Raw genomic sequence first — 179852 nt, 5'->3', positions numbered from 1 at the left:
CCTTCAGGTTTCAAAACCAACCCTCCATTTTTTCAGTGAACTCTTGTTTTTTGCGGCTGCAAAGTAAAGGACTTTATTTGTAACTTCCAAACACTTTTTAAAAGTTTTTTCCATTGCCAAAATCACCCAAAACCCTTACAGAACGCTCCTTCCAAATCTCCCGGCCTAACCCGGGTGGCTCTCAAAGCGGCTGCAAATATAGAGAGCTTTTTTTGTTCTGCAACATATTTTGACAAAAACATTTTTCACTTCGCAGAGCATCACCTGACGACAAACTAAATACCAGCTACTTACCTATCGATAAAATTTTCATTGAAACGGTCTTGAACAAACAAAATAGTGGATCGCCAACCTTCAAATCCAGTTTTTCGAGGGCCGGACGAGTAATTTCAACCAACAAAGGAAAGCCAACATCAACACTGCAGAATACCTTTTTCCCGGAGAATTTAATGTCAGTAACAGTTCCCTGCAATTGGTTTCGGCTCGATATTAAGGCAATTCGTTCTTTGGAAAGACTAACATTGGCAGGCGGGATGCTTAAAATGATCTGATCATCGGGGACAATTGTATAGATGGTATCCAGCAATAAACAATTAGAAGAATACTCAGAATAATAATAGAAAGCCGTCAAGTCACCAATCCTGTCGATGCTTTGGGCACGCAACCGTACAGCATTGGCTTCTTCCCCGTTCATGAGCAAGGGCTGGCACTGAGGATCGAACAACAAATCATGATAGTGCCCAAAACCGGCAATAGTACCGTCTTCAACAATTAATAGTTGGTTGGTGAGCATCAGCAAATCAGAAATATCATGGCTCACAACCAATATTGGCAGGCGATACCGTTCATGGATTTTGATCAGGTACGGGATGATATTCCGTCTCAAGCGTTGATCGAGTGCGGAAAAGGGTTCATCGAGCATCAACACTTCAGGGGAACCGAGCAACATGCGGCCAATGGCAATGCGCTGTTTTTCCCCACCGGAACATTCCCGCGGCTTTTTACTTAGCAGAGTGCCCAACTCAAGCAAAGAAACAACCTCATTAAAATGGATGGAGGAGGAGGACTGGTAGCCATACATCAAATTTTTGCGGACTGACATGTGCGGAAACAAACGGCCTTCCTGAAAAACCAACCCCATACGCCGTCGACGAGCTGGCACCTTAATCTTCAAATCCTTATCAAACATGGTCTTCCCGTGGATAACAATCCTGCCCCAATCCGGATCCTCAATTCCGGCCAACAATTTCAGCAAACTGGATTTCCCGTGCCCCGAAGCTCCGAACACACCAATAATTCCTTCGGGAATTTCCACATTCATCTTCAAGGAAAAGCTCCCGCGCGTGTAGGCTATATTTATATATACTGCACTCATAGGCCAGTTGATTTTTTATAGCGCCGGTTTACCAATTCGGAAACCAGCATGGCAATAAATGAAATGACAATGGAAATAACCATCAGGCGGAAAGCTTCACCTTCCTTACCCGGGGTTTGCATGGCCGAGAAAAGCGCCAGCGGAATGGTCCGGGTTTCGCCGAAAGTGTTGCCGGCAAACGTGATAGTTGCGCCAAATTCGCCTAAACTTCGCGTAAAACTCAACAAGAAACCGCTAAGGATCCCCGGAAATGCCAATGGTGCAGTTATGGTAAAAAAGACCTTCAGGTTGTCTGCGCCCAATATTTCGGCAGCATCTTCAAGGCGTTTGTCCACCATCTCAACCGCCTGCTTCACGGCACGAACCGCCAATGGTAACGAAACGATCACCGAAGCGATTACTGCCGCAGGAAAAGTAAAAGCAATGCGAAGGCCAAACTGATCCTCCAGAAACCGCCCCAACAAACCATTCATACCCAATACTATTAATAATATATAGCCGGTTGTTACGGGTGGCATTACCATAGGGATATGCAAGACGGCTTCGATGACTGGTTTCAAACGAAAATTTTTCCGCGCCAAAAACCAGCCCAACCAAATAGCAACCGGTAAGGAAACAAAGGCACAGAACAACGCCACCCTGATGGAGACCAATAAGGCAGAAAGCTCAGCTTCCGATAATCCGACAAACAGCAAATTTTTCAATAGACTTTAAATTGATGTTTAACGAGAATTGCTTTTACTTCGGCTGAACGCAAGTAGGTATAAAAATCGCGGGCCAGCGGGTTCTCCGATAACAGCAACTGAAAATATTCAACCGCTTGATGCGTTTCGGGAGGGAATGTATGGACGATTCTCACCTTTTGGGATTGAAGGGCATCGGTTTTATAAACAATCGCGTACCCGGCCTCTCCAATTTCCACCATCATCAAGGCTGAGCGGACATTGGTAGTTTGCAGCAATTTACCGTCCAGCTTGAGATGATAATAATCGAGAACTTGTTGTGCATACTCGCCCACGGGCACATAACCAGGATCGCCAATCGCTATTTTCTGCCACGTATTTGTCAATAAACCGGCTATTTCATTCTCCCCGGAACTGTCTGTAAGCGAACCAACCAGCACTAAATCGTTGCCTGCAAGCACGGCCGTGTCTTTTGCCAGGTTTCGATCTACCAGGTATTTCATCCACTTCCGGTTGGCCGAAAAAAACACATCCGCCGAAGCGCCTTGTTCAATCTGCCGGGCCAGGGTGCCGGATGCAGCCAGGTTCAGTTTAATGTCCACCTTCCGTTGAAGCCGGAAGCTGTCTGTAATTTCTGTAATTACATCGGTCAGGCCGGCAGCCGCAAAGACCACCAGTGTATTCTGTTTCGAATGCTTCCCGGTACAGGAAAAAAGCGAAACAACCATCAGCCATAAAATAATCTGTTTCATAATCTTCAACATTAACAAGTTTCACAAGCTAAGCCGAGATGCAGTCCAGTCCATTCCTTCACTTCCGCAAGAAAATTTATCATCCGGTCAATTTCCTCGTCCGTTGGTTCCAGGGTTTCCAACACTTCCAGCGAACAGAAATTCATGAACTTGTTGTAAAACCGACTTTCCTCTATAAACAATTCCGGCACTTCGTACTTCTTTTTAAGCATCCGCAACATGCTGCTAATGCTTGAATGCTCGGGCAAGTCGCCATCTTTTGTAATCAAGGCAGTTAAAAAGCCTTCCAGGGCCAAACCAATCAAATTGTAATATACCAGGTTTCCAAATGGGCGACCTTTTTCCTTTGCCTTAACTGTTGTTTTGTAATAAGCCAAAGCTTCTGAGTGATAACCATTCCAAGTTTCCATAATTGTATCTTTTAAATCATTAATTGTATTCCGAAGTTGATATAGTCACCATAAGTCCCGGAAGAACTTACACGGTAATTTCTGGTCCCGCTCCCGGTTCGGTTCATATAGTGCAGGTTAAGCTTCAATTTTCTCTTTGCTGAAATAAGGTTTATCCCGGCATCAATGATCCGATCCTGACCGTCATAAAACGATGCATCCTGAAAGGTGTCGTCTCCAGTAAACTGGTTGAGCATAATCGCTGGTTCGAGAACCCAGTCTTTCTTCAAAAAGAAATTATACGAAGCACGCACCATCAGGCAGGATGCCAGGTAATCATCCAGGTTTTTGCGGTCGAGCAAATAATATTCGCCATCCAGCTTTAACCCGTTCAGGTAAATCAGGACATCGGCCCCGTACGTGGCAGATGATTTGAAGACGTCGGTCTTTCCCTGGGTTGATGCGCCAAAACCAACCGACATCAGTTTTTGCTTTTTTAATAAATTCCCGGAAAGGCAATATTTATAGGAATTCCATTCTTTGTCGCCAACATTCAGGATGACATGCCCTAGAAACACGGGACTCCAGTTTTCACTTGTGATACTGGTATTATCCTGCCGGGTAATGAAAGCAATATTGTATAAGAGCTGACTTTTCCCGACACCTCCCATGCCCCCAACATTGACACCCGGACAAATGCCGTTGGTTTTTCCTGTAACAAATTGGCGCAAATAGCAGGATGTTTCCGCTTTGTCGAGCGAACTGGTGGTCCAGGGCGATGTGACCGACTCGCGGCTCAAGTGTGGTAAAAACGATCCGCCCGAAACCATCAGCCAGTCCGTTTCGGGCAGTACGCTATACGTGCCATAAGCGCTCCACAGGGCAATATCCCCGGTATTTGCTTTCCCTTTCGATGAAAGATTTGAATCCTTCCCCAGATGATCAAACGAACACTGAATATCGTACGACAGGTTTTCCATCAGCTTTCCTTTCAAGCCAATCCGGCCCCGGCGAAAATAACTTGCTGCCCGATCGGGAGAGGCACCACCTCCTGACTCCAGCCCTTCGCTGTATATCGTCCAATACTGAAGGTTAGCGTAAGGTTTTACTGTTGGTTTTAAGAGCGGTTCATCAGCAAATAAATTTGCACTTGCCAGAACCAGTAAAAAAATTAATTGATGTTTTTTCATTACTTTTCTCTTCAAGTTTTTACTTATGCCGTTATTATTTTTTGAATAACGGTGGTCAAAAAAAAGGCTCAAACGACCGATTTAATTCACGGATAAACCGCCCAAAGCGCTTCTCAGCTTCTATGTAAAGTTCCAGCACTTGTGCCCCATCGGGGGTCAGTTCGGCAAAACCGCCACCAATGCCACCGCGAACCGAGATGATCAGTTTTTTTCCGGCAACGCAATTGAGTTGAACAATTTCATTATAAACCTTGGAATATGAGCTCTCCAATTTTTGAGCAGTTCCCGAAATGGATCCTGTTTTCTGGATACCTGCCAAAATTTGCATCCATAAATGACATCTCACTCCATGATCGCCCATATCAAACCAAATAGCTCCGTCAATCGGTTTATTTTTCATTGTTGCTCCGGAATTGAAGGTGAATGGAAAAGCGACAGTATATCCTCGTAGTCGAACGCACGTTTGGCACGTTTAGCAGCATCTCTCATTCGATTGACAACTTCAGTTAGTTGCTCTTTTGACACTACGATGCCCCTTGATTTCAGGAAGTGTTTGAGCGCACCGCTACCGGAGTGCGTCCCAAATACCAGCTCGGTTTCACGTCCGAAATCAACCGGGTTGAAAACTTGATAGCTCATCGGATCATTCACTAAGCTGCGGCAATGAATTCCCGACTCGTGCCGACAAATCATTCCGCCCACAATTGGTTTTGAATCGTGAATTTTTCGTTGCGACGCCACCTCAACCGCCCGGCAAAGTTTCTGCAGCATATTGAGCCGGATGCCGCAATCAATGGCTGCCGATACCTTCATGGCTGCCGCTACTTCTTCCAAACAGGCATTCCCTGCTCTTTCGCCTAATCCATTCACCGTTAAACTAGCTGATTGACAACCTGCCAAAGCCGCTGAAACGGTGTTTGCGGTAGCCATTCCCAGATCGTTGTGACCATGAAACTCGAATTCAACTCCGGGGAACAATCCAGTTAGCCAACTGAAAAATTCCATTGTTGAAAGTGGATTCAATGTTCCAACAGTATCGGCAATTCGAATACGATCTGCCCCTTCAGCCAAACAAGCTGAAATAAACTCCTTTAAAAAGTCGCGGTCGGCCCGGGAGGCGTCCTGCGCTCCAACGGCAACAAAATCGAATCGCTGGTGAGCGAATGCCATCATCGGCTTAACCCGGTCCAACACCCACGAACGACTTTTACCGATCGCTTTTTGCTGAATATCGGAAACAGGAAAAGAAATATTCATTCGGCTGACTCCGGTTTTTTCCGCTGCCAGCATATCTTCCTCTGTTGATCGCCCCCAGCAGGTCGATTTAAATTGAAAACCTGCACGAATAATTTCACGAATAACCAACTGCTCGCACTCCCCCATAATTGGCGTACCAACTTCAAGCTCCTTCACACCCGCCGCATCAAGCAAGGCAGCAATCTTCATTTTTTCATCAAAACTGAAGACTACTCCGGGGGCTTGTTCGCCGTCCCGGAGAGTTGTATCAATTATATGGAGAGGTTTCTCAATCATTATTCACTGATTAGATATTCCTCAACAGCTTTTCCTTCCTCCAACGCATCCAAAATCTCGTCGATGCGTTCTTCGGTAATTGCTCCGTACCAGAAATTATTGGGTTGAATAACCATCACCGGTCCCTGTGAGCATACATTCAAACAGGCGGTTGAAGAAACAGCAGCATCGATACCACGGTCGTTGCATTCTTCCATGATATACTGAATGAAATCGGCAGCACCATTCTTATTGCAAAAGCCTTTGGCATCGCCGGCAACCCGATACGAGTTGCAAACTAAAATGTGGAAATCAGGTTTTTTCATTATTGAAACTATTTAAAGGTTGAACTATTTATTGTCATCCTGAACTTGTTTCAGGATCTCTTCGATCTGGGAAAGGTCGATGTTACTGACAGATCCCGAAACAAGTTCGGGATGACCTCGCTATTGAGCATGGGATGCGGCATCACCCACATCCCGTTCCTGAGCCGGAGCACTCAGCGCCGCACCTATAAACATCGGCTTTTTTGATGGTTTTCAGCGACTTTCCTTTATAAATGGCATCCAGCCCATCATCAATCAATCCGGTCATTTCAACGATTTTGATCCCTGAACGTCCGATGATGGATGAAGGTGAAGGTCCGATTCCGCCAACCAATAAAGCCCGACAGTCATTTAAACATTCGCCCAGAGCTTCCCAACGCAGGTTGCCGGTACCTGAGGGAGGTGTGCGGCGTTGCTCCACCAGCCGGTAACCCGAAGGTGTTTCTTTAAAAATGTACAGGTAATCGGCTTCGCCCAGGTGTTGGTTCACTAACATACCTTCCTGGCTGGCTACAGCAACGTTCGGACGGGTTTCGTCGACTGACACGGACATGGTTGCAATATCATTCAGCAATTTGGCTGCATCCGGATCATCTTTTCCCAAAAGGCCGACTGCATCGGCACGGCAACGAGCGCAGTGCGTCATTGGTTTGATGTGCTGGCTAATTTCTGCACGAATCACCTTCATCATGGCAGGAGATGGCTCTTCCAGATTCTCGAAGGGCGTATCAGCAACCGGATACAGTGGAATACAGTTCATCAGATCAGCACCAAGTTCTTTGGCCGATTTGGCGATCCCTCCCACTAGCTGATCGTTGATTCCGGGAACTACGATCGTATTGATCTTAACAGTAATTCCGTACATCTTTAGCATCTTAATGGCTTCAAGCTGTTTCTCCAACAACACTTTAGCCCCTTCGATACCAACATAGCCGCGTTTATCCAAACGAACCCAGCTATAAATGTTTTTGGTGACTTCCGGATCAAACGAGTTCATGGTGATGGTCACATGACTCACTTTCAGTTCTGCCAACTCGTCGACATAGGGCGCTACATTCAACCCGTTTGATGACAAACAAAGAATCATTTCTGGGAACTCTTTGCGGATTAACCGCAACGTTGTCATTGTTTCAACCGGGTTGGCGAACGGATCACCAGGCCCAGCGATACCAACTACAGATAAGTGAGGCATTTTTTCCTTCAACTTAATTGTATAAATCAAAGCTTGTTCGGGCGACAATACCTTGCTTGTTACACCGGGACGACTTTCGTTTACACAATCATTGTCGCGTTTACAGTAATTACATTGAATATTACATTTCGGGGCAACCGGCAAATGCACCCGGGCATATTTTCCTTTAGCATCTTTGCTAAAACAGGGGTGTTTTTCAATATCAATCATAGTTGTATTTTTTTAGAGTCCCGAGACTTTGAGTCCCGAGTCCTGAGTTTTCAACTCATAACTCACTGCTCATTACTCACGGACCTGGTTACATATATTTATAGCCGACCGCCGAATGGTCTTGTTTATATTGGATCATGGCATTGACAACCTGGTCGAATAGCTCCTGTGTACCGGAGTAGCCGAGATGCTTGATGCGTTGTCCGCCAATACGATCATGAATCGGGAATCCGCAGCGAACAATCGGAATGTTCAGTTCGCGTGCGATGTAATAGGCTTTGCTGTTTCCAACAAAAAGATCGGGCTTGTTTTCGATGCTCCACTCCCGGATTTTTTCGTAGTCGAACATGTTTTTTGCCAGAATTTGTTCTCCTCGTTCAGGGCAGTTCTCGCGGATTTGTTCTTCCAGCCTTCCGCTTTCGCCACCTGTTGCGGCTAAAACCACTTCAACTCCAATTTCATCGAGGAAGGTTGTCATGGCAATCACAAAATCTTCTTCGCCATAAACCACCGCTTTCTTTCCGAAAATGTATTTGTGTCCGTCAGCGTAGGAGTCAATCAAACGTCCGCGCTCGCCTTTGTAGCGAGCCGGCATTTCCTTACCGGTTATCTCTTCCAATGCTTTTATAAAGCGATCGGTGTTTTTTACCCCGATTGGCATTGACATGCGGTAATTTTTTACGCCGAATTCATTCTCCAGGTAATGAGCTCCGGTAGCCGAAAGCTTATTGTTTTTTACCCGGCCTGACAGCGAACCAAAATTGAGAATTGTTCCAAACTCGATGGATGCTGCGGCTGTTCCGCAGGTTTCTATTTTGCTAACCGGTGTTCCACCTTCGGGAATTCGTTTATAACTTTCCCAGATCGGGTTGTCCAACGTTTCCGAATAATCGGGAAGCAAAACGTAATCAATACCAAAATCATTCAGCAGGTATTTGAGTTGACGTAAATCTTCGGTTGACACAAAACCGGGAAATATATTGAGATGCGTCCCTTTTTCGCCGCCTTTAGCAAATGTTTTCACCGCAGATGCTACTGCTTCATGAAAACCATCCATGTGCGATCCCTGGTAGCTGGGAGTCGATGCGGTAACAAAACGAGGGAGATCATTGAGCTGATTGTCTTTCTGAAATTCGTGAATGTACATTTTCACGTCATCGCCAATGGTTTCGGAAAGACAAGTTGTTGTTAGAGCGACCACTTCGGGTTTGTATTGCCCGATCACATTTTTAATCGCCGTGTGGCAGTTGGCGCCACCGCCGAAAACGGTTGCTTCTTCGGTGAAATTTGAGGAAGCAATATCTACCGGTTCTTTGAAGTGGCTGATCAGGTAGCGCCGGATGTAGGTTGCACAGCCCTGTCCTCCATGAATGATGGGGACACAACCGCGAATTCCTTTGAAAGCAATGCTGGCACCAAGTGGGGCACAAAGCTTACAGGCATTCCGCGTAGCTGTAAATTCTTTTGTCGATTTTATAATCGGTGCATTTTCAAACATGTTCTTCAAGGTTTTGAGTTAAAATTTCGTTCGGTGTCATTCCGAACTTGTTTCGGAATCTCTTCCGTCACATTGGAAACGCTTTGCAAACAGATCCTGAAACAAGTTCAGGATGACTAGCTAATCGCGTCGCCCTATTTCATGAATTGCCAAACCGGGCTGCAAACTGAAGCGTACACTTCTTTTGCAAAGTTGAGCATGCCCTCATATCCCGCGAGAGCTTCTTTCCGTTCGTGGTTGTGGTCGCAAAAACCAAGTCCTAACTTGTAGGCGATTGGCCGTTCTTTCACACCTCCGATAAAAAGATTTGCTCCGGTTTGTTTCACAAATTCAGAGAGTTCGTTCGGATTGGAGTCATCAACAATGATGGTTCCATCGTCACACATTTCCTTTAACAAATTGTAATCGTCCACATTTCCTGTCTGGGAGCCAACCACAACAGTTTTCATTCCGATTAGGCGAAGAGCTTTGACCAACGAGATTGCTTTAAAAGCTCCTCCCACGTAAATCGCTGCTTTTTTGCCTTCCAACTTCTGACGATATTGCGTCAATGCCGGCAATAAGGTTGTTAATTCTTCTTTAACCAGCGCCCGTGCTTTTTCCATCATCTCGTCCGATTTGAAGAACTTGGCCACTTCGTAAAGTGCGTCCGACATATCTTCAATTCCGAAATAAGAGACTTTCATAAACGGAATGCCGTACTTTTCTTTCATTTCTTTGGCCAGGCCGATCATCGAACCTGAGCACTGAACAACATTCAGTTGTGCCGTATGCGCTTTCCTGATATCATCAACTCTCCCGTCGCCGGTCATGGCTGCTACCAGATTCACGCCCATTTTCTTATAGTATTCAGCCAACATCCAGAGTTCACCAGCCAGGTTGAAATCTCCGAGAATGTTCAAGCTATATTCAGGGGCTTTGAATGTGGTATCGGTACCAATTAATTTGGAGAGCGCTCCGCAGGCTATTTTATAGCCATCCTTTTTTGTTCCGTTAAATCCTTCTGACATGACTGCAATCACGTCGATGCCTTTTTCGCGTGTCACCCGCCGACACACCGCTTCAACATCGTCGCCAATTACACCCACGATACAGGTGGCATATACAAAAGCGCCTTTCGGCTTATAGGTGTCAATTAAACTGATCAATGCCTTATACAAACGTTCTTCGCCTCCGAAGACAACTTCTTTTTCCTTTAGATCAGTTGTAAAACTTAATCGGTGAATTTGTGGCCCGGATGAAAGTGATCCGCGAATGTCCCAGGTGTAGGCGGCACAGCCAACCGGCCCGTGAATGAGATGCAGTGCATCTGCAATCGGATATAAAACTACTCTGGAGCCACAAAAAACACATGCCCGTTGACTGACCGAACCGGCCACACTGGCTTTCCCGCAAGCAATCGCTGCATCATCTTTCCCTTTGGTGAGAATTTGATTTTGTCTGTCATTTATAAATGCATCCATAGCGTTAGTTTTTTTTAAGATGAAAGGGAGGCTGCGGGTTGCCTCCCCTCACATTTTGACATTATGAAGAACATATTCTAAAGGGATGTCTCCCTGGATCCTTCCCGGCTGAAGGGAAGGATATCTTATCGATTCTGGTTTTGTTGAACTATTATGATGGAATACCGAAGAGTGAGCAGCAAATCATTTGTTGTCATTTGCTGTCATTTGCTGTCATTTGTTGTCATGATTTTTTTAAACTCTTTGCAACCAACGACTTTAGAATGACTATGAATGACCAATAATGACTGTCTTAAACTACCGTCCATTCCACCTGGTTGGCTCATACAAAACCAGATCGTTTTTACATGGTCAGCTCGAACGATTCTTCGGGCGAAGTGGCATCCTGGTAGTCCATGATAGCGCCAAGGATTTTCTCCAGGATGCGGATACCGCCCATATACCCTACCGTTGGGAAGTAGCTGTGCCCCACGCGGTCGAGGATCGGGAAGCCCATTCGCACAAACGGAATATTTTCGTCGCGCGAGATATATTTCCCGTAAGTGTTCCCGATGATCAGGTCAACCGGCTCCTGCTTGATCCACTGGTGCATCAGCAGCATATCAGCTTGCGGGCCATTTTTGTATTTGGCCTCAGGCACTCGTTCCGACAGGATTTCTTCTATCCGTTTATCAAAATTTTTGCCCGGCGTTCCCGACACAATGTAAACTGGTTTCATATCCATGTCGGTCAGGAATTCAATCAGTGGGATGATGTTGTCCGGATCGCCATAGATGGCCACTCGTTTTCCATAGAGATATTGGTGCATATCGGTGATTACATCCACCAACCGTCCGCGCTCATCAGTCAATGAATCGGGGATAGAAACTTTGCCGGCTTTGGCAAGTGCCTGGATGAAGCGGTCGGTAGCACGCAACCCAACCGGAATATCGACGATTTCGAAAGGAACTTTGCATTTATTATCCAGCATCACCGCCGCTTTCCGCGTTCCCCAGTCACCCAGCCCAATCGTCTTCATACTATCGCCCATACTGATCATGTCGGGGATGGTGGTGCCGCCTTTCGGGTACATTTCGTAACTGCCGGTCATGGGCGTGTCCAGCACATCCGACGTATCGGGCAGCAAAACAGACTTCACTTTCAGCAGGCCGGCCAGCCTTTTCAGTTCACGCATATCAGAGGGTTCTACCCAGCCCGCCAACAGGTTGATCTGCCGTTTCTTCTCGTCGGTCTTCTCCGGGAAATACCTGACAATACCTTCCAGCATATTGGCGTACCCGGTAACATGAGACCCAACGTAACTGGGTGTTGACGCCTGAATGATGTGTTTACCGAAGGGCACTTTACCTTCATCGCGGGCTTTGGCCACAATTTGCCCAAGGTCGTCACCAATGGTTTCGGACAAGCAGGTTGAATGCACGGCAATTATTTCGGGCTCATAAATGGCAAAGATGTTCTCGATGGCGGTCATCAGGTTGGCTTGTCCGCCAAAAACGGATGAACCTTCGGTGAACGAACTGGTTGATGCCATCACCGGCTCTTTGTAGTGTTTGGTCAGCGCGCTGCGGTGATACGAGCAACATCCTTGCGAACCGTGACTGTGAGGCAAACATCCGTGAATGCCCAGGGCAGCGTACATAGCCCCGATGGGTTGGCAGGTTTTTGCCGGGTTCACCGTAAGCGCTTTACGCTCTTTTACTTTATCTGTTGTATGTCGTAGTAACATGATTAATCCTCCTTTTAAGCTTCAATGGTCATACTTCCAACAATCTCTGGTTCGTGTTTCCAAGGTGTATCCACCAGTTTCCAGATTTTGGTGTCCAGCATACGTTGCATTTCTTTATAGAAATTGATCGCACCTTCGAATGCCGCGTAAGGGCCGCCGTAGTCGTAAGAGTGCAACTGTTTGAGAGGGACGCCGTACTTCTGCACCACATATTTTTCCTTGATACCGGCACAGAAAACGTCGGGCTTGTAGAATTCGATCAGCTTTTCGGTTTCCCAATGGTTCACATCATCGATGACCAGCGAATTCTTCTTCATTTCAGGCATCATACCTTCATAATCCTTGAATTTGTAGCCAGATTTTTCGAGCGAATCTTTTTTGGCAACCAAGTCGTCGCGGAAATGTGCTTCGTCTTTGGATACCACCAAATCCTCGATGTTCCGGGTGTCCGCATCAATCTTGATGTTGGGGATTACTTTCCGTCCTTCGTAATCGTCGCGGTGAGCGAACTCGTAACCGGCCGATACCACACGGATTCCCAGTTCGCCGAACAAATCCTGGTAGTGGTGGGCACGCGAACCGCCAACGAACATCATGGCCAGCTTCCCTTCAACTTTTGGTTTCACGGCTTCTTTTACCGCATTCACCTTGGCCATTTCGCGTTCGCAGATGGCATCTACTTTGGCTGTCAGTTCTGCATCGCCAAAATAATCGGCAATCTTTTTCAAGGATTTGGCAGTTGACTCTGCCCCGATGAAGTTCACCTTGATCCAGGGGATGCCGTACTTTTCTTCCATCATTTCAGCAATGTAGTTGATGGAGCGATGGCACATCACCATATTCAGGTCGGCTGTATGTGAATATTCCATACTCTCGATCGTCGAGTTACCTGAGAAGGTTGACAACAATTCGATACCAGCTTCTTCAAACAGACGTTCGATTTCGAAAGTATCACCTCCGATGTTATATTCGCCCAGCAAGTTCACCTGGAATTTACCTTTACGGGGACGGTCATTGTTACCCACCACGTTTTTGAATACCTGGTTGTTGGCAATGTGGTGACCGGCCGACTGCGATACGCCGCGATATCCTTCGCAGCTGAACCCGAAGATATTGATTCCCAATTCAGCTTTCATATCGCGGGCCACCGAGTGAACATCGTCACCAATCAAACCGACCGGGCAGGTGGAAAAAATGCCAATAGCTTTGGGGGCAAACATTTCGTAGGCTTCGCGGATCGCTTCTTTCAGTTTAGCCTCACCACCGAAAACAATGTTCTCATCCTGCATGTCGGTTGAAAAAGCGTAGGTCATGAAGTTGTCTTCACCCTCGGCCGGGCGGGTTTGGTTACGGCGGGTAAGCCACGCGTAGAAACTACAGCCGATTGGCCCGTGTACCAGGTTGATGATGTCGCGGGTGGGGCCAAGCACTACCCCTTTACACCCAGCGTACGTACACCCGCGTTGGGTGATTATTCCGGGAATGGTGCGGATGTTGGCCTGGATCTCCTGATCTGCATCGGGATCGTTGATCACCATCGATTTGTCGCGTTTTTTGGCGACTTTGCGCGGATACCTGGCCAGAATTTCTTCTTTCAGCGGCGTCGGGTCCGGCAATCCGTTTATGTATTCTTTTTTCTTAACCATAACTTGTTCGTTTTATCAAAGGATTAAATCACCCGTTTCGCCGGTCCGTACGCGATAGGTCTCTGCCAGGGGCAGGACGAATATTTTTCCATCGCCGGGAGCCGGGGTTTGGTTTACTTCAATAATGGTATCCACCACGGTCTGCACATCTTCGTCGGGAACGGCAATGTTGAGTACACGTTGCGGGCGGAGCCGGGGTTCTTTGCCCAGGTGGGCCAGCGCCTCGGGGGTGTCGTTTTTCACGCCTTCCAGCACTTTGGCGTCCCACAGGCCTTTGCCACGTCCGAAAACTTTTCCGGTGGCCGTCATCGAGCTGATGCCGGCCTCGGTCAGTGCCCTTTTGGTTTCGTTCATCTTATCGATGCGGATAATTGCCAATATCATTTTCATAGTCGTGGAATTTTAAGGTTACAATTCTTTGGTACCGCGACTGATGGTATAAGCTTCGTCAACCGGTGTCACAAATATTTTCCCATCGCCGAAGGCGCCGTTTGGCTCGGTGCGCGCAGCTTCCATGATGGTGGTGATGGCAAAGTCTTTGTCTTCGTCTTTCACCACGATGATCAACATCTCTTTGGGAAGCTCGTCGTAGGTAACATCGCCGATTTTGATACCGCGCTGTTTTCCGCGACCTACCACGGGGATTTTGGTAACCGCCACATAACCGGCTTCAAACAACGCCTTTAGTACTTTACTGGATTTCTCGGGACGGATAATTGCTCTGATCATTAACATGTTGTGTTCTCCTTTTAATTTAGTTTGACATTCTTGGGGCTAGTTGGCAATACCGAAATCGATCAGCAGCTGTTCCAGGGTTTCGATTTCCAGTGGGGTTGGAATAACGAAGGTGTCATTCTCGTCGATGGCCTTGGCAAGGGCCCGGTACTCGTCAGCCTGAGGATGGGTCGGATCGTACTCGATCACGGTTTTCCGGTTAATCTCAGCACGCTGAACCATGTTATCGCGAGGCACAAAGTGGATCATCTTTGTTCCAAGCTGTCTGGCCAATTCCACAATCATTTCACGTTCGTTGTCCACGTTACGCGAGTTACAGATCAAGCCGCCCAGACGGACACCACCAGCTTCGGCATATTTCTTCACTCCTTTGCAAATATTGTTAGCGGCATACATGGCCATCATCTCGCCCGATACCACGATGTAAATCTCCTGGGCTTTTCCTTCGCGGATCGGCATGGCAAAACCACCGCAAACCACGTCGCCCAATACATCATAAAAGGTATAGTCGATTTTGTACTTTTCATCCCAGGCGCCCAATTGTTCCAACAGGTTGATGGAGGTGATGATACCGCGTCCGGCACAACCAACGCCAGGTTCCGGGCCACCCGACTCCACACAACGCACACCGCCGTAACCTTCTTTCACGATGTCGTCCAACTCCACATCTTCACCTTCCGAACGAAGGGTATCCAACACCGTTTTTTGGGCCAGGCCACCCAGCAGCAAACGGGTCGAGTCGGCTTTGGGGTCGCAACCCACTACTTTTACATTTTTACCGGCTTCAACCAGTCCGGCCACGGTATTTTGTGTTGTAGTTGATTTACCGATACCGCCTTTTCCATAAATAGCTATCTTTCTCATCTTTTCAATTTTTTGAGGGTTCAACAATTTTTTCCTTTGCTGCCCCCTTTGCGAGAAGGATGCCAAAAGATGGATGAATGATGATTGGTGATCGATGATAAACTGTCTATAATACTGACAACAATACACTTACAGGCGCATTAGTTTTTTTTGGCACGGTTTGCCGGTACGCTAAGAATCCTACATTTTGGTAGGAACCAGCTTATAACGATACATGCTATGCTCAACAGCATAAATTCAATAAAAACAGGGGATACAGCCGTATTAACACTGGCTTAACCTACATTTTGGTAGGAATGGTCTGGCGGGAAAATCAGACCGGGAAAAGGGAAATTATGGACAGGGCTAATTTGCCTGTTATCGGTTTAGCGGGCCACAGGCACAGGACGAAGAAACGACCGGAGAGCATCAGGAAGAAGACAGATACCATCCCTCCGAAATCATAAAAATCCCGTTAGTTTAGGCATCCGGCAGCTTAGTTGTCTTGCTCTCCATGCTGGTTATCTCATTCCCGTTGCTAGTTAATGTGTTCTCCATCTTAGATACCTCATTCCCTCCTCTAGGAAACTCATTTTCCTCTCTAGGAAGGTCATTCTCCTCTCTAGGAGACTCATTCTCCTCTCTAGGAGGCTCATTCCCCTCGATAACAGCATAACTAGCGCCCTCAACGAGCAAAAAAGTATAAAAACAAAGCCAAAATGGCCGTTGGCAACTCAAACGAAACCAATTATTACCATTAGAAACCTAAAACAGTCACTTTTCAAACCAATTTGGGACAAAACAATCATGCTGAGTCAGTTTAAGATATTTTCACCCAGACCGCCTTTGCTTTCAATCCTAGAAGATGGCCCGCAGAAAACTGAAAGAATTCATCCGGCCATTCCCCTCCGACTGCAATTAACATTTCCTTAACTCCATTTGGTTGACTTTATCAACTAATTAAAATTACATTTGCGCCCGAAAGGAGACATACGAATGACATTGCAAAAACCATTGGGTTATATCCTGGGACAAACCATGCGGGTTTACCGCAACCGGATAAACTCGGTATTAAAGGAAAGCCAGATTGAACTGGGGATCGATCAGTTTCTGATTCTGCTCACCCTAAACGCACGCGATGACCTCACCCAGCAGGATTTGGCCCACCACCTGCAAAAGGACAAGTCGATTATTCTTCGCCAAATCAACGCCTTACTGGAAAAGCGCTATGTGGTGCGCTTGCCCGACAAAGACGATAAACGCAAAAAAAACCTGATCCTCACCCAAAAAGGCTCGGACACCCTGCAACAGGCCATTGACCTTGGCAAGCAACTTTCCGAGGAACTGCTGGCAGGTATCAGCACGGATGATCTAGCGGTTTTTGAAAACGTCATGCTGAAAATCCAGCAAAACGGCGGTTTCAATGAAGATGACGGACATAGTTGCTTTAAACAACCAAATACACAAAATGAGTAGAGTGGCAATGTATATTCACCTCACAGGAGGGCCAATTTCGAAGTAAACATCACACAAACAATACAATGAAATATAGGAAGACCATGAAACAATTACAGAAACTGAGTTTGGGGCTGCTGATCGGGGTAGCCGCCGCATGTACCACCCAACCGCAAGGCGGACAGCCGGGAATGGCGGGACAGGTACGGGAATATCAGGTTATGGCCGTAAAGCCGCAGACCATCACCTTAACCAAAGATTATCCGGCAACCCTGCAAGGGAAGCAAACCGTGGAAATCAGGCCCAGGGTAGCCGGATACATCGATGAAATCCTGGTGGACGAAGGCGCGTTTGTTCGTAAAGGACAGGTGCTCTTCCGTCTCAACGCCAACGATCTTCAGGCCAGCGTACGCTCGGCCGAAGCCCAGGTAAAAGTGGCCGAAGCCCAGGTTGTGGCTTCCCAAATCAACCTGGATAAAACCAAGCCCCTGGTAGCGAAAGATATCATCAGCCAGTTCGAACTCGAATCAGCCGAATCGAACCTGAAAGCCAGTCAGGCCCAACTGGCACAGGCCAAAGCCAACCTGGAAAACGCCAAAGCCAACCTGCAATACACGGTGATCACCAGCCCGACCGACGGGATGATCGGCACCTTTCCGTACCGTGTGGGCAGCCTGGTGAGCAGCGCCATTGCCCAACCGCTCACCACCGTATCGAACACCAGCGAGATGCATGCCTACTTCGCCATGAACGAAAAAGAATTTCTTGCGCTCACCAAAAGTCTGGAAGGGAAAACAATTCAGGAAAAGCTGGCGGTTATACCAGCCGTGCAACTGTTACTGGCCGACCAGTCGGTTTACGGACAAAGCGGAAACCTGGAAACTGCCAGCGGCATTGTTGACCAGCAAACCGGATCGGTGAATATACGCGCTGCCTTTCCGAACCCGGAAGGCTTGCTTCGCAGCGGCGGCAGTGGCTCGGTGCGCATCCCGCAACAAATCGACGCGGCCCTGGTTGTGCCGCAACAAGCTACCTTCGAACTGCAAAACAAGCACTTCGTGTATGTGGTAGGCGCCGAAAACAAGGTCCGCAGTACCCCCATCGAAGTGTTGTCGGGCAACCTGAAAGACATTTATGTAGTCACCGGAGGTTTACAGGAAGGCGACCAGGTAGTTGTTGAAGGGATTGCCACCTTGCGCAACGACATGCCTGTTCAGCCCAAACTGGTGGAAGCCGGAAGCCCGGCAACCGGCCCGTCAGCAGGAAACCAGGTTAATAACTAAATCCGTCAGAAATCATGTTCAGAAAATTTATTGAAAGACCGGTGCTCTCATCGGTCATCTCTATTATAATTGTCATTCTTGGGGTGCTGGGACTGGCGAGCCTTCCTATTGAGCAATACCCCGACATTGCGCCGCCCACCATCCGGGTGTCGGCCAACTACACCGGGGCCAATGCCGAAACGGTGATGAAAAGTGTGGTAATTCCGCTCGAAGAACAAATTAACGGGGTGGAAGACATGACCTATATGACCTCGACCGCGAGCAACAACGGATCGGCGACCATCGAGGTTTATTTTAAGCAGGGAGTGGATGCCGACATGGCAGCTGTGAACGTGCAAAACCGCGTGGCACGGGCCACCAGCTTGCTGCCGGCCGAAGTGACCCGCGCCGGGGTAATTACCGCCAAACGGCAAAACAGCATGTTGATGGTGTTTTCGCTGTACAGCCCGACAGGCGAATACGACGAGGTTTTCCTCCAGAACTACAGCAAAATCAACTTGCTGCCGCTCATTCAGCGGGTAAACGGCGTGGGCGAAGCGATGGTCTTCGGCGCCAAGGACTACTCCATGCGTGTTTGGCTGAAGCCCGACGTGATGGCCGCCTATAACCTGATGCCCTCGGATGTGATCGCCGCCCTGAACGAGCAAAACCTCGAAGCTGCCCCGGGCCGCTTCGGCGAACTGAACGAACAGTCGTTTGAATATGTCATCAAATACAAAGGCAAACTCAGCCAACCCGAAGAGTTTGAAGACATCATCATCAAAGCCGATAAAAAAGGCAACCTGCTGCGATTGAGCGATGTGGCCGAGATTGAGCTGGGTGCGCTCAGTTACTCCATCAACACCGCAACCATGAACAAACCGGGAATCACGATGGCTGTTTTCCAATCGCCGGGATCGAATGCCCGCGAGGTAATTGTTGAAGCCAAAAAGGTATTGGACGAAGTTGCCCAGTCGTTCCCGGAAGGGGTGAACTACCACATCCTGATGGATGCCAACGAGTTCCTCGACAGCTCCATCCAAAAAGTGCTGAGTACCCTGCTCGAAGCGTTCATCCTCGTGTTTATCGTGGTGTTTGTCTTTTTGCAGAATTTCCGGGCCACCCTCATCCCGGCCATTTCCGTGCCGGTGGCCATTATCGGTACATTCTTCTTTTTGAATGTTTTTGGCTTCACCATCAACCTGCTCACCCTTTTTGCGCTGGTGCTGGCCATCGGGATTGTGGTGGACGACGCCATTGTGGTGGTGGAAGCGGTACATGCCAAGCTCGACCAGGGCGCAAAAAATGCGCGGTCGGCGGCCATTTCGGCAATGGACGAAATTTCGACGGCCATCGTGTCCATCACCCTGGTGATGTCGGCCGTGTTTATCCCGGTGACGTTCATCACCGGAACAACCGGCGTATTTTACAAGCAGTTCGGGATTACACTGGCCGTGGCCATTTTGCTGTCGGCGGTAAACGCGTTGACCTTAAGCCCGGCGTTGTGTGCCATCTTTCTGAAACCGCACAGCGAAAGCTCGCTGCACAACAAAGGCCTGATGCAGCGGTTTTATGCGTCGTTTAACGTGGCTTTTGATGCCATGACATCGAAATACCGAAAAACCGTCAACTTTTTCATGGTGAAAAAGTGGGTGGCTGCGCTGCTTATTGTGGTCTTTACCGGCGTATTGGTTATTTTGATGAAAACCACGCCTACCGGTTTTGTCCCTTCCGAAGATACCGGAAGAATGTTTATCGACATCAGTCTGCCACCAGCTACCTCGATGGAACAAACCCGTAAAGTAGTTTCGGAAGTAGATCAAATACTGGCCAACACTCCCGAAATTGAAGGACGGTCGATGATTGTCGGAAGTTCGCTAATCAGTGGACAAGGAAGTTCTTACGGAATGATTATTTGCAGCCTGCAGCCGTTTAAAGAACGGAAAGGGGAAGGCCAGGATCTGAATAGTGTGATCAAGAAACTGTATGGCGCCACCTCACAAATAAAAGACGCGAAAATCATCATCTTTTCACCCCCAATGGTTCCGGGCTTCAGTATCTCCGGAGGTATCGAGCTCAAGCTGGAAGACAAAACCGGGGGCGACATCAAGAAGTTTGAACAGATCGCCGGCCAGTTTCTGGGAGCGCTCAACCAGCGCCCGGAATTCCAGTACGCGATGACTTCGTTCAACACCAATTTCCCGCAATACCAGGTAGATGTTAACGTAGCACGCTGCAAGCAATCGGGCATTACGGTCAGCTCGGTGCTATCGGCCCTGCAGGGGTACGTTGGCGGTTACTATGCATCCGACTTCAACCGTTTTGGCAAGCAATACCGCATCATGGTACAGGCCGATCCGGCTTACCGCGGCAACCCTGAAGACCTGAACAACATGTACATTCGTACCTCCGACGGACAAATGGCGCCCATCACCCAGTTCATCAGCACGAAACGGGTTTACGGGCCGGAAAATATCACCCGCTTCAACATGTACACTTCTATCTCGGTGAACGGTGCGCCCAACTTTGGTTACAGTTCCGGCGATGCCATCAACGCGGTGAAGGAAGTTGCCGACCAAACGCTGCCCCCCGGTTACGGATACGAATTTTCGGGATTGACCCGCGAAGAGATGGCTTCGGGCAACCAGTCGATTCTGATTTTTGCCCTGAGTATTATTTTCGTCTATTTTCTGCTGGCCGCGCAGTACGAGAGCTTTATCCTGCCGCTTTCAATTCTTCTGTCGATGCCAATCGGAGTGGCAGGCTCATTCATTTTTGCCCGCCTGATGGGGGTTGAAAACAACATTTACTTGCAAATTTCCCTCATCATGCTTATTGGCTTGCTGGCGAAAAACGCCATCCTGATTGTGGAGTTTGCTCTTCAGCGGCGCCACGCCGGAATGACCATTCTGCAATCGGCCATCGAAGGTGCCACCGCCCGTTTACGACCTATTTTGATGACCTCTTTCGCCTTTATTTTTGGGCTGATCCCGTTGGTGATTGGCGGCGGCGTGGGTGCAAACGGCAACCGCTCGATCGGCGTTGGCGCTGTTGGCGGCATGCTCGTGGGAACGCTCATTGGCATCCTGGTCATCCCAACCATGTATATGATTTTCCAAACCCTCCAGGAAAGGGTAAAGAAACCTGAAATAGAAGATATTTCGGAAATGAACACCCTGGAATAATGAATCCTGAAAAAAATCAGAACAAATTATGAGAACAATTTCATTGAAATATATTTTACCTGCCATCAGTCTGTTGCTACTGGTTTCGTGCAGCACACCGCAGCACTTTCAGCGCGATACCATTGATACACAAGAGCTTTTTGGTACGGCAGCAACCGATTCGTCCACCCTGGCCGACCTCCCCTGGCAGGAAATGTTTACCGATCCGCTGCTGCTGGATTACATCCGCGAAGGGCTTGACAATAACCTGGACCTTCAAATTGCCGTTCAGCGCGTTGCCGAAGCCGAAGCCTATCTGGCACAAAGCAGGGCAAGCCTTTTACCGGGTATCAATGCCATCGGTACCAGTGTTTACACGCGCAACCCCGAATCGGTTTATCCCGATGGCCCGCGCGAAGTAAACAGCCATCAATTGGGACTGGAAGCCAGCTGGGAAGTTGACATCTGGGGAAAGCTCAGCAGCTCGAAACGGGCAGCTTATGCCAACTTGCTGGCCAGCGATGCCGGCCGGAAAGCTGTTGAAACCCGATTGATCGCAAATATTGCGTCAACCTATTACTCCCTGATGGCGTTGGATGCCAAACTGGCCATCACCCGTCAAACCGTGAAAAACAACATCGACTTGGTTGAAACCATGAAGGTGCTGAAAGAAAGCGGAAGGGTGACCGGCGCCGCCATTGTACAAAGCGAAGCGGCCCGCTTTGCAGCCGAGGTGACCATCCCCGACCTGGAACAGCAGGTGCGCGAAACCGGCAATAACCTCTGTCTGTTGCTGGGGCGTAATCCGGGCAATTTGGAGCGCAGCACACTGGCCGGTCAATCCATCCAACAACCGCTGCAAACCGGAATTCCGGCCCAACTACTGGATAACCGCCCTGACGTGATGCAGGCCGAATATGCCGTTGTTAGCGCCTTTGAAATGACCAACAGTGCCCGCGCATATTTTTATCCCAGCCTGACCCTGAATGCATCAACCGGATTTGCCGCCACCGAATTGGACGAGTTGCTTGATCCGGTTTCGTTTGCAGCAAATGTAGCAGGAGGACTGACTGCCCCCTTGTTTAACAAACGGGCAAACGTTACCCGCCTTCGCGTTGCCAAAGCTCAACAAGAGCAGGCCCTTTTAAGCCTGAGGAATGCTTTGCTGAACGCCGGACAGGAAGTAAACAACGCCATGGGAAACTATCAGGCAGCCAGCACAAAGGCCAGCTTACGCAGCCAGCAGCTTACCGCACTGGAAAAGTCGGTTGAATATACCCGCGAACTCCTGAACTACGGTTCGGCCACTTATACCGAGGTGCTGAATGCGCAGCAAAGTTTACTGGCTGCGCAACTGGGCCAGGTGAACGACCAGCTGCAACAACTAAATGCCACGGTATCGCTTTACCGGGCGCTCGGTGGCGGATGGAGATAGTCGCTTTCTAATTTTAACGAGTGATGCTTTTGTTTGGAGGCTGCCAATATTGTCAGCCTCCTATTTTTACAACTAAGTTTCAATTTAAAAGCCATCTTGCCTATTTTAAAGACAATATATTCCAAAACAGCCTTAAACTTGATAAATAAAACAAGAAAACACACCGCTAACTATTTTATTTTCACGCCATACAAGATATTAAAATTTGACTTTATGCTGTAGAATATATCACTTTCAAATCATAAGCCAAACTCAATTTCAAGTCTATTTTAATGGATATTACTCGATAACAAGTTGATTTTATCAAACCAAAATCAATTTTAACTTTCAATTTGAAAGTAAGACTTTTTTAACAAAAGAAAAAACTGCGTTTTATCAGCTTGCCGTGTCATTTCTGTTTCTACATTTGCTGCCGTTATCGATTATGTAACGCTAAAAATTCAAATGTTATGAACAGAAAACAACGTATTGTCAGCTTATTATTCATTGCATTAATTGCTATTTCGTCAAGCGTTTTTGCCCACCAGGGCGGAGCCTTTGTTGATGATTATAAAATTTCCCCCAAAGTTGATTTTGTGCCCGGAGTCGAGTTTCAGCAAAGTTGGAACATTACCTACGGCGAATCTTCACGCCCGGTACAAGTACTCTATAAAGAAACCAAGACCGGTGAGGAGTACATCGTTCGCACCAGTTATTTTGAAGTGAAGTATGTCAATTCGGATCGCGGATTCGGTGTGAAACCGCTGAAATTATCGGAACAACAAGTTCCTGCCGACCTGAACATGAAGGTACTGAACTCCAACGGACTGAATAATCAAAAAATAATCAGCGGAAGCAAAGTTGCCAGGGAACAGGTATTGGAAATGATCGCCAGCTATTTGCCGGAGTTAATCAATGGAGAATACCAAAGCATCCTAAACTAATTTTTAGATAAGCATCAATTCTGACAGGCCGTCCCGGTTTTCCGGGGCGGTTTTTCATTTCCGGAAGGCTTGTCAGATAATGATAACCAATAAAATAAGCAACAAGAACAGCATGAACAGCACCAACTGGTTTCGCACAAACAAGCCCAACAGGATCAGTACTTCCACTTCTTCGGTGTCGGCGGTGTAAATTTCAATGCTACCTTTATCTTTTGACAACAATTCGTTACTCTGGAAAATGATGATCTCCTGCCCGTTAAACTTCCAGGCCCAGCGCGATTGCCAAAAGTTTTTAATCTCCAACTCAAACCGTTTACCATTGATGATCAAATCACTTCGCGGATTAACCAAATTGATCATGATGGTGCCCAACGAAGCTTGGTTGTTGGCATCCTGAATTTCAAGCCGTGAAAGGAAGAAGTCACGATTCAGGATAAAACGACGACCGTTCAGTATAGCCAGTGCATTTGAGCTAAATACATTGTTCCAGTCGATCGACCCAATTTGTTCGCTATTACGGGTAATAAACAACTTGTTCTTAAAAATGCCTTTTGACCAAACCAGTTTTTCCATTTGTCCTTTTTTCAACGGACAAGCAAGTTAAAAAATTTGGGACACAATTGCGCGACATTTCACCAAGCCACCGATCTAAAAAATGTTAATAATTGTTGCGCAAGTAATAAAAAAACAGGGAAGCAGTTACCGGCTTCACGTATCGCAAATGAATGAGAATTCTTTTTGGCCTAATTCTTCATCAACGTTTTGGTAGAAAGCAGCCCGCAAGCTGCATAAATATCCTGTCCGCGCGAGGCTCGGATGGTGGTGGTAATGCCTTTCCGCTCCAAGGCGTCTTTAAACTCCTGCAAGGTTGCCTCATCCGTCCCTTTCAGCGGAGTATCCGGTATCGGGTGAAAACGGATCAGGTTGATGCGGCATTTAATGCCATCCAGTACACGGGCCATTTCTTTTACATGGGCAGGCGTATCGTTCAGTCCATGAAAAACAATGTATTCGAACGACACCCGGCGCTGGCGGCCAAAGTCCCAATTGCGGATTTCGCGCAGCACTTCTTCCAGCGGATAAGCAATTTCAACCGGCATCAGCTTTTGGCGTTCATCGTGGAAGGGCGTGTGCAAACTGATCGCCAGGTGACAATCACTTTCATTCAGGAAACGCACCAGTCCGGGAACAATGCCGATGGACGAAACCGTGATTCGGCGCGGGCTCATGGCAAAGCCCCACTCGCTGGTGAGGATTTGCGTGCTTTTCAGCACTTCATCCAGGTTGTCAAACGGCTCGCCCATCCCCATGTACACAATGTTCGAAACTTCTTCCCACTCCGGAATGCTGCGGATTTGATTAACAATTTCACCTGCAGTCAGCTGCCCCTGAAAACCTTGCTTTCCGGTCATGCAAAAGAGGCAGCCCATTTTGCAGCCCACTTGCGACGACACACAAACCGTCTTGCGGTCCTTGTCCGGAATCATCGCCGTTTCGATATATTTACCGTGAATGGTGGGAAACAGATATTTTTTCGTCCCGTCCCGGCTTTCCTGCACCCGCGTGGGGTCAATCAATCCGAAAGTGTATTTCTCACTCAGCAATTCCCGGGCTTTTTTGGATAGGTTGGTCATTTCGTCAATCGACGAAACCGGTTTCTTATACAGCCAGTCGGTCAACTGGTTGGCCGTGAATTTAGGCAGCCCTAATTCTACACATACCTGTTGCAGTTCTTCCAGCGTTTTTCCAAATAAAGCCTCTTTCTCCATCACATAAATTTTGGGCAAAATTAGAAATAAATTTCGGCAATGATGTTTTCGTACGGAATACCCCGCGAAATCAACAAATCGCGCACCTCGACCACCATCAGCGCCTTGCCGCACAAGTAATATTCCACATCCGCCGGAAGGTTTTCCACAGTCCGCAAATAATCGGTCACCCGCCCGTGAAACACATCACAAGATTGCTCGCGCGAACAGCAACGCCGGTAGTTTTTGCCCATAGCCCAGTCCAGTTCATCTTCAAAATAAAACTGGTTGAGGTAACTCGCACCGTGCACCAACACTTTGTTATCGGCCAAACCCGACTGAAACATGCTGTAAAACGGGGCAATACCGGTCCCGGTAGCAATCCACCAAGCAGATTTTGCACTGCCTGCAAAACCTCCGTAAGGTTGCGAAACCAGCACTTTGTCACCCGGAATTAGCGCTGCCAGTTTGGGGGTCAGGTAGCCACCTTCTTTTATATTGAAAAGAATACGCAGTTCCTGCTCGTGGTTGCCGCTGCAAATACTGTAAATGCGCGGCGGCTGCACCCGGTCAACCGCTAGCTTGACCACCTGCCCCGGTAAAAAATCGAACCTTCTTTTCACTGATAGCAAAAAAACTCCCGGCGAAATTTCCACGTTGTTTACAATGGTCTCTTCAAAAAGCTCACGTTCAGCTTTTACATACTCTTCGGCTTTGGCCATTTTGTTACTTTTGTTTGTCCCATAAAACGCAACCAAAACCGTTTGGTTTTCATCAACTAAAGAAAAAAACAATGAAACGCCTGTTTTTCAATATCCTGCTGGTGGTTTCTGTTTTGTCTTCGTGTAATAAAGACGAAGAAACGCCCGAACGGCTTCCCGGCTGGATGCAGGAAAAAATTGAGGAAGTGATCTCCGTTTCGAATATGAATATTTGTGAAATCTGTGACGTAACCATCACCGAATATGCCGGCAAAAAATATTACGATCTTTACTGCGGACATTGGTCGTGCCGATATTGTTATTTTTTCGACGAAGATGGTAATGCCCCGCAATGGGAAACTGCCGACTGGGAGACTTACGAAGCAAACAAAAAATGGTAGCCGTTGTCCCGGCCTGCAACTGAACCTTTCTCATGTTCCTGCCCGCATTTTCAAAAAGCCCGTCAATTTTTTCTACCTTTGCCGGTATTAAAATCAGGCATATGCGCTGCATCGTTAATTTTGTTATGAAGGGTCTGAGCTGGCTGCTGATTCTCCCGGTATATTTCTACAAATACGCTATTTCTCCCATTTTGCCTGCATCATGCCGCCATGTGCCCACTTGCTCACAATACGCCATCGAAGCGCTGAAAATTCACGGCCCGTTTAAAGGATTATGGATGGCCACCCGCCGCATCCTGCATTGCCACCCCTGGGGCACACATGGTTACGACCCGGTCCCGCCCAAGGGTCAAATCAGGGTAAAAAAACTCAAGCTAAAAAAATGAGGTCTAGCCAGCTTGTGCCAATACTGGAAATTTTATTCGGTTTCCCAATCAGTATCTGACACTTCACAATCGCCATGCAGGAATATTCAGCTTGGCATTCAACAAACAAATCAATTTTTGGTTACTTGAAGGGGAAATGAAGTTTATTATCTTTGAATAACCAGATCGAAAAATTTATTAGATACATGAGAAAAATAATCCTTTTTATACTGATACTCGGCTTTGGTTGTACCACACCCCCAACCACCGACAAGCCAATTGTGGCTGTAAGTATTCTTCCGCAAAAGTTTTTTGTGGAAAAAATTGCAGGCAACCTGGCCGAAGTGAGGGTACTGGTACCGCCGGGCGCCAGTCCTGAATTATATTCACTAATGCCTTCACAAATGAAAGACCTGGCGGCTGCCAAACTATGGCTGCGCATTGGGAAAATCGGCTTCGAGGAAGGCTGGGTTGAAAAAATCCAGCAATCATCGCCGGGGCTGAAAATCGTGAACACTTCGGTGCAGGCCGATTGGATTGCCGGCGAGGAAGAAGTGCATGGCGATCATGTGCACTTGCACGGTATCGATCCGCACATCTGGGTGTCGCCGGGCGAGGTCCGCAAAATTGTTGCCGAGACTTACCTGGCCCTCGTTAACCTTTTCCCGGAACAGAAAGATCTGTTAGAAGCCAATCACAACCGCTTTCAACACGAAATTGATGAGTTGGACACTGAATTGAAAAGCAAGTTTGACCAATTACCCGGCAAAAAATTCCTGATTTTCCACCCCGCTCTCACTTACCTGGCCCGCGATTACGGGCTGGAGCAAATTGCCTTGGAAGTTGACGGCAAAGAACCTTCGCCCAGCCATTTGCGCTCGCTGGTTGAACTTGCGAAAGCCGAAAACATCCGGGTAATCTTTATTCAGAAAGAATCAAACGCTGACAATACACGGCAGCTGGCCCGTGAAATTGGCGGCGAGGTAGTCCAGGTTGATCCGCTGAATGAGGCTTGGGACCAACAATTACGTGAGATTGCAAACAAAATCACCCAGGCCACAAAACCATGACAAAACTGGTCGAAATAAAAAACCTGAACGTCAGTTACGACGAGGAACGGGTGCTGGAAAATGTGGCGCTCACTATTTCGCGAAACGATTTTCTCGGTGTGATTGGCCCCAACGGAGGCGGCAAAACCACACTGATCAAAGCCTTACTCGGACTTGTAAAGCCCGAGCGTGGTGAAATCATTTTTCACATACCGGCAACCAAAATCGGTTACTTGCCGCAAATCAACCAAATAGACAAGCGCTTCCCCATTAAGGTAATTGACGTTGTGCGTTCCGGAAAAACAGAGAAACATCCGTTCAACCTGTTCAGGAAAAACCAGGAAGAGACCACCCATGCCGAAAACCTGTTACAGGAAATGGGTGTATTGCACCTTCGGAACAAAGCCATTGGCGAACTATCGGGCGGACAAATGCAACGTGTATTTCTTTGCCGGTCGCTGATGAACAATCCGGAGCTACTGATCCTTGACGAACCGGATACGTTTGTGGACAACCACTTTGAAAGCGAACTGTACGAAAAGCTGAGAGAGTTGAACAAACGCATGGCCATTGTGCTGGTGTCGCACGATGTGGGAACCATTTCATATTACGTGAAAACCATCGCCTGTGTAAATACGCATTTGCACTATCATCCAAGCAATATTATCAGCACAACACAACTTGCTTCATATAATTGTCCGCTGCAGATTATCACGCACGGGCCAATCCCGCATACTGTTTTAAGTTTGCACGAAAATGACGAGCAACATGGGCACAATCATTGACCTGTTTTCATACGATTTCTTTGCTAACGCATTCTGGGCCTCGCTGTTTGCGGCCATCACCTGCGGCATCGTTGGCACCTACATCGTATCACGGCGTATTGTTTTTATCAGTGGAGGCATCACGCATGCTTCGTTTGGCGGCATCGGCATCGGCTACTTCTTAGGGCTGAACCCCTTGCTCGGAGCTGCTGTTTTTGCCGTATTCTCCGGCTTGGGCATCCAGTTTTTCACTCAGAAAGGGAAACTGCGTGAAGATTCGTCCATCGCCATTTGGTGGTCGCTTGGCATGGCTATTGGTATCATCTTTATTTATCTTTCGCCAGGGTACGCCCCAAACCTGATGAGCTACCTTTTTGGCAGCATCCTCACCGTATCGACTACCGAAATCTGGCTGATGGCTGCGCTTTCCGCCTTGCTGATCGGCTTTTTTGCGCTGATGTACCGGGTGATTTTATACGTGGCGTTCGACGAAGAATTTGCCAAAACAACCGGGCTCCCCGTCAACCTGATCAATTACCTGCTGATCAGCCTGATTGCCATTACCATTGTGCTCAACATCCGGGTGGTGGGGATTATCCTCATCATGTCGCTGCTCACCCTGCCCCAAGCCACGGCCAATCTGTTTACCAACGATTTCAAACGTATGATGCCACTTTCGGTGGCATTTGCTTTTATCGGCTCACTTACCGGACTGCTGGTTTCCTTTTTCGCGGATATCCCGTCGGGTGCATCCATCATTTTTACTTTGGTGGTACTTTTTGGCCTGATGAAGTGGTTTGTCTTCTTGCGAAAAAAATGGTTAAAAAATGGACGATAGAAAAATACTGACCTGTCCCAATTGCGGACAATCATTCGACAAAGACAGCCTGCAACGCGACTGTGGTAATTGTTTTGCCTGCACTGGCTGCGAAATATACCTTTGTCCGAATTGTCGCGGTGAAATTGTGGTAAAACCCATGAAAAAGTCAATTGGAAAAAATAAGCCGGAATAGACTATCCTTCCCGTAGAAATTACAAAAACGAAAGGCCCCGTTTCCGGAGCCTTCATTTAAAGAACTATGCTGCATTGTGTGAAAAAACCTCGTGGAGGATATCGGGATACATTTCCCCGAAATTTTCGTTGCACCATTTGATCAACTCTTCGAGCTGGCCAGGTTCTACCCAATTCATGCTCTTGGTCAACTCTTTGCGAAACAACTCACGGCTAAAACTTACTTTGGGTAAGATTACTTTTGCGTACTCTATCATGGCTCTGGTTGTTTTGGTTGTTACTTGTATAAATTTAATGAGTTTGTTCCTATTTTCTTATGCTGAAAAATAGGTACTGCACTAATTGATTTACTTTTCCAACACAAATGGTCAATAAGAATTTGGCGTTCAACAATATCTTTCAAATAAGAAATTGCCTTGTTGTAAAACATCCGCCTTTTTAAAACCCGCCCAAAGTAAGCGTTCTTTATTTAAGCCGTTCTTACAATACTCTTAACAAAATTTGAAATCTTTTCTTCCAATGTTAGCTCACCATCAAGCGCCTTCACAAAGGCGCTGCCAATGATAGCCCCCTGCGCGTATTTGCAGGCATTTTCAAAAGTCTCCCGATTCGAAATGCCAAAGCCAATCAGTCTGGGATTCTTCAGTTCCATCTGCCGGATCCGTTCAAAATAATCCTGGTGAAAATCTGAAACATTGTTTTTCACCCCCGTGGTGGAGGAACTGGAAACCATGTAAATAAACCCGCTTGAAGCCTCATCAATCTGACGAAGCCGCATTTCGGAGGTTTGTGGCGTAATCAGCAGGATATTGTGCAAATTGTACTTTTCGAAAAGCGGCTGATATTCTTCCTGATATTCGTTTAAAGGAAGATCAGGTAGGATGAGCCCATCGATGCCAACTTCGGCACACTTCTGACAAAAATTTTCGACGCCAAACTGCACTACCGGGTTGAGATAGCCCATCAAAATCAGCGGAATGTTCACTTTGTCCCGAATATCTTTCAATTGCTCAAACAGTTTTTTGATGGTCATCCCATTGTGTAACGCTACCAGGCTGCTGTGCTGGATAACCGGTCCATCGGCTACCGGATCGGAAAACGGCATACCGATTTCAATCAGGTCAACACCATTTTCCACCAGATTCTCGATGATGGTAACGGTGTCGTCCAGTTTCGGATAGCCCGCCGTAAAATATACCGACAAGATGTTCTCTTTTTTATCCTGAAAAAGTTGGTTGATTCTGTTTTGCATGATACTAAATATTAATACCCAAAATAAGTTAAATACGTTTCCATGTCCTTGTCGCCGCGGCCTGAAAGGTTCACCACATTGACATCATCCGGCTTCAGGTCTATTTTCTTAAGTACTGCCAGGGCATGGGCCGACTCCAACGCGGGGATAATCCCCTCCAGCTGGGTCAATTCCAAGGCGGCATCCAACACCTCAGTGTCGGTAGCCCACAGGTATTTGGCACGGTGAGTGGCAAACAAGTGAGCATGCATGGGGCCGATTCCGGGGTAATCCAAACCGGCCGAAATCGAGTAGGGCTCAATAATTTGACCGTCATCAGTTTGCATGACAATCGACCGCGAACTGTGCAAAACACCGGGCTTCCCGAGAAAAAGAGTGGCAGCACTTTCGCCCGAGTTCACACCCTTACCGGCCGCTTCAACACCAACCAGCTCCACGCTCTCTTCATCCAGAAAATGGTAAAAAGACCCGGCAGCATTGCTACCACCGCCAACACAGGCTATTACCCGCGTTGGTAATTCGCGGCCCAGCTGTTCATCCAGCTGCCAGCGGATCTCTTCGCTAATCACCGACTGAAAACGGGCCACCATGTCGGGATACGGGTGCGGTCCAACCACCGAACCAATGATATAGTGCGTGTCCACGGGATTGTTGATCCAGTCGCGCATAGCTTCGTTGGTGGCATCCTTCAGGGTTTTGTTGCCCGATTCGGCCGAAATGACCTGTGCCCCCAGCATACGCATTTTTTTTACGTTTGGCGCCTGCCGCTGCACATCCAGTGCCCCCATGTACACAATACATTCCATGCCCATGAGCGCACAGACGGTAGCCGTTGCCACCCCGTGCTGTCCGGCCCCGGTTTCGGCAATGATCCGCTTTTTGCCCAGCGCTTTGGCCAGCAAAATCTGTCCGATCGTGTTGTTGATCTTGTGCGAACCGGTGTGGTTCAGATCCTCCCTTTTCAGGAAGATGTGGCTCTGGTAGCGTTCCGACATGCGTTTTGCATAATACAACGGCGATGGACGGCCCACATAGTGTTTCAGCAAATTGACAAAATCCTGCCGGAAGTTATAGGAATTGATGATCTCCATGTACTTTTCCTGCAACTCTTCGATGTTGGGATGCATCATCTCTGGAATGAAGGCTCCGCCAAATTCGCCGTAATAACCTTTTCTGTTAACTTGATAGCTCATATGATTGAGATTTTGTGACCCCCTACTCTATCCCCAGAAAAAGGGAAAGATCTGGCGATCTTTTCATTTATAATTTTAATTCCCTGTGTCATTTCTCTTTATGCCGAAATCTCTTACCTCTTTTACGAATTTCGCTGTTTTTCGGGCATCCTTAAGGGCAGGCTTCAATTCGAAACCACTGTTAATATCAATTCCGAACAGTTGCGGGTGGCTAATATTTCTGATTTCCGGAGCATCCCCCGGGCCAATGCCCCCGCTGAGAAAAAACGGAACATTGTCTGTGTAGTGATCCAGCAGTTGCCAGTTAAATTTTTCGCCGGTCCCGCCGGGCAGCCTTCCTTTTGTGTCAAACAGGAAGAAGTCAACCATCTTCGAGTAGCTTTCCAACAGGCCGAAGTCGAAATCTTCATCTATCGAAAATGCTTTGAAAACAGTCAGCCCTGCTTTCTTTACCGCTCCACAATAGTCCGGCGTCTCTGAACCATGTAGTTGCGCCACGGCCAATCCGAATTGTTGGCAACTGTCAATCACCACATTGGGTTCATCATTCACAAAGACGCCCACTTTTTCAATTTCTGAAGGTACCCGGGCAAAGATAGCCGGGTCAGGTTTTTCGCCAACATATCGTTTCGATTTCGGGTAAAAGATGAAGCCCAGATAATCAGGACGGGCTGCACAAACGGCGTCGATATTTTCCGGGTCGCGCATTCCGCAAACTTTTATTTTCAGGGCCTTGTCGCTTTCCATATTCTTACTGAAATGATGTTTTGACATTCACCCTTACAAATTTTTGATAAACTCGGCACATGCCTTGGCCGGGTCATCCGTTTTCATGAAATTTTCGCCCATCAGAAAACCTTCGAAACCGGCTTTGCGAAGGTAGCGGATATTCTCCACCGATGACAGGCCGCTTTCCGAGATGCGCACCATCGATTCGGGCAATAACTTTCCAAGTCTGACAGATGTTTCCACATCCACCTCAAAGGTTTTCAGGTTACGGTTATTCACGCCCACCAAGTCAACCAAGGGGTTCAGTTTTTCAATTTCTTCTTGGGTGTGAACCTCAACCAAAACTTCCAAGCCCAATTCTTTGGCCAGTTCGGTCAGCTTCAGCATCTCTTCTTTGCTCAGGCTGGCAGCAATCAGCAAAATCAGGTCGGCTCCGTGCGCTTTGGCTTCGTAAACCTGATACGGATCGAGCATAAAATCCTTCCGCAAAATTGGTGTTGCCGGATTGGCAAAGCGTGCTTTTGCCAGATTTTCAAACGAGCCGCCAAAATAATTCCGGTCTGTCAGTACCGAAAGACCGCACACCCCGGCAGCTACATAGCCCGAGGTAACTTCTGTCACCTCTGCATTTTCGTTAATTACCCCTTTTGAGGGCGACTTCGTTTTAAACTCCGCTATAATTCCACTGGACCCGGATTTATGCAAAGCTGCTTTCAGCGAAATGGTCCTCCGGCTGAAAAAGGGTGATTTCTTCAAATCATCCAGACTAATTTTTTCTTTTGCCTCAGCCACTTCACGGCGTTTATTGGCATTTATTTCGTCGAGTATGGTCATAACAATTTCGGGTTCAGAATTTCAAATTTTAAATTATACGCCTGTCAATCTTCTGAAAACGTCCAGCGCCTTTTTGCTTTTCAACGATTCGCTGGCTTCGGCTACACAATCGGCCAGTGCTTTCTGGGGAAACATACATTTTATTCCCAGAGCAGCGTTGGCAATCACCACGTTTTCCTGAGCTTCCGTACCCTTTCCTTCCAAAATATTTTTAAAAATTTTAGCGGCATCTTCCACCGAGTTGCCGCCCGAGAGTTCTTCCGGTTTAACGGTTTTGAAGCCAAAATCGGCAGGCGACAGGTTGTCTTCAGTATCATTGGAAACATACCGAGCATCGCCGGTCAACGAAATCTCGTCGTAGCCATCCAGGCTGTGAACGATCAGAAAGTTCTGCCCGCTGTCCTGAAATACCTGGTGGTAAAGATCCATGATCTCCAAATCGGAAACGCCCACCAACTGGTTTTTTGGGAATGATGGGTTAATAATTGGCCCCATCATGTTGAAGATGGTCCGTACTTTCAGCGCCCGGCGCACCGGACCAACGTTTTTCATGGCCGGGTGGAACAGCGGCGCATGGAAAAAACAAATGCCAATCTCTTCGAGCTCACGTCGTAGCTTGGCCGGGTCGTTACTGAACTGATAGCCAAAATACTCGAACATATTGGAAGCGCCGCTCACCGACGACAGGCCATAGTTGCCATGCTTGGTGACTTTATATCCGGCGCCGGCCAAGACAAAACAACTGGCCGTTGAAATATTGAAGGTATTTTTACCATCGCCACCGGTGCCAACCACATCGATGGTGTTGTATTCCGAAAAATCAACCGCTACACACAGATCTAGCAGCGCCTGCCGGAAACCGGCCAACTCCTCCGGTTTGACCGGTCGCATCCGGAACACAGTGAGGAAGGAGGCAATTTCGGCTTCCGAAAACATTCCCTCCGCAATCCGGGCCAGGATGTTCCGGGCTTCCTCCTTTGTCAGGCTTTTCCCGGTAAACAGGTAGTTTAACGTATCTTTCATGAAAATTCGAATTTGTGAATCCGGGACTCAAATCCCAGGTTTTATCTTCTTTTCAGCAATCTCTCTTCTTTGCGTTAATTCTTCAACCAGTTTTCGATTATCTTTTCGCCCAGGGGGGTCAGCACCGATTCGGGGTGAAACTGCACACCGCGCAAATCGTACTGCTTGTGTTTCATCGACATGATTTGTCCGTTGGCATCTAAACTCGTTATTTCCAGGCAATCGGGCAAGCCGTCCTGGTCAACAATCCAGGAATGATAACGACCAGCATCAAACTTTTCCGGAATATCCTCAAACAAAACCGGATCAGAAGCAACCTGTGTAACCGGTGTGGCAATGCCGTGCAACACGCGGCTCATGTTGATCAGCTTGGCCCCAAACGCTTCGCCAATGGCTTGGTGGCCAAGACAAACGCCAAACATGCTTTTGCGGGGGGCAAATTCGCGGATGATGTCCATCAGTAGGCCAGCCTCTTCGGGAATCCCGGGACCTGGCGAAAGCACAATTTTATCATACTTTTCCAGATCGCTCAGCTCAAGCTCGTCGTTGCGGATCACATCAACCGGTAGGCCTGATATCTTTTTGATGGCATGCACCAGGTTGTAGGTGAACGAGTCGTAATTATCAATGACTACTATTTTCATTTCTGTCGGATTAAATTTCTTTGGCAATTTCGATGGCTTTTTTCAGTGCAGCCAGTTTGTTGTTTACTTCCTGTAGTTCGTTTTCCTCTACCGAGTCGGCCACAATGCCTGCTCCCGCCTGGTAATACAATGTGTTCCCTTTGCTCAGGAACGAACGGATCATAATGGCGTGGTTAAGGCTGTTGTCGAATCCAATAAAGCCAATCGTGCCACCATAATAACTGCGTCGCTGGTTTTCGTACCGGTCAATCAACTGCATGGCCATGTGCTTGGGCGCACCCGACAGGGTTCCGGCCGGAAATGAATCACCCAGTACCGTCACCATGTTGGTATTGGCCGGTAATCGTCCCGACACCTCCGAAACCAGGTGAATGACGTGCGAGAAGTATTGTACTTCTCTGAAATTATCCACGTTCACATCATCGGCATTTCGGCTGAGGTCGTTGCGGGCCAAATCAACTAACATCACATGCTCTGCATTTTCTTTCGGATCGGCACACAGCTTTTCAGCCAATACTCGGTCCTGCTCGTCGTTCCCGGTTCTACGAAAAGTACCGGCAATAGGATTGATGATGGCCCGTCCTTTTTTAATGCGTAGCTCAGCTTCCGGGCTGGAGCCAAAAATCCGGAAATCACCGTAGTCGAAGAAGAACAAATAAGGCGATGGATTAACCGACCGCAATGCCCGGTAAAGGTTAAAATCATCCCCTTTATATTGTTGCGAGAACTGGCGAGAAAGCACAATCTGAAACACATCACCGCGATAACAGTGTTCTTTCCCCTTGGTGACCATGTGGCGGTATTCGTCATCCGTGATGTTGGAAACCTCTTCTCCCTCAATTTCAAACCTGGTTGCCGGAAATGAAAGGTTTTTCAGTAACGACTCAATCTGTCCCATCTCGGCAGGTTCGCCGTCCGGAAGGTTTTCAATCAGCGAAATCATGTCCTTCGAATGGTCAATAGCCAGAATGTACTTGTAAAAACAATACTTCACTTCAGGAATGGCATAGCTTTCTTTCTTTTCGGCGGTGATTTCAATCTTCTCGAAATATTTCACCGAGTCGAAACTCAGGTAGCCAAACAATCCGTTGGCAGGAGTATCAGCTGTATCGCCTGAAAGTTGAAACGATTTAAAAAAGTTGTTTAACTCACGGGCAACCGTGTGATGGTCTTCAATTGCGATTTGCTGGTCGCGGTGCCCTTTATTCTCGATAGTAATTTGCCCTTGATCGGCTGTAAAGCAGGCCAGCGGCTTGATACAAATAAATGAGTAGGCATTTTCATTGCCGTGGTAGTCCGAACTTTCGAGCAAAATCGACTGCGGAAACAACTCGCGAAACTTCAAATACACACTGACCGGTGTGAGCGTGTCGGCCAGAATTTTTTTGACGGTTACTTTTACGGGTATTGGATTCATATTTGATATTTTTATTTTTTGCACATAAAAAAAGCGGCTTACCGTGTTCCGATAAGCCGCTTTCATCATTCATGTGGGGCATGACAGCTACTTCTCTCCACGGTATTGTGAAAAAGTTTTGCGCCACCACCAATTTTTTGTCATGAATGTGTTCATCGTTAATATTTTTAAAAATACCAATATGGCTGTTACTTCTTGTTTCAAGAAGACCCCACCACGGAAGCCATATTGTATTTATTTTTTTGTCAGAATTTGAATGTAAAAGAATGAATTATTTCATTTAAATGCAAATATTTATTGAAATTTGACAGATTGAAAATGAAAGGAACCTGAAAGAAAATGACTTCAACACACTATATTTCAGAAAATCACATTTCGCCAAGAAGTTGGCTTTGAAACCCAAAATCCAATTAACCCGTTACAGGTATAACAAGAAGCAAAAAAGTGAAGACAAAAAAATCACGAAAGCTCTGATCAAGTGCAACAATTTTTATGCCCTTAACGTATTGTAATTACAGCTTTGCAATCTTTTTATATTTTTCGCACTTAATGGGGTTGATTGGTTGAGCAATTGCAAAGCTTGAAAGGTAATTTTAGTTGTTTGTTTAGAGGGAAGCGGTGGTGCTAGCCACCGCTTTTCTATTATCTGTTGGGTACATCAATATTAACGGGCAAGTTCTCTCCCTTTTTAGTAATCAGGTTGGTCACTTCATAAAACATTTTCAATACGCTCATTTGAGCCACCTCGTCGGATGTCCCTGTAAGTTCAATGGTAACTGTGCGATGAGGTTCCAGCAAAATGTCATCCGGACAGGAAAAACCGACCGAAGGCTGTCGTTGTTTCAAAAGAAAGGGCACATCGCTGCTGTTGTGGATTTGCAAACGACTGATATCCTGATTCTTTAACCCGATTTTCTGGCTCATGACCTTGATTGAATTTATAAAAATCGGCGTCAGGAACCGACGATCGCCCATAATGGTATTGTTAAAATAAACAGCTGTGCGCTGATCTAACAGGGCAGCCTTTACGGCCTCTTCCGTTTTATCTACTGCAAAAACGAGGGTCATCGGGCGTGTTTTCTGCCCAACAGGATAAGTCATTCCGATAGGTGAATGAACATCTGAGTTGGCCAACATCGTCAGCTTTTTCTCATCCGCCCATTTTAAAGCCTCCGTATAGTATTCATCGTAATTAAAAACTTCAATACCTTTCAAAATACCGGCATTCAACAAGCGCGTGTGTTCGCTCCACCATAGGGTCTTTTCAGGCTGCTGGGCCTTCCAGCCCGGATGATTCCAAAAAACAAAAGCACCTTGTTCCTGCGCTTCCACGCAAGCCTCCCACCAATCTTCGCGTTCAATCAGGTTCGCATTCTTGATGAAAATCGCATTTAAATGCCCGGGAGGCATCTTCCGGGTAATCTCCGTTCCGCGAATGAGCAGAACGCCCATTTGGTCGGCCAGGGGTTTGGCAATTTCAAAAGAACGGTTGTGGTCGGCCTCAATGTCTTGTGAATGGGGCAAATATTCAATATGATCGGTGATCGCGATCACATCCAAACCGTCAAGCCAAGCCTCCTGTACCCTAACGGTTGGCCACACATCGCCATCGGAGAACACGGTGTGCATATGGAAATCACATTTCAGCGTTTGGTAACCCAGGATATCGGGGATGGCTACTTCGCGACGGTTTTGTGCAACGGAAGGCAGGGACGCGATGAAACAAACAAGCAAAAACGCAAATACAAATTTCGACAAATTCATGACCAGCAATTTTTGACAAAATTAGGTAAATCCTTTGGTTTGATGGCATTAAATCGGCCAAAGAATTGCCGGTTGTGATTTGACGGGTTCTATGTAATCTTTATTTCTGCCCTCCTACCGAATATATGGGGTCATGACCAAAACATAATCCCGAACTATCAGGGTATCCGTTCCTGCCAACCCAGTATACCCACCTTCTTTGAGTGCATTGTTTATCCCAATAGCCGGATAACATTCATAAGGTTCGCTCCCCCATTTTAAAATCATATCCAGCATCGGGACATGTAAATTCTCCTTTTCTTTTTCAACATAATAGCAATGCCTTGCCATGATAACAGTAGTAAATCCAGAGGGTGTAGGAATCGGAATTTCACGATAATAAAACGGGTAATAAGCCAATAAATTATTCGAGCCATTGAATAAAAAACCATTCTCTATCAAGGCAGAATCCGGATTTTCCCAGTAGATTATGTCATCAACCTGATTTACCGTTCTGGCTTTTTCTTCCGGGACCTGGTCGATTATCAACTCAACGCTGCGGCAAGATAAATATGTTGCTTGGAGAACCTCCGCGACATCTATCTCTTCCAACTCCGGCAAAAAGCCGGCACAGCGGCTGATTACCTCATCTTTCAATGGCTGGGAGATTATCTCGCCGTTGCGTGTAAAAACCCGGATCCCGGCTTCCTGCACAACTCTGCTTGTATAGGTAATTGGATAATCAGTCCTATCTTTATTGCACGATATTCCCACACCAAGCAAAATGGCAAATAACAGCAAGCAAAGTCTCCAATTGTATTCCATCATTTCTAATTTATGCCCGGATTTTGATCCCGAAAGTCCAATAAGCAGGGCTAAAGCTGATCAACCAATTTGAATTATCAGTATCCCAATCCGACAGTGCGTATTCAATTCCCCCAAGCCCAAGATAAATGCCAAACTTTTCGATTGCAAACCAGGTGAGCTCAGGGTTCAGGCTGAGCCCAAATAAGTCGGCATCAGAACTTCCGGAGTAACCTCTTGCATAGTTCTTATCGGGATCCAGGGAAGTTAAACCTTCTGAATTAAGCATCTCCCTGCCAACATAAATGCTTCCGAAATCCGATTTGATTTTTCCATAGCTAACTTTCAGTGTCGAACTAAGGTACAGCCTGTCAACAACAGGAAAATAATAACCCAGGAATAGATTGGGGGCAAAGCCCTTCGACTTCAGTTGCATTTCCTCCATCTGTAGCTGATCGGCTAAAAACAACCGATTGGTCCGGGTTTCTTTGTTGTTCACATAATCCAATCCGAACCCGGCAACAATCCGGTCGGAAAAAGCGAAACCAACCATTCCTCCAACATCCAGCAGGTTTCTCTGTATTGAAGTTGAGTTGGTATAAACTCCGCTTTCGCGATTATCTTTCCGGTAGTTTCCTTCCACCGACGTGATCAGGTCGCCTTTCTGTACTTGTGCGTATGCCTGAAAGGTCAGAAACAGCATACAAAGCACAACAAAAAACATTTTCATCTTAGCTCTTAAAAGAAATTTCACAACTGGTTATTTGGTGTTCAAAATGACATCAGTTAAGCAGTTGCGGTTGCCGGACTTACTTCTTCGAGCAACCAAGTTCTGCCCAACATTCGGCTTCCGATGTTGCAAATAGCCCACGGATAATAGATTCCCAGCGTAACAATTGTCAGCAGTATTTGCCCCCACAGATACAGGAAATCGTTAAGCTGATCGGCGTCATAACCGAAACGAAGTATTCGTTCGGACGAGCTGGCCACTGTCCGGTCCGAGAAATATTTGTATAGACGGACCATCGCCAATGGCATATAAATACCGAAGGTGATCATGGTCAGAACTATCTCCAGGGCAATATTCCCGCAGGCATTCCAGAAATCAGTCTGCCAGGCAATCTTCATCCCCTTGTAATCGACATTCACCATCCATTTATACACCAAATAGGTGTACGGAACCATGATAACCAGTGTAATCAGTTGCTGAATGATTACCACAGAAGCGGCATTCCCAGGGCTTTTCAGCATCATGGTTGCCACGAAAACGGAGATGGCAATGGTTGGCAGCATGAGGGTTAGCAAGATGATGACAAACAATTGACTTCCTTTTCCCTGAAACCTGAACGAATTTGACTGATAGGAAGAATGATTGACAAAAAAGCGGTGCAAGTCGCGCATGAACCAGGCTCCATAAATTCCCAGGGTAATTATGCTCAGAAAGAAACCCAGCAACATGGTGCCCAGGTATTTCCCGAAGGTTCCTGAAAACTTGATTGTTTGTTCTTTGTACGCCACTCCTTCAATGAAATATTTGGCCAAAAAGAAGGTTAGTGCCAGGGCCACAATGATTAGCAGGAACATTGCAGGTAGAAAAATCAGGGAAGGTTTTCCACCAGACTCAACCGACTTAATGCTTACAAGCAAGCCGATGTATGGAACAAAAAACAGTATCAGGAACAATACCCAAATGGGGAACAGTTTTTTACCGGTTAGTTGAAAGTTAAAATAGTTTTTCATAAGTTGTTTTTATTAGTTGATGGTTATTGATTGGCGAATTCAATACGCCTCTTCTATTCATTTCCTGCTATTTTCACTTACAATTCAGTTTAGTGCTTCTTGGGACCATTATTAGTTCTTCAAAAAAGAACTTTCCGATATTCACCACAAAAAAAGCGTGTACAATTTATCAAAAAATCAGATAAAACAAATAACCACAAGCATCTATTTGATGAACAACCTTGTTTCTTGCATGAAACCCCTATTCCCAGCTCATGAACGATCTGTTTTTAGCCATTTGAGTGAATGAAACGGAGAAGATTATTCGCCCTCATGCATTTTAAAATTTGGAAGAGATGAGTTTTCATTCGATCCTGAATCCGGATTTTTTTGCCGGCAAGCCAAAAATTGACCAAAAAAAAGACCGCCCCCAGCAGGGACAGTCTTTGTCATATCGCCGCAGCGACGTATTAATTCAGTTTTGCAAATAACTGCTTGTAGCTTACCTGTGAGCCAATGATGCCCTTCAGGTCGGCAATGGGCACGCGGTCTTGCTCCATGGTGTCGCGGTAGCGGATCGTCACGGTTTGATCTTCCAGCGATTGATGGTCAACAGTAACACAGAAAGGCGTACCAATAGCATCCTGACGGCGGTAGCGCTTCCCAATAGAATCTTTCTCGTCGTACTGGCAGTTGAAATCGAACTTCAGTTCGTCGATAATCTCGCGGGCTTTTTCGGGCAGGCCGTCTTTTTTCACCAACGGCATCACGGCCATTTTTACCGGAGCTAGTACGGGCGGAAGTTTCAGCACCACGCGGGTATCTTTTTCACCGCTGGCCGTGCCCACCTCTTCTTCGCAATACGAAGCCGAAATAACTTGCAGGAACATCCGGTCGACACCAATTGACGTTTCAACGACAAAAGGCACATACGATTCTCCCAACTCGGGATCGTAATATTGAATCTTTTTGCCGGAATATTGCTGATGTTGCGACAAGTCGAAATCGGTGCGCGAGTGGATACCTTCCACTTCCTTAAAGCCAAACGGGAACTTGAATTCCACATCGACCGCTGCATTGGCATAATGCGCCAGCTTTTCGTGCTCATGGAAACGGTAGTTATCGTCACCAAAACCCAGCGCACGGTGCCACTTGATTCGGGTTTCTTTCCACTTCTCGAACCAGTCGAGTTCGGTTCCCGGTTTCACAAAAAACTGCAGTTCCATCTGCTCGAACTCGCGCATACGAAAAATAAACTGGCGGGCGACAATCTCGTTGCGAAATGCTTTCCCGATTTGGGCAATCCCGAAGGGTATTTTCATTCGCCCGGTTTTCTGCACGTTCAGGTAATTCACGAAAATGCCCTGCGCGGTTTCGGGACGAAGGTAAATTTTCTGCGCGCCATCGGCTGTTGAGCCCATATCGGTCGAAAACATCAGGTTGAACTGGCGCACATCGGTCCAGTTGCGGCTGCCGCTGATGGGACAGGCAATCTCTTCGTCGATAATGATTTGTTTCAGCTCATCGAGGTTGCTATCGTTCAACGCGTTGGAAAAACGCGTGTGCAGCTGGTCCCATTTTTCCTGGTTGGCCAGCACACGCTGGTTGGTGGCGCGGAATTGTGCCTCATCAAAAGCATCGCCAAAACGCTTGCGGGCCTTTTCCACTTCCTTGTTCATTTTTTCCTCGTACTTCGCCAGTTGCTCTTCAATCAGCACATCGGCGCGGTAACGTTTTTTCGAGTCCTTATTGTCGATCAGCGGGTCGTTGAAAGCATCCACGTGGCCGGAAGCTTTCCAGATCGTCGGGTGCATGAAAATGGCCGAGTCGATCCCCACCACGTTTTCATGTAAAAGCACCATGCTGTCCCACCAATATTTCTTGATGTTATTCTTCAGTTCCACACCATTCTGTCCGTAGTCATAAACGGCGCCCAATCCGTCATAAATTTCGCTGGATTGAAAAACGAATCCATACTCTTTGCAATGGGCAACCAGTTTCTTAAAAATATCTTCCTGAGCCATAGTTATCAATTTATCTTCTTAAAGGAAATTAATCTACTTCTTCAAAATCGACATACTCACCTTCATCTCTGGGAATTCGTGAGTTTCGGGGCTGATTTTTCTCCAGTCGAACATCGCCTTCAGGGCGGCTGTTCCGGTAATTTGTTGATTGTCCCTGCCTGCCGGATTGACTGCTGAAAAAAGGCAGGATGTACCGGTTTATAAACCTGATCACGTAATAAATAATCAGGATAAAAAGTAAGGTTCGCAAAAAATTCACAAAAAACAGGATCACATTCAATACAATCATAACTCTTGAAAATCAGCGGCTGTAAAAGTAATAATTAATTGTGAAACCAACATACTCCGACCAAAGCCGCTGCGCAACCTTTTTCGGCAGGGCAAAAAAAAAGCGGGGAATGCCCCGCCATAAAATGGTTTTGCTGAATATTGCCGGAAATACAACAATTTGTACACCTTTCCGAGATAACGGAATTGCACCTTGACGTGCCAAATTTAACTCGCTGTCTTTTGTTAATGATAACGCTTTATCCGCAAGGCAACGCTCATTTTCTCTTTTCCTTGGTGGCAATGTGGTCTAGTACAACAAATTGGGAATTTTGGGAATGAAACTCCGGGATTATGGCTTTCATCCGGGCAACCAGCTTGGTATCCGAATCCGTTTGGCTCGCCTGTAATAACGAATCGACTTCATTTTTAACCATCTCGAAATCGAAAGGACACACGTTGGCGACCCTTATTTTGGGATGATAGGTTTGAACCGTGTTTTCTTTATCGGCAAGCAATTCTTCAAATAGTTTTTCCCCCGGTCGCAGTCCGGTAATTTGAATCGGGATGTCTTCTTCCGGCTTCAAACCGGCCAGGGTAATCATTTTCACGGCCAGCTCATAGATCCTCACCGGATCACCCATGTCGAACATGAATATTTCGCCGCCACGCGCCATAAAGCCAGCCTCCAGCACCAGCTGACAAGCTTCGGGAATGGTCATAAAGTAGCGAATGATATCGGGATGAGTGACCGTCACCGGGCCACCAGCCTCTATTTGTTTGCGGAACAGCGGCACCACCGATCCGTTTGAGCCCAATACATTTCCGAAGCGCGTGGTGATAAACTGTGTGTGGACATCGGTCAACCGGGAAAGAGATTGAATATAAATCTCACAGATCCGTTTGGAGGCGCCCATAACATTCGTCGGATTGACGGCCTTGTCAGTAGAAATCATGACAAACTTTTTCACACCGAATTCCACAGACAAGTCTGCCAGGAGGCGAGTTCCGCCAATATTTACACGAATGGCCTCGTAGGGTGTTGCCTCCATCAGCGGTACATGTTTATAGGCAGCGGCGTTAAATACATACTGCGGCCGAAACTCGTCAAACACGTGCCGCATCCGGACAGGATCGGCAACACTGGCCATCACCACCCTGAATTTTGTTCCCGGAAAAGAGGACAACAATTCCTGCTGAAGGTCATACAGGGGTGTTTCTGCCTGATCGAGCAACAAAATGTTTTTAGGCTCGAATACGGTTAACTGCCTGACAATTTCGGAACCGATTGACCCTGCTGCACCCGTTACCAAAACCACCTTATTCTTTAATGAACGTGAAATTTTGTCGAAATTAATTTCGATGGGCTCGCGCCCCAACAAATCCTCAATTTTAACATCGCGGATTTGCTGCATGCGTAGTTTACCATCAATCCAGTCTTTTAATGGCGGCACAATACGTACATGTACTCCAAATAACAGACAGTGATTCAGCAAAATCTTTTGCCGGTCAGGAGCGATTCCCCCGTGATTAACTGCAATGATAATCTCGTGTACATCCAGACGTTCGATTACTTTATCAAAGGCATATTGTTCTGAATAGATCGGCTTTCCGGCCAATCGTTTTCCAATTAGCGCTTTTTCATCATCAATAAAGCCCAACACATGCACCTGTGAATACGGGTCGCTCTCGAGCACGCCAAGAGTAATCCGTCCCATTTTTCCTGCCCCAAAAATGAGCACTCGCCTGTATCCATTATGTGGGACCACATATGTGTGGTACATGTTGCGTACAATCAGCCGAAACCCCATCAGCATCACAGAGGTGACAGCAGCATGGACAAAAACCACAGAATAAGGAATAATCAGAATGCCTGGTACAAATTGTAGGTGCGCAACAGCTGATACCAGGTAAACCGCGCACATAGCCGCGCTGACGCTGAGAGCCAGCCTGGCAGCATCCTCTATGGACGAATGCCGGAGAATTCCGCGATAAATACCTGCCAACAAAAATATTCCCCCGTAAACCGGGAAGATGACACCAACCAATTGCACCATCACCTGCCCAAAAGATGCCTGATCGATATAAATGTTCAGACGCAGGATGTACGCCAACAAAAAGGCTGTCGCTGTGATTCCGGTATCTGCCAGAAAAACCAACCACCGTGGCAAGATCATTTTTTTAATGTATTTACAAAATAAATCGACCATGTGTCCAGTGGTTACAAATATCGTGTATGGAGAATGTACCAGTACCGACCTCTCAGTTTCAGGGCATTAATCACAAACTGTAATCAAAATGGATTTGCCCTGTCGGCACAAATATTTGGGTGTGTTGTTTCGGTAAAACGATCAGATCATATCGGTGATTCCTATTGTTAAGTTTGTTCAATTGCTCCTTCAAGCCACTCCTCCCGCCAGAAGTGGAAGCATGACCGGTCGCAGCCTCCCTGAAATTCGCCGGTACAATAAACCCCTTCCAGAAAATAACTGGGGCTTTTTAATTTGCGCAATTCTCCGGTCGATTCCATTTTAATTTTTTCAGCCTTCTTGAAGACCTTATACTTCCCTCCGCAAAATTGCTCCATCTCGGGCATAAAGTACAGGCCCCTGTATTTCCCGTTTTTGTCGAGTGTCAAGGCAATTTCAGTCAGCGACCGAACTTTTACCCATTCTCCGGGCCGCAAGTTTAGTGATTTTGTGACCGGTTTATCTGAAGCTGTCCTGTTGTCCCATTGAACGGCCCGATATTTTATCCGCCCCTGCAAGGTGAAAAGCTTGTTCGGGATCTTTTTGGCGATTCGGTAAAGCAGATGCCTCTTTCTACTAGCATCCACTATCGGTTCTTTCTGAAAATTGCACGCGCTGTTGTTGGCTATACTTACATTCGTCTTCATAAATTTGAATATATTGACTTTGCATAATCCTCTCCCCTCACCGACAGCATCAGTGGATTAATTTAAAACAGTATTTTGAATCAATGGGGCTACGCGAAAGAATTCACCCATTCAATAATTCAAAATATATCTGATTACACTTTCTGGCTTAACATACTTTAAATAATACGCTTTTGCACCAACCTCTAAATGTTGCCTGTATTTCTTATTTTTAACTATTAATCTAACAGTCTCCTCTAGCTTAGAAAAATCAGAAATAATGTGGATGTTTTTTCCATGCACCAGCGCTTCAGGCAATTCATTTGATAAAGGTGTCGAGATAATAGCTTTCCCCATTGCTAGAAATTCACCCAACTTCCATCCGTGGCAGTTATGCACTGAAGGAGTATTAAATACAAACAACGACGCCTTTGTCTTATCTAAATAGCTTTTAACAGAATATGGCTTTGTAAAAACAATTTGCTTAAACTCCTCATATTGAGGATGTGACGAATTAGCGTAAAAACCGCCCTCAAAGTCAATGAATTGAAAATTCTTACAAGTTTCAATAAAATGCTTCCGTAAAACATTGGTGGTTTTAAGACAATTTTCATGCGGCCAAAGAGTAGAAATAAAAAAAACGTAGTTTTCCTTACTTTCCATGCTCTCATACTCTTTAAGTTGGTCATTTTTTGAATAACCCTCTATGGGTAAGCGCCTCAAGTACAACAAAAAATAATCTGCAAAAAATTGCTTCCCCGATGTTACAGGAGAAAAATTACACTTTGCAAAATTAGAAATGCCATAAAATATTGTTTCCCACAAACCCCAAATGCGGATTCCGAAGCCGGGTGGAATGGAAATCATTTTCGACGAAAACCTTGAGCCTGTATATCTCTTGTGATAATTAATTTTTGCGTACTTATCACACCAATCATAAGCACTTTCTTTCACTTCAACCTTATCACGAAAGTCAATGACATATTTAGTTAAGCAATCTTTATCGACGAGAACAAAGGCCATATAGTGCTCGTATGAATTCCGCTCTTTTTGCCTTTTAAGAGATTTAAAATATTTTGAAGAAAACCGAACATTAACCTTTCCAAAAACAATCTCCAGTCCTTTAATATAAAAGGATGAATATTGAATATTCACTGTTGGATCTATAATAATTGCAGGCATTTTGTTTTAATCAAAAGAATTGAACGCTTTTACTGAGAAGATTAATATTCTGACTATTCCTTCTCGTAAGGGCCTAAATCAGGTGCATTCCCAAGGAAGGGCAGACCGACATCAACACCGGCATTGATCAGATCGCTTCCCGTAGCCAGCCTTAAAAAATCGATGGCAGGCAAATCGCCATTTGGCTGACGCTTACCGGATACACGGGCCGTATCAACACGCACAAAATCAGCATCTGATACGGTAACATTGGTCGAAGCGGTCCAACTGTTATGGTCAATTTTACTATTAGCTGAAAAATAACCTGACCGGCTGTTTTTATAGCTAATGTTGTTGCGGACAATCATGGGCAAATTGTATTGCCCGATATCAAACCCGATATTATCATTATCGAAGGCAAAATTGTTGTAAAAAGTCATCTTCACGTTGCCATCGTTTTGATTGAACCCTATAAACCGGTTATTGAAAGCCAAGCAATTTGTCAAGACCCTTTGATGGACATCCAATTGCGGCTTTCGTGTCTGTCCTAATTTAAAGCCACCGCCATCTCCTTTTCCCCGTCCATTGTTAAAGGACCAACACGCATCAAAAACAACGATCCCTTCATTCTCCCAACAATCGAACCCATCATCCGAATTGTACCATGACCGACATCCTTTGAAATAGGTATAAGCATGCTGTGAAGTAAAACAAATTACAAAGCCGTCGGCCTGCCCACCTGAATACCCTCCTGTCGAAATGTCAAAGTTATCGTACGCATCGCAATTGATCAGGGAGATTGTATCGAGGGCATATCCCTGAAAACCGGACCCTTCGTTGCCATGAGAAACACAATTCTCAACAGTGTAAGTTCCTCCCAGCTCGAATGAAAAACCACAAGACTCAATACTTTGTGCATGTTGACTAATCCCGGTCACCGTTAATCCTTTTAAGTAGTAGTGAGAACATTTACTAAGCAATATACCAGTATTTGCCTCGGTATTTGTTATGGTAGAACAATCAAGCACAGGCATTTCGCCCGGATAATTAAAAATACAGATTGGGTTTGCATGGGCACCTTTTCTATTCACAACATATACCCCAAACTCATCCATTTTATCAGCATAGAACACCCCTCCGCGAATAAAAACCGTATCTCCGGCACCGGCCTTCGAGAATGCCTTTTGCCAGGTAGCCCATGGCTGATCAACCGTTCCTGGATTCGTGTCGTTTCCATTCAGTGCCACATAATAGGTAGCCTTCTCTCCCCACACCACAACTTCATTATCACCGGTAGTATCAATTAGATTCGCTTGGGTGGTATCTTGATCAGTCGGCTTTAGATCCTCCTGATGGCATCCACATGACGATAGAATGATCATCAATAAAACGACATAACCCATATTCATTTTTCTGCATATTAAATCAGTCTGTTAATCTTTACATTAAAATAATCTATTAGCAAAGCGTTTTCGATACCGATATGCATCAATAACTGCAATTTTTTTATCACAATTGAAGGTATGTGTACCTTTCACATCAGCATCCCAGCCTGCTTCAATCTTAGAGAGCATCGTTTCAGCATACGCATTTTCGCTCAGCGTGGTTATTTGATTCAAATTAAAAGCACGACCATACCTGAAGGAACAATCTTGGGAGGGCCGGTAAATTTGCCCGTGCTTCATGAAAATACGCCCTGCCGGACGAGCAGTTCTCACATCAGTCACAATTGGATTTAGAGGATGAGGCTCCCATTTGTCTGTAAATAACGTATCAGAAGAAAAAAGATGTAATTCTTTATAATCCGACCAAGTTGACAACTCGCTTACCGCAGTAAATAACCACCATCGGTTATTATTAAAGAAGATCGTACTGTCAACCGCATTTATATCCTCCTTCAAATTCATCACAAAGCTCCATTTCCGAGGGAATTCGACACACTCATACAACTCAATTGTCTTGTTTGCAGAAGTTTCTGGAATCATATACCATTTAGCATTCAATTCAAAAATAAAAGGATATGATATATGAAAAGGTCTTTCAAGTATTTTCTCAAAACTGAACAAGTCACCCTCTTTTCCAATCTCTAACAACGAAATATATCCCTTTCCGTCCCTGTACAAAAACTCTTCAACAAAAATGAAAATATTACCATCCCGACTAAGTACAAATGGATCTGCCCAAGCCCTGTCCTTGGGTGGAATTAATGCTTTATAGTCATTCGGCAATATTGGAAAAATTTCCGAATCAACTTTTAGCATTAAAAACCATATTCCACTAGTTTGATGCGCGATCAGGCAACTTAAATATCTGGAAAGCATTTTAAAAACATTGACAACTGCTTGGTAATTTGAAGGCGAAAAAAAAATAGCACTTGTTTGTTCCGAAAGAGTCATTCTGAAATGCAATGTTTGCCCACCAAAATAGGCAGTCCCGAATTTGTAAATTCCTGCAAGCAATCGTGGTAAAATCAAAGAGCAAAAGCTATACAAATGATATTGGTTAATTTGAATGGAATGGTAATTAACTGGAACCCAACTCCGGTGAATGACAGCCTCACGTTCAAATTCGCCGTTTGTTGCCCGGACAGATATCTCCATAACCGGGCCCTCGTTAATCATTTGCCCATAAATATAAGCAAGGCTATTACAATTCCGTTCACCAATAACATATTGCCATACTCCGAAACGTGCCAACGGGAATTGGCATGTGGAGAAATCAACCGCACTTAAATTAAGCAGTACATCCAGTTTATACGATGCAATTTCCGACCAAGCATTTTCATTTTTCGGACTAAGTGAACAGCGTGCGATTCCCTGAAATAATGCAGTCGCATCTACCAGTTGGTTAAAATTGTAACGCTTGCCGAAAACCTGACGGTCCAACTTCCGGTGCAACTTGAAAAAAAACGATGCTTTCGGATCGTTATCCTCCAGACGGGCACTTTCATTCAGGACAATCAGTTTTAAATCGGCATAATTGGAACCTGCTATTTTCGCTACTACCTGGTAGATCCAACAGGGAATAAGCTCGCCGTTCAGGATAATCCCAACATGGACAACATTTTTCATTTTAAAAACGACTTACTGGAACAGGGACGTGAAGGCGGACATGCAACAAACAAATCCGAGCATAGTATCAAGAAAGAATATTTCTGATGGCTGCGCATATATATTTCAATTCTGCATCCGTCAAATCCGGATAAATGGGCAGCGAGACTATTCCCTGCCAAATTCGTTCGGCATTGGGAAAGTCCTTTTCATTTAGCTGATAGGTGTCGCGGTAATAACTCATTCGGTGCAGTGGCTTATAATGCACCGAAGTACCAATCCCCTGCTGGCTCATCCGGTGGATAAATTCGTTCCGGGAAACAGGCGCATCCGGTTTGATAATAATAGGAAACAGATGCCAGGCATGATTTTCGACCGGGCCAACACACAAGGGCAGGTCAACCACAGACAAATTTTGCAGCTCATTCAGATAATACAAGGCACAACGCTGGCGCTGCTCCCTGAAAAAATCGGCTTTTCCCAGTTGGGCAAGACCAACAGCAGCATTGATGTCGGGCATATTATATTTATACCCGGGAGCAACGATATCGTATTCCCACGACGTTTTCCCATTGGTGTACCGGTCCCACACATCATGGTCAATCCCGTGCAGCCGCATGGTTTTCACCCGATTATAAATAGCCTCATCATTTGTAACCAGCATGCCACCTTCACCGGTTGTTATGGTTTTATTCGCATAAAAGCTAAAACAAGTAACATCACCAAACGATCCCACAAACCGGCCTTGAAATTTCGTTGGAAAAGCATGCGCTGCATCTTCAACCACACGAATTTGCCGTGATCGGCAAATATCCACAATCCCGTTTCCCTCAGGCGTTGCCAAACTGGCTGCCTGCCCGCCATAATGAACCGGCATAACCGCCCGAACATTTCCATTTATTGCCAAGGCTGCTTGCAGTATCTCCGGTGTAAGCAGGCAGGTACCATACTCAACATCCGTAAAAACCGGATCGGCCCCGAGGTACCTCACGACATCTGCCGTTGCCGTAAACGTCATCGTAGGAACCAGCACTTTGTCCCCCGCTTTGATACCAACAGCCTCCACGGCAAGGTGCAAGGCGGCGGTGCACGAATTTACTGCACAGGCATACCTCACGCCAAGGTACTCGGCAAATAACCGTTCAAACTGAAGAGCTTTGGTGGAAGTGGTGAGCCAACCACTTTCAAGAACTTCTTTCACAAAGTTCAACTCGTTCCCGGCCATAGGGACTCTTGAAAACGGAATTTTCATGGGCTTCACTTATTTCCTGACAAAAAGGCAATAAATTGTTTTTAGAACCAATACCAGGTCGCTGGCCAGGGAATGCTGGTCAACATACGCTTCGTACAAGTCGAGCTTACGAGGAAGCAACACTTCCCGGTAGGTTCTTTCCGGATCGGCAGCTTTTGCCAGCAGATCTTCTTCGTGTCTGAACACCAAAGCTGCATGATCCGTAATTCCCGGACGAACAGACAAAACCTTTGCCCAACGTTCGGGGTAAACATTCACCCACTTTCCCACTTCGGGGCGGGGCCCCACCAACGACATATCTCCCTTCACAACATTCATCAACTGGGGCAATTCGTCGAGTTTTGTTTTTCGAAGAAATTTCCCGAATGGGGTCACCCTGCTGAGATCACCGGCACCAAATTCTTCTGTTTGACCTGAACCCGAAACACGCATCGATCTGAATTTGAAAAATTGGAATGGCGTCCCGTTTTTTCCAATCCGCTTTTGTTTGAAAAATACCGGCCAACCATCTGTAAAATAAATTAGAATACCCACCAACAAAAACAGGGGAAAAAGAAGGATTAAACCCGACAAGGCCATAACGAAATCAAAAGTCCTCTTCATCTGAAAAATGTCATGAGCTTCACAAATGGTATAAATTCAATCTCACAGCAGGAAAGACCTCAATCAGCCCAGTTGGCCGAAATACCCTGATTATTCGCAGCTTGCAAAATCATTTCGACTATTTTCTTCAAATTATGCTTTTTCGAGAAATTGTTCGTCGCATATTGATACCCCTTCATGCCTTTTTCCTCTAACTCAGCTTTTTTCAGGTCACTCACCAACCGAAAGATGGCTACCAGTTCGCCCATTTCCTCAGGCGGAACAACCCAACCACAACGGGCCTGTTCAATAGCCCTGGCAGAATCACTTTGTTGATCAACACAGGCAATGACCGGCTTCTTCGAATATAAATAAGCCACCAGCTTTGATGGGATGGAGCTCATCGCAGCACCTCGCTTAACCGGAAGAAGCATTACATCGGCCCGGTCTTGAATTTCGGGCACTTTCCCCGCCGGTACATCCCAAAACAAGATAGGTGTATCTTTACACCCTTCGGCAATTCGCTGACATTCTTCTTTCATTGACCCGGAACCGGCAATGACCAACCTGGCGTCGGACAAGTTGGCCTGGGCAAAGCTTTTAATCAAAAAATCGACCCCGGCAACAGGGCCAATGTTCCCCAAATACATAAACGTGAAAGGTTTTTTACTGGCCTGACCATACAACAGATCCTTCTTCTGATAGTGGTATTTAATAAAGTCAGCCTCATCCTGCCAATTCTGAATGAGGGCAATTTTTTCTTCGAGAATACCCCTTGTTCGTATAAAATTGAGCTTCATGTTCTCCGAAACAGCGATCACACGCGTAGCATTTTTCAGAATATAAATATCTAAGGGCATTAATAACCTGTGAATGAATTTGCAGAATACCGGAATTTTAGTTGACAAGGACTCAGGATAAATGTCCTGCACATGAACAATAGATGGAAGAGCACAATGCTTTGCCGCTCTGACGATCAGGTATTGCGCCAATAAAGGCCAGGCATTAAGATAAACAACTGCTATTTTGTCGCGATGTTCCCTTATGTACCGGGCAACATATCTCCCGAAGCTGTAACTTTCCCGCATCCGGCCAAATAAGCCAGAACGGGCGCAGGTATATGAAGGAAGAATGACGTGTTCAAACTTTTTATACTCCATCCGAAGGCAATCAAAACTGAACCCGTAAGGCCGTGTCGGCTTCGGTCTTAAAACCCTGACTGTCACATCATCCGACAGTGTTACCGCTAAATCGTGGGCAATAGTTGCCGACACAACAGGCTCGGGCGGAAATACGGCGGATACCAGCAAAATCATTGGCTTATCGTTTTGGTTGATAGTTGTCAAGAATTACAATGCAGTTATACAGCTTGCTATGTTGGCAAGTTTAGAAACTAATTTTCGACAGTCATCCTATCCAGAATGCGCTGTCCCTGATATAAGCGGATTATCTTTTGAATAAATTTATTTTTGACACTCCTCTTTCCCAATATCTTGACATATAGAAAGATAACTATCCACAAAGAAACCCGCAGAACAGGATGAAGAATATAAACACGCGTAGCCGGGACCGGCTCAAAAAGCATGGTCCGTTTAAACCGGTTTAACTCCGGCAGGGGACTGAACGATTCCATCCCGTCGGAAAATATCAACTCCCCCTCCTTCTCAATAATTTTATTAAACAAAGTATATATCAATCCATTTAAAGGCGCTAGCCCTGGCCAATTACGGTCAACATACTGATTAACTACATGATATTTCCCATCCGCTTTAAACGCGATGATGTACCCAATCAATTTTCCGGCATAGTAAGCACCTAGCATGGCTACATCTTCGTGGCCATAAAATGAGGTCACATAGCTCTTCCATTGATTTTCATTGGTGAGATATTTATCGTCCCGTTGTTGCAATTTCATGGTTTGACGGTTGATATAAAGACCTTCCCTCATCAAATCTTCAACCGAGGGTACCCTGAACTCACACTCCCGCAAACTTTTCCGGGTAGTGGGCCGTGTCCGGTGGGGAAGCATGTCGATCCGGTACTCTTTTGTTCTAATGATAAATTCGTGTGTATTTTTTATTGGTGAACTTACCTTTAAAACCGAGATCAGGTATCTCCATTTCAGTTTACTGATAATCTTTGGATTCAATGAAACATTGGAAAGTTGCGGAAAAGAATAATTGATGCACCCTCGATTAAGAAAATACTGCCCTTCAATATTACTTACCGAGTAGCCGCATCCGCGATAAATTGCGACTAATTCATCCAGCTTCATACTACGATCTTTTTTCGTTTAAACAGAGAGGCCCCAGCCAAAAGGATTACTTTCAAAAGGCCTAAGAGCAATTTAGACCCGTTAACGAACTCTAAAACCTGCCAGATTAAAACAACAATCCGGAGGTTATGTTACTGATTATAGTTTGCCAGCAGTTTTTGTACTGAGTGAATACATTTTCAACCGAATAGGCCCCGAGGACCCGCTGCCGGCCTCTGCTACCATACAATTCCATCACGGAAGGTTTCCTCATTAAATCGGCAATGGCACCCTGCAGTTGATCGACATTTTTTGGAGGTATACAAACGCCACAGGCCGAATGGGTGTTAGCTGCCAACATAGTAGAAACAGCTCCCACTTCGGCGGCAATTACTGCGCACCCCATTGCCATCGCTTCAAGTATTACCATCGGGAAACCTTCGGTATAACTAGGCAGTGCCAGAATCGGGGATTGGGCCATATTATCAAGTACCTGTTCCTTATTTTGCTGGCCTTCGAACAACAGCCATTGACCTGCCTCCCGTTTTCGGGCAATTCTCTCCAAATCTTTCCTTATCGCTTCTTCGTAGGGTCCAATCAATAATAATTCCTTCACCTGTGGTAACTTTACACAAGCCTCCGCCAACTCGTAAATGCCCTTATCTTTAATGACGTGTCCAACAAAAATAATTCTTCCGGGATGACGAAAAACTGAATTCTTGCTCAGTTCCCTCGCCTTCACTTCCACCTCTTGGGCAATCGGGTTTGGGATACAGGAAACATTTGTGCAACCTGCTTCATTCAACACTTCCACCGATTTCTCATCCAACACAATTGACCACGCACTTTCGCGAATGAGTTTTATCAGCAGATTCCATTCCCAATTTTGTTTTTCTTTCAGACGAGGTATTCGTCCAAAATGCCAATGCATAACTACCGGTACTCCCCTGCGCCTCGCAGTTCGCACAATCAGGATATCTTTAATCATCGCCAGCGATGCACTGCTGGCCAGGTGGATCAGGTCAGGTCTTTCCTTCTGCAAATTTTTCCTGACCTGAAAGTACGTTTGCAAAGAATTAAACATACCTGTTAATAACCTGACAAACATCGATTCGGATGTGACCGGCCTTATGTGATGCGAGGTATCCTGAACTTTCAGGTTAACTCCGCAAGGATGTTCGCTTACAAAACCGACCATCGTTTCGGTCACAGATTGTATGCCTCCTATCGGTGGAGGCAAGGGAGCAACCAGCAGCACTTTCATAATTTTGGCTTATTCTTTAGCCCGTTGAAATTCCCATGATAACCCGCATATTGAAAAAAACGAGGTATTCCGGTTAATTCGGCTACCAATTTGGTAATTGATCCATTATCAGACGCGCCGGTAACTTTTAACTTATATGAATTTGAGTTTATGTCGTTCCAACCGGCATCTGTTGTCCTTGCTATTTTAAGGCCACATTCCCTCAGCATATGAATACACTCCTCGTCGTAATCGCCATTTGGATAGGCAAATGCTTCAATTCTCCTTCCAAGAATTTCTTCCAATTCCAGCTTGCCCGCCATGATTTCATCTCTTTTTTCTTCCATTGTACACTGGGTCAATACAGGATGATACCTGGTATGAAGGCCAAAATCAACAAAATCCTTCATTTTCTCAATTTCATTTACATTCAGCGCTTGTCGGTCGCCTTTATATTCTTTATCCTGATCATACCGATACTTTTTTTCTAATTCGGCAAGCCTTTGCATATTCGGTATCCGCTTTAACCGTTCCACATCACCGTTACAACAAGCGGTCCACCAGAAATGTCGTTCTGTATTTATCACCTGGGAAGTCAGAAACAAGGTTGGCCGGAGATTATATTTTTGAAAGACTGGTAATAATTCATAATTCTCTTTCCAGCCATCATCAAAAGTAATTGCCAATGCATAATCAGGAATCATCTCCCAGCTCCTATCTCTTTTCGCTTTAATAAAGTCCATTAAGGGAACCAGGTTATACCGGCTGGACAAATAGTTGATATGTTTTTCAAAAACATCCACCAGCGGATTATGATACACCAGCACCGTTAGCTTCTTCTTTGCCATACACGTTCTGAAAAGCGAAGCAACTCCGCAATACCGGATCAGAAGATAAAGTAAGCTGAAAATAAAGCGCTTCATCATTGACGAACATTCAGGTGAGCACGCTGCCAATGCCAGTTACAGGTTTCTTCCAACCCCTGTGAGATTGTATGTGTTGGCTTATAACCAAGAATTGCCTGACTTTTTTCGCAGGACGCCATTGAATGAGGAACATCGCCCGGACGTGCAGGCCCGTAAGTAACATCCACACGAGCAAGAGTGTGGTCAAACCTCGCCAGAATCCGTTTCAACGTATCTGCCAGTTCGGCAATGGACGTATATTGTCCAACGGCCGTATTGAAAACTTCGGCAATCGTTTCGGAAATACCCGGAACACGCAGTTCTTGATTCCTTTTATAATAGGCTTGCTGCCTCTCTTTGATAATGGAAGACGGTGTACTGGCAGCCAACTGAATAGCCTGAAGCACATTCTCGATATAAGTGAAATCCCGCGAAAAAGTTCCATCTCCGAATACATGCAGGTTTTCGTGGTTGATGATCGAATTTATAAACTTAGGGACGACTGCCGCATAGGATCCGCTGGGATCCTGCCGGGGGCCAAACACGTTGAAATAGCGCAGCCCCACGGTTTCGATTCCGTACATAGCTGAAAAATTTGCGGCCAACAACTCATCGGCATATTTGGTAACCGCATAAGGTGAGAGGGCTTTTCCAATCTGATGCTCCACTTTGGGCAAGCCGGAATGGTCGCCATAAACCGAAGAGCTGGATGCATAAACAAAACGACCAACTCCCTCATCTTTTGCCGCAAACATCATTTTCACAAAACCTCCAATGTTTACATCGGTACTCGTAACCGGATCAGCTATAGAACGGGGAACACTCCCCAAGGCCGCCTGATGCAAAACGCAGGTACAACCTACCACCGCTTTCCGGCAATCATCGTAATTGCGGATATCACCTTCAATCAGGATGAATTCCGGATTTTTCAGCGCCTTTTCCAAGTTCTCAAGTTTCCCGGTAGAAAAATTATCCAGGCAAACCACCTGATTGTTTTGCGCCAACAATCGGTCAACAAGGTTAGAACCGATAAAACCGGCGCCACCGGTTACCAGTACCTTCGAATTTTCGATCATTCTCTCAAGATTAATTTTAAAGCCGGCCATCAACTATTTTTTTGTCCCAACAACCCTTGATATCATAAATTACAGCCTTGCTCCCGTTTCGAAGTTTTGAGAGATCGAGGTCTTGAAACTGATCATGTGCAACAGCCAATATAACCGCATCGTATTTTTTACCCATGAAGTTATCGACCAGTTGCAGCGAGTATTCTTTCTTTACCTCTTCCCTCTTGGCCCATGGGTCGTAAACATCAACCTCACAACCATATTGCACAAGTTCATGGATTACGCTGATAACCTTGGTATTCCGGATGTCAGGACAGTTTTCTTTAAACGTTATTCCAAGCACCAGCACCTGACTTCCCCGAACGGCATGGCCTTTTTTGATCATAAGTTTAATAACCTGGGAAGCGACATATTCGCCCATGCCATCATTTAGCCGTCGGCCGGCCAGGATGATCTCCGGAATATACCCGGTTTCCTGTGCTTTTTGGGCCAGGTAATAGGGATCGACCCCGATGCAATGCCCACCTACCAATCCGGGACTGAAAGGCAGAAAGTTCCATTTGGTTGCTGCAGCCTCCAGCACTTCATGGGTGTCGATACCGAGGTTATTGAAAATTTTTGACAGTTCATTTATGAACGCAATATTAATATCGCGCTGCGAATTCTCTATCACTTTGGCAGCTTCAGCTACTTTTATCGATGATGCCAAATACGTCCCGGCAGTTATAATGGATTGATAAAGCGCATCTACTTTTTTGCCGACCTCGGGGGTTGAACCCGATGTTACTTTCTTGATTTTGGTAACGGTGTGCTCTTTATCGCCGGGGTTGATCCTTTCAGGTGAATAGCCAACAAAAAAATCACGATTCAGTTTTAGTCCGGAGATCTGCTCAAGTACGGGGACGCAATCTTCCTCTGTTGCACCCGGATATACGGTTGATTCATAAATCACCAGGTCATTCTTTTTTAATACAGAGCCAACTGTTTCGGATGCTTTTAGCAAAGGGCCAAGCACCGGCCGATTGTTCTTGTCGGTCGGTGTGGGAACAGTAACAATATAGTGGTTACAATCGGCAATAGCAGACCGATCGGTTGTGACAAACAGACCGTATGGATGGTCAGTAACCGGTTTCCCTTTTTTAAGGACCGATTGCAAGCAGCTGTCGGATACCTCCCGTGTGGAATCGTGCCCTGTATTAAGTTCGTCAACACGTGCCTGACTAATATCGAAGCCTACAACACTATACTTTCTGGCAAACTCGACTGCTAAGGGCAGTCCGACATATCCCATCCCGATAATGGCAATTTTAATGTTCTGCTGGCTCATATTTTTTTTATCTTTTCTTCCGACCCTGACGCACGGCTAGTCCGTCGATTGCTCTTCAACCGGGATTCCATCCCCCAATAGCCGGAGATATTTCGTAACAATTATTTCCTTATCAAAGTGTGATAAAGCTATACGCCGGTTTTCTTCACCAATTCTTTTCAACTGATGATTATCCAACCGGATCAAGTAACAAAGAGCCTCCTGTATGGAATGAGGGTCCATCGGATCACACAATAGATTAGGATCATGCGCTAAAAATCGGGACATATCAGAAACTTTCGTACACACAACCGGCTTTCCACAAGCCATTGCTTCACAGATGATATTTGGGAAACCTTCATAAAAACTAAATAGTCCCACTGCATCGGATTCCTGGATTATGCGTTTGATATCGTGGGTGGCTTTGTGAATAGTGATTAAATCCGGAAGTCCACTCTTTCTAATTTCAGCCAGGCAGTCCGTCAGAAAACCGTTTGAACCTGGTTGTTTTTCGAGCTCCCCATACCATTCAACCTTAATTTTACTCCGGTCTTCTTCCGGAAGAAGCAAAAGTGCCTTGATTAAACCGGTTATGTTTTTTTCGTATTGAACACGGGCTGCAATCAGCAAAGAAATTTTATCTTCCCGACGGTACACAAAACTCCCCAAAGGCTTGAAATCACGAAAGTCTAATGTATTATAGATAATGTGGCATTTCGATTTAGGGAGCAACGGGTTTACTGACAGTACAAACTGCATGTTAGTTTCAGAGTTGGCGACTATAGAATCGGCAAAAAAATGGAACCAACGGTAGAATCTCAGCTTAAAGGATTTTAATATTTCAGGATTCGCACTTCTTTCGCCGACCACTAATTTCCATTTCCGGTGAGGAATTCCGGCAAATTCAGAGATAAAACTCGCACCTTCTAAAAATGAAAGTACAGCATTATAGTTTCCCCGCCGTATGAAACGCCTTAGTTTTAAAAGCCGCTTCATGTAGTTTGGCTCTTCCAGGCAAGAAACCGTAATCCCCTCTTTTTCGACAATCGAAAGGAAGAAAGGAATGTTGTGATAGGTAAGAAAAGATACAACATTCCCTTTCGCCTTGAATGACAGAGCAAGTTCGACCAGCTGTCGCTGAGCACCGCCAAAACATAAACTATCGATCACGCATAGGATATTCATTCTTTGAGGGCTAAATCTGTTCTGTAATGCAACCCAAGTTGCACCGGCATGTCCCTATTCAGCAATAACAGTTGGATATGTAGTGGAGGAATGCAGTATGTCCGGCTCGTCGGCCCTGCAGGCAGAAAGTGTTCCACACGTTATGTAGGCAAGAATAGACCATCCGAGTTTCAATTCCAAAATATGACTGCCAAGCAACATCCCGACAACAATAATTATGAGCAGGATAGGCAATAATATACCGGACTGCTTATACGACAGATAACTTCGCCAAAAGATAAGGTAGATGAATGATAAATAGATAACCAGACCCGCAATGCCAGTAAAGCACAACAATTCCATTACAACACTATGCGGACTCATATCACGTCCGAAAGTAGCCAGACAAAAGGCATCATAACCCGATTGACCGACACCAAACAATAGATTTTCCTCGATAAGCGGAATCAGATGTTCCCAGATAGCATCCCGGTTCGACAGGTCCCCCTCATGCAGGCTCATTAGCAGCCGGGTCCGCAATATCTCATTCTGCATAGAATAATACCCGATAAGAAGTAACAAAATACCTCCCACAACAAACACTGTCATTTTTGCAGAGTACGCTTTGGTCTTTAGTAACACCAGGCCAGCAACAAAAACAATGACAAAGGAAACAATTGCCAAGCGTGATCCTGTGGCGACCAAAAGGCCTAACATAACCGGAATTGTGAACAACAACAAATAGCGGAATTTGCCCAGCTGAAGTCGGTTTTGTACCACTGTCATCAACACAATGATAATCGAAATACACATTCGCTGGCCGATGACATTTTCATTATCCCCAAAAATAGAAACCCGCCCATCGGTGTATTCAATTCCAATTCCCTGGTAAAAAAGCAAGGCAAGAGCTGTTGACCCCAATGCAAAGAACAGCAGGCCTTTTTCCAACACCAACTGATTAGTCCGTTCATGATTTACAAGCACCCAAAAAAGTACGATGTTTTGCAGAATTGTGTTATCCAAAATATGATCATTGACTGATTCTGCATGGATCGCATTCATAAAAAGCAACAAACAGAAAAATAGCAAAATAGCATTCAAAACCGGCCTGACTTCAGAACCTGTCCTATACCTGACCATACTTGGGACTGAAACCACGAAATAAATGATACCCGTGAGCCTTGAGATTGAGAAAAAACCTCCCGTTTGGAAAGGATCCCAAACCTCGAAGTTCATGGAAAAGAAAAAAATGAAAAGCGCAAATTGCTGTAACCAGCGCATGACTAACTTCTGATATAACCTTTTAATGGCAACCTGCCCGTTACAACCCGGATAAGCTTATCTACCGAAACGCCATCGAACACAAAAACTCCGTATTTCATTTCAACCAGCGATACAATCAATAGATATACTAGTCCGAAAAACACAACCAGGAAATTCCCGTAGTCGAAAAAATATTCGATTAAAGCAAAAGGGAAGATGGCAGTTATTGAAATTACGGCAATACGCAGGAATTTTCTCCACGGGAAATAAGTAAATACGTTGCTTTCAACCAATTTCATCTCGTACCGTAGTTGAATAGTTTTTGGCAAAATAATACTTATCATGGCACTGGTGATGCCACCCCAGATTCCGTAATATTTTATCAGAAAATAGGTTAGCGGAATCGTTAAAATGCTACTAAAAAAGTATGCTTTCAACGACAAAATGGTTCTGTCGGTCGCCCGGAGGATTAAGCCTGCGCCAAGCATGAAAATAAGAAATGACAGGATATATATTCGAAACAGCGGTACCGCATCCACGTACTTGGCAGTAAAAAACAAAACAATTATCCTTTCGGCATAAAGCGACACCAAAACGATTGCAGGCACTGAAAAGGAATAGGTTTTTGTAACCAGTGATTTATAAATTTCAGAAATCTCTGCCGGTTTGTTTTCGTGATGCTTTTCCGCCATCTTGATCAGATATACCTGCGAAAGCGATTGGTAAACCTGCTCAACACCCGGAATTCCGTAAAAAGCGATTGCATAGGTGGCAAATGCTGCCGGAGCAAGAAACGAGATACAAATGATTTTGTCGAACTGCAGGGCGAGTGTGTTCAACACCAAGGCCAGGCCAAATGGCCAACTGTATTTGAATTGTTTTACGGCTAATTCGATATCGATATACTTTCGAATATTTGCCGGTTCAATTCCTCTTAAAGCATAAAACATCACGAACAGGAAACAAACAAACCCGGCGCTGATTATCCCAAACATGACCGAATTCAAACTTTGCCAAATTACTGCAAAACCAATCACAAACATCAATCGCGACAGCACCACGGCTGGCGGATAAAAAACACTTGTGAGATTGTCAACGCGTGCCACATAAAGCGGCTCTATAATAATAACGGGCAACAAAAACAAAACCCCCAGGCTGATAAACATGGTGTAATTAATCAATTCCCCTTGCCCTACCAAATATTTATTCAGTAGCGGGACATTTACTAATCCAATAGCCACCAGCGTGAAAATTAACAGCAATATAACAGTATGTACAATTAGAGATTTTTGTTTCTGCTCACTTGCCTTAGGATAGAAATAATACAAATTCGACTGTACCCCCAAACTGAAAATTATGGTTAAAAAATTTATTAGAATATAGAATTGGGAATACAGTCCAAATTCTGACTTTGACAGAAACCTTGTCAAAAACAAGGGCATAGCAAATGTGGCTACTAAAGCAATAATTTTACCCGCCATGATGGCGGCCGTCTGCTTGGCCGTACCGGAAATTTCAATGGAATCAGGATTTTTTTCCACGGTTGGGGAGAATCTTTAAAGTTATTGACATAAAACCCGGAAAGATCTTTTATGCTTCGTATCACCGATGGTAGATCCTTGAAACAGGATTTATCCGTACGCCGGTTTTGCATAGTGCGAACCAACATCCGACGAAAATTTTCGAGGATAGCATGAACTCAATGAAACAGCCGAGGAGCTTTGTCAATATCTGTTTTGACAATTTTTGCCGGATTTCCCGCCACGATACAATTTGGAGGAACATCTTTGGTTACCACAGCATTTGCTGCAACAATTGAGTTTTCGCCAATGGTAACACCTTTACAAATGCGCGAAAATGAGCCAATCCAAACATTTCGTCCGATTGTGATGTCAGCTGCATCAGAGTGCCGCCATTTCCTGTAATCCGATCCTTTTGCTGAAGCACTTTTCAACTGCCGGTCTTGCGGATTTATGGAGTGGTTATTATTATCCATAATCACCACATATTCAGCAATTGAAGTATAATCGCCAATGGTTACTGACTTTACAGAACCCACAACACTATTTTCCCTCAGATAGCTGTAGGCACCCATTTTTATTTTTCCATGGTTTTCAGACAGGAGACTCCCTGAAATCATGGCATGATCACCAATGAGCACATCATTCTTATCGGAACCGTCGGCAAGTGAAACATAAGTATGTCTGTCAAATACATGATTGGTCCCCTCCAGCGTGACGCTTCTTTCAATATATCTTGATTTATATTTATCCAAACAAGCTTCAATAAAGTGTTTAATTTTGCCTATCATGTCAGTTTATTTTATATGTTTTCCCAATACTGCTTTCATATACTGACTCCCTTTCCTCTTAATCGTGTCTAGCGGGGATTTTTGATGGTTATACCCATAGCCATAGCCATATTGCTCTCCATAAACTCTATTGTCATTCATCACAATCCCCACATTAGGAATACCCTTCTGTTTCAAATCTTTCATAATCATGGCAAACACATTTTTGATACTGAAATTATATCGGACAATTACGATCTTGATATCAGCGTAATCCATCAGCTGGTAAGTATCGCTCACCAAGGCAAGTGGTGACGTGTCGAGGATAATGCAGTCATATACAGTCTTCAGATGGTCAAAAAGCAACTGTGTTTTATCCAGCGCTAATAGCTCCGTAGGATTCGACGGAATCATGCCCGACTTTATGTAGTCCAGATTTTTGTATGGTGAATGTCCAATAATTGATTTGCTGCTTGTGCCATTGGAATACCAGTCACACAAGCCAACCTTAATCTCCTCATGATCCTTAAAATACGCACCTGCTTTTCGTAAATCATAATCAACCAATAAGGTACGACGGCCCAACAAGGCATAGCTCATGGCCAGGTTAAGCGAAGTGAATGATTTTCCCTCACCAGCAAGGCATGAAGTGACCAGAATCACCTTCCTCGATTCGTTTCTGAATTGATACTCAATGTTTGTTCGAAGTGTGCGAAATGACTCAGCAAGAGTAGAATTGGGATAGTCGAAAACAAGACTTACGTGACGCCTGTGATTATGAGCAATTTTCCCCAATACAGGAGCCGGGGTAAGACGCTCAATGGTTTCCTGCGTCTCTATTTTGTCGTTTGTCGCACTTTTAAAAATGACAAATCCAAACGGGAGTGCCAATCCCAGAAAAAGGGCGATCAGAAAATTCAATTGCACATTTGGACTAACCGGATCAGTTCCCACCATTTTGGCAGGTTCAATAATGATATTATCCGGTATATTGGAGGCAAGGGTTATTTTTGCCTCAGCGCGTTTCTCAAGCAAATAATTATAGATGGCATCATTTAGCCGGTAGCTACGTTCAATACCTCCCAACTGACGCTGGGTCGCAGGTAAGCGACTAATGGCTGCTTCTACCTTGCGGATGCGTTTGTTCATCTCATCAACAGATATATCAGTCGTTTTTCTGAGTGCAGAAATATTTTCAGATATTGTTTTCTTGATGTTTTCGATCTGGATGGTCAACTTTTGTACTAATGGATTAAGCTCCTGGTTGTTCTGAATGAGATTCGACCGTTGAGCTTGGGCACTCATCAGCTCCGACATCAGGTTGTTGAGCATTTGATCCGGAATGCCCATGGAGGCCGGCACAATCATATTCGAAATATCTTCATTCTTCGACAAGTAATCATCAACATAATCATAATAGCGCTTGTTGGCTTCCAACTCGGCCAACCGATTTTGCAGATCCATATATTGTACGGTAATGCCTGTGGCCTGTTCCGAAACATTCAGCAGCTGGTTGGATGAACGGAACCGTTGTAATTTATCCTCGGTGTAACTCAGCGAATCTGAAATTTCATTCAGTTGCTGCTCAATGTAATTGATGGTGATCCCCGCACTATGGTTCTTTCGCTCAAGGTTTTGCTGCGAGTAAACATTCATCAGTTCGTTGACGATGTCTTTCCCCTTCGCTACTGAAGGCGATTTATAAACGATCTCAATGACTGTGGCCATTTTATCGACAACCCTAAAGGTCAATTGACCTCTCAATCCTTCGGCTAACGTTTGTGTATCGGTAAATGAAAAATAGTAGTTGTCCGTCTGATCGGTAGAATTTTCAGCGAATGCATCCAATTCAACGACAAAGGAAAGGTCATCAGTTTCGATTAACTTTCCAAACTTACCATAGTATTCAAATTCCCATTTTTCTTTTCGATAGGCCAGCTCGCTCGAGTTGATATCTACAAAGGAAACATCCCTACCTTTCGTTTTTATTCTAAAATATTCGTTGTCCAAAATAGAAATTTGAAACCGGACATTTACGGGTTGAATGTGATTTTGAAGTCTTAAAACCCGAAAGGGAACTTTCCCATACACTTCAAAATATTGCAGCCCCCTTTTTTGACAATAGACAGTTGTTAAATCCAGATTACTAATGGTTTGCTTAATCACAGGTGCTGATTTTAGTACCCAAAGCTCGTTCTGAAAATTCTTGTTTGCACCAAACAAACTACTATTCAAAAAGTCGGTGACATTACCTCCGGCTTTATTGTTTTCCTCCTTGATCAGCATCGAGGAGGCAATTTTATATTTTGGCACCATATAACTGTTTGCCAGAAACCCAACTACCAAAGCAATAATTACACAAACAACAAAAAGCTTATAGTTTTTTGTTATTAACAAAACAAACTGCCTGAGGTCGCTATTATCCACATTGTTTATATTTTGCGCCATAGCTTTTGAGTTTGGTTATACGAATGGAAAGTGCTATTTAACAACAGAATAAAACAAAATAGTTGCTGTAATTGTAGATAGAAGAACATCATACGGGAATTGTCGCAATCCCCAAAATTTCTTCCGCATGGGTTTTACGTATATCACATCATTCGGACTGGCATAAAAATACTCTGATCCAAGTAACGCTGATTGGGTAAGATCTAACGGAACACGAATATTTTGTCCGTTTACATTACGGACAAGAATTACTTCTCTGCGGTTACCAAATTCAGTGATATCCCCGGCCAACCCGATAGCATCATAAATAGAGACTTTTACTTGTGAATACGGATAATGTCCTGGCCGCTGAACTTCTCCTAAAACAGTAACAAATCGATTTACCAACTTAACAGAAACACGAGGTTCACTCAGAATCTTGGAAAGCGATTTTGTAATCATTTCACCAACCTGTGCGGTAGTTTTGTCTACCACCGAAATGGGCCCAATCACCGGAAGGTGAAGAAATCCTTCGTTATCAACGGCGTAAGAAATCAAGGATGCCCCATACGGCTGAATGGAACCAATGCTCATTACCTGCTGAACATTTGTGGATGAGAAAATATTGGAGTTTATATCATCCAGACTACTCACCTGTATATATAACTCATCATTCGGCTTCAGCTTATAATCCTCCAATTTAGCTTCATTAAAGGCCTGAATTCCAATATTACTATCCTGAAGATATTCAACATCGCGCTGAGTAACACACGACAAAAATAAAAACGAACAACTAATTATGCTCAACCAAAAAATGCGAATAAAAGAATTCCTTCGAATCCTTGACGTTGTGTTCATACCAATATTTTTTAAAGTGGAAAATCGTCAGATAAGTAGCTTTTGGAATTAACGGTCACAACCAACAGGAGATGTCATAAATTGCCGTAACTGATGCACGAGAGGGTAAAAAGAGGAGGTTATCATTTGAATAGAAAAATCAGCAGATAAAGCTAAGTGAGCTGCACGCCTGACCGATTTAGGAATGTAAACATATATCTGCAGTTCCTTTGGAGCGATTGGCAAAAACCTGAAAAGAGTGAATGTAAAACTAAACTGAACATTCGTTGGCTATACAGCTTCGCCCCTCAACCCACAGGGGACTAAACCCGAACGATGATCTTCTGAAAGGGCACGATCTCCTCCTCGGCCAAATTCTTCCGAACCCTTTAATCAATATTACGAAAAATATCAAACACAAGCCAATGGAATAGCGGGAAATGAGACAGTTACATTTATGTTTTAAAACTTGAAACCTTATCCTGAATTCATCCATAAAAAGGAAACATTCAAATTAATCGCCACATTTAGTCTCATCAGTCCATTCGATCCCCCGCAGAAAATTAAGCTTCCTTATTTCCGGATCTTTCAGGTGAAATATCCCTCCGGAAAGTTCTTTCTACGAACATATCCATGATCCTAGAAAAGCATTTTTGAAATTTTTCTACTTTTGCAAAAAATCAAACACATGACAGCATATAAACGCATTCTTCTAAAACTTAGCGGCGAATCGCTGATGGGCGATCAGGAATACGGGATCGACCAACAACGGCTGAAGGAATACGCTGAGCAGATCAAAGAAATAGCTGAGATGGGCGTACAAATCGGGATTGTTATTGGTGGTGGCAATATATTCCGTGGACTAAGCGGTGCGGCCAACGGCTTCGACCGCGTCAAAGGCGATCAGATGGGGATGCTGGCCACCGTGATCAACAGCCTTGCCCTGAACTCGGCGCTGTCGGCCATTGGGGTAAAATCAAAAGTACTTACGGCCATCCGCATGGAACCGGTCGGGGAATTTTATTCGAAAGACAAAGCCATTGAAACCCTGGAAAAAGGTGAAGTGGCCATATTCTCGGCAGGTACCGGTAATCCGTATTTTACGACCGACACCGGTTCTTCCCTCCGGGGCATCGAAATTGAAGCAGACGTCATGCTAAAAGGCACCCGCGTGGACGGCATTTATACAGCCGATCCGGAAAAAGACCCCTCAGCAAAACGGTTCGATAAAATTTCATTTGATGACATATACCATCGCGGTTTAAAAGTAATGGACCTGACCGCAACGACCATGTGCAAAGAAAATAATTTGCCCATCGTGGTTTTCAATATGGACATCAAAGGCAATCTCAAAAAGGTAATCTCAGGCGAAGATATTGGGACATTAGTCCACCGCTAAACATTTTGTAGAGCATTTTTTTAGTAAAAAAATGGATGAATTTTAATATTCTCCAATTTTTTCTATCTTTGCTCACAACACAATAAAATTGAACTGACCATATTGTTTTATGGAAGAGGAAGTAGAACTGATACTGGATCTTTGTAAAGAGAAAATGGAAGCTGCAGTTGAGCACCTGGAGAAAGAATTAGTTCATATACGTGCCGGAAAAGCTTCTATCAGAATGTTGGATGGTGTAATGGTAGATTACTACGGAAGTATGACACCACTAGCCCAAGTATCGAACATCAGTACACCGGATGCAAGAACAATTGCGGTTCAACCTTGGGAGAAAACATTGATCAACCCGATTGAAAAGGCAATTCTGAACGCTAATCTTGGGTTCAACCCGGAAAACAACGGAGAAATCATCCGGATAAATGTGCCCCCCCTGACTGAAGAACGGCGCAGAACGCTTTCAAAGCAAGTAAGTCAGGAAGGCGAAAACGCCAAAGTAAGTATCCGTTCGGTACGTAAAGATTCCAACGATACATTGAAAAAAATGATGAAGAATGGCTTGTCTGAAGACCTTGAAAAGGATGCCGAGGAAAAAGTTCAAAACATGACGAACGATTACGGCAAAAAGGTTGACAAGATGCTTGAATTGAAAAATCAAGAGATTTTTACGATATAATTGTTTCTAGTTTTCTGTTTTCTGAACATTGTTTAATTGTTTTCATGGCTTTGAGGCAGCTTGTTGAAGCTGCCTTTTTTTTCACCCTCCTCCCAAAATTTCATCCTGCCACCCAAAATCATTTCGTTTTGTAATTCCTTTCACTAAATTTAGGCTCACGAAAAAGCTAAACCAATGAGAAACATATTATTAATCGCATTATTTGCTTTTCCATTCCTGAGCGGGCAGGCCCAAACAAACCCAATCAACCAACTTACAGAAAAAGAAGTCATTGATGGCTGGCAATTGCTGTTCAACGGGAAAGACCTGAACGGATGGAAACTGTTTAACGGAGGCGAAGAAGTAACCGGCTGGAAAGTTATCGACGGCATCCTGACCAACTCGGGCATCGGCAGCGACCATGGCGGAGACATTATTACCACAAAGCAATTTCAAAACTTTGAATTGTACCTGGAATGGAAAATAGCCCCCGAAAGCAACAGCGGAATCTTTTTCCACGTGCAAGAGGGCAAAGTAAAAGCCATTTATGAATCCGGGCCTGAATATCAACTTCTTGACGACAAAGGATGGCCTGAAAAACTGGAACCGTCTCAATACTCTGGCGCCAACTACGCCATGCATACGCCACAAAACGCCGAGGTTAAACCCTTGAATGAATGGAACAGCACACGGATTGTTGTCGATGGCGACCATGTGCAGCATTTCCTGAACGGTAGCTTGGTGGTTGATTACATACTTTGGAGCGATGACTGGCACCAGCGTAAGAACACCGGCAAATGGAAAGACACCTCAACCTATGGCATGGCAAAAACCGGCCATATCGGACTGCAAGATCATGGCGGGTTAACCCAATTCAGGAATATCAAAATAAAAGAAATCTAACTGAAGGACATGGTAGGGATGATAGATTACCACATGCACAGCATTCTTTCTGACGGAAAGGATACGCATGAAGAAATGGTAAAAGCAGGGATTGAAAAAGGATTGGAAGAAATCGGGTTCAGCGACCATGTTTGTCTGAAATCAGTTAACTGGGCGATTTCCGAAATCGATATTCCGGTAATGACCCAACAAATTCTTGACCTCAGGGAAAAATACAATGGACAGATTACAATAAAGTATGGGATTGAAATGGACTATTTCCCAGGCAGAGAGGACGAAATTAGATCCCTGATAAATTCCCTGCCGCTGGATTATGTAATCGGTTCGGTCCATTTTATTGGCGACTGGAATTTTGACTCCGACAAATCGCTATATGGAAAATGGTCTAACGACGAACTGTATCACATGTATTTTGAACTAGTTCAAATGGCGGCCAAATCAGGCCTCTTCGACATTATCGGCCATTTGGATATTATCAAGAAATTTCGGGTTTACCCCGAGTCAGACCAAACACAACTTCTGGAGGATACCTTAAAAATCATTCAGGAAAACAACCTGGTTGTCGAATTAAATACCGGAGGACTTGACCGCCCGTGCGCTGATTTTACCCCCTCACCAGCCTTGGTCGAACGCTGCTATCAACTACATATTCCCATGACTATTTCCTCGGATGCGCACCAAACCTCCCAGATTGCACGTCATTACGAAACAGGAATTGACCTGCTGCGCCGGGTTGGGTTTAAAGAACTGGCCGCTTTCGACAACCGCAAACAGCGCATGTTCAGAATATAACAGCTCAATGGGTTTATTGATTTACCCGGCAAATAAAGACAAGCTTACGGATGAGTGAATTAATCGCTGCCGGATAATTCAGAAATTGTATATTTGAGGTTTAATTTTCGCTACATGGAAGAACTTGAAGGAAGCTTGCTTAAAAAGATAAATGAACCAGCAGATCTTCGAAAGCTAAATTTGGATGATTTACCCGTTGTTTGTGATGAACTGCGGCAGTTTATCATCGATGAAGTTTCCAGTAATCCCGGCCATTTTGGGGCCAGTCTGGGGGTGGTCGAACTGACAGTTGCCCTCCATTATGCGTACAAAACACCTTATGATCTGCTGATCTGGGACGTCGGGCATCAGGCATACGGTCATAAAATACTTACCGGTAGAAGAGAACAATTTCACACCAACAGGAAATACCACGGAATCAGTGGCTTTCCAAAACCAAGTGAAAGTATTTACGATACGTTTGGGGTCGGGCATGCCAGCACTTCCATTTCAGCAGCGCTGGGGATGGCCGTGGCCGCTGACCTGAAAAAACAGCGAGATCAAAAAATTGTTGCCGTAATCGGCGATGGCTCCATGACCGGCGGCATGGCCTTCGAGGGGCTGAACAACGCAGCAGTTAACAACTCCAATGTCCTGATCATTCTGAATGACAACAATATGGCCATTGACCCCAATGTGGGCGGCGTGAGCAATTACTTGTTGAATATTTCAAAATCAAAATCATACAATAAATTAAAACGAAAAATCTGGAACGGCCTTGGCAAGCTGAACGGATTGGGGCCACGGGCGCGCCGTCTGGTACAAAATACCGAGGGCGCCCTAAAAAGTGCCCTGCTCAAAGAATCCAACCTATTCGAAAGTTTGGGTATCCGGTATTTTGGCCCGGTTGACGGCCACGACGTCAAATACCTGGCCAACGTATTACGCGACCTGCGGGATATTCCCGGACCAAAATTACTGCATGTAATCACCAAAAAAGGAAAGGGATTTAAACAGGCAGAATTGTTCCAGACTGAGTTCCATGCGCCCGGCAAATTTGATAAGGTTACCGGTGAGCTCTTCGATTGCGAATGCGCGATGAACAAACCTCCAAAGTTCCAGAATGTTTTTGGCAATACACTGGTTGAGCTTGCCGAAATGAACGAACGCATCGTTGGGGTTACCCCGGCCATGCCTACCGGAAGTTCGCTGAATATCATGATGGAGAAAATGCCCCACCGGGCATTCGATGTTGGGATCGCCGAACAACATGCGGTTACATTTTCTGCAGGAATGGCCATACAAGGGCTCATCCCATTTTGCAACATTTATTCCACCTTCATGCAACGATCTTACGATCAGGTCATTCATGATGTGGCTATTCAAAATCTGCAAGTGGTTTTTTGCCTCGACCGTGGCGGATTGGTTGGCGCCGACGGATCAACCCACCACGGGGTATTTGATCTGGCCTACATGCGCCATATTCCCAACATGATCGTTACCGCCCCTATGGACGAAATCGAACTGCGCAACATGATGTTCACTGCTCAGCAGGAAAACCGGGGGCCATTTTCCATTCGCTACCCACGGGGGTGCGGTTGCCAGGTAAGCTGGAAACAATCATTCGAAAGTATCCCGATCGGGAAAGCCAGGGTGCTGACCGATGGAAATGAACTGGCCATCCTTACTATCGGCACAACCGGCATTACCGCCGCCCGCGCTGTAAAAGCCTTAATCAAGGACGGACATTCGGTTGCCCATTACGATATGCGGTTTGTAAAACCACTCGACCAAGAGCTACTACACCAGGTATTTGCCCGCTTCAATAAAATCATTACCGTAGAAGATGGCGTAATTCAGGGCGGATTTGGCTCGGCTGTTGTCGAATTTATGTCCGATCATCAATATTCAGCAAATGTGGTCAGGATGGGTGTGCCGGACAGATTCGTTGAACATGGCACCCAGGAAGAACTCATCCGGGAATGCGGCTACGACCAGAAAGGAATTTACCAAATGGCGCTCCATCTCCTTGAATCTTAATTATTGAGAAAACCATACTATTCCGCAAGAGCATCCGTTTTGAAGAGTAATTTAATTAATTCAGCTTGGAACTTTATTTAAAAAAACGTCGTTGGAAAATCCTGCTGTTCCTGATTGCCATATTAATTGGCACAGCATCGTTATACTATACCAACTGGCTGGTTAATAAAGTATCTGTTGAAGAACGAAAAAGCGTTGCCCTTTGGGCCGAAGCAACAAACCGGTTGGCGCAACCCGATAACGGATCCAACAATGACATGGATTTCCTGTTGCGCATTATCGAAAGCAACACCGATATTCCCATCATCCTGACTGATAGCGCACGCAACATCATTGATTACAGCAACATTAACTTTCACGAGACACGCCGTGAACAGGTATTGGAACGCAAACTCCGGAAAATGATCCGCGAACATGAGCCCATCAAAATTGTGGTTTCCAACACAGAAACACAATATTTGTATTACCGTGATTCAAAAATCCTGCAAAACCTGAAATATTTTCCGCTGGCTCAATTCGGGGTTATCTCCCTGTTTATCATGGTGTCATACCTGGCCTTCAGTTCATCGCGAAAGGCCGAGCAAAACCAGGTTTGGGTAGGCATGTCAAAAGAAACAGCCCATCAATTGGGAACGCCTATATCCTCGCTGATGGCGTGGATTGAACTGCTGAAAATGCAAGGTGTCAAGCCGGACCTAATCCGCGAATTTGAGAAAGATATTACCCGCTTGGAAAAAATCACCGAGCGATTCTCTAAAATCGGTTCAGCACCCGAACTGATCAGCACTGATCTGAAACCAGTTATCCTATCAACTGTTTCGTACCTGGAAGGCCGCACGTCAAAAAGGGTAAAATTCATCACCGAGATTGACATGACGATCCCATTCACTGCCCCGCACAACCCGGCACTATTTAGTTGGGTAATAGAGAATTTATGCAAAAATGCCGTCGATGCTATTGAAAATGAAGGTACCATCACCCTACGTCTCAGCGAAAACAGCCACACCATCGCACTGGATATTAGCGATACGGGCAAAGGAATTCCCAAATCGAACCACAAAACCATTTTCGAACCCGGATACACCACAAAAAAACGCGGCTGGGGCCTTGGACTTTCACTCGCGAAACGAATCATCGAGAATTATCACCAGGGTAAAATCTTTATCAAACAGTCGGAACCCGGAAAAGGTACCACCTTTCGAATAACGTTTCCCAAAACATGATTTTTTCAACAGAAACAGAACAAGATAACCAATTGACAGCAAGAAATTTGAATCAACAGAAAACCAGTCGGAACATTCCCTGTTAAAAAGTTCGGGAAATTTTCATCGTTTAGTTATTTTTTATACTTTTGCAACACTTTTTTCGCAGCAATGGCTGAATTGGCAAAATACAATATTGCATTCAAAGGACTGGCGCAAGGCGTACATCAATTTGAGTATCAAATCGATAAGAAGTTCTTTGATTTTTTTGCCGGTGGTATCGCCGAAGACGGAAACGTTTTGGTTAAAGTCGAGCTGGAGAAACAAAGTGCAATCATGGTTCTTTGGTTTCATATCAGCGGAACGGTTAAAGTTCAGTGCGACAGATGCTTGGATTGGTACGATCAACCCATAAAAAGCGAAAACCAACTCTTCATTAAATATGGAGAAGAGAGTTTCGAGGAAGGGGATGACGTTATTTGGGTAAGCCCAAACGATCACCAGATAAATGTTGGCAAACTGATTTATGATTTTATCATTCTTTCCATTCCGATCAAACAAGTACATCCGGACGACGAAAACGGCCATAGCCTTTGCAACCCGGACATGCTTGAGAAACTGAACCAGCTTTCGGGTCCGGCCGATAAGGTTGAGCACCCCTCTGACTCCCGATGGGACGATTTGAAAAAATTATTAGAAAACGAATAAAGATTTTTAAAAATGGCACATCCAAAGCACAAAACATCAAAAGCAAGAAGAGATAAAAGAAGATCTCATCACAAAGCGATTCCTGCAACATTGGCAAGTTGTTCCAACTGCGGAGCCACTGTTAAATACCACACCGTTTGCCCTGAATGTGGTTATTACAGAGGCAAACTCGCTATTGAAAAAGACGTCACGGTTTAATCCCCTGATAAGATGATCAGAAGAAAAACTCTTCTGATCATTTTTTTTGTTTAATTAATTTTTCGAACGTTTTAATTGATTGTTTTAAAACGCCTTACACCCATCTTTTGCACTTTTTTCTTTGTGCTTATCTTTTTTACTTATATCTTTCGCACTTCTTTTTTCACGACTTTTTAAACAGATATTTTAAGCATCCGCCGCTACATTTTTGGCGCGTGACTTATTATTTTAAATAATTGAATATGGCAGAGATTCGTGCAGCAATCACTGGTATTGGTGCATTTTTACCTGAATACAGGTTGACCAACGAAGAAATTAGTACAATGGTTGAAACTTCCGATGAGTGGATCATGCAGCGCATCGGAATCAAAGAGCGAAGAATTTTAAAAGAAAGCGGCAAAGCAACCTCCGACATGGGAACGGCAGCAGTTTTACAATTGCTCGAAAAAACCAACACCAAACCCGAAGAGATTGACCTGCTGATCTGCGCCACCATCACCCCGGACCGGCCGCTGCCGGCAACAGCCAACGTGATCAGCAGAAAGGCCCGACTAACGCACGCCTGGAGTTTTGATCTCAACGCCGCTTGCTCAGGCTTTGTATTTGCCCTGACCACCGCCTCCAGCTTTATTGAAACCGGGAAATACAAAAAAATAATTGTTGTGGGTGCCGATATGATGTCGGCCATTACCGACTATACCGACCGCTCAACCTGTCCGCTCTTCGGCGATGGAGCAGCCGCTGTGTTGCTTGAACCTACATCGGAAGGCTTGGGAGTGATCGACCACATCAATCACACCGACGGCAAAGGACGGCACTACTTGCACATGAAAGCCGGTGGGTCCAAACGCCCGGCAAGTATCGAAACCATTCAAAACCGTGAACATTTTGTCCATCAAGACGGGCAAACCGTATTCAAATATGCCGTATCCCGCATGGCCGATGTCGCTGTCGAAATTATGAAAAAGCACGACATCACCCCCGAAAACCTGGCATGGCTGGTTCCGCACCAAGCCAACATGCGCATCATCGATGCAGTTGCCCGGCGGATGGGTATCAGCCCGGATCAGGTCATGATCAACATTGAAAAATACGGCAATACCACGGCAGCCACGATCCCGCTGTGCCTGTACGATTACGAAAAACAGCTCAAAAAAGGAGACAACATAATCCTTGCAGCATTTGGCGCCGGATTTACCTGGGGATCTGTATACCTGAAGTGGGCATACAATTCATAACAGAACAAACAAATTTCTATACAAATCAATTATCATGAGTCGTCTTTTAATAAGAAGCCACGAAGATTTTGAGAAATACGTTGGCCAAAAATTAGGGGTTTCCGAATACCATACCGTTACCCAGGAGCAAATCAATAAGTTCGCCGATGCAACCCTTGACTATCAATGGATTCACACCGATCCCGAACGTGCGAAAGCGGAAGGTGCCTTCGGAAGTACAATTGCCCACGGTTACCTGACATTATCCTTGCTGCCCCTGATGTGGGAACAGGTAGTACAGGTGGAAAACTTTAGTATGCTGGTCAACTACGGAATCGAAAGTTTTAAATTTGGCCAGCCGGTGTTGGTAAACAGCAAAATCAGAACGCACGTTTGGCTGAAATCGGTAACCAACCTGCGCGGAATCAGCAAGGTACAATTACAGGTTTCCATGGAAATTGAAGGCAACAAAAAACCCGCCTTCGATGGGCAGATTGTCTTCCTGTACCACTTCAATAAGTAAATAAAACGACCTTCTGTTTGTTTTTTTAAAAGCGACCAGACGAAAAAACTAAAGCTTTCGTTCTACAAAAGACCGAAAGCTTTAGTATATTTGGTCACTCTCATAAAAAAGCAATATGGCAAAATCGTTTAATGAAGCCGATTCTCAGGCTATCAACCTGATTGGAAAAGGAACCCGCATTACCGGGGATATTATTTCGGAAGGGGACATCCGGATTGACGGAGAATTGACGGGCAACCTAAAATGCACCGGACGAGTAGTAATCGGGGTGACCGGAAAAGTAAACGGCGAAATCAACTGCAAGAACTGTGAAATTTCCGGCTTTCTGAAGGGAAAATTGGTTATTGAGGAATTATTAAGCCTGAAAGCTTCCTCCAAAGTACAGGGCGATATTCGCACCGGGAAATTGAGCATTGAACCCGCTGCTGTTTTCTCCGGATCATGTGTGATGGGCGAACCGGTCAAACATGAAGAATCCAAACCGAAATAAGCCGAAGAAAAATTTCGACCAGTTTATCCGCTACTCCAGCCTGGCCTTTGAGATGATTACCATCATGGCGCTAGGCGTTTTCACCGGCTATAAAATTGATCATTGGCTGGGCCTTTCTTTTCCGGCATTTACTCTTGCATTGATGGTACTGTCAGTCATCGGTGCTATTTATCACGCCATTAAAAACTTTTTGAAATGAACCCACTCATGAGGCGCTTTCTCTTTCAGACCAGCCTGTTGACCTTCGCATTTTTCGTGCTCGGTTATCTCTTTTATTTTCTGCTCTTCCCGAATTGGTATATTCGTTTTCTACCCATCGCCCTCATCTTTTTGTTCCTGGTCACAAACCTTGTACATTATTATTTGTTAAGGATAGCCGGGAAGAGCATGGCAAAGTTTACCGCCCGTTTTATGGGAATGAGTTTCATCAAGATGTTCATTTATCTGGTTTTTGCTATTTCTTTTGCCTTTTTTCATCGCGACCAGGCAAAAGTATTCCTGATCAATTTTCTGGTAATCTATTTTGCCTTCTCCATTGTTGAAGTTTGTGAGATTGCACGGGTAGTAAAACAAAAAAGTAATTGAATCTTCTGAAATTTTAACTAATTTGGAACGGTTTCTCAAACAAATGATCATGCTAAAGGAGAATAACCCGATAAAGCTAAGCAAGCTAACTAAGTTGACAGTTTTAGTACTGGCCAGCCTCGTTATTGCCTTGAGCCCGGTAAAACTTTTCGCAGCAGATGAACACGCCGTTGAGCAACAACCGGAAGAATTTGATGCCGGGAAGTTTGTGATGGAACACGTTTCTGATGCTTTTGATTGGCATATTGCCACCATTGGAGAAACACATATCAGCATTCCCCTACCCATTATCTTATACAGTAATAGCAGTGGTTGGCATCTTTTCTGGTCGTCGAGGTTTCACCACGGCACAGCCACCTACAACAATTTCCGGATTGCCCATGATGGTGAAAATGCCGGCAAAATTGAAGAAATAAATGAACACGGTGAAGTGATTGGATTACCTATCGATCTCTCTTTAACCAAAGCGGTGGCAGGGATTATTGTCAGTGTAATCGTCTTGCTCTGGATTTTTCTGAATGTCGCTAAATCGGCCAAACAAAATGCGGGCAAAGCCCCAAAAGGGATACAAAACCTGGTTGAACCCATTATCATTTTCATCCGCGATGAAGTGGCCGTACCGGCCATTGGCGAAGAAAAATCGGAGAAGTTCATGCCTTTCCTGCTTACGTTGTTCTTTTTTATACTGATTAACAACCTATTGGGTTTAATCCCTATATTTCCCTTTGGCGCCAATGTTACCGGAAACATTGCTGTTACCATGGTATTGGCCTTGTTCACGTTCGTCATCACCACCATCAGTGCCAACAAGCACTATTGGAAAGAAATTTACAATCCGGATGTTCCTTGGTGGTTGAAATTTCCGATTCCTTTAATGCCGATTGTCGAACTTTCAGGCGTATTCACCAAACCGTTTGTATTGATGGTACGTTTGTTTGCAAACATGATGGCCGGACACATGATTGTTACCGTATTTATAAGCCTGATCTTCATTTTTTCCCAATTAATGGGACCGGCAACCGGGGCAGCCGTATCCGTGGTTTCCATTGTTTTCTCGGTATTCATGACCTTGCTTGATGTACTGGTCTCGTTCATCCAGGCCTACGTATTCACGTTACTTTCGGCTTTATATTTCGGCATGGCAACACAAGAACATCATTAATCACTATAAATTCAACCGTATGACATCTTTAATGATTCTTTTAGCAGAGGTAGGGATAGGCTTAGGAATAGCCGAACTAGGCGCAGCCTTGGGAGCTGGCTTGGCAGCCATGGCTGCCGGCATGGGCATTGGCCGTATCGGTGCCACCGCTATGGAGGCAATCGCACGCCAGCCGGAAGCCGCCGGTGATATCCGGTCAAACATGATCGTATCCGCAGCCCTGATCGAAGGTGTTGCCTTCTTCGCTGTGATCATCTGTGCGCTGATCCTCTTTATCTAAGATTTTTTAAAACTGCTGTCCGCTCCCGGGGTTGCCGGGAGCCAGGATGGCTTCACCAAAAAGAAAAACCATGGGATTCGTTACTCCGGATTATGGCACCATCTTTTGGATGGTCATCGTATTTGGGATTACCCTCTACATACTGAAAAGGTTTGCATGGAAACCAATCCTGAACGCACTGAAAAATCGCGAAGCTTCCATTTATGAAGCGCTCACCGCGGCTGATCAGGCCCGTAAAGAAGTGGCCGGACTGAAAGCCGATCATGACAAAATAATTGCGGAAGCCCGCCGAGAAAAAGAAATCATCCTGCGGGAAGCAACCAACATAAAGGATAAGATTGTAGCCGAAGCAAAAGCTCAGGCAAATGCTGAAGGGTTGAAAGTGATTCAATCGGCCCGCGAACAAATTGAAGCGGAAAAGCAGGAAGCCATCAAAGACATGAAAAAGCAAGTAGTAGAACTGTCCGTGATGGTCGCCGAAAAAATTATCCGGAAAGAGATGAAAGAACACAAAGACCAGGAAGCCTTGGTAAATGAACTTTTAAAAGATCTTAAATTGAAATAATTTATGGATCAGAGCAAAATAACAGTCCGGTATGCCAAGGCCTTTTTCGATCTGGCAAAAGAACAACAACAACTCGGCATCCTGCAACAGGATATCAACGTTATTAGTTCGCTGATAAAAGAGAGTGCCGATTTCAGACAGTTTCTGGAAAGCCCGGTTATAAAAACATCCGTAAAATTGAAGTTGCTCAATTCAATTTTTGGAGGAAAAATCAACAAGGCCAGTCTGAATTTCTTACATCTGGTTACCAACAACAAACGGGAAAGCCACTTGTTGGGCATCTGCCGCAACATCCTTTCCCTATACCGCCACGAGCAAGGCATAAAAACGGCCGTACTTACCAGCGCCGTGGTTCTTAACCCGGACATTATTGACAACATAAAAAAGCAGCTGGAACAGGAATTTGATGCCCAGGTTGATCTGCTCGAAAAGATAGACCCCCGGCTGATCGGCGGCTTCATTCTGCGCATCGATGACCAACAGCTCGATGCAAGCCTGTCCAACCAGCTTCAGAAAGTGAAAGAAAAGTTATTACAATCAGATATACATTAGCAAAAAAAGAACACTATGGCTGATATAAAACCTGCTGAAGTTTCGGCAATACTGAAACAACAACTGGAAGGATTCAAGTCTGAAGCCGAACTGGACGAAGTTGGGACTGTTCTTCAAGTGGGTGATGGTATTGCCCGCATCTATGGTTTATCCAATGTGGAATCAAACGAAATGATCGAGTTCGACAGCGGCATAAAAGGCATCGTGCTTAACCTGGAAGAGGACAACGTAGGGGCAGTACTTTTGGGCCCGTCAGAAGAAATAAAAGAAGGAGATACGGTAAAGCGACTGCGCCGCATTGCTTCCATCGAAGTGGGTGATGGTGTATTGGGCCGCGTAATCAACACAATCGGTATTCCTGTGGATGGAAAAGGAGCAATTCGTGGCGAAAAATTCGAGATGCCGCTCGAGCGCAAAGCCCCGGGAGTAATCTATCGTCAACCGGTGAGACAACCGCTGCAAACCGGTATTAAAGCCATTGATGCCATGATCCCGATTGGCCGCGGACAGCGAGAATTGATTATCGGCGACCGCCAAACCGGGAAAACTGCCGTTGCAATCGATACGATCATCAACCAGCGCGAAAATTTTGAAAAAGGCAAGCCGGTGTATTGCATTTATGTAGCCATTGGACAAAAAGGCTCAACCGTTGCCAATATCGCGTCCACACTGGAGAAACACGGTGCTATGGAATATACGGCCATTGTTTCAGCCACGGCATCCGATCCGGCAGCACAGCAATTCTTCGCGCCATATGCCGGTGCAGCCATTGGCGAATATTTCCGCGACACGGGCCGTGACGCTCTGATCATCTACGACGACTTGTCGAAACAAGCCGTTTCGTACCGCGAGGTATCCTTGCTGCTACGACGTCCGCCAGGCCGCGAAGCATACCCGGGCGATGTTTTCTACCTGCACTCCCGCCTGTTGGAACGGGCAGCAAAAATCATCGAATCGGACGAAATTGCGGCGAAAATGAACGACCTGCCCGACAGCCTGAAAGGAAAAGTCAAAGGTGGTGGCTCGCTGACTGCGCTGCCCATCATAGAAACCCAGGCCAGCGACGTATCGGCCTACATCCCGACAAACGTCATTTCCATTACCGATGGACAAATCTTCCTGGAGTCGAACCTGTTCAACGCCGGCGTACGCCCTGCCATCAACGTAGGGATTTCGGTTTCCCGAGTTGGGGGTAATGCCCAGCTGAAGGCCATGAAAAAAATTGCCGGTACGTTAAAACTCGACCAGGCGCAGTTCCGCGAGCTCGAAGCTTTTTCAAAGTTCGGCTCCGATTTGGATTCCGCCACCATGCGGGTGCTCGATAAAGGCCGAAAAAATGTCGAAATCCTGAAACAAGGGCAATATGCGCCCATCCGGATTGAACACCAGATTGCCATCATTTATTGCGGAGTAAAGGAACTGCTCAAATCGGTGCCTCTGGACAAGGTGAAGGCCTTTGAGAAAGACTTCCTGAACCTGATGGATTTGCAATACCAAAATGTACTGGATGATCTTCGTCAGGGGAACCTTACCGAGGAAGGCATCGTTGCCATTGAAAAAGCGGCTGCTGAAATCGCTCAACGGTTCGTTCAATAGCAATGGATACGTGAGGTAAATAAACAAAAACCTCGCCCTCACCATTAGTAAATTGTAAAAAATGGCCAATTTAAAAGAAATACGAACACGGATTGCATCGGTAAAAACCACCCGGCAGGTAACCAGTGCGATGAAGATGGTGTCGGCAGCCAAGTTGAAAAAGGCGCAGGATGCTATCTTCCGGATCAGGCCATACGCCGAAAAGCTTCATGCGATCCTCGACTCGCTCAGTTCGAGCTTGAAAAACACCGAAGAATCGGTATTTACGCAGCACCGTACCCCTAACAGAATATTGATCGTACTGATCAGTTCGAACAGGGGCCTGTGTGGCGCATTTAACGCTAACATCGCGAAAACAGCTGTTGATTTAGCCAACACCAAATATAAGGAACAACTTATTTCCGGTGATATTGATTTTCTGGTAGTTGGAAAGCAGGGCGAAAAACAACTGCGATTGCGTAGGATGAACATTGTGGCACAAGCTAACGAGGTGTTCGACAACCTTGATTTTGAAACTTCCACGATGGTTTCGAACAACCTAATGGCCGATTATGCCGACAAACGGTACGACCGGATTGAACTGGTTTACAATCAGTTTAAAAATGCTGCCATGCAAATTAGCGTTACCGAACAATTCTTACCGGTAGAGCTAAAGCAGAATGACGAAGAAAAGGACAGTGTATATAACTTCATTTACGAGCCTTCGAAAGAAAAAATCGTGGAGGAATTGATTCCACGGTCCTTAAAAATTCAGTTTTACAAAGCATTGGCCGACTCGTTTGCCGCCGAACACGGTGCCCGGATGACCTCGATGCACAAGGCAACCGACAATGCCACAGATCTGATAAAAGAGCTAACATTAACCTTTAACAAAGCCCGTCAATCAGCCATTACCAACGAAATTCTGGAGGTTACCAACGGGGCAGAAGCACTGAACGGATAATCCCGCACAAAATGTCATATACGAAAAAAGAGGCCCATAAAGCCTCTTTTTTATTATCATATACCTTTTTCTAAGCTTATTCAGCCAAAGCGAAACGAACAAAAGCAGTAGCCGTCAAATCTTTGCTGCAAGAACCCAGGTATTCTTTCACAGAAACCTTGTTGTCTTTCACAAAAGCCTGATTCAACAGTGTACTTTCTTTAAAGAATTTAGCCAAAGCACCTTGAGCAATTTTATCCAGCATTGCTTCGGGTTTGCCTTCCTGCCGGAATTTCTCCTTGGCAATTTCCAGTTCCTTTTCAACCACTTCCTGAGGTACAAAGTCTTTATCAACAGCAACCGGGTTCATGGCTGCAACTTGCATAGCCACATCTTTTGCCACTTGTACATCAACATTCTCTTGATTGAATCCTACCAGCGTAGCCAGTTTGTTTCCCGGGTGGATATAGCCAACAACCGAAGCGGCTTCCACTTTTGAGTAGTACGATAAGTCGATCTTTTCACCAATGACGCCGGTTTGTTCCGTTACATGATCGGCAATAGTACGCCCGTCGATAGTTAATGCTTTCAGAGCATCGAGATCTGCGGGTCTTTCAGCAACAGCCAAGTCCAGAAATTTCTGGGTCAAGGCTACAAAACCTTCGTTTTTAGCTACGAAGTCGGTTTCGCAGTTCAGGACAACGATTGCCCCGAATTTATTATCGTCACTCACTTTTGCCAGGACAGCACCTTCCGAAGCTTCACGATCGGAACGTTTGCTGGCAACCAGTTTACCTTTTTCGCGGATAATTTCTACGGCGCGGTTAAAGTCGCCATCTGCGTCGGCCAGGGCATTTTTACAATCCATCATGCCGGCGCCAGTTGCTTTACGCAACTTCATTACATCTGCAGCAGTAATTGCCATAATTGTTTGTTTTTTATTTTGAAAATGAGCAATTATTCTTCTGAATCGTCTTCTTCAACGTCCTCAACATCGTCTTCATCAACCTCTTCTGCTACATCAACCTCTTCGTCCTCTTCAAACTTAGCCGCTGATTTCCGGGTATCTCCTTTTCTCACTTTTTTGACCGGAGCGTCGTCTCCATCTTTTTCCCGTTCAACCTTCCGTTCGCTCAAACCTTCAGCAATAGCGTCACACATCAGGCGAACAATCAGGCGGATTGATTGAGAGGCATCGTCGTTGGCTGGAATAACAAAGTCGATTCCATCCGGATTAGAGTTTGTATCAACCATCGCAAATACAGGGATGCCCAATTTCTGAGCTTCGCGTACAGCGATCTTTTCTTTCATCACGTCAACAACGAACAAAGCAGCCGGGAGACGAGTTAAGTCAACAATAGAACCGAGCACTTTTTCCAATTTTGCGCGTTGACGGGTAATTTGCAACTTTTCGCGTTTTGATAAGTTATCCCAACTATTGTCTTTCATCATTTTGTCGATCGACAACATTTTCTTCACCGCTTTGCGGATGGTTGGGAAGTTAGTAAGCATACCGCCGGGCCAACGTTCAACAACGTATGGCATATTCACATTGCCAACTGCATCAGCAACAAGCTCTTTGGCTTGTTTCTTAGTTGCCACAAATAAAATTTTGCGTCCCGATTTGGCAATTTGTTTGATAGCAGCAGCTGCTTCATCAATTTTTACAACTGTTTTTTGCAAGTCGATGATGTGGATCCCATTCTTCTCCATGAAGATATACGGAGCCATATTGGGGTTCCACTTGCGTTTCAGGTGACCAAAGTGTACACCTGCATCCAATAATTCCTGAAAATTTGTTCTTGGCATCTTTTTACTTTTTTAAATAAAACGTTGAAAAGCAACCTCTGAGTAGTCCCTCGAAACCGGGGAGTCTCAGTGGTTTCAGATCCACAGTTATTTTTAAATAATATATTAACGTTTTGAGAACTGGAAGCGTTTACGGGCTTTGGGTTGACCTGGCTTTTTACGTTCCACTTCGCGTGGGTCGCGGGTCATAAAGCCTGCTTGTTTCAGTTCCGATTTAGATTCCGGATTGATATCAACCAACGCACGGGCGATGGCCAAACGTACGGCCTCGGCTTGTCCTTTGATACCGCCACCGTCGAGGTTTACTTTGATATCATATTGATCGGCAACACCGAGCAAGTTCAGGGGCTGCATAACAATATACTGTAGCGTACCATTGGGGAAATATTCTTTCAACTCCCGGTTGTTAATGGTAATGTTTCCTTTGCCTTCGCTGACAAAAATACGGGCAACGGCTGTTTTTCTACGTCCTAAGCTGTTAACTACTTCCATTGTTACAATTTAATCGTATTTAAATCAATTACTTTCGGGTTTTGAGCGACTTGTTTATGCTCTGGACCAACATACACTTTCATGTTACCCCAAATTGCACGTCCAAGACGGTTTTTTGGCAACATCCCTTTCACGGCTTTTTCAACCAAACGTTCCGGGTATCTTTTCATGATCTCAGCCGGGGTTTGGCTGCGCTGCCCACCCGGATATCCGGTGTAACGCAGATAGACTTTGTCATTCAGCTTATTTCCGGTCAAACGTACTTTCTCAGCATTAATGACAATCACATTGTCTCCACAATCAACATGAGGAGTAAAATTCGGCTTGTGTTTTCCGCGCAACATTTTTGCCACAGCACTGGCCAGACGGCCAAGCGGCATGTCGGTTGCATCAACAACAACCCATTCTTTGTTTACCGTGGCACTGTTGGCCGATACGGTTTTGTAAGATAAAGTATCCACTTGCTCTAATTTTTTTAATTAAACACTAAAAGTTGCAAAAACTTACATTTCAATCTGTTAGAAGATTTCACGTTATTAACATCGGGCATGTTGATAACCTTACTACCTTCAACATTTTCAATAAATTATAAGAACTGCAAGTACGGACAATAATCGGGACTGCAAAAGTATTTGTTTTTTTTGAAATTGCAAGGGTTTGCAAACGGCAATCAGAAAATTAACCTAAAGATTTACAAGAAATAAAGCCGCATTAATCGCCGGCTGTAATTGCAATGGCCGAAAAAATAAATCACATCCCTACTATTTCACCTTCCCCACCCCATCTTTTACCCGCAACAGACCGTTTCGTCTCTCTTACCTTTCCTTCAGTACTGTCCCTTTTTTTATATTTGAACCATGATTTCAGAAAACTCCAGGTTAGGTGCTGATTTTTTCCGTCGCGACGCGGTGGTGATCGCACACGAATTATTAGGCAAGAAGCTGGTTCGTGTTTTTCCCGGGGGACAAACTAAGGGCTACCGGATTACCGAAACCGAAGCTTACTGCGGACAAGAAGACCTGGCCTGCCATGCCAGCAAAGGATTGACCAAGCGGACTGCAGTTATGTTTGAACCTGGGGGACTAGTATATGTTTATCTGATTTATGGTCAATACTGGATGCTGAATTTCGTTACCGGCGTGGCTGGAGATGCTTCTGCTGTTCTCATCCGCGGGTTGGAAGGCTTTGACGGACCGGGAAAACTAGGCCGCGAACTACAACTCGACGGGTCGTTTTATGGCGAAAACCTGCAAACATCTACCCGTCTTTGGCTCGAAAATGCCCCTCCCGTACCAGAATACCACTCTTCTCCACGCATTGGCATTCATTATTCGGGTGAACCCTGGTCCAGCAAACCGTGGCGCTTTTCTGTCCAGGGCCAATAAACGAGACTATTCCTTTCTCTTCCGTAAAATAAAGTCATCAACGAATATTTACCTGCCCATTTCTCCTACAAAGAACTATCGTATTTCTCTTAATATAAATCGGTTATATAACCAAAGCAGGACAACCGCCGATACGGCAATGCCCGAAAACAGCATCCAAATATTCTGCGGATGATAGTTTGCCCAAAGAAAATCAGTTAGCTGAGATTCGGTCATGCTCATGCTGGTCGCAGCCTCCCGGAAAAAGTCATTCTTCGAGAAGGTATCCGAAATTTCGGGTAATGAAATCCCACGGACACTCAATTCTTTCTTCAGCAAAAACAGTTTATCGGCAATTTTCTCATACGGACTACCCGAAATCCAGCCAGCTAGCTGGTGTGCCGCGGCAATAGGCAAAAAAGAAGTGCCCATGTAAAGTGCCTTCTTGTCGTCGGGTGCAATGCGCCCCACATATTCGGTAAATTTTGGCGAACTGCCCATTTCACCCAAACTGAAAACCAATACGCCAAGCAGAATCAACCAGCCATTTTGCGACGAAAACATCAGGTTGAGACCGCCGGCCAACACCAGGATCCCGCCCATCATAGCCGCCAGCGGACGAAAACGCATCACGAAAGCAGACACTACCAACTGGAAAACAATGATATAGAAGCTATCCATGCTGCTCATGGTTACAGCTGAGATTGTTCCCTGATCAGTCGCAATGGCTTCGGCCAAAGCTGGAAAAACCGCATGAAGGCTGCGATAAACAACCGATGTATCCACCCAGGCATCCACAAAAACCGGGAACGAATAGTAGAGCTGGTTGAACGCGGTCCAAAACAGAATCATAATAACCAGAAAAAGCACATATTTCCAATCCTGCAAGGTCAGCCATATATTATTAAGAGCCTGCGAAATACTTTTTCCCAAAGCCACACCTGCCTGTTTTTTTACCGGGTCTTAAAAAAAGAAGAAAGTAATCAGGTAATTAATGCTCATGGTGATCATTGACATGTAAAAAACGTAATCCCAGCTTTTATTTAGAATGATTCCGGCAATAAACGGCCCGATAAACCCGCCAATATTGATCATCATATAAAAAATGCCGAAGCCAATGGAGGCCGTCTCGTCGGTAGTAGTGCGCGAAATCATGGCCGAAATGATGGGCTTGAAGAAAGCCCCGCCAACACAAATCCAAATAAAGGACAGGAAAACCATTTCGAAACTATCGAAACTGCGAATCATATAAAAACCCGAAATGTAAATGGTGAACGATAGGAATAAAATCCGTTTGTAGCCAATTTTATCTGCAATGGCCCCGGTAATGATGGGCAGAAAATACAATAGCATGGAGCCCGTCCCCATGATGACCCCCTTTTGAGCCTGGGTAAATCCCAACGCCCCGGTATCTTTCGAGTTTACCAGGAACAGGGCAAATGCCATATAAAACCCATACCAGGCCCATCGCTCGAATAACTCGATTACATTTGACGCCCAGAATGTGGCCGGATATTTTTTGAAGATCGTTAAAAACCGCATATCTATTTCTTTTTTTCGAACCGGCAAAATAAACAAAAAATGCCGTTAGTGACCCAATTAAGATAAATTAACGAATTACATGAAAACGAAGCCGGCTTTTAAGCAAAGCTTTACTATTTTTGTTGATTGTCTTAAAAAAGCACATCATGACACAAAACAGAAAAAAGAAGATTGGGATCGTGATAGCCGTTCTGCTGGTACTTTCAGTGGTATTCACCGGCTTTAACCGTGATGAAAAACTCTTTCAGATCGACAAAAACCTGGACATTTATTATACACTTATCCGCGAGTTAAACTTGTTTTACGTGGATGACATCAATCCAACCGACCTGGTAAAAACCAGTATCGACAAAATGCTGGAGTCGCTTGATCCATACACCAACTTCATCCCTGAGTCGGACATGGAAGACTTCCGTTTTATGACCACCGGCGAATATGCCGGGATTGGCGCCCTGATCAGCAAACATGGCGATCAGGTGATTATTGCCGAACCCTATGAAGGTTTTCCCGCCCAGAAATCAGGTTTACGCGCAGGAGACATTCTGCTGGAAGTGGCTGGCAAATCCACTGAAAAAATGTCAACCGAAGATGTCAGTAACCTCCTGAAAGGCCCGGCCAACCAGGCGGTGAAAGTAAAAATACAGCGGCCCGGCGACAAGAAAAGCTTTGATGTTGAAATTATCCGCGAAAAAATACAGATCGATGCCGTACCTTACTATGGCATGCTGGACAACGAAACCGGCTACATCCGTCTCTCCAACTTCACCACCAACTGCGGCGACGAAGTAAATAAAATATTTACCGAACTGAAGGAACAAAAAGGCGCGAAATCGCTGATCTTGGATTTACGCTCCAACCCGGGAGGCCTGTTAATGGAAGCAGTGAAAATTGTCAACATCTTTGTGCCAAAAGGCGAGGAAGTGGTCAGCACCCGCGGAAAAGTTAAACAATGGGACAAAATTTACACAGCCACCGAGAACCCGGTTGACACCGTGATGCCCATTGCTGTTTTGGTGAACCGCGGATCGGCTTCGGCCTCGGAGATTGTAGCCGGCGCACTGCAGGACCTGGACCGTGCCGTGGTTATCGGCACCCGGACCTTTGGCAAAGGGCTGGTGCAAACCACCCGTGAACTAAGCTACAATGCCAAGCTGAAAGTCACCACAGCTAAATATTATATCCCCAGCGGAAGGTGCATTCAGGCGCTGGATTATACAAACCGGAACGAAGATGGCAGCGTGGGCGCCGTTCCCGATTCGCTGATTTCGGAATTCAACACCAAAAAAGGGCGCAAAGTATATGACGGTGGCGGAATTGTTCCCGATGTCAAAATTGACCTGGACCGCATTAGCAGCCTGAGCATTCATTTAATCCGCAACTTCATGTATTTCGATTTTGCCACTCAGTATACCTATTCAAACAAGTCGATCCCCAGTCCGGAAGAGTTTGAAATTACCGACGAAATCCTAAGCAGTTTCAGCGCCTTCCTAAAAGAAAAGGAATTTACCTACGAATCGGAAACGGAACAACTGTTTAATGAATTACTGGAAACGGCCAAGGAGGAAAAGTACTACGATGTGGCCCAAAGTCAGTTTGAAGCACTGAAAGAAAAGATCGGACACGAACTGGACAAGGATCTGGAACAATTTGAGGACGAGGTAAAAGAAATGTTGACCGACGAGATTGTCACGCGCTATTATTACCAAAAAGGGGCCATCCGCTCGGCAATCAAAACAGATAAAGGCATTGAAAAAGCAAAAGAAGTATTGGCAAGCCCCGCTACATTTTCGGCTGTATTCACCCCAGGAACTATTATATCCATGAACAACACAAAGAAACCCGGACTGGAAAGCCGGGTTTCTGATGATGTTATTTGGTACAACAATTAAATATCCCCAATCCTAAAACCGAAATATTGCGGATACATAATGGCAATAGTAATCAAAACAATAATGAACAAAGCCAGAACAACAAAAAATAAAATTACACCGGTTTTGTAACGCTTTTTGGCTACCTCCAACTTCGTGTACGACTGAATTTTTTCAATCTTGTTCACCATTTTTTTGAGGGCCATCTGATCTTTCACGATATAATCATAAGCACCATATTTAATGGTATTGATGGCCACATCGATATTGTCCTGCCCCGAAAGGAAAATAAATTCGGCATTCGGCGCTATTTTTTTCGATTTTTTCAATACTTCAATCCCGTTCATCCCATCCAGCAAGTAGTCCTGGATAACGACTGCCGGTTGCCGCACCATGGCCTGCACCGCTTCCTCTCCAGTAGTAAACGACTCTACATTTGTAAATTTATTCGTATTCAAAAAACTGACAATCAACTTATTATACACATGATTGTCTTCTACTACAAAGATCAGCGGATTTTTATTATTGCTCATAACCGTAAAATATAGATTTTACCTTAACTTCTTTTATTGAGTCAAATAACGGTATAATGGATAAAAATAAATAAAAAATAGAACAAAATTATTTTTCCGCCCTTAAATTAATAGGAAACAACACAGAAAACAGAACACGTTTTTAATTAAAATAAGTTTTTGCTTTCGATGGTTTTACTTTATTTTGCTTTAACCAAAACGAAACAATCATGCTGTTGGCCATTGATATTGGGAATACAAATATTGTATTTGGCATTTACGGGCAAAATAAGTGGCGAAATGTTTGGCGAATCCAAACCGACAACAAAAAAACAGCCGACGAATATGAGGTAATATTCCACTCGTTGTTTGACAGCGGAAAAATCTGTAAAACGGATATCGACCGGGCTGTTTTAAGCAGTGTTGTTCCCGCGATGAACCGGGAGTTTGAGGCAATGATCACCAACCTTTTTGGCATCCCGATTCTGATCATTAACCCAGAAATTTACGACCACCTGCCGGTGAAAGTACTGAATCCGTATCAAATCGGTTCCGATTTAGTGGCTAATGCTACCGCTGCCTACTCAAAACTGAAACGGGCTTGTCTGATTGTCGATTTTGGAACGGCACTAACCTTCACTACCCTTTCCGATCAGGGTGAAATCATGGGAGTAGCCATAGCGCCGGGCCTCCAGACGGCTGTCAGGGCACTGGCTGGAAATACGGCCCAACTCCCAAATGTACAACTCACCGTTCCCCCTTCGGTGCTGGGGAAAAATACCGTTCATGCTATTCAGTCGGGCATTTTTATTGGCTACAGCGGACTGGTTGACCGCATGATTGAACGAACCGAGCAAGAGTTAAACCAAAAACTGATCATAATTGCCACCGGAGGATTATCGGGTGTTTTCGCCAAACAATCGCCCAAAATTGATCTTGTAGAGGAAAACCTTACTCTGGACGGCCTGCAAATTATTAGCCACCTGATGACTAAAATCGCCAGATAACACATTGGTTATCTACTTCAATGATTAACGTAACCCAACGCTCTGCAAAATACATAAAAGTCGGGATCATTCTTTTTACAAATAAGCCGGCACAGACCGGCATTTCTTTTTACCGTTTACCGACAAAATACCGGCATTAAACGAAATTCTGCTGCCGGTATTCTCCATTCACCTTAACTTGCATCAAAAATATCAATTGAACATCAATCCACTAAACAGGTACCACATGCGAAAAAACTTATTTCTCCTGATGACCTTTTTTCTGGCAACTATCACCATTTCCTCCTGTACCTTTATCGGTCCATCGGTAAAAGGAAACGGACAAGTCAGCAGGGCAACGCGCGAAGCAACAGGGTTCTCCGAAATAGAAGCTGCCAACGGGCTGGAAGTCTTCCTTGTTCCTGACACCCGGGAATATGTGGTGGTTGAAGCGGATGAAAACCTGCACGAAGTAATTGAAACAGAATTAAAGCACAAGACATTGGATATCTACACCCACAAACGCATCCGTTGGGCCAAATCCCGAAAAGTATATGTTCACTTTACGGCATTGGAAAGCCTGAAATCATCATCCGGAAGCCAAGTCCGTTCCGAATCAATTATTTTGAGCAGATCTTTGGAACTAAAAGCTTCGTCCGGCAGCCAGCAGTATCTCGAGGTCAATTCCGTGAATCTCACCGGGCGCAGTTCATCCGGGGCGCAATTACACCTTAGAGGTAAAGCCGACCAGGCAGAACTCAAGGCCTCCTCTGGCGCCCATATTAAAGGCCAGGATTTTGTCACTAAAAATTGTTTTGCGGATGTATCCAGCGGGGCGCATATCTGGATTGATGTTCAGGATGATTTTACCGGAGAAGCCTCCAGCGGCGGACATATTTATTACTCAGGAAATCCTTCCCAAACCACGATCAACACCTCATCCGGGGGGGCGATCAACAGAAACTAATACAAAATCAACTATAGAAAAACCATCAAAAGATCTGTCTCTCAAAAATCCGGCTACTTAACTACACACCACTCTCCAGACACAATAAACAGAAATAGAAACAATTAGACACATCATGAAAACAATTAAACTCAAAAACCTTTGGCTGCTCCTCCTTTTCTGCAGCCTCTCTCTAGGTGTAAACGCCGCCAGAGAAAAAACCGACACCCAGAAGCGCTCGGTTGAGTCCTTCAGCAAGATCAGTGTCAGCAGCGGAATCGACCTGTACCTGACCCAGGGTAATTCGGAAGCAATCGTTGTGGAAGCCAATCCGGATATTATCGACAAAATTATCACCCTGGTAGAAGACGGCACACTGAAAATTTACATCAAAGACAACCAAAACTGGAACTGGGGCTGGAACCAATCCCGAAAAGCTTATGTCACTTTCGATGACCTGACCGCCCTGAGAGCCTCGGCCGGATCGGATGTTTATTCACAAAACGCGTTTAAACTGGACGAGCTGGATATTGATGTCAGCAGCGGTTCGGATGTGAAACTGGAAGACCTTTCGGCGCGATTTATGCGCATCCGCACCAGCAGCGGTTCGGATGCCGAAGTTTCCGGGAAGACGGTCGATTTGGTGGCAGACTCATCGAGCGGAAGTGATCTGGATTGCGGCAACCTGGTTGCAGAGCATGTTGAAGTAAGCGCCTCCAGCGGATCGGATGCAACGGTGCATGTTTCCGGCTCGCTGAAAGCCCGCGCCAGCAGCGGAGCTGACATCCGTTACAAAGGCAGTCCCACGCAAAAAGATATTGATGAATCCAGCGGCGGGGACGTCAAAAATTATTAAACCAAAGAAGGTCAACCAACTGCCGGGCCAAACCGCCCGGCAGTCAACAGAAACTTCATCCATCCGCTCCATCTACCTCTTAGCCGGCTGGCGCTGATATTTGCCTGAACCTTTGCCTGTTCGGTACTGATTTATCCCATTAGGGCTATTCCCAAAATCTTTTATCTTTGTTGCTTCACCAATAAAACGAATTATTGCAACAGGCTAAGCCAAACATAGGAAAAAACATCCTCCTTCAATTAAAAGAAGGAAACCCAAAGGCTTTCAACAGCATTTTCAGGCATTACAACCAGCGGCTGTATTTTTTTGCCCTGGGATACCTCAAATCAGAAAAAGAAGCCGAAGAAATTGTGCAGGAAACTTTTCTCAAACTTTGGGAACGGCGAGAGCATCTTGATTTGACCCTATCTTTTCATGCTTACCTGTTTAAAATTGCTTTCAACTTTATCCAAAAGCGCTTACAACGCCAGGTAAAGGACGATGAATTAAAACACGAACTGGCCGATGAATTGGTAAACTTCGACCAGCACACATCGAATCTTGTGAATTACCATCATTTACTCCAGCACATCAACCGTCTTATCGGACAACTTCCTCCGCGGCAGGCACAAATCCTGAAATTGCGCAAACTGGATGGCTATTCAACCTCCGAAATATCAGACATGTTACGACTAGCTTCCAAAACGGTGGAGGCCCATCTAACGGCAGCACTCAAATTTTTGAAAGAAAAACTCAACGCCGAAAAATTTGATGATCTGCTGTTGTTTGTTCTCACCCTCCAAAAAAAATTTTAGCCGAACTAAGGGTAAATTCGTCTTTCAGGATATTACTTATAAAGGCGCATAAAAATGAACCGTAATACTGAACTCTTAAAACGTTTTTTCTCCAACCGGTATTCCCGTAACGACTACCAACAACTAAAAGGGATGCTACAAGAAAACGATCCCGCATTGGAAGAACTGATGCAGCAGCATTGGGACGAATACCAGGATGAACAGCTGACTCAAACAAGCAACCTATCGGCAACACAGCTAATTCTACATAGAAATATACAACCCCAGGCAAAGCAACGGATTATCAAGCAGGCATTCAACCATTTTTCGAAGATTGCAGCCATCTTGATTGTTCCTCTGCTACTGGCCCTTGGCTTCCTGTATGTTCAGCTCGAAGATTTTCTGTTTCAGCAACATGTAGTGGTCGAAGTGGCCTCGCCAACCGGTTCTCGCACCAGCCTAAACTTGCCCGACGGATCGACTGTATGGCTGAACGGCGATTCGCACATCCGCTACCCTGCCGTTTTCAACAAAAACCGGGAGGTAGAAATCGAGGGAGAAGCCTTTTTCAAAGTTCAAAGCGATGTGGAACATCCTTTCCTGGTAAAAGCAAAAGGAGTTTCGGTGAAAGCAACCGGTACGGAATTCAATGTTTCGGCCTACGCTGATGAACCGGAAATCAATGTCATCCTAAAAGAAGGAAAAGTAGCTGTATTAAATGACCAACAGGATGAATTGAAGCAGATGGCCTCCGGCTACCAATTCCGCTATAACCCCAACACCAATGCCAGTAGTTACACCCCTGTCAACGCCACAGGCTATTCCGGCTGGATCAATGGCCGGTTGATTTTTGAGAATGCCAACATGGTGGAGGTTGTGAAAAGAATGGAACGCTGGTACGGCGTGAATATCGAAGTCAGAGACCAAGAGTTGCTCCGGCTTCATTTCAAAGCCACCTTTATCCACGAAAACATCGAAGAGGCACTGAAGCTGCTTCAGGCAACGGCCACGTTCAAGTACGAATTTGAAAAAAGAAAGCTGAAAGAAGACGGCTCCTTCACAGATGCCCGGATCATTATTACCAAAAAATAACCGATAGTACGAATAAAAATCAGGAAAGCGGTTGCAGCGCTTCCCTGATTACAAAACGAGTTAACATGTTTTATTAACCCACAAACATTTCAAATTTATGAAAAAAAGTCAAAACGATGAGGCTTGGTATGCCCATGCCTTATTTAAATCTTTAAGAATTATGAGACTTATGCTCGGCCTACTTTTGATTTTGGTCGCACAAACCTGGGCAACCAAATCTTATTCTCAAAGAACCGTATTGAACCTGAACATGAAAAATGCCAATCTGATCCAGGTTCTTTCAGAAATTGAGAATCAAACAGACTACTATTTCCTCTTTAACTACGAACAAATTCAATCGGACAGGAAAATCGATGTGAACCTAACCAACAGCAACATTCAGGAAACGTTAAATGTCATTCTAGATGGCACCAACCTGACCTACACCATCAAAGACCGGCAGATTGTGATTGCCCGCGGCGAAGCAGCATCAGCAAATCGTGCAGGGAACCAGGCAGTTCAGCAACAAAAAACCGTTTCGGGGCGAGTGACCGATACACAAGGCCAGCCATTGCCCGGAGTAACCGTTTTGGTAAAAGGAACCACCAACGGCACCATCACCGATTTCGATGGAAATTACACCCTGCCAAATGTGCCGTCCAACGGAACTTTGCTGTTTTCATTCGTTGGGATGAAGCTGGTGGAACTGCCGGTAAATAACCAGTCAACCATACAGGTGCATATGGAAGAAGAAGCCATCGGCATTGAGGAAGTGGTGGCCATTGGGTATGGTACCGTAAAAAAACGTGACCTCACCGGCGCTGTTGCTTCAGTAAAAAGCGACGAAATAAAAATGGCTCCGGTTGTTAATCCGGTTGAAGCCATGCAAGGCCGCGTTGCCGGTTTGGACATTACTCGCGAATCAGGAAGGGCCAATTCCGGGTCAAGCGTCCTCTTACGCGGTAACCGCTCCTTAACCGCCAGCAGCGAACCTATCTACATCATCGATGGCATTCAGGGCAGCATCAACAACCTGAACCCCAACGATATTGAATCGATCGACATTCTTAAAGATGCTTCCTCGACTGCCATTTACGGTTCGGCCGGTGCTAACGGGGTTTTTATCATTACTACCAAACAGGCCACAAAAGGCAAAATCCAGGTTGACATGGACGCCTATGTGAGTGTGAACGGTTGGCCATCATACCCAAGCGCTCTCCAGGGCGACGAATGGCTGGACTACCTGGAAGAAGGTTACTATGCTACCAGGGGCAGTCACTCTTCTAACCTTGACCAGTTGCTTTCTGACTGGAACATGGGGTCAATAAAATCCTATATCGATCAGGGCAAATGGGTGGATTGGGTGGATGAAACGCTGAAAACCGGGACACAACAAAACTACTCCGTTTCGGTTCGTGGTGGCACCGATGTAGTCCAGGCAAACTTCTCGATGGGCTACAACCGGACTGACGGTATCTACAAAGATGATTTCCTGGATAAATATACCATGCGCGGAAGCATCAATATTCAGTTGGCTGACTGGGCAAAAACAGGTATCCAAACCGGATTGACATACACCAACGGAAACTCTCGCGGTAGCCGTATTAACAAAACCTTTGGTACAGTACCTCTGGGAGATGTATATGATGCAGAAGGAAACATCAACCAATATCCAATTGAAGGAGAATCGGTGGTAAGCTTAATTGCTGACGATATCCCTAATACGTATGAAAACAACACCAAAGCAATTGCTATTACAGCCAATCCTTATATCGAATTAACGCTGGCCAAAGGATTAACCTTCAAATCAATCTTAGGGACATCCTTATCAACCAGCCGCAATGGCGTGTACAACAGTGATCACACCTATATGATGTTGACCGGGAGCCAGACAGCTATCCGAAACGGATCTTATAACACGTCGCTGGCTTACAGCTATACCTGGGAGAACATCGCCAACTACAACTTCACCATTGCTGATGATCACGACTTTACCGCAACACTGATTTCGTCATGGGGCAACAGCCAGAATGAATCAGAATCAGCCTACAGCGAAGGATACCTGTACGATGATTTCCGCTACTACAACCTGGATGCAGGTGTTAACCCCATTGTTAGTTCCAACTACTCTCACACCAAAAAAATGTCAGTGGCCGGCCGTATCAATTACTCATATAAAGGCAAATACCTGTTGACAGGTTCGGTACGATACGACGGAGCATCACAGCTTTACGAGCAATGGGACATTTTCCCGGCAGGAGCATTTGCCTGGCGTATCTCAGACGAAAATTTCATGGAAAGTACCCGAAACTGGCTGAGCAATTTAAAACTTCGCACCGGTTACGGGATATCAGGCAACTCAAACATAAGAGCTTATTCAACCCTGACTGAGGTTACCAGCGGATCGGACGCCTTGAACTTCGGGGCCGGCCAGGTGCCCACCACCATTCCAACTGAAGTTGTGGGTAATACCGCATTGGGATGGGAAAAATCGTACAACCTGAACATTGGTCTTGATTTTGGCTTATTTGGAAACCGCATCGACGGATCGCTGGAATGGTACAATACCGATACAAAAGATGTGATTTACGCCCGCGACCTTCCTTTTTCAAGTGGTGGTTACACGCCAAAAATTTCGTATAAGATGAATACCAATATTGCCGAAATGCAAAACAGAGGTATTGAGCTTACCTTGAACACCAGAAACATCAAAACCGCCGATTTCTCATGGAATTCATCCATCACTTTTGCCCGTAACTGGGAAGAAGTAACTTCCATTGACCTGGGTAGCGGCACCACGGTGGACGACCTGATTTCCCTGGGCTTGTTCATGGGTTCACCAAAAAACACATTCTACGATTACAAAAAAATCGGTATCTGGCAACTGGGTGAAGAAGCCGATGCAGCTGTGTTTGGCTTACAACCCGGGGATGTGAAACTGCAAACCAGTTTGACAAAAAAAGCAGACGGTGTTTGGGTACAAAAGCTCACCGACGATGAAGGCAATGTTACTGAAACGGAATACACTGCCGAAAATCCTTACACCATCAATGCAAATGATGATAGACAGATCCTGGGACAAGAATCACCCAAATGGACAGCCGGCTTCCAAAACACATTTACCTATAAAAATTTCGATTTGAGTGTTTTCATGACTGCCCGCTGGGGCCAAATGATCAATGGCGGATTGCTGGGCTATTTTGGCTATGGAAGAGTTAATTTACCCGACAATTACAATTACTGGACCGAAGATAATCCAACCAACGATTACCCGCGTCCCTATTTATCAAGAAGTACCGGTGGTAATTACAATGCAACACTTAGTGCGATTCCTTACGCCGAGGCATCTTACGTAAAAATCAAGAACATTACCTTGGGATACAGTCTCCCGCAAAACATCAGCAAGCGAATTGGCTTCTCGAACCTTCGTGTTTACGGAACCGTTTACAATCCTTTTATCATCACGAAAAATGATCTTCTGGAAGGTCTGGATCCGGAAACAGGTGCTTCCGATTCGTATCCTTTGTACAAACAAATTGTGTTCGGTGTTAATGTTTCATTTTAATAAAAACTGATAGGAAATGAGAAAAGTATATATAAAAATTACGACTGCAGCAATCCTCCTAATAAGCTTGTTTACGGCCTGTTCACTGGAAGAAACAAATCCTTCAACAGTAGATCTGGAGGTTGCTTATACAAGTCCGGAAGGATTTGAGAGCCTGGTAAACTATTGTTACGATGGTCTATACTATTTCTACGGAAAAATTGATGGTATCGGCGCCATGGAAATGGGTACCGATCTGTGGGTAAGCGAAAGCAAAGAATCAGGATTCACCTTGTACGACAGCAAAATGAATACTGAACTGGGGACTTTGAGGGTGATCTGGAACGGATTTTATGCCACTGTTAATTACTGCAACACTGCCATCTACTATGCCGACCTGGTTGAAGATTACTCGGAGGAAGAAAAGAATGCTAAAGTTGCTGAAGCTTATTTCCTGCGTGCCTGGAGCTACATGCACCTTGTAGAGCAATTTGGCGATGTTGTCCTGAGAACAGAACCTTCATCAATAGCAGGAATTGACAACTACCCGACACGCAGCTCCGAACCGGAATTCTACGACCTGATTATCAGCGACCTGAAATTTGCCTGCCAACATCTTCCGGTAAATCAAGGTGCAGAAAGAGGTCGTGTTGCCAAAAAAGCCGCTTATGGCATGTTGGCAAAAGCTTATCTGCAACGAACCCGTTTGGGCGAGGCCAATGCTTCGGAATATGCAAAACTGGCCCTGGAAACAGCAAAAGAACTCATCGACAATCAGGCAGCCTACAACTGTGCTCTTTACACCAGCGACGACACCAAATCGGGTTATTCCAAACTGTGGGATGGCCTGAACAACAAGAACAATAGCGAGTTCCTGTTCCTCGAAGCGGTCGACCATGAAGGGTTCCTCAATCCGGACAAGGATAATCGCGGACGTACCCGTCAGTATTACCTGATGGACCTCAAAACCGTTGGAGCAGAATGGGGTACTGCCGAGAAAAATTGCGCATGGTACAGCCGGGCAAACGACCGGGGCTTCAAACCGACAAAGTATTTGATGACCGAAATCTTCGAGCCGGTGAAAGATCCTGCTGATACCCGCTTTGCGGAAACATTCTTTACCGAGTATTATAACTCCAGATGGAGCGATTATACCATCTCCCAATCATTGGTTGACAAATACGGCAAAGATCAGTCGCTGGTCGGGCATGTCATTAAAAATACAGCCTGGACATATGATCCTGGCAATGATTATTATTTCGGACAAACTTACTATAGAATCAACGCATCCGGAAACGTAAATATGGTGGATGAAGACGGTAACGGGTACCTCGACGGTATATCAGTGTTTACTCCTAACTATACCATTCCGGCTGAAGAGAAAGCGCTGTTGCCATTCCTGTGTGTTGATCCATCAGATATGTATGATGCGTCCGGCAAATGGGTGTCTGCCGAAACCAGCACGTTGGGTACTTACTACAAAGAATGCTATCCATCCATGCGCAAATTCTCATCGTTATACTGGATTTACAATAACCAGAAATGGGAAGGCGATGTGCCCATTCTTCGTTTGGGCGAAGTTTACCTGATTGCCGCAGAAGCTGCCTTGCGTTACAACAACGATCAGGCCGCAGCTGCACAGTATGTAAACGCTATTCGTCAGCGCGCTTCTGTTACCGGCCGTGCAGGTGAAATGGCAGTTGCTCAAGGCGAAGTAGATCTTGACTTTGTGCTTGCCGAACGTGCCCGCGAATTAGCCGGTGAACAAACCCGCTGGTACGACCTGAAACGCTACGGTAAATTAACCACAGCGTATCTTTCGGAAACCAACCCCGACATCACAACATTCGAACCTTCGAAACATATCGTCAGACCAATTCCGCAATCATTCCTGGATGCTATTGCCAATCCGGATGAGTTCGGAACAAACGGCTATTAGTTCATAAGTTTGATATATTAGAAAAGGCGATCCGTAAATTATTCGGGTCGCCTTTCTTTTTGGATTCAATTTCGTTTTAAATCGTCTTCACTTCCAATTTCTCACCGGCTGGTATTTCTACCTCGTACAGGTAATATGCTTTCTTGTTTTTAGGTTGAAGGCCGGGTGTTCCCGCAACTTCCGGTTTGGGAACAGCTGTTGATTCCATCAACGGGTTAGCTGGCTGGTCGCCGAAGCTTCGGGTAAGTCGAGCTTCCATTCCGATCTAATGAGACATTTGCCACCTAAAGCAGCATGAATGGTGGCCGATGCCAGTTTGCCCTCGTCCCAGTTCAAATCCACCGTGAACCCGCCACGTGCTTTTAGTCCGGTAACCGAGCCTTCAGCCCATTTGGCTGGCAGGGCAGGAAGAAGGTGAATGGCCCCCGCATGGCTTTGCAGCAACATTTCGGCAATACCGGCGGTTACTCCAAAGTTACCGTCGATTTGGAAGGGCGGGTGCGCATCGAGCATGTTTCTGTACATGCCGCCACCGCGGTGTTCCGTTTTCGGGCCGAAATCAATCGGAGTGAACAGGTTGTTGATGATTTCCAGGGCGTGATCGCCATCCAGCATGCGAGCCCACATATTTGTTTTCCAGCCCATCGACCAGCCGGTAGCCTCATCGCCTCGGCGCAGCAGCGAGTTTTCGACGGCAGTAAACAATTCGGGCGTATCCCACAAATTAATCTGGTTACCCGGATGAAAGCCGTACAAATGGCTCAAGTGGCGGTGGTGCGGGTCAACTTCCTCAAAATCCTCGTTCCACTCCATCAAGGTTCCTTTATCGTTTATCCTGAAGGGCTGCAATCCGGGAATCAAGCTATCCAACTCAACCTGAAATTCGGGATCGGTTTCCAGTATTTCGGTCGCCTTCCGGCAATTGTTCAGCAGTTCGTTGGTCATGGCCAGGTCGGCAGCGGGGCCGGCACAAATAGCCACTTTCGCGCCGGTTTGCGGGTCGATAAACTGGTTTTCGGGCGAAGTGCCGAAAGCCGTTTTGTAGTAGCCCTTTTCATTTATTGCAAGGCGGCCGATTACGAAGCGGGCAGCCCCTTTCATGGCCGGGTACATATCGGCCAGGAAGGCGCTGTCGCCGTTAAACAGGTAATGTTCCCAGGCATGGTTCAGCATCCAGACACCGCCCATGCTCCAGTTGGCCCACATGGGATCGTCGTTGCCGCCCTGCCCGACAGGGGCGGCATGTCCCCAAATGTCTCCGTTGTGGTGGCTGGTCCAGCCGTCGAGGCCGTAGTACGATTTGGCCACCGCCTCGCCTTTTATCGCGTTGGTTTTAATCAGACGCATCAGTGGCTCGGTCAGCTCGCTGAGGTTGGTTAGTTCGGCCGGCCAGTAGTTCATTTCAAGATTAATATTTTGCGTGTAATTGGCATTCCAGGGCGGTTGAATGGCCCGGCTCCAAATACCTTGCAAGTTGGCGGCCTGGGTTCCCGGGCGCGAGCTCGACAACAGCAGATAGCGCCCGTATTGGAACAACAGCGAAACCATGCCGTGGTCTTGGTTCTCGCGGAAAGCCAGGATGCGTTCATCGGTGGGAAGGGTATCGGTTCCTGCCAACTGGCCCAGGTCGAGCTTCACCCGGTTAAACAGCGAGTGGTAGTCGGCCAGGTGTTTGCCTTTGAGGCTTTCCCAATTTTGAGTCGAAGCTTTTTCGAGCAGGCTGTCTGCAATGGCTGCATAATCTTTTCCCTCAAAGCCGGGCGACTTAAACGGCCCGTTAAAACTGGTTGCTGCCGACAGCAAAATCAATGCTTCCTGTCCGTCATTCAACTCAATGCCTGCATCCGAAACGATGACCTTCGCGCCGGGGGCAATCACGCGCACATTAACCTGAGCCTTGATACCATCGCCGTCCCAGCCGCCGTAGGTACGGGCTTCGTCGCCCTGTTTAAAGTAGTTCGGAAGAATATCCTGGTCGGCTTTGGCTACCAGGCTATACACGTCGCCCACAGCCTTCACGTTGTAATTGACCAAACTTTTCAGGCTTAGGCTGAAGTTCAGCGAATCGGCTTTGGAGGCCGTCAAGCGAATGGCCATTATTTGGTCGGGGAAGCTACTGAACAGTTCGCGGGTATAGCTCACGCCGTTGTTATCGTAGCTCACGGTAGTAATGGCATCCGATAGATTCAGTTCGCGGCGGTAGTTCGTGTGATTGCGGTGATGGAGCGTCAGTTCCAAATCGGCCAGCGGCTGATAAGGCTGCGTGTAAGGTCCCTGAAGTTTACGCACCAGGGTGTTGGCTTCGGTGTATTTGCGCTCGTGCACCAGTATGGCCACCTGTTCGGCAATACCGGCAACGTCGGGGTTCGAGAAATCGTGCGGGTGACCGGCCCAAAATTCGTCGTGATTCAGTTTGATGAGCTCGGTATCGGTGCGCCCATAAACCATGGCGCCGAAACTTCCGTTGCCAATGGGAAGGGCTTCCATCCATTGTTCGGCGGGTTGTTGGTACCACAATTTTAAATCGTTGGTTTCTTTTGTTTGCTTGCAGGAAAATAAGAAAACCAGGGCCAAAAAGAAAATTGAGGTTGATTTGATCATGATTAGTTGTATTAGTGAACCTCAAAAATAAGTTCTTTTCGAAAAGCAAACATACCATATCTGATAAAAAACGGGTGGAGAAATTCTGCAACAGGTTCATGATAAAGGGAAAACCTTTATTTCATGCAAATAGTTGTTCCCGGTTATTCCTGCAAAACCTCCCATGTAGCTTGTTAAGATCGCCGCTTTTTTTAGGGAGCAGCTCCTGGAAGAACTCTTATAACTTGTCCGGAGCTTCGGCGAAAGCATTATTAAATGATAAAGAATCCCCCGATCGTTCGGGAAGACGTTATTAAATGATTAAAGCCTGCCCGTTGCATTGGTGAGCCTTTTATTAAATGATAAAAGCTCCCCCAACATGGCGGTGAAGCAATAATCAACTGATAAAGGCTCGCCCGACGCTTCAGGGAGGCCGTTATTAAATGATGAAGACTCCCCCAGTGGTTCGGTGAAGTATTATCAACTGATAACAGCCGGAAGGCTCAGGACGTTCTGCTTTCTCTGTTGAACTGGGTTAGCTCATGAGCCACTTCAAAACTGCCTTTTAAGAAGCGTTAAAAGAAAAAGGAGAAGAACCTGGACAACAGCGGCTCTTCTCCCTTCAACTTAGAATAACATTAACTTATTCGGCCATCTTATACACTTCGCTGGCGCCCAGCAGGAAGCAGCCCAATCCATAATCCTCAAAGTCGGGCATGCTGGTGTACGTTACCGGCTGTCCGTCTTTCGGTTCTTTGCCGGTTCCTTGCAGGTATCCCAGGAAGCCGTTTTCGTGAACTGCTTTTTGGGCCATCGCATTCCAAGCCTTCTGGATGACCGGTTTGTATTTGGCTTCGTCAACCAGGCCATTATTTACCGCCCAGGCCATTCCGTAAACAAACAAGGCTGTTCCCGAAGTTTCGGGGCCTTCGAAATGACTGGGATCGTGCAGGCTCACGCCCCAGAAACCATCTTCGCGTTGCAGCGGAATCAGCGCTTCCAGCATTTGGAGCAGGGTGCTTTGGTATTCATCGCGGTGCGGGTCGTTGGGCAAAATGTCGATCACACGAACCAGGGCAGCCACTACCCAACCGTTTCCACGCGACCAGTAGCAATCTTCGCCGTTAGGTTCGGTGTACGGAGGCAGGAAATCTTTATCGCGCCACCACAGGCTGTCTTCCGGGTTCCACAACCCCTGGGTAACTTTCGTGTCCATATACATGTCGTACATACGTTCCGAGTAAGCGGTATCACCAGTCAACACCTTAAGTTTGGCGAACACAGGCATGCTCATTTGCAGAGCGTCAATCCAATCCCAGTCATCAATTTTATCGGTGACCATCATCGAATCGATGGAGGCCTTGATATCGCGGATACGAACCGAGTCGGCCTCCATGTTATACAGGTCGATGTAAGTTTGTCCACAACATTGGTTATCGGCATTTCGTGTTGTGACGCCATCGCGTAAGCCCCAGCTATGCGCTTCACCCCACGAAACCGCATAATCCAGATAGGCCGGGCCGGGTTTGATTTTGTACAGCTCCATCAGTCCTTCGTAATAAACGGCCCTTGTCCAGATGTTGCTGGGGCGTTCCCGGTTCGTGACAATGCTTTTCCCGGTGTCGGGCCATTTGTCCATGAAATATTGATTGGTTAGCACCATTTTATCCAACACTTCCTGTTTGGTTGGAAATTTCTCCGTTGCGGTCTGACAGGCCGTGAACAGCACAGCCAACATCAGATAACTAAAAATCGTTCTTCTCATTGTATTATTTGGTTTTAAATATTCAATCATCATTCATCAATCGCCAATCATCGATCCCTAGTTTCCATCCGGTTTCAGTATATCGGCAGCCGGGCTTTCGGGCCAAAAAAAGTTTTCGAATGAATCCGGCTCGGAAGGGCTAAAGCTGCTGAATTCATCGGCCACATAGTTTGCCAAATCCAGCTGTTGGTCCAGTATTCCCTTTACCACACATTTTGCCAGTTCGTACGCTCCAAAGGGGCTGAAGTGCGTGTCGTCGGCCAGGGGCTTGTCCTGGCCGGGATAGGTATTGGCCGGGTAGTGTACAAAAGCCTTTTTCGAATTTTCGGGACCCAGTGCTTCATATAAAACTTTGCTCATCGCATTCAGGTCGATTACCGGCACACCTTCAACTTTACCCAATTGCCGCATGGCCTCGGGGTAATCTTCGAGGGTGTTTATGATCTTGCCTTCTTCATCAAAACGACGGCGGTTGGTGGAAGTCACCAAAACCGGCTTGCCACCTTTTTTTCGTGCCTCGCTGATAAAATGACGCAATTCATCCTGATAAGTAGTAAATGGCTCCACGTGGTTGCCTCCCGGCTTTTGGTCGTTGTGGGCAAATTCCATGAACAGGTAATCGCCGGGCTTCATCAGGGACAAAATCTTTTGAAGCCGGTTTTCGCGCCGGAAAGCCTTGAGCGTTTCGCCCGACTCGGCATAATTGGCCACCACGATTTCCGGCTTCAGAAATCGCGGGAACATTTGCCCCCACGAAGCCCAGGGCTCGTTTTCCTGGTCGGTTACCGTAGAGTTTCCGGCCAGAAAGATCACCGGCAGGTCATTTGCTTTTTCAATCACGATGGAAGAAACACAGGGTTTCGGGCCGTTGAATTCCAGGGTGAGACTGTTGTCCCAGTTCAGGTAAGTCATCTCGCGCGGTTTCCGTCGAATTTCCAGGCTGTCGTTAAATCGTGGGGTGCGTACATCCACCACGATTGTTTTGGATAGCACTTCGCCTTTTTCAGTCTGAATGTTTTCGAGCATCAACCGGCGCGATTCGGCCTTCACGGTTGTGGCCGACTCTCCTTGTCCATCTCCCAACGTGAGGGTGATTTTGTACCGGCCTTCCGGCAAATCAACCTGAAAATAGAAAGGCTTATCGGAAGTGATCCAATCGCCGGTTGCGTCTTCTCTTCCTTCCATCTTTTCTGCCTGAACCGGGTTGGCACGGATGATGCCAAAGCCTTTTTCAGGCGTATAACTATTTTTTTCAGTGACCTGGGTGAAACCCTCTTTTACAGGCCCGTTGCCCAAATCGAATTTCCAGCTTGTTTGTTTGCTGCCGGCTGGCTGGTATTTTACCAAATCCAGTTCGTGACGAATGGGTTTCTCCATCTCATCACCCATGTAAAATCCGGGATGAGGCGGCTGGTTGTAGGCCACATTTTGCCAGGCAATACTCAACCGGTAAATGGGGTCGTGCATCAAGGTAACCAAGCGGTGCTGCGTGGGAATGGTGGTGGTGTAAATCCGCAGCGATTGGTTGTCTTCGGTACGCAGCACCACTTCTTCGCGCCAGTCGCCAAACAGGTCGGCGCTCAAGGCCGGCGTCGATTTCGAACCGTTGTTACTCTGGCAACCTTCGGCTACCAGCAGGTTGGTGAGCGTTTCGTTCTGCCAATCCCACTTCATGACCCGGTTTCGGTCGAGCAACTCGCGAAGCAAGTCACCATCCCACCACACGGCAAAGTTGCAACTGCGCGGGGTTGTTTCTGAAATTTTTTCGCCTTGTGCATTCCACAGGCCGTTGATGCCTGCGCCAAAAACCCAGCACTCGTTTCCCGGGTGGCGGGGATCAATGTTGAAAGAAACGCCACGGCCAGGCCCTTCGCCTCTGTCACCACCCGAATCGGCTGCCTTTACCGAAGGGACTTTCCAGAGTACCTCACCGGTTTTCGCATCGCGAAAGTTCATTCCGGCATCATCAAAGCGTTCCTGAATGTTGAACGCCTCCAGCCCCGGTCGGGCAGGGTTGAGATCGGAAAGGTGCAAGGCATCGGCATGACCCAGCCCGGTGGAATGAAGCCCGGTGCCGTCGTGGTCAATGGCTGCTGCCCCGTAAATGATTTCATCACAGCCATCGCCATCCACATCGCCCACGCTCACGCTGTGATTGCCTTGTCCGCGATAAGCGCGATTGCCCGGAGTACCGTCATCGCTGTCGAATAGCCAGCGTTGGGTCAGTTTCCCATCGCGCCAATCGTAAGCGGCCAGGGTGGCACGCGTGTAGTAGCCCCGGCACATCACAATGGAAGGCCGTTTGCCATCCAGATAAGCCACACAGGCCAGGTAGCGCTCGGAACGGTTGGCGTTGCCATCTCCCCAAACTTCTTTCATTTCGTCGGGTGCGGGATCTAATTTTGAAGGATGCCTGCCCGGCACATAAGGCACTGTGGCCAAGGCAGCGCCCGTCAACCCGTCAAACACAGTGAGAAACTCCGGCCCACGCAGGATATGCCCGTCCTGATTTCGGTGGTCGGCCGAGGCATCGCCAATCACATTCCCGATGCCGTCAACGGTGCCGTCGGCAGTTTTCATGACCACTTCAGCACGTCCGTCACCATCAAAATCGTACACCAAAAACTGGGTGTAGTGTGCCCCTTCGCGTATATTTTTGCCCAGGTTGATGCTCCACAACAAGGTGCCGTCCTGCTTGTAAGCATGAAAAACCGGCTCAGAGGTCATGCCCTCATGGCTATTGTCGCGCCCGCGGCCGGTCATATGCACCACCAGCTCGTAATCGCCATCGCCATCCAGATCGCCGGGAGCAATATCACCGGGCGAATAGTTTTCGGGTGTTTGCAGGGGAATAGTGAGCCAGGGCTGCACATTGTCGGTTTTCACCAGTCGATAGGAACCATCGGGCTCGAATTCAGTTCCACTTCCGACCGGTTTTACCAGATAGGTGTAGATCCCATTGGGCAAGCTGACAACATCCATTAGCGATGTCGCATCAGTTAAAGGTTTCTCATTCAACAGAACTTCTTCACCATTTTCAGACTGACGATAAACGTTAAAAGCCACGTCTTCGGCATCGGAATGCAGCAGGCGCCAACTCACAAAAACACTATCGTTGCCTGCTTGCACAGCCACCAGCCCACGCGACAGATGCTCCATCTGGCGTTGGGCAACGGCAGAGAAACCACAAAAGAGTAAAAAGATCAGAATAATTCGTTTCATCGTATAATTAATCTTTACTGTTAGCGTCGCATCAAGAATATTTTAGAGAACGTCATGCCGAACTTGTTTCGGCATCTCATTATGAATGAGACCCTGAAACAAGTTCAGGGTGACTGAGTCAATTTCCTTTATCGTTAATACGCCACCAGCAATTAGTCATTGATTCGGTTTACATAGCCACTGAGCGGACAAGCCCTGAGCTGATTTATTTTTTGAGACAGGATTTTCGCATTCAAGCGGGCTCCAGCGGCATTGGTGTGCGTATGGTCGCCCGGGAAGAACGTGCTGACAGCCTCCGCCCCCATCGTTTCGTATTCGGCAGCCACGGCTTCATTCAAATCAATAAAGAAAGCACTGGTTTCTTCGGCCACTTCTTTTGCCCATTTGCCGTAACTGTCCGAAGCCCGTTCCACTTTCCCTTCCTTCCACTTGTTACGCGGAATCATGGAAATAACAATTGGTATAGCTCCTTTGGCCTGCACATCAGCGATGTACTTTTTCATGTACCAACCATAGGTGTGAACCGTTTCTTTGGAACCATCCTCGCGGGTTACTTCCTGCGTTTCATCGCCTGTCCCTCGGAGCGAACCCCGGTATTTGGCTTTGTCGATATTTCCACCATCATTGTGGCCAAACTGCACTAGCACAAAATCGCCGGTCTGGAGCATCGGAACAACTTCATCCCACAAACCTTCGTGCAAATAGGTCCGGCTGCTGCGCCCACCACGCGCTTTATTGATCATCTCAACCCGGCTGCTGTCGAAAAAGGCTGGCAGTTCGCGTCCCCAACCGACAATTTCTCCGTTTCCGTTGGCCACGGTCGAATCGCCAATTAGCAAGACTTTCTTTTTCGCCGGGAAGTTGATGGTAGGATTCTCCAGCAGGTAGTCTTTCAGCGGGCAGTTGTCTGCTTCGCGCAGGCCCTCCACAATCAGCGAAGCCGCCAAGACAGCTCCTTTAGCCGACGTATGCGTGTGATCGTGTTCAAAGAACAAATTGCCCGTCACCTGTGCTTCGCCCAGCTTTTCCATGGCCGAGGCCATTTTTTCGTTTAAGTTGATGAATTCAACGCCTTCGCCCAAGGCCACCTCTTTGGCCCACAAACCATAACTTTGATCATTGCGCGGCACGCGGCCATCCTTCCAATTATTGCGCGGAATGGGCGACATGACCACCGGAATGGCTCCTTTCGCCTTTGCCTCCTGAATGTATTGCCGGAGATACCAGCCATAGCTGTGCACCACCTCATGCTCGCCGGTGAGTAGGTTGTCGATTTCCTCCGACTCATCGCCAACGCCCTTGATCGTGCCGCGAGCCCGGAAGTCGTCGTTGATCGCGCCGGCATCGTTGTGCCCAAATTGCATCAACACAAAATCGCCCGGCTGGAGCCTTTCCAAAACAGGTTGCCACAGTCCTTTGGTGCGGAACGTGCGGCTGCTTGTTCCACCCAACGCATGGTTTTCCACCTGAACCCGGCTGGTATCAAAAAACTGCACCAAGGGGTCGCCCCAGCCCCACAATCCGCCGGATCCATCGCCCCGCCCGTTTTTTACGGTTGAATCGCCAATCGTATAAATGGTGGGCTTGCCAGTCGCCTGCTGCGGCCCGAAAGCCAACAGCCAAGTCAATAGGAAAAAGCTGATCAATTTTATCATTTCAATGAAAGTTTTTAGTTTCTCTTTTATTGATCGGATGACTTTGAGTCATCCGATCAATTCTATTTATTTGTGTACATCCGCTTCAATTTCAAAAACAAAAGGAGTGGATGTCATCTGTTTTCCACCTTGCGTGGTGACAAACAAGTGCGTGGGTTTTCCGTTTTGCATGAGTACCTGTGGGCGCTCAAACCGGCCGTATTTACGTAAATGTTTGGGTGCTTCGGGCTGGTTGATGTAATGCGACACCCCGAAATAGCTGATTTTTGGTTCAGACCAATGAATCCCATCGTCCGATTCGAGGATGATGCCCACCTCATGGTCAAAACGCCCCATGTCGCGCGCCAGCATGTAGAACTTCCCGTTCTCCCGAAACACATTGCCATCTTCCAATTGGCGGTTGTTGCCCAAAGCCGAATAGTCGATGATCGGATTTTCAGCGTAGCGCACATATGGCCCTTCCAGTTTTTCGGCCATGGCCAGGCCGTATTTGCGGTTTCCGCGAATGGCCGGATCCACCGGATTTTCATATTCTTCGTTGTTCCAGCCTTTGTAATACAGCCAATACTGTCCGTTTGGATGTTTCAGAAAGGAAGGATTCGAGGTGCAATGATCATCCCAGGCCCCTTCCGGTCCTACCTCCAACAGTGGTTTGTCCGGCCGTTTCCACGGGCCATTGAGCGAGCTGGCGGTTGCCAGACCAATGCGTTTGGTGTTTGTCTTCCGGTTCGAATTACCGATATAAAACAGACAATACGTGCCGTCAACCAACTGGATATGCGGGTTGTGGCAGGTGGTGCCATCCCAAAAACCTTCGCCACGTGGAGCCAGAATGGTTTCTATGTCGCGGTAAGGGCCTGCCGCCTCATCGGCAACGGCATGCGCAATCTCCGAGCTGTTAATCCAGCCACCCATGCCCTTCTCCGCATTCCAACGCGAAAAAAACACATGAAACTTCCCGTCAGGCGCTACGATCGGGCTGCAGCCCCAAACATAATAGCCTTCGAGTTCGAGCATGCACCCCATCGGTTTCAACCGCTTCGAAAAAGCAGAAATATCCTGTTCCCGATAGTTTTTATCGCGAACCGAAGCCACCAGTCCGGGGCCGCCCGAAATCAGTAGCGCCCCTCCGGCAAGCAAACTTTGCTGTATAAAATTACGTCGTGTTTGCATGGTCAATTCCTCTTTTATTGAACGGGCAATTTTTTCATCAGTACCCGCTTAAATTTTCATCTAGACGGAAATTTATTTTCTCCTAGATGCAATTTTATTTTCTCCTAGAAGAAAATTTATCGCCATCAGGATGTAAAAATTCCTGCGATAAACTGATCGGATGATTCGAAGTCATCCGATCAGGATTATGCTATCGTGAAAGGGTTACCCCCATCAAGCCAATAATTACTTCGTTAGCCATCGTTTCCAAAGTCAACGACACCAGTTCTTTTTCCGGATCGAGCGGAAGGTCAAGTAAAGTGGCCATTCCGCCATCTACATAAATCGGGTCGTTCGACATGCGTCCGCCCAACTCGCCGGCGTGGTACTTGCTCACATCGCCGGTTTTCAGTCGCACCCGCCACGGACGGGGCTGCCGGGTGTAAAAGGCCCAGTCATCGATAAACAAATCCTGATCAAGCGGAATCAGGTTGTCGGGCAAAACCAGGTCGAGCACGTCCTCGGTGCCATCGGCATAGCTGACACGGATTTGCCCGTTCAACACATACACCTGCATGTGATAGGTGGACGCGGCCACCAGAAAATACGCCTTCGAAGCCTTGCCGCTGAGCGGAAGGGTAACCGAAGCCGGGTAATTATCCCACAAAGTGGTGAATGCAATGTTGTTGGCATTCTTGCTGCCCGGAGTTGCAAACGGAATACCCTGCGGCATGGTAAAAGTGCCGCCGTTGGCCGCAGCCAGCGAGCGGATTCCGCTGTCGTCAATCACCGACAGGTCGTTGGGATGGCACCACTGCCCCATGCCTTGCGTGGGTACCTGCAGCGTGGTGTATTCCCAGCGCGGCGAAAGGTATTTGCCGTAGGCGAAGATGTCGCGCACCTTTTCGTTAAAGCCATCCGTCATCGTAACGGCACGATATTCCTGCGCGGCGGGATTGGCGATGTTCCAGTTGATGGCCCGCAGATCATGCGTCTTTCTTTCAGCCCTCACTTCAATTTTATTCGTCCCCAGGGTGGCCACCGGCGAAGAAAACTCGTGTTTGGTTTTTCCTTGAGCGGGGATTTTTACCGCCCCCATGTTGTTGCCATTCACCCAAAGCTCACCGGCAAGGGGCTGATCGGTATGATTCAGCAAATCGAAAACAAGCGATTCTGAATCCGGATGATTGGCGATTTCAACAGGCTTAACCACCTCCAGTTCGACCGGAAGCCAGAAGCGCATTTCGCCCGACGAAACCTCAACAAACAAAGTTTTGTTGCCTTTTTCTGCGGAAACGGTTCCGCACAACACGCCATTTCGAATTTGTGCACCTTGAAGCACCGATTGCGGATCGTAGATCTTCTCAGCTTCGAAGGGCAATTCCAGGTGAAGTTTTTCACCACGTGCCGTTTTAGCCGTTACTTTTTCGGTATTCAGCTCTTCACCTGCCCATTCGATTTCAATTTCGTAAACTGGTGCCACGCCCGCATCAATCCTGATTCGTGGAACCGAAACCGATTCATCAAGCAAGTCAAAGCCCGTTTCGCGGCCATTCACCCGAATGGATTGCACCCGGCTCCGTGGGGCCTTCACTTCCAGCGATAACTGGATATCTTTTTTTAGAAGGTTTGGTTTGATGGTAAAGCTGTCGGTATTTCCTTCGCGTTTGAAGGCATACGCCATATTCCGGGTTTCGATCTCCGCAAAATCCCAATCCGCAGGAAATCCGGGGCGGATGGTCAGCTGCTTGTTCATCAGGTCGGGAACGATGCCGTACATGCCCTGCACCAGCGCCCGAACGCCCATAGACACCGGATCGGCAAAATCGCGGTAGGTTTCTCCGCGGGCGGCATCATAAAACGAGATCTGGGTGATGTTGCCCGGCCCGGAGCCCAGGTACATGGCATCGAGCAGCGCCCCTTTGTAAAGTTTGAACGCTTCGTCCGCGCGGCCTGTCTGCCAGTAGGCCAGCGAAGTATGGACGATCTCGGCAAAGGCCACATTGTTGATCGACCACCTATAGGGTTGCCAGTTTGTGGTTGCCACCACGTGGTTGGTCGTGTCGTCCAGCCCTTTGGCCAGAACCGGAATGTGCGTTAGTTCCGTATCGATGTAGCGGGTAGCCTGGTAGGCTTTGAACGGATCGTGAACATCGGAGTCAATGGCATGATAAACGGTCCACACCGCCGCATTGTCGTGCCGCATGCCATGCCCCATATTATCTCTGAATTCGGCCCACCAGCCTTTCTCCGGAATCCAAAGCTCGCGGTTCATGGCTGTGAGAATCAGTTCCGCCTCCTTTTCGTATTGTGAAGGATCTTCGCCTAATTTCTTGGCAATTTCTGCTGCCATTTTGTTGGCCCGGTAGTTATAGGCAGACGAGTGGGTTGCCTTGCCACCGTTGTACTGCAGGGCATCGGAAGCCCAAATACTGCAATAGCCGTCGTAAAGGCCATCGTTGTCGGGGTCGAAGGTATTCTTCTCCCAGGCGAGGTGGCGCTGCAAGGCCGGAAAGATTTCGCGGGCATAATCCATGTCGCCGGTCCAGTTCAGGTGCCACAACAGCTCGTCGAAAAAAACCAGGTTCATGTCGTAGTGGTGCATGATATCCGTCCGGTTGGGGCTTCGGCAGATATAGCCATTGCTATACATCGGCGTACCCCACTTTTTCGCGGCACGCGCCAGGTTCAGCTCTTCATCCTGCAGGTGCGGCAAGCTAACCGGCACATCGGTTACCTGCGAGTTGATGTAGCCGTTGAAGTGCGTTCGTGCCCGGTCGTGCAGACCAAGCAAATCGGCCAGGTAGGCAGCCCGCCAGCCGGTGAGTGGCATTCGCCAGCCAATGGCCCCGTGCAAATAGCCGGGATCTTCCCACACCGCATCCTCGGCCCCGGAGAAAATGCCACCCAAGGTATTCAGGTACGGATCGGGGGTATGCAATTTCAGCGTCGAAGCAATCTTTTCGCGATAAGCTACGCCTTTGTTAAAAGCATCGGCCAGTTCGTTGTAGGCAAAAGGTGCACGGCTCTTGGGGCTGTGCAATTCGAAGTAAAACGGCTCCGCGTCCATTTCGTATTCGGCAATAATGACCGGGCGGGAAGACTTCTCGGACTGAAGCAATTGTTCCAGATCGTCAATTTGGTTGCCATCGGCTTCGCGAATGTTCGTTCCCAGGGGAAATATGGCGGTAATGCTGATCGAATCCCCATACCCCGGCGATGCGGGGGAAGTCTGTTTTTTCCGGCTTTCGGAATTTTCATAAGCTTCGTCGTCGGACACCGGTTTGGTCGCATGTCCATACCAAACCGTCGCCTGATGGCTGGCTATCTCGAAGATATTTCCCTGGCAATTGTCCGGTTTGATGTAGAAACTATCTTCCGGATCGGCCCCCAGATCACCTTCGCGGCTATACCGCTTGTTGTTGGCTCCACCGTAAATCCACAGAATTTTTGTCCCCTCCGGTACTTGGTCGGCGGTGTGTCTGACCACCAAACCATCGCCGTCGGACAAGGCAACGGCATCAACGGTGATCGTGCCGCGTCCCAATAAGTTCTTGTCTTTCAGAATATAAGTTCGCTGCCCCGATTTGAAGCGGGATTCGACAGACTCGAAATCTTTTACCCAGCGATTTTCTGTGGGTGTGGAAATGGCCATATACACGCTTCCGCCCAAATAGGGCATGTACAGCCCAAATTCGGGAAAATCGCTCGTCTCAAAACGGAAGCCGGTATTGGTTCCATAAATGGCTCGGGAGAAGCGTTTGTCACCATTATGAATGACAAATTCTTCGCCATCGGGCTTGTACCTGAGTTCCCGCTCTTTCCCCTGCCACCAACGGGCTGGATCGATTGGTTGTGCGCCAACACCCCAGGAGATTGCAGCAAACAGTATGATTACAATAAGTTTCTGCATCACCTACTCGTTTCGCAGTCCGAAATAGAAATATACGGTTCGTTTTACTGGTTTGTCCATCACGTTCAGCTCGCCCGCCGGGCCGAGGTTCCAGGTGTCGTTGCTGATGCCCATGGCCAGCTTGGTCCCGATCGGAGGAATGCCATCCAAAAAGGAAACGTTGCCTGTTGGCAGAGCCGGGTAATTTTTAGGCCCGGAGATACCGTGAAAGTCAAACAGGCGGACAAACAGGTCCTCTTCCTGAGCAACTACGGTAAACTTGCCGTGCACGGTGTTGAATTCCATCCACGATACATCCGCATAATATCCTTTAAACTGTGGGTACTTCCAAGAGTTATCGCCTGGCAAAGTGTTGTTATACAGTCGTTGATACACATCCAAGGTGACTCCCTGCAAGCGGTTTTTCCATACGTGCGTGGGGCCGCGGCCCAGCCACTTGGCACCAATCACGTCCGACTCGGGAAAGTCGAAGCTGACGCCTGTAAAATACTGGCCGCCATCCACCTGGTATTCGTAATCCATTTGCAGCCAACCGCTATTATACATCGTCCAGTTCACTTCTTTCAAATCACCCGAATAGGTCATCTTTACCACATGGGCATGGGCTGTTTCGTCATGCGAAACACTAATCAATTCAGATTCGCCGCTCACCAGCACCGGCCCGTTATTAAACGGAATAGGCAAGCCAAAATCGTTCTGAACCGACACCAAAAGCCCGCTGTTCATGTTGAAAGTCACCGCAATTCCAGACGCTTTCATGGTCAGTAAACTATCTTTTTCGGTCACTTCGACCTTAGAACTTAGCTTGTCATCGCCGGCCTGCTGTTCAATGGGCAGGATGTTATCCTCCTCAATTCCCTGGGCCTTCAGCTTCTTCAGCCGTTCTTTCTCCGCTTCGCTCAGTTCCTTTTCAACCAGTTGCACCACGGCATTGGTGTTGCCATCGGTTTTCCAGCTCCAGCAATAGATTTCGTCACCCGAAGGAGCAAATGCACGCAACAGCACGGCATCATATTGTTGATAGTCTTCCGGCAGTTCCAGCTTCAATTCTCCTTTTTGAACCGGCTGAACGTCCGGGCTTTCGGCTTTCCCTTCTTTCATGACTTTTTGATAGACGCCCCGCTCTTCGGGCAAGCTGAAATTCACCAGCTGCCATTCAAAACGAATGGCCTTGAGGTTGGTAAAATGGTGACGATTTTCCACCGCAATCCGGCCATCAAAATCGGCTGGCAGTTTGTCCAGCGCAATCTTCACCGGACTATAAATTTCGCGCATGGCGTAAAAGCTGCCTTCTTTTTCGCGGTGCGGGCCCACCAGTCCGTCGGGCGCATTCACGCGGTTGGCATCGATCGTCCCGTCCAGGTCGGTGCGTACCAATCCTTCATCGGCCAATACCCACGAAAAGCCGCCCGCCGCCCGTTCCGAATGCCAGAATAATTCCCAATAATCGGCGAGGGCAGCGGCACCACCACCATCATCCTGGGCATGCAAGAACTCGGTTGGCATGTAAATCAAGTCACCTTCCAATATCTTTTTTGAACTGTAATACGTTTCGTAGTGGTTGCAATCAATACCATTGTGATCGTTTCCCGGACGGTGGTGCGCATGAATGACCGGGCGGTTGGAAGGATCATAGATAGCGTAATCGTCATCCAGCTCCTTGTTGGTTCCGCCTTCGTTTCCGTTGCTCCAGAAGATAATGGACGGGTGGTTCACATCGCGGATCACCAGTTCGCGAACCAGTTTGCTTCCCGACTCGGTGTCGTAGGCATTTTGCCAACCTGCCAATTCATTCAGTACAAACAAGCCCAGCGAATCACAATAATTCAGAAAAGCCTTATCGGGCGGATAATGCGCACAACGCACGGCGTTCATGTTCATTTCCTTGATCAACCGAACGTCATTCAAATCGATGGTGGCATTAACACTGCGCCCGGTTTCGGGCCAAAAAACGTGGCGGTTAACGCCTTTCATTTTCACTTTGGTGCCGTTGACATAAATACCGTCGCTCTCACGGATTTCAATGGTTCGGAAACCAAATTTCTCGCTGAGCTCGTAAGCGGTTTTGTTTCCGTTTTTCAGGCTCACTTTCACCGAATAAAGGTTCGGAGTTTCCGGTGTCCATTGCTTGGCCTGAGCTACCTGGCAAGTCATGGTGACGAGAGAATCACCGGCTCCGGCTTTGGTTTCGCAGCTCTGCACGCGGTTTCCTACCGCATCGAAGATCTCAGCCAGAATCGTTTGCTTCTTCTTCAGATTCACCGGAAACACGTCCATTGAAAAACTGCCGTCAGCCTGGGCATTAATGGCTACGCGATCGATAAATTCATTGGGCACAGCCTCAAGATAAACCGGGCGGTAGATTCCGCCAAAAATCCAGTAGTCGGCGAAACGCTCGGCCCGGTTGACGGAGTGGTTGGATGACATTTTATGAACGGTCACCTCCAGTTCGTTCTCCTGTCCGGCTTTCAGTTTGTCGGAAATATCATAGCGAAAACGGTAAAACGAGCCCTGGTGAATGGAACCAGCCAGCTCACCATTGACTTTTACTTCCGTATCAGTCATCGATCCTTCAAAGACAATGAAAATGGTCTTGTCCTTCCAATCCTGCGGAACGGAAAAGCGGTGTTTGTAAATTCCTGTTTCATCCGAAAACTTAAACTTTTTGCCATAAGTGCGGTAGTCGCGACCATAATCGTATTCGCCAAAACCCTGTTGTTCCCAGTGCGAAGGCACTTCGATGGTGCTCCAGAAGCCACTGTTCCGGCCCGAAGTGCAATAAAGATCCCAAGTAACCGTGTTCTCATTGTCGGTCCCGGAAAGGTATTGGATTTCCTTTTGTTGGGGAGAGGCCCAGGACGTTAGTCCAGCCAGCAAAATTAATGCAATCGTCAGTAGTTGTTTTGAGTAGCTCATAATCTATTGTCTTTTCTCAGGATCTTTACACTATTATTGTGATGCGGCGCATGAAACCATTTCTTTATCAACAAACATTGGTGAATGCGCCTTTTTGTTTTGCATTGTTCAACCCCGGGTTACGCTCCGCTCACCCGGGGTCATCAATATTTTACCCCTTCGGGGCAAAGCCTCTAAAACACTGGTTTAATGTCTTCCCATTTCACCTTCCACTTGCCATCTTTGGGGAAGCCGGGGTTTTCCGTTTCGCAACCGGCGTAACCGGCGCACATCATGCCGATGGTGGTCAGCAAGCCGCCGTTGCCCGGCAAATAAATACGCAGACGTTCGCTTTGGTAGTTGTGTCCGTTCTTCAGATACGTATTCTTCTGAACATCTTTCAGCAGAAACTCCAAAGCCAATTCCGGCTCTCCCAGCCTGACTGCCGACATGGCCGCCATTGGGTAATCCCATCCCCAGGTCGAAGGCCAGTCCCAACGCTCGGCAATGCGATGCATGGTGTTGCGCATCACCTCGGGATCCAGTTTGTCCCAGGCCGGCAAAATACCATAAGCGCCAAAAACCACCGGATGGTCTTCCATCAATTCCATATTGGTGTACGATTCGGTTGCACCTTCAATTCCCAAGTAAACCCCTTCAGCTTGATCGGGGGCAGCCAGTTTAAGCCGGACATTTTCCCACTGGTCATTCGCCTCCAGTTGCAAGCGATCTTGCCACTTCCGGGCGGTTGTCAGTCCCCAGTACCAATAAGCCAGCTCAAATGGCGGATTGGTCGTGGTTTCGCGCGACCAGTGCTCCTGCGCAGGGATAAGCGGCGGTGCCAGATCGTACTGCTGCTTTTCATCGTTCCAAACCGGAAAGTCGCCCATAAAATCGGCCGTGGCGAAGACCAGGTCTTTGTATTTGTTCAAGGTCTCTTCCGTTGGATTAGCCTGATACATTAGTTCGGCAAACCAGATGATATGCGGCTGCTGCCAAATGAGGTAGGAACCAACCGACGAAGGGCTGTTCTCGCCATCAGGGCCCAGCATTTTTTGCCAGCGCACACCTTCGTATCCTTGGTCCTGTGCGGTTTGCAGGGCCTGTGCATATAAGTCGTTGTAATAGTCCAGTTGTTTTTCGATGAGGTTTTCCCGGTTCCACTGCGGAAAATGGGCGATGTGCCACCAGTGCATTTCGAGGTGATATTTACCGTACCAACTGTTGTAGGTCAAGCCCGTTTCAGCGGGCGGCAACGAACCGGTACTTTGTATCTTGATCAGGTACTGCGAAAGGATGGTGCGTCGCTCCAGTTCCTTCGCCCGGGGATCGGTGCATTCTGAAAAATCAATCATCCCGCCGTTTTCCCAATAGTTCAACCAAGCCTGTTCGTTGTTTGTTTTGGTTGATTCGAAATCAGCCAACGTTGTTCCGCCAACTTCCGGGGCAAACAGACAGTTGAATACAAAGACTTCCTGCTCTCCGGGTTGAAGCACAAATTGATGGTCGTCGGTTTTGGTAACAGCACCGGAACCTTTCCATGCGATGGCCACTTGATATTGGTCATTGTCCATCGTACGATTGATGAGCACCTGATTCGATGCAACTTCGCTTAACACCGACTCGTGTTTTTCGGGTGAATCAAAGTCGTAGCCTTCGTGGGTATTTTCGGCCACTCCAAAAGGGAATTTCCACTGAACGGCCAGTTTTCCTTGAGCAATCAGGGGCGATTCAATTCGGGCTGAAATCTGGTCCTGATCCTGATGACAAAAAACTTCAACGGTTACCGGCTGCCCGTCAAACTCAAACGAACTGCTGATTTTTCCGGTCCACATGTCCAGGTGATGTTTGGCCTGTTTGATATCTTCCAATCGGGCGGTTTCACCTTCAGAATTGGTCAGCACCAAGCCAATCATTCCCAAATGCAAACGATGTGGGTTTTCTCGGAAATAGTCGCAGGCAGCTTGCGCCCGCTGGTTATCTTTCAATTGATGACGGTAGGGCACTTGCCGGCCTTCCACTTCAAAATATTTGAGCGTTTCGGAGCGTTCGTAGCCCTCGGTATTGGGGTTGGTATGCCAGCCCCAGTTGGATTGCGTACCCAGCGGAACGCCATTTTCATAGTCGGTGTAAAAGGTTTGCAGCCCGGTCAGGTCGGTGGTAAAAGCGAACTCACCATTCCCGATTGAAAGGGAAGCCAGCGAGTCGAAGCCTTCAACCAGCACATTGTTGCGCATAATCACGCTATGCCGGTCAATTTTTTCGGGCTCATTTTTCAATTGACAACTTGCCAACACAATAACAGAGAGGATCGATAAGAAAAAAATTCGTTGCTTCATGTTTACTGGTTTTTTAGTTCTAAGGGTGTTAAACTCACCGGGCCAAGCAGTCCTGAGGGGAGCGGTTCCCAATGTGCGGCGGTAAAGACCCCGTCGGGACCAACATTCTCGCGCTTATTTGCGGCAAAGTTGATGTTGTAAAATTTCTTGTAATTCACGCCGTTTTTATCCATGTCGATGATGCGGTTGGCCATCAGGTTCGATACCCTCACTTCCAGTTCGTTGGTTTCCTTCAACAAACTTGAATCGATGTTTAGCTGATAGGTTGGACCAACCAGCGTTCCCAACTTTTCGCCATTCAGATAAACGGCAGCCGAAACAGCTACTTCACCCAAATCCAAGTGATAAGCCGAAGCCTGGCCGGCAGGTTTTTCAACCGTAATTTTATAGCTTGCTGTTCCGGAGAATTTGGCCAGTTCGTCCGACACTTCGGGCCACGATTTCAGTTCGCTGGTTTGGAAAGTTTCGGGCAAAGTTGGCCCGCCTTTCACAAACGACACGGTCCATTCTCCAGCTAAAAGCAGACGTTCACCGGCTGACTCCCAAACCGGATAATCAGCCAATTCGCTTTCAGCCGGATACCACTGCAAGATCAGCGTTTCGCCCGGGGCCAGCTGTACATATACTTTTGATTGGTCTTCACCAACTTCCTGAACCCGTGCTTTGCCCATCGTCCGGTCCACCGGATTAAACCAAACCGCCTGTTTACCTGCCGACTGTACCGTCATCCATTGGTCAACCGGCTGATCTGTCCAGTTGGTCAGGAAATAGCAAGTGCCCTCGGCTCGGCTCACGCGACTAAACCACAAACCCAGCTGGGCTGCTTCCTCGGGAAACACGTTCACCTGCGTCAACAGCGCATCTACATCATCGCTCATCAGCAACCGTCCGTTTCCGGCCTTGCAGGCAAGAAGCTCCCCTTGAGATTCGAAGGCAAACGATTGCTTCAAATCTTCAAATGCCTGCTGGCGGTTTTTCAGGTCGGCCAGACCCGGAACATCCACCGGAAGTTTTTCGTGGAAAATGACTGTTGCTCCGGCATCGACCAGGGCCGCCAGTTTTTGCAACGTTTCCAGGGGCATGTATTCGCAGCGGGGCACCAGAATGGTTTTGTAGGTAGCGCCCGGCGCTTTCACCCGGCTGTTTTCTACCGTCAATTTCTGTATCTGCCTATCAGAAATATAATCAAATGAATAACCTTTGGCCAGCAATTCGTGGCTGATCTCTTCGGTAATGGGCTCACGCGGACCGCCAAAATGTTTCAACATGCTGCGTCCTTTTTCCGACCAGCTGTCGTAAATCGGGAAATACAGTAACAGATCGTTATCGGGAGTCGATTTTTGCATAAACGACTGGCAGTTGGCCACATAGTCGTTCAGCGCTTTCAGGTCGTTCCACCAGGAGTTGGTTGGCCCAAAGTGCACCGAGGCGTAAAACATCCAGCCGGGCCAAGCTTCATTTTGGGGCGAATATGGCGTTCCGTGATACACAATGTGGTTTACGCCGTGCGCCAGGTAACGGTCGAAATTCTGTTTGGCATCGCCCAAATCCGACAAAAAATGCTCATCGAGCCAGGTGGCAGCTTCGCAGGCAATGAGCGGCTTACCCGAAACATGCCCGGCCGAAGTGGCCATTTTGATCCGCATGGGCTTGGTCCCCTCGGTTTCGGGGATGTGGCTGGCCTCGTACAAGTCGAGGATGTTGGCCGGGGATCCATGTGCCTGGTTGCGGATGATTGCCCCGTGGGTCTCGGCCCAATCGGCCCATACAACGGTAAACCGGTCGAGCAACAGATCAGAGATGGTTTCGCGGAAATCGCACAGCACACGGCTGTTCATTTCTTCGGAGCCATTACCGATCAACGATGGCAAATGCTGTTTCAGGTCGTAACCCCGGCGGGCCTCAAACTCGTCGAAGAACAGCGGGGTCCAGTCCGATTCGCCCTGGGCATCGTCCACTTCGTACGAGTCGTTAAAAAAGGCACGCAGGCCGGTAAGGTCAATCTGGGTTGCTTTATCATCAAAATCTTTCAGAAACTTGCGGGTGGCCGTTTCCGAGAAATGGTCGATCACGTTTCCTTCGCCGCCTGTTCCGGCGCGTTCAACCATTTTGCCGTGCCAGCCCTGGAAAACGGCACACAGTTTCCAGGTTCCTGCAGGTGCGGTCCAGTCGAGTGTTCCGTCGGCAGCCACCCGATCAGTCAGCTCCAGGATTTCGCCGTCATCGCTGCAAGCCATCAGGGTTTGCAGCGGAAGCGGTTTTTCAAAGCGCACCTGGTCGAGGGCCAGTTCCTGTAAATTGGTGTTGCTGCTAATCGGAAACTTCACTTCCGAGATGTCCACCCGTTTTCCGACAGCCCGCACCAAGGGTTGCTGGATGAACTCCACCTTTTCGTTCAGACGTTCACCTTCTTTCAGACTAAATTGTTTGAACTGCACATTTTTACAGGCATCTTCGGCCTGAATCCACGGGCCGCCAAACGGCCAGCCGGAAGCATTGGCCAGGTCGATGCCCAAATCCAGGCGCTGCCCCTCTTTCAGGGTGTGCTCAAATACTTTCATCCATTCGTCCGACTGAAAACGGATGGACAAATCCTCGGAGCCTCTGACATCATAAATGGGGGTAATCTCTACGCCGCCAAAACCTGCTTTTTCTATTTCCTCCATGTTGGCTGTCAGGTCAGCCGGGTTCACCGCGCTGCCGTGCCACCACCAGCGGGTCCAAGGTTTGGTTTCATGGGTGATTTCGGGCCAAGCCGGTGATGACTGACTTTTTGTGGCTGTACATGCCCCGGTAAACATGCCGGCAAGCAGGACAAGCGCCAAGCTACCGGCAACCAGGATTCGATTCATTTTATTCGTTTTCATATCTATCTCTTTTCTATCTGTTACAACTCGGCCTCTTACAATTCAACGGCATATACATCGGAACGGCCTTCGAAATTGGCGCGGAAAATGATCCATTTCATGTCCGGAGAAAAATGAACATTGGGCTCCAGCTTATACCCGTGATGTTTCATATTGACCAGCTTTTCGGAGCGGAACCGGTCTCCCTCGGGATGAAACAGGTAGATCCACATGCCATCTTCGGCTTTGGCCACTTGCCCGGGATCGCCGCCATCGCCGGCAAAGAGCGTTTGGTCGGGCGAAATGGTAAAATGAATGGACCACTCGTCACGGGTTAGTTCATAGCGTTTTTCTTCTCCGGTTTCAAGATCGGTACCACAAACGAAAAAGGTTGCACCGCGCGGCATCTGAAGGTCGAACCAAATACGATTTCCACCGGGGCTGAAAAACTCATGACCCGCAATTTCCATGTCCATCGTTCGTTTATGCACCAATTGTGGTCCACCCCCATTAATGTTGATTGTCCAGATACGGTCAACCATGTGCCAGGGACCTTCGTGACAGAACATGAGCAAGTTGGGGTTGGTTGGCGAAAACTGGATGTGGTTGAGCCAGGCATTTTCAGAATAGATTTTTTTCATTTCTCCGGTTTTCACGTCCAGCGTAAAAAGCGAACGCAACAACCTGGCTTCGTACACCCGGTTAAAAAAATCGCGCTTCTCTGGATATTGCTTAAAAATGGTTTCCTCTTCGGGCGAGCTGATGGCCCCCGCCAACAAGGTTTCGTTGGCGTTCAGCGTAGTGATGCGCCCGCGTATGCTATCGGGGAAAACATAGATCAGCCGGGTTTCGTGATTCTCGACGCCGGTTGCGAAAACACTGTCGCCACACTGGTAATAAACCTCGCGTCCGTTTTTACCCACAATCTCGCCCGACACTCCCTGTTTCCGGGTGATTTGCTCCGTTTCCCGTGTTTTCAGATCAACCGAAAACAACTGCATGTCCCCGTCAACACTTCCGTAAAAGATCATTTTGGCATTCTCGGTATTGGTTGCCGGTAAAAAGGGATTGTTGTGGAAGTAGAAACTGCGGTTTTCTCCTTCCCTCGGCGTCAGGTGAATCAGTTTATGACCGGTGTCCTGATCAATCCAAGCATCGGGCATAGGTGTTTGTGAGCCGGTTTCCAGGACCGGAACGTCCGGGCTTTGACAAGCCCAAAGCAACAGGCTCAGGGCAAAGGCAAAAAAGTGGATTTCTTTCATATCATTTGGTTTAGTTTTTTCCGGAAGAATAATCTATTGGAAATTCAACCCGAAAGAATGGTTTATTCGGCGGCTTCTCTCAAAATACGGTCGTACCTGGCCTCTTCCGGATCTTCGTGGTACTTTTGCACCTGTAGGATTTCGACCCCGGCACGGATGACCGGCCCCTCTCCCATCGGGATGCTGATAGCTATAGGATAGGTTTCGTCACGGTTGGGCTGCAACGTCTGAGCGGAAACAGCAGGAGCAAAAAGCAAGGCTACCAGTGTCGGCAGGCTTGCTTTTTTCAAGTTTGAAAGTAGTGTGGTCATAATTCAGGTCAGTTAATTCTCAACAACTTGGGTTAATGTTTTACAAAGTTCGCTCAAACCGTTTAGGTAGAACTGGAATTCTGTACACAAAAAACAGGTCAAATTGTTTTTATGCCTGAATTTATTGACACATGAAGCTATTTTTCAAATATTTTCAATTTGATTTCTCCAATAAAAACTTAGAGCGAAACACTAGAAGGATCAAAAGAATATTCCTTTTTATAATCCGATGGAGTTTTGCCAAAATGCCTTTTAAACTGCTTACTAAAATAATCTGAATCGTTATACCCAACCTTAAAACAAACCTCGCTAATATTCAGATCATTCTCTCGCAATAAGGCCCCTGCCTTTTTCATCCGGAGGATGCGAACAAAATCTTTGGGGGAATAGCCCGAAATGCCTTTCATCTTTTTATAGAACACCGTACGCCCGAAATTAAAATGCTCCAACAGTTGGTCGATGGAAAAATCAGGATCAGACAAATTTTCTTCAACCAGCGTAACCACTTTGGTGAGGAACTCCTGGTCGGGCGAGGTTCGGGCCAAATCATTCGGCCCGGCTTCCAGGTCGCGCCCGAAGCGTTCCTTCAGCTGTTTGCGCTGCCTCAAAATGTTCTCGATCCGCTTTTGCAGATAGAGCATATTGAAAGGTTTAGTGATGTAATCATCAGCACCTGTTTCAATGCCTTCAATTTTATGTTCTTCCAGCGATTTGGCCGTCAGCAACACAATGGGGATGTGACTGGTGTGAAATTCGTTTTTCAGCAATCCGGTTAGTTCGAGGCCGTCCATCTCGGGCATCATGATATCGCAAATAATCAGGTCGGGACTTTCTTTTTTGGCCAGTTCCAACCCTTCGCGACCATTTGCCGCTTGAAATACCCGGTATTTTTGTCCCAGTTGCGTACTCAGCCAGCTTCGCAAATCGGTATTGTCCTCCACCACCAGCAGGGTTTCTTTTTGCACCATACTGGTCTTGGTGTGGGTTTCGGTCTCCTCATCGCTATCGTCTTCGGCCACGCTGATGTATTGACTGGTGTATGTCAATTCGGGTTCTTCGGGCGCTGATTGCGGCATGTCTGTTTCGGCAACCAGCCAGGGAAGGGTAACGCAAAAGCAACTGCCCTGTCCAACCGTGCTTTCCACCCGGATAGAGCCGTTTTGCAGTTCCACCAGCTCTTTGGTGAGCGAAAGCCCCACGCCGGTACCCGATTCATCTTTCCAATGCGAGCGGCCACCGAAACTGAACCGTTCAAAAATCCGGGGCAGGTCTTGTTCGCGAATACCTTCACCTTCGTCTTTCACCGAAATATTCAGATGCTTAGCCTCCTCGTCCACGTCCAGCACCAGTTCAATCGTCTTCCCACTGGCGGTGTACTTAAAGGCATTGGATAACAGATTGAACACGATTTTCTCGAGCGATTTGTAATCGAGCGAGGCCTCTATCGAGTCTGCCTGGTGTGTGTACCGGAAACTGATCCTCTTTCTTTCGGCCAAGGGTACAAACGCGAGATAAATTTCATCCAGAAAACGCACGGCATCATCCGTGTAACGATTCACTTTGAAAAAGCCTTTCTGGATTTTGCGGAAGTCCATCAATTGGTCAATCAGCTCCAGCAACCGACGGGTATTTCGCTTTACCATCTTAAGTGGTGATGCCACGTTCGGCGGCAGGTTTTTATCGGACAGCAAATCCTCTACCGGCCCCAGGATCAGTGCCAATGGCGTTTTAAATTCGTGTGAGATACTGGTGTAAAATTTCAGTTTATCGTCGGCCAGTTGTTTCTCAAAGGCCACTTCGTGCTTCAGGCGGATCCGCTCAAGAATGAAGCGTCGGGCCAGGAAAAATATGCCAACAGTTACGAGCAAGTAGAGCAGATAGGCCCAGGTAGTTTTCCAAGGTGGGGGAAAGATGGTGATCGCCAGTGTCATTTCAGGGTTCACCCAAAGACCATCGCTATTGGACGCTTTTAGCCGGAACAGATACTCGCCGGGTTGAAGATCGCGGTAAATGGCCCGGTTCAGGTTGCCCGAGTTGTTCCAGTTTTCCTCGTAATCATCCAGTTTAAACGCATACTGAATGTTTGAAGGCCTCTTAAAGTCAAGCGCGGCAAACTCGAAGGTGATAAAGTTTTCGTTGTACTTTAATACCAATGGCTTCTCGGGATCACCCAGGTGAGGCCGGGCTTCATTCAGCTTTTCCTGGTTGATTTCGCCGTTTATCATTAGGTTGGTGAGCACTATCGGAACTTGTCTTTCTTCCTTTTGAATGTCTTTGGGATCGAACCAAACCATGTCCGAAATGTGCCCGAAAAGCAACAGACCAGATGAGGTAAGAACAGCAGGACCTTCGGAAAACGAGTTCTCGCCCAGCCCGTCGGAGGCATAATAATTTTCGAACAAGCGGTTTTCCCGATCATATTTACACAATCCAAAGTCGGTCCCAATCCACAGGTTGTTCCACTTGTCTTCCACCATGCTCAGGACCAGGTTACTCGAAAGTCCATCTTTCTGCCAGATCTGTTCAAAAGAAAACCTTTCCGGCCATCCCGGTAACAACTTATTTACACCGCCGCCATAGGTTCCTACCCATATTTCCTGGTTCGAATCTTCGTAAATGCAAATGATATCGTTGTAAGAAAGACTGCCCGGATGTGCTGACCGTTGAATTTGCCGGAATTTTTTGTTATCGGTGTCCCGGTATTCTGCAGCCATGAAATTCAATCCGCTGGCCGTACCAATCCACAGGTTTCCTTTCGAGTCTTCCAGAAAACAACGTACCCGATTGTCGGTAATGGCAAACTTGTCGTTCTCATTTTCCAGGTAATGCAAAATTTGCTGGTTTTCGGTCAGGGGGTTACGAATGACATTCACGCCGCCATGATACAAGGCCACCCACATTTGCCCGGCCCGGTCTTCGTGCAAATCGAACACAGCATTGAACGACAGATTTCCCTTTGTATTGGAATAATTACTGATATGCACCGTTTCGAGCGACCTTGGGATTGGGAATCCGGTTCTCGGAAGGTTAGTCAGCACATATATGCCGTCGCCTTTGGTGCCGATCCAGATATTCCGGTCGCGGTCTTCCTCGAAAGCATACACGCCGGTGGAGATTTTCTGCCCGTTCAATAAATCGTTCAGGGCAAACAAGGGCTTCATTTGCTGGTTGTACACCACCACTTCTCCTCGCTTATTCCCGGTCCATATCCATTGGCGGCTATCCTCGAAAATGGCGCGCACCTCCCCCTGAAAATCGGTGGAAGCAGCATTACCTGTGCGATTGTGAAAGTTGTTCTGCCGGAGATCAATCTTGTTCACCCCTCGCTTGTACGTGCCGGCCCACAAGTTACCCGAACGGTCCTCAAAAATAGAAAGGACCAAATTGGAAGATAAACTGCCCGGGTTGTTCTCCTCATGCAGGTACTGGTGGAACAGCCCGGATTCGCGGTCGAAACGGGAAATGCCACCGCCGTAAATGCCTACCCACAAATGGCCGTTATGATCCTCCTTAAAAATCTGCTTTTCCCCTTCCAGGATCGATTGCCGGATTTCGGGTTGCAGCGGATAATTGGTAAACCCGCGGGTTTCGGGCTGAAAACGGCAAACACCCCGCTGGTTGGTCACCAGCCAAAAATCATCGTACCGATCGCGGTAGGCCAGGGTGATGTAATTGTTGACCAAACCACTGTTTCGGGCGGTGAGGTAGTTGCTTTCGTTGTTTTTCTCATCAACCAGCCAAAGGCCGTCGCGGGTACCGATCACTACTTTCCCGGTCCGGGTGCCATCGATAAAACTGACCCTGCGGTCGCGGGACGCAGAAGCGGCATTCTTCCAAAACAGGTTGACCTTTTCGTCCTTCATCTGAAAGATTTCGCTCATCTGACAGCCAATCCAGATTGCGCTATCCGATTCAAAGATATTCACAACACTGTACCCCGGATCGGTGAGATAATTTCGGGCCCGGTGAAATTCACGTTCCGGGAGACGGTCGTCGGGTATATAGCACATGCCGGTAGAAGTACCAATCCACACGCCACTTTGCCGGGCAGCTTTCACAAAGTTAAGATTGTCCGAAGGCAAAACATTCGTTTTGTTCAACCAGCTAATGGTTAACTCGGAAGCCCCGGCTGAAGAAATGACTCGTGCACAGCCCATCCCATTGACATACAACCACATCACCCCGGGCGACGATTCGTACATAAAATGAATCGTGCTTTCAGCCACATCCTTTCCCAGAACAGACGGGAAGTTAATGAAGGTTTCCGTTGCCGGATCGAAGCGGTGGGCTTGGTCTTCGTAGGTCATCAGCCAGATGTAACCCAAACCGTCCTGATAAATTTCGCGGATTTTATTGCTACTGATTGAAGTCGTGTCGTCGGGCCTGAACTCGAAGGTTTTGAACTGCTGTCCGTCAAAGCGGCTCAGGCCGTTAAGGGTGCCAAACCACAAATACCCTTCGCGATCCTGAAACATGGTACGTACCGAATTGTTGGCCAGCCCATCTTCAACGGTCAGGTGCTCAAAAGAAAATCGCTTTTGAGCCGAGACCAGACAAACCAGCAAAACAAGCACTATGGTACTGTAAAACCGCATAAGCCAGGCAGATTAGTTTTCTATTCGTTCCTCCACATCCGGCAAATCGGCCCTGTAGCCACCTGCCGGTACCCCATTGGGTGTCGTAAAAATAGAAAAAGTTCGGAAGAAACCAGAATCGCACAATCGGATACCATCCCGCGCGGGTCAGCTTTCCTCCGATAAGCAGGTGGTCAATTACCTTTTCATCAGCCTCACTTCATAAATACCTCCGGCTACTGATCCGGGGTTAGCTTCAAATTTCACACGAAGTTTTCCATCGGCTTTCTCTATGATTGATTGCGGGATTTCATAATCTACCCTATAAAATTCAGGTCCTTTACTGCCATCCAGGCTCACATCGGCCAGTTTTTCGCCATTGATACTGATGCAGAAATGGCGGTCCTTATCGGCGCCAAAGTACATGATGCGCAATTTCCCGGCCTCCTTATTTTTGTCCGTCAACAGGTAGCTGAACCAGCCCGTAGCATCGCGCCAATGCTTGCCTTGGGTTACGCCAGCATTGGTACGCTCACTTTCGATAAAATGATCCGATTCGGGCTGTTGCTCACCCGGGAAAACCAGATCAACAGTAGCTAGTTCGAGCGCTGCTTTTGCGGCTTCTTCCATCGCTGTTTTGGCGTCCATTTCTTTCAGCTCATCGGCACTCAGGCGCTGAAAATAGATAACATAGCGCGACTCATGCAAGCGAAAAAAAGGAATCAATTCCAGGTTGGCAAACTTTCCCGGGGATAAATTTTCGAGTTTGAAAGTCATCGGCTTTCCTGCTACAGGTTTTACCAGGGAGGTTAGCTGGTCCTCGGGCGCAACAATCACCGGCATTTCGTTGAGCGGGTATTTCTCGCCGGCAGCGATGTGGCCGCCGCGGCTATCATCGGCATATAGTCCGTCCATGTTCAGGGTATCGGTTTTGGCAGCCAGCACAATAGGGCCGTGCAGGAACGAGTAGTAATTTTTCCCATCGGGCAACTGCTCAACGCGAGTATGCATGGGCAAGGCGAGATCGACCCGGTCACCTTTCTTCCAGGTTCTTTTCAATGCCACATACTCACCAGGAGCACCGGCAAACGCCACTTCTTTTCCGTTCACTTTTATCTGGAGAGCATCACGATCCATCCATTCCGGATAACGGATGTGAAGGGTAAATTCGCTTTTCGTTTTCGGATTGATAAATAGTGTGCTGGTTTCGGCATCCGGGAAGCGGGTTTCCTGCACCAGCTCCAGGCCTTTTCCTTTCCAGTTTAGGGTTGAAGGAATAAACAGATTGACGTAAAGGTCGTTGCCCGAGTGGGCATAAATCAATTCGCCGTATTTAGTGTGGTTTTCGAGGCCCGAGCCCACGCAACACCAAAAACTGGTATGCGGCTGCGAATACACCCGGTAATGGCCGGGGCGCATGGGTGTGAAATAAACAAAGCCGCCATGTTCGGGTTCTTCGGTTGACAGGATGTGGTTATACAAGGCCCGTTCGTAGTAATCCATATACTTTACCTGCGGATCGCTCAGGAACAGCTGCCGGGTCAGTTTCAGCATGTTGTAGGTGTTGCAGGTTTCGGGGCCCTGCTCGCTCGAAATCATGCCCGAATAGTCGTCAACCGGATGAAAATGTTCGCGAACGCTGTTGCCGCCAATCGACACAGAACGTTTGTCAACCACATTTTCCCAAAAGAAACGGGCAGCATCGGCCCACGATTCGTTGCCCCCCACTTCGGCAATACGCTTGTAGCCAATCACCTTCGGGATTTGTGTGTTGGCGTGCATACCGGTGAGGTGGTCTTCGTGCTTCAACAGCGGATCCAAAACAGCTCTGTGCGAAAACTGGCGGGCCAGTCCCAGGTATTTTTCATCGCCGGTAATCGCGGCCACATCGGCAAACACCTCGTTCAACCCACCGTGCTCGCTGCGCAACATATCCTGAATTTGTTCATCCGACAAGTCTTTCACCAAACGGATGGCCCAATCGGTAAACTGAATGAGCATTTCTTTGGCTTCGTCGCTGCCTCCAAAAGCGTAGGCGTCGTAAAGTCCGGCATAGATTTTATGAATGTTGTACAGCGGCACCCACTTCTTGTTCAGACTAAAGGAACCGGCATCAATCTTTCCTTCCGCGATGTCTTGCCAGATCGCTTTTCCGCCAGGAACTCCCGACAAATAACCATCGCCGTTGACTTCCTGCGAACGCTTCAATTCCGACAACATATAGTCCATACGTTCCTTCATCCGCACATCGCCGGTTGCTGCATACATTTTAGAAAGGGCAGAAAGGTAATGACCGCCAATATGACCGTCCAAACCGGTATTTTCCCAGTTACCGTAATTTTCGGCTTTGGGCTGAAGACCGGCTTCTTTCAGATAAGGCGCCAACAATCGGTCCATATCCAGGGCCAGGATGTAGTTCATGTCGGCCATCATGGCCTGCCTGAACGGGCTGTCGTGTAAACGCACTTCCGAAAGCTGAAAGGCTTCGGCTGCTATCTTTTGTTGAGCCAATGCCAGAACTGGCAGAAGGGCAATTAATAAGAGTAGTTTTTTAAATTTCATGTTATGATAGTTTTATTTGGTATTGACAACGATCGTCTCCCCGATGGATGGATGAAATAACCCGGGCTTCAACCGGGTGCCCGGCCACTTTCGCAAACATCAGCTCTGCAAATCCTTCGGAGCAATAGCACAAAACCGACGATTTAACGCCTTTCGTGTGATCCACCATCGGGCAAACGCAATAATTTTTGTTCTCGTCAGCCAGGATGATTTGCTCCTGCTCGTCGAAAATAACCTTCCAGTTCCAGCTATCCTTCAAAAATTGGATAAACTTTTTCGGATTACCGACATAGTCCTGCAAAATGTCATCCATCTTTAACTGATCGTAATGCACCCGGGCACATTTTTTCATGATCAAGCGCGAAAGCTTCTCGTCGGTTTGTTCATCCAGACTGAGCATCAGGGTCGAAATCCATTCCTGCATCAGCTTCTTCTGTGCCTCCTCCGCATCGTTATCGCTTTCTGCTTGTAATTTTTGAGCCGAAAAAAAGGAAAAACCGCAGAAACATCCTCCAGCGGTACAAGCTTTTTTTAGGAAATTTCTACGGTTGTTATTTGTCATCTCATTTTCATCTAAAGTTTTTCACTCACCGCCTTCCCACTGTAAATCAGGGTTTTTACCGGGGCACTTTCAGCTAAACCGGTTCCGGACGTTTCATTCACCAGGACCAAATGAAATTGGCGTTCGGTCAACATCCCGGGGAATTCGCCCTGACGATCGGCAATAGAGAGTGTTTGCCGGTCATCGTCCCACTTAAAAGTGATGGTTGAATAAACTCCATTTTCGTAATTATAATTGTCACCCTCATCCTCATACAAAACGAATTCTCCGTCAGCACCGGGGTAAATCCGGATCTCCATATCGTCAGCTTTCTTTTCCGAGGCATATTGTACTTCCGGTCCCCAAGGCAGGATTGACCCGGCTTTTACATACAGCGGCATGATGTCAATAGGCGTTTCCTTTTCTACTTCCTGACCGCCATCCATCTTTTCACCAGTCCAGAAATCGAACCATTGCGCTCCGGCCGGCAAATACACGTTGGTTGACCTCACCGAGCTAAAATCTTCTTTTGCATCCGTGTACTTGTTATCCTCATGTTTTGCTTTTACGTACATCGGTTCTGTGACCGGGCAAACCAGAATCGATTTGCCAAACATAAATTGATTGTCGATATCCAGCGCCTTTTTATCGCTGGCAAAATCCATCATTAAGGCACGCATCATGCTTGAGTTATTGGCTGTTACATCCCACGAAGTTGAATAGGTGTAAGGCAACAGGCGGTAACGCAGGTTGATGAACTTTTCAATCGCGTCGTAAGCCCAGTCGCCTTTTTTTCCAAAGTTCCAAATCTCGCGCGGGGTATCCGTTCCGTGAGACCGCATCATCGGACAGAAAGTTCCGAATTGCAACCAACGCACATAAATTTCGTGAAACGCTTTATTCTCAACACCACCCGGGAAACGCCCGGTGAAAAATCCGCCAATATCGCTGTTCCAATAAGGGATTCCACAAAGCGAGAAGTTCAAGCCTGCAGAGATTTGGTTCCGTAACACGTTCCAATCGGTTTGAACATCTCCCGACCAGGAATTGGCCCCATAACGCTGCTGACCGGCAAAAGCCGAGCGGGTTAAAATAAAAACCCGCTTTTCAGTACTTGTTTCACGTTGATGTGTGTACACACCGCCAACGGTCAGTAAAGGATAAGCATTTCTGAATTTGCGAAATGAACCTAAATGTGTTTTTTGATTATAGTCTGAATCTACCCGTTCAAAATGGTCAGGTTCTGTAGAATCCATCCACCAACCGTCAACACCCAGTTTGAAAATGCCCTGATTCAAATACTTCCAATAAATATCACGTGCTTCAGGATTATATGCATCATAAACCCGGACTCCCGAAGGTGCAGCATCGTTGGGTTGTGGCCATACATTTTTATCAGTAAGCGGCCAGGTTTTAAAATCATACAGCATATTGTTTTCATCAAGCTCCTTATATGGCTTGGTTTGAGGGCCAAAAGACGACCAGATAGAGAAGATGATATTTGCATTTAAATCATGAACCTCATCAACCAATTTTTGTGGTTGAGGGAATTCCGGGTTTAAGAACTCCATGGCGTTCCAATGGTAATTATCACCCCAGTATTGCCAATCCTGAATGATCCCGTCAAGAGCGACTCCCAACTCACGGTATTTTTTTACAACACCAAGGGTTTCATCCTGACTTTTATATCTTTCCTTGCTTTGCCAAAAACCATAGGTCCAGTATGGAAACATTGGAACCTGCCCGGTTAGCTCCCTCATTTGGGCAACTACCCCGTCGGCATTTTCGCCGTACATAAAGTAGTAATCAACACAATCACCAACGGTTGATCTAAAAGATGTTTCAACTTCTGTATCAGTAAAATAAGTAGGAGAATAGTTATCCCAGTATAATCCATAACCTTTATCGGATTGCAACATCGGAATCGCTGTGATTAAAATATCCTGTAACAGATATAGTTCTTGATTACGCTGTGACATTTTCCCGTCCTGAAACTGTCCCAACCCGTAAACTTTTTCATCCTGGTCTAAAACAAACGACTGGCTGACTACATAGCTATCCTCATCAACATCCTTCACAGGGATAAATTGGGCTCCATCCTCTTTCTCATTAAGTAAAGAGGTACCAGTAAGTGTATAAAAAGAAACCTTACCGGTCTTCAGATTTAAGTGAACACTAACGTCTGAAGATGAAACCACTACCTCATCCCCCTTCGCTTCAGTTTTTAATTCAATTGGTTCCGGCCCTTTTATTACGGCCAGGCTTTGCTTTTCAAAGTCGAAACCTGTTTTCGATTTCAGTACACGTGCAATTTTGGGTGAGAAAAACTGAATCTCGATTTCCGTTGAATCGACTATAGTTTTCAATCCAAACTGAGTTTTTTCAAATCCCTGAGGAGCGCAGGCTGCCATCCATAAAGCCAGGAATATTAAAATCAAATAAAAAAATCTTTTCATTGTCACTAGTTTTTATCTTACTTAATTGAGAACATAGAAAATATTCGCACATCAAATTCTATAGGAGATGGCATCATTCGGCCTAAAAAAGAAAAGTGAGGAAACGCGAAAAAGTTCCTCACTAATCCTTCATAAATTACCCCCTAGTAACCGGGGTTTTGAGCCAGGTTGGAGTTTTTCTGAATTTCTCCAATCGGAATTGGGAACAATACCCGGTAGTCTCCGTTGGGAGAATGAGACAACCACGACTTTTTGGTGAAGACACCAAAACGGATCATGTCTGTTCTGCGTCGTCCTTCTTGACAGAATTCCCAACCCAATTCATCCAGAAAACGTCCGTATTCGATATCAGATCCACCTTCATCAGTTGAAGAGATATGGTTTCGTAATCCATAATCATAAGAACTTCCGGCGAGCAGTTCTGCTCCGGTAACTTCAGCCTTTTCCGGGTTCAACTTAAAGTTTCGTTCCCTAACTGTTGTGACAAGGTCAGCGGCTGCATCCTCATCGCCCAAACGCAACAAACATTCTGCCTTCATCATCAGTATATCTGCATAGCGGAACAAAGGGAAGTCGTTACTTAAACGGTTTGTTGCGCCCATCTCAATTTCAAATTTACCCAAACGGAAACCATGCACTTCTTCCGAGTAATCAACTCCGGGCACTTCATTGATATAGGCTAGGGGCTCTCCTTTGTATGCTCCGAGCGTGGCATAGATCACGTCCCCGGTTGCGGTATATTGCTGGCCTTTGATGTAATTGTCCCTGTAGCGAGCATCATCAGTATCAAACGTACTGATAAACTGGGGAACCGCACAAACACCACCCCACGGACTATACTGTAGGTTATAGGTTGCCTGGTTTTCCGGCTGAAGGGTTTGCATGTGGATGTCGAATGCATTCCACTCGGTCACATATTTCGATTCGAAGGGCAATGCAAAGATGATTTCTTTGGCATTTTCGTTATTGGTAATAAAAACGTCCCGTTGATTGGCGTCCAACTCATATCCGGCATCGGAATTAATGATCGCATCGCAGGCCTGGATACATTTGGTCCACTCTGCTGTGCCAGTGTAAACTTCGGCATTGAGGTACATTTTAGCCAACAAGGCGTAGCCCGCCCACTGGTTAAATTTGCCATAAGTTTTTTGATTGTTCTCGGCACTGACCAGCGGAATGTTTTCAATAATTTCACTGACAATGAAGTCGTAAACTTGTTTTCGGGTATTTTGCTCAGGAAGATATCCTTCCGGAACATCAAATTGGTCAACAATTGGAACATTTCCAAAAAAATCGCAAAGCACCCAGTAATAGGAAGCCCGCAATAACTTCATCTCAGCTATTAACGCTATTTTATCGCTCTCCGGAACAGGAATAGTTCCTGACTCAACCTGGTAAATTACACGGTTACAATTGGTTATCCCAGCATAAGTTCGGCTCCATGTATTGACAACAATGTCATCGTCGGTTGTCCATTTGTGCTCGTGGATGCGGCGGTAAACACCCCCATCTACCCAACCATTCGGGCGGGCCGGGGTCAACATCTGATCACCCGAAACTTCATTGGCACGATAAAGACCGTTCCATTGCATCAAGACGGCACGCCAGTTTACGTAGGCAGACCCCGCCAATGCCGCTAAATCCTGGTCGGTTGCCGAAAATTGGCTTGCGATAATGGTATTCCAGCTTTCATCTTTCAATTCAGTACAGGAAACCCCCATGATAACAAGGAATGCAAAGACTGAATTTCTTATTTTTCGTATAACAATATATTTTTTCATATCTGATTCTTTAAGAGTTAGAAAGTAACATTGATTCCCACCGTAAATGTACGCATGGTCGGATATTTATCCCGGCTATCGATGCCCGGACTCAATCCGGCACCACTATTAATGTTAATACCGGCTTGAGAACCACCACCGCTGGTTACCAGGCTAACTTCCGGATCAATCCCCTTGTAACCTGTAAGAATGAACGTGTTTAGCGATGAGAAATAGATCCGGGCTGATTGAATATATTTCACTCCCGTATTCTTAATATTGTAGCCCAGCGTGATGTTGTCAATCTTCCAGTAATCGCCATCTTCAACATAGTGACTATTAAATTCCTGAGGCGATTTCAATTGGGTTTTACCAAATACAGGGTCAAAAGCATTTTTCAACAAATTGTATTGGGTATAAGTCGGGTTTTCATACATCATGCGCTGGAAGTTGGCAACCTGAAATTTGAATGCCCCGCGTTGAGTTATGCTCAGATCCCAATTTTTATAACGAAAATCGTTTGTCCAGCCGGCATAATATTTTGGCAAACCATTACCAATCACTTTTTTATCACCAAATGAATGTGTGAAATCCGCGTATTTCACAGGTTCGCCATCTGCCCCTTCATATACCCACTGGCCGTAATTGGCTACATCATCCTGGTCGTCAGTAATATCAATCACTTTAAATCCATAGAAATTACCAATCGATTCGCCAACCCGCACGATGTGGGTAAAAGTTTGTACCGGAGGGCCTGTGTAACCGGTTGTAAAGTAATCGCTTGATGCCTGATAAATATCGTTTGACAAGCTTACCAGCTTGTTGCTGTTGGTCGAGAAAGTCACACCGGTATTCCATTCAAAATCAGTTGTTTTTACAGCGGTATAGTTTAGCATTATCTCCAAGCCTTTGTTTTCCATTTTACCCACGTTTGCCCTGGTGGTTGAATATAGGTTTGGCGGGCTGGGAACTGCATAGTCGAACAGCAATCCGTCAATTTTCCGGACATAGTAATCAATGGTACCTGATAGTTTCCGGTTCAACATGCTGAAATCAATACCGATATTTGTTTCATGCTTTTCTTCCCATCGCAAATCAGGGTTCGAATTTTGAGTTGGAATAAGTGTCCTGACCCATGTTCCGTTAGAAAAAACATATTGGTCATACCCAATTAACCCCACCCCTTTAAACAGATCGGAAGGTTGGGTTCCTGTTACCCCGTAACCAGCACGGACTTTAATATCGTTAAAAAGGGTCTGCCCTTTCATAAATGATTCGTTGGTTAATCTCCATCCCAACGAAATTGCCGGGAAAGTACCCCATGGATCTTCGGTGCCATACAGTTGGCTTGCGGCTTCGCGCCTAAGACTGGCCATCAGCAAATACTTGTCGTCATAATTATATGTTACACGGCCAAAGAAGCCAATCAGGTTAGTTTCAGAGTGATAGCTGGATTGTGGATTAGTTACATCACCATTTTTTGTGGCCTCTCCCAGCCCGATATTATAATAACCAAATTGATCGGTCGGGAAGTTCCAGTTTTCCATAGACATACTGGTGTATTCATTCTCCTGGTAACTGTAACCGGCAAGCACCTTAAACTGATGTTTGTCGATCACTTTACTGTACTCTGCTGTCAGTTCCGCCAGTTTATCCATTGATTCGGCAGCACCGATGGAGGCATATCCGTTACGGCTATCACGCAAAGTGGATATGTGTTGTTTTGTTTCGGAATAACCGCCATTTTGATTCCATTTTGAGAATGAAAGGATACTGGTGAATTTCAATCCTTCCACTGGAGTCAACGTAATGGTACTGTTAAATCGCGAAAGATGCTGATTCGTTTTTCCATTACTTTCATACAAATTCGAAACCGGGTTTTCGTATTCAAATTTGTTTATTTCCTGAAACCAATCCCCATTCTCGTCTTTTACAGGAGCAGTCGGGTTTTGTATCATGGACTGCCTGTAATTGTAGCCATTAAATCCGTTCAGCTTTTTGGTAGAGTTCAGAATATTGAGGTTAATTTTCAGTTTATCATCAAGCATATGATGGTTGATATCGGCCCGACCAATGAATGACTCATTGTATGACTTTAAAAACACACCTTCTGCTGAATTATAGTTCACATTTACAAGATAATTTGTTTTTGAGTTGCCACCCCTGATGGTTACATTATGGACATGGTTAATGGGTTGGCGGGAAATCTCATCCAACCAGTCGGTAGAAGACCCGAGATCTGTATTGGTACTCCGGAAACCTGCAGCTATCTGCTGCCGGAAATCAGCTGCAGTTGAAATATCAAGCTTCCTCGCAATAGACTGAATACTCGCGTAACTGCTATATTCAACCGAACTTTTATACGTACCGCTTGCCTGTCGTGTGGTAATCAAAACAACGCCATTTGTTGCGCGCGAACCGTAAATGGCGGCCGCAGAACCATCTTTCAACACATCAATAGACTCAATGTCCTGAGGGGCTACGGTCTTCATGTCACCGGGAATCCCGTCAATGAGGATTAACGGATTCATGCTAGCTCCCAATAAGGTGGTATTGCCCCGCAAAATAATTTGTGATGAGCCTGTAGGATCGCCGCTTGGGCTAATAACGGTCAAACCTGCAACTTTTCCTTGAATTAACTGTCCCGCATCCTTCACATTACCTTTTAAAAATTCATCCGATTTCACCGTGGCAACCGAACTGGTTACATCTGCTTTCTTCAAGGTACCATAACCGATGGCCACCACTTCCTCTATACCTATGGTTTCTTCCGAAAGTGAAACCGTGAACACGGTTTGGCCGCCAACCGGTAGTTCGAGGGTTTTCATTCCTACGAAGGAGAAAACCAGTACACCGGACGGGTCAACATTCGGCAACGAAAAGTTACCTTCGAAATCAGTGATTGTCCCGATAGCTGTGCCCTTCACCACAACGGTTACACCGGGCAGGGGCTGGCCGGAGACATCGGTCACCTTTCCGCTCACAACTTTCTGCTGTACCGACTGAAAATTAGCTGGCTGGTCGCCCGATAAAATAATCTGCCGGTTGTTGATGGTGTAATTGATATTGGTGCCTTCGAATAGAATATCGAGGACTTCGTTGATGGTTCTGTCTTTCAAATCGAGGGTAACCACTTTGTCCAGCGAAACGTTTTTGTTGTTGTAAAAAAAGAAGTAATTGCTTTCATCCTCAATTTGCTCCAACACTTGAGAGATTTTGGCCTTAGTCACTTTCAATTCCAGTTTTTGGGATTGAGCGTAATTGGTTGTTGCAAAGGTTTGCAAACCGGTCAGAATAGTTAGAAAAAGAGCTAGTCGCATAATTTTAAAGATTTTCCCGGCACAGGCAAATACATACCTATAGTCCGATAAGAACCAAGTTTTTTTCATAAATTTGATTTTTCATTGAGTTAGTTATTGATATAATTGATTCGCCAAAGGGCAGTGGTCGCAACACTGTCCTTTGTTTGTTTTAATTCCGGATGTTCACCTCCCTGTTTTTGATCTCAGTTTTAACAGATGTCGATATTTCAATCATTTTCAGCACTTCGCCCAGGGTTTCATCCTGGATGCTGGCTGTGTACAAAATGTCAGAACGCAGCAGCTCCGGGGCAACGTGGATTTCGCAATTGTACGAACGCTCCAGTTGCTTGGTTACCTCGGCAAGGGGCGTGTCTTTAAAGACCAGCCGTCCATCTTTCCAGGAAGTGGTCAAACGGGTATCCACCTTTTCGATCAGCAGCTTCTGCGTGTCTTTTTCAAAACGGGCTTGTTGCCCTGGTGCCAGGCGGGCAATTTCTTTTCCCTGTTTATCCTGAAGGGCAATGGCCCCTTGCTCCAGGGTAAAGCTCAAATGGTGGTCGTCGGTATAGCAGGCCACATCAAACGAAGTTCCCAGCACTTCCACATCCATATCGCCAACTGTTTCTACCCGGAACGGACAATCTTTATCAGGCGTTACGTTGAAATAGCCTTGCCCGGATAATTTAACAGTTCGCCTTCCCTGCTTGCCGAAGTTCACTGGATATTCCAGCGTACTGCCAGAATTCAGCCATACTTCGCTCTGATCAGGCAGAGTGAAATGCACCCTCGATCCGGGGCTCGCAAATACCTGCTGCATGACGAGCTCGCTTCCAGCATCAGACTGTTGGTGCAAGCGGTAAAACAAATAAACGGAACTAAGCAGTAAGGGAATAAATAAAACAGCGGCAATACGAACGAGATAGTCTTTCCAACCAATGGATCTGGTTTTTCCAGCTTGACCGGACAAAATCTTCAACCAAATATTATTCTTTAACTTTTTAAAATACGGGGTATCTGCTTCACTTGCTGAAACCTGAAGGTTTTCCCAATGCCGGGCCATCAGTTCATCCAACTCCCGGTCCCTGTAAGTTGAGGCAATATATTCCCGTAATGCTTCTTTTTCAACTCCATTCAGCTTCCCTTCATCCAATTTTCGAAGGTATTCGGTAAGGTTTATTTTGTGCTCCGGCTTCATATCCAAGTTGTGCTGTATGTAACGTTATACACACAACCCACATCCACCCCCTATTCCGGGATGCATTTTTTTCTACAAAAACAGATCGAAGAAGATCAACCCGGAGAAACCGTATTGGTGCAAGTATTTTCTGATTTCGGACAAGGCCGATGTCATCTGATTTTCAACGGTTTTAACTGAGACACCCAACTGTTGGGCAATTTCGGCATTCGTAAGATTTTTTTCGCGGCTCAGCAGGAAAACCTCTTTCCGTTTCGGGCTCAACTTTTCAACCGAAAGACGGTACGCCCTTTCCAACTCATTAAAATCAAGTTCTTCGTCCAGCAAAACATCCTTTTGCGGGTGCAGCTTGGTATAGGCAAAATAAACCTCTTCGTATTTCGATTTTCGGATGGTATTCAGAATCGCATTTTTGGCAATGGTGAAAATGAACGATTCCAGCGATTTGGTTTCCGAAAGCTCTTCCCGCACCTTCCAGATTTTCAGGAAAACTTCCTGAACGATCTCTTCCGCCTCAAAGGAATTGTGCAGATACCCCATCGAAAAGCGGTGGATGCGGGGGCCGTAAGCATCAAATAGTTCCCGGAAAGCTTCGGAAGAACCTTCCTTTAAATGAAGAATGGAATCTTGGTTTTTATGGGATAGTCTTTCGTTCAAGCTTGTCGTGATTTTTGACCAAATGTAATGTTTCTGAAAGAAAGTCTGAAGCTATCTGTGAAAAATGGAAACAGCTTGCCAGGCAGACCGGCTGCTGCCACCTACTACGACTAAGACCAGCAAGAAAAAACCGATTGAACTTCCTCACCGGATTCTTCCTTGCGGTATTTTATGCTATAAGAAACTTTTATTGGAGGATTTTCTCCAGTTCGGCTGCCATTTCCTCTACCAATTCGGGGTAATTCCCTGCCAGGTTAACAGATTCCTGAAGATCATCTTTCAAATGATAAAGTTGAGGAACATCTTCAAGCCCGCTTTCAACCTGTTTGTTTTTCATCCAGTCGGGAGTACCTCCGGTTTGCGGTTTGATATATTTCCAGTCGCCCTTTCGTAAGGCAAACGTATAGGCCTCTTCGAGCATCGATTCCCTCCCTGTTTCTGTTTTTCCCAACCAGGCATCCAAATGGTCCTGACTATCGGGTGCATCGCCGGGAGCAATTTCCTGTCCGGCCAGTTTTGCCAGCGAAGCATACAAATCAACCTGTGTAAGCATGGCCGAACTAACCTTAGGGGTCACTTTTCCAGGCCAGTAAACAATGGTGGGCATCCGTGTGCCGGCTTCGTAGATCGAATATTTGGCCCCTCTGAAAGGACCAGCCGGTTGGTGGTCACCTACCAGTTCAACAGCCATGTCGGCATAACCGTCATCCAGTACCGGGCCATTGTCACTCGAAAAGATGATGAGCGTATTTTCGGCGATACCAAGATCTTCAAGCTGTTTCACCAACTGCCCCACACACCAATCCATCTGTGCGATAGCATCACCACGTGGCCCCATTGTGCTTTGGCCAACAAACTGTTCGTTTACCACCCGGGGAACATGAATGTCATGAAAAGCAAAATACAGAAAGAATGGATTATCCTTATTTTCAGTCATGAATGTTTTGGCCTTCTCTGTTAACACAAACGGAAAATCTTCATCTTTCCACAGCGCCTTTTCACCGCCACTCATATAACCAATGCGGCTTATGCCATTAATGATGGTGTTGCTGTGTTGCGGGTCGGCCTGCTGTTTTAGCAGTTCCGGGTGCTCAGAACCCAACGGTAATCCGTCAACACGGCTACTATAACTAACAGTGATCGGATCGTTGGGATCGACGCCAACAACCCGCTGGTTTTCCAGGAACACACAAGGAACGCGGTCGCCGGTTGCCGGAATCAGAAAGCTGTAGTCGAAACCAATTTCTTTTGGCCCCGGTTTCACCTCTTCGTTCCAGTTTACTTGTCCCATGCCAAGTCCCAAGTGCCATTTGCCGATAACTCCGGTTGTATAGCCTGCATCTTTCAACATGGAAGCCAACGTCCCCTTATTGGGATCGATAATCAGCGGAGCATCACCTGGCAAAACGGCAGCCTGGTTCCGAAAAGCATAACTGCCCGTCAACAGGGAATACCGCGAGGGTGTACAGGTTGCAGCCGAACAGTGTGCATCCGTAAAATTGACACCATTCTTTGCCAATCGGTCAACATGTGGTGTTTGAACCCCCTTGGCTCCATTGATGCCAACATCGCCGAAGCCCAAATCATCTACATAAACAATCAAAACATTGGGCTTCTGCGGCGTTACCTCTTTTTTAGCCGTAGTACAGGCTGTGACGGTAGCCAGGCAAGTGGTAGTAAGTAGTAAATTTTTCATAATTGGTTCGTTCGAAGTATTTGAAGTAACTGCTAAATTAATTCATTCATCCAAAACCTGCCACCATTGGCTTCTGCAAAAAAAAATTAATTCACCTCCAATTCCTGCCAGCTTGGTAGTTTGGGGAACTTGGCGTGAGGTTCGGTTTGATACCAGAAAGCCACCGACGAAATATCCGATTTTTGTGGCAGGTAACGGCCGCCATGACGCCAACCCAAGTCCTGAATGGTGATGCGCAGGTCTTTTTTGAATCGTACCGGATCGAGAATGTGCCAGCGGTACAAGCCAAAACGCTGCTGCGATTTATAGGTTCCGTCGGGCCGGATCACCTGGTGTAACCCAGCGTATGGCGTGGTAAATTCCTTGTATTGTCCTCCCCTGTCAAAGTTGTACGAGCCACAGAAATAATCTTCGGTGCCGGTACCACAAATGGTGGGAAACTCCTTATCACCGTCCATGAAGAACTTGATTTCGCCTTCGCCCCACCAGCCGTTGTTATTCACGCCCCAGGCCATGTAAACGCCCACAAACTGCCCTTGCCCTTTGATGTTGTCAACAATGATATAGTCGGAAGTCATGTTCGGATTGGTGCGTCGAAACTGGGCATGAAAATAAGCCGCATCGTCAGGAACATCAGTCAGTGTGTAGTCAATCTGGTAGTACAAGCGCATTTCATCCTGATCATTGATATTCTCCATGGTAATCCGACACTTCTTGCGGAAAGGCATTTGCCAGTAGCAGTTGAACGCACTGCCTGGATTTACACAAATAGCCTGCGAACTCAAGGGTGCATATTCATTCCAGCCCATGGCAAAAAAATCACCAACCGGCACTTCAACCGAGGGTTCCGTTTCATCATCCCAATACATGCGAATAATGGAAAACTTCCAGTTTCCTGTAGGCGTCATCCAGATGTGCTGAATGGCACCCGGACCATCAATTTCGGCCAGGGTAAACGTTTCGCCCGGCTTGATAATAATGAACGGGTTCACCTTCCAACCTTGTCCCAAATCACGGGCAGCATGATGGGCATTCGCCACGTTGCGCTGATCGCTGTCGGACGGTTTGGCCATACCACCTTTCCCCATTTCGCCGGTGAAATTCTCCGGACTAATCGACCGTGTTTCCGCATCGGACAATCGATACAAATTTCCCATGTTCATGTCCAAACCATTGAAGCTGCCCTGGGCAAAAACTTCAAAGGCCATACAGCAAATTAGTAATAAGAAACTTAGCTTTTTCATAATTTATACGGTTTAATGTTTAGTTAAAATCATAGTCCTCCAACGATCAGACTTCAAATAGCGATTAAAAACTCATCAGAAGTTTCCCCGAAATGTTTCGCGCCAATCGGCCAGTCTGGAAAGAAACTCATTGCAGCACTTGGCTGAAATTCCTACTGTCAGCTCGATAAAAAAATCCTCCCTGAATAGAAATACTTCGGGGAGGATTTTGATTTCTTGCTGATTGTGAGGAAAAATATTCAGCAGGTATACCGCTTCCTAATTTTTCTTCTTGTGCTTATTGAATGATCTGCAAGGTTCCAAACAGAACAATGAATCAGACTATTACTCATCCAATGTTAAGCTTTTAATCAGATCCACCTCTTCCTGACTGTAAGGCTTTCCATCGGGATGGAAAATCTCATGAAACCAGAGTGGTGGTTCCGATCCATCGGGAATAGGCTCATCCCAGGCATATTTCGTGTTTGATTTTCCAGCCACCAGCCCCCAATTGATTGCACCAATATTATCCTTCTTCAGAATTGGCATAATGTTCTGGAACAAACTATTGTTGCGACGCGCCATGTATTCGGTACAAACCATCGGCCGATTGTAGGCTTTCAGCGAGTCGATCGCGGCCTGGTGTTTGTCCGGTCCTTCGTAGTTGTGGTAGGTAATGATGTCGGAGTTCTCCACCTGAAATTTATTCAGGTCAGATAGCGAAAGGTTCCAAACGCCAACGGACATAGGCTGAGAGGGACGAATTTCCCAGCCCCATTCGAACACTTGTTTCAGCAGCGGCATCGATTTGTTGCCATAGCCCGAATTCCCGGGTTCGTTGTACAAATCCCACATCACAATTCGCTGGTCATCTTTAAACGAAGTGAGAATATCTTTCACGTACGTTTCGAGCGTTGTGATCAGTTCAGGTTGTTCGTGCAGCAAATCGCCCGGATCACGCACCCATCCCGAGTTGTGGACACCCGGCTTGGGCTCGGGTTGTTTGCCTGCCTGGTAAGTGGCATTCCAACAGTCATCAAAAAACACAAAAATGGTTTTGATGCCGTGGCTGTCGGCTATACTCAGGTACTGGTTCATCCGGTCTTTCAGGCCTTCCTGATCCACTTCCCAGGCCACATGATGCAGATACACCCGCATACAGTTCATGCCAATTTCTTCGGCCCAGCCCAACTCGCGATCGATGGTTTCCGGGTCGAAGGTTTCGGCTTGCCAGGTTTCCAATTGGTTGATGGCCGTGCTGGGATTGAAGTTGCAGCCCCGCAGCCAACCATGTTCATTGCTCCAGCCTTGGGCCTGTTCGACGGTCCAGATTTTCACTGCCGGCTCTTCGTCCGTTTGTTCGCTTTGTTTCGTCTTACTCTGGCAAGCCCCCAAAAGAAGCACTACGGCCAGCAGCATTAAAAAAGTTTGTGATTTCATTCGTATAAAAATTTGTTTTTTCTAATAAACCTTGTCACGTACTCATGGAATAGCCATTTATTCATTTTCGGTTTGTATGAGCTTCTGTTCTTATGGCTATTTCACCATGTTATGATTTTGGAATGATTGATTTTATTCGTTCTCAGCTTTTTCAATTTCTATTTCCCCGGAAGGTCGGTCAATTTCTTTTCCAGCAGGAACGGGTGTTCCGAAGTTAGGCGTTCCATCAGCATTCCAGGTAAAGGGTTGCATACGTACATTGCGGTCCCATCCCGGCTCAGTTGTTTTTTTAGAGTGGTAAATGATCCAATCCTCGGTACCATCGGGAGACTTAACAAAAGAGACATGCCCTACCCCATGCACCAGTGGTGTTCCCTCGAAAACAGGGCCTTTTTTAGTCCAGTTGGCCGGATCGAGCAGATTGCCATCGGGATCATTCAACTGGAGCATACCTTGCCGGTACTCTTTCAACCACGACTCGCGGCAGGAATACACTACGAATACCTGGTCTCCATTTTTCAGGATTTGTGGCCCTTCATTCAAATCCAGCGGACCGCCGGTTTCCCAGCTTTCTTCGGGCGACGACAGCAATACGCGCGTGCCTTTCAACGTATAGGGGTTTTCCATTTCCTGGATGTATAAATGTTGCGGCGTGGCATCTGTATCGCGTTGTTCCTTCCAGCCCGACCAAATGGCGAACAGTTTCCCACCATGCTCCAGAACGGTCATGTCGATGGCCCAAACATTGCTTTCCGGATCTTCAGGATTGTCGCCTGTATAGAGCATGCCCATGTCTTCGTAATCGCTGAAAACATCGGCTGTTTTGGAACGAAGAACACCCGTCCGTTGATTAATAAACGGAGAACCCGGGGTACTGCCTGCAGCATAATAGACATACCAGTGCCCGTCAATAAAATGAATTTCGGGCGCCCACACGCAGTTACTGTTCCAACCGCTGGCCGGCGCCTGCCAGACTCGTTTCAACACGCCTTTTCGGGTGAGGTATTTAGACCGTGAAATCATAATGGAATTGTTGGCCGAGTAGCAATACACATAATCATCGCCCTGTTGGGTCATCCAGGGATCGGCTCCATCCCAGACCGGGTTGGCAAAGGTGGTTTTTACTTTTTCTTCGGTAAGGACTTCGGTTTTGCCACATTGAACAAACAGCATAAGCCCCAGCAACGTAATTGGTATTGATTTTATCATCTTTCTATGTCGTTTTAATTATCGAAACGTAACACGGCACCAGGTGTTGGATGCTTCAGCAACTGAATTCACCAGGTTTTCTTCTTGAATACCTGCGCTTTGACTGTAATTTACCAAGCCCAGGTTGATGCGAAAATCCGCTAGCTTATTTTGTTGAATGGCTGCTAATGGAATTTCAAACTCAATTTGATAACCAGTATCCGATTTTGTTTTTGCCACAGCCTGTACACCATCCAGTTCAACTTCTTTCCATTGTCCCCGATCTCCCTTTTCTAATTTTGTTTCACCCTTGAAATTACACCAAAACCGGCACAATCCCTCACCTGGCTCCAGCAAGTTCTGATTGTTTGCATCTAAATACAAATACACCCCATCGGCACGAATCCTGTTATTCGAATCGGAAGTTAACTGGCTGTCATTCACATTAACGCCAATAAACAGCTTGTCATCATGGTGGCGAATTGCTGCCCGAAGATTGGCTTCTCCCTGGTGTCCGATAAAAATTGGGAAATCAGCGCCCCATTCATTTATATTCCCATCAACCTGTATATCGCCGGCGACAGCCTTTAGCTCAGGAATAAGGTGGCCTTTGATAATCCACACTTCACAATTCGGACTTCGGAAACTGGTGGTAGCTGCCGCAACAATGGTACGTTCATCCCACAATGAAATTGAATTCCATTTGGCTTCCCGGTCCAGGGGAACGGCAAACGGCCGGCTCAGCTTCGTAAAGTTGCTCCCCGTTTGATCGCCAATGGCCACTTCCATGGTTGAGCGCTCCCAGTCGGTGGTTCGCCCGCTTGTTGTTTGATACGACAAGATTACTTCGCCCGAGGGAAGTTTCATGAGATAAGGTGCACCCGCATAAATGTCGTCGGGAAGCGGTTTCAGCAAAGCGGATTCCCGGTGGGGAGAATTGGCCAAAACCGGGGTTTTCCAATTCTCGGAAACTTTGCTTCGTACGATATATGGCTTAAACTGTCCGATTTTGTTGTCTTCAATGGCCACAAGAATTTCATCGTTGACCAGCAAGGGAACCGGCATGCCATCGCGCCGTCCTTCGCGAAAGCAAACGGTCTTGACGTCTTCACTCCAGCTCATCCCGTTATCTGTAGAATGGATCATAGAAATATTTTGCTCATCAGATGTCCGGAAGGGGCTTTCGTTGGCAAAATATACCTGGAGTTCGCCATTGGGCAGTTGCAGAAAAGCAGGCTCCCAGCAGCCGTCTCTAAAGCGTGGACCGGCTTCATAAATTACCTGACTTTCGCTCCAGCTTTGGCCGCCATCGGTACTGCGCCGGATGGCAATGGCAAAGGGGGCGATTTCGTCTTTTGCCGGGCGATAATTGCAAGCCATCACCAGGTCGCCATTCTGCAGCTGGATCAGCTCGGTATTGGCGATGTTCACATCGGTCGATTCTCCCTGATTGTTGGTGTAAGTATGCTTTTGGAAGGTGAGCACCGGCTGACTCCAGTGCTTTCCATTGTCTGTGCTTTCTACCATTTCGCCGTTGCCTTGCGTTTCATAAACGGCTATCAGGCGGCCATCATTCAGCCGGCGAACACGCGGATAGCCCACCCAGCCTAAGGTGCGATCTCCCTGTGGGGCCAGTTTTTGCATGGAACTGTAATCCCAGGCAATTCGGATTCCGTCAACGGGGTCACCGGTAAGGGGTTTGTAAGTATCTGCCGGATCGTCACTTTTGTTGCATCCTCCTGCAAACAGGCACATAGCCAGATATCCTATTAGTCCAAACATGCGTCCTTTCATTTTTTTAATTCAGGTGTCATAAAATTTTCATCAATCACCATCACTTCCTGACCATCACGGTTTTCAAAGCCGACCGTGCTGATATACATGTGGCGCGGATGAATCCGATCTTTACTGTTGTGTGCGTGAAAGACAACCCGCAGGTTTCCGTCCTTATCGGTAAACATGGCGCTGTGTCCTACGCCCACCAGATCTTCCGGTTTTTGCAGAATGGGATTCTGCGCATACTTTGTCCAAGGTCCGGTGATTGCCGGAGCGGTGGCAAAGCCAATACCGTAAAATAGACTTTCGTAGCTGTTGGCCGAGTAAGTCATGTAGTAAGTGTCGTTGTGTTTCAACACAAAAGCACCTTCGTTTACCCGTGGCCACACTTCCTCCCAGGCTTGCGATACATTGATGCACTTGACCATGGTTTCGGGTTTGATTTGGATGAGGTCATCTTCCAGCTCTGCCACCCAAATGTTCAGTCCGTCGTTAAAGCGATCGAACAGCAGAAAAGGCGTCCCGTCGTCATCGATAAACAAGGAGTTGTCGATACACTTTTCATCTTCGATCATCGGTTTTAGCACTTCCTGCTTGAATGGCCCGAGCGGAGAATTGCTGGTAGCCACACAAATATGTTCGTCAGCCGAATAGTACATGTAGAATTTGCCATTCACGTGATACACTTCGGGTGCCCAAAACCAGCGGTCGGCCCACACGTGCGACTTGTGCAAAGCCAGTCCGGCAGGTGCTTCTGCCGGCACTTCCCAAGTCTGCAAGTCGTTGGAAACAAAAACGGCGATGCCATCATTCGACAGGGTTCCATAAGCATAATAAGTTCCTTCATGAAGCATGATAAACGGATCGCCCAATGGAACTTTGGTAATTTGATCCTCGACTTCATCGATTTCACGATCAGAATTATCGTCTTTGCATGAAGAAATCTGTACAAGAAATAATAACATCAAATAAGTTAGGAATATCTTTTTCATCATCGGTTTGATATTTTGCATTACGGGATTATAAACTAATACAACTTGATGGGCTAAAACTCTTTAAAAAAAAAATTGAAGCCTCGTTTGCCCTAAAAGAGAAATTTGCAGAGGCAAACCGTCAAAGTCAGGTTGTTTAATATGCTTTCAAATCATGATCAGTGGACTAGTTTTGAGTTGCTAAGGGCACAATGACCTGATCGGCCTCAACGCTGAATTTATAGAGGCCAGTTTCAGCATCCCACTCCTTCACCACCGGAACTATTCTTGTTCTTCTGGGGCTTACCTGGTCCTCGTTAAAATGAACATGATACACATAGTATAATTGACCGTCGAGCCCTTCAAAAAAATCGCCATGCCCTGAGCCATTTTCACCAACGATGGAACGGTGGATAATCGGGCTGCCTTTTTGTTTAATCCAAGGTCCGTTGGGAGAATCTGCCACAGCATAGCCCACCGCGTAGTCGATGTTCATAAAGTGGTTGGCAGAATAGAACAGGTAGTATTTGTCCTTTAACTTAAAAACAGTTGGCCCCTCCATAATTGGCGATGACTCATAATTCGGAGTGGCTTCCCATTCCTCAGTCTGGCGAAGACATTGCCGAAGTGTTTCGGGCTTAATTTGGCCTTTCTCCAGATCGAACTCGGCTACCCACAAATAATTACCGTTGTTGAATCGCACATGGTAGAGATAGTACTTCCCATCATCTTCAAAAATGAAAGAGTCGATATTCTTTTCAGAATCATCGATGGGGAGAACGTCCTTCTGGCGATATGGACCCAACACTGAGTTAGACTGGGTCAGCACGGTTTGCTCGTTGGCAGTGTAGGTTAGATAATAAGTAGCATCTACTTTTAATATTTGTGGCGCCCAAAAGCCGCTTTCGCCAAAGGCCTGATCACCCTTGGTCATGATCATGTGTAGCCCATCCGTTGCGCCTGCCGGCGGATACCAGTTTTTCAGGTCTTTGGACTCCAATACCGAAAAACCCGACGGCCCTCCCCGATGTCCGCCGGTACCTGTCAGGTAATATTTGCCACCATCGACATGGATCGTGGGATCTGCATAAAATATTTCCTTCTTTTCCTGTGCTGCCACCTGTATGGCAATCATCAATATCAGCGAGCAGATGATTATGTGTTTCATTTTCCTGTCATTTTAAGTTTCCTATTCCATTACCATGCCGAAATGATCGATCAACTGGTCATACTCATTCTTCGAAATTGTGATCATGCAGCCATGCCTCACCGCAGGAGGAAAGCTGTATTTGTCCCAATCGCTATGGAAAGTATAGCCTGAAGCCTGGTACCAGGGGCCATTCATATTATCCGCAATCGACAATCCATACGAAACGCCCGGATATTGCTCATAATACAGGTACCAGACTCTGTTATCGGGTGACGGAATGAGCATCGGCGCTTCTCTGAAATTCGGGCTGATTGACGGTCCCGGCTCTGAATATGGCCCCAGTAAAGACGGAGCTTTTGCGATGCGAATGGTCTTTCCGGTTGTCCAGTAAAGTGTCGGATAGGTTTCATCTTTTAAAATAGCATAATAGTTTTCTCCTATTTTTCGAATAAAAACATCGATGGTTCCCATGTCCCAGCTAAACAAACGTGTCGGATGCTCTGAAAATACCTTTAAATCGTTTGACAGCACGTATAAGGTTCGCTGGCTGGCCCAGTAGCGTTCTGCATCTTCCTTTGTGCCTTCCTTATGTGGCGTGTGCCATGTAACGATGTATTGTTTCAAACCCTGATCAAAATATACTTTGGGTGCTCCAATCCGCTGCAGAGCATAGGAATAATCGGGCGTACTTTTTAGATCCGGCGTATAGGTACTGTATTTTTCCCATGCAATTAAATCGTCAGAAACCCAAAAGTTAATATCGGGAGAGCTATCTCCCCTGTTCCCTGCAATGTAGTAGCGTCCGTCATGGCCTTTGCAAATGTCGGGATGCCCGTGATACTCGTCAAACACCTGTTTACGGTCATTCAGGGCGTACCAGTGCAATCCGTCAAGACTAACGGAATAATAGAGTTTCCCGTAATCCTGATGCGTCATGTGAGCAAACAAATACGCTTGATTTATCGCATCCGCGGGGTTTTCAACTTGCCCCGGCGAATTGGGTTGTTGGGCGCTTGAACTATTGAAAATCGAAACCAATACAATGGTCAAATGTAGCGCGGTAAGTTTAACTGCTTTCATACGTTACGATTTCATTCATTTTTAAAAAATTGAACATCGAAGACAAGCTATTTTGAAATTAAGCTAATTCTCATCAAAGACAATGGAGGTATTGAACATTTGATTTGATTTCGTTTCACTGAGATTTCATCAAAAAGCGGAGCAATTTTTTCAGGTTGATCCCAGCTATTTCGCAAGGCGAGATCATTACAGCGTATGATTATTAGCTCCGCATCCTTTTCTACTTCAAAGCCGTCCAACTTCAGCTCAACGTCCTGTGCCACATTGGCATCGCGATTACAGATAAAAACTGAAGTTGTGCTGCCGTTCTCATCCATCAAAGCAACAGCGTCAACCACCGGCATATTTTCTCTTCGGATCACATATTTTCCAGAGCTGTCAAATATTGGTGCGGTAGTGTTGACATCCAGAGGTATTGTTCCGTTCTGGCTCGCATACATCAGGTGGCTCCAGTAAACCGGTTCGGTATAAACGATTCCCCGCTCCTTTCTCAATCCGCCCCCATGATTCATTAGCGCAGACCGGGTAACCAACTCCACCAGTCCATTACTCCGGATACAGGTATTGATAATTCCTGAATACCACAAGGCCCCGCTGATGCTAGTCACGTTGCCAACCGAGCGCGGTTGTGGCCAATCCATCAATTCAGTGATGGCAACTTTGGGCTTTACATTAGCCTCTTGCATGGGCTCTACTACCAGTTTTTGCAAGAAACTGGGATAGTTTTCAATAAAAGCAACCAAATCTTTCCAAACCTCCACCGGATCTGCCTCTCTGTCAACTGCTCTGCCAACCAGGGAGTGAACCGAAATCGATCTCACCAAATCCCCATTGTATTCCATCAGCTTATCATTCCATTTCGGGTCTACTCCCCGGCTAATCAATTCAGATTTCTCCAACACCTGGATCAATCCGTTCGCGATCAATGAAATGCTTGAGTCTGCTTTCATCAGTTCCGGTGCAAAGGCAGCATAGCGCCTGGCATATCCGTCACCATCGGTAAACCCTATTTGCCAGTCGCCGCAAAGCTCGTTGCCAACTTCCCATATTTTCACGTTGTAGGGTTCTTCATTTCCGTTTTCCGCTCTCAACCGCCCCATCGGCGTAGTGGCAGGATCGTTGCAATATTTCACCCAGTTTGCTGCTTCCTCCGGGGTGCCGTTGCCAGCGTTTACGCAAATCATTGGCTCGGCACCAATCAGTTTGCATAAATTGATCCATTCATCCGTTCCGACGTGGTTCCATTCCATCTCATGCCAGGCAGGGTTGGGCAACACCGGACGTTGATCAATCGGGCCAATGCCATCCATCCAGTGGTAGCCACTTACAAAATTGCCGCCGGGGAAACGAAGCAAAGGAAGTTCCATCTTCTTCAATAATTCCACCAGCTCTGGTTCCCAGCCTTCCAAATGATCATCCGGAAAGCACAATATCCGTGAAAATTCGGTTACGGTGCCCGGCTCGACGACCAGGCGCAACAAATATGGATCGCCTTTTTGGTGCCCGGCTGTTGCAAGAGTTACCTTCTTTTTTAAGGTTTGCCAAGAGGAGTTCAATGCAAAAGTAGCCTCACCAATGATTGATTTTTCAAGGTTCAAAAATTGCAGAACAACTTCTGTCTGATTTTCAGAACGGGCTGTCAAAGTTACTTCATAACCGTCTGTCCGGTGAAGCGGCAGAAATACGCCTGTCTCCAGATAGCCCGTCTGATCTCCTGCTCTTAGTTGCTGAAAATCGTGCATGCCCTCTTTCAGCAGCCTTCCGTTCAAATTTCCGGAGGATGCCCAATAGGCTGCAAATCCGTTTTTCGACTCACTAGTCAAAGTCGGCAGGTCAAAGGTTTCCTGAAAGTTTTTCAACTTTCTTTCCATTCTGTCGCCGTAGTCACGCACAGGCCAATAATCTGCGGAAACAAATTCCGGGTTTTCCACCACCTGTGCCCAGGCACCCTGATACACATTATTGTCGATGTGCTCGGTAAATAAACCAAATAAATTCGGGGATATGGGTTGTCCTTTCTTGTTCGCATTAACCGTTATACTCACCTGAGCAACGGCAGCATGGATAATAATTAGGCCCAATAACGTCACGAGTATTTTTATCGATCTCATAATTAACGAGTTTAGTCTAGTTTAAAAAGATTTTCTAAAACGAATTATTGTAAGTGATTTCGGCTCAAAAACATATTCTCCCTGCAAATCCAGGTGGGTTTCTTCAACGTGTGGCACCTCGGCATAAGGCCGCTTCGGTGTATTCTTCACCTTTCCGTCGCTGCTTAAGCTGGTTATCGTTGCGTTCACCGTCCTGTTTTCTTCGCCAAACTGAAGCTTTGTTGCAACCGACTCTTCCCGAAGGTTTATCACCTTAACCACCAATTCATTGGCTTCGGAGTCGAATCCTGCTGACGAAAACAAATATTTCTCACTGAGAGCAACCGCATTGCCGTCATTCAAGAATTTTGAATCATACCACACATCTGTTTTATTATCACGAAAGAGTTTCGACAGGTAATAATTGAATGTTTTGAAGCTTTTTGAATTGGTATGAAACAAGAGCGGATTGCCACGGCCCTCTACAAAATCCCAGTTCCGCATCAGCGGACGATCGGCCATCATCGGTTTCAAATCGGCATTTCGTTCCATGGCCATCATAAAAACCGCTTCGCCAAGTACATCCAGCGGATGTGTTCCCCGGATTCCCAATTCTCCGATAAACAAATCGGGTCCCGGACGTTGATATTGATCAAACTTGTAATAATTTTCAACGACCCACGGAATATCTTTGTAATAATGCTCATCGAAAATCGTAACGGTTGAAGGATCGACGAATTCAGCGATCCTTTCCCTTTTTTTATCCGCATCCTTACTTTGGCCGATGATGCTGTTTGCGATAATCGTTAGCTGGGGATATTTTGAGTTTACAGCGCGGTAAATTGCGTCGTAATTCCGGTAATAAGCCGGGCCGAAATCCTCATTTCCAATTTCAATATACTTTAGAGGAAATGGTTTCGGGTGACCATTTGCCGCTCGCTTGCTTCCCCACTCTGAATCGACCGGGCCAATGGCATATTCAATGGCATCCAAAACATCCTGAATATAGTCCTGAACATCAACATCGGGATGGTGATACCCGTCTTTTTCATCAGACGGATGAACCCAGCCGGTGCATACCAAACCCGAAGGGGTTACGTACATCGCATCGCAATGAAGGTATTCGCAAAGCTCGTAAAACTCATGGTACCCCAAACCGTCCGTCCTGTAGTTGGGCTCCCATTTCGACCAAGCTCCGGGACGTTTTGCAGGGTCGCCAATGGTTTCTTTCCAATGGTACATGGTTTCCACATTCACGCCATGCACCAAACATCCACCCGGGAAACGAAGAAAATCTGGGGCATAATCGATCAGGTTTTTCATGATATCCGACCTGAACACCGATTTTCCATCATTCCAGGTGTCTCCTGGAAACAGGGATACAACATCCAAAAAAACAGAACCTTCACCCGCCGGCTCAATGCATAGCATTCCGTTCGTGGTTGTTTTTTCTGCTTCAAAAACAAACGAAAATTTCGCCCAATCTTTGGGAAGTTTGTCAACTTCAAATTGGTCCGAGATTTTTCGACCTGTCGAATCGCACAAAACAAGGTTCAGTTTTCCGTTAAAATCTTCGGCCCGGGAATAAAACGACAGTTTGTACCGGTTACCCTGCTTAAAGTACATCCCGAAGAAACCGGTATTGACCACCCCGGAAATCCCGGCCGTAGCTTTTCCACTTGACTTAACCTGCAGAGCGTGTGGATTAGATGGATTCAGCGGATGAGTATTAACAATTTTTAGTTCTATGTCTCGTGTATTCCCGGGAAATTTGCTCCATCCGACAAGCGGGTCGATCGAATAGACTCTTTTTCGTGGATTATCCCCTTCCTGTGGAATGCCCACATACCTGCCATCCTCCACTTCCAGCCCGCGGGGCGGGTTGGCTTCTTCAAACGCCCGGTTGCGAACCATTTCGGCATATAAACCGCCTTCACCGATCATGCCAATTTCTTCGTAATGCCAGCCGTATTCAATCGGAGAAACTTTTTTCGAATTGGCCAAATCAATTTTAAGTACGTTTTTGGTCTCTACTGTTTGACCGAAACTTAAAAAGGAAGTGTAGCCAAATAGGCTAAGAATGACAACAGTAAGCTTTATTCGTTTCATATCGTATTTTTTTAGATTGGTGAAAGTCATCACACTAAGTTTTGCTGAATAAAAGATGCTGCCCGTGTTTTGGTTGGTACAGCCCACATAATTTCTTACTTAGTTTGTCAAAATCAATCGATCGGAATAAGTTTTGTTTTCAGATACTATTCTCATGAAATAGATTCCGCTTGCCAGATCATCCAAATCAATCCTGCCATCCTGCACTGGTTGCAATGATGTAACTGTCCGACCGTTCAGGTCGAACAACTGAAATTGTCCTTCAAGTTCCATTGCTTTCGTCGTAAACTCAATACTATTGACTGCAGGATTTGGGTAAAAGAGATTAAAGTCAGGCTGGTACTTAAGAGAATGGACATCAGTCTCTTGTCCTCCATAGCTTTCTGTAAGCCCCTCAGTCATGATGGACTGTATCTGTTCAGGGCTAAGCACTTCTCTTGTCCAGAATAGTTCGTCGAGGCTGCCATTGAAATAAGTTCTGTCTTCAGTTTTGAAGGCTCCCAAGACAAATGGTCCTACCGATTTTTCGGTACCAAAGGCTGCGATTCCTTTTAGTATCCCATTGATATAAATGCTTTTAATCCCCTTCTCAGCATCGAAAACTACAGCGACATGATACCAAGTTTGCGACTCAATCGCATCAAAGCTTTGCACACGCATTCCACTCTCGAAAGAACTAGGCAGGTCGTCTTTCAGAACTTCCATCATAATCCTGCCGGGAGGCGTGCCACCTAACGGATCTTTTTGGTGCAAAATGGTCATCGCCTCACTATTGGCATTGGTTGATTGATCCATTTTTAGCCATACTCCCAAGGTGCTGCTTTCTGATCCTACATTGATGATGCTATCTTGTTGCGTCACAAAAACCGTGTTGTTAAAATGTAACGCTTTTCCAAATTTACCTTCCGAATAAGTTTCTGTTCCCTTGCTTAAATTGAACTCGATATTTTCAGGTGAAGCATCCGTCAAGTTATCATCAAACCCAAAAGCCATAAAAATTTTTTCGGGGTCCGGAGGTAAAGGTGTATTATTCTGGCTTAAGTCAATGTCTTGAATTTTGAGGAAATCATCAATAAAGGCATAATTAAACTGTTTCTGTCCTGTTTGCGGGTCGTCTTCGATGGTCGTTGCGGCGATTAGGTTATTCAGCAGCCACGGCACTGTATTCTCATTGAAATTGAGCCCCCAGCTAATTTGGTATGAATAGGTGGCAACATGGAAAGATTCATATTGAGACAGGAGTTCATAGGTTTCCCAAAGATAGTTCTTCCTTTGTTCGAACCAGGAACAACTACTCAAAAAGTCATCCCATTCCTCTTTCGTCCGGCGATTATTCAGTGCGTTGGAAATGTATTGATGCACCAACATATCAGTTGAATAGCCATATTGGGATGCAAATTCGGAGGAAATGAGATCGCTGGTATGATCCTGCCACCAAAAAACCAGTGAAAACTCAGTAATCAAAATTTTCTGATCCTCTCTGATTTTATCATTTGCATAGCTGTACATCGAAACAATGTCGTTGTATTCTTTGTGATGAATATGTAAATCGACACCTTCAATCCATGGTGCTTCTTTTACAAATTCAAACATCTTAAGAACTCCCTCAGTATTCCTGTAAAAATCATATAGCCTGTTAAAAGCTCCAAAATAAATCGGGATATCTTCTTTCCCCGCTCTGTATTCGTGAACCCTATTACACATATATTGATAAAACGGAGCCAGCTTCGTGTTTCGTTCATAATCATTCATGGACTCAATATAGGGTTCGTTGCCAACAACAATAATGTCAATCTTTCCCCAAACACGATCCAGAAAACGCTCAAGAAACTCGTTATAAGCGGCTATTTCAGCACTTACTGTGTCGGGATAGGATTTGTTGTGGAAATTCCATTTAATGCTGAGAATGGTCTTGTACCCGGAGTTTTTCAGGTTTAAAAAATCTTCGAGCTGGTCATCCGGATCGGTGAGACGATCCGGATTTTCATAATATGGAAAGAAATCAAAAAATCCCCGAACCCAAGTGGTTTCTGTCCGGTCTAGTTTGGCAACATCTTCGGCGTGAAACAGTGACTCATTGAAATTCACGCCCATTTCTTGTGCTTGCATCAAGAACGAAGGGAGCATCAAAAAAAGTGTAAAGATTCCTTTTATGACAAATTCTTTTAAAATCATTGAACTCAATTTTTTTTTGTTTTGGCTTGGTATTTGGCTATTACCAATCTTCACATTGGCCATTATACGCTCGATAACGACTACTAGGGCTACACTTTTATTCACCAAAAGGATTGGAAAAACGTAAAACAAAAGCCTCCCGTGGCTAACGGGCATGATGAAAATAAAAGGGTTGCACCAGAAGTTTTTACAAATGCAACCCTCTCAAATCTTAAACGATTAGAAGTACACTAATATCCCTCACGTTGTTCCAGTGCCGGATTTGCATCAACCTCAGCCAGTGGATAAGGAAAATACACCTGTTTTTCAGAAACAGTAAGTCCGCGTTGCTCGGCATATTCAAGAAATTTGCCATGGCGAATCAGGTCTTCACGACGTTTTCCTTCAGAGAAAAACTCCCATCCACGTTCATCAAGAATCAAATCCCTGAAAGTCTCTTTGTCGACTACATCCGCTAAGGTATAAGGTGTCACTTCAGCTCGGTTTCTTACCAAATTTATTAAATCGACAGATTCCTGTGTAGGGCCATTAATTTCATTCAATGCTTCTGCCCGGCAAAGGAGGATATCTGCATATCTAAGGTATGGCGTGTCAGCACCACTAGCATTCCCTACTTGATCATTATCAAAGTATTTAATGCTTCTGCTGTTGTCAGTTGTTGTCCTCAGATTTACTAATGCCCCCGCAGCATTGTAATAATTTTCAATAATCGTTTTTTTTCTGGCGTCATCAGGGTCAAACGAATCTACAAAACCATCTCTCATTGTGAACTGGGTGGCCCAGTTGGCCATACTTGTGGTCCATTCAAATTCCGGGATATTGTCCGATCTTCTGAATCCGGGAGGAAAAGCTCCGTTCTGGTAATTGTTGTTACGGCCTTCCTCGTTGGTTAACGACCAGGTCACAATAATTTCCTTGTTGGCCGGATTATTTTGAGGCTCATTTTCAACAAAAAAAGTTGCTCTGTAATTTGGGTATATCTCGTAATAATTTAAATCCATCAGGTCCTGGGTAACTTTAACGACTTTGGCCCACTGCTTTGTGTTCATTAAAAATTTAGTTAATGCAGCATAAGCATGTCCTTTAGTTGCTCTTGCAACTTGCGTTTGCTCTGATGGATGCACTAGATCCTCGGCGGCTTCCATCAACTCGGTCTCAACAAAGTTTCTAAAATCCTCCTCGGCTGGAAGTCCAAGCTCTTTGGGCTGGATTGTTAAATCACTAGTTGTTCTGAGTGGCACTACTCCAAAATATTTGTACATATACGCATATTCAAATGCCCTGATATATCTTGCTTCTGCGACCACTTGTCTTTTGAAATCCTCATCAACCTGAGAATCTTCAATATTGTCGAGCAAGGTGTTTGCATTTCTTATCGCCCTGTATCTTGGAGACCAGAACAAGTTTTGAAGCTGGGCAGTAGAGGCATCCCAGTTAAAATCAATATAAGGTTTCATTTCCCGTTCGACAGCCCCGATTCGAACAAAGCCAATATCCGTTGTTACTTCGCTGATCAAAACTTCATCCCGGACAGTAGGCCCCATGCTATACTCATTGTATGCAGAGAACAACAATGCTTCAAGTCCGGCTTCAGATTGCAGCGCATTTCCCGGTGCAAATTCATCGACAGGGGATAAATCCAACTTGCTTTCGCATGACACAATTGAACCCATTAAAAGCAAGATTCCTGATATTTGTTTGATAATTCTATTTTTCATCTTTGCAATTTTTTAAAATTCTACATTTACACCTACCATATAGGTACGAGGAAGAGGATAAGCATTGAAATCGATTGCAGAAGAATTGCTCCCACTGGCATTTGCTGCCGGATCCGTTCCCAAATATTTTGTAATCGTAAATAGATTTTGAGCGGTAAGGTAAAACGAAAGTTTACTGAACAAGCCAATCTTTTCTACCGGAAAATCATATCCGAGCTTTACCGATTGTAAGCGGATAAAAGAGGCATCTTCCACTGTTAACGTACTAATAAGGGCAGTAGTCCCTCCAGAAGCTAATGGGTTCACAAAAGAAGGATACTTATTGGATGGATTTTCAGGAGTCCACCTGTTCAGTAATGGTTCTGCGATACGATTCTGCCTGAAATTATTCGGGAACATAGAATTTGCCAGGTTTGCATTAAGTTTATCAATGCCTTCAACCCCTTGCATGACAATATCCAATGTGAAATCTTTTACTTTCAGATTACTGGTAAATCCCCAGGTAAAGTCTGGTATCGGGTCGCCGATTACAGAACGGTCATCGCCATTTATTGTTTTATCCCCATTGATATCCCGATACTTAATATCTCCCGGGCTTACGTTGTCATTTGTTATACTAAAATCATCGTCAACCTGCCAAATACCATCTACAATAAGTCCATAATAAGAATCCAATGGTTCTCCCGGAGTAATAATTGAGAAATCGGGTATCTGAGCAAGTCCTCCCCGAATAATATCTCCACGATCACCAATATTAAGAACCTCATTTTTCAAGGTTGAAAAATTGCCTGAAATATTCCAATACAGGTTCGTCTTTCGAATCACATCCCAGCTCAGTGTAAATTCAAATCCTTGGTTTCTGACACCACCCAAGTTCTGAACCTGACCTTCAAATCCTGTATTTAATGGCTGAGGAATATTAACCAGCAAATCGGTCGTTTCTTTGTTGAAATAGTCAACTGATCCAGTAATTCGATTTTCCAGTAATCCAAAATCAAAACCAATGTCGAATTGAACGGCCCTTTCCCAAGTTAAGTTCGGGTTGGCAATCCTTGACGGCAAAATTGTACTGTAATAGCTGTTTCCAAAAAGAACCTGTCCTCCTGTAGAGAATGTCTGGAATGCCAATGAGTTGCCAATATTGGCATTTCCTGTGCTACCAAGACTAATTCGGGGTTTCAATTCGGTAATCCAATCTAATCCGTCCATAAAATCTTCCTCTTGCATTTTCCACGCAAACGCACCTGAGGGGAAATAGCCAAACTTGTTATTCTCACCAAATCTGGAAGATCCGTCAGCCCGGATGGATGCAGTAAACAAGTATTTATTCATAAGCGAGTAGTTTACCCGAGCCAGGTATGAGATAAACTTTGCCTGCGTTCGGCCACTGCCTACATGGTTTAATAGTGGATCACCCGAGCCCAGCGCATTGGTTCCTAAATCAGGAAGCGCAAATCCGCGAGCATCAGCAGCAAAGCTTTTGGTCTGGAAGTACTCGTAGGTTGCACCTACGACACCGGACAATCTGTTTACTCCAAACTCTTTGTTGAAATTCAGGGTTCCCTCTGTAGAAACATAGTCTTTTCTTCCCGTTTGGATTGAGGCAATTCCTCCTGTACCGGCACCTGACAACGTATAAGGCTGAACGAAAATATCTCTCCTTACATCCTGTACATCACCCCCCACTTTAACCTGTGCAGATAATTCAGGAATGATGAAATACTCCAAATAGGTACTTCCAATAAAACGAAATGTTTCAGCAAATGCATCCTCTCCGTTCAAAATAGAGAGCGGATTGTCACCTGTGAAAAATTGGGAACGCTTGTAACTTCCATCTGCATTATATGGAGCAATTACAGGATCGTAATTGATCGCCGTGTATATAGCTCCCCCATTTTCATTAATGCCAACACCTGTGGAAGCAAAATCGTCGTAGATATACGATGCGTTCAAAGTTACCCCGGCCCGAAGCTTCTGTTGTTCATCGTATGCCAGATTTACTCTTGTATTGTAACGTTTAATTCCGGATCCATCAACTAACCCCTCTTGGTCGAAGTAGTTTAAAGAGGTAAAATAGGTCAGGTTCTCAGAGCCGCCCGAGAAGGAAACATTGTGGTTTTGTATCGCAGCTGTCCGGAAAATCTGGTCCTGCCAGTCAGTCCCTTCTCCTTCAATTTCTGTGATCCGTTGCAGAGGATCACCCCCACCCAAATCAATGATCGAATTTAAAACATCGCGGTATTCTGTTGGCGACAACACATCAAGCGTTTCAGCGGCCTGTTGTACGCCGTAATATCCATCATAAGCAACCTTCAGTTTTCCTTTCTTGCCCTTTTTTGTTGTAATAATTACAACTCCGTTTGATCCCCTGGATCCGTAAATCGCAGTTGCAGAAGCATCTTTTAGAACTTCCAATGATTCAATGTCAGTTGGATTCAAAGAATTTAGCGGGTTTCTTGGATTTTGATTACCGGTAAAACCAACCCCTCCTGTACCTGCAACGGCACTATTATTGATGATAAGACCATCGACGACATAAAGAGGCTCACTTCCGGCTTGGATCGAACCGGAGCCTCGTATATTTATGCTCAAGCCACCACCCGGTTCATTACTTTTTTGAGAAATCTGAACTCCTGCAACCCGGCCTTGTAGTGCTTGCTCAATAGAGGCATTGGCGCCTGGATTCAATTCATCAGCTTTTACTGAAGAAACAGCACCGGTAAGATCACTCTTTCTAACAACCCCATAACCGATCGCCACTACTTCATCAATGCCAATAGACTCCTCCTGCATCGTAATATTAATCGTACTTTGACCGGCAACTTCGATCTCGCGCGATCGCATCCCCACAAACGAAAATACAAGTACCCCATCGCCCGGGACATTCAACAGGCTGTAACGCCCATCTGCATCCGTAATCGTACCGGTAGTCGTTCCCTTTACCAAAACGGTAACACCTGGCATGGGCTCACCTGCCGGGTCGGTTACTTTTCCGCTCACCGGTTGGTTTTGCTGAGCGGATACCGACATTTTAGCAGAGGGCGACAGAATAATCCGGCGATTGTCGATGGAGTAGCTTACTTGCTGCCCCTCAAAAATCTCATCCAACAACTTGTCAATCGATAAATCCTTTGCATGGACATTGATGCGGCGGTACACATCGACAAACTCGTTGTTGTAGATGAAAAAATAGCCGCTCTCGTCTTCAATCTCCCGCAGAACATCTTTTATCTGTACATTTTCCCGGGTCATGGTAAATGTCTTGTTCTGGGAATAGGTTCCCGAAGCCATCAACGTAAAGGTTGACAATAAGAAGAAAAAAGTAGTCAGTTTCATAATAAACAGAACTTTAGTCCTTAGAATACGGTGAAGTATTCCATTCTTGTTAGTTTTTTTCATAAATTCGAAATGTTTAAATTTTTAAACTCTATTGGATGTCTGTTCGTAGCAGACATGTTAACAACAGGAGGGTGGTGGAACACCTTCCTGTTTTCATTTACAAAGGGTTCGGTGTGTGGTCAGTGTTTCATATCATTCCATTTTAAGTTTGATTAAGCGTTTTTGATAGCGCCCCTGGCTGTCTTTTTCCAGCGGGCTTATTTCGTAGCTCAGCGGCGAGGTCATACTGAATATCTTGAGGATTTCTTCAACCGGTTCGTCAATGAATGTCCCGGTAAAGCGATAGTTAGCCAGGCGCTGATCGGTCAGTTCGATTTGAACATTGTACCAGTGCTCCAACTCCCGAATTACCTCGCGGATTGGGTCATCCAGGAAAACCATTTTTCCATCGATCCAACCTATGTATTTCTCCAGATCGGAAGTGTTTTCTTTGATCAGTTTATTTTCTTTTGCCTCGAAACGGCCTAGCTGATTGGGTTCCAGCACCAGCAGTTTTTTCGCGGTTTGGCGATCGGTTGTATTGATGGCCACTTTACCTTCTACCAACACCACATCAATCGCATGTTCCGGCTCGTAGGCATCCACATTGAACTCGGTGCCCAGCGCTTCCACCTCAATAGGGCCGGCTTTCACAATAAACGGCCGGTTTGGATCTTTGGCCACGGCAAAGTAGCCTTCTCCCTTCAACTCGATCAGGCGTTGGTCTTGGGAAGCAAATTGGCTGGAAAATTTCATTGAACTGCCCGAGTTGAGAAATACGGTTGAGCCGTCGGGTAAATCAACGTTTGTACGGGTGCCATAGGCGGCCACCACCTCCTGGAAATATTCACCTGAAGGCTTGCTTTCGGAAGTAAGATAGTTATACAGCCCTGAAAGGAGGACAGACAACAGCAACACAGCAGCAACCTGGTAAACCAAACGAAGGCCACTCGGGACAACTTTCCGGACTCCGGCATGGCGGCGAACCCGGTTAAGGGCAGCGGGGCGATCAATCTTGCCGGGGAAATGAAGCCGTTGCGATCTCTCCCACAAGCTGGCCAAATCATCAAACTCGGCTTGGTTGGCCGCACTTTTACGCAGCCATTCATCCAAAACGGCTGAATCTTCCGGGCTAATGTCGCCGGTCAGTTTTTTGGAAATGAGGACATAAATTGAATCAATATCGGGTGCCATTTTTCTGCTTTTACCCCGATGACCCCAAAAGACAGCGACAACCCTACATCGAAAATGAAAAAAATCTAATCTTTTCGGAAACTAACTGCATTTCAACGTTAAATGGGTCAGGCCCCGTTTGGCCATCCGCATAAAAAACAGGATGGACGGGCTGTTTTTCAGTTTGAAAGAAGGTAAAAATTCGCGTAGCTCAACCCGCAACGTTTTCAGCGAACGGGCGATCAGCGCTTCCACGCCCTTCACCGAAATGTTCATCTCGGTGGCAATCTCCTTGTTGCTCAGGTTCTCGAAGCGGCTCAGTTCGAAAGCCTGTCGGCACCGTGGGGGGAGTTGTCCCAGGGCAACAATCAGGCGTTCCTCGAAATCGCGGCCCAGGATCTCATGCTCAGTCGAATCATCGGCCATGCTTCCCCGGTGCTCGTGTTTCAGCTCCATCTTCTTCAGTTCTGTCAGGTAGTCCGACACCTGGTTGCGTACCATCCTGGTAAGATAGCCCCCCAGGTTTTCGATTTTACCGAGCAAAACCCGCCGCTCCCACAACTTCACAAACACGTTTTGCACCAAGCTTTGCGACATATCGGCATCGTGAATAAACGAACAGGCAAACCGGCAAAGATTGTCGTAATATTTATTGAAAATGAAATCGAAGGCGCGAACATTGCCACTGCTCAGTTCGTGCAGCAACAACGTGTCGGGACTGGAACTATGTAACGACTGAATTTGCATGAAAGACAGATTTCACTGCTGCCAAATGTACAGCATTCGAAGAAATGAAAAAATAGCCCGCGTTTTTTTGTAGCTCAGGGACTGCCACCGCCTGCTCACGGACAGCCGAAATTACAGCCATTCGGCTCACACCCCCGACGGAAACCTCCTTCGCGAAGACGGAAACTCTCCCCATGATGACGGAAACCTCCGCCACGCACACGGACAGCAAAACCACGAAAGGCGGAAAGTTATGAAACCGTGGCCGACTGTTTTTTGCCGCTTTGCTTATCGCGTCGTTTTTCAACCCAAAGGTAAATGGTTGGCAAAACAAGCAACGTCAATAAGGTGGAAGTGATCAACCCGCCAATAACCACCGTGGCCAGGGGACGCTGTACCTCGGAGCCGGGCCCTGAGTTGAAGGCCATGGGGATGAAGCCCAAACTGGCCACCAGCGCGGTCATCAGCACGGGACGAAGCCGGTCGATGGCGCCATCCACCACCAGCTTTTTCAGCGGACCGTCGCTTTCTTTCCGCAGTTCGTTGATATGGTCGAGCAACACAATGCCGTTGAGCACAGCTACCCCAAACAAGGCGACAAAACCAATGCTGGCCGAAACCGACAGGTACATACCCCGGACCCACAACAGAAAAACGCCGCCCGACAAGGCAAACGGCAAATTCAGCAAAATGATGAGTGCAAAACGCATGTGCCCGAAGTTGAGGTACAACAGGCCGATGATGATGAAAAGCGACAACGGAACGACTAACAGCAGATGGTTCATTGCCCGGCGCTGGTTTTCGAAAGTGCCCCCGTATTCGAGAAAATAGCCCGGCGGAACTTCGGCTTGTTCATCAATTGCCTGCTGCAAATTGGCCACGTAAGTGCCCATATCGGTATTTTTGATATTGACTCCCACAATCAACCGTCGCCAGCCGTTTTCGCGCTGAATTTCGCGCGGGCCTTCCTGTGCAACAATCCGGCTCACCCGTTTTAAAGGAATGAACTGGCCGTTTGCCAGGTGCACGGGAATTTCCTGGATTTGCTGAAGCTGTTCCCGGATGTCCTTCGGGTAACGTACCAAAATATCGAAACGCCGTTGCCCTTCGTACACCTGTCCGGCAATCTGGCCGCCAATGCCGGCTTCAATCACCTGTTGCACCTCGTCCACGTTCAGCCCAAACGAAGCCACCGCCTCGCGGTCAATTTCAATGGTTAGGTAGGGTTGCCCAATGGGCTGCTCCACAAAATAGTTATCAGTCCCCGGCAGGCTGGCCGCAACTTTCGAGATCGCCTCGCCAATGCGGTTTAGTTCTTCCAGATCTTCGCCATAAATTTTCACGGCCAAATCCGATTTCACCCCACTGGTCAGCTCATCCACCCGCATGGCAATCGGTTGAGTAAAGTTGTAGGCCAGACCAGGTTCAGTCTTCAGGTAAGGTTCAATCTGAGCAACAATATCTTCCTTGGTGAACCCTTTGCGCCATTCATCCGGATTTTTGAGCACCACCCACACATCGGTTTGATGCACCCCCATCCAGTCGTTGGCCAAATCGGAGCGTCCGGTTTTGGGGACCACCGTTTCAATCTCCGGGATGTTTTTCATCAATTGGGAAGCCAGCCAATTGGCATTTTCAATCGACTCTTCCAGAGTGACAGACGGCATGCGAACCTGTTCCACCAGGATGGAACCTTCATCGAGTTCGGGCAAAAACTCGCTTCCCAAACGCGCCATTACCACCAAAGAGAGCGCGAATACCACCAGGGCGACACCTAAAACCAGCCCACGCTTTTGGATGTTACGCTCCAAAAAGCGCCGGTAGATGGGTTGCAGCCAACTGATGAGCCTGTTTTTACGGGGCTTCACCCCGCGGCGAAATACCAAGACCGATATAGATGGCACAAACACCAGTGCCAATAACAACGACCCCAGAACGGCGGCTGCTACCGTTATCGCCATCGGACGGTACAGGATTCCTTCCATCCCACTGAAGGTCATAATTGGTACATACACCATCAGGATGATCAGCACCCCGAAAAAGATGGGCCGCACCACTTGCCGGGCAGCTTTCAGGATAGTTTCTGCTGCCGGTTCCTTTTTGTCGCTTCCGTGCAGACGGTGGATAATATTTTCGACCATCACCACCGATCCGTCCACCACCATCCCAAAGTCGATCGCGCCCAGGCTCATCAGATTGGCAGCCAGCCCAAACTCACGCATGCCGATAAAGGCAAACAACATCGAAAACGGAATAACCATCGCCACGATAATTGCCCCTGAAAATTCGCCCAGCAAAAGCAGCAACACCACAATCACCAGAAAACCACCTTCTACCAAATTGGTGGTAATGGTGCCTGTGGTCCGTTTGATCAGGTCCGACTGATCGTAAAACTTTTCAATTACCACACCCTCAGGCAGATTTTTGTTGATGGATTCAATTTTTTCTTCGATACCGGCAATCACCTCACGCCCGTTGCCGCCGCGAAGCATCATCACAATGCCGGTAACCACTTCGCCCCGCCCGTCGCGGGTAACTCCGCCCTGCCGGATTTGCGTGCCCAACTCCACCTCGGCCACATCCTTGATAAACACCGGTGTATTGCCCAACTTGGTGACCACAATATTGAGGATGTCTTCCTTCTTGTTGATTTGTCCAAAACCGCGCACAATGTACTGTTCGCGATTGTGCTCCAGGAAATTTCCCCCGGATACCGAATTATTGCTGCCAATAGCATCGATGATATCCTGGATGTTCACGCCGTACATCCGCATTTTTCCGGGTTGAATAATGACATTGTATTCTTTGACAAAGCCACCAAACGAATTGATCTCGGTGACGCCCTTCACCACCTTTAGTTGCGGGGCAATAAGCCAGTCCTGAATCTCCCGCAGTTCGGTGAGCGAATAATTTTCGCCCTTCACTTCATACTGATAGATTTCGCCCAGCGCGGTAGAAATAGGGCCAAGCTGCGGGGCCGACACATCGGGCGGCAATTCGTCAACAATGGATTGCAGCCGCTGACTAACCATTTGCCGGGCAAAATAAATGTCGGTGTTTTCTTCAAATTCAACCGTAACGGCCGAGAGCCCAAACTGCGAAATTGATCGGACTTCCTTCACATCGGGCAAGCCGTTCATGGCCGTTTCGATAGGGTAGCTGACCAGTTTCTCCACGTCGTAGGGCGAGTAACGCCCCGCTTTTGTAATAACCAATACCTGCACAGGCGTAACATCGGGCAGTGAATTGATGGGTAACTGCCTGAGCGAATACACGCCTGCAACTGCCATCAGTACCACCAACGAAAGAGCAACATATTTTTGTCTGACAGAAAATTCGATAATCCGGTGTAACATGTTTTTCGGGTTTGACGGTTATTCCTCTGCAATCAGTTCGTAGCGCGAGAGGGCTTTCAGGCTGAAAACCTGCGACACGGCCAGCTCTTCATTATCGCTGATGCCGTGTTGAGCAATCGCAAAACGGTCGCGAATTTCCGACACGTCCACGGCCCGCTTTTCATACGTATGGTCATCTATTTTAACAAACACAATGGCTTGGTTCCCGTCGTAGGTCACTGCTTGCAGCGGAACGGCGAACACCTCGCCTACCGAGCTGGTGCTAATTTGGAGGCGGACATTTTCACCGGGCCGGGGCCAGTTGTTTTCGGGGACAATTTCGATGTTGACCACCACCGAGCGATTATCTTCATCGAGGCCGGGGTTAACCGATGAAATCCGGGCTTTCAGGTTCAGGCTACTTCCCTCCCGTTGGGCAATGGTGACACTATCGCCGGGATTCACAAAACGGGCATCCGCCGGGCTCAGATAACCTTTTACGAGTACCTGCTCCAAATCGATTATGCGACCCAATTTTTCCAGGGCATTCACCGACTGGCCCAGGTCCACCATGCGCTGGTCGAAACTTCCGTTGATGGAGGCATGGATCTTCAGGCTGGGATCGATTTGCTCCGCATTGCTGAACGCTTCAATTTCATGGTCGGGCACACCGATGGCCTTCAACTTCGCATAGGCAGAGATAGAAGCTGCCGTCGCCCGCTGAAAATCCGACATGGCACGCTCCAGCTCCGAACGTGAGCTAATCGTTTGCTCCACCAACTGCTTCAGCCGTTCGAGCCGACTGGTCTGAAACTTCTCTTCGGCAATGGCCTGCAGGTATTCGGCAACCAAGTTCCCAAACACCAGGCTCTCAATTTTGAAGAGTTCCTGGCCTTTCCGCACCAATTGACCTTCGTGCACCATAATGGCGCTAATCTGTCCGTCAACAGGCGTACTGATAATACTGACATGGTTGGGCGCCGGAAACACAACACCGGGGGCCTGCAACGTGTATTGCTGAATGCTGCTGCTAACCCGGGCGGTCTGAATGTTCAACTCCGTTTTCTCCTTATCGGTGAGGCGGACAATCAGCTTGCCTTCGCTCGGCCCCGCGACGGATGGAGGAGTTTCCTGCACCTCCCCGGTGGTTACTTTATCTCCACCGCCTGAGCACGAAGCCCAAGTCAGAGGAAGCCCCAAAAAGAGAATAACCATTAAATATTCTTTCAATGTTGTCATGGTGCTTATCGTTTTAATACACTAATTCTTTGTTCAGAAATTTCTCCAACTGAACCAGTTCGAGGTAATAATCGCGCAAGGCCACGAGGTATTGCTTCTGATTGGATAAGAAGGTTTGTTGCGCGTTGATCAGGTTGAGCAGATCAATCTCGCCCAGCCGGAATGCTTCCAGACTCAACTGCTGCAACTTCTGCGATTTGCCGCTCATGATTTGCTGGTAGCGGTCAATTATTTGCTTACTGCTGATGTAGCCATGCCAGGCATGTTCAATTTTCTGCTTCATTTCCAACTCAATGTCTTTTTGCTGCCATTCAATTTCGGTCTGCCGGGCTTCGGCCATCCTGATTTTCCCCTTTTGCCCGAAAGGCAGCCAAACCGGTAAGCTGAGCCCCACTTCAAATCCATTATAATTAAATCCGTCGCCATAATTTTGCCGGTACAGGTTGAAACGAATATCGGGTAGGAGGTTGCTTTTGGCCTCTTTTAATTTGTATTGTGATGCCTGATATTCATGCAGGGCAGCCGTATAGGCTGGCTGTTCGTGCAAGACTGAAAGTGCCAGGATTTGGTCAATTTCAACGGCCGTGCTGCTCAGGCTATCAGCAAACTGAATGTCGTAGCTGATCGCGGGCACCTCGAGCCCCATCAAATAAAACAGGCTGTAACGCGCCAAATGCAGCAAACGTTCTGCTTCGCTGAGCGAATTTTCGGCCTCGGCCACCTGTAACTCGGCATTCAGCAAATCCATTCCGTTTCCGATGCCCGTTTCAAAGCGAGTATAAACAGCATTGTATAATTCGTCCGCCAATTTCTTTTGTTGCTTTCCCAAGTCCTGCAGATACAAGGCATAAAGCACCTCCACGTAACGCGATTTCACCTCCGACTTAAGCTCATTTTCCATCGCCCGGATGCGGTAACTCAACGCCTCGGCTTCTTGCCTGACAGCTTTCAACCGGTAAATAGTGGTCAGCGGAAAATCAACTGTTTGGGAAATTGTCCAGCGTCTTTCCTCAAAAGGCTTGGCTGCCTTGCTATCGATTCCTTCCTCGAAATAGCTGATTTCAGGCGCTTCGATGCCAGTCAACGTGCGCCACTCGTTTTCTTTTTGCACCAGAACGGCACGTGCCTGATTGAGACCGGGGTGGTTCATCAGGGCCGAATCTACCGCGTGGGAAAGCAGCAGCCGTTTTTCCTGTGCACCTAAAAAGCCGGGAAGCAACAGGATGAAAAAGACTAAAAATTTGATCATGACTGAATGAATTTTCACGGAGAACAAATGTTTGAATTAAAAAGACAATCAGGAAAGAAATTTGTTTTCCATTAAATTTACGAAATTTGAATCGGAGCGTTAATACATTAACTTGCTTTCTTTCAAAAAACAAACCCATGAGCCTTCAAAAAGAGATCGGTGACAAAGGCGAAGAAATTGCCCGCCAACATTTACGTTCACTCGGCTACGAGCTGTTGGAAACCAACTGGCATTTTCATCATTACGAAATCGACATCATTGCCCGTGATGGCAACGAGTTGGTGATTGTAGAAGTAAAATCGCGGACGGGTACTACTTTTGAGCACCCTTCCGAGGCCGTGAGCAACAAAAAGATACGGTATCTTGTGGAAGCTGCCGAGGCCTTCATTTTTAAAACCGACAGCAAGCTGGACACGCGTTTTGATGTAATTTCCATCATCTTTTACGGACAAAACTTTGAACTGGAACATTTTAAGGATGCTTTTTATCCTACTGCCTGAAATCGGGAATTATCGTTATTTTTGACCCAAAGCATTTCCGTATGAACATTGAGGAGCTACGAAATTATTGCGTTTCGAAAAAGGGTGTTACCGAGGAGTTTCCATTCGACGAAACCACCTTGGTTTTTAAGGTGATGGGGAAAATATTTGCCCTTACTGATTTGGAGGACGATTTGACAGTAAACCTGAAATGCGACCCGGAAACGGCAGTTGAGCTGCGCGAATCGTATTCTTGCGTACTACCCGGTTATCACATGAATAAAAAACACTGGAACACAGTACTCATTAATGGCTCGGTAAACGACCGGCTGATCGAAAGCTGGATTGACCACTCGTACAATTTGGTGGCAGAAAAACTGACCAAAACACAAAAAGACCAATTGGCAAACCTTTAAATCCGACTGATGATTGAATTTGAACTGCAAACCGAATACATCGAACTGATCAAACTGCTCAAACTCCTCCGGCTGGTGGAATCGGGCGGGCAGGCCAAACTGGTTGTCGAAGACGGACTGGTGAAACTGAACGGCGAAGTGGAATTCCGAAAACGGGCCAAAATCCGCAAAGGCGACAAATTGGTATTTGACGAACATGTGATCATTATGGTGAAATAAAATAAGCCGGCAGAGACCCCGCCGGCTTGGAATGCTTGTGTGAAGGTGGAATGAAAGAAAATAAACTGATTTTAATTACTAATGGTAGTAAATTTCAATCGCACTCCAAAGGTAATTCATTCACTTCCAATCCTTCAAATTTTTTACGCACTATTGTATGAACACCCCCTATTTTTGCATGAAACCCCTACTCCCAGCTCATGAACGATATGTTTTTGGCCATTTTCGTGTTTTTTTGAAAAGCTAAAATTTCAGGTTCAATCCAACACCAAAAAGTTCCTTAAATTGTACCCTCGAACCGCTTCGTTCGGCAATCCCGTCGTTGTTGTCATCAATCGGTACTTTTACGTCGTCATCATAAATCAAATTGGTCACCACATTGGCCGACAGGTAATCGTTGATTTTCATGTTGATCATGACATCCCAATGAATGTCAATATTACCCGGCTTGTCGAGATAATTGGAGAAAAAGTCCGCTTTGGTTTCCAGATTGACATTTTTTACCACTTCCGTTTTAAACTGTGCCTTCAGGAAAGCGCCCATTTCAGACCGGCTTTTCTTTCCGATATCAACCCCAAATGCACCTTGGTCCGACAATTCATCATCCGTGACAACGGTTAATTTACCGGTCAATGGTGAAACAAACAACGAGAATTGATCATTGGGTTTGTAATCGGCCCCCAGTGCCAACGTGAAATATCCGGGAGCCAAAAACCGCGAAATCGGATTGTCGCGATCGGGATAATTATAACCGTTGGTAAACTGCGACCTGAAATTGAACAAAGCCGAATAAAAAATATTTCCACCCGATTTCAAACCAATTTTTGAATTGAAATCAATTTTATCATCCGATTTAATGTAATCTTCGCTTCCCTCTTTCAGAATGCCATAGCCCATATCAAGTGAGTTTTCCCAACTAATCCGGTCCTTCTGGTAGTTGGCAAATGTGCTGATCAGCAAGGTTCCCGATGCCGAACTTTTTCCACCAGCCACCCAGTTCGAGAGCGATACTTGTGTAAAGCTCAGAGAAGCGAATCCCCCTGTTTTCCAAACCTTAACCGAATCGGCAGGCGCTTGTGCACCTGCCAGCAACGGCATACAAAAAAGGGCCATCAGAAATTTTTTCATGGTGTTTATTTTTGAAGGTGAACATCCAACTGTGGAAACGGAATGTGCATCCCATTCTTCTCAAATTCTTTGTAAACCGTTTCATTCATATCGAAGAAGACTCCCCAGTAGTCTGAACTATTCACCCACACACGAACGGTAATGTTCACCGAGCTGTCGGCTAGTTGGCCGAGGGCTACAAATGGTTCAGGATCTGCCAGGATGCGAGAATCCAGCTTGATTAATTTCAACAGAAGCGACTTGGCCTTGTCATAATCGTCGCCATAAGCGATGCCGAACGAAAAGTCAACCCGGCGGTTTTCTTCGGCGGAATAATTGATCAAGGATCCCGTGGAAAGTCCGCCGTTCGGGATGATGATGGTTTTATTATCAGGTGTTTTCAGCACGGTAATGAAAATCTGTATCTCGGAAACCGAACCGGCGTAGCCTTGAGCTTCGATGTAATCACCTACCTTGAACGGCTTAAATATCAGGATCATGACTCCACCGGCAAAGTTCTGCAGTGTCCCCGACAAGGCCATACCAACTGCCAAACCGGCCGCACCAAGAAGGGCCACAAAAGATGTCATCTGAATTCCCATCATGCTGATGACGGTGATAAACAACATGGCTTTCAGCAAAATTCCGGTAAGGCTGTTCAAAAATCCACGCAGCGAAGCATCCACATTCTTTTTCTCCATAACCCGGCTCATTGCCTTGGTAATCATTCGAATTACCCACAGACCAATAAACAGGACAACAAGTGCCACAAGGAATTTCACCCCATAGGTAACAACAATTCCGGTAATCCAGGTAGAGAAGCTTTCAATCATTTCCATAATACACTAAGTTTTTAAGTTTCTTTTAAAGTTAAACAGAATTCCCCGAACGAAAGCAAAAAATTCAGCCGGAATACATAAAAAAAGGCATTCCTTCCGAAATGCCCTTAGAAATAAACCAATCAAATATCCCCTTTATGCGATATTTTTGACCAGGTCCAAGGAATCTTTTACCTGAAATAATCTTGACACATCATTGTCGTCAATATTAATATTAAAAGAGTCTTCGAGATAATACAGGAACAAGGCCCAATCAACCTGATCAAATTTCAAATCTTCCTGAAAAGAAGCATCCAGTTCGATATCGGTTCTCGAAACTCCTGTTTTCCTTAATACTCGGTACAAAGTTCTTCTGAGTGTTCTGTTTTCCATAGTGGCTAAAAAATTAACGTACAACTTACACGTTTTCTGGTTTTCTGCTTAAATAGATCGGGTCAAAATTAAAAAATCGAACAAAACATTAAACGGTTCTAATGAATAAAAGTTTACACCTTTACATATATTAACAGGACTTAAAAGGCGCAAAATGTGACAGTTGATCACTCGCCCGCCATAAAACATCAAGAGCAAGCCATAAAATTATCAAAATGAAAGAATTATTGAGGACTATTGAACAAAGTGATAGTTGAACGATTTAGTGATTTTTCCATTCCGACTTTAACAAACTGTAAACTTCCAGGTCGATAAAACGGTCTTGGTGCTTTTCGCCGGCCCGTTCAACTCCTTCAAACCGAAAACCCAGTCGCTTGGGGATGGCAGCACTTTTATCATTTCCTACACCGCATTTAATTTGCACCCGGTTCATATTCATCGTATCAAACACAAAACCAATCAAGGTTCGCGTTGCCCGTGTCATAATTCCCCTTCCTACCAGCGCTTCAATAAGCCAATATCCAATTTCGGTTTTGAGGTTGATATGATCGGTATCTTTCAGGCCAATCAGCCCGGCAAACTGATCCTGGTACCAAATCACAAAAACATCTTCTTTCCCCGAAACCGTAGATGCCATCACCGACCGGATAAACGCTTCGGTATCCTCTTGTGTGCAGGTCATCGCCACAAAAGGCAACCAGGGCAAAAGAAACTCCCGGTTCCGGTCAATTGCCTGAAACACTTGAAACGCGTGGGAATATTTGATACGTTCCAATCGGATAAACTCATTCACTACCAGTTCATTCATATGCAGGATTTGTGTTTTCCATTTTTCAAAATTAATTGTTTTCTGCTGAACCAGCTTCATCGGAAAATTTTCAGGATTGATTTTCAAAAAATAAGTCCGGCTTTTACGGCCTGACAGCATGATTATGGTAGCAGACCTGCCTATTATTTTCATGATCGCTATAATCTCAGTATATTGAAGGCCCGAAAAATGACATAAAACACATCACAGTACTTATATTTGTGGAAATGCAAAATTTTATGAACAAACTGATTGGAACCATCTTGCTGCTGGCTTTGTTTTTCAACCTTTCCTGCGGAAATACCGAAACAAAAGAAACAGACGTGCAGGTAAAAATTGAAACAGAATTTGGCGATATCATCCTTAAACTATACGACGAAACGCCCCAACACCGCGATAATTTTCTGAAACTGGCACGCGAAGGATTTTACAACGGATTGCTTTTTCACCGCGTCATCAAAAACTTCATGGTACAAGGGGGCGATCCCGCATCGAAAAACGCACAGCCCGGACAACGGTTGGGAGGCGGCGACCCGGGTTACACGCTCCCGGCAGAGATTAACCCGGCGCTTTTCCACAAGAAAGGGGCGCTGGCCGCTGCCCGGCAAGGCGATCAGCAAAATCCGGAAAAACGGTCTTCCGGCTCGCAATTCTATATTGTGCAGGGAACGGTTTTTACCAACGGCGCCTTGGATTCGCTCGAAATGCAGCTAAATGCACGACGGGCGCAGGACGTACACCGGAAATATTTCGTGCAGCATCAGCAGGAACTGAACCAACTGCGCCAAGCTGGTGACCAGGATAAGTTTGCCGTGAGGGTGGCGGAGATACGCGAAGCAGCCGAAAAAGAAATTGCTGCCTTACCACCTTTTAAAATCGATGAGGCCAAACGAAATATTTACACGTCGATTGGTGGTTATCCGTCGCTGGATATGAACTACACGGTTTTTGGCGAAGTAGTAGAAGGACTGGACGTGCTGGATAAATTGGCTACCACAGAGACGGACCAGTTTGACCGGCCCAAAACCGATTTGAAAATGAAAGTGAAAGTGATTGAATGATGAAGTATTTATTTGTATTAGCCTGTTTTTTATTCTCATCTCAAATTGATGGCACTGCTCAGGATAAACGTATTGTTGAGATTTCTACGAACTTGGGCACCATGCGTTTTCGCCTGTACAACGACACGCCCAAACACCGCGATGCCTTTATCAAACTGGCCAACGAAGGCTATTACGACGGCACCCTGTTTTACCGGGTCATCCAGAATTTTTTGATACAAGGTGGCTCCAAGTCATCGCGGAATGCGGCACCCGGAAAACGTATCGGGTACGGTGATCCGGAACACACGGTGGACGATGAAATCATTCCCGCCCATTTCCACAAAAAGGGAGCGCTTTGTGCCCCGCGCCAACCCGACGAGGTGAACCCCTTTAAGCAGTCGGACATCTCCCAGTTCTACATCGTAAAAGGGCAGGTTTTTACTGAAGGCGAACTGGATACACTTGAGCTTGCAGTGAACCGACCCATCCGAAAAAAAGTGACCGAGCAGATTTTCACCCCTGACATTCGGGAAAAACTAAAAGAATTGAAAGCCGAAAACAAGGTGGAAGAATTTCGCGAGTTGGCCGGTCGGGTGAAGAAAGATATCGACTCTCGCTATCATCTCGATCAGGGCATCCTAGAATTTTCCGCAGCACAGCGCAAAGCCTACACAACAGTGGGCGGCTATCCCGATCTGGACGGGAAATACACCATCTTCGGAGAATGCATCTCGGGCTTTGAGGTGATTGACAAAATAGCAGCCCTCGAAACCGACAGCAACAACCGCCCCTTCACCGATGTTAAAATCAACGTAACCATCATCCAATGAAGTTAATTACCCGCCTGTTCATTCTGGTCATACCCCTGTGGTTTGTTGCCTGCTCGCCGGGTGAAAAGAAAAGCAGCGAAACAAAAGAAAGCAAGCCAACCGAACAAGCCATCTCAACGAACGATGGCTTCATGGGATTTGTACCGTCCGTTGTCAGGATCGAAAGTTTCGACCAGGGCCGGTTCCTGGAAAGCGAAACCGCTTTTTTTGTGGACAGTAATCTCGTAGTTTGCCGACTAGCCCCTTTACTGGAGGCCACTGATGCGCTAATCACGCCGTTGGACGAAACCAAAAAATTCAAGATCACCGGCTTTGTGGCCATCGACCGGATCAACGACCTCATTCTGCTCCAAACCGAAGGCATCATTCGAAGGGGACTCCCGCTGCACGAGGGCATTGCGGTCAACGGCGAGAAATCGCTTTTTCTGGCCAAACCGCAAAACAACACCTTGCCGCTCCACCGCGGGCAAATTACCGGCTATGGAAATGTGAAAGGAAGTATGCGCTACCACGTTTCCAACCAGTTCCGGTCGCAATATTACGGAACGCCCGTATTTTTAGCCGATGGCGCTTGTATCGGGCTTGGCTACTCGGAGGTAATCGACTATGAAAACCAACCGCTCGTCATCCCATCAACGATCATAAAAGAATTGATGAGAAAAGCCAACCGGGAAGCGCAACCGCTAACAAATATAAAAACCACAGCCAGCAAAGCGGTAAGCGAGGCCAACAGCAAAATCAAGGGTCTGCTGCTCGAAACCGACTTGGGAAATATTCGTATCCGCCTGTCCAACGAAACGCCCGAGTACCGTGACAATTTTATCGCACTGGTGAATGAAAATTACTACGACAGCCTGCTCATTCACCGTGTTATCAAAGGATTTTGCATCCAAAGCGGCGCTGCCGACACCCGCTATGCCGGGAAAGACGACATTGTGGGATGGAAAGGCCCCGGTTATACGCTTCCGGCCCATATTGTGCCGAAATTTTTTCACAAACGTGGGATGATCGGTTCACCCCGGAAACCTGATCGTGGCAACAGCAAGCGGCGCTCTGACGGCTCGCAGTTTTACATTGTTACCGGGCGTACTTATTCTGATCAGGAACTCAACGAAATTGAAAAGGAAACCGGCTACCGGTTCTCTGCCAACCAGCGCCAGGTATATAAAACCATTGGCGGAGCACCGCACATCGATGGTTCATACACCATCTTTGGTGAAGTAGTTGACGGGATGAACGTTGCCGACAAAATCAACCAGCTGCCGGTTGACAGCGATTTTCGACCCTTGCAGGATATCCGCCTGCGAAAGATTACGATCATCAAATAAAAACCGGCATGTTTTAGCATTTACAGGCGCATTCATTATCTTTGTGCCTCCATTCAACAGCATACGAAGATGTTAGAAAAAATTACACAACTAAAAGAAGAACTGGAATCGGTAAGTGTTTCGGCCTTGGAACAGGTTGAAGAACTTCGCATTAAATACATCAGCAAAAAAGGCCTGCTGAACCAATTGTTTGCCGACTTTAAAAACGTTCCGGCAGACCAGAAAAAGGCCGTCGGACAAGCCATCAACGAACTGAAAGAGTTTGCCCTTCAAAAAATAAATGAGCTGAAAGAAAGCTTTGAAAATGCAGACCAACAGGCTGGTAGCGATGATCTAACCATGCCTGCCGAACCGATGCGCCCCGGCACCCGGCACCCGCTGTCGATTGTGCGAAATGAGATCATCGAAATCTTTGCACGTCTTGGCTTTACCGTGGCTGAAGGACCGGAAATTGAAGACGACTGGCACGTGTTCTCGGCGCTGAACTTTCCGCCCGAACACCCGGCCCGCGACATGCAGGACACGTTCTTTATCCAAAAAAATCCGGATGTGCTGTTGCGCACCCACACCTCCAGCGTGCAGGTGCGGGTAATGGAAAAAACACAGCCCCCTATCCGGGCCATTTTCCCCGGTCGCGTGTTCCGCAACGAAGCCATCTCGGCCCGTGCACACTGTATCTTCCACCAAATTGAAGGGCTGTACGTGGACGAAAACGTGTCGTTTGCCGATTTAAAACAGACCTTGTTGTACTTTTCTCGTGAGCTGTTTGGCGAAAAAACGCAAATCCGCCTCCGCCCGTCCTATTTCCCGTTTACTGAACCATCGGCTGAGATGGATGTGAGCTGCTCCATTTGCGGCGGAAAAGGCTGCAACGTATGCAAATATACCGGCTGGCTCGAAATTTTGGGCTGCGGCATGGTCGATCCAAATGTACTCGACCTGTGCGGTATCGACTCGAAAAAATACACCGGCTTTGCTTTCGGAATGGGCATTGAGCGGATTGCCATGCTCAAGTTTGGCATCAAAGACATCCGCCATTTCTTCGAAAACGACGTCCGCTTCCTGCGACAATTCGAGTCGGCCTACTAATCAATAAA

Annotated in this window: 147 protein-coding genes; 46 read left to right on the top strand and 101 right to left on the bottom strand. The window is 46.4% G+C overall.

Annotated elements, in window-relative coordinates:
• Positions 1 to 286: 286 nt before the first annotated feature.
• From modC to nifH, 16 genes are all read right to left on the bottom strand, one after another.
• Positions 287 to 1375 carry a molybdenum ABC transporter ATP-binding protein gene (gene modC, locus N2K84_RS03190; RefSeq protein WP_282590326.1) on the bottom strand — a complete coding sequence of 363 codons (1089 nt, stop codon included), beginning with the start codon at positions 1373 to 1375 and terminating at the stop codon, positions 287 to 289.
• Entirely contained in the window at positions 1372 to 2070 is a 699-nt protein-coding gene (modB, locus tag N2K84_RS03185; RefSeq protein WP_282590328.1) for a molybdate ABC transporter permease subunit, read from the bottom strand. Before modB ends, modC begins: the two co-directional genes overlap by 4 nt.
• Positions 2071 to 2075: 5 nt before the next feature.
• On the bottom strand, positions 2076 to 2810 hold the full coding sequence (gene modA, locus N2K84_RS03180; protein ID WP_282590325.1) for a molybdate ABC transporter substrate-binding protein: 735 nt from the start codon (positions 2808 to 2810) through the stop codon (positions 2076 to 2078).
• A gap of 11 nt (positions 2811 to 2821) precedes the next feature.
• Positions 2822 to 3220 (bottom strand): hypothetical protein, encoded by a 399-nt coding sequence (locus N2K84_RS03175; protein WP_282590324.1) that lies wholly within the window; start codon positions 3218 to 3220, stop codon positions 2822 to 2824.
• An 11-nt stretch (positions 3221 to 3231) separates the two neighbouring features.
• On the bottom strand, positions 3232 to 4389 hold the full coding sequence (locus N2K84_RS03170; RefSeq protein ID WP_282590323.1) for a porin: 1158 nt from the start codon (positions 4387 to 4389) through the stop codon (positions 3232 to 3234).
• A gap of 55 nt (positions 4390 to 4444) precedes the next feature.
• A complete protein-coding gene (locus N2K84_RS03165; protein WP_282590322.1) occupies positions 4445 to 4789 on the bottom strand; it encodes a winged helix-turn-helix domain-containing protein in 345 nt (114 codons plus the stop codon).
• Entirely contained in the window at positions 4786 to 5922 is a 1137-nt protein-coding gene (locus tag N2K84_RS03160; RefSeq protein WP_282590321.1) for a homocitrate synthase/isopropylmalate synthase family protein, read from the bottom strand. The genes N2K84_RS03165 and N2K84_RS03160 overlap by 4 nt, the downstream gene beginning before the upstream one ends.
• On the bottom strand, positions 5922 to 6227 hold the full coding sequence (locus N2K84_RS03155; protein WP_282590320.1) for a (2Fe-2S) ferredoxin domain-containing protein: 306 nt from the start codon (positions 6225 to 6227) through the stop codon (positions 5922 to 5924). The genes N2K84_RS03160 and N2K84_RS03155 overlap by 1 nt, the downstream gene beginning before the upstream one ends.
• Before the next feature lie 142 nt (positions 6228 to 6369).
• A complete protein-coding gene (gene nifB / locus N2K84_RS03150; protein ID WP_282590319.1) occupies positions 6370 to 7629 on the bottom strand; it encodes a nitrogenase cofactor biosynthesis protein NifB in 1260 nt (419 codons plus the stop codon).
• A gap of 88 nt (positions 7630 to 7717) precedes the next feature.
• Positions 7718 to 9127 carry a nitrogenase component 1 gene (locus N2K84_RS03145; protein WP_282590318.1) on the bottom strand — a complete coding sequence of 470 codons (1410 nt, stop codon included), beginning with the start codon at positions 9125 to 9127 and terminating at the stop codon, positions 7718 to 7720.
• Positions 9128 to 9261: 134 nt separating this feature from the next.
• A complete protein-coding gene (gene nifE, locus N2K84_RS03140; RefSeq protein WP_282590317.1) occupies positions 9262 to 10590 on the bottom strand; it encodes a nitrogenase iron-molybdenum cofactor biosynthesis protein NifE in 1329 nt (442 codons plus the stop codon).
• 343 nt (positions 10591 to 10933) lie between these two features.
• The gene (nifK, locus tag N2K84_RS03135; RefSeq protein ID WP_282590316.1) at positions 10934 to 12316 is read right to left on the bottom strand and encodes a nitrogenase molybdenum-iron protein subunit beta; all 1383 of its coding nucleotides are present in this window, start codon (positions 12314 to 12316) and stop codon (positions 10934 to 10936) included.
• A gap of 14 nt (positions 12317 to 12330) precedes the next feature.
• A complete protein-coding gene (nifD, locus tag N2K84_RS03130; protein ID WP_282590315.1) occupies positions 12331 to 13962 on the bottom strand; it encodes a nitrogenase molybdenum-iron protein alpha chain in 1632 nt (543 codons plus the stop codon).
• Positions 13963 to 13977: 15 nt separating this feature from the next.
• A complete protein-coding gene (locus tag N2K84_RS03125; protein WP_282590314.1) occupies positions 13978 to 14352 on the bottom strand; it encodes a P-II family nitrogen regulator in 375 nt (124 codons plus the stop codon).
• A gap of 18 nt (positions 14353 to 14370) precedes the next feature.
• Positions 14371 to 14697 carry a P-II family nitrogen regulator gene (locus N2K84_RS03120; protein WP_282590313.1) on the bottom strand — a complete coding sequence of 109 codons (327 nt, stop codon included), beginning with the start codon at positions 14695 to 14697 and terminating at the stop codon, positions 14371 to 14373.
• Between the two features lie 39 nt (positions 14698 to 14736).
• On the bottom strand, positions 14737 to 15561 hold the full coding sequence (gene nifH, locus N2K84_RS03115; RefSeq protein ID WP_282590312.1) for a nitrogenase iron protein: 825 nt from the start codon (positions 15559 to 15561) through the stop codon (positions 14737 to 14739).
• A gap of 975 nt (positions 15562 to 16536) precedes the next feature.
• On the opposite strand from nifH, the gene N2K84_RS03110 reads away from it, so the two are divergent.
• The 5 genes from N2K84_RS03110 (at position 16537) to N2K84_RS03090 (ending at position 23779) form a co-directional block, all read left to right on the top strand.
• Positions 16537 to 17016: a MarR family winged helix-turn-helix transcriptional regulator gene (locus N2K84_RS03110; protein WP_282590311.1), complete on the top strand. Its 480-nt coding sequence runs from the start codon at positions 16537 to 16539 to the stop codon at positions 17014 to 17016.
• A gap of 83 nt (positions 17017 to 17099) precedes the next feature.
• Positions 17100 to 18278, top strand: coding sequence for an efflux RND transporter periplasmic adaptor subunit (locus N2K84_RS03105; protein ID WP_282590310.1), 1179 nt, complete (start codon positions 17100 to 17102; stop codon positions 18276 to 18278).
• Between the two features lie 14 nt (positions 18279 to 18292).
• Positions 18293 to 21442, top strand: a complete 3150-nt coding sequence (locus tag N2K84_RS03100; protein ID WP_282590309.1) for an efflux RND transporter permease subunit — start codon at positions 18293 to 18295, stop codon at positions 21440 to 21442.
• Between the two features lie 28 nt (positions 21443 to 21470).
• Positions 21471 to 22856, top strand: a complete 1386-nt coding sequence (locus N2K84_RS03095; protein WP_282590308.1) for a TolC family protein — start codon at positions 21471 to 21473, stop codon at positions 22854 to 22856.
• A 449-nt stretch (positions 22857 to 23305) separates the two neighbouring features.
• On the top strand, positions 23306 to 23779 hold the full coding sequence (locus N2K84_RS03090) for a hypothetical protein (protein ID WP_282590307.1): 474 nt from the start codon (positions 23306 to 23308) through the stop codon (positions 23777 to 23779).
• 72 nt (positions 23780 to 23851) lie between these two features.
• On the opposite strand, the gene N2K84_RS03085 is transcribed toward N2K84_RS03090, so the two are convergent.
• From N2K84_RS03085 to N2K84_RS03075, 3 genes are all read right to left on the bottom strand, one after another.
• On the bottom strand, positions 23852 to 24352 hold the full coding sequence (locus tag N2K84_RS03085) for a hypothetical protein (RefSeq protein WP_282590306.1): 501 nt from the start codon (positions 24350 to 24352) through the stop codon (positions 23852 to 23854).
• Positions 24353 to 24522: 170 nt separating this feature from the next.
• On the bottom strand, positions 24523 to 25548 hold the full coding sequence (rlmN, locus tag N2K84_RS03080; RefSeq protein ID WP_282590305.1) for a dual-specificity RNA methyltransferase RlmN: 1026 nt from the start codon (positions 25546 to 25548) through the stop codon (positions 24523 to 24525).
• Positions 25549 to 25568: 20 nt separating this feature from the next.
• Positions 25569 to 26249, bottom strand: a complete 681-nt coding sequence (locus N2K84_RS03075) for a ferredoxin--NADP reductase (protein WP_282590304.1) — start codon at positions 26247 to 26249, stop codon at positions 25569 to 25571.
• 71 nt (positions 26250 to 26320) lie between these two features.
• Between N2K84_RS03075 and N2K84_RS03070 the strand changes: the two genes are divergently transcribed.
• The 6 genes from N2K84_RS03070 to N2K84_RS03045 all read left to right on the top strand — a co-directional run bounded on the left by N2K84_RS03070 (position 26321) and on the right by N2K84_RS03045 (position 29820).
• A complete protein-coding gene (locus tag N2K84_RS03070) occupies positions 26321 to 26629 on the top strand; it encodes a hypothetical protein (RefSeq protein WP_282590303.1) in 309 nt (102 codons plus the stop codon).
• 101 nt (positions 26630 to 26730) lie between these two features.
• Entirely contained in the window at positions 26731 to 27015 is a 285-nt protein-coding gene (yidD, locus tag N2K84_RS03065; RefSeq protein ID WP_282590302.1) for a membrane protein insertion efficiency factor YidD, read from the top strand.
• A gap of 185 nt (positions 27016 to 27200) precedes the next feature.
• Positions 27201 to 28064 carry a metal ABC transporter solute-binding protein, Zn/Mn family gene (locus N2K84_RS03060; RefSeq protein WP_282590301.1) on the top strand — a complete coding sequence of 288 codons (864 nt, stop codon included), beginning with the start codon at positions 27201 to 27203 and terminating at the stop codon, positions 28062 to 28064.
• Positions 28061 to 28828: a metal ABC transporter ATP-binding protein gene (locus tag N2K84_RS03055; RefSeq protein WP_282590300.1), complete on the top strand. Its 768-nt coding sequence runs from the start codon at positions 28061 to 28063 to the stop codon at positions 28826 to 28828. Before N2K84_RS03060 ends, N2K84_RS03055 begins: the two co-directional genes overlap by 4 nt.
• Positions 28812 to 29645, top strand: coding sequence for a metal ABC transporter permease (locus N2K84_RS03050; protein WP_282590299.1), 834 nt, complete (start codon positions 28812 to 28814; stop codon positions 29643 to 29645). Before N2K84_RS03055 ends, N2K84_RS03050 begins: the two co-directional genes overlap by 17 nt.
• On the top strand, positions 29635 to 29820 hold the full coding sequence (locus tag N2K84_RS03045) for a hypothetical protein (protein ID WP_282590298.1): 186 nt from the start codon (positions 29635 to 29637) through the stop codon (positions 29818 to 29820). Before N2K84_RS03050 ends, N2K84_RS03045 begins: the two co-directional genes overlap by 11 nt.
• A gap of 64 nt (positions 29821 to 29884) precedes the next feature.
• On the opposite strand, the gene N2K84_RS03040 is transcribed toward N2K84_RS03045, so the two are convergent.
• The 33 genes from N2K84_RS03040 to N2K84_RS02880 all read right to left on the bottom strand — a co-directional run bounded on the left by N2K84_RS03040 (position 29885) and on the right by N2K84_RS02880 (position 67165).
• On the bottom strand, positions 29885 to 30076 hold the full coding sequence (locus N2K84_RS03040) for a hypothetical protein (protein WP_282590297.1): 192 nt from the start codon (positions 30074 to 30076) through the stop codon (positions 29885 to 29887).
• A 212-nt stretch (positions 30077 to 30288) separates the two neighbouring features.
• The gene (gene trpA, locus N2K84_RS03035) at positions 30289 to 31071 is read right to left on the bottom strand and encodes a tryptophan synthase subunit alpha (RefSeq protein WP_282590296.1); all 783 of its coding nucleotides are present in this window, start codon (positions 31069 to 31071) and stop codon (positions 30289 to 30291) included.
• 11 nt (positions 31072 to 31082) lie between these two features.
• Positions 31083 to 32264, bottom strand: coding sequence for a tryptophan synthase subunit beta (gene trpB / locus N2K84_RS03030; protein WP_282590295.1), 1182 nt, complete (start codon positions 32262 to 32264; stop codon positions 31083 to 31085).
• Between the two features lie 75 nt (positions 32265 to 32339).
• On the bottom strand, positions 32340 to 33038 hold the full coding sequence (locus tag N2K84_RS03025) for a phosphoribosylanthranilate isomerase (protein ID WP_282590294.1): 699 nt from the start codon (positions 33036 to 33038) through the stop codon (positions 32340 to 32342).
• 6 nt (positions 33039 to 33044) lie between these two features.
• Positions 33045 to 33827, bottom strand: coding sequence for an indole-3-glycerol phosphate synthase TrpC (gene trpC, locus N2K84_RS03020; protein ID WP_282590293.1), 783 nt, complete (start codon positions 33825 to 33827; stop codon positions 33045 to 33047).
• A 33-nt stretch (positions 33828 to 33860) separates the two neighbouring features.
• Positions 33861 to 34850 carry an anthranilate phosphoribosyltransferase gene (gene trpD, locus N2K84_RS03015; RefSeq protein ID WP_282590292.1) on the bottom strand — a complete coding sequence of 330 codons (990 nt, stop codon included), beginning with the start codon at positions 34848 to 34850 and terminating at the stop codon, positions 33861 to 33863.
• 74 nt (positions 34851 to 34924) lie between these two features.
• Complete coding sequence (locus N2K84_RS03010) at positions 34925 to 35494, bottom strand: anthranilate synthase component II (protein ID WP_282590291.1); 570 nt, start codon at positions 35492 to 35494, stop codon at positions 34925 to 34927.
• Positions 35495 to 35504: 10 nt separating this feature from the next.
• On the bottom strand, positions 35505 to 36911 hold the full coding sequence (locus N2K84_RS03005) for an anthranilate synthase component I family protein (protein WP_282590290.1): 1407 nt from the start codon (positions 36909 to 36911) through the stop codon (positions 35505 to 35507).
• 642 nt (positions 36912 to 37553) lie between these two features.
• Complete coding sequence (locus N2K84_RS03000) at positions 37554 to 38675, bottom strand: Sb-PDE family phosphodiesterase (RefSeq protein WP_282590289.1); 1122 nt, start codon at positions 38673 to 38675, stop codon at positions 37554 to 37556.
• A 114-nt stretch (positions 38676 to 38789) separates the two neighbouring features.
• Positions 38790 to 39482: a hypothetical protein gene (locus N2K84_RS02995; RefSeq protein ID WP_282590288.1), complete on the bottom strand. Its 693-nt coding sequence runs from the start codon at positions 39480 to 39482 to the stop codon at positions 38790 to 38792.
• A gap of 7 nt (positions 39483 to 39489) precedes the next feature.
• Entirely contained in the window at positions 39490 to 40188 is a 699-nt protein-coding gene (locus N2K84_RS02990; protein ID WP_282590287.1) for a hypothetical protein, read from the bottom strand.
• Positions 40189 to 40244: 56 nt separating this feature from the next.
• On the bottom strand, positions 40245 to 41198 hold the full coding sequence (locus N2K84_RS02985) for a DUF898 family protein (protein ID WP_282590286.1): 954 nt from the start codon (positions 41196 to 41198) through the stop codon (positions 40245 to 40247).
• Between the two features lie 449 nt (positions 41199 to 41647).
• Positions 41648 to 43201, bottom strand: coding sequence for a glycine--tRNA ligase (locus tag N2K84_RS02980; protein ID WP_282590285.1), 1554 nt, complete (start codon positions 43199 to 43201; stop codon positions 41648 to 41650).
• A gap of 28 nt (positions 43202 to 43229) precedes the next feature.
• Positions 43230 to 43490 carry a DUF4834 family protein gene (locus N2K84_RS02975; RefSeq protein ID WP_282590284.1) on the bottom strand — a complete coding sequence of 87 codons (261 nt, stop codon included), beginning with the start codon at positions 43488 to 43490 and terminating at the stop codon, positions 43230 to 43232.
• A 256-nt stretch (positions 43491 to 43746) separates the two neighbouring features.
• Positions 43747 to 45645: a polysaccharide biosynthesis protein gene (locus N2K84_RS02970; protein WP_282590283.1), complete on the bottom strand. Its 1899-nt coding sequence runs from the start codon at positions 45643 to 45645 to the stop codon at positions 43747 to 43749.
• Between the two features lie 200 nt (positions 45646 to 45845).
• Positions 45846 to 46364, bottom strand: coding sequence for a hypothetical protein (locus tag N2K84_RS02965; protein WP_282590282.1), 519 nt, complete (start codon positions 46362 to 46364; stop codon positions 45846 to 45848).
• Between the two features lie 111 nt (positions 46365 to 46475).
• Positions 46476 to 47525, bottom strand: a complete 1050-nt coding sequence (locus N2K84_RS02960; protein ID WP_282590281.1) for a glycosyltransferase — start codon at positions 47523 to 47525, stop codon at positions 46476 to 46478.
• 53 nt (positions 47526 to 47578) lie between these two features.
• Positions 47579 to 48913, bottom strand: coding sequence for a right-handed parallel beta-helix repeat-containing protein (locus tag N2K84_RS02955; RefSeq protein ID WP_282590280.1), 1335 nt, complete (start codon positions 48911 to 48913; stop codon positions 47579 to 47581).
• 36 nt (positions 48914 to 48949) lie between these two features.
• Positions 48950 to 50575 (bottom strand): glucosamine inositolphosphorylceramide transferase family protein, encoded by a 1626-nt coding sequence (locus N2K84_RS02950; RefSeq protein ID WP_282590279.1) that lies wholly within the window; start codon positions 50573 to 50575, stop codon positions 48950 to 48952.
• A 67-nt stretch (positions 50576 to 50642) separates the two neighbouring features.
• A complete protein-coding gene (locus N2K84_RS02945) occupies positions 50643 to 51806 on the bottom strand; it encodes a DegT/DnrJ/EryC1/StrS family aminotransferase (RefSeq protein WP_282590278.1) in 1164 nt (387 codons plus the stop codon).
• 9 nt (positions 51807 to 51815) lie between these two features.
• Positions 51816 to 52409 (bottom strand): sugar transferase, encoded by a 594-nt coding sequence (locus N2K84_RS02940; protein WP_282590277.1) that lies wholly within the window; start codon positions 52407 to 52409, stop codon positions 51816 to 51818.
• A 59-nt stretch (positions 52410 to 52468) separates the two neighbouring features.
• On the bottom strand, positions 52469 to 53704 hold the full coding sequence (locus N2K84_RS02935; protein WP_282590276.1) for a glycosyltransferase family 4 protein: 1236 nt from the start codon (positions 53702 to 53704) through the stop codon (positions 52469 to 52471).
• Positions 53705 to 53781: 77 nt separating this feature from the next.
• Entirely contained in the window at positions 53782 to 54663 is an 882-nt protein-coding gene (locus tag N2K84_RS02930) for a hypothetical protein (RefSeq protein WP_282590275.1), read from the bottom strand.
• Between the two features lie 106 nt (positions 54664 to 54769).
• Entirely contained in the window at positions 54770 to 55906 is a 1137-nt protein-coding gene (locus N2K84_RS02925; RefSeq protein WP_282590274.1) for a glycosyltransferase family 4 protein, read from the bottom strand.
• A complete protein-coding gene (locus tag N2K84_RS02920; RefSeq protein ID WP_282590273.1) occupies positions 55903 to 56628 on the bottom strand; it encodes a polysaccharide deacetylase family protein in 726 nt (241 codons plus the stop codon). The genes N2K84_RS02925 and N2K84_RS02920 overlap by 4 nt, the downstream gene beginning before the upstream one ends.
• Positions 56629 to 56807: 179 nt before the next feature.
• Entirely contained in the window at positions 56808 to 57866 is a 1059-nt protein-coding gene (locus tag N2K84_RS02915; protein WP_282590272.1) for an SDR family NAD(P)-dependent oxidoreductase, read from the bottom strand.
• A gap of 16 nt (positions 57867 to 57882) precedes the next feature.
• Entirely contained in the window at positions 57883 to 59184 is a 1302-nt protein-coding gene (locus N2K84_RS02910; protein ID WP_282590271.1) for a nucleotide sugar dehydrogenase, read from the bottom strand.
• 36 nt (positions 59185 to 59220) lie between these two features.
• Positions 59221 to 60333, bottom strand: coding sequence for a glycosyltransferase (locus N2K84_RS02905; RefSeq protein WP_282590270.1), 1113 nt, complete (start codon positions 60331 to 60333; stop codon positions 59221 to 59223).
• 69 nt (positions 60334 to 60402) lie between these two features.
• A complete protein-coding gene (locus tag N2K84_RS02900; protein ID WP_282590269.1) occupies positions 60403 to 61608 on the bottom strand; it encodes an O-antigen ligase family protein in 1206 nt (401 codons plus the stop codon).
• A 2-nt stretch (positions 61609 to 61610) separates the two neighbouring features.
• Positions 61611 to 63131, bottom strand: coding sequence for a lipopolysaccharide biosynthesis protein (locus tag N2K84_RS02895; protein ID WP_282590268.1), 1521 nt, complete (start codon positions 63129 to 63131; stop codon positions 61611 to 61613).
• A gap of 158 nt (positions 63132 to 63289) precedes the next feature.
• The gene (locus N2K84_RS02890; RefSeq protein WP_282590267.1) at positions 63290 to 63865 is read right to left on the bottom strand and encodes an acyltransferase; all 576 of its coding nucleotides are present in this window, start codon (positions 63863 to 63865) and stop codon (positions 63290 to 63292) included.
• A gap of 42 nt (positions 63866 to 63907) precedes the next feature.
• On the bottom strand, positions 63908 to 66328 hold the full coding sequence (locus tag N2K84_RS02885) for a GumC family protein (protein ID WP_282590266.1): 2421 nt from the start codon (positions 66326 to 66328) through the stop codon (positions 63908 to 63910).
• A gap of 33 nt (positions 66329 to 66361) precedes the next feature.
• A complete protein-coding gene (locus tag N2K84_RS02880) occupies positions 66362 to 67165 on the bottom strand; it encodes a polysaccharide biosynthesis/export family protein (protein ID WP_282590265.1) in 804 nt (267 codons plus the stop codon).
• Positions 67166 to 67832: 667 nt separating this feature from the next.
• Here N2K84_RS02880 and pyrH point away from each other — a divergent pair.
• From pyrH to atpG, 19 genes are all read left to right on the top strand, one after another.
• A complete protein-coding gene (gene pyrH, locus N2K84_RS02875; RefSeq protein WP_282590264.1) occupies positions 67833 to 68543 on the top strand; it encodes a UMP kinase in 711 nt (236 codons plus the stop codon).
• A 109-nt stretch (positions 68544 to 68652) separates the two neighbouring features.
• Positions 68653 to 69216 carry a ribosome recycling factor gene (frr, locus tag N2K84_RS02870; protein WP_282590263.1) on the top strand — a complete coding sequence of 188 codons (564 nt, stop codon included), beginning with the start codon at positions 68653 to 68655 and terminating at the stop codon, positions 69214 to 69216.
• Positions 69217 to 69390: 174 nt separating this feature from the next.
• On the top strand, positions 69391 to 70098 hold the full coding sequence (locus N2K84_RS02865; RefSeq protein WP_282590262.1) for a 3-keto-disaccharide hydrolase: 708 nt from the start codon (positions 69391 to 69393) through the stop codon (positions 70096 to 70098).
• Between the two features lie 9 nt (positions 70099 to 70107).
• Positions 70108 to 70890, top strand: a complete 783-nt coding sequence (locus N2K84_RS02860; RefSeq protein ID WP_282590261.1) for a histidinol-phosphatase HisJ family protein — start codon at positions 70108 to 70110, stop codon at positions 70888 to 70890.
• A gap of 114 nt (positions 70891 to 71004) precedes the next feature.
• A complete protein-coding gene (gene dxs / locus N2K84_RS02855; protein ID WP_282590260.1) occupies positions 71005 to 72909 on the top strand; it encodes a 1-deoxy-D-xylulose-5-phosphate synthase in 1905 nt (634 codons plus the stop codon).
• A 65-nt stretch (positions 72910 to 72974) separates the two neighbouring features.
• Complete coding sequence (locus N2K84_RS02850) at positions 72975 to 74132, top strand: sensor histidine kinase (protein ID WP_282590259.1); 1158 nt, start codon at positions 72975 to 72977, stop codon at positions 74130 to 74132.
• A gap of 150 nt (positions 74133 to 74282) precedes the next feature.
• Complete coding sequence (locus N2K84_RS02845) at positions 74283 to 74819, top strand: YceD family protein (protein ID WP_282590258.1); 537 nt, start codon at positions 74283 to 74285, stop codon at positions 74817 to 74819.
• A 12-nt stretch (positions 74820 to 74831) separates the two neighbouring features.
• Positions 74832 to 75017 carry a 50S ribosomal protein L32 gene (gene rpmF / locus N2K84_RS02840; protein ID WP_282590257.1) on the top strand — a complete coding sequence of 62 codons (186 nt, stop codon included), beginning with the start codon at positions 74832 to 74834 and terminating at the stop codon, positions 75015 to 75017.
• A gap of 242 nt (positions 75018 to 75259) precedes the next feature.
• Positions 75260 to 76255 (top strand): beta-ketoacyl-ACP synthase III, encoded by a 996-nt coding sequence (locus N2K84_RS02835; RefSeq protein WP_282590256.1) that lies wholly within the window; start codon positions 75260 to 75262, stop codon positions 76253 to 76255.
• Positions 76256 to 76289: 34 nt separating this feature from the next.
• On the top strand, positions 76290 to 76757 hold the full coding sequence (locus N2K84_RS02830) for a MaoC family dehydratase (protein WP_282590255.1): 468 nt from the start codon (positions 76290 to 76292) through the stop codon (positions 76755 to 76757).
• A gap of 115 nt (positions 76758 to 76872) precedes the next feature.
• Positions 76873 to 77247: a bactofilin family protein gene (locus N2K84_RS02825; protein ID WP_282590254.1), complete on the top strand. Its 375-nt coding sequence runs from the start codon at positions 76873 to 76875 to the stop codon at positions 77245 to 77247.
• On the top strand, positions 77225 to 77446 hold the full coding sequence (locus N2K84_RS02820; RefSeq protein WP_282590253.1) for an AtpZ/AtpI family protein: 222 nt from the start codon (positions 77225 to 77227) through the stop codon (positions 77444 to 77446). Before N2K84_RS02825 ends, N2K84_RS02820 begins: the two co-directional genes overlap by 23 nt.
• The gene (locus N2K84_RS02815) at positions 77443 to 77832 is read left to right on the top strand and encodes a hypothetical protein (RefSeq protein WP_282590252.1); all 390 of its coding nucleotides are present in this window, start codon (positions 77443 to 77445) and stop codon (positions 77830 to 77832) included. The genes N2K84_RS02820 and N2K84_RS02815 overlap by 4 nt, the downstream gene beginning before the upstream one ends.
• 49 nt (positions 77833 to 77881) lie before the next feature.
• A complete protein-coding gene (gene atpB / locus N2K84_RS02810) occupies positions 77882 to 78994 on the top strand; it encodes a F0F1 ATP synthase subunit A (protein WP_282590251.1) in 1113 nt (370 codons plus the stop codon).
• Positions 78995 to 79013: 19 nt separating this feature from the next.
• Positions 79014 to 79274: an ATP synthase F0 subunit C gene (locus tag N2K84_RS02805; RefSeq protein ID WP_282590250.1), complete on the top strand. Its 261-nt coding sequence runs from the start codon at positions 79014 to 79016 to the stop codon at positions 79272 to 79274.
• A gap of 70 nt (positions 79275 to 79344) precedes the next feature.
• Complete coding sequence (atpF, locus tag N2K84_RS02800; RefSeq protein WP_282590249.1) at positions 79345 to 79839, top strand: F0F1 ATP synthase subunit B; 495 nt, start codon at positions 79345 to 79347, stop codon at positions 79837 to 79839.
• A 3-nt stretch (positions 79840 to 79842) separates the two neighbouring features.
• The gene (gene atpH / locus N2K84_RS02795; RefSeq protein ID WP_282590248.1) at positions 79843 to 80391 is read left to right on the top strand and encodes an ATP synthase F1 subunit delta; all 549 of its coding nucleotides are present in this window, start codon (positions 79843 to 79845) and stop codon (positions 80389 to 80391) included.
• Positions 80392 to 80406: 15 nt separating this feature from the next.
• Entirely contained in the window at positions 80407 to 81987 is a 1581-nt protein-coding gene (atpA, locus tag N2K84_RS02790) for a F0F1 ATP synthase subunit alpha (protein ID WP_282590247.1), read from the top strand.
• Between the two features lie 61 nt (positions 81988 to 82048).
• The gene (atpG, locus tag N2K84_RS02785) at positions 82049 to 82930 is read left to right on the top strand and encodes an ATP synthase F1 subunit gamma (protein ID WP_282590246.1); all 882 of its coding nucleotides are present in this window, start codon (positions 82049 to 82051) and stop codon (positions 82928 to 82930) included.
• A 76-nt stretch (positions 82931 to 83006) separates the two neighbouring features.
• On the opposite strand, the gene tsf is transcribed toward atpG, so the two are convergent.
• The 4 genes from tsf to rplM all read right to left on the bottom strand — a co-directional run bounded on the left by tsf (position 83007) and on the right by rplM (position 85671).
• Positions 83007 to 83834 carry a translation elongation factor Ts gene (gene tsf, locus N2K84_RS02780; protein ID WP_282590245.1) on the bottom strand — a complete coding sequence of 276 codons (828 nt, stop codon included), beginning with the start codon at positions 83832 to 83834 and terminating at the stop codon, positions 83007 to 83009.
• Between the two features lie 32 nt (positions 83835 to 83866).
• Complete coding sequence (gene rpsB, locus N2K84_RS02775) at positions 83867 to 84718, bottom strand: 30S ribosomal protein S2 (RefSeq protein WP_282590244.1); 852 nt, start codon at positions 84716 to 84718, stop codon at positions 83867 to 83869.
• A 105-nt stretch (positions 84719 to 84823) separates the two neighbouring features.
• Positions 84824 to 85210: a 30S ribosomal protein S9 gene (gene rpsI, locus N2K84_RS02770; RefSeq protein ID WP_282590243.1), complete on the bottom strand. Its 387-nt coding sequence runs from the start codon at positions 85208 to 85210 to the stop codon at positions 84824 to 84826.
• 2 nt (positions 85211 to 85212) lie between these two features.
• Complete coding sequence (gene rplM / locus N2K84_RS02765; protein WP_282590242.1) at positions 85213 to 85671, bottom strand: 50S ribosomal protein L13; 459 nt, start codon at positions 85669 to 85671, stop codon at positions 85213 to 85215.
• A 396-nt stretch (positions 85672 to 86067) separates the two neighbouring features.
• Here rplM and N2K84_RS02760 point away from each other — a divergent pair, with 396 nt between their 5' ends.
• Positions 86068 to 86595, top strand: coding sequence for a DNA-3-methyladenine glycosylase (locus tag N2K84_RS02760; RefSeq protein ID WP_282590241.1), 528 nt, complete (start codon positions 86068 to 86070; stop codon positions 86593 to 86595).
• A gap of 75 nt (positions 86596 to 86670) precedes the next feature.
• Here the strand turns inward: N2K84_RS02760 and N2K84_RS02755 are convergent, their stop codons facing one another.
• Both N2K84_RS02755 and N2K84_RS02750 read right to left on the bottom strand, forming a co-directional pair.
• The gene (locus tag N2K84_RS02755; RefSeq protein WP_282590240.1) at positions 86671 to 87513 is read right to left on the bottom strand and encodes an MFS transporter; all 843 of its coding nucleotides are present in this window, start codon (positions 87511 to 87513) and stop codon (positions 86671 to 86673) included.
• Between the two features lie 24 nt (positions 87514 to 87537).
• A complete protein-coding gene (locus N2K84_RS02750) occupies positions 87538 to 88116 on the bottom strand; it encodes an MFS transporter (RefSeq protein ID WP_282590239.1) in 579 nt (192 codons plus the stop codon).
• 146 nt (positions 88117 to 88262) lie between these two features.
• Here N2K84_RS02750 and N2K84_RS02745 point away from each other — a divergent pair, with 146 nt between their 5' ends.
• Complete coding sequence (locus tag N2K84_RS02745; protein WP_282590238.1) at positions 88263 to 90005, top strand: S41 family peptidase; 1743 nt, start codon at positions 88263 to 88265, stop codon at positions 90003 to 90005.
• On the opposite strand, the gene N2K84_RS02740 is transcribed toward N2K84_RS02745, so the two are convergent.
• On the bottom strand, positions 90002 to 90517 hold the full coding sequence (locus N2K84_RS02740) for a response regulator (protein WP_282590237.1): 516 nt from the start codon (positions 90515 to 90517) through the stop codon (positions 90002 to 90004). The genes N2K84_RS02745 and N2K84_RS02740 overlap by 4 nt on opposite strands.
• A 209-nt stretch (positions 90518 to 90726) precedes the next feature.
• Here N2K84_RS02740 and N2K84_RS02735 point away from each other — a divergent pair, with 209 nt between their 5' ends.
• From N2K84_RS02735 to N2K84_RS02705, 7 genes are all read left to right on the top strand, one after another.
• Positions 90727 to 91503 carry a type III pantothenate kinase gene (locus N2K84_RS02735; protein ID WP_282590236.1) on the top strand — a complete coding sequence of 259 codons (777 nt, stop codon included), beginning with the start codon at positions 90727 to 90729 and terminating at the stop codon, positions 91501 to 91503.
• A 226-nt stretch (positions 91504 to 91729) separates the two neighbouring features.
• The gene (locus N2K84_RS02730) at positions 91730 to 92449 is read left to right on the top strand and encodes a head GIN domain-containing protein (protein WP_282590235.1); all 720 of its coding nucleotides are present in this window, start codon (positions 91730 to 91732) and stop codon (positions 92447 to 92449) included.
• Between the two features lie 115 nt (positions 92450 to 92564).
• Entirely contained in the window at positions 92565 to 93284 is a 720-nt protein-coding gene (locus N2K84_RS02725; protein ID WP_282590234.1) for a head GIN domain-containing protein, read from the top strand.
• 194 nt (positions 93285 to 93478) lie between these two features.
• Entirely contained in the window at positions 93479 to 94078 is a 600-nt protein-coding gene (locus tag N2K84_RS02720; RefSeq protein WP_282590233.1) for an RNA polymerase sigma factor, read from the top strand.
• A 54-nt stretch (positions 94079 to 94132) separates the two neighbouring features.
• Complete coding sequence (locus tag N2K84_RS02715) at positions 94133 to 95149, top strand: FecR family protein (protein ID WP_282590232.1); 1017 nt, start codon at positions 94133 to 94135, stop codon at positions 95147 to 95149.
• A gap of 160 nt (positions 95150 to 95309) precedes the next feature.
• A complete protein-coding gene (locus tag N2K84_RS02710; RefSeq protein WP_282590231.1) occupies positions 95310 to 98693 on the top strand; it encodes a TonB-dependent receptor in 3384 nt (1127 codons plus the stop codon).
• A 16-nt stretch (positions 98694 to 98709) separates the two neighbouring features.
• The gene (locus N2K84_RS02705; protein ID WP_282590230.1) at positions 98710 to 100611 is read left to right on the top strand and encodes a RagB/SusD family nutrient uptake outer membrane protein; all 1902 of its coding nucleotides are present in this window, start codon (positions 98710 to 98712) and stop codon (positions 100609 to 100611) included.
• 76 nt (positions 100612 to 100687) lie between these two features.
• Here the strand turns inward: N2K84_RS02705 and N2K84_RS02700 are convergent, their stop codons facing one another.
• The 38 genes from N2K84_RS02700 to N2K84_RS02515 form a co-directional block, all read right to left on the bottom strand.
• Positions 100688 to 100819: a hypothetical protein gene (locus N2K84_RS02700; RefSeq protein WP_282590229.1), complete on the bottom strand. Its 132-nt coding sequence runs from the start codon at positions 100817 to 100819 to the stop codon at positions 100688 to 100690.
• Entirely contained in the window at positions 100819 to 103212 is a 2394-nt protein-coding gene (locus tag N2K84_RS02695; RefSeq protein ID WP_282590228.1) for a glycoside hydrolase family 95 protein, read from the bottom strand. The genes N2K84_RS02700 and N2K84_RS02695 overlap by 1 nt, the downstream gene beginning before the upstream one ends.
• A 622-nt stretch (positions 103213 to 103834) precedes the next feature.
• Positions 103835 to 104956 (bottom strand): glycoside hydrolase family 88/105 protein, encoded by a 1122-nt coding sequence (locus N2K84_RS02690; RefSeq protein ID WP_282590227.1) that lies wholly within the window; start codon positions 104954 to 104956, stop codon positions 103835 to 103837.
• Positions 104957 to 105013: 57 nt separating this feature from the next.
• On the bottom strand, positions 105014 to 108178 hold the full coding sequence (locus tag N2K84_RS02685) for a rhamnogalacturonan lyase family protein (protein WP_282590226.1): 3165 nt from the start codon (positions 108176 to 108178) through the stop codon (positions 105014 to 105016).
• Between the two features lie 152 nt (positions 108179 to 108330).
• Entirely contained in the window at positions 108331 to 109833 is a 1503-nt protein-coding gene (locus tag N2K84_RS02680) for a rhamnogalacturonan acetylesterase (RefSeq protein ID WP_282590225.1), read from the bottom strand.
• A gap of 66 nt (positions 109834 to 109899) precedes the next feature.
• The gene (locus N2K84_RS02675) at positions 109900 to 111006 is read right to left on the bottom strand and encodes a glycoside hydrolase family protein (RefSeq protein ID WP_282590224.1); all 1107 of its coding nucleotides are present in this window, start codon (positions 111004 to 111006) and stop codon (positions 109900 to 109902) included.
• Positions 111007 to 111196: 190 nt separating this feature from the next.
• A complete protein-coding gene (locus tag N2K84_RS02670; protein ID WP_282590223.1) occupies positions 111197 to 114898 on the bottom strand; it encodes a DUF4450 domain-containing protein in 3702 nt (1233 codons plus the stop codon).
• Positions 114899 to 114901: 3 nt separating this feature from the next.
• A complete protein-coding gene (locus N2K84_RS02665) occupies positions 114902 to 117814 on the bottom strand; it encodes a glycoside hydrolase family 2 TIM barrel-domain containing protein (protein WP_282590222.1) in 2913 nt (970 codons plus the stop codon).
• A gap of 173 nt (positions 117815 to 117987) precedes the next feature.
• Positions 117988 to 120132, bottom strand: coding sequence for a hypothetical protein (locus N2K84_RS02660; RefSeq protein WP_282590221.1), 2145 nt, complete (start codon positions 120130 to 120132; stop codon positions 117988 to 117990).
• Positions 120133 to 120134: 2 nt separating this feature from the next.
• Positions 120135 to 122999, bottom strand: a complete 2865-nt coding sequence (locus N2K84_RS02655) for a glycosyl hydrolase (protein WP_282590220.1) — start codon at positions 122997 to 122999, stop codon at positions 120135 to 120137.
• Positions 123000 to 123034: 35 nt separating this feature from the next.
• Positions 123035 to 124240, bottom strand: a complete 1206-nt coding sequence (locus N2K84_RS02650; protein WP_282590219.1) for an oligogalacturonate lyase family protein — start codon at positions 124238 to 124240, stop codon at positions 123035 to 123037.
• A 62-nt stretch (positions 124241 to 124302) separates the two neighbouring features.
• Positions 124303 to 124551, bottom strand: a complete 249-nt coding sequence (locus N2K84_RS02645; protein WP_282590218.1) for a hypothetical protein — start codon at positions 124549 to 124551, stop codon at positions 124303 to 124305.
• 179 nt (positions 124552 to 124730) lie between these two features.
• Positions 124731 to 129146: a hybrid sensor histidine kinase/response regulator transcription factor gene (locus N2K84_RS02640; protein ID WP_282590217.1), complete on the bottom strand. Its 4416-nt coding sequence runs from the start codon at positions 129144 to 129146 to the stop codon at positions 124731 to 124733.
• A gap of 177 nt (positions 129147 to 129323) precedes the next feature.
• On the bottom strand, positions 129324 to 131687 hold the full coding sequence (locus N2K84_RS02635; RefSeq protein WP_282590216.1) for a glycoside hydrolase family 127 protein: 2364 nt from the start codon (positions 131685 to 131687) through the stop codon (positions 129324 to 129326).
• Position 131688: 1 nt separating this feature from the next.
• Positions 131689 to 132249 (bottom strand): DUF6144 family protein, encoded by a 561-nt coding sequence (locus N2K84_RS02630; protein ID WP_282590215.1) that lies wholly within the window; start codon positions 132247 to 132249, stop codon positions 131689 to 131691.
• Positions 132250 to 132260: 11 nt separating this feature from the next.
• Positions 132261 to 134684: a glycoside hydrolase family 31 protein gene (locus N2K84_RS02625; protein WP_282590214.1), complete on the bottom strand. Its 2424-nt coding sequence runs from the start codon at positions 134682 to 134684 to the stop codon at positions 132261 to 132263.
• A 143-nt stretch (positions 134685 to 134827) separates the two neighbouring features.
• A complete protein-coding gene (locus N2K84_RS02620) occupies positions 134828 to 136465 on the bottom strand; it encodes a RagB/SusD family nutrient uptake outer membrane protein (RefSeq protein WP_282590213.1) in 1638 nt (545 codons plus the stop codon).
• Between the two features lie 17 nt (positions 136466 to 136482).
• Positions 136483 to 139833, bottom strand: coding sequence for a SusC/RagA family TonB-linked outer membrane protein (locus tag N2K84_RS02615; protein WP_282590212.1), 3351 nt, complete (start codon positions 139831 to 139833; stop codon positions 136483 to 136485).
• Positions 139834 to 139915: 82 nt separating this feature from the next.
• Entirely contained in the window at positions 139916 to 140941 is a 1026-nt protein-coding gene (locus N2K84_RS02610) for a FecR family protein (RefSeq protein ID WP_282590211.1), read from the bottom strand.
• A 72-nt stretch (positions 140942 to 141013) separates the two neighbouring features.
• On the bottom strand, positions 141014 to 141598 hold the full coding sequence (locus N2K84_RS02605; protein ID WP_282590210.1) for an RNA polymerase sigma-70 factor: 585 nt from the start codon (positions 141596 to 141598) through the stop codon (positions 141014 to 141016).
• 187 nt (positions 141599 to 141785) lie between these two features.
• Complete coding sequence (locus N2K84_RS02600) at positions 141786 to 143294, bottom strand: sulfatase family protein (protein WP_282590209.1); 1509 nt, start codon at positions 143292 to 143294, stop codon at positions 141786 to 141788.
• 86 nt (positions 143295 to 143380) lie between these two features.
• Complete coding sequence (locus N2K84_RS02595) at positions 143381 to 144538, bottom strand: glycoside hydrolase family 172 protein (protein WP_282590208.1); 1158 nt, start codon at positions 144536 to 144538, stop codon at positions 143381 to 143383.
• A 324-nt stretch (positions 144539 to 144862) separates the two neighbouring features.
• Positions 144863 to 145957, bottom strand: a complete 1095-nt coding sequence (locus N2K84_RS02590; RefSeq protein ID WP_282590207.1) for a cellulase family glycosylhydrolase — start codon at positions 145955 to 145957, stop codon at positions 144863 to 144865.
• A gap of 132 nt (positions 145958 to 146089) precedes the next feature.
• On the bottom strand, positions 146090 to 147166 hold the full coding sequence (locus N2K84_RS02585; protein ID WP_282590206.1) for a glycoside hydrolase family 43 protein: 1077 nt from the start codon (positions 147164 to 147166) through the stop codon (positions 146090 to 146092).
• An 18-nt stretch (positions 147167 to 147184) separates the two neighbouring features.
• Positions 147185 to 148927 (bottom strand): exo-alpha-sialidase, encoded by a 1743-nt coding sequence (locus N2K84_RS02580; RefSeq protein WP_282590205.1) that lies wholly within the window; start codon positions 148925 to 148927, stop codon positions 147185 to 147187.
• A gap of 8 nt (positions 148928 to 148935) precedes the next feature.
• Positions 148936 to 149916 (bottom strand): glycoside hydrolase family 43 protein, encoded by a 981-nt coding sequence (locus N2K84_RS02575; protein ID WP_282590204.1) that lies wholly within the window; start codon positions 149914 to 149916, stop codon positions 148936 to 148938.
• A 163-nt stretch (positions 149917 to 150079) separates the two neighbouring features.
• Complete coding sequence (locus N2K84_RS02570; RefSeq protein ID WP_282590203.1) at positions 150080 to 151060, bottom strand: glycoside hydrolase family 43 protein; 981 nt, start codon at positions 151058 to 151060, stop codon at positions 150080 to 150082.
• Between the two features lie 21 nt (positions 151061 to 151081).
• Entirely contained in the window at positions 151082 to 152122 is a 1041-nt protein-coding gene (locus tag N2K84_RS02565; RefSeq protein WP_282590202.1) for a glycoside hydrolase family protein, read from the bottom strand.
• 47 nt (positions 152123 to 152169) lie between these two features.
• Entirely contained in the window at positions 152170 to 154233 is a 2064-nt protein-coding gene (locus tag N2K84_RS02560) for an alpha-L-arabinofuranosidase C-terminal domain-containing protein (protein WP_282590201.1), read from the bottom strand.
• A gap of 21 nt (positions 154234 to 154254) precedes the next feature.
• Positions 154255 to 156321 carry an alpha-L-arabinofuranosidase C-terminal domain-containing protein gene (locus N2K84_RS02555; RefSeq protein ID WP_282590200.1) on the bottom strand — a complete coding sequence of 689 codons (2067 nt, stop codon included), beginning with the start codon at positions 156319 to 156321 and terminating at the stop codon, positions 154255 to 154257.
• Between the two features lie 99 nt (positions 156322 to 156420).
• Positions 156421 to 158496 carry a LamG-like jellyroll fold domain-containing protein gene (locus N2K84_RS02550; protein WP_282590199.1) on the bottom strand — a complete coding sequence of 692 codons (2076 nt, stop codon included), beginning with the start codon at positions 158494 to 158496 and terminating at the stop codon, positions 156421 to 156423.
• A gap of 230 nt (positions 158497 to 158726) precedes the next feature.
• A complete protein-coding gene (locus N2K84_RS02545) occupies positions 158727 to 160214 on the bottom strand; it encodes a RagB/SusD family nutrient uptake outer membrane protein (RefSeq protein ID WP_282590198.1) in 1488 nt (495 codons plus the stop codon).
• A 12-nt stretch (positions 160215 to 160226) separates the two neighbouring features.
• Positions 160227 to 163466 carry a TonB-dependent receptor gene (locus N2K84_RS02540; protein WP_282590327.1) on the bottom strand — a complete coding sequence of 1080 codons (3240 nt, stop codon included), beginning with the start codon at positions 163464 to 163466 and terminating at the stop codon, positions 160227 to 160229.
• A gap of 279 nt (positions 163467 to 163745) precedes the next feature.
• Positions 163746 to 164786 (bottom strand): FecR family protein, encoded by a 1041-nt coding sequence (locus tag N2K84_RS02535; RefSeq protein ID WP_282590197.1) that lies wholly within the window; start codon positions 164784 to 164786, stop codon positions 163746 to 163748.
• An 81-nt stretch (positions 164787 to 164867) separates the two neighbouring features.
• Positions 164868 to 165512, bottom strand: coding sequence for an RNA polymerase sigma-70 factor (locus N2K84_RS02530; RefSeq protein ID WP_282590196.1), 645 nt, complete (start codon positions 165510 to 165512; stop codon positions 164868 to 164870).
• Positions 165513 to 165742: 230 nt separating this feature from the next.
• Positions 165743 to 168847 carry an efflux RND transporter permease subunit gene (locus N2K84_RS02525; protein WP_282590195.1) on the bottom strand — a complete coding sequence of 1035 codons (3105 nt, stop codon included), beginning with the start codon at positions 168845 to 168847 and terminating at the stop codon, positions 165743 to 165745.
• An 18-nt stretch (positions 168848 to 168865) separates the two neighbouring features.
• Positions 168866 to 170065, bottom strand: a complete 1200-nt coding sequence (locus N2K84_RS02520; RefSeq protein WP_282590194.1) for an efflux RND transporter periplasmic adaptor subunit — start codon at positions 170063 to 170065, stop codon at positions 168866 to 168868.
• Positions 170066 to 170078: 13 nt separating this feature from the next.
• Positions 170079 to 171314: a TolC family protein gene (locus tag N2K84_RS02515; RefSeq protein ID WP_282590193.1), complete on the bottom strand. Its 1236-nt coding sequence runs from the start codon at positions 171312 to 171314 to the stop codon at positions 170079 to 170081.
• Between the two features lie 137 nt (positions 171315 to 171451).
• Between N2K84_RS02515 and N2K84_RS02510 the strand changes: the two genes are divergently transcribed.
• From N2K84_RS02510 to N2K84_RS02500, 3 genes are read left to right on the top strand one after another with little or no spacing between them, the layout of a single operon-like run.
• The gene (locus N2K84_RS02510) at positions 171452 to 171814 is read left to right on the top strand and encodes a YraN family protein (RefSeq protein WP_282590192.1); all 363 of its coding nucleotides are present in this window, start codon (positions 171452 to 171454) and stop codon (positions 171812 to 171814) included.
• Positions 171815 to 171855: 41 nt separating this feature from the next.
• A complete protein-coding gene (locus tag N2K84_RS02505; RefSeq protein ID WP_282590191.1) occupies positions 171856 to 172209 on the top strand; it encodes an MmcQ/YjbR family DNA-binding protein in 354 nt (117 codons plus the stop codon).
• A 9-nt stretch (positions 172210 to 172218) separates the two neighbouring features.
• Complete coding sequence (locus tag N2K84_RS02500; RefSeq protein ID WP_282590190.1) at positions 172219 to 172428, top strand: RNA-binding S4 domain-containing protein; 210 nt, start codon at positions 172219 to 172221, stop codon at positions 172426 to 172428.
• Between the two features lie 243 nt (positions 172429 to 172671).
• Here N2K84_RS02500 and N2K84_RS02495 read toward each other — a convergent pair whose 3' ends face one another.
• The 4 genes from N2K84_RS02495 to N2K84_RS02480 form a co-directional block, all read right to left on the bottom strand.
• Positions 172672 to 173556: a DUF3078 domain-containing protein gene (locus N2K84_RS02495; RefSeq protein WP_282590189.1), complete on the bottom strand. Its 885-nt coding sequence runs from the start codon at positions 173554 to 173556 to the stop codon at positions 172672 to 172674.
• A 5-nt stretch (positions 173557 to 173561) separates the two neighbouring features.
• Positions 173562 to 174374, bottom strand: coding sequence for a mechanosensitive ion channel family protein (locus N2K84_RS02490; RefSeq protein WP_282590188.1), 813 nt, complete (start codon positions 174372 to 174374; stop codon positions 173562 to 173564).
• A 135-nt stretch (positions 174375 to 174509) separates the two neighbouring features.
• Positions 174510 to 174746, bottom strand: a complete 237-nt coding sequence (locus N2K84_RS02485) for an acyl carrier protein (RefSeq protein ID WP_282590187.1) — start codon at positions 174744 to 174746, stop codon at positions 174510 to 174512.
• A gap of 262 nt (positions 174747 to 175008) precedes the next feature.
• Positions 175009 to 175614 (bottom strand): GNAT family N-acetyltransferase, encoded by a 606-nt coding sequence (locus N2K84_RS02480; RefSeq protein ID WP_282590186.1) that lies wholly within the window; start codon positions 175612 to 175614, stop codon positions 175009 to 175011.
• 179 nt (positions 175615 to 175793) lie between these two features.
• Between N2K84_RS02480 and N2K84_RS02475 the strand changes: the two genes are divergently transcribed.
• The 4 genes from N2K84_RS02475 (at position 175794) to pheS (ending at position 179844) form a co-directional block, all read left to right on the top strand.
• Positions 175794 to 176615: a peptidylprolyl isomerase gene (locus N2K84_RS02475; protein WP_282590185.1), complete on the top strand. Its 822-nt coding sequence runs from the start codon at positions 175794 to 175796 to the stop codon at positions 176613 to 176615.
• Entirely contained in the window at positions 176612 to 177427 is an 816-nt protein-coding gene (locus N2K84_RS02470; RefSeq protein WP_282590184.1) for a peptidylprolyl isomerase, read from the top strand. Before N2K84_RS02475 ends, N2K84_RS02470 begins: the two co-directional genes overlap by 4 nt.
• Positions 177424 to 178755, top strand: coding sequence for a peptidylprolyl isomerase (locus tag N2K84_RS02465; RefSeq protein ID WP_282590183.1), 1332 nt, complete (start codon positions 177424 to 177426; stop codon positions 178753 to 178755). The genes N2K84_RS02470 and N2K84_RS02465 overlap by 4 nt, the downstream gene beginning before the upstream one ends.
• 69 nt (positions 178756 to 178824) lie before the next feature.
• On the top strand, positions 178825 to 179844 hold the full coding sequence (pheS, locus tag N2K84_RS02460) for a phenylalanine--tRNA ligase subunit alpha (protein WP_282590182.1): 1020 nt from the start codon (positions 178825 to 178827) through the stop codon (positions 179842 to 179844).
• Positions 179845 to 179852: the final 8 nt, after the last annotated feature.

The sequence above is a fragment of the Gaoshiqia sediminis genome, assembly GCF_025907915.1.
GTDB classification, from domain to species: domain Bacteria; phylum Bacteroidota; class Bacteroidia; order Bacteroidales; family Prolixibacteraceae; genus Gaoshiqia; species Gaoshiqia sediminis.
Note: the sequence above shows the minus strand (reverse complement) of the source record. Positions and strands in the feature narration are given on the sequence as shown.

What these genes read in the sequence shown, in the direction of transcription:
- modC (WP_282590326.1), bottom strand. Translation starts at nt 1,375, where the DNA reads ATGAGTGCAGTATATATAAATATAGCCTACACGCGCGGGAGCTTTTCC.
- modA (WP_282590325.1), bottom strand. Translation starts at nt 2,810, where the DNA reads ATGAAACAGATTATTTTATGGCTGATGGTTGTTTCGCTTTTTTCCTGT.
- N2K84_RS03175 (WP_282590324.1), bottom strand. Translation starts at nt 3,220, where the DNA reads ATGGAAACTTGGAATGGTTATCACTCAGAAGCTTTGGCTTATTACAAA.
- N2K84_RS03170 (WP_282590323.1), bottom strand. Translation starts at nt 4,389, where the DNA reads ATGAAAAAACATCAATTAATTTTTTTACTGGTTCTGGCAAGTGCAAAT.
- N2K84_RS03165 (WP_282590322.1), bottom strand. Translation starts at nt 4,789, where the DNA reads ATGAAAAATAAACCGATTGACGGAGCTATTTGGTTTGATATGGGCGAT.
- N2K84_RS03160 (WP_282590321.1), bottom strand. Translation starts at nt 5,922, where the DNA reads ATGATTGAGAAACCTCTCCATATAATTGATACAACTCTCCGGGACGGC.
- N2K84_RS03155 (WP_282590320.1), bottom strand. Translation starts at nt 6,227, where the DNA reads ATGAAAAAACCTGATTTCCACATTTTAGTTTGCAACTCGTATCGGGTT.
- nifB (WP_282590319.1), bottom strand. Translation starts at nt 7,629, where the DNA reads ATGATTGATATTGAAAAACACCCCTGTTTTAGCAAAGATGCTAAAGGA.
- N2K84_RS03145 (WP_282590318.1), bottom strand. Translation starts at nt 9,127, where the DNA reads ATGTTTGAAAATGCACCGATTATAAAATCGACAAAAGAATTTACAGCT.
- nifE (WP_282590317.1), bottom strand. Translation starts at nt 10,590, where the DNA reads ATGGATGCATTTATAAATGACAGACAAAATCAAATTCTCACCAAAGGG.
- nifK (WP_282590316.1), bottom strand. Translation starts at nt 12,316, where the DNA reads ATGTTACTACGACATACAACAGATAAAGTAAAAGAGCGTAAAGCGCTT.
- nifD (WP_282590315.1), bottom strand. Translation starts at nt 13,962, where the DNA reads ATGGTTAAGAAAAAAGAATACATAAACGGATTGCCGGACCCGACGCCG.
- N2K84_RS03125 (WP_282590314.1), bottom strand. Translation starts at nt 14,352, where the DNA reads ATGAAAATGATATTGGCAATTATCCGCATCGATAAGATGAACGAAACC.
- N2K84_RS03120 (WP_282590313.1), bottom strand. Translation starts at nt 14,697, where the DNA reads ATGTTAATGATCAGAGCAATTATCCGTCCCGAGAAATCCAGTAAAGTA.
- nifH (WP_282590312.1), bottom strand. Translation starts at nt 15,561, where the DNA reads ATGAGAAAGATAGCTATTTATGGAAAAGGCGGTATCGGTAAATCAACT.
- N2K84_RS03110 (WP_282590311.1), top strand. Translation starts at nt 16,537, where the DNA reads ATGACATTGCAAAAACCATTGGGTTATATCCTGGGACAAACCATGCGG.
- N2K84_RS03105 (WP_282590310.1), top strand. Translation starts at nt 17,100, where the DNA reads ATGAAACAATTACAGAAACTGAGTTTGGGGCTGCTGATCGGGGTAGCC.
- N2K84_RS03100 (WP_282590309.1), top strand. Translation starts at nt 18,293, where the DNA reads ATGTTCAGAAAATTTATTGAAAGACCGGTGCTCTCATCGGTCATCTCT.
- N2K84_RS03095 (WP_282590308.1), top strand. Translation starts at nt 21,471, where the DNA reads ATGAGAACAATTTCATTGAAATATATTTTACCTGCCATCAGTCTGTTG.
- N2K84_RS03090 (WP_282590307.1), top strand. Translation starts at nt 23,306, where the DNA reads ATGAACAGAAAACAACGTATTGTCAGCTTATTATTCATTGCATTAATT.
- N2K84_RS03085 (WP_282590306.1), bottom strand. Translation starts at nt 24,352, where the DNA reads ATGGAAAAACTGGTTTGGTCAAAAGGCATTTTTAAGAACAAGTTGTTT.
- rlmN (WP_282590305.1), bottom strand. Translation starts at nt 25,548, where the DNA reads ATGGAGAAAGAGGCTTTATTTGGAAAAACGCTGGAAGAACTGCAACAG.
- N2K84_RS03075 (WP_282590304.1), bottom strand. Translation starts at nt 26,249, where the DNA reads ATGGCCAAAGCCGAAGAGTATGTAAAAGCTGAACGTGAGCTTTTTGAA.
- N2K84_RS03070 (WP_282590303.1), top strand. Translation starts at nt 26,321, where the DNA reads ATGAAACGCCTGTTTTTCAATATCCTGCTGGTGGTTTCTGTTTTGTCT.
- yidD (WP_282590302.1), top strand. Translation starts at nt 26,731, where the DNA reads ATGCGCTGCATCGTTAATTTTGTTATGAAGGGTCTGAGCTGGCTGCTG.
- N2K84_RS03060 (WP_282590301.1), top strand. Translation starts at nt 27,201, where the DNA reads ATGAGAAAAATAATCCTTTTTATACTGATACTCGGCTTTGGTTGTACC.
- N2K84_RS03055 (WP_282590300.1), top strand. Translation starts at nt 28,061, where the DNA reads ATGACAAAACTGGTCGAAATAAAAAACCTGAACGTCAGTTACGACGAG.
- N2K84_RS03050 (WP_282590299.1), top strand. Translation starts at nt 28,812, where the DNA reads ATGGGCACAATCATTGACCTGTTTTCATACGATTTCTTTGCTAACGCA.
- N2K84_RS03045 (WP_282590298.1), top strand. Translation starts at nt 29,635, where the DNA reads ATGGACGATAGAAAAATACTGACCTGTCCCAATTGCGGACAATCATTC.
- N2K84_RS03040 (WP_282590297.1), bottom strand. Translation starts at nt 30,076, where the DNA reads ATGATAGAGTACGCAAAAGTAATCTTACCCAAAGTAAGTTTTAGCCGT.
- trpA (WP_282590296.1), bottom strand. Translation starts at nt 31,071, where the DNA reads ATGCAAAACAGAATCAACCAACTTTTTCAGGATAAAAAAGAGAACATC.
- trpB (WP_282590295.1), bottom strand. Translation starts at nt 32,264, where the DNA reads ATGAGCTATCAAGTTAACAGAAAAGGTTATTACGGCGAATTTGGCGGA.
- N2K84_RS03025 (WP_282590294.1), bottom strand. Translation starts at nt 33,038, where the DNA reads ATGTCAAAACATCATTTCAGTAAGAATATGGAAAGCGACAAGGCCCTG.
- trpC (WP_282590293.1), bottom strand. Translation starts at nt 33,827, where the DNA reads ATGACCATACTCGACGAAATAAATGCCAATAAACGCCGTGAAGTGGCT.
- trpD (WP_282590292.1), bottom strand. Translation starts at nt 34,850, where the DNA reads ATGAAAGATACGTTAAACTACCTGTTTACCGGGAAAAGCCTGACAAAG.
- N2K84_RS03010 (WP_282590291.1), bottom strand. Translation starts at nt 35,494, where the DNA reads ATGAAAATAGTAGTCATTGATAATTACGACTCGTTCACCTACAACCTG.
- N2K84_RS03005 (WP_282590290.1), bottom strand. Translation starts at nt 36,911, where the DNA reads ATGAATCCAATACCCGTAAAAGTAACCGTCAAAAAAATTCTGGCCGAC.
- N2K84_RS03000 (WP_282590289.1), bottom strand. Translation starts at nt 38,675, where the DNA reads ATGAATTTGTCGAAATTTGTATTTGCGTTTTTGCTTGTTTGTTTCATC.
- N2K84_RS02995 (WP_282590288.1), bottom strand. Translation starts at nt 39,482, where the DNA reads ATGATGGAATACAATTGGAGACTTTGCTTGCTGTTATTTGCCATTTTG.
- N2K84_RS02990 (WP_282590287.1), bottom strand. Translation starts at nt 40,188, where the DNA reads ATGAAAATGTTTTTTGTTGTGCTTTGTATGCTGTTTCTGACCTTTCAG.
- N2K84_RS02985 (WP_282590286.1), bottom strand. Translation starts at nt 41,198, where the DNA reads ATGAAAAACTATTTTAACTTTCAACTAACCGGTAAAAAACTGTTCCCC.
- N2K84_RS02980 (WP_282590285.1), bottom strand. Translation starts at nt 43,201, where the DNA reads ATGGCTCAGGAAGATATTTTTAAGAAACTGGTTGCCCATTGCAAAGAG.
- N2K84_RS02975 (WP_282590284.1), bottom strand. Translation starts at nt 43,490, where the DNA reads ATGATTGTATTGAATGTGATCCTGTTTTTTGTGAATTTTTTGCGAACC.
- N2K84_RS02970 (WP_282590283.1), bottom strand. Translation starts at nt 45,645, where the DNA reads ATGATCTTGCCACGGTGGTTGGTTTTTCTGGCAGATACCGGAATCACA.
- N2K84_RS02965 (WP_282590282.1), bottom strand. Translation starts at nt 46,364, where the DNA reads ATGAAGACGAATGTAAGTATAGCCAACAACAGCGCGTGCAATTTTCAG.
- N2K84_RS02960 (WP_282590281.1), bottom strand. Translation starts at nt 47,525, where the DNA reads ATGCCTGCAATTATTATAGATCCAACAGTGAATATTCAATATTCATCC.
- N2K84_RS02955 (WP_282590280.1), bottom strand. Translation starts at nt 48,913, where the DNA reads ATGAATATGGGTTATGTCGTTTTATTGATGATCATTCTATCGTCATGT.
- N2K84_RS02950 (WP_282590279.1), bottom strand. Translation starts at nt 50,575, where the DNA reads ATGAAAAATGTTGTCCATGTTGGGATTATCCTGAACGGCGAGCTTATT.
- N2K84_RS02945 (WP_282590278.1), bottom strand. Translation starts at nt 51,806, where the DNA reads ATGAAAATTCCGTTTTCAAGAGTCCCTATGGCCGGGAACGAGTTGAAC.
- N2K84_RS02940 (WP_282590277.1), bottom strand. Translation starts at nt 52,409, where the DNA reads ATGAAGAGGACTTTTGATTTCGTTATGGCCTTGTCGGGTTTAATCCTT.
- N2K84_RS02935 (WP_282590276.1), bottom strand. Translation starts at nt 53,704, where the DNA reads ATGATTTTGCTGGTATCCGCCGTATTTCCGCCCGAGCCTGTTGTGTCG.
- N2K84_RS02930 (WP_282590275.1), bottom strand. Translation starts at nt 54,663, where the DNA reads ATGAAGCTGGATGAATTAGTCGCAATTTATCGCGGATGCGGCTACTCG.
- N2K84_RS02925 (WP_282590274.1), bottom strand. Translation starts at nt 55,906, where the DNA reads ATGAAAGTGCTGCTGGTTGCTCCCTTGCCTCCACCGATAGGAGGCATA.
- N2K84_RS02920 (WP_282590273.1), bottom strand. Translation starts at nt 56,628, where the DNA reads ATGGACTTTATTAAAGCGAAAAGAGATAGGAGCTGGGAGATGATTCCT.
- N2K84_RS02915 (WP_282590272.1), bottom strand. Translation starts at nt 57,866, where the DNA reads ATGATCGAAAATTCGAAGGTACTGGTAACCGGTGGCGCCGGTTTTATC.
- N2K84_RS02910 (WP_282590271.1), bottom strand. Translation starts at nt 59,184, where the DNA reads ATGAGCCAGCAGAACATTAAAATTGCCATTATCGGGATGGGATATGTC.
- N2K84_RS02900 (WP_282590269.1), bottom strand. Translation starts at nt 61,608, where the DNA reads ATGCGCTGGTTACAGCAATTTGCGCTTTTCATTTTTTTCTTTTCCATG.
- N2K84_RS02885 (WP_282590266.1), bottom strand. Translation starts at nt 66,328, where the DNA reads ATGGCGCAAAATATAAACAATGTGGATAATAGCGACCTCAGGCAGTTT.
- N2K84_RS02880 (WP_282590265.1), bottom strand. Translation starts at nt 67,165, where the DNA reads ATGAACACAACGTCAAGGATTCGAAGGAATTCTTTTATTCGCATTTTT.
- pyrH (WP_282590264.1), top strand. Translation starts at nt 67,833, where the DNA reads ATGACAGCATATAAACGCATTCTTCTAAAACTTAGCGGCGAATCGCTG.
- frr (WP_282590263.1), top strand. Translation starts at nt 68,653, where the DNA reads ATGGAAGAGGAAGTAGAACTGATACTGGATCTTTGTAAAGAGAAAATG.
- N2K84_RS02865 (WP_282590262.1), top strand. Translation starts at nt 69,391, where the DNA reads ATGAGAAACATATTATTAATCGCATTATTTGCTTTTCCATTCCTGAGC.
- N2K84_RS02860 (WP_282590261.1), top strand. Translation starts at nt 70,108, where the DNA reads ATGGTAGGGATGATAGATTACCACATGCACAGCATTCTTTCTGACGGA.
- dxs (WP_282590260.1), top strand. Translation starts at nt 71,005, where the DNA reads ATGGAAGAACTTGAAGGAAGCTTGCTTAAAAAGATAAATGAACCAGCA.
- N2K84_RS02845 (WP_282590258.1), top strand. Translation starts at nt 74,283, where the DNA reads ATGGCTGAATTGGCAAAATACAATATTGCATTCAAAGGACTGGCGCAA.
- rpmF (WP_282590257.1), top strand. Translation starts at nt 74,832, where the DNA reads ATGGCACATCCAAAGCACAAAACATCAAAAGCAAGAAGAGATAAAAGA.
- N2K84_RS02835 (WP_282590256.1), top strand. Translation starts at nt 75,260, where the DNA reads ATGGCAGAGATTCGTGCAGCAATCACTGGTATTGGTGCATTTTTACCT.
- N2K84_RS02830 (WP_282590255.1), top strand. Translation starts at nt 76,290, where the DNA reads ATGAGTCGTCTTTTAATAAGAAGCCACGAAGATTTTGAGAAATACGTT.
- N2K84_RS02825 (WP_282590254.1), top strand. Translation starts at nt 76,873, where the DNA reads ATGGCAAAATCGTTTAATGAAGCCGATTCTCAGGCTATCAACCTGATT.
- N2K84_RS02820 (WP_282590253.1), top strand. Translation starts at nt 77,225, where the DNA reads ATGAAGAATCCAAACCGAAATAAGCCGAAGAAAAATTTCGACCAGTTT.
- N2K84_RS02815 (WP_282590252.1), top strand. Translation starts at nt 77,443, where the DNA reads ATGAACCCACTCATGAGGCGCTTTCTCTTTCAGACCAGCCTGTTGACC.
- atpB (WP_282590251.1), top strand. Translation starts at nt 77,882, where the DNA reads ATGCTAAAGGAGAATAACCCGATAAAGCTAAGCAAGCTAACTAAGTTG.
- N2K84_RS02805 (WP_282590250.1), top strand. Translation starts at nt 79,014, where the DNA reads ATGACATCTTTAATGATTCTTTTAGCAGAGGTAGGGATAGGCTTAGGA.
- atpF (WP_282590249.1), top strand. Translation starts at nt 79,345, where the DNA reads ATGGGATTCGTTACTCCGGATTATGGCACCATCTTTTGGATGGTCATC.
- atpH (WP_282590248.1), top strand. Translation starts at nt 79,843, where the DNA reads ATGGATCAGAGCAAAATAACAGTCCGGTATGCCAAGGCCTTTTTCGAT.
- atpA (WP_282590247.1), top strand. Translation starts at nt 80,407, where the DNA reads ATGGCTGATATAAAACCTGCTGAAGTTTCGGCAATACTGAAACAACAA.
- atpG (WP_282590246.1), top strand. Translation starts at nt 82,049, where the DNA reads ATGGCCAATTTAAAAGAAATACGAACACGGATTGCATCGGTAAAAACC.
- tsf (WP_282590245.1), bottom strand. Translation starts at nt 83,834, where the DNA reads ATGGCAATTACTGCTGCAGATGTAATGAAGTTGCGTAAAGCAACTGGC.
- rpsB (WP_282590244.1), bottom strand. Translation starts at nt 84,718, where the DNA reads ATGCCAAGAACAAATTTTCAGGAATTATTGGATGCAGGTGTACACTTT.
- rpsI (WP_282590243.1), bottom strand. Translation starts at nt 85,210, where the DNA reads ATGGAAGTAGTTAACAGCTTAGGACGTAGAAAAACAGCCGTTGCCCGT.
- N2K84_RS02760 (WP_282590241.1), top strand. Translation starts at nt 86,068, where the DNA reads ATGATTTCAGAAAACTCCAGGTTAGGTGCTGATTTTTTCCGTCGCGAC.
- N2K84_RS02750 (WP_282590239.1), bottom strand. Translation starts at nt 88,116, where the DNA reads ATGCGGTTTTTAACGATCTTCAAAAAATATCCGGCCACATTCTGGGCG.
- N2K84_RS02745 (WP_282590238.1), top strand. Translation starts at nt 88,263, where the DNA reads ATGACACAAAACAGAAAAAAGAAGATTGGGATCGTGATAGCCGTTCTG.
- N2K84_RS02740 (WP_282590237.1), bottom strand. Translation starts at nt 90,517, where the DNA reads ATGAGCAATAATAAAAATCCGCTGATCTTTGTAGTAGAAGACAATCAT.
- N2K84_RS02735 (WP_282590236.1), top strand. Translation starts at nt 90,727, where the DNA reads ATGCTGTTGGCCATTGATATTGGGAATACAAATATTGTATTTGGCATT.
- N2K84_RS02730 (WP_282590235.1), top strand. Translation starts at nt 91,730, where the DNA reads ATGCGAAAAAACTTATTTCTCCTGATGACCTTTTTTCTGGCAACTATC.
- N2K84_RS02725 (WP_282590234.1), top strand. Translation starts at nt 92,565, where the DNA reads ATGAAAACAATTAAACTCAAAAACCTTTGGCTGCTCCTCCTTTTCTGC.
- N2K84_RS02715 (WP_282590232.1), top strand. Translation starts at nt 94,133, where the DNA reads ATGAACCGTAATACTGAACTCTTAAAACGTTTTTTCTCCAACCGGTAT.
- N2K84_RS02710 (WP_282590231.1), top strand. Translation starts at nt 95,310, where the DNA reads ATGAGACTTATGCTCGGCCTACTTTTGATTTTGGTCGCACAAACCTGG.
- N2K84_RS02705 (WP_282590230.1), top strand. Translation starts at nt 98,710, where the DNA reads ATGAGAAAAGTATATATAAAAATTACGACTGCAGCAATCCTCCTAATA.
- N2K84_RS02700 (WP_282590229.1), bottom strand. Translation starts at nt 100,819, where the DNA reads ATGGAATCAACAGCTGTTCCCAAACCGGAAGTTGCGGGAACACCCGGC.
- N2K84_RS02695 (WP_282590228.1), bottom strand. Translation starts at nt 103,212, where the DNA reads ATGATCAAATCAACCTCAATTTTCTTTTTGGCCCTGGTTTTCTTATTT.
- N2K84_RS02690 (WP_282590227.1), bottom strand. Translation starts at nt 104,956, where the DNA reads ATGAGAAGAACGATTTTTAGTTATCTGATGTTGGCTGTGCTGTTCACG.
- N2K84_RS02685 (WP_282590226.1), bottom strand. Translation starts at nt 108,178, where the DNA reads ATGAAACGAATTATTCTGATCTTTTTACTCTTTTGTGGTTTCTCTGCC.
- N2K84_RS02680 (WP_282590225.1), bottom strand. Translation starts at nt 109,833, where the DNA reads ATGATAAAATTGATCAGCTTTTTCCTATTGACTTGGCTGTTGGCTTTC.
- N2K84_RS02675 (WP_282590224.1), bottom strand. Translation starts at nt 111,006, where the DNA reads ATGCAAACACGACGTAATTTTATACAGCAAAGTTTGCTTGCCGGAGGG.
- N2K84_RS02670 (WP_282590223.1), bottom strand. Translation starts at nt 114,898, where the DNA reads ATGCAGAAACTTATTGTAATCATACTGTTTGCTGCAATCTCCTGGGGT.
- N2K84_RS02665 (WP_282590222.1), bottom strand. Translation starts at nt 117,814, where the DNA reads ATGAGCTACTCAAAACAACTACTGACGATTGCATTAATTTTGCTGGCT.
- N2K84_RS02660 (WP_282590221.1), bottom strand. Translation starts at nt 120,132, where the DNA reads ATGAAGCAACGAATTTTTTTCTTATCGATCCTCTCTGTTATTGTGTTG.
- N2K84_RS02655 (WP_282590220.1), bottom strand. Translation starts at nt 122,999, where the DNA reads ATGAAAACGAATAAAATGAATCGAATCCTGGTTGCCGGTAGCTTGGCG.
- N2K84_RS02650 (WP_282590219.1), bottom strand. Translation starts at nt 124,240, where the DNA reads ATGAAAGAAATCCACTTTTTTGCCTTTGCCCTGAGCCTGTTGCTTTGG.
- N2K84_RS02645 (WP_282590218.1), bottom strand. Translation starts at nt 124,551, where the DNA reads ATGACCACACTACTTTCAAACTTGAAAAAAGCAAGCCTGCCGACACTG.
- N2K84_RS02640 (WP_282590217.1), bottom strand. Translation starts at nt 129,146, where the DNA reads ATGCGGTTTTACAGTACCATAGTGCTTGTTTTGCTGGTTTGTCTGGTC.
- N2K84_RS02635 (WP_282590216.1), bottom strand. Translation starts at nt 131,687, where the DNA reads ATGAAATTTAAAAAACTACTCTTATTAATTGCCCTTCTGCCAGTTCTG.
- N2K84_RS02630 (WP_282590215.1), bottom strand. Translation starts at nt 132,249, where the DNA reads ATGACAAATAACAACCGTAGAAATTTCCTAAAAAAAGCTTGTACCGCT.
- N2K84_RS02625 (WP_282590214.1), bottom strand. Translation starts at nt 134,684, where the DNA reads ATGAAAAGATTTTTTTATTTGATTTTAATATTCCTGGCTTTATGGATG.
- N2K84_RS02620 (WP_282590213.1), bottom strand. Translation starts at nt 136,465, where the DNA reads ATGAAAAAATATATTGTTATACGAAAAATAAGAAATTCAGTCTTTGCA.
- N2K84_RS02615 (WP_282590212.1), bottom strand. Translation starts at nt 139,833, where the DNA reads ATGAAAAAAACTTGGTTCTTATCGGACTATAGGTATGTATTTGCCTGT.
- N2K84_RS02610 (WP_282590211.1), bottom strand. Translation starts at nt 140,941, where the DNA reads ATGAAGCCGGAGCACAAAATAAACCTTACCGAATACCTTCGAAAATTG.
- N2K84_RS02600 (WP_282590209.1), bottom strand. Translation starts at nt 143,294, where the DNA reads ATGAAAAATTTACTACTTACTACCACTTGCCTGGCTACCGTCACAGCC.
- N2K84_RS02595 (WP_282590208.1), bottom strand. Translation starts at nt 144,538, where the DNA reads ATGAAAAAGCTAAGTTTCTTATTACTAATTTGCTGTATGGCCTTTGAA.
- N2K84_RS02590 (WP_282590207.1), bottom strand. Translation starts at nt 145,957, where the DNA reads ATGAAATCACAAACTTTTTTAATGCTGCTGGCCGTAGTGCTTCTTTTG.
- N2K84_RS02585 (WP_282590206.1), bottom strand. Translation starts at nt 147,166, where the DNA reads ATGATAAAATCAATACCAATTACGTTGCTGGGGCTTATGCTGTTTGTT.
- N2K84_RS02580 (WP_282590205.1), bottom strand. Translation starts at nt 148,927, where the DNA reads ATGTTTGGACTAATAGGATATCTGGCTATGTGCCTGTTTGCAGGAGGA.
- N2K84_RS02575 (WP_282590204.1), bottom strand. Translation starts at nt 149,916, where the DNA reads ATGATGAAAAAGATATTCCTAACTTATTTGATGTTATTATTTCTTGTA.
- N2K84_RS02570 (WP_282590203.1), bottom strand. Translation starts at nt 151,060, where the DNA reads ATGAAACACATAATCATCTGCTCGCTGATATTGATGATTGCCATACAG.
- N2K84_RS02565 (WP_282590202.1), bottom strand. Translation starts at nt 152,122, where the DNA reads ATGAAAGCAGTTAAACTTACCGCGCTACATTTGACCATTGTATTGGTT.
- N2K84_RS02560 (WP_282590201.1), bottom strand. Translation starts at nt 154,233, where the DNA reads ATGAGATCGATAAAAATACTCGTGACGTTATTGGGCCTAATTATTATC.
- N2K84_RS02555 (WP_282590200.1), bottom strand. Translation starts at nt 156,321, where the DNA reads ATGAAACGAATAAAGCTTACTGTTGTCATTCTTAGCCTATTTGGCTAC.
- N2K84_RS02550 (WP_282590199.1), bottom strand. Translation starts at nt 158,496, where the DNA reads ATGATTTTAAAAGAATTTGTCATAAAAGGAATCTTTACACTTTTTTTG.
- N2K84_RS02545 (WP_282590198.1), bottom strand. Translation starts at nt 160,214, where the DNA reads ATGAAAAATAGAATTATCAAACAAATATCAGGAATCTTGCTTTTAATG.
- N2K84_RS02540 (WP_282590327.1), bottom strand. Translation starts at nt 163,466, where the DNA reads ATGACCCGGGAAAATGTACAGATAAAAGATGTTCTGCGGGAGATTGAA.
- N2K84_RS02535 (WP_282590197.1), bottom strand. Translation starts at nt 164,786, where the DNA reads ATGGCACCCGATATTGATTCAATTTATGTCCTCATTTCCAAAAAACTG.
- N2K84_RS02530 (WP_282590196.1), bottom strand. Translation starts at nt 165,512, where the DNA reads ATGCAAATTCAGTCGTTACATAGTTCCAGTCCCGACACGTTGTTGCTG.
- N2K84_RS02525 (WP_282590195.1), bottom strand. Translation starts at nt 168,847, where the DNA reads ATGTTACACCGGATTATCGAATTTTCTGTCAGACAAAAATATGTTGCT.
- N2K84_RS02520 (WP_282590194.1), bottom strand. Translation starts at nt 170,065, where the DNA reads ATGACAACATTGAAAGAATATTTAATGGTTATTCTCTTTTTGGGGCTT.
- N2K84_RS02515 (WP_282590193.1), bottom strand. Translation starts at nt 171,314, where the DNA reads ATGATCAAATTTTTAGTCTTTTTCATCCTGTTGCTTCCCGGCTTTTTA.
- N2K84_RS02510 (WP_282590192.1), top strand. Translation starts at nt 171,452, where the DNA reads ATGAGCCTTCAAAAAGAGATCGGTGACAAAGGCGAAGAAATTGCCCGC.
- N2K84_RS02505 (WP_282590191.1), top strand. Translation starts at nt 171,856, where the DNA reads ATGAACATTGAGGAGCTACGAAATTATTGCGTTTCGAAAAAGGGTGTT.
- N2K84_RS02500 (WP_282590190.1), top strand. Translation starts at nt 172,219, where the DNA reads ATGATTGAATTTGAACTGCAAACCGAATACATCGAACTGATCAAACTG.
- N2K84_RS02495 (WP_282590189.1), bottom strand. Translation starts at nt 173,556, where the DNA reads ATGAAAAAATTTCTGATGGCCCTTTTTTGTATGCCGTTGCTGGCAGGT.
- N2K84_RS02490 (WP_282590188.1), bottom strand. Translation starts at nt 174,374, where the DNA reads ATGGAAATGATTGAAAGCTTCTCTACCTGGATTACCGGAATTGTTGTT.
- N2K84_RS02485 (WP_282590187.1), bottom strand. Translation starts at nt 174,746, where the DNA reads ATGGAAAACAGAACACTCAGAAGAACTTTGTACCGAGTATTAAGGAAA.
- N2K84_RS02480 (WP_282590186.1), bottom strand. Translation starts at nt 175,614, where the DNA reads ATGAAGCTGGTTCAGCAGAAAACAATTAATTTTGAAAAATGGAAAACA.
- N2K84_RS02475 (WP_282590185.1), top strand. Translation starts at nt 175,794, where the DNA reads ATGAACAAACTGATTGGAACCATCTTGCTGCTGGCTTTGTTTTTCAAC.
- N2K84_RS02470 (WP_282590184.1), top strand. Translation starts at nt 176,612, where the DNA reads ATGATGAAGTATTTATTTGTATTAGCCTGTTTTTTATTCTCATCTCAA.
- N2K84_RS02465 (WP_282590183.1), top strand. Translation starts at nt 177,424, where the DNA reads ATGAAGTTAATTACCCGCCTGTTCATTCTGGTCATACCCCTGTGGTTT.
- pheS (WP_282590182.1), top strand. Translation starts at nt 178,825, where the DNA reads ATGTTAGAAAAAATTACACAACTAAAAGAAGAACTGGAATCGGTAAGT.